The sequence below is a fragment of the Patescibacteria group bacterium genome (assembly GCA_038065315.1).
Taxonomy (GTDB): Bacteria; Patescibacteriota; Minisyncoccia; order Phycocordibacterales; family JBBTRF01; genus JBBTRF01.
This window is the reverse complement of record JBBTRF010000001.1, coordinates 453614-680029: the sequence shown is the minus strand read 5'-3', so window position 1 is coordinate 680029 and position 226416 is coordinate 453614. Positions and strand designations below refer to the sequence as shown.

Here is a 226416-nt window from a genome sequence, read left to right as displayed (position 1 = left end):
AGCTGTTACGCTTTCTTTAAATGATGGCTGCTTCTAAGCCAACATCCTCATTGTCTGAGAAATTCCACCTCCTTAAGTGCACTTAGCATGAATTTAGGGACCTTAAATTGAGATCGACGGCTGTTTCCGTTTTGTACAGTGGAGCTTAGCCCCCACGTACTAACTGCCGAGTTGTAACTTCTAGTATTCGGAGTTTGATAGGTCTTGCGGTATTTCTACCTGTCAAGACCTTCCAGTGCTCTACCCCCCAAAGGTAAATCTGACGCTAGCCCAAAAGCTATTTCGGAGAGAACCAGCTATTACCAGGTTCGATTAGCTTTTCACTCCTTACCACAAGTCATCGCAGAGTATTGTACAGCTCTAGCGTTCGGACCTCCCTCTTGATTTCTCAAGAGTTCATCCTGCTCATGGCAAGCTCACCTGGCTTCGGGTCTGATCAGTACTACAAACGCGCTATTCACACTCGGTTTCCCTACGGCTTCTTGCCTTCCGGCAATTAACCTCGCAGTACAGATCAACTCGTTGGCTCATTCTTCAATAGGCACGCCGTGACGGTCTTACGACCGCTCCGACTCTTTGTAAGCATATGGTTTCAGGTCTATTTCACCGCCCTTACCGGGCTACTTTTCACCTTTCCCTCACGGTACTAGTTCACTATCGATCTTGAAGCGTATTTAGCCTTACCGGTTAGTTCCGGCAGATTCCCTCAAGCTACTCGTGTCTTGAGGTACTCAAGAACGGTGACAAGAAAGACAAATGATTTTCACTTACGGGGCTATTACCCTCTTGGACTCTGCTTCCCAGCAGATTCAGTTAATCACTTGTTTTGTAACTTTCCTCGTATAAATACGACGTCACCGCCTTACAACCCCCAACCTAAATCGCACTGCACGTCTTGCGACGCACCGTACGATTTAGGTTAGGTTTGGGCTCTTTCCTTTTCACTCGCCGCTACTCAGGAAATTCCGATTGGTCTCTCCTCCTCCAGGTACTGAAATGTTTTACTTCCCTGGGTCTGCTCCGTATGTAAATTCATACAGTCTCTACCGAAGTAGAGGGGTTTCCCCATTCGGACATCTACGGATCAAAGGTTGCTAGGCACCTCCCCGTAGCGTATCGCCGCCATGCTGCGTCCTTCATCGCCTCTTCAAGTCTAGGCATCCACCATATGCTCTTGATTTCTTATTAGGAAATCTATAAACCACAATTATTGCTTGTTTTTTCTCTTCTACAGGGGATACGACGCTTTTGGAATCGTATCCCTACCTTTCACCCCTCTCCAGCTGTCGAAAAGACCACGTAAAGTGTCTTGCCGGGAGGGAATTCATATGTCAAATATCGGCGCCCGAACTCTTTCTGAACAAAAAACCCGCTTTTGAGCGGGACCTAAGACAGCACTTATTCAGTGGTATCTCATTCCGCTCTGTTGCTAGGGAGTTTTAACATATTTCAGACGCCTCACGAGTATATATGAAGGCGGTTTCCCTGTCAACAGTTTTGGAGCGAGATACGGGTTTCTTGTGGATAGCCAGTGGATATCGCGAAAATGGCTCTTTTCCAGACTACTTACCGTCGGTCATTTCTCCTCGCAAACGAGCCAAGAACTGACCCGCTGTCGCCTGACCACCAAGACCAAAGGCAAGGCCAGCCGCCAAAGCGAGTGACATAACAATGGCATTGAGGACAGTCTCTGAGAAGACAGAAGTGAGGCCAAACTGGTACAAAGCGACGAGTACCGAGAAGGTCCAGACCGCCCAGCGGCTCGCGTTTCCCAAGAGGTGTGCGCGACCGAGAGAAGCGAGTCGTGCAAGAGCTGAGACGACAGACTCCACCAATTCACCGATCACCAAGCCAGCGAGCAGTACGAGTGCGGCCACGGCCACCTGTGGCAAGTAGCTGAGAACATTGCCCAAGAAGACGGTGACGGTCGAGAGACCGAGCATGGTGAGTGCCTGGAGCAAAAATCCGACGTTCAAAAACCACTTCACCAAGGTACCAAAGAAGGTGCCTGAATGGAGATTCAATCCTGCACGTCGGGTGTAGTGTTCTACCCCGATAGTGCGAAGAAGGTGGTCGAGCTTTACCGCTACGAGAATCTGCGACACTGCCTTGCCAACGAGGTCAGCGATCAATGCGCCGACCACCAACAACAAGAGAGTTAGGATAAAACGCGGAGCAACAGCCGCCACGCCTCCCCAGACACTGGAGAAGGACGCCAGCAGGCTATCGATGAATGTAGTGAACATAAAATAAAAAGGGTTTAATAAATAATGCTACCCCTCCCTTTATTATACGCCTTATATGCCCTTCTTCAATCCAAACTTGTCGAAGATGATCTGATGGGGATAATCCAGGATATCGCGCACCAAACGGTCGCCAATACTAAGGCGATACTGGAAATCCGGGGTTTCGAGGCTGGCATAGCGCAATTCACGGCCTAATTCAAGTTCAATTTTGCGGATCACAGTCTTCAGTGCCCCCTCCTTGATCTTGTCCCCCACCACCAACAAGTCGGCTCGACTATCCCACTCCTGAATAAAGACACCAGCGACGACGATAAGCTTCATCTTCCCTGCTTTGGCAAGACGCTTCACCGTATCACCCTCGTTGAGCAAGACAGTATCGATGATAAGGCTCTGCAATTGCTTCAAGTACATAAAACGTTGATTCAAGGTGTATCCCTTATCTTTCTTCCTTCCAATTGTCGGTATTGGCACCTGGAGTATCAGGCCGATCTTCTGCAAGAGAGCGAGTTCATTCTGTGCCACCTTCTTTGATAGCTTCGTCCAAACAACAACGTCCTTAAACGCATACTGTCGATCGGGGTTCAATAGGAACAAGCGCATCAGCTTTACTCGGGCCTCGCTGCCAAACAGTCGTGATAACGTATCCATGGTGGCCACAGTATATAGCAAAAGAAAAACGCCCGCAAAGGGCGTCTTTCGTGGTCCAATATCTAAGCCAAAATGAAAAGCGAGTGCTTCTTACTTCAACTCTACCTTGGCGCCTGCCTCTTCGAGCTTCTTCTTGATCTCGTCTGCTTCTGCCTTCTTTACCCCCTCCTTGAGGTTTGCAGGAGCTGCGTCGACGAGGTCCTTTGCCTCCTTGAGACCGAGACCGAGGACTTCCTTCACCACCTTGATCACCGCGATCTTAGTACCACCGGCATCCTTGAGGTGAATAGTAACAGTGCTCTTCTCTTCTGCCGCTGGAGCGGCTGCTGGAGCGGCCATAGCCACTGCCGCAGCTGATACTCCAAACTTCTTCTCGAGAGTCTTCACGAGCTCGTGAAGGTCAAGGACAGACAACTTCTCGATAGTCTCGATGAGTGCCTTGAACTTTGCTGGGATTTCTACGTTTTCCATGTGTGTAGTAATAAGAATGAATAATTATGCTGCGACTGGAGCTGCGGACACTGCCTCGGCTACTGGAGCCGCTGGAGCACCTGAGGCGCTCTCCTGTTTCTGTGCGATCTGGTCCAATGCCATAACGAAGCCCTGGATTGGTGAGTTGAGGAGATTCGCAAGCTGAGCGTAGAGGGTCTTGAGAGGAGGGATGGTAGCGATTGCCATCATCTCTTCCTTGCTCTTGTACGCACCCTCGAAGACGCCGCCGATGATAGTGTACTGATCCTTGAATTTCTTCTGGAACGTGTACGCCTCTCGAGCAGGCGCGGTGATATCGGCGCTGTATGCGACCGCAACCTCGCCATCAAGTGCCGGCATGGTGCCGGTGACTCCAGCTTCCGCCAAAGCTTTCTTGATGAGGGTCTTCTTTGCCACCACGTATCCTACGCCGCCGGCTCGAAGGCCGCGTCGCATGAGAGTCGTGTCAGCTACGGTGAGCTTGTGAAAGTTCACGAACACCAATGAGGGATTCTGCTTGATGGACTCTTTGAGTCCGGCAAGGATCTCCTGCTTCTGTGCTTTTGTGGTTGCCATTGTGTAGCTTTGTGCTGAATTGTTAAAAAAGAAAAACGACCTTTTATAGGACGCTGGAGATGCTGTTTCCTTTCTTGAGCCGCGGCGACATGCGTCGTATTGGCTCTTGATCGGAAACGCCTCGGTAGGTCTTTTGCCTCGCTTTCGCTAAGCTGCCTACTGTCTCTGGCCTATATGCGACTATATTACTTGGTTTAGGGAATGTGTCAACTTTCATCGGAGATTTGACAACTGGAGCTGATTTGCTACCATTACCCTACTAGACATGAACGGCATCCTAAATGGGTGCCGTTTGCTTTTATATAAGATCAGCGATTTCCACTTAAGCCTGCAATCTTGGACAACATTGCTTCGACCGCGGAGATATATGACCCTCGCTCTTCCGAAGTATTCAGCAGGTGCTGGCTATCCGGATCGGAAACGATAACCATCTCTCTGATCTGGGCCTGGGCGGCGGGCACTTCGCCTCTTTCAAAGAGGCTGACGTACGCATTCAACCTTGCCAACAATTCGAGGCGAAGCCGCTGACTCATGCAGATCTCACGAATCACCTGACGCACCGAGGAAAGATACTCGACTGGATCAAATGCCTGATCGGGCACGAGCTGGCGGACAGTCGTGGTCGCTGTTGAGGTGGCGGTCGAAGTCGCTGCACTTGTCTGCAGGGAGAACGCCTGAGCAAGAGTGCTGAAACTTTGGAGCGGCAAGGTCACGTCGGCAGAAATATTGGTCAATGGTGTGACGGAGATATCGGAAAAAGATGTTTTGTCTGTCACCGTGTCGCCATCGACATATTCGACATCGATCGTGAGCAGGCCGGCGCCGACAGAGCGTATCTGTACAACACGAGAAGTGGTGGCGACGTGGCCAGTAGCCAGCGGCGCCGGCTCAGAGAACGAGAGGTATTTTGCTTCGCCAAAGTGATAATACTGACTGCCAGGCACAGACTCCTCATACGAAATGGATGGCGAAGATGTGGCACTCAAATCTCCGAAGACGGTAGCGCCTTGGTCGGTCACACCCGTATGATTCCCTGCTTCATCATACAGGTCGAGTGTGACTGGGGAATGTACGCTGATGCGGATTTGTTTGGGCAAAGTAGTGGAGGACGGCGACGAAGTTGCAATATATTCCGGCAGTGCCGCAACGGACTCACCAGAATCGGCTGGGGTGTGCAAAATAGATGCAACAAGTGTTCGCACCTGTGGTACCTCTAACACATCAGCGTGATTTCGAGACACACGGAACCGCTGACCATTGTATCCGGACAGATCTGCGAAATATGTTCGGTCTGGCGAGGGCGACAGTAGCTCAGGCGTCCCCAGCGCGCTCGCCAACACCACCGTCTTGTCGCCAAGCCGCGTCCATGATGGCTCGCGCTGGAGCGTGGTCCGGAGCTCGCACAGCGAAAAGATTTGTTTTGAGAAGGTTGGCACCGCACAACGGCGACGCCCTGAATATTCAATGGCCGACAATGTGTCCAGTCCCCACCCGCCAATGACCGAGACTTCGGCCGGCGGATACTGTAGGCTAAACAGGAGGCTCGAAGACGCCAAGAGAGACCAATCAATCACTGAGGGGATATCGACGTTCACCATATCCGGAGGGGTCCTTTTGTCGATCGTGGCCGACAGGAAATCTGCAAGACGAGAAGCGGAATCGAGATGGTCGCCATATGCCTGAAAGAAATTCATACTCACCAGATCGGTTGTCGAGGAAAAGCGGATGATTGGCGATAATCCGGCAACATCAAAGTATCCCTGTGTTGGCAACAGCCCCAAGGCACCGGGAGAATACTGTGCGAGCCGGCGGCCCACCGACTGCTTCAAAACAAGGCCAGCGGCGAATTGTAGCCCATCCCCATGCAGCACTGAAGCGATCGCCTGGGGTGTGCCGAGCTGCGGTGTGGCGATGAAAATCACTTTGTCGACGATATCCAACTGTCGCTCCGCAAGGCGATTTAAAAGATGCCTCGCCACCATACCGCCATTGCTATGAGCCACGAGACTCACCTTGCCCGTAAAAGAAGTGCTCGCCACGCGCATCAATTCTTCAATCGCCGTTTCGCTCGCTGCAGCTGACGCGGAGAAACGCCAATCGTACGGGAGCGGTGACCATTCGCGCATCTGCCCCTTGGTCACGAAGGAGTCTAGGGATTGGATGAAGCTCTTGTAGATATTCGGCCCAGCCCCGACCGAATTCACGGAATCAATAATCTCGCTCGTATGAACACCGGAAACAAGGGCCTTGCCGGCACTATCGAGATACAGCTTTTCGACATCGGCATTGCGATTTGGCTCCCATAGTTGATTGCCGTCTTTCACCAGACGACTCGCCTGAATGCCGGGAATGAAGACGACACTTGAGTCGCCTTGCTCGCCGGGAGGACGTAGAAGCCACGGGACTACGGAGACTTGGCCGTAGGTAGCATCTTGTGGCCCGGCTTTGCTCCCCCACCAGTTTCGCTCTGCGGAGACGACTGATTGACCACCGTTATACACAGCTTGGTCACCAAAATCGCTGAGCGTGGATTGATGGATCGACACTTGCGATTCACCGCGCTGAGCATCTCCGTACACCTCGACGGCCGAAGCGCGACCATCGGTGAATAAAGACTGTTCAATAGTCGCTGTGCTGTTGTAAATACCGACAGCCGACTGGCGGCCCAACCTCTCCATCCGCACATTCCGTATCGCCAGATGAGAAGCAGAGTTCACTGTGATACCGGCTCGTGAGAGATCGGTGATCGAGGTCGAAGCGATCGTCAACGTACTGTGCTCGTCGATAGAAATAGCGGAGTTGCTCATGCCAAAAAGCCGGCTATTCGACACGGCTAATGTGGAGCTGGAAATGTAAATACCGTCCTGACCGCCGGCAAACTCAGCATCGCTGACCGCCGCCTCGGCAGACTGCAGATATAGCCCTTGCGAGGCATTTTCGAAACGGACGTGCGAAGCGACGAGACTTTTGGTCGATGAAGCCAGCGGACCAATGACATCGAGCGCCCACGAAGAAGAGGTGGCTGAGCCAGTGAAGATAACCGGCTCAGCTTCGGTGCCAACAATTGAAAGCGTGCTCTGCAACACCTGAAGATGAGCGTTGTCGGCAAATACCACACTCACGCCAGGCTCGATCGATAGATTGACGCTCGGCCGCACGGATACGAAGCCGGACACATAGTACGGACTCCCATCCTTGGTCCACGTGGTGTCTTGGTTCAACTCTGAAGGCACTTGTGTCTCAGCGCCAACGCACCTAGGCAACAAGAAAAGCGTCGTCACGGCGACGAAGACAAAGCAACGAAGGCCTGAAAAGAACATTGGCGAGATCGTGGATACTCTCATGGTTGTGGAGGGTTAGACACGCTCACGAGCGGACACGTCTCGTCATCAAAATCTCGACCGGACGCACTGCTGCTACCCCCTCCACTACCAAGCCCGCTGGAGCCTCCTTCTGTGCTGCCGGCTCCACCGCCACCAAAACCTGGCGTGGCAGCAAACGAACCGATGGAAAGCGGAGTCGCGGCAGGATTAGCGATGATGCTCTTCTGGGAGGAAGTGGCTAGAATTGCTGATGCGGCTAGTCCGACCTGCGGTGACGGTACAGCAGATGAGGCCGCAACCCCCAAATGTTCTGAAACTATCGGCATGCCCGGCAAATAGAGCTTTGCCGAACTGCCGCCATGCAATACGGTCACGTCATCCGAAGTTGTCGCGACCGGCGAAGAAGCCGGAGCGAGTAGCGGCGAGTGCGGAACAACAATACTCTTCGTCACTACATGGACACTGTCGCGCCACAACAGTACAGGAAAACAAAGAATCGCGAAGGAAACAGCGAGGAGTGCTTTGTGGGATGACTTCTTTCTCATCCATACATCCTAGCAATCCAGTGATAGAGAAACTGCTAAAAAAGGCTCAAGAAACCCCTAATTTTTGATAAAAAATCAGTGAGGAAATACTCAAGAAATAATGAAATCCTAACGAGTCGATTGTTCCGCAGACCGCTGATGCTCCGCCGGTACTGCCAACTGGCTTTCGCGATATGTCCCAGCCAAAGCGAACAACGCCAAGCTCATCGCCAAAATCCCCACAAAGCTGGAGACGATTTTGAAGAAGGTATGGTCGAAATATTTGAGCATGGTGATAGATAAAGCGGTCGACACGAATTATTTTAGCGTTTGCACGAACTGCTTCAACTCGGCACTGCCTGGATTCTTTGCAAGTCCCTTCTGTGCGATCTCAAGAGCCTTTGCCGGACTCTTCACCACATCTCGGTAAAACTCGGCAGTCTGGAAGTAGAGGAAGACCTGCTCTGGTGCATTCTCGATCGCCTTCAGGTAATTTTTCTCGGCGAGGGGCGCATCTTTCAGGTAGTAGCCATACAAAAAGCCGAGGTTACCGTAAGCAACATGATTTGTCGGAAAGACTCGGCCAAGATACTCCCACACCTCGCGAGCAGTAACATAGTCCCCTGCCGCTTGATAATACTGCGCCAAGCTATTCCAGGTATTGAAATCTTTCGCGTCTTTCCCGAGCTTCTCCTGCAGGTCGGCAATATTTTGCACCATGATGACCTTCGCCTCCGGAATCACCGACACACTAAAGACTGTCGTGTGACGAATATCAGGAACAACGATCGGAGAATCATCGATCCCCTCCAACTCGATCTTTCCTCCTTGCAATTCAATATCATCCGATGCGACCAAGCCAACTAGGCTTTTTATCGAACGGTCACGATTGATGATGAGAAAAATCGTCACAACAATCAACAACAGGGCCCCAACCAAACCGCAGATCTTCTTTGTATTCATGGAGACATTATATGCTGGCTTTCCCAGAAACGCAAAAACCCCGCTCTTGCGAGCGAGGTTTTGCGTAAGCTATCCGTTAGTCAACCGTGAGGCTGACTCGCGAACTAAAGCCGACTTAGATGCTTCGTGACTGTACGATTCCGCTTGAAGGCAAGCCTGGGACGTTGTAACCGTTTGTCCAGTCTGTGTGGTTCAAACCTGAAGTCGTGGTCGCGTTTGGTGACCAGATGAAGTTGTCTGCAGTGTTAGCCTGGTTCTCAATTCCTGTTGATGTTCCCATCAAAGAAGCGAGAGCTGGGTAAGTACTGTCGCCAACGAGAGTCGAAGTGACTGAAGAACCAGTGGTCAAACCAGTGATGCTTGTCGCTCGGACTTCGAAGTATCGAGTAGTACCTGCTGGGACAACCAATGTGGTAGAAGCGTTTGCTGAGGTTTCAGCAAAGAACTCCAACTGCACAGATGACGAGTTAGTTGCAGGAGACTGGTTGCTGTACGCAAGCGCACCGCTTCCCTGAACACCTGAAACTGCCTGTGAGTATGCAGCATCTTCGTATCCGAAGACGTTGATTCCTGATACTGAGACACCTGAGGTAGTAGCAACAGTCAAGGTGAACTTGTTGATGCTTACTGAACCCTTAGAGTCAGCAGTGACCTTGAATCGGAGGAGCTTACCATCAGATACGCCGGTAGCTGAGAGAGTATCCTGTGCGAAGGTTGGGTATGACTTGAACACTCGGACACCGTCGAATGACGTAGAGCCTGAAGCGTTGATAGTCGAACCTGAACCTACACCAGTACCTCGAGTACCACCAACGTCTGTTGAGGCGTTGTTGTCCACTGCAATCATTGCACCTTCAGTACCGTCGCCGGTGCCTGAGCCAGTGTTAGTGATGTCTGCAAGGTTTACCTTGATAGTCAAGATCTTGTCGCTGTTCTTTGGAACAATGACAGTTGATGACAAGGTAGAAGTTGCAACAGTGTTTGAACCGACGAACTGAGCTGTACCAACAGCAGTCGCGCCATCGAACAAGGTTACAGAAACCAAGTTTGAAGGTGAGCTAGATGCTGAGTTGGTCAACTTCAAGCCGACTCGCTCAAGGTTGATAGCGTCGTTGGTAGCGGTGAACTTCAATACACCGACAGTTACGCCGTTTGCACCAGCGGAAGCAATCTTGTATGAAGGAGTTGAAGCATCTGATGCCACAACCAATGCTGCTGAACCAACTGACTGGAGCTGACCGAGGCTAGCGGTACCAGTAGGAGTTACAGAGTTTGAAGAAGTCACACCAGTAACGGTGAGAGCTGCAACGTTAGCATCTGTATTACCCCACTTGTAAGTACCTGAAGCACCTGATCCGACGTTACATGACACTGAGATCGTCTTCACAGTTCCCTTAGGAATAGTGAGGGTAGAGTCGAGTGTGAATGTCTGAGAACCAGTAGCTGAAGGATTCTTTACGTTTGAACCGGTAGTCAAAGAAGTTGAAGCGTCCCAGAGCTTACAGTTGGTAAGATCGGTAGCTGAACCGCTGACAACGGTCAAGGTAACAGGAACAGATGAGAATCGAACATCCTCACCAGACTGACTTGCATCGAACTGGTAGTTTGCGAAGACCACATCCTGTGATCCAGCAACAACAGTCTGAGCAGCTGGGCTGGTAGAGACACCGATAGCAAGAGCTGCTGACTTCACAGTCATCTGATTCATAGAGAAGTTACCCTGTGAAAGAGTGATGGTGTTGCCAGTGATCTGACCGGTGATGTTTGACCAACCTGATGGAGTGGTAGAGAGAGTGTAGATAGTACCATTGTTGATGGTAGAAGCGATCTTACCCTTGATGGTGTAGATCATCTTGCCTACTGGGAAGGTGATAGTGTCAGTGAATGACAATGTTGCACCTGAACCAGAAGCATCTACTGGACCCGCTACGACTGAACCATTCTGATCAACGATAGATACGCTCGTCAAGAGACCGTAGCTACCAGTGACTGATGAAGTAGAAACAGTGATCGAAAGTGACTGTACTGATACAGGCTCACCCTTGAAATCTGTTTCGAATCCGCCGAGTACCTGGTTTGGCACGTTCACCGCAACGTTCTGAGCAACTACAGTGTTTGCCTTTGCAATAGTAGTAGCTGAACCTGCTGAGATCGTAACCAAAGAACCATCGTAGAACGGAGTACCGGTAGTAAATTCAGAGGTAGAGTTTGAAGCTGAACCTGTTGAACTTGGAGAACCGATAATGCCGTATCCGTAGGTCTCACCAGAGATGTACATATCGGTGTTCTTGTAGAGGTCAAACTTTACAGTTCGAGCCGCTGCACCTGAACCAATGATGTCGCCCTTGAGGTAAACCTCCTTTGCGAAGCCCTTGTCGACTACGATTCCTGAACCAAAGGTTGCAGTGAAGTACTTACCATCCGTTGAAATAGTCGTAGGATAGTCAGTGCCATCAACATTGACGACCAAGTTTGCAAGGTCGTTTGCTGATACTGAACCGGTCTGGTTGAATCGAACTGACCACAATCGGATCTTCTCTACTGAACCAGCGGTGACTCGGATGCCAGCAAACTTGTATGCTGAGGTACCGATTTCCTTGGTTGCAGAAGTGTTAGGATCCAATGATGACACAGCCAATGTCGCAGTACCCAAAGAGAGTGATGCGTTGATGGTGTGTGCTGCGCCAGTTACAGGAAGAGAACCTGAAACGGTTCCTGAAGTGTTGATTGAAACAACGTTCAATGCAACAACCTGTCCTGCGTAGTTGGTGAGGCTTGAGCCCATGTTACCAGCTACAGTAAGAGTTCGAGTGGTGCCTGCCTTGACAACGAACGCCTCACCAAGAACTGCCTGGTGGTTTGAGTTCAAAGTCTTAGCAATACCAATCTGGATACCATTCTCATCCAAGAGAACGATGCCAGAGAACACTGCATCCTGTGCAAGTCCTGCTCGCTCTACAGTAACACCTGACACTGAAACGTCAGATGAACCAGCGGTCAAAGTAACCTTAGTGAAAGGTACTCGTGAAGCGCTCTGTGGTGCGAGTGAGTTTGCTGGCTGAGTTGCAGCAGCAACGGTCAATGCCGCTCCGGCTACTGGATTGGTTCCAGGAGTTGGAGGAGTGACGGTGACATTGCCCATGTTATTCAATGCAGCTCGAGTGATAGGTCCAACAAATCCAACAGCAGGAACGATTGAGTTCTTGATCTGGAATTTGATGACCGCAGCTCGGGTCTTTGCACCGAAGTAAGTAGTCTCGCTTCCAGGAGCACCTGCACCTGAAGCTGACACCATGGTGTCTGCACTTGAGTTGAGTACTCGCTGGAGGTTCGCTACATCAGCGCCCTGGCTGCCCAACTTCAAGTTTGAAGAGAAGGTGTATGTCGCTGCCTGAGCTGACATTGCTCCCGCAAAAACGAGAACAAATGCAACAGCTGCACCAAGCACGCTTGCGACGATACTTGTCTTAGTCGTTGAAATCATAATAAATATATTAGTTGTAATACTGTCTTGATAAGTCTTATTAAGCTGTACTGCACTAATTCTGATCGGTCTTTAATGTATCGACACGGACCGAAACAGATTTAGCTTTGAGGGGAAGAAACCGTTTGTCTGTCATGCAACCGTAGAGGAAAAAAGGACTTCCGGAAATCGAAGAAATCGTAACTCTCTTTCGTATATAGAAATGTCAACGGACTGATTCGTGACGGGTCAACGTATAGTATATAGCGTTTGCGACCCGTTTACCAAGGTATTGTGTGGATAACTTTGATAATACGGCTCAAAATGGTGTTTTCACACCACCTGAACTGTACAGATTACCCAGCCTTGGTATCTTCGCATATTTGGTCAAAAGAGTCAATAATATGTCGTTATACTCGTTATACTCGTCCATACTGCCTATACTATAGAGTACCTAGTCCAGCGACGCTCCCCCTGCTTCCTTAGAACCCCTTCTGCAACCATGGCGAGAAGCTCTCTTTGGATTGTCTTCCCACCGACCCCCTTGATACCATTTGCTACGTCATTAACCCCCACCTCACCCTTCTCTCTAATAGTCTTTAGTATGAGAGATCGACGATCGGCACGGTCCTCCGAGGGAACCGAGTGGGTTCCTACTGCAGTACGTATCGGTTTTATAAAGGACATAGACTGTCCTTTATCATGTCCTTTATGAATCGCCGGTGCTGTTTCTGTAAAGAAATCCCTGGTGAGGTACGTCGCGATTTCCGACCGGTCAACCATTTCTTCTGAGATTGTTTTGAAGAGCAGGGTAAATTCCCTCTTGAGAAGAGTGGTATTCATTTCCGATACCTGCTTTGAATAGTGACCCACATCACACAATGTCGAAATCTCGGCAATCAGTGCCAAGGCCCGCAGAGCCGCACTACGACGCTCATCAAAAGAGACTGCCGGTGCGACAAGAAGGCTGTTTGAAACAGCCGACAGAAGATCGAGTGTCTTTGAAAAAAGCGTGCCGGAAAGTGTCGAATTGTCTTTTATAAGGCCGGCCACGAGATTCGTTGCTATTACCAACTTCTCTGTCTTTTTGTATATGAAGGCAGACTGTCCTGAATAGGAAAAAGGTACATTTAAATCAAGGCTATTTTGGAACGGCTCGATCGCAGCCTGCTTTTCATTTTTCTGTCTCTCTTCCATTTGTCTTATATAAATTACGACTCACTTGTCTTATTAAATACCCCTTCGTGTCTTTAAGAAATTCGTTCAAATGTCTTTTTACAGTCCTTTTGGAGCAATCGCTTATGTGTCCATTATATATCGGACACCTCTCCTCTGCAAATCCCACTATTCTGACGATCTCGCGAGGCCACCCAGCGTGATATAATGAACCCGTTATTATATTCATTTTCCCGTAAGAAATGGCACGAAAAAAAGACGGCGGTATATCGAAACATCTCGACGACATCAACCCGATCAAGGACGTGAAGGCTGAGACCTTGCAAGGGGTATTCGCGGTCATTTCCGTAGTTATTGGCATATTCTTCACGCTTGCAGCATTCCACAAGGGTGGCTTGGTTGGAGAGAAATCATACAGCGTCCTGAAATCATTGCTCGGTATCGGCTATTTCCTCCTCCCACTTTTTGCCTTCCTGATGGCCGTCTCTTTTATTAAAGACCTGAAGCAGCATTTTACCTATTCAAAAATAGTCACATCACTCCTCGCCTTTTTTTCTAGTCTCGGTATTGTAGACATCCTCGCCGCTTCATTTGGCTCTAGTGACAAGGGCGGCATCATCGGCTACTACATTTCACATCCGCTCCTCACCGTCTTCGATTTCTGGGCCAGCCTCGTGATCTTGCTCGGCATTCTCGCAATCTCCCTGATCCTTGTCTTCGAGACCCGACTCGACCTCCACTTCATCGCTTTCTGGAAAAAGCTTTTCTCAACGAAGAAAAAGAGCGTAGCTGAAAAAGAGCGACTTCTGCAAGAACGCAAGAACGCTCAGAACGAACCGATGGATGACGATGAGGTGGAAGACCTGATCTCCACCCCTGAAACCGAAGAGCGGATCCTGCCGAAAAAGAAGGGGGGTGCCGCAGGCGGTGCGGCCGGTGCTTTGAGTGCGGCCAACGCCGCTGCGGCAGCCAAACCCGAAGCCAAGCTAAAAATCAGCGAGGGTGAGAAGGAGGACGCCTTCATGGGCCAGACCAACGCTGTAGCTTATCAGCAAGACAACTACATCCCTCTCCCTCTCGACCTCCTCGAGGTGGACAAGGGCAAGCCAGGTGTCGGTGACATCAAGGCGAATGCCAACATTATTAAGCGTAGCCTCCAAAACTTCGGCATCAATGTGGAAATGGATGAGATCTCTATCGGACCGTCTGTCACTCGCTATGCCCTGAAGCCAGCTGAAGGCGTAAAACTTTCGCGTATTGTCGCCCTTCAAAACGACCTCTCCCTCGCCCTCGCGGCCCATCCGATCCGTATTGAAGCACCGATTCCTGGAAAGTCTCTCGTGGGGATCGAAATCCCAAACAGTACCAAGACCACCGTCGGCCTCGGCACACTACTCGCGACCGCTGAGTACCAGGAATCTGACAAGCCGCTCCTCGTGGCACTCGGCAAAGGTGTTTCCGGCAAGTCATACTATGCCAACATAGCGAAGATGCCGCACCTTCTCATCGCAGGTGCGACTGGCTCTGGAAAGTCAGTCACTATCCACACCCTCATCACCTCCCTCCTCTATCGCAACTCACCACAGAATCTCAAATTCATCATGATTGACCCGAAGCGTGTGGAGCTCACTTTGTATAACAAGATCCCGCACCTCCTCACTCCCGTCATCACTGATGCAAAAAAGGCTATTCTCTCACTCAAATGGGCAGCGAAGGAAATGGATCGCCGATACGATGTCCTCGAGGGCGCTTCAGTGCGAGACATTCAGTCGTATCACAAAAACATCGTAGATCCTGCCAAAAAACGCTTCGAGACCGAGCCGCCAAAGGAAGGCGAGAAGGTACCGGAGACTATGCCGTATATCGTAGTGGTCATCGATGAGCTCGCCGACATCATGCAGACCTACCCTCGCGAGCTCGAGTCGGCAATCGTGCGTCTCGCTCAGATGTCTCGCGCTGTCGGTATCCATCTCGTCCTTTCGACTCAGCGGCCTTCGGTAAATGTCATCACCGGCCTCATCAAGGCCAACGTGCCGTCCCGGTTGGCTCTCCAAGTAGCTTCACAGATCGACTCGCGTACCATTCTCGACATGGCAGGTGCGGAAAAGCTCCTCGGTGCCGGCGACATGCTCTACTTGGGCGGCGAGATGGCTCAACCTCAGCGTATCCAATCGGCCTATATCTCTGAGACCGAGCTGAAGCAGGTGGTGAAATTCCTTGCGGAGAATTATGAAGGCACGATGCCGAGCGATATCACTGCCAATGCAGAGAAAGACAAGAATGTTCTCTTTGAATCGAGCTTCCTGGGTGGTTCTAGCGGCGACGATGCTTCACTCGAAGACGATGATGAGCTCTATGAAGATGCTCGTACGGCGGTGATTGAGGCAGGCAAGGCATCAACCTCGTACATCCAGCGCAAGCTCCGCATCGGGTACTCTCGCGCGGCGCGCCTCATGGACATCCTCGAGGAGCGTGGCGTGATCGGCCCAGCCGACGGCTCAAAGCCTCGTTCAGTGATTGGCGCTGAAGATGGCAACAATGATGTGGGTGGAGATATCGCAGGAGTAACCCATGACGACACCGGGGGAACAGAGCTAGCTTCCGACACCCAGAATTCACCTGAAGAACCCATCGTTTAGCCCACACAACCACTCAACACCCTCCCACCATGAACCGAACCCTCTCTTTCTGGATCAGCTTGGTGTCGGTCATCCTGGTGGCGACAGCGATCATCGGCTACGCAGCATACCGCTCGCAATACATTGTCCGCGGACCGATCATCACCATCACCTACCCCACCGAAACGACTTCGATCACCTTGGCGCCAAACCAACCACTCATCATCGAGGGCACTATCCAAAATTCGGTTTCTGTGAACCTCAACGGCCGCAAAATCTACCTCGACGAAAAGGGTGATTTTCGAGAGCAATTGTTGCTTTCCAAGGGGTATGCGATAATTACGGTGAAAGCAGAGGATCGATACCAGCGCGTCTCACAAAAGACGCTCGAATTAATGATTAAATAATATCCCTTTATGAAAAAGAAACGAAAGGAAACGGCTAGTGCGGCAGGCGCGACAGGTGCAGCGAAGTCCGTAAACACAGCGGAAAAAGCGGAGCTTACCGTGGAAGAGGCAGACGCCTCTTCAGCACGCGCGGCGCAAGGCATCGAGGATACCATCAAGCAGATCAAGAATAAGTTTGGCGACGACTCCATCATGAAGCTCGGCGAAAAGCCGCGCGTGGATATCAACGCCATCCCTACCGGATCGATCGGTCTCGACTGGGCCCTCGGTGTCGGCGGCATGCCTCGCGGACGTATCGTGGAGATTTTTGGACCAGAGTCTTCTGGAAAGACCACCCTCACGCTTCATGTTATTGCCGAGGCACAAAAGTTAGGCGGCATTTGCGCCTTCATCGATGCGGAACATGCGATGGATCCACAGTACGCTCAGCGACTCGGCGTGAAGATCGATCAACTCCTCATCTCCCAGCCGGACACCGGCGAACAGGCGCTCGAGATCGTCGAGAGCTTGGTGCGGTCTGGCAAAATGGATGTCATCGTCATCGACTCCGTTGCGGCATTGACCCCGAAGGATGAGATCGAGGGCGATATGGGCGCGCATCATGTCGGCAAGCAAGCTCGACTCATGTCGCAGGCACTGCGCAAGCTCACGGCTATCGTGGCGCGTTCGAAGACCATCGTGATCTTCATCAACCAGATCCGCATGCAGATCGGCGTCATGTTCGGCAATCCTGAGACTACCCCAGGCGGCAAGGCTCTCAAGTTCTACACCTCGGTGCGACTCGATATTCGCCGCATCGCGCAGATCAAGAAGGGTGAAGAGGTCATGGGTGGCCGCTGCCGCGTGAAGGTCGTGAAGAACAAGGTCGCTCCCCCATTCAAGCAGACCGAGTTCGACCTCATGTACAACGAGGGCATCTCTCGTGAAGGCGAAATCATCGCGCTCGGCGAAAAGATGGGCATCATCGGCAAATCTGGCAATTCCTACACCTACGGTGAGGCGAAGCTCGGCCGAGGGTACGACGCCACCCGCCAATTTTTGAAAGAAGACAAAAAGATTTCCGGTGAGATTCTGAAAGAAATCCGCAAGCGCCTCAAGGATGAGGACGGCGGCCTTTCTGCGGGCTCAAAGATGGCAGTGCCGAGTGGAGAATCAAGCGGATCAAGCAGCGAAGAATAGGGTTAACAAAAACCGTTTCAAAAGACTAAAAAAGGCCCTAATTGGGCCTTTTTTCTTGTATTGACTATTTATACATAGTATGATACAATATACTCCAGATTAACCTCGCACCACTAATCTACGGCTTGTAACGACTTTCCTTAGCACGAACGCCCAGGAAAGTAGGGGTCGAAAACCCTACAGCTGATACACCTTGGTGCCGGAGAACATCGAAAATGCAACCGCAGAAAAACACGTCGATCGAACACCTGATCGGCAAGAAAAACAGTTCGGTCAGTCTGATCGCTGTCATCATGCTGTTTCTCTCTGGGAAACTGCCTGACTACCTCATCGCAAACTGGGTAAAGCGAGGTAACCGCCACCCGATCACCGCCCTCTTTCTGGAGGGTCTTGCTAGGGTTGCGGTGATCGGCATCGCCATTGGCCTCATGGCCCTGGGCATCTCATCACTTGATGACAAGAAGACGTTTCCGATAGAGATGATGGTCGCATTACCCCTCTTCGCCCTCATCTTCGTGGCCATCATCGCAGTCTTCGTTGGCTTCCTCGTCGGAGACGACTCAGCCCCATGGTTTGGTGCTTATTGGATCGGCAGCTCTGGTCGGGAATTTTGCAAAGAACTACTGACTGTCTGCCAAAACCTGGAAGGAAACCTTGACGTGATCCCGCCGGTCCAAGACGAGTTGAGCAACTGGACGCGCAACAGCCTCCGACTCATCGCAATCCGTGTCCTAGCTCTTCAGAGAATTGACCATGGTCAATCTCGAGACATCGAGTCAGAGCAGCACGACAAGCTATTTGATGCCGCGAAGGCGCTTGGCTTGATTCCCCAAGACACGGATTTCGAATTCAGTTACGGGGAAGCCAAAAAGCAACCTCGGCGTATCGAGAACTTCACTAAGCTATACCTCCAGTGGTGCAAAGATGGCAATATTTACCTCAGAAGCTGGCGAGGTATCGGCAACTATTGACGCGGTGTCTTTCACGAACCGTGCCGTACTCACACTACGGCCGGTTTTTTATTTACTAACTCGTTCCGTATACTCCCCCGTCTCAGTATTAATCTTGATCGTATCCCCCTGATTCACAAACATCGGCACCTGGATGGTCGCGCCAGTCTCGAGGACGACAGCCTTGGTACCACCCTGCACGGTGTTGCCCTTCACAGCGTCGGCAGCTTCGGTCACTTTCAGCTCCACCTTAATCGGTAGCTTCACGCCGATAATCTGCTCGTCGAACACCATCGCGTCGACAATAGAATTGGTCTTCACGTACTTGATTTGATCACCCAAAATATCCGCAGAGAGCTTGAAACGCTTGCTCGGATCCTTCTCCTCGCAGAACCAGTGTTCATCTTTGTTGAAGTACAGATACTTCACGCCGAGGGTCGAAATGTCGGCCTCTTCAGCCTTGTCGGACTGGTGATAGCTGTGCTCGCGCACCTTGCCGGTGATCATATTCTTTAGCTTGGTCGCATTCTGTGGCTTGCGCTGCTGCATTCGGAAGACATGGGAAGACAGCACCTCGTATGGCTGGCCATCGAGCACCACGTATTTGCGTTCGGTTACTTCGTTATATTCGAGCATTGGGAAATCACCATTAACTTAGATAATGGCCAAGTATAGGGCAAAATGGGTGGAAAGTCTACTCTTCCAGAGACGCGTTTTTTGGTCGCTGACCTTGACACGAAGCATTTTTTAATTAATATTACGAACAGTCTCATTGAAACGGCTTGTCGGGTGTGCCACTTAAACACCCGTGTTGGCTACCGGAAAGACATCATATGGCTACTAAGAAAAAAGCTGCAGTCAAGCGCCGCGGCAAGAAAACCGGAGTCCGCGTGACTCTTCAAGACCTGGAAAGCATCGGGATCTTTGAGCACGAGAAGCCGAAGGAGGGATTCTACATCAAGCCTCTCCGTCTAGCGATCGGCATCGAGGTCTCGTTCAGCGGCCTCGATAACTTCCACGGTCCACTAGACCAGCTCAGCCTCTGTATTAGCCTCGGCGACGAAATGAAACTTGAGGAAACCGACGATGCCGACGCCCTGTTGGCTACCATGAACGAGCGGCATGACCGGTTCAATCTACGCATCCACGTCGCCCAGCTTCTTGCGACGACTTCAGAATGGGCTGGCAACGAGCTCGTTATCGAGCCTTCAACGGATGACCAGGAGAACAGCTTCGTCTCTTTCTCGAAACGGGTCGGGAGCCGCGAAGACATCTTGAAGTTTGTCACCTTTGTCCAGCATTTCCTCCGCTTCACCAACACCGCAGCCTTTGGAGTGGCCCGCGTGGCACTCGGACTTGAGCGGAAGACTCAGTTGAGCAGGTTCACGCTTCACGACCTGAGGTAGGTCATCCACCACTTCTTCAAACACACTCAAAGCCCGGCGCACGACGCGCCGGGCTTTTTCTTTGGACTACTCACTATTCAAATTCACCTAGCCACAAAAGAAAAACAGTCCTGCTTCATGAGACCTCGCGCAGCCACGACGCTGGCGAGCGGAGCCGAAATCCTAGCAAGGATTTACGGCGCGTCTCAGGAAGAGGACTGTTTTTCTTTAATTAGTTCGCCACGTACGGCAACAGCGCCATAAACCGCGCGCGCTTCACGGCCTCGGCGAGCTGTCGCTGAGACTTTGCACACACAGCGGTCTTCTTGCGAGACATGATGCGAGCATGCGGATTCAAGAACTTCTTGAGAAGCTCGGTGTCCTTGTAGTCGACGAAGGTGATATTATTTTTCGAGAAGAAACACTGCTTTTTCATTGGATGTGATTTTTGCTGGGCCAAGTGGCCTAACGAGCGATTAAATGTGGATTAAAATGGAATGTCTTCTGGGTTGATCTCTTCTTCTGGGTAGTCGATAGTGTCGGCAGAACCTGCGACTGGAGCAGCGGCTTCGGCTTTCTTCCCTGCTGCCTTTGGGCTGCCGGATGAGTAGCCTTCCCCGCTGCCGCCCGCACTAGCACCTGCTCCACCTGGACCGCCAGTACGAGGACCGAACTGCACGCGGTCGGCGATGATCTCGGTGCGATACTTCTTCACGCCTTCAGAGTCCCAGCTTCGGGTCTGCATACGACCCTCTACAAGCGCCGTGGCGCCCTTTTTGAGGTACTGAGCGGCTGTCTCAGCCTGTCGGCCGAAAACGACGATATTGTGGAATTCTGACTGCTCCTGGCGTGCGCCGTTCTTGTCTTTGTAGACACGATTGGTAGCAATGCTGAAAGAAGCAACCTGAATCCCCGACGGAAGGGCCTTGATCTCCGGGTCTCGGGTCAGGTTTCCGTATACGATGGCTTTGTTAAGATACATGCTTAGATATTGATTACCGCCTAATAAAGGCCTTCATCACTATTCTACCATCTTTTCGATCGACTTATCGATCTCTGCTGCCGAAAGGGCTGCGGGTACGATAGCCGCTGCCTCTACAGGCTTCTTCGCCGCCGGCTCTGCGCCCTCCTCAGACTGGCCGAGGATCTTGGCGAGATTCGACATGGTGTTTTCTCGGACGGTCTTCACGATCAAGTGTCGGAGAATATAATCCGCGTTGTCGAGCCCCTTCTTTACGGCCCCCGCCGCTTCAGATGGAGCTTCAAACTTGAACCAACCGAAATACGCACTGTGGTATCGCTTGTTGGCACCCGCGGAAGCTTTGACCAGGGTGTATGCGAGCGCCCTGCTCTTTGGAAATTCTTCACTAATAATGGTCCCACCATTGCTCTCGATGAGAGAGCGGATAGCCGCGGTCTTTTCAGCCACGACATCCTCGGAAACGGTAGGAATAATGTGAAAGCCGGCTTCGTAGACCTGCTTTCGTTCTTCCTTTAATTCGTTTTTCTTTTCCATGGGTAAATACAAGGCTAACATAGGAAGTGGCCGAATGCAAGAACGGGGCTGAGAAGAGGCGCCGATAGAGCGCTGAAGCATCGAAAATGGCTAGAAAGTGACAAAAAGCACTCCCCCTAGCCTATCAGACCAGTGATAGAGAAACTGCTAAGAAAGGTTCAAGAAAAGCCCAATTTTTGATAAAGAAGTCCTCAAATATTAGTAAAGATTTCTTTATCTGCTACTTCGTCACACCTACAGAATCTCGGGTCTTAATATACTTCTTCCACAAAGCCTGGAAATCCGTGGAGTTTTTCTTCAATTCCTCAAACGAGCCGGATGCAATGATCTTGCCGCCCTTGAAAAAATAGACTGAGTCGAAGAGTGTGAGCAAGTGGAGTCGGTGAATCGAAGAGATGATCGCCTTTGCCGGAAACGCTTCGAAGATTCGTTTGTAGATCTCGAGCTCGTTGTTGAAGTCCACACTACTGGTCGGCTCATCGAGCAGCACAATATCTTTGTCGGTCGAAGCCAACAAGCCGCGAGCCAGGGCTAAGCGCTGTTTCTCGCCACCGCTTAGATTAACACCCTTCTCGACAATTGAGGACTCAAGGCCCTTCGGGAGACGCTTCACGACATCGGTAAAGCTCGCCATGTCGGTGTAGACACCAATGTGCATTTCCGGATACTCCACGCCGAGGGTGATGTTCTCACGAATGGTCGTTGCAAATATCTCCGGATCCTGGGGCACGAGCGAGATCGAGTCGCTGATCGCTCGAAAACCGTTTGGGATCTCCTTGCCGTCCAGCAAAAACGTGCAAGTTTTCGGATGATACAAATCACGCATAATCTTCAGCAACGTACTCTTTCCACCTCCGCTTTCACCAATGAAAGCAATGCGTGCGCCGTGCGGAATCTTCATGGCAACATCATCCAAATGCAAATCGGCACCTTCGGCCGCATGATACGAGAAGCTGAGATTTCGCACCTCAATCTCCGACCATTTCTTTGGCAAACGCTGTTCCCGAGTTGCGCCGTCTGGAAGAAAGTCTACGGAGAGAAGCTCGGCGTTGGCAACAGAAGAGCGCTGGCGGACAATATCGTTGTATAAATAGGCAAACCGGAAGAATGCATCACGAATCTTATCTGCGTAGCTGTACAGAATAAAAATGGTACCGACGAGGATGCCGCCATCGGCAACGTGCAGGAGAATGTATGCACCAATCACCATAACAGTGGAGATGCGCCCAAGTAGGGCCGCAGTAAACCACTTGAGCTCATTTATTTTTACATTCCTGTTGTATTGAGCATACGGCTTTTGAATAAAGGTTTTGACTACATTCAATACCAAACTCTCGACACGCAAAATAATAACAGTGGTGACATTGCTCAGCACATCAAACACTTTTGCCGAGGTACTGTTCTCTATTGCATTCACCCGAATGTATCCAGGTACAAGCTTTTTGTCGAACAAGAAAATGACGTAGAAGATCGGAATGGAAAGGATCGCGACAAGTATGCCCGCGAATACATCGTAGTAGAGGAGGATTCCGAAGGACATCACGAGACCGATAATACCCTGAATAACCTGGAAAGCGCTCTCGGAAAAACTGAATAGCGCGGTAGTCCCCTTCTCTATCTTATCGATAGTATCTCCAGAGTGGTGATCTGTATGCCATTCTATTGGCATAGCCATAGTACCGGCCAGAAGATATTTTTTATAATTGGCCTTCACGACAAACGCATTCTCGCTCTCAATCACTCTCGCAGGACCATGGAAAGACCAAAAGACAACCTCTTTTAAAAGAAAGAGCGAGAAGAGGCCTAGGATATACACCAGATTCGCATCATGAATTCCCTGAACCTGCACAATATTGAGAACGGTACCAATGAGAAGCGGCTCTAAAGAATCTACGGTATTGGCCACAAAAAAGAGCGCCGTGTAGAGCACGACTTTTGGGCGATTGCTGCCCGAATACTGCCACATCTTCTTCCACAGATACAGCAACGGATTCTGAGCCTTGTAAGAAGCCTGATTTTCCATTTTTTTAGAAAACATCCTAATATCGTAGCATTCTTTGAGAAAGAAGCTATTTCAATCCAAACACTCTCACCGCATTCTCCACCAGCTGGGCGCGCACCTTCTCGAAGTCCTCGCCGCGGATCTCAGCGATCTTTTTGACCACCTCGCGCACATGAGCTGGCTCGTTGCGCTTGCCGCGATACGGCGCCGGCGTGACGTATGGACAGTCCGTCTCGGCATGGATCATCTCGAGCGGCGCTTTCCGCACCACCTCGGCGTATTCCTTGGCAAAGGTGATAACGCCGGTGAAAGAAATAGTGAAGCCGAGCTCGAAAAACTTCTGCGCCTCCTCCCAGGTGCCGGCGAAGAAGTGGACATTGCCTTTTACCTTTGCGTGCTGCTTGAGTAGCTCATATGCGTCGGCGTAGGCGGAGATGGGCGCCGCGGAACCACCGAGCGTGTTCCCCGTTCCCATCTTTGCCCCATCACGAACATGAAGCATCAGCGGCTTGCCAAGCTCGTTGGCCAGCTCAATATGCCTCACAAAGACCTCCTTCTGCGTCTTCAATGACTGTTCATCGAGATGAAAGTAGTCGAGACCGCATTCGCCGATCGCCACCACCTTTGGATCGGCCGCAAGGGCGCGATAGACAGCAGGATCAAATACTTCACCCTTCGTGACAAAGCTTTTGCCCGTTTCCCCGCTGCCGAATTCCTTTTCATCATGATGTGACGCGCAGGTGTGCACTGGGTGAATCGCGACGGTGGCATACACACCTTGCTCATACTGCCCCGCCAATGCAACTGCCGAAGTCGAAGTGTCTTTCTGCGTACCGACATTCATCATCCACACGCCGGCGTCTAGCGCGTGCCGAATCACCGCGTCACGATCGGCATCGTACGCGGCGAAATTGGCGTGGGCATGAACATCAACAAATTGCGGCCGACTATGACTGTCACTAGTGCTAGAGAGCATTGATGTCTGCATCGAGCGCATTCAAGTCCGTACTAGGATCTGCGAGTTCGATAGAGTCAACAGAAGAATTGATTGCTGCCGCAGTGTCGGTCGCGGCTGGGGCCTGCTCCTGATCAACGGCCGGTGCTTTGGCGGTCGATGCAAAATATGCGATCGCACCGAGCACTGCAACGACGATGATGATTGAAAGAGTTTTTTTCATGGGAATGATTAGTTTTGAGTATTAGCTGCTGGGGCCGGTGCAAGCTCACGAGCCACTTTGCGAAGCGCATCCTGGGACGTCTTTACAGTGTCTCGAACGGCCTTAAGGTCGGTCTCGAGGGCTTTCCTGACGGTCGAAACATCCATTTTGAGGTTGGCCTCGGTGGTAATAGCCACACTGTACACCTTGGCTGTCTGAGCGACTACCGCTGCCCGAGCAACAGCGATCGCGACCTGAGCGGAGGCGAGATCCGCCTTCATTGTCGCCACAGAGACAGTGGTCGAAGCTCCTTCAGTCTCAATCTTTGAAATTCGAGACGAAATGTCTGCCGCAATCGAATCCTGCTTGTTCAATACCTCGGTGAAATGCTCGATGCTGTTGGCGTTGATCTTGATGAGATTTTCGTTCAACTTCTCGACGGACGCCTTCTTCTTTTCATCCTTGATCGTCTTTACTTTCTCGGCAAACTGCGCGCGCTTTTCCTCTACCATCTTTTTGGTCTCCTCGCGCTTTACCTCCGCGTCCTTCTTGAACTGCTCTCGGCGGACCTCCATATCGGCACGCATGTCCTCGCGCATGTCGCGAGCCTTGTCCATCATTTCTCGGCGAGTAGTCGAGCTCATGGTCGAGGAGGCATTCTCGCGCATGTCTTCTCGCATATCGCGGACATCTTTTCGAACCTCTTCTCGATTTTCCTTTACATCCTCGCGCTTCTCTTTGCGCATCTCTCCGACTTCCTTTCGGGTGTCGACACGTATTGTCTTCACTTCATCGCGCATTTCTTCGCGCTGCTGATAGAGGGCTGGGCGTGGCTTCATTGGCGGCTCACCTGCCGTAGCGTCATCGCTCATCACGCCGCCCTCCTGAGCGAACACGGCTACGCCCGAAAAGAGAATGCCGAATGAAATGACCCCTGAAATGACCTCTTTTGTATATTTATTCCACATATAGGATTCTGAAAATTAAAATGATAACGGGAAACGTCTAGTGATTATACACCCATACATTCAGCCGTGCCAACCGAGGTGATATTACACCTAGAAATCGAATTATTTTAATCCCTACGCAAAAAGAGTGGCGCGGTGGGTGCCTTGTTAGCCTTGATTGCCTCCTTTATCTTCACCATTGTCTCCGGCATCAGCGGATTGAGCATGCGCGCGACAGAATAGAGCCGTACGACGAGGTCGGAGATCATCTTCTGCCCTGCCGCTTTGTCGGTCTTCACCAATTTGAACGGTTGATTGGCCTGGATAAACTTGTCCATCTCCGCGATCTCGGCCCAAACATAGTCTGCCGCCTTGCTCACTTCGTATTTTTCCAAAAGAGCGAAATATGTCGACATATCTTCCCACTCAGGGATCGTCACGGGTACGTCGAGATTATCCTGAGCCATTTTCATCACACGACTCACGAGATTGCCCAAGCCGTTGGCAAGATTGGCATTGTAGGCATCTTTGATACGTGCCGGGGTCACGTCACTGTCCTCAAAAGGGTGCACTTCGCGTGCCAAAAAGTACCGCAACACATCGGTGCCGTATTCCTTCACCACATCATATGGATTGATGACATTGCCCAAAGACTTGCTCATCTTCTGTCCGCCACTGGTGATGAATCCGTGGATCACCACCTGCTTTGACGGAATAAGCTCTGCCGCACCGCCAGCATGGGCCGACATGAGCATCGCCTGCCACATCGCCGCCTGCATCCGCGTCTGATCTTTGCCGGCAAAATGGATAACGCCACCGCTCTTTGTCCACAAATGCTTGAAATTATCCTGATCTGTCGGCCAGCCTAGCGTGGAAATGTAGCTCACGAGAGCGTCGAACCACACATACATCACTTGCTCCGGCTCACCGGCCGGCTGATCTGGCACTGCGACACCCCACGACATCTTGCTCTTCAGACGCGAAATGCTGAAATCTTCAAGACCGCGAGCAACAAAAGCTTTGATCTCGTTGAAACGAAAATCCGGCACGACAAAATTCGGCCGTGGATTTGGACCCTTTCCCTCATACAATTCCAGCAACGCTGCCTGATACTTCGAAAATCGGAAAAAATAGTTTTCCTCGTCGATATGCTGGATCTCCATATTCGGATGGATCGTACACTTACCATTTTCCAGCTCGGAATCGGTCTTCTCGAGCTCGCAGCCGACGCAATACTTCGTGACGTACTTCTTTTTGTAGATGTCACCAGCCTTCATGCAGTATCGCCAAAAGGCCTGTGCGGCGGCCTTGTGGTTGGCACTCGAAGTACGAATAAAGTGGACATCGTCAAGCAGGCCGAGGGCAGTTTTCAAGCCCCGAAAACTCTCGGCATAGCCATCAACATATGCCTGGGTATCTAGGCCGGCTTTCTTGGCCGCATCAAAGATCTTTTGGCCGTGTTCGTCCGTGCCGGTATTGAAAAAGACCTGCGTGGCGCCGCCATCTTTCTGGCGGTTATATCGAGCGAAAATATCCGCGTGCACAATCTCCAACGCAAAACCGATATGCGGATCAGCATTCACATACGGCAGCGTGGTGGTCAAATAAATCGGTTTCATGGCTACTGTGTCCCGAGTAATTCTTTGTCGTGATACTTTTCACGCTCGACGTCTCTCAGATATTCCATAAGAGTAGTCGAGAGCGGCACGGAAAGCAAGACGCCGAGAAAGCCGGCCAATTTTCCGCCCACCACGAGAGCGAGGATCACCACAATTGGTGAAATACCGACGATTTTCTTCACCACCAGCGGATAGAAAAGGTGGTTTTCGAATTGCTGGATCACGATGTACACGACAGCGATAATCAAGCCGAAAGTAATCCCCTTCTCGCCGACGGCCATGAGAACACCAGGGATCGCCGAGAGGATCGGGCCAAAAACAGGGATAAGCTCGAGCGCGGCCGCGATGATCGCCAGCAACAAGGCATGTTTGATCCCCGCGATCGACATCGCCAAAAACACCATCACGCCGACGGTGAGGCCGAGCAGGAGTTGACCTTGCATCCACAGGCCGATCTTGTTCTGCGAACGCGTCCAGAGATCGATGATGTATTTCTCATGCTTCACCGGCGTAATAATCCGGAGGAAATCACGAATACCGTTTTCCTGCACCGCGAGATAGAAAGAGAGGACGACGATCAAAATGAAGCTGAGCAAGCCGCCGAAGATCAGCTGGACTGTTTGGATGAAGCTCTGGGAAGGGCTGGAGAGCGCCACGCCGGCATCGCTCAGCGCCTTGCTCAAAGAAAAGCTCGTGTTGGAAATGTGCTGGATGGTCGCCGAGCCTTCGAGAAAGTTCGGGTTGTCGAGCGGCAGCCAAGCCTGGGCAATGTTGAGATATTTTGGCAGATTGGCGAGATAGTTCGAAAGCTCGCTGAACATGATCGGCACGAAGTAGAAAATCAGGCCGAAAAAAGCCGAGCCCAAGAGTACGTAGGTAATAATCACTGCGAACAAGCGGCGAAAATGATGTCTCTGGAACCAACGAGTCGCCGGCTCGATCGCCGAAGCAAGCACTACAGCTGCCAACGCAACAAGCACAACGTCGCGTACCTGAAAGAGCAGGACAAAAAGAAAAAGGACAATCACCGATTTAGCGATCGTGGATGTAGAGATATTGATGACGACATTGCGAGAATTCTTCTCCATATCACCATCATATCACGCAGGACAAATGTCCACACACTTAGACTCGAGCCGAAAGATACGCTGCCAATTCGCTGATCTTCACCCGCTCCTGAGCACCGGTATCGCGATGGCGCACGGTCACCTCCTGCTCTGGCTTTTCGACAGTATCAAAATCGACAGTCACACAAAATGGCGTACCGATCTCGTCCTGACGTCGGTAGCGCTTGCCGATGTTGCCGTTGTCGTCGAAGGCGGTGCGGCCGAGCTGCTTTTTGAGGCTGAGGTAGATCTCGCGAGCCCTGTCAACGAGCACAGGTTTGTTTTTCAGCAAAGGAAAGACCGCCACGAGAATCGGTGCCACTTTCGGGGAGAGCTTCAAAAACTCGCGCTTCTCGCCGCCGAGCTCGTCGACGGTGTAGGCATCGGAAAGCAGGGCCAAGGTAAGTCGGTCAACACCGAAAGTCGGCTCGATGCAATGCGGCGTAAAGCGTGTCTTGGTCTCTTCATCGAAATACGAGAGGTCTACCCCGCTCTTGTCAGTGTGCGCCTTGAGGTCGTAGTCGGTGCGATATGCGAGACCGAGCAACTCCTTCTGGCCGAATGGAAAATCAAATTCAGTATCAACACTGCGCTTCGAGTAGTGCGCGCGGTCGGCATCTGGAATCTCCACCTTGTGGATCTTCGAGCTAGCAAGACCGAGGTCTTTCAAAAAAGCGACTTGCTCAGCGTAGAGCGCATCAAAGGTCTCATTCACCTGCTTGGTATCGCGAGGATCAACAAAATATTCGATCTCCATCTGCTCGAGCTCTCGCAAACGGAAGATGAAATCTCGAGGTGCAATCTCGTTGCGGAAGGCTTTGCCGATCTGTGCGAGGCCGAACGGTAATTTCGGATGAAAAGTGTCGACGATATTCTTGAAGTTTACGAACATGCCCTGCGCGGTCTCCGGTCGAAGGTATGAAATAGAGGTGTCGTCTTGGATCGCACCGACATGCGTCTTGAACATCATGTTGAACTGGCGGACTTCACCAAGTGCGTTGCCCTCAGGACTCTTGAGCTTCTGCTCTTTGATCAGCGCATCCATCTGCGCTGGAGTCATACCCTTTGGGTCAATCCCCTTTTCCTCGAGTAAGTGGTCGGCGCGGAAACGCTTCTTGGTCTTGAGATCCTCCACCAACGGGTCGGAGAAACCACCAACATGCCCGCTCGCTTTCCAAACATTCTGATTCATCAAAATAGCAGCGTCGACGCCGTACATGTCTTCGCGGTCATCGACAAAACGCTTCCACCAGAGCTGCTTGATCGTATTGCGGAGGGTCACGCCGAGCGGACCGTAGTCCCAAGTGCCGGCGAGGCCGCCGTAGATCTCGGAACCTTGGTAGATGAAACCGCGGCGCTTGCAGAGCGAGATGATGGATTCCATTGTGGTGTGTGTGTCGGCCATGGGAAGTGATGTATGTGCTTTATCCTATGCGAAATAAGACTTTTGGGCAAACTACTGCACCACTGTCTCCGATCCGTTGACGTAGGTCGGATCGGAATTAATGCGGGTCGTCACTGCCGGGCGACTCACCTGAAGCGGCGTACCAGTATAGCGGTCGGTGCCCTGCACCATTAGGTCATTCACCAGCACAGGCGCGGAACCGACCTGGCTCACGCTCGGCACAAGAGAGACTTGGAATTGTAGCTGCCGCGGCGCTGAAGAGAAACCGACACCAGACTTCACTTCACCGACGCTCCATGTGATCGTACCGGTGGTCGAATCAAAAGCCACATTTTCAGAAGGCGGATTCACGTTGCCAAGCCAGGTGACATACGAAGGGATGGTCGCGACAGCCTGCACGCCGTCGATGGTGTTCGTGGTATTGGTGAGCGACCAAATGATCGTATATGTAGACTGTGTTTCAGCTTTCGGTGGGATCGGACCGGTGTTGGAGAAGACGCCGACCGAGCGAGTGGAGCGAGCGAGGGCGGCCAGGTCCGAAGCGAAGCGTACCTTTTTGGTGACCGGTGTAGCAAGCACCTCTGAAGCATCCACACCGTCGGTACGACTCCCCTGTACACCAACCTCTAGAGAGATCTCAGCGTTCTTAAACTGATCAAGGGCGCCGATATCCTGAGCAATACTTGCAAAAGAGAAAGTGAGTTGCCCAGCGTCGCCCGGACTCATTTCAATAAAGGCTTTCGTATTCTTCTGATCCCAGACAATCGTGTTGTCGACTGAATTATAGAAACCATCCGTGACCTTTACGGAAGACTTGTCGATGAGCATACCGCTAAGCTTTAGGACAACTTTCACATTGCGCACCTTGGTCGGCAAATTATTTGCCCAAGCGATCTCGCCGCGGACAGGGCGACCGGCTGTCGCAGCCAACAATTGCCCACTAGAGCCGTCGAGAGTTAGATCGAGGCTGACAAAAGGCTTTTTGATAGAAACGGTCTGGGCCACCGACAAAAACTCTGGCTGCATCGTCTTTGGATCACCCGCACCCTGAACACCTACCGAAAAATGGAAGGCCCGATCTTCGCCATCCTGCCCCTCAAGACGACCACGCACGCGGATTGAGCGCTTCTCTCCAGGCTGGAGGTCACCAATACGCCACACATTTTGACCGAGGAAGGGCTTTGGATCGGCACCAGTGTAGGTAAAGCCGAAGCCGTAATCCCCACGCACAATGACACCCTTTAGAATCTGTGAAGAATTTGAGACGAGATCGATAGTGAATTCCAGATCTTGCTTTGAATTCACTTCCTTTAGCGAAGAGACAGTGAGACTCACTGGCGATGACGTGACAATGACGTCGAGTGTCTTGTCTTTAGTGAAGATCGCATTAGAACCGGCGACTCGATACTCAACTTCGAACAAGATCTGCTTCTTTTCATTCTGTTGTCCAAACAAGACTGAGCGAACTTGCTTCTTTACCGACTGACCGGCCGCCAAATCACCAATCGGATCGGTCAGACGCTTGAGCTCTTCGCCAAGATTGTCGGCTTTGCGAGTACCCTCCGGAAATACGATGCGGAGGTCCGCAAGCTGAAGATCGATTTTGTTGTTGTTGGAAACAGTGACCTCGAGAGCCAGTTCTTTGCCACCATCGACAGTGATCGGGCCCGAAATTTCGATACCAATATTGTCAGAAGAAATGTTATTGTGGCCGCCAAAGATGAGCGTCGCGGAAATACCGGCCGCGACGATGAAAAAAGCAACTGAGGCTATGAGAATCTTCTTGGGCACGCTGGCGTGTTGTTGCGGAAAGAGTGCCATCGGTGCCACTGGCGAGCCTCCCGCCTGCTGCGTACCCCAATCATGCCTCACACTCAAGGCCTCGTCTTTTGCCAAAGACGGCTCAACTTCTTGAATATCTTGAACCAACCGGGAATCGAGCTTCCTTTTGGCATTTTCGATCCGACCCTTATCAAAAGACGGCTTCATAGAGATATATCATACCACAGACTACATTTGGCTCTCTCGAAGTGAGGTGTTGATCTGCGCAATAATCTTCGTACGTAGCGGTGCAGCCGATCGGACCAGGTCACGGCTCCATTGCACGTCGCCGACAAAAGGCTGAAAAGCGGATTCGTCTTGCAGATACCCGAGTTCGTGGAGAATAGAGAGTACAAGAATACATTCGGCATTCGCGAGCTCTTCCTCTGATAAGGTTTCGGCAGAAAGAAAGTGGAGTGCTGTACTCACCGTGTCAAAAAGATGGTCATTTTTCTCCTCGCCGGCCACGAGGCGCTGCAACAAGCTCGAGATACGAGCGGCGACGAGGAGTGAAGATGAGCCAGGGCCATAGGTATCAGAAAAATTGCCTTCGAGCACGGCACTCGTGATCTTCCACCCCTGCTTGCCGCGCACCAGTGACAATTCCGAAAGCGAAAAGTCACGCAACGAAAATCGCAGCTTCGACTTCACCTCCCGGACAGCCTGCGCAGAGGCCTCAATCATGCCGAGCTCACGAGTGAAAATGCTGAACAGCGAATTGGCCTCGCCCACTCCGCGAGAGCTCAGCACCAACCCCGGCGTGTGATACATGTGGTGAGCCATATAGATGCAGCGATGAAATCGTGCGTTACAGCTTCAAACCAAACCTCAATCCGTCGAACTCCAAATGAACTCCTTGCTGTACGATCTCCCATCGCACCTGCTTCACGCCGGTCACTTTGCACAAGACCCCCTGGTACTTCTCGAGGAAGCGCTTGCCTGCCTCATCGGTATCAACAAAGAGATCCACTCGATCGTTTGGATTGAGACCAGACTGCTTGCGAAGATCTTGCACCGATCGAATCATGTCGCGAACAATACCCTCTTCCTTGAGCTCCGGAGTAAGTACGGTATCGAGAAGTACTGCGCCGTCTATCGACACACTCTCATCGACCTTCTTTACATTCACTTCATCTTTCACGAGTTCGATGAGTTCCGCCGCATCGACACCCTTTGGCAATTTCTTCACCGACAATCGCGCAAGCGGCTGTCGAACATTGATCTTCGCTTGCATACGTGCCTCGAGACCAAGAGAAACTGTCGAGCGAACATCGGCCATGTCGGCCACAATCTGTGCCTGCGCCTTTGTCGATTGCTTACAAACCTCAGCGACTGACGGCCAGCTCTCGAGATGCACACTCAGGAGAGAAATATCATCGACACAACCAGTAGCCTTCAAAGACTGATACAGCGACTCTGCATAGAACGGCATGATAGGCGCGAGGACTTTGGCCACTTCTCGCAATACAAAACGAGTGGTCTCGAGTGCAGCTTTTTTGTCGGCCACGGCCTCCGGAGCAGCAGCGCCATCGGTATTTTTGAAACGATCGCGAGATCGGCGCAGATACCAAGTCGACAGATCATCGACAAAACCATTGAATGGTCGGCAAGCCTTGTCGAGCTCGTACCCTTCAAACGCATCAGTGACTTCGCTGACCAGCCCTGCGAGACGTGCGAGGATCCAGCGGTCGAGGACGTTTGTTGAATTTCGAGAAGCGACGACAGAAGCATCGGCGTAGAGCTCATAGAAAGAACGGACATTGTCGAGACGACCAAGGAGCTTTTTTGCCACTTCATCGACCCCTTTCTCCGAGAAGCAGAGATCTTGGCCGCGCACTACCGGCGAGTTGAGCAAATAAAAACGCAGGGCGTCGGCACCATACGCATCGACAACCTTCATCGGATCGGGATAATTCTTCAGGCTCTTCGACATCTTGCGACCATCTTCCGCGAGGATGAGACCGTTCACCACCACCTGCTTGTATGGCGACTTGCCGAACAGAGCGACACCGAGCACGAGCATCGAGTAGAACCAGCCGCGGGTCTGGTCGAGACCTTCGGCAATAAAATCAGCTGGATATCTTTTCACGCGGCCAGTGAATCGGCCAAACCATCGATCAAACACGTTTCGCGCCGGTCGGAAACCATTCTTTTGCTCCGCCGGATAACGCGCTTCGCCATATGGCATTGAGCCGGACTCAAACCAGCAATCAAACACTTCCGCCACGCGTTTCATGTCGCCGCCGCAGGCGCACAACAAAGCGACACCGTCGATAAACGGTCGATGCAGATCCACTTTACGCTCGGCATTGCAAGATAGCGCCGCGAAAGGCAGCGGTCGCACTTCGGCATTCTTTAGGAAAAATGGTGTTGTGCCGCGGAGCGTGTTTGCCTGCTCACTGTTCATCGCCTCAGCTTCAGCAGACAAGAACCACGCTGGTGAATCGTGCGTCACGACCAAGATATTTTTCCCTTCATATCGTGCATCGATGTCGTAGAGAAACTCCGCGACGCGCGCCCGAACATCGGTGTAGTTTTCGCCGCCTTGTGGACGCTTCACGTAGCGTGCGTATTCTCCCGTGCCGAAAAAGCCATGGTACTCGCCCACCGGCCGACCGTTGAATACGCCGGCACGAATCTCTCCAATACGTGGATCCTTCACAATCTTCTTGTGATCAAAGCCAATCACCTCGCAAACCTCCTTCATGGTCTCCTGTGTGCGCAAAAAAGGTGAGGCAAAAATGACGTCGATCTTTTTGTCCTTCAAAACCTCGCCGGCCTCAAGCGCCTGTCGCCGACCCTTCTCCGTGAGATGATGACAGTCTGCCAGATCAGTGCTCATGATGCGCTGAACATTGTGTTCCGCCTCGCCATGGCGCATCACGTAGTAGGTATTGCGCGGCTTCAATGCCTTCTTGAGTTCCGCAGTGCTGCCAAATACCTTCACCTGCTCACAAGACTGACACTTCCACACCGGCAGCGGCGCTCCCCAGAATCGCGAACGTGAGATCGCCCAATCGCGAGCATTTTCGAGCCAATCGCCAAAACGGTTTTCGCCCACCTCTCGTGGCACCCACTTCACCTTTTTGTTTTCCGCGACGAGCTTGTCTTTGAAATCGGTCACGCGTACAAACCACGACGAAGACGCGTAGTTGAGCAGCGGTGTCTCGCAACGCCAACAATGTGGATACGAGTGAATGATCTTTTCCTTCGCAAACAGTGTGCCCTTCTGTGCCAGATATTTGATGATCTCGATGTCTGTCTTCTGATGCGCGTCTTTTTCGGTCTCGCTTGACTTCGGCTTCACCTGTTGGCCGGCAAAATCCGCCACCTCTTTTTTGAACGCGCCATTCATGCCGACATGCTGAATAAATGGCAGCTGCATCTTTAGACTGAGCTGGTAGTCATCTTCGCCGAACGCCGGCGCGATATGCACGATGCCAGTGCCCTTTTCGAGGGTCACGAAATCTGCCGCGTATACTTTCCAGGCGTTCTGCACATTTTTCAACTTTTCGTCGCTAATATAGTATGAAAATACCGGCGTGTATTCTTTGCCGACCAATTCCGCGCCCTTCATCTCAGCAAGCACTTCGTACGGCACATCCTTCATCACGGCTACAAGCTTTTCCTTCGCCACGATCACTCGCGAAACCGCGCCAGTCTTTGCGTCGGTCACTTTCACCTTCGCATACATAATCTCCGGACCAACAGCGAGGGCAACATTGCCCGGCAAGGTCCACGGTGTCGTCGTCCACGCAACAAAAAATGTTCCCGGCTCGCTTTTCAATTCAAACTTTGCGTACACTGAAATATCGGTGACGTCCTTGTACCCGAGATTCACTTCGAAATTCGACAAGGTCGTCTCACAGCGCGGACACAGGTGCATGCTTTTGAAACCCTCGTACACCAGACCCTTTTCATGAAGCTGTTTAAACACCCACCAGACGGATTCGGTGTATGAAGTATCCATGGTGCGATACTCGTTCTTCATATCCACCCAGCGACCAAGACGTGGCACCTGCTCTTCCCACACGTGCGCATAACGGAGCACGGTGTCGCGGGCCGCTTGATTGAAACGGTCGATACCGTAGTCGAGAATATCTTTTTTCGACTTCAAACCAATCTCTTTTTCGACAATATTTTCGACAGGCAAACCGTGGCAATCCCAGCCCCAACGGCGCGGCACGTGGAAGCCTTGCATCGTCTTGTATCGCGGGATCGCGTCCTTAATCGTACCTGCCAAAATGTGGCCATAATGAAGCAGACCGGTGGCAAATGGCGGGCCGTCATAGAAGACAAATTCACCCTTTGGCGAGGCCTTTTCGAGGCTTTTAGCAAAGATTTGTTCTTGCGCCCACAAACACAGCACCTTCTCCTCGCGCTCAGCGTGGGGGCTTTTTGGGCTTGCGGGAGGGGTTTTAGGAGTCTCGTTCATAAAATCTCGGAAATTGGGCCGAATGTGGCTATTCTAGCACCAATAAACATACTGATACAATTCCATACAGCAAGCCACTGTGCTTGCATCCAATGATCAATCATGTATTATACTAGTATCACCATGAAGAAGGCCCTTATGCAGATTCGTCTGCATCGGGGGCTTTTTCTTTTATAAAGGGGTTGAGAACTTGTGATAATGTTCGTTGAGGAAAGTAATTTCAATATTTTTATTCTTAAGCAAAATTGAGCACTTTTTCCTATCTGGAGCGATTATGCCACCCAATGCCGAATTACCCGCTAGAAATTCAACCACGCAACCAAAGTCACCATCGCCCGTTACAAGCATACATTTATCGAACGCTTTCGTATAAAAATCTGAAATAGTCTTGAGTACTAATTCCGCGTCGCAATTACCCTTCACTACCCCTCCCACAGAAACAGTCTGCTTAAAAATCAAGATGAAACCACATTCCTGCAAGTATTCGTAGAATTTTACCCTATCAGGAACAAGACCGATGATATAGATAAACGCTCGTTGGATTATATTTTTGGCGAAGCCAACCTCTGAACTTTTTATAATCAATAGTGAAACCAAGTTCTTTTGCGCCACGATAGAGGTTATTCCCATCAATGTAGATGTGTACTTTGCTAGCAAGAGCTGTTATCTCTTTCACATCACTCAAATCAGTACTCCTTGCAACATGAGTCTTATACCGGACTAACTGCCCCTTATCGAGTACCCTGAAAGCAATCCCTTCAAAGGTATGTTTTGATGCATTTTTAATGTCATTCATTACTAAAATCTTTGTCCCATCCTTCCCTATCGCGTAACTTTCTTCTGCTTGGCTTACATCAACAGTAACGCCATCAATCTTGAGCGTGAATTCGTAAAGATCAAATGATTCATTCTGCTCATGTACAAAATCAGAAACGACATGCTTCCTGAAAAGTTCCTGTGCTTTAGGAATATCTTTTTTGTACACATCTATATCAATATCGTAGAGTGATCTAGAAGATCCGTAGACGTTAGCCGCCAATCCGCTTGTAGCTTGGAATAAAATTCCGGCATTATCGAACGTATCTACAAGATATTTTAAAACTTTTTTGTGTTTCTCAGATAAAACTGACATGCATTTATTATAAATTACATCCTCTCCACCGCCGGAATGGCGAGTAGGTTGAGGCCGTTCTTCATCACGGTCGTAAAAGCACGAGCAAGGCGGAGGCGGTATGCCGAGGTGGTGGCATCTTCGGGGTTGATGATCTGATTGTTCGCATAGAAGGCATTGAAGGCGCCGGCGAGCTGCGTGAGGTAGTCGGTGACAAAATGCGGTTCAAACGAGCCGGCGGCACGGTCCACCACTTCCGGAAAACGGTAGAGAAGTTTTTCGAGTTGACCGATCTCGGTACCCGTCGCAATGTCTGAAGTGCTGTTTTTTAACAACGCCACCGCTTCCGGCTTGCGGAGCACCGACAGAGCGCGAGCATATGAATATTGGAGATACGGACCAGAATCGCCGTCAAAAGAAACAGCTTTTTCTGGGTCGTACACGATGTCGCTGCCGGCGGCGGACTTCAAGACTGAATACTTTACCGCACCAACAGCAACCTTCTCCATCACCTCGGCCGCGGTCGGCGCATCGAAACCGCGATCCTTGATCTTCTCCGCCACCATTGCTTCAGCATCAGCGAGCAACGCCTCCCCCGCCACCACATTGCCCTTTCGCGACGACATCTTCCCGCTCGCAAAACGCATCATGCCGTGGCTGACATGCTTGGTGCGCTCCGCGATCTCCGGACGCAACAAAAACAAAGCTCGCATGAACACTTTGTAATATTCACTCTGCTCATTCGCCGTCACCACAATCGACAAATCTGGTTTGATCAATTCAAATTTCTGCTTGGCCAATCCAAGCTCTTTCGCATCATACGTCGGCAAGCCACGAGAAGTGATGAACACGCGTGTATGCAAGCCATGTTCCTCACCCTTGAATACAATCGCACCCTCGCTTTCCACAAACACACTCTTCCCGAGTCCACCACGAACCATCTCCAGCCCATCCTGCGCCACTTCGCTCTCGAAAAAGTAATGGTCGAATTTTGTGCCAAGTTTTTTGTAGATCAATTCAAAATGATCTAGGGTCACTTTCCTCCCCCAATCGTATAGTATATTTACCTCCGCAGTTTTCCGATCGAAAACAGCCTGATTGATGAGCTGAATCTCTGCTTCAGCCGATTTGTCGGCCTCATATTGCTCCGAACCGTGTACATACGCTTTGCCAATGAACGCCACCTGCTCGGCTGCCGGAAGCTGCTTCAATTGAGCGAGCTTCGCCGTCGCATTCAGGGATTGCATCCCCCACACCGCCTTCGCCACGTGGAGCCCGACATCACCCTGATAGTTCGCGCGGACGGTCTTTGCGCCGCTCGCCGCCATCAAGCGCGCGACCGATTCGCCGACCGCATTCGACATCAAGTGCCCAATATGAAACACCTTGAACGGATTCGGGTCGGTGTATTCCACTAGCACCTTCTGCCCTTTCAGACGTGCATTCGTACCAAAAGTCTCGCCCTGCTTTTCAATGGTCGCCAAAGCCTCGGCAAAAAACTGCTTCGACAAGTGGATATTGATGAACCCTGGACCGGCAATGTCGATCTTCTCTACCAGCGGTCCGAGCTTTAGAGCGCCGACGATCTTCTCCGCGAGATCGCGTGGCTTCATGCCAAGTTGTTTCGCATATGCGAGCGCAACACCAGTGGCGTAGTCGCCGTGCGCGATCACCTCAGGATGCTCAAAAGATGCCTTCGGCGCAGAGACGCCAAGGTCGGTGAGGACAGAAGCAAAAGCTTTTTCGAGTCGGACTTTCATAAAAAGCATTCTAGCATTTTCGACGTATTTTAGGAAAAAGAAAGGACCGCAGCCTGGGGGGCTGCGGTCTTGAAGAACGCGAGGTCGGAACTATTCAGCGGCGGGGAGCGTGATGGCACGAACCGCGGCAGTCCAAGTCGCCACATCCTCCATGAGGTTGACGTCTTCGGCCGATTCGCTGCCCAACTCCTCCGCCGTCATACCGGCGGCGGCGAGCGCATTGGTGAGGGCCTCCCCCGTGTGGTCGTAGGTGGCCACCACCAGTTCCAAGGTGATGCGCGCACTGCGGGTAGGTGGCTTCTCGGCGGCCCAGTTGGCGTAGGCATCGTAGCTGGGAGCGTCGGCGAAGAATTCGTCGGCCTCGTCAGCCGTGCGGTTGATGGCCGCAAGGAAGACCGCGGCGAAGCCCTTGCCGTGAACGCCAGTGTAGCCTTCGGCGAGGTATCCTTCCGACTCAAGCCGGGCAACCTCGTAGAAGCGCTCGGCGACCAGCAGGCCGGTAAAGGGACAGCGCTTGTTGGCGGGCGTCAGGGGGATGCCGTAAACAGCGATCGGCGCGCCACCTTGACCGAGACTGAAGCGGGTCCGCATGTCACCAAGGCTGTTCAGGATATCGGCCGTGGCCGTCCCCGCAGATTCAGCCGTCATGCCGGCATCCGCCAAGGCTTCTTCGAGGGCAGATCCGCGATGCTGGTAGGTCCTGACCAGGATCCCGAATTTGCGGATCGCCAGCTTGGACACGCTACCGGCCTGCAAACGCTGCCGGAGCCACTGCGCGTAAGCCAGGTAGCTGGGCTGGGATGCGAAGAAGTCTTGCACCTCCTGTGCCGTGGCACCGATGAGTTTCAGGAAGGCGGCGGCATAGCCCTGGCCGTGGATGCCGGTGTAGCCGGCGGCGAGGACGCCTTTCGTCTCGGCCACCATGGTGAGGTAGAACCGGAGCGCGAAGGGCAATCCAGTGAGTGGGCACGGCATTGATGCGGCGATGTTGGGAACAACTTGGTGTGTCATTTGTGCGTGGTGTTTTTTAAGAGTGGTCTTCTCTCTACCGACAACCGACATGATCGACTGATTGGAAAAGCTCTCGATCGGAGCTCGGCAAATACACCCCCTATGGGAGTCGCGTCGGCCAAGGAGGGTTCAAAGGACGTCCATTGAATACTCATCGGCCGACATGACTCACAACACAAAAAACGCCCAACTAACTGGCTTTTTGCTGAATATTTCGAAAAAACAGTCTGGACGGAATACTACACATCTTGATAGTACTTGTCAATTTTTGCGCGGTTGGGGGGCCTGCAGCTCCCGAGGTATTTTAGGGAAAATAAAAGCGGGACGCCCACGAAGAGCGTCCCTACTTTGATCGAAACTTGCAACCATCGCGGCCGGAGCAGTCGCTACGCCGGAAGCGGATAACCGGCAGCCTCGAAGAGGTGCTTGATCCGGCGAGCCACCGCTGCGCCAGGAGCGCACTGCCGATACACCTCGGCGTATTTTTCGGCATTCGCCACGAGCCAGCTGAAGGTGGCGACAAAACGCTTGCGAATCTCGACCACGAAGAGGCGGAATTCCATGGCGGCATCCCAAGCATGGATGACGGCCCGGATGATCGCTGGGCCGGCGGCCACATTGATGCAGAATGCGAAGATCTGTCGGAACTGCCCGCCGTCACTGATCTGGCCCAGCAACGATTCGAGCTGCTTGGCGAACTGACCCCGTTGTTGCCGCCACGTTTTTGCCAACTTGGAAAAAAGGCGACGAAACGCTGTCGCCGTGAGACGAGGAATGACTTTCATAACGATTGCTTCCACCCAAACCAGCTCGGTTTTGGTTGAATGACCGAACGGCAGCAGCCGCCCAGTCGTGTTGCATTTACTGTGTTTTAGAGCTGATTTGACCGAGGTGAATAGTACTACTTTCTGAGAATCTTGTCTATCTTTTGGGCCAACGCGCGGAAGTCTTTTTCTTTCTTGCCACGAGTAGTTTCAGCAGCACTTCCGAGGCGAATACCTGATGGATCCATCGGTGGTCGCGTGTCGAATGGAATCGCATTCTTGTTCACGATGATGCCGGCTTTTTCCAATCGCTCGCTCGCCTCTTCGCCGGTGATACCGCCCATCTTGCCGTCGGCACCTCCCTTTTTTCCGCCCATCCACGTATCGATCAACACAAGGTGCGAATCGGTACCACCGGAGATCACGCGCCAGCCGAGCGAGGAGAGTTCATTGGCGAGGGCTTTGGCATTCTGCACCACTTGGGCAGCATATTTTTGGAATGCGGGAGTAGCGGCTTCTTTCAGTGCGACGGCCACCGCGGCAATCTGGTTGAGATGTGGACCGCCCTGCAAGCCTGGGAACACCGCCTTGTCGATGAGATCGGCAAAAGAGACGGACTCGCCTTTAGGATTGAGCCCGCTTTTGTCCTTGCGTACAAAAATGAGCGCCGCACGCGGACCGCGGAGCGTCTTGTGCGTGGTGGTTGTCACGACATCAGCGTATGCAAACGGACTCGGGTACACAGCACCTGCCACGAGGCCAGCGAAATGCGACATGTCCACCATGAGGATGGCACCACAGGCATCAGCGACAGCGCGAAACTGTTTGAAATCAACAATGCGCGGATACGCCGTGAAGCCCGCCACAATAATTGCCGGTTTTTCAGCAATAGCCTGTGCTTTGAGCGCAGCGTAGTCGATGAGCTCGGTCTTTTGATCAACACCAAAATGTACGGGCGTCCACATCTTTCCTGTGATCGAAACCTTCTGCCCATGAGTGAGGTGGCCACCATGCGCGAGGGACATGCCCATGATTTTGCCGCCCGGAGGCACCAGTCCGAGAAACACCGCCAAGTTGGCCGGCGAGCCGGAAAGCGGCTGCACATTCACATGCCACTTTCTCGCCTGCGTACCAACAGAACCTGCATCAAGACCAAAAAGCTTCAGTGCGCGTTCCTTGCAAAGCGTCTCGATCTGGTCGACATATTCATTGCCGCCATAATAACGCTTCCCTGGATAGCCCTCAGCATATTTATTGGTGAGCTCGGAGCCGAGCGCCTTCAAAACGTCGCTGGAAACATAATTTTCAGAAGCAATCAAGTTCACCACCTTCTTTTGGCGGGTTTTCTCGGCTTTCAGCAACTTTTTGATCTCGGTGTCTTTCAAATGTCGTGTGTACAATGTCACTTATTCACCCCTGTCTGTCAAGTTGCCCCCTCCAAGTGAAAAAGCTATAGTGTGAGCACATGCATAGCCTCAAACTCGAAAAAATCATCCCATTCAAAGAGTTGGAAAAAATGATGCAAAACATCGTCTTTCGAGGTCTCTACGCTTCGAATGGCGAGAAAGTGAAGCCGTATCGGAATGCGACGTTTCGCCTCGCCACCGTCTATCCGCCAAAGCACATCGGTATGCCGGCCGAGATTCAAGTCGGCAAGGGACGTGAGCCACTCTTCACCCCTCAGCCCACTATCTACCAAAACCAAATCGAGATTATGGCCGAAGTGGATCGATTCCTGAAAAAGCAAAAGATGTCGATTACCAATCTGAAGGGAGCAGTCGAGTACACCTGGAAAGATCGCGGTGTCTACCACGTGCTCCCGCCGATTATTGAGAGACACACGTACGATCTGCAAAATGGCTTCATCGACCTTGAGAAACTTTCAAAACGCTTCAGTGGCACCTACGCACGCGACGCGCAGAGCAACATGCACCACCTCGGCAACATGGAGCTGCACAATTTCTATATCGATGAAGTGAGCAAGATCACTCACCTGCCAACCTTCAACTCCAACGCACCGATCATCAACTACGGCCTCCCTTACACTGGTCCGCATTCTTTTCATATTATTTGCGATGGTGCACATCGTCTCGACTATGCCCTCGAAACCCTCAACAAGCCGATCACGGTGATCGTCGTCGAAGCCAAAGACAAGCGTCAGCCACTCATCCCCTACTACGCCTTTCCGACGCCGCTGCGCCCGACCATCCGCCTCTCGAGCAAGAAAGCTGAAAAAATGTTCTATCGACTTGAACGCGACAAGATTCACCTTTTGAACGATTTCCTCAAGAAGATCCTCCATTACGATTGGGAGACTGTCGGCCTCATGGTCAGCAAGCTCCGAAGCAATGTCGAAATCTATTAACAAACCTGCCGCAGCAAACAAGCTTGCGAAGTCGCTCCACGAGGCGCTCTTCCTTTCGGTCACCAAAAAGGCGCGCACGGATGGTAATGGCAATGCCGCATCGGTCGCGATCTCGAAGAGCGGCAAGAGCTACTTCGGCGGAAAGGCTGAGTCGGACACCAACCTCCTAGATGTCACTTCGGAACAGACGGCTCTGCTCATCGCGGTGCAGCATCGCGATTTCCAGATCGTCGAAGTGGCCACTCTCATCGACTCAACCAAGCCGATCATTTCGCCGCTCGCACTCAAAGTCATGGCCGATTTCGCCAACCGCACTGGCACCAAGATCGCCTACAGCGTCCTCGATGCCGAAGGTACGACTGTCTTCAAGGTGAAAAATGTCCTCGATGCCATCCCCTTCTACCACCCGGAGCCAAGCGATTTGAAATTGAAAAAAGTCGCACCGAAAGCCAATTGGGCAAAGGTTGCCAAGAATAGCAAAAACACCGATGAGGCCGCCATCGCGCAGGCACTGAAAAAATACGCTCTGAAAGGTCTCGAGCTTGCCTTCACCACCTACCAAGGTGCTAGCTCATATGGCGCAGCCGTTCTCACCGAAAGCGGCAAAATCTTCTATTCCGGCCAATATTCCTCGCCGGACAAACGCCTCATGGTGCACGCCGAGATGGGCGCTATCCTCGCCGCATTGATGGCCAAAGAAGAAAAGCTCACTCATCTCGCCGTCGTCTCCGACAAATTCGAGGCCGAACCCTGCCAAACCTGCGGCCCGTGCCGACAATTTATCACCGAACTTTCAAAGCGCTACGGCTGGAAGCTCCAAGTGTATTGCTTCGCCAAAAAGCAGCCCGTGTATAATACGTATTCGATAGAAACCCTCCTGCCAAACAGCTGGGGCAGCAAAAAATGGTAACCAAACCCGCCACAACTCAATTCCCGATTGTCGACGCGATCCTCGTGACCCCAGGCGAAGGCGCTGAGGGACAGATCGGCATTTGCACCAACACCTCCGCACCCGGACAGGTGTTCAACGAGATCGAAGAGAAAAATCGTGCGCACGTCTCGGCACTAGGGGCTTTGATTGTGAGCCGCGACGGCACGGAGCGCATGGTGTTGAATTGTCTCGCCCATCCGACCATCCGTTTCCTCGTACTCTTCTCCGAAGAGTCACTCACCTTCTCGCCGAGCACCAACCTCCTTCTCGCAATCCAGAATGGTGTCGATGCGCAAAAGCCCGGCAACTATATTGTCGGTGGCAAGGCGGCTTCGGCTCATTTTCCCAATTTATCGAAGAAGATCATCGATGCCTTCCGCGAAAATATCATTGTGCTGCCGCTTTTCATGTATCGAAATGATTATTCAAAGCAAGTCGTTACTGACTATCTGGAATGGCTAAAGCCAAAAGTAAGTGCTGAGGTACATACGTTTCTGAAGACAGCTTCTGAGAAGAAATCCATCTACTACGACACCCTCAACCAGCTCATCTCCCTGCTCGCCAAAGAGCCAAGCAAGAAAAAAGGGCTCATTGACCTCGACCCAAAGGAGTTCCAACACCTGCAGCCGCCAAAGATCGCGCTCGGCGAGGCAACTGTTTCTGAAAAAATGCCTTTCTGCGTGAGTGCGGAGAAGGGGCAGATTCGTGTCGACCTCGAAGTGGGTGGCAAGACATTTTTCGTGGTCGGAGCCGATGAATTCCGCCTCGAATACTCGATCATGCGTTTTCTCGGCGCCGACAAGCGCCTGTTGAGCCCACTTCAACAGCTCGTGCTCGGCGCCGAGATCGCGCGCGTCGACACCGAAATCAAAAACCGCATCTCCCTCAAATCGAGCTTCCAGACCGCGAAAATCATCAGCAAAAAGCAGATCCCGATCGAGTCCAACATGTCGCTGGTCACGGACAAGAAATATTATTACAAAATGAGCGTGCGCGATGGCGGCGTCTCAGTGATGTGTCTCGCCTTCGATGTTTGCGAGGAGGTGTTCGACCTGCGCTCGAAGTCGATCGGCGCGATTTTCACCTGGCTCGCCGAGAAAAACCGTTTTGAGGACTACGAGATGGACTTCCTCCACCGTGTGGATGTCGGCGGACAGATCGGTCGCGCCACACTCGCCGCAAAGCTCAACTACGCCTTCATCCAGGACTTTTCAGGCATCTTCCGAATCAACAAGACCGACCTCCCTCTTTTGGTATCCGACGGCGACTCATTCCTCGGCGTGCACAAAAACATCCTCATGAAGATCTACACCGAAGGTCTCACCCACGAACACGGAGACAGGCAGAAAGGTACCGCGCGCAGCGGTGTCGCTCTGGCGATCTATCGCAATTCTGCAAAATCCCTCACCACCCTCCCCGCTTTCTACAAACAAGGCGACCAGTCTACCGCGGAGATGCGCGCCAACTACAAAAAACAGCTGCTCCGCTTCGACCACGATGGCGATTATAGCTACGGTGAGCGCACCCGCCAGCACTTTGGCGTGGATCAGCTATTGGAAACCAAAAAGACGCTCAAGAAAAACCCGCGAAAGGCCTCGATCATCGCCCGCTTCGACCCGACCGTTGACATGGGCAGCTACATCGACCCAGGCAGTGGGAAACGCAAATACACCCACGACCCGTGTCTCGTGTATGACATTTTCATTCCCAAGAAGGGCAAAATGCATTCCTTCCACATCGCCCGTGCTCACAACATGGTCAACGCCTACCCGGAAAACATCTTTGGCCTACACGACGCCTATGTCACCGCGATTCGCACAGCCCTGAAGCTGAAGTCCGGCGACATGTACATGCTTTCCAATCGCGGCAACATTCTCCTTTTGACCGAAGAACAGCGCACCAAGAAGATCCTCATGGAGCCTTCGAAGCCGACCGACGACCTCGACACCAAAAGCGGGCCATATAGTCTTGGCGAAGCAAAAAATACGGGCAAAACAAAAACGGCCGTAACAAAACCCGACATGACCAGCGGCGTGGTCGCGTACAGCTATTCCCCTATCAAGCCCGTCGCCAAGCGACCAAAAAAGTCTTTCCTCGACCGACTCTATGACTTCGAAGGCGTCGACACCGTTGCCCGCGCCATCGACTACTACAAGCAGAAGGGCGTGATGCACAACAACCCCGTCCTTTCCGAATACCAAGCCGGCAAAAGCGACCCCCAAGCCGATCAGCTCGCCTTCTTCCAGGCCAACGTCCTTGGCAACAAGCTCCATGCCACGGCGGTCTTCATGAATCGCGCGCTCGCCAAGCAGAAAGCGGACACCGAAGCACTCAACTACCTCTGCGGCCAATTTTCAAAGCAGCTCAAGGCGAAGACTGGCAACCTCACGGTGTTTTATGTCGGGTATACTAAATAGCATGAAAGGCGAAATGAGAAAAGACTACTCAAAAATCAAAGTCATCGGCTTCGACCTCGACCAGACCCTCTACCCCAAGTCGAGCTTTATCGACGAGGCGATTCAGATCTATATTTACCACAAGATCAGCGAACACAAGGGCGTCTCACTCACCGAAGCGGAGAAAATGTTCAAAGACCTGTACAAAGAAGGTCGCGGCCTCGGCGGCTCAACAACACTGAAAATGCTTGGGGTTCCTAATCACCAAGACATCGTTCAGGAAGCCCTCGAGCGCGCCGATATCGACGACTATCTCGTGCCGGATCAAGAAACCCTCAATATCTTGAAGCGTCTGAAAGCAAAATACCAAAACATCGACATCCTCACAGGATCAAACCGTACCAACGCCAACAAAAAGCTCGGCAAGCTCGACATGAGCCACGGCCTATTCGGGCACATCCTTACCAACGACGACGGCTCAAAGCCAAACGGCGACCTCTACAAACAATGGATGGCCCTCTACCCCGACCTCTCGCCAGAGAATTTCCTCTACATCGGTGATCGCCCGCGCTCCGACTACGAGGTGCCGAAGTCTCTGGGTATCGATTCTATACTTGTGTATTGCAAAGCGCAGGACGCCAACATCGACTGTCCGCAACTTACCTCGTTCAAAGATATCGATTCGGTGTTATAAAAAGAAGACCGCGTCCATTTAAGGGCGCGGCTTGTTGAAAAACTACTGACGATGTCGCGTAGCTCAAGGCATCGAGCCGACACGTTCGCGCACCTTCGCGGTGAATGCGCCGTGATCACTGAGACCGAACACCTGCTCGACATCATAAACCTCATACCCGACGACGCCCACAAAGATGTGGTCAATCATCGCTTTCACCTTCCCATTCAGCTTGTGAAGTTCTGGATCGAGGGTATTGTCGAACCTGGCCGGCACTGCGGCGTGCAGACTCGTCAAGGCAAGCAGCTTCTGATAGATCTCGCCGCCGCGGGGAAAGTTGAAGTCCCCACAAAAAACGAACTCTCCCAGGCCGTTCAAGATCTGCGCCATCCGCCAAACATCAGCACGCTGAAAGTCGCTTGGCTCCCCTTTCGGCACCCAAGTGAAATGCGTAGTGGCGAGGCGATAACCGATACTCCCTATCGCGATGTCGCAAACAGCGACGACGCGACTCTTTGTCGCATCGATGCGCTCAAGCGAGGTGTCGTCGAGATGCTGAAGCCGGCCGTATTCGCCGACATAATAGTGGGCGGCAACGGAAGTCATCGGCAGGTTGGTGTAGATGCCGACACCCGAGGTAGTCCAGCGGCCCTGGGTTTCACTGATACCGTCCCAGACCTTCGTCATTGGAACAAAGTATGCGTTCCGAAAGTCCCGAGCAAGCTGGATCTGGTTGTGCTCAACGACCTCCTGGAGGAGGAATGCGTCGAACTTGTCGCGATTGGCTTTGATGAACTCCATCGCCTGCGGGTGTTTCCCGCGGCAGATGTTGAGTTGGACGATCTTAAGATGATTTTCTTCCGACATAATGAGCCTCCTGTGTTGAAACCGAGGTGGAGCCGACCGAACACCACTGACCCGTGGCAAGGAGCATTCCCGAAGGGAATCTGTCTATCTTACTATCACGAATATCATAAAAAGTCAACTATGCGAGAGATGCGTGGTGTGAAGATAAATATGGAAAAACAAAGCACCCTTTCTTGGGGACTGCGGAGCGCGACTGGCGCGAGCCGGAGCAAAATCCTAGTGAGGATTTATGCGTACCCCAAGAAAGGGTGCTTTGTTTTTCTTTTACTTCACGTCCACCCCCATCGATCGTGCAGATCCCTCAATAATCTTCATCGCTGCCTCAATAGTATTCGCATTCAAATCAACCATCTTCTTCTCAGCGATTTCGCGAACCTTCGCTTTGCTGATAGTACCTGCCTTCTCTGTCGGTGCCTTGCCTGAACCCTTCTCCTTGCCGATCGCCTTCAAAATGAGGCTCGAAGCCGGAGACGTCTTGAAGACAAGCTCGAAAGACTTGTCATCGTAGGTGTTGATAATCGTCGGGACGAGGTCGCCCATTCGGTCCTTGGTGCCCGCGTTGAAACGAGTCACGAATTCGCCGATGTTCACCTTGGCCTGACCAAGCGCAGGGCCAATAGGGGGAGCTGGGGTTGCCTTCCCTGCTGGAATGACCAATTTGAGTGATTTTACGAGTTTTTTAGCCATGGTGTTTTATAGAAATTACAGGTTACCTTAAATCTTCTTTACTTGCAAGAAATCGAGCTCTACCGGGGTTTCGCGGCCGAACATCGACACGAGTACCTTCACCTTGCCTCGAGACGCATCCACTTCGCTCACCTTACCTTCGAAGTCCTTGAACGGACCGTCGGCAATGATGACCGCATCTTCGAGTGCGAGGTCGATGTTGTGCATCACATTGTCGGAATTCATGCGCTTGAAGATTGTTTCCACTTCTGCCTTCTCCAATGGTACCGGGTACACGCCAGAGCCGACGAAGCCGGTCACGCGAGGAGTGTTTCGGACCACGTACCATGAGTCGTCGGTGACGATCATATCCACGAGGATGTATCCAGGATAGATCTTCTCTTCCTCCTCGACACGTTTCCCCGCCTTCACCTTGATCATCTTCTCGGTCGGCACGAGCACGTTGAAAATCTTGTTCTCCATACCGAGAGACTCAATACGCTGTTTGAGATTTCGTGCCACGGCATTCTCATACCCTGCGTAGGTGTGGATGGCGTACCAATTTCGCACTTCTTCGAGTTTTTGTTTTGACATAGATGTGGTTGGGGGGATTTACTGGAGCAAGAACGATTTCATGGCGAGAGCGAATCCGGAATCAAAGAGACCGAGCAAAAGACCGGTCACGAGAGAAATCACGATCACGACGACCGTGTAGATCACGGCCTGTCGGCGGGTTGGCCAGCTGACATGGGCCATTTCTGAACGAGTTTCTTTGATGTATTCAACGATGTTCATAATGATGCGTTGTTCGCTTAGTAAAAAAGGCCCCCTCGGCCTCATTTATTATAATACTCCTTTTGGGCTTTAGCGTCAACCGACGGGCCAAAACGGCCTATCTGTTAGTTGATTTCGTAGGTTATCGTGACCTGGCTAGTGGTCTTGTTCTCGCCTGCTGGAAGCTCAGGCGCCGGTGCTCCGCCCATTCCGCCAGCGTCCGAACTCATTGCCATTTCCTTGCTGTAGTACATTGGATAGTAGCCGTTGCCTGATTCAGAGAAACTACTGATCTTGCCGAGAGAAACACCGAGATCTTTCGCGAGTATTTCTGCCTTGCGCTGTGCATCCTCGATCGCATTCTTGCGAGCCAGTGCCTTGGTCGCATCTTCATTTTCAACAGTGAAAGAGAGACCGCTCAAGTTGGTCACCTTTCGGTTACCAATCTCCGCGAGTATCTTTCCTGCATCCTCCACCTTGCGAATCTTCACGAGGAAGGAGCTGGTGACGTTGTAGCCAATAAAGTATCGGCTGTCCTTTGGCTGACAGCTCGCAGCGTCGTAACAAACCACCGGTCGATTGCTGTATTCGTAGTGCGGATAGATCTGATAGTTGGTGGTCTTCACATCCACATCCTCGATACCTGCCTCCTTGAGGTACGCGAGGATGTCATTTGCACGCTTCGTGACATTTTCCTGAGCTTCGGAGACGGTCTTGGCTTCATGGCTCACATCATATGAGACGGTCGCGATATCTGGGATAGCATACGCGTCACCTTTGCCAGTGACAGAGATCTGGCTCTGGACTGGTGTCTTGCCGATGTTCGCCGAGGTCTTCACCTCAGTGATCACTCGGGCCAAAAGATAGAGAGAGCCGACGATAAGGAGCACGTGGAAGGCCTGAAAAAGGCGCTTTGATTGGGTTTCGGTGAGTGAAGAAAACATATGTGTGGTTGGTTAGGACTAAAGCGTTTAATAAATAAAGGGTATCCCTAATAATGGACCTCTAGTATACCATTGCCGTCTGTCGGTCGTCACTATTACAGCGTGCGGCACACTCGCCTACTCGTACCGCAATGCCTCCATCGGGCTTTTGCGCGCGGCTTGTTTTGCCGGATAAATACCGAACACGAGGCCGATCACGCCAGACACCACAATACCGAGGAAGGCGCCAAAGAATGGAAATTGGAAGCTCCAATCGAGACCGACAAAATTGGTGAGGATGAGGGCGCATATCACGGAGAGCGTGCCGCCGATGATGATGCCCGCTACCCCACCTGTGCCGGTGAGTAGCACTGCTTCGAGCAAGAATTGCATCAGAATATCGCGGTCTGTTGCGCCGATAGACTTTCGCAGGCCGATCTCGCGAGTACGTTCGGTCACCGACACGAGCATGATGTTCATGATGCCGATACCGCCCACCACTAGAGAGATGGCAGCGACGGCCGCGAGGAACAGGGTGAGGACTTGGGTAATGAGGCCCAAACGAGCGGCGAGATCCTCCTGCGTTTGCACAAAGAAGTCATCTTTGTCCGGGTCTGTGATCTTGTGGCTCTCACGCAAGGTGGCTTTAATATCCGTCACCGTCTGCGCGATCAAGTCCTGCGAAGTAGCCTCAGCGATGAATCGATGAAAATATTTAATACCAAGCACATACTGCTGCGCCGTGGTATATGGCACAATCACCGCTTCGTCAAAATTGAAAAATGACACCTGCCCTTTCGACGGCATGATACCGATCACGCGGAAATTGCGGTCCTTGATCTTGATCTTCTCACCGAGGGCGGGACTGTCACCAAAGAGTTGCTCCTTCACCTTTGAGCCGATCACCACCACATCCGCCCGCGCACGCACATCGTCATTACTAAAAAATTCGCCTTCGGAAACATCGAGATCAAAAATCTGTTGAATAAGCGGCGAGACACCAAAGATCGTCGGACGATACGTCTCGCTGCCATACGAAGCACTCACGCCAGTGAAAAGGAGGGGCATGACGCTGCCGAGTGTCGGCACATTTTCTTTGTTCTGAAGGAGCTCGAGGTCGCGGATTTTTAGGGAATCGCTAAACACTTGCGCTGCATCCGACGGACCTTTCGGCTCGCGACCGGGGATGACCACGATCGTTTTCGAACCCATGCCCTGCACTTGATTGAGGATCAGCTGCTGCGCCCCCTGCCCCAAAGACATGATGAGAATGATTGCCGCAATACCAATAACAATGCCGAGGATCGTCAAAAGTGAACGAGAGCGATTCGTCTTGAGTCCAGTGACGGCAGTTTTGAGGCTGTAGGAAAAAATCATGATAAATATTATTCCAATCTCTTTTTACCTGACTGCAGATAATTCTCACCTGTCACAACTTTTTTACCCGTTTTTTCTTCGAGCGCAATTCTGGCATCTTTTGCAATCTTCCCGCCGCGTTTTGCTGGTACTTTATTTTCTTCAAGTCCTTTTGTCTCCATACTCTCTGCGATTTGTCTGGTAGAAAGTTCTGCGAGAGCCGTAAAGATCAATTCGGCTTCAGACATGTGGTCACGCAAATTTGTACCTTTTCCCAACCCTTTTACTTTTTTATGATCCTGCACACCAAGATCGCTCCATTCCTGGTGAATGATATTGGTTAAGATAGCATATTCTTTACCCTCTTCTACACCTGATTCTTTCCAGTAATCCGTAAGCTTGTTGCGGGTCTCCTGCCCCATCATTCTTTGCTGTATCCACTTTTCACTTCTACCATGCTTCTGCCAATATTCTCTCGAGCGATTGAGTGCAATCTCAGGATTCATCATTTCACTAATCCGCTCTTGTCCTACCTTCGCAAGCCACTGCTTGAAAGGTTCTGCTTTGGGTGATGAGATCGATTGAATAATGCGAAAAATTCCCTGCAGACTCGCACAGTTCATCTTCTGAACACCACCTTTCGTCGGCACGTCAAGGGTGTGGACAATTTGTACCCACCCTTGACTGAGATGGATATCACGTTGTTTCATTTTTTGAATGTACTGTTTTGTGTTTTCAGAATCAATGAGTACCTGCACTGTGTCTTCGACGACAAAATACCACTGCTCATCGTGCCAAACGCGGCGAACCTCTTTTGCCTCAAAAATCGCCGGCATCATATCTTTTTGTGATCGTAGTTTTTTCATATCCTATTTGATTTGTCTGACTGATATTATTTCGCATACCCCTCGTCCGCGCGGCGCTGGTGCGCGACCTTGGTATCGCTCTCGATACTGCCGTCCATGACGCGAATAATGCGCTGGGCATGTTCAGCCGTGCTCGTCTCGTGGGTGATGAGGATGATCGTGTGACCGTGCTTCTCATTGAGATCTTGAATGGTCTTGATCACCATTCTTCCGGATTTTGAGTCGAGGTTGCCGGTCGGTTCGTCGGCAAAAATGACCGACGGCTCCAAGACGAGCGCGCGGGCGATAGCCACGCGCTGCTTTTCGCCGCCGGAAAGCTGGGCCGGCTCGTGTTCTAAGCGATGCAGCATCCCAACCGACTCCAGGGCCTTTTTCGCCAGTGCATCCCAACTTTCCGGCGGCACATCAGAATACAGTAACGGCAATTTCACATTCTCGAGCACGGTGGTACGTGGCAATAAATTGAACGCCTGAAAAATAAAACCCATCCGACCATTGCGAATTTTCGAAACCTCTTCCGGAGCATACGACTTTACATTCTTGCCCTCGAAATGATATTCACCGCCAGTGTGTTCATCGAGAAAACCTAAGATGTGCAGTAACGTTGACTTGCCAGAGCCCGACGGACCCATGATCGCCACGAATTCGCCTTTCTTCACGCCGAATGAGACGCCGCGCAACGCCGGCGTCTCTACACCTTCGTTGGTGTATATCTTCGTAACATTTTTTACTTCAATCAGAGACATTGGCTCATTATTGCACCGACGATGTGACCACCACATCCCCCTCATTCACTCCGGAGACGATTTGTGTGTTCCCTTCGCCATCTTTAATACCTACCTCCACAGCTCGCTCGACAACTACACCGTCCGCGCCGTTCACCTTCACATAGCGCTTACCGTCCTTGCTATACAAAGAACGTGACGGTACCAAAATAGCCCCTTTCACCTCGGCGGTGATGATGTCAGTGTTTGCGGTCATGCCAGATCGGATCCGCTCGTCCTTCTTCACAAAATTGAGTGTCACTTTGTATGTCGGCACGCCCTCAATGATCACTTCTGCAGGATCGACGGCCGTCACCACGGCATCAAAGTGTGCATCTTGATATGCATCGAGAGTGACATCGGCTTTGTTGCCGACACGAACATTGGCGATATCCGACTCAGCAACACTCGCTTCGATTTTGTACACACCTCGAGACATCACGGACACCGCTGCAGTATTCGCCGGCACAATCTCCCCCACCTCGATATTCTTCGCAGTCACAACGCCGACGATAGGTGAGCGCAAGATCGTCTTTTCGAGCGCCGCGTATGCCGCAGCTTCGCTTGCTGAAGCGGACTCTACATTGGCCTCCTGCGCGCGAATGTCTTCAGAGCGCGCAGGAGCTTTAGCCTGATCATATTGAGACTGCTTCAAGGCGAGCGTCGCCTCGGCCGCGCGGAGTGCCTGTTCCGCGCTTGTGATCGCCGCCTGCTGGGTCAAAATAGCGGTGCGGGCAGCCAGAATAGCCGCTTTGTATGTATCGATAGTCGTCTGAGTCAGGCCGGTGCCGGAGGAGAGGGCATTTACTGCTTCGGCGATGTAGTCTACAAGCATTTTAAGCGTCGACAGACGGGTCTTTGCATCGGTAAAGTATGTTGGAAAGGCCACTTTCTCAAGATCGACCGACATCTGCGACAAAAGAGATTTCCAAGCGATCAGAGCATCGTCCTGCCCCACTCGCGCGCCCTGGATCGATGTGCGCAATTGACCGTCGGTTTGAGGATTGAATTGCGGGGTCGAAGTCCGAGGATTACTGAAGAATGCGTCGACTTTATTGTGCAGAGCATCGTCGGCATTGGTCTGCGCCGCCGTCAGAGCATCGACGGCGGCGCGACGAGTATCCTCGAGAGCTGCTTTCGCATTGATGACATATATCTCGGCAATGCGAATATCCGACGCGGCACTGCCCGCCTTCAGTGCATCGAGCTTGGCCTGTTGCACCTTCACAGCAGCTTGCGTCTGCTGAAGCTGGGCATACAAATCGGCATTTTCCAGAGACACCAAAGCATCGCCAGGCTTTACCTCAGCGCCCACTTCGTGATACACGCGACTCACACGGCCGGATTTTTCAAAAGCCAACGCAACATCGGACACCGACTTCACGCGACCAGTGACGCTCACTTTCTGAGCGATATCGCGCTTCACCACGGTGAGTGTACCGCTAAAAAGCGGGGTCTTTTCGCCGGACAACCCCCAACCCGCTAACACGAGCAACACAATGGCCGCTGAAATATAGCCCTTAGGCGTTTTAAAGACAGAAAAATACTTCGTCATGTGTTTCATACTGGTAGTATACCGCACTTCACCCCACCCTATCGAGCGAGGGCTTTTTCGACCTGTTTGCTCAACTCTTCAAAATTTCCGTTGTTCATAAACACAACGTCGGCCATGGCGATGCAAGCTGATAGGTTCCCTTTGGTTGGATCATCAGGATTAATCTCCGCTTTTTCCTGAGCGGCAAACCGCTCAAAGGTGATCTGATCGAGTTCGGATTTTCGGGACTGAACACGTTCATAGCGAATCTTTGGATCGGCATCCACGGCGAAGACCTTGCTGCCGGGAATAGCACGGATGAATTCAATCTCGCCAATACTGCGAAGCGACTCCACCACAGCATTCTTGCCTTGCTTCTGGACCTCGGCCGCGCGGCGGCACAGCTCTTTGGCAATGTAGTCTGGGCCGAACGCCGCGCGGAGATCATTGGCGACCAGCGTCGTATTTTCTCGTATCACTTCCAATCCGCGCTTTTTCACTTCTTCCAAAATAAGCGCCCGCGCAGAAAAATGTACGAACCCTTTCTTCTGCACCAGATACTCCACTACCGTGCCCTTGCCAGCACCAATTGTTCCTGTAATACCGATGATCATCGCGTGTCAAAAAGATCCGCCTTGTCGAATCGAACTTTCGGCTTCAGTACCTCACTCGCAGCACGCTTCCCCACAGCCAGCATGACACACGGATAGAGGTGAGCCGGTAAGGCGAGGATCTGCTTCATTTGCACAGGATCGAAACCTTCCATCGGACACGAATCGATCTGCAACTCGGCACAAGCCGCCAAGCCAAAGCCGAGAGCGATGTAGGCCTGCTTGCTCGCCCACTCCTGCACCGCCGCGTCGGTCATGTCTGTTGAAAATTCTTTCAAAATACCCTCAAAACCGGCAAGCTTCGCGCGAATCTCTGGATTGCCGCCGGCAGTATTCATGAGATGGGCTTCGATGCGATCCTTCAGGTCGGTGCGTGCGGAAAATACCAACACATGCGAAGACGAGGTGAGCTGTGGCTGATCCCACGATGCTTTTTTCATTTGTTCACGGAGAGCCGCGTCGGAGACGACAGTCACATGGAATGGCTGCAGGCCATACGAAGTCGGTGCGAAGCGAACTGCATCCAAGATCGCCTCGAGCTGCTTGTCTGAGAGTTTTGAACCATCAAAGTTTTTGGTCGCGTAGCGCCACTGCAGATTCGAAAGAAATGTGGAGTCATTCATACGTTGAGAGTATTTTATATATGCTATCTTAACACGCTGGTACCAATGCAAAACGTGCGCCTTCCCTTTTTCGACAAAGAGGAGGCGGATGCCAATCAACTCGAGGCCGACAAAGAACAAAATGCCCCACGGAGTAAGCGGTGTGAGAATACTGAAGATGCCGGCAACAATACAAAAGGCACCGGCCGCCCAGCGGAGCGGCTTGGGGATCTTCTGCAAAAACGTTCTGACCTTGCCCACAAAGGAAGTATAACAGACGAGGTACGCGGCGGAACACTTCCGCCCTACGACTTTTTCTGCTTTGGTACCAGACCTTTCAGAGCGCGGGCGAGGCGGATCTCGACGTACGAGATATTGGCGCCAAGCTTCTTTTTGGCCGGCGCAAGGAAAATACCGTCACACTTTTCATCGGCCAACATCTCTTCGAATACTTTATCGATCTTCAACCAATGGGTCCTTGAAATATCTTTTTTGAGATACGCAATGTCGGTGCCATAGTCCTCTTCGATGAGCTTCTCAATATGATCGACAATCGTCTCCGTGGTGAGGCCGCGCTCGCGGGCGATCTCGGCGAGCGTTTTTTTCTTGTCGATGAGCGCGGCGGTGATCTCGTGCGTTGGTATTTTCGGAGCTTTCTTCCCCGCCGCACGCTCCGGCACACAATATTCCATGAAATCTTTTTGTTCAGCCGCAAGCTGGGCCGGTGACATACCCCCCAACTTCTCTTCAGCGCGGACCGACGCTTCCCGAAGCTGCCCATCGAATTCCAACACCTCCTGGTTCACTTCGAGTGCCTTAGCGTTCAAACCTAAAATGCGTAACCCCGCCAAGCTCCGCACGCGGGACAATGCCACATATCCCATACCCGGCTCGAAAGACTTCGACAGATCCATCTCTGCCGCATCGAGGCTCATGCCCTGACTCTTGTGCACGGTGATCGCCCATGCCAACCGCAGCGGATACTGAAGCAGCTCGGCCTTCGTATTCCCATCCTCCTCGATCTTCCACGAAGCCTTGCCGATACTCACCCGTTTACCGCTCGACAACCTCACCACCGGATCTTCATTGAAGCTGCATGACACCACCACCCCAAGCGTGCCGTTTACATACCCCTCTTCAAAATTGTTCTTAATACACATCACCCGCGCACCGACCTTCAGCCTCAGGTTCGGCTGCGCCAAGCAAGACTTTTTGAGCGCTTCGACAATAAAAGGCTTCCCTCTTTCCTCCATCGCATATTCCGCTGAGGCCGCCTCGACGAGCTTCGCCAATTCGCGCTCGTTGATCGCATCGACATCTTCATTGTGCGTATAGAGGCGCGTCGGCTCGGTGATGAGCACTTTTTTGTGCGGATGCGAATGTTTTTCGAGCAACGCATGTGTCTTTGCCGACACCTCACCGGAACGGATCTCGTTGAGCAGACCGATGGCTTCGGGATCATTTTGGCGGAATTGTTCGTCGAGATAACAGACGCAGAAATCACCATTTTTCCATGCTTCGGAGTGATACACAAAATGCGCCGGCTGTTCGCCAAAGCGCGATACCGGCGGGAGCTGGAAAAAGTCACCACACAACACCACCTGCACTCCACCGAAAGGATCATCGACTTTTTTCATTGTCCGCAAAATCTGGTCCACCAAGTCGAGGCGAAAATGATGAAGCATCGAAACTTCGTCGATGATCAGCACCTTCACCCGTTCGAAACGCTTCGCCAGATACGGCTTCTCACGCATCCCTTCGATGTCGTATTCGGAAAGAAACGCGTGGATCCCCATGCCCGACCACGAATGAATCGTAACCCCGCCCATGTGTGTCGCGGCGATACCGGTGGAGGCGGTGATGCCCATATCCACTCCACGCTCACGCAAATACGAAATGTACGAATTCACCAGGTGCGTCTTGCCACTGCCGGCCGCGCCAGTGATGAAGACATTTCTGCCGGTTTTGAGTAGTTCGAGCGCCTGGGCTTGTTTCATAAAAATATGAGATACTGTGTATGTATGAGGATACACCAGATCCGCAAAAGAGCCGAGGAGTCTTTCTGGAGAATCCTGACCGATTTTTGGACGCTCGTGTTCTTCTCCGCCATCGTCTACGACTATCTTCACGAGAATATCCTTGACCACCACGAAATCATCCTCATCATCGCCGTGCTGTACGGTGCCTCACTCGCCATCTACAGTGCGGAAAAAGAATTCAAGCGTTGGCACGACAAGCATGAAACCATTCATCCAGGCGAATTGTATGTTATTGCCTGGACGCTCTTGATCTTCGGCCTGATCATCGCCGGTTTCATCAACCGAGAACACTACGAGATGCCCGCTGAGGTGCGCGCGACCTACGTGGTAGTAGTCGGCATTCTCGCTCTCACGAGAGAATCGAAATATCTGTACGGAAAAGACAAAAAAGAGAAGCGCAAGAAGTAGTGGCGAGAAAAAATACGCCAACTATGCCGAAGGTTTTGTCTTGATCGGTAACGACATCGAGAAAGTGGCCCCTCTCCCTTCGCCATCCGAATGTACGGAGACTTCGCCGCCATGTTTTCGGACCACTTCGCGGGCCATGAAGAGATCAATGCCCAAACCCTCCGTATCGGCGCGCATCGCCTTTGGGGTGCGGAAAAATTTGTTGAACATTCTACCAAGATCCTCCTTAGCGATTCCCATCCCGGTATCAGCTACGGACACTTTCACGACACGCCCGTCGTGATAAAAAGAAATAGCAACCGCGCCGCCAGCAGGCGTGTATTTGATGGCGTTGTCAATGAAAATCTCCAGGGCGTAGGCGATCTTTGCACGATTCACCGATACGGTAGGAAATGTCGTACCAGGAAGTAGCCCTTCGAAAGTCACAACGAGTTTTTTCTCTTTGACGCGGCGGTCATATTCTTCAAACACTTCTCGCGCCAAAACATCGAGGCGCACCGGCTCCACAGCCGCCGCGTCACGATCTGTATTCGCGTCGGAAAGGTTCACCAGCAAATTGGTGAGATCCACGAGTCGCTGCACTGCCGTCTGAATAGTCTTCACGTTTTCTCGCTGCTCAGGCGGCAGACTAACGCCACCAAGACTATCGGCCGACCATTTGATATGCGTGAGCGGGGTGCGAAACTTGTGCGTGACCACATTGATAAACCCGTATTTCAAAAAATCCGTCTCGCGGAGCTTGCTCCAAATAAAGAGACCGATCGACACACCGACCAGCGATGAACCAAGCGGAAAAGCCCATACCGGAAAACCTGGAACGACTTCGACAATCTGGTTGTTGGCATAATTGAGAATACTGATGAGCACGCTGACTCCTCCCACCACCACCGCATAGATAAAAGCTTGCTTTCCGATCACGCGGATATCCATGAGTTCGTACTTCAAAACAGCGTAGGCAAAAGGCAGGGTGAAAAACGGGATAAAGAGGATTGACCAGATGGGATTGACCGCAACACCAAACACCAAGGGCACCGCTGTGACGCCAAATGAATACCCGAGAAAGAGTGCTGCAAACATGTACTTGAGACGATTGCGCATCACTGGGTCAGCGGCGGGATAAGCCTGCATCATACGAAACAAAAAGTATGCCGGGATGAGGCCATTGGAAATCAGCTCCATCAGCCAATACAGCGAGCCGGCGACGTAGTAGTTCGGGAAATAGAGTTTTGGTTCGGAAGGCAGGAGAAAAGAGTCTGGAAAGATCACGAATACAGCGAGCAAGATAAGTGAGGTGAGGTATGCGATCGCAAGGGGGACACGTTCTTTGTCCGCTCGGCCGATGAGTGCAAAGACACAATGCGCGAAGAACGGTGAGATGAGCAGGACGGAGCTGGTGAACATCAGCGCGAGACGAGAAAGGTGCGGGTCAGCGATATTCACACCAATCACATGAGCGATGGTGAACACCACCACCGCGAAAAAAGCGGCAATAATCTTCCGATTCGCCAGCGTCTTGTGATCCTTTACGTAGACAGAGACGATTAGGCCGGTCATAAGGATCGACGAGAGAACATATCCGGCGTTGTGGATGAAGAGAGATACGGCAGGCATCCCCTGTATTATACCGCACGTCGAGAAAAGCGTCGGATACCGTACCTGATCGCTTTATAGAGCACGTAGGCTGATACGAGATAGATAAGTGTTTTGTGGTCGAGGATGAACGTGAGGAAGTGGAGCAGGTAGGAATACAGGGTGTGAAACGGCGTGTCGAGAGAAGATATGGCGGCAGAGACAGAGGCGAGGCCTGTTTTTCCTCCAACACTCGTGGTGGGTGATGCTACACGCTCGTCGACTCTCCCCTTTTCTTTTTCGAGACTCGCTTGCAGTGTATTGAGCACACTATCCGTAGCAGACAGCGCCGACACCGCTCCGTGGACGCCTACGCCCACAATAGTCGAGGTAGCAAAGAGTGGTCCGCTAGAGATCTTTCCCAAAAGAATACCTGCGGCACTCTGTTCGGGACTTTTCGGCGGCGGTGGTAATGCTTCTAGTACAAAAACGCCAATCGGTGCCGGGCTCTCAATATCCGGAAGATCCTCCTCTCTCCCATCGGGATAGGTGGCATGAATCGAAACAATCTTGGCTCGAAATCGGTGCTCGCCAGAAGCTGCCAGCCAACGCACCCAGACGATCTGCGAGCCGCCAGAAAGGACGGAGAATTGCGTCGTACCGAGCAACGTTTGGTCGTCGTAAAATTCTACCGAACCGCGCGTGTCCGCCGTGCCACCATTGAGCACGCTGGTATAGATCTTCACCTGCTCCCCCGCCCTGAAGGGCTGTTTGGAAAACCAAATCTGATTGCGGACGAAGTCGACAGACGAGGTTGAGGCGGCGAAGACATGCGTCGGACAGAATAAAAAGAGGAGACTCAGCAGACCTATTCGCAAAAAATCCTCTATCTCCTTGAAAGATGAGAGCGTCACGACCTTGTGTTTGTGAGGCTCGATAAATTCTTGGTGGGTCATCTTACCTTTCTTGTATCCAAGACTGTATCGCTTGTAAAAAACGTGCTTCATCAGGAAAAGTGTCTGCTTTATTCTTTCATTTTCTCTCGACAGGCCACGTCTCAACAAAGTGCCCCACTGCGATAGTATGTTTTTGTATCGCAGATACAGAATAATATCCGCGGATGCCATGCCCGGCTCCAAAAGCCAAGCTGTTGTACCCTCAACGATCCATTTCTCCTGCTTAAACGTCTCTGAGATCTGTTCCAAAGCCTGTTGTCGATCTCTCGGTTTCGAAAATTTTACTTCGTAAAAATAGTCATCGGTAGAGTGGCTCGGTATTCCAAACTTTCTCGAAAGTTCCGCCGCGAGGGTGGATTTCCCTCTTCCTGCATCTCCGGTGATGATTATTCTTTTATAGATCATGACAAACGCTTTTGACAAACTTCTTGGGGTCTCTATCGGGGTTCGAACCCGAGCTTAACCCTCCACAGGGGTCCGTGCTACCACTACACCATAGAGACCATAACACGTCAATATTTTCTAGTGTTTTCTTGACGACATACCTAGACTATCATGATGTGCCAGATAATGGCAATTGTGGCAAAGCCACCTTAGATTACCGAGCACGTTATTTTTTCTGTTTTGGTCAACATGATGTACGGCCAAAATCCGTACGTCCGTTACATGACAACCTGCACACTTCTGCACCCTGTTACTCCTGAGCAATATCTCTCGGTATCGTGAAGACCCGTCTTTCCAACCCTTGTGCCGAACACCTGAGAACTCCTGATTTCTCCAGATCGTCTGGCAAGATTTTGTACAAAAGAATTTACCGCTTTTCGAGCGCGACACTCGGCTTGGTAGTCGCTCGATCTTTTTCTTGCAAACAGCGCAATCGAATTGGATCGAAATTTCACTTGCTCGACCTTTGCACTTGATAGAACAAAATCTGCCCTGCCCCTTCCGTAAGTGATAGGGTTTTGCATAAAATTCGCCTCGACACTGTGCACAGTTAGTAATTGGCATGTTGGTCTTACTTATTCAAAATTCCTGCGAGGCGTTTTTTCTCGACCGGATAATGGTGTACGAGAAAATGGCAGTTGTGGCAAAGCCAGGCGAGGTTTTCTAGCACGTTATTTTTTCTATTCTGATCAATGTGGTGTACCGCCAAAACAGAAGGATTCTTTATATCACAAAGTAGGCACGCTCGTTTTCTGGCAGTCTCTCGAGATAACCTTGCCTTGTAAGAATATTCTCCTGTGATCCAATTCGGGTGATTTTCACCTAAGGATCTTTTGCCCTTGGCAATATTACTGCATTTTAGGCTGCAAAAGTATTCTTTGTATTTCGATACTTTCAACGATTTGACTGTTTTATATGCAGCTTTTCCGCAGAGTCTGCATGAGATTTGCCGGCCAGACTTCCTCGCTTGATGCTGGCATTGAGCGGAGCAATATGAAACTAGTGACCTCTTGATCTGAGATCTCTTTTTGGAGAATCGTTTTTTACAATAACTACAGACAACAGATTCCATCTGCTTAGTATAAATCAGGGGTGCCCGTATGTAAATAGAAAGTATTGTGGTGCTACTTATACGCCGGCGGCTCCTCCTTTATACCAGACAAGTGATTAGAAAGTCTAGCAAGAGCGTAGAGGAGGCTGGAGAGACGGTTGAGGTACGCGAGGGTTTCCGGAGACACTTTCACCGCTCCCCCCTCCGCCACATCTTCAGCGACAGCCACTACCCGCCGCTCGGCGCGGCGGGCCAGAGTGCGCGCCACATCAAAACTTGCAGCCAATTCTGTCCCGCCGGAAATGAAAAATGTCTTGATCGGCGGAAGGAGTTTTTCTGCAGCATCGGTCAACGCTTCCGCCTCCACTACTTTCGCGCCGGTCATCTGCATCGGGAAGCCGGCGACTTCTGCCTGGACCATGAACAGTGTTTGCTGGATCCCATGCACAATCTCGCCAAAGCTGCACTTTTCCAATTGGAATTTCTCCCCCGCTGTGAACGACCGTACCTTCACGACACCGAGAAACGAATTCACTTCATCGAGCGAGCCGAGCGCTTCGGCTACAGCCGAGCCTTTCGAGATGCGTTGGTCGCAGCCGTATGTTTTGGTCGTGCCTTTATCGCCTTTTCGGGTATACAACATGGAGATTCATTATACCATTTCGATTTTACGACTCTCTAGAGTGCCCGCGCAGCCAAGCCGATCAGGACGATACCGATGAAATTGCAGACAAACGAAATCGGCACGAACCGGCGCATCTTCAAATGCGACATGCCCAAGAGGCCAATCCCAAGCTCATCCGGCAAGGGCGAAGCGATGATCATGCCCCCGACAAAGAAAGTGAAAAGGCGGAATGAGCGACGACGAAAGATGGCACCGACACGCTTGGTGGTAGTGTTGTGTGACACCACTTCCAGCAAATGCTCCGAGAAACGATCGCGAATGAAGCGGAACATGATGACATCGCCAATCGTAGAGCCGATGGCGCCGAAAAAAGCGGTGAGAATGATGGTGTTCAGCGCGGCAATTTGTCCGAGTGCGACGATGGCTGGTGCCGTAGTGAATACTGACGTGAAAAATAGTCCTGCGACAAAACTACCAAGATACTGGCCGTGACCCGTGGAGATGAGTAGTTGTGAGAGCACTCCGGTCTTCACCAAGAGAACCGCAAGGATGATACTCACAGCCAAGATCAAAAAGTCGTGAAAGAAGAGCTTGTTTTTCATGGTGGTTATTAGTGCCAATTATACATCATCGGGCTTGGCCACGCGTAAAATTGCTTCACAATTTCCGCTCCGCAGGTATACAAAAAGGCCCGCAAAAGCGGGCCTTTTTGTATACTGTGCGCGGGAGAGGACTTGAACCTCCACGCCTTACGGCATACGCACCTCAAGCGTACATGTTTACCAATTACACCACCCGCGCATGCAACAACCGACACTATACCCGAAAACTTCCAGCTTATCAACTACTTCCCCTCCGTCATTTTCTGCAACAAATCCGCGCGCTGCGCATCTGTGAGGGTCACGCTTGGCTCCGCTGCAACTGAAGTCTTCACAGTGGTGGTCTTGCCATTCACCACTTTCACACTTGTTGTTTCGATTGGTCCAGGATTCGCCATTGCATTCATCAATGACTGCTTCTCGGTATTAGTGAGCGACACCGCCGGACGCTCCGCCATCTTTCTCAACAACTCCTCTTTGTTCGGCAAAAGCGACGAGGTCGACGTCTGGTTGCGCGTCATCGCAAACCAACCGATCAGCGCTGAAGCCAGGAGCAATACGACAACCACCTCGAACACGACTTTCCAGCCCTTGCGACCAACGCCCGGCTCCGAAGGCAGGGTTGGTACAGAAAACTGTGTCCCGAGATTGAGAGCATCTACCATCCTTGTATTATATAACAAAAACTCCCCTGTCGGGGAGTGTCTGTGCACATCGTAGCCAGCAGTCGAGCGGGCCGCGGGAATTGTGACGAATTACGCCTTTGCTTCCACGACTGGAGCGGCCTTTTCGGCCTTCGGCGCATTCTTTGAAGCGGTCTCTGCGAGTGCTTCGTCGTTTGAAGATCGAACCTTTCGCATCTGCTTGTTGATCTCCTTGGTCGCCTTGTGTCGGATGTGATAGAGCTTGGCTCGTCGGACATTGGCTCGTTTGGTCACTTCGAGACTGTCGATGTTTGGAGAATAGAGAGGAAACACTCGCTCAACGCCGACACCACTGGCAGTCTTTCGTACGGTGAAAGTCGCGCCTGAATCGGAGCCGTGCTTTCGAGCGAGAACGATGCCCTCAAAGACCTGAAGTCGGACCTTGCCCTTTTCCTTGATCTTCTGAGTCACTTTTACAGTGTCGCCACCGCGCATGTCCCAGGTCTTTCGCTGAGCCATATCAACCGGTGAAACGGTAATTCCTTTGATTTCCATAGTAGGGCTTAATCTAACACAGGCCTCATTTTTTGGCAAATATCGCCTCCGCCTGGCGAAAATCTTCCGGTAGTGGCGCGGATACCGACAGCTTTTTGCCATTCATATCAGCAAATTCGAGCTGGCAGGCGTGGAGCGCGAGGCGCTGAAAGCCGAGCGCATGCGGAAATTTCTTCACCAAATTTTCGGTGTAGAGGCCGTCTTCGACAAGCGGATGATTGATCGCCTTCATGTGCACGCGGATCTGATGTGTACGGCCAGTGAGCGGGCGTACTTCAATATAGGTAAAATCTCCGAGTGGAATTTCCGGACCAACACCCGCTACTCCGCGCGCTCGGCCGAGTACGCGATATCGGGTGGACGCCTCGCGCATCTCCCCTCGTACGCCACGCTGTGCTGTCCATCGACGGAAGTCACTGCGAGAACGGCCGATCGGACGGTCGATCTGTCCAACATCCTCCTTCACCAAGCCGAAGACGAAAGCGCGATAGATCTTCTTGGTGGTGCGATTCTGAAATTGCTCTTTCGCGTGCAAGAAAGCCTCCTGAGTTTTGGCGAGCAGGAGCACGCCGGTGGTGTCACGATCGAGACGATGCACAATGCCTGGACGGAGCAATTCTGTGCCGTCGGCGAGCTGAATCGGTTCCCCCACTTTCTTCATTTTTGGGTACTTTTTGAGGATCCAATCCACCAACGTCGGCTCTTCGGTGCGGCCATCCGCATGCACGACAAGGCCGGCCGGCTTGTTGATGACCAGGTACTGCTTGTCTTCGTGGAGGATTTCTATTTTCATTATATTTAGAGCCCTATTACTAGACTTGCGAGCTTTTCTGTCAGTCCCTGAATCCTCAGGAAAAGCTTGGTATCGCAAATACAGACCTCCAGCGTACCATAAGGTAGAGAATCTTTCTTGTTTTTGCTCGCAATACTCGGCCGTGAATATGTTTTGAAAAATTGTTTCAAAGGGATGCCAGTGACATCGGACCAGTATTCTTCTGCTCTTTTTGCATTCAAATGCGAGTGGGTATGGATGTGTCCTCTGAACTTTTCTTCAGGAACGGCGCACTCTTTTCGAAAAAATTCCATCATCACCTTAATAATGAGAGGATTGCTGTTGGTGAATCGAACCATCCCCCGATTGGTCTTCGCCCCTTCTGCCCAATAAAGCATCGTGCCGATGATCTTTAAATCTTTTTTTGAAATAGAATCAACTTCGTCGCGGCCGCCTTCAATGAACACCTCCCGCTTGTTCTGTTCGTTCTGAAGCCTCGATTGACGTCGCTTTTCAATAGCTTCCCTTTTGAAACCCTTCTTAGCCAACCTTTTTTGCTGCTTGTCCGACAAAACAACGTCTCGAACCCAAAGACTGACACTGCTTTTCGAGACAGCAAGCTCGCGCGAGATGTCCTTCATGGACATTCCAGCTTTTCGTAGTTGTGTCGCTTTTTGTTTCTCTGTGAGCTTCATATTGAGAACGTATTGTATGTGGAGTATACTTCTACAAGGACGTGAAATCAAGCTTGATAAAAAACAAAAAACAAGCTATTGTGTTCCAGGTAGCAAGGAAAAACATGCGCCCTTAGCTCAGTTGGTAGAGCGGCGAATTTACACTTCGAAGGTCGGGGGTTCGAGTCCCTCAGGGCGCACAATACATGACATTTATTGTATCTTCAAAAGGGGTGAACAACACTGAGGGAACAACGGCAAAATTTGGCAGTGGAGGCACTGTTACAATTGGTGGAGATTTTCAGAATACGGGTAGTGTTGAGATCGACCTCAAGGCAAACCTGAAAGTGCTTGGTAGCGTTGTGAACGCTGGAACATTTAGCGTAAAAGATTACGTCGCGGAGAACCAGTACCCGTTATTTGAGGAAGCGATAAGATCTCTGCAGGGTAGCGCGAAAGAATACCTTCAGTACTCTTATCGGGACATGCGCAATGGTGATCTAGCGGCTGCAGATGGATGGTTTAAGAAATTTATTTACTACACAAAAGATCACCCTGAACTTGTAACATCGTCTGCTCAGGTTTTACTACAAATTTTTTACAGATAGCTTCGTGACAAAACGTTCAGTTCTCATGTCAGACAAACTGAAGAGATGTCTTGATTTAGAAAGTTAAACTTACTATACAACCTTCACCCCCTCCAAACACAAAAACATCGGGATCTCCTTGCGGATACGATTCTCCTCTGCCCCGCGCGGACCAGGCTGGCTCTCCTTGTGCGAATTCCACTCCTCGAGACGCGACACCGCAAACCCCGCCTTCTGCAATTTCTTGAAATAGAGTTGGAGCGGTCGGTGGAACGAAACAGTCTTCGCCGCCGGCGCCACACCTGCCGCCTCCTTCCCCGGATTCATCACGATCTCCTCCTTCGACTCCGATAGATACGCATCCACGCGTCGGTACTGCGACTTTGTCGCATCATCCCAACCCCAACCGGAACGCTTCGGCACACGAAACGCCGGATGATTCATCACGATGAAGAGCTTGCCGCCCGGCTTCAGCACGCGGGCACATTCGTCAAATGTCCCCTGCAAATTTTCGATATTTTGAATGGCCAAAGAAATGAGAACGACATCGAACGTCGCGCCATCCACTCTCGGCAAATGATCCGCTGGCGACACTGCAAAGCTCGGCACGCCCGATTTGGAGACCGGACTCTTTGAGCGAGCGATATCGATGAGCTCGGGAGAAATATCGACACCCGTCACCTTGGCGCCAGACGCAGCAAGGGCGCGTGAAAAGAATCCTTGTCCACAAGCCAGGTCGAGAACATGCATGCCTGCCTTCGGCGCCATGAGCCTGAGCAGGTTCGGCAAAATCACCTCTTTCTGATACGTGTCCTCCTCGCCAAGCAGGCCGTCATACCAATCCGCCACCCCGCCCCATGATGTTGGTGCGCCCGGCGTGCCGGTTTTTGGTACGATCTTGGCAGTAGGCTTTGCGGTCGCGTTTGGTTGTACTTTTTTGTGTTCCATGAGTTTATTTTTCGTCTCTGGGCGTGTACTCAAAACTTTCGCCGATCTTCCAAACACCTTTCTCTCTGAAAGCCGGAATATTCTGTCGACGAGCGGCGTTCGTCATCGCTGAAGCAGACTTAGCGTGACTTTTCGTATATTCAGAGAGTCGAATAATTTTGTCTCCCTTGAGATACGTAATACGCTTGTGCAGCGACTCCATCAGGCCAAGATAGATCACCTTTTCAAGCGTCTTGGTCTTTTTACCATCGCGGTAGTCACCAAAGGATTTGTAGTATTCTTTTTTCTCACGGTCCCGAATGATAATGATCGGGAAGCCAAGACGTTGGAGTTGGTAAGAAATCAACACGCGACCAATACGGCCATTGCCATCGCAGAACGGATGGGTAGTTTCAAAATCCAAGTGGAACTTGGCGATCTTGTCCAAAAAATAAGCAGACATGTCGCTCGTGTATTCAGTGATACTGGAGGCAATCAACTTCTCAACTTTTTCAGGAGCGGGAGCAATATGCGTACCGACTCGGACATATTCGCCCGAGCCACGAAAGCGGCCAGCGATCTTGTCGTCAATGCCGCCGATCAGCATTTGATGCAAAGGCAAAATAAGCTCGCGATTTACTTCTGTCTCTTTCGATTTGTTACGGATGTATTCGATGACTCGAGCAAGATTTTTTGCCTCAAAGACTTCGCGCAAAGAAACATCTCGAGCGACTTCCATATCCAAAAGAATCTTCTCTGTTTCCTTGAGCGTGAGTGTCGAATTTTCGATGGCATTAGAGTTGTAGACGCTTTCCGGCACTTCGGCATCGTCGATCATAGCCAAAAGCGAGTCCTTACCTTTGCGGAGGACGTCATATTCGGCCTTGAGAGCCTGAATGCGATCTTTGATTGGTTTGGTTATAGACATAGGTGTATATAATGCTTTATAGTGACAGTATAGTCTATTTACCTATAAAAGTCAATCTTTAGTGAATAGTACCCATAAAGTGCCTCCTATTCACTGTTTTATCACCCAAAATCGTGAAAAAACGTCTTTTTTCATCTATTTTCACGATTTTGCTCTCTATGTGCTCCCGGCAAGAATCGAACTTGCATCAGCGGCTTAGAAGTCCGCAGTTTTATCCATTAAACTACAGGAGCGTGCTTTTTGCGCGGCACCAGCGCCGCTCTTCCCGACTGCGTTTCCCCATACTACCCGTTTACTCGGCTGGGTCAACCGAGACGGGCGCGCTGTAGCGGACTCTGTCGAATTCGCTCGCGCGTTCGAGAAATTGTCGATTGGTCTTGTCGAGTACTTTGCCGTCCAGGACATCACTCGTAGACACGGTGCCGACATTGCCTTCGATAGGGTCCGGCTGGCTCACTGTCGAGTGAAACCAGTACGCCCACGCAAACACCGAGACGGCCAAAAGGCTCGTGATGCCGAGCACCAGGTACCAGTCGCGCGATGGGTTGTGTGAGGGGTGTTTCATGTATGTTTGTGGCGCGCTCGTGCGCGACGCTTTTATTGCTTGTATTTTACCACCCGCAATGTCACCACGGCTGTCCACGGAGCATTGCTGAGCACCTTGCCCGCATCTTCCGAAGCGCCCTTGGTATACGCGACGCTGTCGATCGCCGAAACATACGGCAGACGCTCGAGGAGGCGGATCGAGTTGGTCACCGCCGACCACGATCCCGCCACGCTCAAAGTGGCGACGAGATTTTCCGTACCAAACACCGCATCGCCATTTTGGCTGGTGGTGTAGCTAGTGATCTTGGCCGTCGCACCAACAGAAGACGCAAGCTTTTCGAGATAGCTCGCAAACGAAGCGACCTCCGTGCTCTTCAAAAATGCCTTGTCCAAGCGCAGGCGCTCATCCACCGTGGTTGAAGCCAATTTTTTCAACGCTTGAAAATGATCGACTTTGTGCTGCTCTTGCTTGATCTGTTCGGAGAGCTGCGTGATCGTCCCGGTCTTCTGCCCTACTTCATACAAGCCGTACCACAATACGGCGGCAGCCACGACACAAAGAACGGCGGAGATGGTGAGAGCGAGTTTTAGCGTAGCGGTTCGCATGGGATTACATCAATGAAATAAACGAGATGCTAAAGTCGATGTTGGTCGGTTTCTGGAAATCCGGTACCGGCAACACGACCAATTTGAATTTCTTCTCGGCCTGGAGGCTTTGATAGAAATGGAGGAGGGAGAGCCGGTCTGCTGCGCGACCGGCAATCGTGATCTTCCTCGCCCGAACCCCTTCCGCGACCTCGTCGGCCCCGAAGCGGAAGGCGGTGAGGGCGATCCCGGCAGTCTGATGCTCCACCACCCGCGACACCATCTCGCTCGCCGCCGAAGTCTCGAGATATGGTTGGGAGAGATCGAGCTTGGCCTTCGTCGCACCAAGCAGCTTGGCCATGGAATCATCCACCTTCTGCCCCGCCACCTCATGCACCGAATCATATTGTGCCTGAAACAACTTCGCCTGGTTGATCGAGGAAACATAGGCCGGGATCAGCGACACTCCCGCCAAAAACACCAATACCGCCAATGCAATAATACAGGCCGAAGCGACGCGGAAGCGATATTCGTTGGAGACCGATTTTTGTGAAGCGAGTGGGAGAAGATTAAACATGGGATTGGGGAGAATTGAACGACGCCAAAGCCGAACCGATCGCCGAAGCGTAGCTCAAGGCGTCTGGCCGCGTGATGTGCGGAATAGCATCTTCGAAGGCAAATGCATTCTGCCAGACATTGCCGACCTCGGTCTCGATCTTCATGGTGGTAGAAATATATTCATCGAAACCGGACAGGTGCGCCCCGCTGCCGCAGAGATAGATCTTCTGGATCGGTTTGCCCACTGCCCCGCTCTTGTCTTTATGACTCTGCCAATACGACACGATGCGATTCATTTCGTCGCGCAAAGCCGAAGCAGTGTTCGCGAGCGAGTAGAAGAGATCCACTGCCTCGCGATTCTTCATCATCACTTCCCCACGCTTGATCTTCAGGGCCTCTTCATGAGTCACCGAAAGATGTTTTTCGATGGCTTTGGTGAGTGACTCTCCGCCAAAAGACAGGGTGGCGGTAAATTGTACTGCCCCCTCACTCACCACATAGATACCGGTGGTCTTCGTACCGATATTGGTAATAAGATACGTCCCCATGTCACCCTCTCGCACAATCGAACGCGCAATGGCATCGGCATTCATATAGAACGCCGTAGGTACCAAGCCAACAGAGCGAAACAGTTCGACATAACCTTCGATAAACTTTTTTGGGAAGACAGCAACGACGACATCAATCGTTGTCGCATTCGGTGCAGATGTAGCCAATTTTGAAGATGGGGGCAAAATAACAAAATCAAACACCGCTTCGGCCGGCAAAAGTGGGACATTCTCTTCGAGCTGAAATTCGATCGCCTGTCGGGCCTGTGCAGCTGGCATCTGTGGCAAGCTGGTTCGGAAAATATAGGCTTTGTCCTCTGGAAGAGTCACGCGAACGAAAGATAGGCCGAGCTCTTTCTTGGCCGCAATGAGCGCGTCCTTCAGCTCTTTGTTCGATTGCACTTCGTCGCCATAAATAGCGCCGCCCGGAATGCTCCGAGTGATGGCTTTGTCGAGGGCGAGGCCTTTGTGCGATCGACTAAACGTAATTACGCGCATCGAGTGATACGAAAGATCCACGCCAGCGGCGGGCATCGTGAGGAAGGTCGGCGGCGGAAAATACCGGCCAAGAAATGAGGATCGAGAAAAGGACAACATGCACTACTAGTATACCGCCGTGTCTCGCGAGCGTCGAGAGGACTATTGGGAGTTCCGTCGAGAGCGGAGGTACTCGCGAATGATGGGGATGAAGGAGATGGCGATGATGCCAAGCACGATCGGCAGGAGGTAACGGTCGATCGATGGGATCAAGCCGCCGAGGAAGTAGCCGAGGGAAGTGAGGCCGAGCGACCACGCGAGGCCTCCGATGATGTTGTACGAGAGGAAGGTGCGATAGTCCATCTTCCCCACCCCGGCGAGGATTGGGGCGAAGGTGCGGACAATCGGGATGAATCGCGCGAGGATGATGGTCTTCTTGCCGTGGAGTTCATAAAATCGCTGCGCCCGCTCAACATGCTTCTTGTGAAAAAATAGCGAATCCTCGCGCGAAAAGATCGCCGGCCCCGTCTTTTTGCCAAACCAATACCCAACAGAGTCACCGAGGATCGCCGCGATCGCCGTCCCGATGAGCAACCAGCCGATCGGCAACAATCCCTGCGAAGAGAGCAGTCCGGCTGTGAAGAGGAGCGAATCGCCAGGAAAAAAGAAGCCGAAAAACAGACCGGATTCAGCAAATACAATAGCAATCACGCCCGCCAAGCCAGCAGTCTTCACCAGAAATGTCGGATCGAGGAGGAAAAGAAATGATTCCATGGGTAGATAAATGTTTAAGTGAACGCAAAAAACGACGGCCCTTATTTCGCAATAGTGCCTGGCGGAATATCGCCGTTTGGCTCAAGAAGAGAAAACTTTCCATCAGCCGTCGACACCGCAAACAACATGCCGTTGCTCTGAAAACCGCGGATTGTGCGCGGCTCGAGATTGGCAACAAACATACATGTCTTCCCCACGAGCACGGCCGGGTCGGGAAAGTATGTGGAAATACCTGAGACGATCTGTCGTGGTGCCGCTTCAGCAAAGTCCACCGAAAGTTTCAAAAGTTTGTCGGTCTCTGGAATCTTTTCTGCGCTCAAAATCTTGCCGGAGCGGATTTCGATCTTTTTGAAATCATCGAAGGTGGCGAAAACGGGTTTTGGCGCTACTGCTGCAGGGGTCGGTACGGGAGTTGTGGCCGCGGTCGATGTGATTGGTTTTGGATCCATAGTAGTGAATATTATACCCGATTAGCCCCGATGCTTTTCTAGGTAGCTTTTCAGGATGAGAGCAGCGGCCGAAGCGTCGAGCATCGCATTTTTCCCTTGGAGATGCTCCGCTTCGGCCGAGGTCATGAATTCCGGCTCCAGATGCACCGGCAAGCCAGTCGCCTTTTCCAACTCGGCCTTGAACACCAGCGCCGCCTTCATGATTGGATTGGCCACCTGCTTGAAATCCTTCGACTCCCCCATCACAATCGTCCCAACAGACTGCTCGGCACACAAGGCCTTCAATTGCTCGACGAGGTGCGCATCGTTGGCCAGCACACTATGCGGCAAAGCAAAATTGCCTGCCTCGTCCGAAAGGGCCACCCCCACTCGCTTTTTGCCGAAATCGATACCTAGGTGACGCATGCGACCATTCTACTCCATCCTGATGATTTTGGTATAATAGGATGCATGGCTGATATATCTAATATACAGAAGAGGTTTGTCGCAAAAGCTTTGGCTGAATTTAAAGGCAGTCTGTTCGAATTCGCACACCGACTCGGTGTCCATCCACGAACACTGGGAGAATACCGCGAAGGCCGCTACCCACTATATGCAGCTAGAGCAAAACAAATCGAAATAGTGAGTGGTGTAGCTGCGCCAAAAGGGCTTCCCTCCTTCGACCAAAAGAAACATCTAGCGAGCATTTCAAGCAAAGGCGGAGAAGGCTTGATCGCCAAGTACTCCCGCGTACCGGTGAGCGAGACCGTTCGAAAACAAGCGTGGGTGGACTGGTGGCAAAGAAAGGGTCGGCACGAAAAGCGTTTCAAACACACCATGAAGACTCCCGAGCATAGCACCCGTCTTGCCGAACTCGCAGGAATCATCCTGGGTGACGGCGGCATAAACCCGTATCAGATCACTATTACCCTTTCAAAAGAGGAACGAGCTTATGCAAAATATGTTCAAACGCTATCCAAAGATCTTTTCGGAATCCCTGTCAGCCTGCACGATCGAGAAAATCACGGCGCTTGCGACGTCCGAATATCGAGCCGAGAATGCGTACTCTTTTTCATGAAAGAATGTGGTTTTTCGGTAGGAAGTAAAATAACATCTGATGCGCGAATTCCGGAATGGATTATGGCGAATCAAGAGTATCGAAAAGCTTGCCTGCGGGGTGCCCTGGACACCGACGGATGCATCTTTTTGGAGACTCATTCTTCGTACAAAAACAGGAAGTATTCTTACGCGAGATTAAACATCACCATTTATATACCCGGGCTCATCGAGCAGCTTTACGAAATACTTTCCTCTCTCGATTTACATCCAAAGATCCGGAGGGGCGGCAAGGCCGTACAGCTTGAAAATCTCAATGAAATATGCAAGTATATGGAGGTTGTCGGGAGTTCAAATCCACAACGACATAGGCAGCACAAGCGTATCAGGGAGGGGTGTCAGAGTGGTCTAACGTACCGCACTTGAAATGCGGCATGCCGAAAGGCATCGTGAGTTCGAATCTCACCCCCTCCGCACAGTGCCTTCACAGGCTTCGAGAAACCCCGCCAAACGGCGGGGTTTCTATTTTCTGCTTCAATCGAAATGTATTTCCATGCTTCAGCATTCCCAAGTAGGACATTCTTGACTCGGGTCCAGCGGCTTTCAACTTCTTGAACATCCGCTTCTTCGTGGCCGTTCGCAGCACTCGATGATCGGGGAAATGCACCCAGCCGAGAAAATCGACACCCGAGGCAAACGTGCTGATACTGATTTTGTCAGGATGGAGAGTGAGTGCCAATTTTTCTCGCAAGAAATGTTCGGTTTCTTCCAGCACCCAATGAAGCCGCTCCTTGTCGGTGTCCATGACCACAAAGTCATCCGCGTATCGGATGTAGTATTTCCCTTTCAATCCCTGTTTCATGAACTTGTCGAATGCGTTCATGTACACATTCACCAATAGCTGCGACGTGAGATTTCCGAGTGGCAACCCCTTCCCCGGAGCAGTGCTTTGAAAACTCTCGACCACCCTTCCGATGAGCCAGATAACATTTTTATCAGGAAGATACTGCCGCAAAGTGTCGAGAAGTATTTTTTGATCGATAGAGGCGAAGAATTTCCGCACATCACATTTCAACATCCAAAGAGTTTTCGTGTTATTTTTGCTTGCCTGCCAGGCAAAACGCCTGAATCTTTCTAGCGCTCGATGGGTACCCCGCAACTTGCGGCACGAATACGAATCATGGATGAATGTCGGATCGAAAAATGGGTAAAGCTGACGATAGACAGCATGATGCAACAGTCGATCTCTCACGCTCGCCTTGTGAATATTTCTCGGCTTCGGATCGGAAATGTTAAACGCATGGTATCCACCGTGGACATAGGTCTTGTTTTTGAGTTCGAGATGAAGTGCGAAAATATTATCTGAGAGCCTGTATTGAAAATCCTGCACGTCTTTCTTGCGACGCTTCCCTTTTAGAAACTCCTTCCACGCTTCGAGCAAATTTTCGATAGAAATGATATGGTTGTACACGTTTATCTATTTTAATTCAAAAACCAAAATGCAACCTGTTAAGACCCCCCCCCTCATCTCCAAGATTGATCCCGGTCGTACTGAAGCTCAAGGATGTTTATAGTATCTGGCAAGAATATCTCACCCATTTCCCGAAAGCCAACCGCTTCACCATCGGCTCGAAGATAGACATACTATTTCTCGAAGCGATCGAGTACACCTTCATGGCAAGCTACACCCACACGACGGAAAAACAGGCCCTGTTGAACAGGGGTATCTCCAAGGTTGACCTCATCAAGCTGCTAATGCAATTGGCCTGGGAAATAAAGGCTCTGGACAACAAAAAATACGCTGTGCTCGCTGAGAAGTTCGCCGAGATCGGCAAGATGCTCGGCGGCTGGAAACGGCAGCTGTTACAAAAAACTCCCGAGATAGTTTCTCAGGAGAAATCGTGAAAGTAGCGAACCGCTAGGAAACGGTAGTTGGCATTCCAGTCGTTGTCGAACCATTTGAGGTTGAGGTTGCGCTTGGAACCGTCCTTGTTGAGATACGGCACGTTGCGGTTGCCATTGACCTTCGCGACGGAGCCTTGTGCGAGAGACCATCTGTGGCACTGTCCCCCGATAGCTTCGCAGGGACTGTATCGAATTCGTGACATTATTCTATCACCCAGTTTCTCGCACCAACTGTCTCTAATTTTTTAAGGACACACCGCAAGGCACTCTTCGGACAGCCGTGACCACCCGAACTCTCGCCCCGCGGGTTGCGGACAAATTACCCAAAGCCGTAACCTTAGATTTTTCACTTGTCGCTGGATAGTATATACGAAAGTCGAAAAAGAAAAAACCGTGCGTAGCTCTGAAGCACACGCACGGGATGAAACTGACTGTCCGGGGCCGAAGGGTCCAAGATTCCAAGGGGCCAAGGGCCTGAAGCGCAAGCGCTTGCCGAGGGATCAAGAAACCGAGGTCCGAGACTTTTTGCGAACCGCTAGGAAACGGTCGTTGGCACCCCAGCCGCCGTCGAACCATCCGAGGTCGAGGCTGCGCACGGAACCGTCCCCGCCGAGATACGGCACGCGGCGGCCGCCACGGACCTCCGCGACGGAGCCGAGCGCGATTATCGGGAACTTCCGCTGCTCCTCGGGGTTCTTGGCCCCGTAAGCGAGGATGTTTTCGATCTTGGCTGGCTCCCAGGGATTGGCCGGGTCGGCGGCGCAGATCTGCGCGATCGCAGCCGCCGAGGAGACGTCCTTGTCGAAGTGGAAGAGGGCGTCTTCGAATTCAACCTTGCCTTCGCCAACGATCGGGAAGCACTTGGGCGTGATGCCGTCGTTCGTCCAGTCGTAGTTGCCAGCCGCGACCATGACCTCGAGCGCCTGGCTGTAGTCCACGATGTGGGAGCCGGGTTCTGAGGGCAGCGGACCGAGGCCGAGCGCTGCACGGACCGCGAGGCGCTTGGTGAGGTCCGCGCGAGGGTCGAGGAGATCGGCCAGAATGCCGCATTCCAGGCGGAGCTGGAAGGTGACGGGCACGATACCCTTCTGCTGCAGAAGGAGTTCGAATTTCTCGCGCTGTTCGGTGGTGTAAGCTGCTGTTGCGGGGACTGTGGTGTCGTTGCTATTCACGTGGATATCTCCAGTATGAATGCCGCTCTTTCGAGGGCACGCTTGTTTTTGTTGGCTGCACGTTAGAGGGCTACCTTATCGCCATAGCGTTCGCAAAAAGCCTGTAAATGAGCGCTTCTTAGCTGGATGTATTATACACCACTTGATACCATTTTGTCAAGCGCGTCATGCACTGCTATAATCCCCTCATGAAACAAGAACAAAACTACACGATCTGGCTCTGGGTGTTTGTCGGCGTCGTTCTCGTCGGCGTCGTAGCGGCCATGGTGAAGCTCGCGTCGGTCACCAATTCCGGCACGCCAAACCCTGTGCAGACAGTGAACATCCTCCCCTCTGTCAGCTCGTCCGATTGGATTCGCGGCAATCCAAACGCCTCCACCACCCTCATTGAATACGGCGACTTCCAGTGCCCGGCCTGCGCCACCTTTCACACGGTCGTACTTTCGATCGAAAAAGAGCTGGGCGACAATCTCCGCGTAATCTTCCGACACTTCCCGCTCCAACAGCATGCCAATGCTCGCATCGCTGCACAGGCGGCCGAAGCTGCTGGCAAGCAGGACAAGTTTTGGGAGATGCACGACATGATCTACGAACATCAGCGTGATTGGTCTGAAAAGTCGAAGACCGACGCGATCGCCATCTTTGCCGGCTACGCACAGAAGCTCAAGCTCAACATTGACACCTTCGGCAAGGATATCAACGACAACGCGATCATCGACAAGATCGAGGACAGCTTCGACCAGGGCGTCGGCTTCGGTGTGGATTCCACCCCGAGCTTCTTCCTCAACAACACCAAGCTTTCGCCCCGCAGCTACGGCGAATTCCGCGATGCGATCTTTGCCGCGGCTGGCATGAGCACGAGCACCGCTGCGACAAAATAATCCGCCAACCGACCAATAGTACCTTTCATCCCATGCTTTCCCCTTCTCTCAAAAAATATGTCTGGGCGCTCATCATCGTGGCCATCCTCGGCTTTCTCGATGCGAGCTATCTCACCGTCGCCCACTATCTAAAAACGCCAATCCCGTGCGGCCTGGTAGAGGGTTGTGATGTCGTGACCACCAGCACCTATTCCGAGATCGCCGGCGTACCCGTGGCCCTTCTTGGCGCACTCTACTACCTCGCCATCCTCATCCTCTCGATCGTCTCCATCGAAAAAGCGGACCGACGGCTGCTTCGATACACGAGCTACCTCACCTGGTCCGGCTTCCTCGCTTCCCTCTACTTCGTCGGCATCCAACTTTTCGTGCTCAAAGCAATCTGCCTGTGGTGCATGGGTTCAGCCATCACTTCGACCGCTTTGTTTGTGCTCGGACTTTTTGTGATAAAATTGCTCAATGCAGACAGCCAGCCACACAGCCAACTCCCTGCCTAGCTACGCCCCGCAAACGCTCCGCTGGCAAGCCTATGAGTATTCATACCAGCCCAAAACGACTGATTGGTATTGGGCGTTGTGGATTATTATCGTAGCGATCGCGGCCACCTCGGTGTTGCTCGACAACACCATGCTCGCCATCCTCATGGTGATCGCCGGCGCGTCTCTCACGATTCTCTCGAAACGACCGCCGCGTATTGTGGAATTTGAGATCAATGAAAAAGGCGTGGTGAGCCACGGCAGCCTGTATCTGCACAATTCCCTCGAATCTTTTTGGGTGCAACAGATCGGCGAAGGCGAACCTCGACTGCTGATCAAATCTCTCAAGACCCTGATGCCGCTCATCGTGATTCCTCTCGGCGATGTCACCATCGACGAAGCGCGCCAGGCCATGCTCCAGCACGTGCAAGAAGAACAGCTCTCCGAGTCTTTGACGCAGATGATCTTGGAGTATTTGGGGTTCTAGAGAAAATGCCCTGCCTCTTGTCCTCTCGCTAGGAATCGAACCTAGATTTTAAGTTCCGCAAACTTATGTCCTATCCATTGAACGACGAAAGGATGTTTTTGCCACGCCACCGGCTGTGCACGCGGCTACCGACTCCGACCGGATTACTCTAGCATACTTTGCGGAAAAATCGATAGGTTGAACATCACCAGCAATCTCCACCGAATCTTCTCGTTTGGGAAAATGATATCTAACCTCTCATTCGTTTTAACTTTCTATACACGTCACCGTCATTTCTCTTCCCTATTAACGTCACATGCAAACATTCTTTAGACCAGCGATAAATGATTCTGTACTCGCCAATATCTGCACGATAATATTCTTCATATCCGCGCAAAAGGCTCGTATCCGATGCCTGCGGATTTTCGGCAAGAGTATACACTTTCTCAGCCACTTGGCGACGCTGCTTGGGCGGCAGTTTTTTTAGAAACTTTTCAGAAACTTTTGAGAGATCAATCTCGAGCATGGAGAGCCTCTTTTAAAAGCTTGGCGCTCTTAGCCGTTCCAATATACCCCTTCTTGTGTGCACGCACAGAAAGCTCGCCCCAATAGATGTCTCTTCGAGTCTCAAATTCGCGGTATTCCTCGGTTGACATGACCACAGCCACCTGTCGACCGTTTTTAAGAACGGCCACAGGAGACTGCCGTGCTTCCTCTAAAAGCCGTCCGAAGTTGTTCTTCGCATCCTTTGCGGTGAAAAATGATGTGATCATAATGAGCTATTATAGCCAAAGTGGCTCTTTTGTCAAACGTATGAATCTCAGCTTTTACACTCCATCAATTGCCCATCCTTCGGTACACGTTTTTACTGACCAGACTAAAAGCCCCTTTCGGGGCTTTTAGTCTGGTCTCCGCTAGGAACGCTTACTTCGCCGCCTTCGCTCGGACAATCATTGCTGACAATCGAGACTTCTTGCGAGCACCGGCATTGGCCTTGAGGAAGTTGGTCTTCACGGCCTTGTCGATCGCCTGGTATGCAGAAGAGAGAGCGGTCTGCGCCTCTTTTACCTTCTTGTCGGCCACGAGCTTCTTGACCTGCTTGATAGCGGCCTTCATTGCCTCGTCGCGGCGGGTGTTGAACACCGCCTTTTTCTCCGATGCGCGGAGCGCTTTCTTTGCTGATGATGTGATTGCCATGCGAGAGATACTACACGACAGGAGGGAGAGTGTCAACTTTTAGCGGCCAAAGACGGGCGTTTTCTTTGACAAGCCTTGTCGGAATCATATATCATTCAGGAGCAGCGTACTTTCTATCTCCGGTATTGTTTCACTTGATGATTCAATAATTTTTTACCCTCCGGAGAGGTGGTGGACGCGCTGATACTGGTGAGGAAAAACCGCTCTTAACGAGCGGTTTTTCCTTTGCACTTTTCTGGCCGTTTCCAGCCTACTTCCCCAAATGCTTCCAATACCCGGTCATTTCGGAGACGAAGTCGGCGACATCTGAAGGGTCGAGCTTCTTGGCTTTCTGATACCCGGCCGCCACCTTTTTCACAATCCCTGCGTATGCCTCCTCGCTCACCTCAGTGAGTCCTTCGAGCTGCTCGAGGACTTCCCCCTTTGCCTTTAAAGACCAACTCTTGATCTGCTTGCGGGTCTTGGCACCTTTCTCGGTACCGTAGAGGAAATATGCCCCAGCAGCGGCGGCAATGAGTGTCGCTGCACCGACGGCCATACCGGTCTTTGAAACACCGCTCTTCTTGCTCTGCTTATTCTGCTTGCCGGCGTGTGATGTTTTTTTCACTTGATTGTGGTTATGGATATATGAATAATCGAGAGACTGTGCCAAAAGTACTGCCGGATTGTTGCGAGAATTATTACAAGAAGTGTGCTGCATTATTCCACCTTGCTGTGTCCAGACTTTCGAGTGCCGCCCCGTAGCTTTTGCCGGCGAGTGAACAATTCGAGAAAGAGGTCTAGCACGGTTTTGATCTTCGTCCCCTCCTCTTTCGCCTTTTCGCGGAGCGTTCCCACATCTTCGATGATCCTGTCGCCTTCTGCACGCATGGTCTGCGAGATGTGTTTGAGGTCGGCGAGAATCCGGACGAAATATACCGTGAAGATGATGAAGCCGATCGTGAAAAATACGACAGCAATGGTGGTAATGAAGAAAAAGATGTCTGCGTGGATGAGGGTGGACATGGGGTAAGTATAGCGCAGTCCGATAACAGTGGGTAGTCTCACAAGCCTTTGAAAAATAGACTAGAAACCCTATAATTATGGTAGAGGAAATAAGGTCGAACCTCTTTTTAATGAAAATTCGTGAACTCTTACATGAAAAAGCTCCTAGAGAAAGCTCTCAGATCACCGAAAGTGAGCTTGGCCCTGGCATCAGGACCAAACTCGAAAATGATGACCCCTTGGGATAATTAGTCAAAATGGGTTGCTGACATTTTCCGCAACCCATTTTGGCATAACTATTTTGGAACATGAATCGAACGAGAAAACGTAGCGAGATAGAGTTATGCTGTAGAGTTTCAGCTATTTTGAAGGATCGGGCGGGATTTCTTAGAAAAAGCGGCTCGCATATTTTTGATAGCGTCTCTGTGCCCAGAAAAAAGACCCCCCACCAAGTAGATCATGTTTACCGTACAACGTTTTCCGTTTCAATAATATTAGGTGTAATTAATAAAATACTAGACAACATCAGACCAACAGAGCCTTACACGAAGGTACTGCGGAGAGTCCGGAATGAGGCTGCGGAGATACTTCTTTCTGAAAAAAGCCCTAGATGGACTTGGAACTACTGGCGAAAAGATTCTCTCGAACACACTCAGCTCCCCTACCCAGATGACCTGGACGACACGAGCTGTGCACTGTTTGGATTAGTAGGCTATTTTAGAGCAGAAGGAATGACGAAAAAAGAGGGAGAGGGATTGGCTCATTTCGTAAATACACTCAATGAACAAAAGATTGGCCAAAATGGACCTTATAGAACATGGGTCATGGAAGAATCGAGGAGATCCTCTGCATGGAGAGATGTCGATATCGCCGTACAGTCGAACATTGCGAATTTACTTAACCAACATGATCTGAAGATAAAATCCTTAGAGAAGATTTTTGAAGAAAAAATCCAAAATAACAATTTCAGTTCAAAATACTACCCTAGCGAGGCGACGACAGTGTACTTCATGTCGCGGCACTATAGTGGAGAATTTTTAATCAAGTTTGGGAATCAAATACTGGAGAGGTTAAAAAATGTTCAACATGGTCTAGACTGCAGTCTTCTTGTCTGCGCCCTATTAAACTGCGTAAACAATCTCACCAAAAAAGGAGCGGTTGGAGTACCGTTAGATGACTGGGAAAGTTGGCTTAGACTATACTTTCAAAAAATAACAAGGTCTTTGCCCCTCAAGAACCCTGAACCGCAAGCGTTTTGTAATGACCCAAAACGCAACGGTATTCCCTACTGTAATCAATCTAGTGCCGTGACATGCATAATTGAAATGGAGGCCTTGAGTAGCTTTTTGAATTTACGAAATCGTAAATATCAAGGGTCTATCGAGAGCTTCCACTTGCGCCTGGTCAAGAAGGAGATCGCGCGTTTTATAGAAAAACAGATACCGCAGGTACGCGAACAAATTAGTAATATTTGCGGAAGAATACTAAACGGGAAAAATCAAAGAGAGATCTGGCTTTTACCGTTTTGGTGGAGCAATAATGTAACTAACAAAAAAGCTGTTGATCTGTCCTATGCGAACATTCTTGGTTGGGCTGCTTACCGAATCTATGATGATTGCCTAGATAAGGCCGATATGAAATCGGTTAGGCGATTACCTATTGCTAACCTTTGCATTTACGAAGCTTTCGCAACTTTTCTAAACAATTCAAAAGGCATTGATGAGTCTATAAAAACCACCTTACAGCTCATGGAATCAGCCATTGCAAGAGAGATGATTAGCAAAAAAGCTGATAATTTACAAGAAAAGTCAATTGCTCACTCCATTGGTCCAATGATAATCTCTGGGGCAGGCGAAAATCGACCTAAAGTTAACAAGACAGTTTTGAAATTTTTTAAGTACTATCTGACCGCGCGCCAACTTGGAGATGATATCCGGGATAAACAAGACGACAATGACCGAAACTTCCGAAATCTTGCATCAGGAAGAAGCAACGCCGAAGTGACGCGCAGGATGCGTACTCTCACTGAAAAAGCAGCGATGGTGCTTCGCCGTATGGAAAAAGATTCTAAGATTTTTAAAAATGAGGTGCGCGAGATGTTGTGTAGACCAGAAAAAGAACTTGATCTCATGCTGAGAAGCTACAGCATCGAAAGATCTTTTGTGAGATTCACGAAAAAATTACAAGGGGGATTAATGAAAGAATCGAGACCCTCCAACAAAGGGATTTAGTCTCTCTATTTTCAAAACTACAGGCGGGGATGATGTCCCGAAGTTTGAACCGAAAGCGTGGCTCAGATTCAAGGATCTTGATAAGAGCATGTGCGAATTACGAGCTATGTTCAAGCAACACCCACAATGGTTTGAGGTGCCAAAACCTAAGTCAGATAAGAGACAAAACGCAGTGAGTTACTTAATCCAATAAAAATTTAAAACTGGGGTTAATCTCAGCTCCTAAAACGATCTGATTTATAACCTGATCTATTTCTGCTTGTATTTTCTTAGACATTTCATCTATTTGAATTACTCCTGCCTTTTGATTCCACTTATCATCAAGTTCTAAAAATGATGTGATCTCATCAACGGCTACACTTTCATAGTCAACATTATTGCAATATAACTTTGCAATTTCCTTTCGTTTTGTTGGTGGGAAAATAGGAATCTGTACATCTTTCCAATATCGCATAGCAAGACTACCTCCTTGTCCACCCACAGAAATATATTCAAAAAATCCCCACTGCTTGAGGAATCGAAGAAAACAAGCAACATATGAACTTTCCTCTACGTTGTGATCTTTTTTGTTAAGGACTATTCCGTGAATATTTGTTATAGCCTTATCACTTGGATTTACAAATAATACACATTTACCGACTGTGCCTTCGCCTGAAAAAACGATATCTCCTGGCTCAAGAACGGAAAGCTGATTAGAATTACCTAAGTAACTATAATAAGAAATTGTACCGAAATCAGAAAAATTTGTCGGTCTGATAACTTTATAGAATCCTGTTTTAGCGGTATCTGATTCTAGTATCTTTCCTATAGCACTTTCTTGTAAATTCTGTCCTCGTTTAATTTCGTATCCCCACCCCTCCTTACCCTCAATTGGTTTTGCAGAATAAATATAATTCTTTAGTAAAAACTGTTTGTGCTTATAAGATTCGCAATAGTAACCAGCATCAAATCTGATTGATTTTTCTAGTTCCTTAATATCAGGTTGTGTATAAACAAATTTTTCTTTTTCTTGATTGCCTAAAAGCTCCTTCTCAATTATTTCTAAGATCGAAGCGTGTTTCCTCTTAAGCTCCTCTTGCTTATTAATCAAAGCTCGTTGCAAGACAGTTAAATAATCTAGTTGGTTTTTTGTTGGTAATGGAATATATACAGAATCGATCGTTTCTCCATCTAAACGTGGGTACATGCCTCTATTTTGAAAAGACAAGATTTGCTCTACAAAAAAATCGCTTCTTAAAACAGCTAACAAGTATTCTGGAGTTAAACCTTTTTTAAGCTGATGAAAAACCAAAAAAGCAGACGTTGAGACTATATTACTTGCTGAGGAATTTACGTATCCGATACCTTTCCTGTAAGTCCTAACTGTGGAGACCAAAATATCACCTTTTGAGATTTTTAGTGGCCTTTTGTTTGGAACAAAAATACCAAAAACTTCCTTGTAATCAATACTCCCTGTATTTGTATCGACATCTCCAATTTCAACATATCTGTACTTTAAATCACTACTTACAACTTCTCTTTCATTCTTTACGTCTACTAACTTTGCAAGAATTTCGAATCGAGACTTATCTTTAGGGTAAAAAGCTGAATATTTAGACGGAGCATAATAATAATGATTCCCCATCAACTCACTAGCAGTTATTGATTGTGGAACTTTTACGTATTTCATCATCGGTCTTTTACGAAGAGATCTTGAAGCGTCTTCTCTTGACTAAGACACCATTTTTTAAATTCAGTGACTGTATCAGTAAATTCTTCATCTAGTAGAGGACGCCCTTCTTTGTCTTGCTCAATATCGAATGTTTCCTCGTTGATTTTGTAGATTTGATGAAAAAACTTTACTCGTTTTAGAGTCCTAATTTCATATCCGACTTTTTTAATATCTTTTACAAAAATATTGTAATTTCCTTTTTGAAGTTCTTTAAGTTCTTCCTCGGGAGGTTTATATGCAACGACAATGGTTACATTTACACCAGTATCAGCAAAAACATTCGCGGGAAGATCAAATAAAGCAACTATTCTCATTTTCTCAAATAACCACTTCCTAGCATCTTCCCATCGATCAATAGAAGCAAGAGAATTTGAAAGTACAATGCCCATGCGTCCGTTATCCTTAAGAATACGGTAGGCATTTTCAAGAAATACTAAACCAAGATCAATCCAGTTACTACTACGAGCCTTATTCCACAACTCGTACATCTCAATAATTTCCTTATCTTTTTGTGTTGAAGGCTCATACTTCCTATCTTCACCAAAAGGAGGGTTAGTCAAAACGACATCAAATTTTTTTAATTTTGTTTCATCGTCCCAATGATCCCACTTTCCGTCCTTGTGTATTTTTGGATTAAGTTCTACTAACTCATCCCTATCATCAAATTTCCAGGTAATAGACCCCTTGTCAGCTTTATATCTCAAAATGGCATTCCCATCCCCATTAAGTAGCATATTCAACTGAGCCAGCATGATCATTTTATCGTCATTATCTAGACCATATATATTTTTATCATCTAATTTGCTATTCGAATTTACATAAGAAACGGAAAGAAAATCAGCGATACCCGAAGTAGGATCTATGATTTTTTCCGTGCTTCTAGGATTTACTATACGAACCAAAAAATCAATTAAAGGGATAGGAGTGATGAATTGCCCCTTGTCTGTTTTAGAGAACTCGTTAGCAAATTTATAGAAAACAATCTGATAAAGATCAGTCTTGTGTGATTTAACAAAACTATAATCTTGAAATTGCTCAACAATTTCACTGATGATGCGTATATGATCGGGCTTTTTCCACGCAATAGTCTCTGTATCATCTCTGTTTAATATAAAATGGTATTCTTGCGACGCTTCATTATAGAGATCCCGCATCCTTTTTATAAAGGATTGTATTTCTTTATCACTTAAAGAGGAAAAATTTCTCTCTTTCTCTGTTATATAAAATAACAAATCCAATTTTTCTTTTTCCTCATCTTTTTTGTAGAAATCAAGGAATGAATTTACTTTTGCGCTTCTCTTTTCATCAAAGATCTTGAGGGCCATGATTTGAATAAGTATTTCGTACCCCCGGCGATCCTTCATACTTACCTTGTCCATCACCCTAAGGATGCTGGATACACCATCTTTTAGTTGAGCATTATAAATACCTGTAATTACATCCAGATCATCGATAGTTCTCTTTGACCGATCAACTTTTATATTTAAAATCCTTTTCTTAAGTTGTTCGAAAGATGGTAATTTATTATATGCATCTGGTAGATGGAGAGATAAATCTTTTGTTGTACTTTGCTCCCCGCGAAGGTTATAGCCCTCATCTAATCTGAGAAACTTTCCATCTCTTTTTTGAAATAGATACATCCTTTCAGTGTCATACAGAATTCCCAAACAGAAATTATTTTCTGTTTCTTTCATGGCAGATTTTAGTTGTTGATTGTATACAGTTTCTACATCTCTCGAGTTTTCATTTTTGAATTCAATTGTTCCAATTATATGCGCCCTGAGCCAGTCTAAGGCTTCCTGATTTTTATCTATGCGCCATTTTCCGTACCAATCTAACCAATCAGGCTCGTCAAAAATGACACCGTCAATTTTAATTGGTGCCGAACTTTTATTTCCTTTGGGAAGGTATATTTCTGCGCCTACAAAATCTTTTGCACATAAACCACTATTGATAAGAGCATGGAAAAATTGCCATTTGTAGTATTCTTCGTTTCCTAATCCCTTTTTCCCCTTAAGAGAAATATTTTCAATATATTTACCATCAACAGTAATTGGTGATTTCTCGAGAAAAAGTTTGATTTGATACTTCTCATCAAACTCATTTTTTGATTCTAAAAAAGATGTCATACCATAATATTAACAATTTGTGAAAATTTTCACAAGGGTGAGTTTTCAACAGGGTGTTTTTAGGCAAAACAACCTGATTTTACCCAGGTTCAAACTTGGACATCTGGCGGAGATGAAGGGGTTCGAACCCTTGGGATAACTCGTTCGGGGTACTTTGATAATTGTAAGCTACTTACTAATACGCGGTAATACTCGACAAAAAACAAACACCCGACCTTTCAGCCGGGTGTGAGAGTCTAGCGAGAGCGTCCTAGGACGCTACGCCGCGAGTGCTGCCTGAGGCTCCAGCGAGGCCGCCACATTGCGCGGCTCGATGTGCTGCAGTAGTCGGCCATGCACCGCCCAGAGCACGATCTGCGCTTCTTCGTCGGTGCCGAGCAGCTGCACTCGCCGATCCAGCTCGAGTTCGGCCAGGCCTTTGTTGTGCTTGAGATCTGCCTTGAGAGCCCTGACCACACCAGCGAAGTCTGTCTGAACTAAGTCCAGCCAGACCTGAATCGAACCTGCTTTGCGGGACTCGTTTCCGAGCATCCCGTTTACAGAATCCTCGACCTGCCAGGCCAAGAATTCCTCGTCCCGTTCCCCGACACCAACAGGAGCATGATTTGTCATAGAGTTGACCTTTCCTAGACCCTATTGAAGCAAAATTCGGGGCGGGTGTCAAAAGCGCGGAGCCAAACAAAAACCCCGATATTCGATCGGGGCCTTTGAGCATTCCGCAAAAAATACGCCTACTCCACAAACGTCAATGCCTTGCCGGTGTTGCCACCGCGGCCGGTACGACCGATGCGGTGCACGTAGTCGTCGTAGGTGGCGGGGATGTCGAAGTTGATCACGTGAGTGACGCCGACAATGTCCAAGCCTCGAGCAGCCACGTCGGTGGCAGTGAGCACCTGGACGGCACCCGCCTTGAAGCCCGCCAACGCGCGCTGTCGCTGAGACTGGCTCTTGTTGCCGTGGATAGAATCGCTCTTGAAGCCACGCTCCACAAGCACGTGCGAGAGCTTCTCCACACCATGCTTGGTCTTGCCGAAGATGAGCACCTTTTTGAACTCCGCTTTGTTGAGGAGGTCGTGAAGTACGTCGATCTTGGTCATGCCATGTTGGATGCGGATAATATCCTGGTCGATATTTTTTGCGGTCTCCTGTGTCTTCACAGAAACCATCACCGGTTCATGCAAAAATTCTTTGATCAAGCCTTCGATCTCCTTCGACAAGGTCGCGGAGAAGAAAAGGGTGTGTCGAGGCTTTGGCATACGAGCCATCATCCAACGCATGTCAGCGATGAAACCCATGTCCAACATACGGTCGGCCTCGTCGAGCACCACGGTGTGGAATTCTGCGAGGTTGATGTATTTCTGTTCGATGAGGTCCTTCAATCGGCCCGGAGTACCGATGACAAAGTCGTTGTGGTATCGGAGCGAAGAGATCTGTCGGCCCATTGGGGAACCTCCAACACAGCATACGGAATACAGCTTGAGGCCCTTGAGGAAGCCGTGGATCTCGCCTTCGATCTGTTGCGCGAGCTCGCGGGTGGGCACCATGATGAGGGTCTTTGGGTGTGCCTTGGACTTTGGCTCGCCTGCAAGGAGCGCTTTGTTGATGAGTGGAATGAGGAAGGCTGCGGTCTTGCCGGTACCGGTGTTCGCAATACCCACGACGTCACTTCCCTTCAAAATATATGGAATGACGCGATCCTGAATTGGGGTTGGGAGCTTGTATCCCTTTGAGACAATGTTCGCCTTGAGTCGCGCGTCGACAGCAAAGTCCACGAACTGATGTTCTGGTACGAATACTGCTTTCTCTTCAGTGACTACGGCTTTGTTGATGAAACGAGAAATATCGATGTGTTGGCTACGTCCACCACCGCGATGGCTAAAGCCGCCACCTGATCGGGTGCCACGATGCCCGCCGCGACCGCTGTGTGAGCTGCTAAAGCGGGAGCCAGAAGATGAGCCGCCGCCATATGAGCGACCACCGGAAGATGAGCCACCACGAGAAAAACCGCCGGACGAACGTCCTGCGCCGCCTCGTGAGAAGCCGCCAGATCGTGCACTAGAGCCGCCTGCGCGAGACGCTGGCTGCGCGACATGGCTGCTGGTACGAAAACCGCCTGCTTTTGGGGCATGTGAAGAATGTTCCATAAATATAGATGATTACTGCGTTATTGTTACAACCGATAGCAGGGCTGGGTGCGCGTTTGGGCGCTGATGCCGCTAAATACCCTTGCTGGCAACCGTCTCCGAGCGCTGTAACAATATATGTTGAGATATAAGGACAAAACCGAGAGATGAAATTGTACCTGTATAATAGCAAATTATCGAGGAAAAGTCAATGAAAAAGGAAAACCGGCCCTCTGTTGAGCCGGTTTCTTGAAACTGCAGATCCCCCGTTCGGGATTCTCATTGGGCACTTGAAACGCCACGGAAAGAAAATGGGATGAGCCCCTGGAGAGCCTCGATTCCCTTCTCGATGAGCTCGTAAATCTTCGACCCGCTCACACCGAAGCGTCTGGCGATCTCCGTGACCGGCCAATCCTCGAGGAAGCGGAGTTCGAAGATCTGCCGGATCCGATCTTCCAGCGTGTCGAGCGCGGCGCGAAGAATCTCGAACACATCAACCAGCTCTGCGCGAAGCGAAGGCGAAAGCGTGGCGGTGTCAGGAAACACGTCAATCAGTGTGGTTTCCTCATCATACCCAGTCGGGTCGATGGGCGCATTGAATGGAATTATTCTCGCCTGGAACAAGCGGCGCGAATGGTTCAGACGACGGATTTCATCCTGGAGATGGTGCTGGATCGTAGCCGAGACATGGTTTGGCAGACTTGCCCCACCCGAACGGTATTCGACGATAGCCTTGAAAGCAGCCATGCGGGCCAGTGAGTGAAAGTCGCCCTCATCAAAGGTTTGCTCTACCGCACTGCCTGCCTGCGAATACGCTCCATCTGCCACACTGACGATGAAAGACTCCATCCTCGCCAACGTCTGATGATGTTCGGGGGTGGCGCGATCGAACACAGAGCGGAGCGACGAGAAACCCGAGATGTTTGTTGTGGAGATCATACCGACTTTACCTTTCCGTTAGTCGCTTGCGCGACGGTTGATGGTTGATGTCAAAAACTCCTTCATTTTTAGCACAGGGTGGTGCAAAAGTCACCTCTCTCAAGCTGCCCCTACACCCTCGTAATATCCCGCGGCGAAAAAAGGTTGATCGTCCACTCGAAGACAATCTTGCAGCGCTTGCGCCAGGACAAAAATTTCGAGAGATACGCGGTGCGCCACAGCCACCACATGAGCGGGCCGGAGAGGTGGAAGCCGTAGATGTCGCCAACAGCTTGCCACTGCCCCAGCGAAAGGAGCATGCCTTTCAGTGTGAGTTTGTATGGGAAAAGTGAGGCGGGGCGGCCGGAGATGCGAGATTCGATGAGGGATTTTATATTGGCCGCGACCACCTCGGCCTCCTGCTCGGCTACCTGAGCGAGCATTGGGAGCGGCCGGCCGTCTAGCGAAGCGAGATGCGTGGCAGAGTCACCAAGCGCAAAGACCTGTTCGTACCCGGGCAATTGCAATTGCTCGCTCACGACCAATCGACCTGAAGGATGTACCACGACCGGAGCAACACCGGACCTCTCCACCAGCGACACTGGCGTACCCTTCACCCCTGCCACCCACACCACGGTGCCAGCAGAGAGCATGCTCGGCTCAGTCGTGCCGCATTTTGCGAGCACGCCTTGCTCAGTCACTTCACAGACAGCCATATTCAAAAGTACCGTCACTTTTTTGGCGGTCAAAATATCGAGCGCCTTTTTCCGCAACGTTGGCACAAACTGCGTGATAATGTCCGGACCGGAGCTGATGAGCGACACTGAAATGTCGGCAAGTGAGAGATTTTTGGAATAATAGTCGCCAACCAATTCTTCGAGGAATTCGATCATTTCGGAGACGAGCTCGACTCCAGTCGGACCGGCACCCACCACCGCAAAAGAGAGGAGTGACTTTCGCTTCACCACATCTGTCGTCGCCGACGCCTCCTCCACCGCCTGAATAATGCGATTTCTGATCGCCACTGCATCCGCCAGCGTCTTCAGGGCATACGCATGCTCAGCCACGCCTTTGATGCCATATGCATTCGTCTCAGCACCCGAAGCGATCACGAGATAGTCGTACGAGACACGCTCCGGCGTGCCGCGACAGGCACCGATCACGGCCTGCTCAGCGAGGTCCACCTTCCCCACCTCCATTTCCAAACAGCGGATATTCGAATGGCGGAACACTTCGTGCAACGGCTCCACTACGCTCGTCGGGCTCAAGCCTCCCGTAGCCACCTCATGCAACAGCGGCGTGAACAAAAAATGATTCGCTCGCCCGATGATCGTGATCTCGGCCAATCCGCGTTCCACGAGCGACTGCAAATGTCGCGCGGTGTATACCCCACCGAAGCCGTTGCCCACTATCACGATGCGAATGCGTTGTTCCATAGACAAATGAGTGATTATTGAACCGCCCCTGCGGCCGCGCGGCGCATCAGAAAGGCCTCGAGCGTCCAACGATCCACCTCAGCCAAAGCAATGGAGAGAGTCGCGACCGCCAGGCCAAAGTCACGCACGCCGATAGCACTGTAGCCGACGACGAACACTAGGTGAAATAGATGGAGCGAAAGTAGCGCGGCAGCGAGGCGAGTATAGAAGCCGACGAGTAGCGCGAGACCAAACACCGCTTCGAAGACGCCGTTGAACAACACAAGAGTCTCGGCAGACAAGCCGGAAAGCGAGACGGCGAGATCTGGTACGAAGCCGGTCCACGCATCGGTATTGGTCAATTGCTGAAAGGCGAACCACAGAAAGACCAGCGAAATACCGACGCGCAACACGGTCGGCGCGTATTGCGGAAGTAAATTGATTGAGAATTTCATGTTACGTGTCGATTATTTCGCCAACACGCCGATCTCCAAGCCGGCCAATTGGTTTTCTTGCTTCGCCTGGCCGCCATGTTGATCTGTGAAGAGCTTCGTACCGTCGATACCGCAGACCTTTAAAATATCTTCGCCGCCAGGATGCTTGCCGACAAAGGGCGTGAGGTCGTACACGTTGCCGTTCACGGTCGTCCAGCAATCCTTTGGAGACCCGTGCTTCGCGACATCAGCAAATGTGTATACCGGCAACCCCTCGCCCACGGCGATGGAGGCCGGAGTCGATGACGAGGTACCAGCAGCAGAGGTGGTGGCTTGGGTTTGGGTCGAAATAGGCGCCGTGCTTGGAGCCTTTCTCAAACCAAGGACAGCGAAGATGATTACGCCGGCGACGACAAGGAAAATAATGATTGAAATGGGTTTTTGGGTCATTGGATATGCTGCGTTATTTGATGATTACGCTCTATTATACCTCAAAGTGCTATACTATATTTCATGATCGCAGAATTGGAAGGTGTCATTTCGTGGCGCAACGACCAATATATGGTGGTGATGGCTGGCGGCGTCGGCTACAAGGTGCGCGTCACCCCTGAGACCCTCGACAAGCTCGCCAGCGTGGGGGTAGACGACAAGGTGCGTCTGTGCACCTATTTGGCCGTGCGCGATGACGCTTTGGATTTGTATGGCTTTTTGGATCGCGAGGCTCTCGAGCTTTTTGAACACCTTATTAGCGTCAACGGCATCGGCCCAAAGACCGCTATCGGCATCCTCGCTCTCGCCTCTGTCTCTACCCTTCGAGGCGCCATTGCTACGGGAGAGCCGGGACATTTGACGAAGATCTCCGGCATTGGCAAGAAGAATGCCGAGAAGATCGTGATGGAATTGAAGGACAAGTTTTCCGACGAACGTTTCAAGAACGATGTGTATCAAGATGAATCCGATGCCGTGGAGGCACTCAAGAGTCTTGGCTATTCGGAGCGCGAATCTCGCGAGGCTTTGAAGAAGATCGACAAAAAGGTGGCGGCGAGTGGCTCGACGAGTGACAAACTCAAGGCGGCTTTGAAATTGCTCGGCAAATAGCGTATCGTTGACGCATGCCCGAACTCCCCGAGGTACATACTACGGCCACCATGCTCGGCAAGCTCGTCGTCGGACGGACGATCGCTGATGTTTGGACCGACTACAATAGCCCCCACTACGCCGGCAAGGACAATATCAAAAATCCGGAGTTTTTCGCGACTTTCCGCAAGACTTTGATTGGTGCGCGCATCACCAAGACGCACCGTCGCGGGAAAAATGTACTAATCAATATCGAAGGCGGCGGTGCGGGAAAGAAAACCGGCAGCCGAGGTGTCGAAAGACACACCATCATCGTACACATGAAGATGACTGGGCATTTGCTGTATGGGAAATACAGACAAATCGGCACTGGCAAAAAAGTGTCGTGGGAAGCCCTCTCGCCTGAAGCTCTGAAAGATCCTTTTAGCCGTTTCGTGCATATGATGATTTCGTTTGCAGATGGAACGCATCTCGCGCTGGCCGATGTCCGAAAGTTTGCGAAAGTCACCGTCGTACCGACGGCCAGCGCGCATGAAAGCGAGCATCTCTCTGATATCGGTCCCGAACCGCTCGACTCCACCTTCATCTTCCATCTCTTCCACGAACGCCTCCTCACTCGGCTAACGGGCAAGATCAAACTCGTGCTGATGGATCCAGCCGTGCTCGCCGGCATCGGCAACATTTATTCCGACGAGATCCTGTGGGCCGCGAGTGTTCACCCTGCGAGCACCGTGAGCAAAGTGCCACTGGCAAAGATGAAGGAAATATACAGAAAGTCTAAAGAAATTCTCAAGAAAGGTATTAGCTTCGGCGGCGACTCTACTTCTGACTATCGCAACCCCATGGGTGAGCGCGGTGCATTTCATTACCACCATCACGCATATCGCAACACCAGCAAACCCTGTGAGCGCCGCGGTTGCAAAGGTACGATTCGCCGCCTAGCCATGGGTGGCCGCGGCGCGCATTTCTGCGATACACATCAAAAACTGTTCAGGTAAGATCGGTAGATTTTGTAATGAAAATCCCCCGCCAGCGCAAGCGCTGGCGGGGGAAAATGTCGAGCGACCTTCTAGGCGATCGTCGGTGCCTTGTTAGTTGCTGTCGGGATACCAGAAGAGCGGTGGCTGTTCGTTTGGCTTCAGTCCAGCGAGCATCTTGACGAATTTCTCACGAACTTTGTCTACGCAGCAGATTTCTGCCCGTTGGAAGAACCGAACATAGGTGTAATTAGGATCAACCACACCGAGCTCTTTGCCAACATCGAGGAGCTTGCCGAGGTCCTCGTTGGCAAAGTTGGACAGTATTCGCGCACTGCCAGGAACCTTCCTTTCATGCTCCAAGAAGACGGTCTTGCAAGCAGCGAGATTGACCAACGCATTCTCCACCGATACGTAGAGTTCACGTTTAGTGACCAAGTCCGCCGGCGTGAACTGCGGGCGCGGCGAGCGGATGAGGCGTTCGATCACCTGATCGAAACGTTTCGTCTTCTCAAGCATGCGATCTTCGAGCAGGCCCCTCATGAGGAAGCAACCGGCCGCGATAGCGGAGTAGAAGATAATGACAACCATGGGCGCGATCAGGTCAGCAATGCCCACATTACCCATTGTGTTTCTCGCCGTATTGAGCACGAAGGCGACCAACGCAGTGCAGCACAACACGATGAGCAAGCAGACGGCATTGACGATGGTCATCAGCCGATACTCCTTGCGAGGGTCCTCGTAGCCGACGGAGACCAACCGGTCGATGACCCACTTGGGAATCTCCCCGGTGGCGACGAGTTGGCGGGTGGTGCGGCCTTGGAATCCGCACGAGTTCTGACTTTGAATTTTCATACTGTCAAACAACCACTTCTTTGCCGAGTTTTTATCACATTCGAGAGGGCGTACGTGCCCCAGCTTACTTGCGGCTTCCGGCCAACAAGGGCTGCCCAATAAAGGGCTAAGAATATGCTAGCGATATCGACAAGGTATCACTGCTAGTATTATACCACCTTATACCCACATTTGTCAATATCCTGCGCTTGCCCCCATTTCCCCCTTGCAAATAGCCCTTTTTCGGCAGATTTTGCTATACTTTCCCCATGTCTATTCTTGAACACGACGCGGTCAAAGATTTCATGCAATTTGTCGGCATTCTGCTCTTGCTCGGAGTGGTCTGGTTCTTCAACGGCGGCAAAGAAAAAGCGCTCGAACAGCGGACGAATGTCACTGTCACCGACAGCTCCGGAAAAGTCATCTCGAACACCAATCAGACAAATGAAGGATCGGGCGGGGGTGCGAACGGCGGCACGAAGCTCACCCCATCTGGTATTGTGACTGCCCAAACCAACCCGTACAGTAGCGATGAACAGTACAAAGACATTGAAAACAAATCGCGACTTTTCAAAGTGATCCGTATTAATCGCCCTTCCGGCGCCGCGAGTACTGACGTGAAGCAGGAACACATCACCATCGACTATCGAAAAACTAGCTCGTTCATCTCCACCGAATCAGTAAATATCACTGGCTGGATGCTCCGCAGCACGAAGAGCGGCCACCAGGCATCGATCGGCAAGGCAGTGCTCCTCCCCTCTTCATACGCCTCGACTGCAGTGAAAGGCGAAGATGAAATCAGTCTCCGACCGGGCGACAAAGCCATCGTCTCCACCGCGCGTTCCCCGATCGGCAACTCCTTCCTCATCAACAAATGCATGGGGCATTTCAATCAATTCCAAACCTTCAACCCAAGCATCAGCGAGTATTGTCCACTGCTTCGAGACGAAAAAATGCCGCTCGCACCAAACGCGCTCAACGACAAGTGTCTCGACTATATCAATCGATGGCCGACCTGTGGCAATCAGATCAAAAATTTGCCGGAGTATCTCTCTCATGAATGCCAAGTGTGGATCGCGGATCACGCCACATACAACTCCTGCGTCAGTCTCCACCAACCCGACACCGACTTCTTCTCGAAAGAGTGGCGAGTCTTTTTGAACCGCACCGAGCCGCTTTGGAAAACCCAGCGCGAGATCATCCAACTCCTCGATGCCGACGGCAAAGTCGTGGACCAGGTGTCGTACTAAATCCAGCTGCACCTAAATTCCAAGCAATCGAAACAGCGCGATACCAAACGACACCGCCACATTGAGTGACTCCTTCTTCCCCGCCATCGGAATCTCGGCCACACTGTCGCATAGCGCCAAAATGTTTTTTGAAACGCCGTCGACTTCATTGCCGAAGATGAGCAGCAATTTTGCATTTTTGTTGGTGATGGCCAGATCAGCTGCGACAACCTTGTAGTCCACCGCGCGAGCATCTTGCTCCACTGCGATCACCGTAAATCCGTCTTTCTTGAGCTGCTTGATGAGTGCGGTCGGAGTCTCGCCTTGCACGAGCGCCGTCCACGAGATATTTTTCTCTGCCCCGAGTGCTACCTTCGCCAAGTCTTTGCGGGGACGTTTAAAACGATCCACCGGCGTCGGCGTATACCCCGAAAGATACAAGTGCGACACTCCCGCGGCATCCGAGGTGCGAAACATTGAACCGACATTGTGCACGCTGCGAATATCGTGCAGCAACACGCGGATGTCTCGATGCGTTTTTGTCGGCGAAGCGGCACTGGTTTTCATCGCCCCACTATACGCCAAATCCTCGACATTTCAAGGTTTTCTGGTATATTTTGACTCACGCGCCGTATGTCCATGCGCCCGCATGTACATACGGGCGCTGCGTTCGAAACCAAAGCTCGAGCGAGCTCGATCTTTGTTTCTCACTTGCGCCCGTAGCTCAGTCGGTAGAGCACCTGCCTTTTAAGCAGAGGGTCGTTGGTTCGATTCCAACCGGGCGCACAAGACGAAAAAATCCGGACTGCTCCGGATTTTTTCGTACAGGTGTGAGCCGGAGGCATGTTTTGCCACCAGGCAAAACAGCCGAGGCAGGTGAGCAGTAGCGAATGCCGGGAGGCTTCGAAGAAATTTCTGAGCGACGGCGAAGAAATTATCCGTGACCACACAGTAGATTACCGATACAGCTCTGCATGCGACCCGATCGCCACGAAATACGCAACATCCTCTTCCACCATCTCATACACGGCTCGAATATCCGCAGTAATATTGATACTCCGACAATTCGCCCACACCCCATTCAGCTGATGATTGTTTAGGATCGGAGCAAAAGGATCCTTTGTAAAAATCGTGACGCGCTCGACAGCCTTCAACTTTAGCCCTTTTGGCAATTTTGAAAACTGCTTATCAAATTTTTTTGAGCTCAAATACCGCATTGGAAACTAAAGCTTCTTCAGATGCTCAATAAACTCATCTCCCGTAAAAGGCCCGTTCGCCTCTCCTCTGGCATACTCCGCCCGCGATTCCTTAATGATGTCCGCAAGATACTTGGTCGGCTGATACGTGAGATCGAGATTTACTTCCTTCGTCCGCACAAACTGCCGCAGAAAGGCATTCATCAGCGTGCCGAGCGGAATACCAAAATCCGCGGCGGTTTTCTGTGCCTGCACTTTCAACGCCTTATCGACCTTCAGGTTGAGTACGGTCTTCATAAACCAAAGTATATACTTTGGTTTATGAATGTCAAACATACAAAATCGCTCGCACGTTCCCCTTTCTGCTTGTGATATAATTCAATCCATTAATATACTAATCATCTCAGCATGAACAGTAGCAACATTTCAGCGGCGATTTCGGAATTACAAAGACAAATTCAAAAGGGGGTATCCGAACTCCAACAAAAAGAAACCGAACTTAGAGGTGCCAAGGCTAGTCTGACACAGAAACAATCTGAGATTGCCAAACTAGAAGGAGAGGTCCGAAAAATCGACGGAGATGTCAGGAAACTCGAATCTGAGACCTTAAAACTAAGGCAGGAAAAAGGGCGCAGTGACCAGGAACTTTCCAAACTTCAAAAAGAACTTCAGATGGCTGCAAAAAGTTGATACGTCTCTATCTAAGCTTCGTGTACAAAAACCACCGCTGAGAATGCGGTGGTTTTTGCGATTTGGCGTATTTTTCGTTTCGACTATTTTCGACTACCGTGTCTGGAAGCTGCTCTGTCGGGTGACAGAAACGTTCCCCGAAAGATCGGTCGCCTGTACGAGGTAGTAGTAGATGGTGTTCGATGACAAGTTGGTCAGAGAGATACTCTGTGAGGTACCAAATGCACCGGACTCTACAGAAAGTCCGCTGACCGATGGAGCAGTGAAGCTGTACGAAGCCTCCTGAACCTGCAAGGGTTGTGTGCTGTAGAAAACCTTCGCGCGAACATTCGAGTCGCTGTTCAAGCTCAAAGTGGTGCTGAAGCTATTGGTCTGTACGGTGAGATTTGAGATCGATGGTGCATCGATGTCGAGGCCCTGACCGGCATTCATCACTGCGTTCATGCGTGCCATGGTCGCAGGTCCGACTCGTCCTACCTGAGAAATGTCATAGTTGGCCTGGAACTGCAAGACCGCTGCCTGAGTCATCGGTCCGAAGTAGCCAGTGACGAGACCGGCTGGGTACACCTTGGTGTTGAGCGCCAAAAACTGTTGGAGCTGGGTGACTTGTGCACCGCTTGAACCAAGCTGGAGCTGGCTGACGATAGCCGCATCCGCCTTCTCCGCTGCAAATGAAGCGGTGAGAATAAGCGCTGCGACGAAGATGCCGATAGTGGAGACGTTGGCGTTGCGAAGTGTGGTTGTGTTGATCATAAAGATGGTGATTAATTGTTATTGTATAAAGGTATTGTATAAATATGAGTGATTGATGCGTATTAGTCTCGATCACTTACTAAGCCGCCGTCCGTCGTAATACATTACAAAATGACTTTCCGGGATGGCGCGGCCGACACAGTTGACACCCCCTACCTCTGGGAGTACGCTAGTCACTGAATCGGTCGAGCAGGATATTGAAAGTGAGCTCTCGCAAGGGAGCGACGAAAGGGTCGTAAAGCGACAAGTTGAAAGACGAATCGCGTTTGTGCCAGTTCTAGCCGAGCCGCCCGAGCAATGCGCCCGGACAATATCGGAGTTGGACTGCCTTACAAATAGACCCAGAGAGGAATGATAAGTGCGCACGGGAGCAAGACAGACCGTGAGTAATTAGGGGACACGAAGCGTGTCACTCGCATAACGAAGCACCTTCCATCATCGCCTAGCTAGTCACTGGGGGATCTCAAAAAGATTTCTCATGCAGCGAAACTAAATAGGAGTCCGTCCCAACCGGACAACAGCTTGGGGTGTACTCCCCGACTGTGATGGGGTAGATATCACCTCGTCCCGATTCATCAACCAGTTAGACGCAAGTCGAAACTGGTTTTTTCTTTGCGATTTTTCTTTTCCTTTTTGCCGTGCTACGCTCTACTCGACACTCCAATGCCCGCCCTCTCCCCCATCCAAAACCACATTCTCACCAAGCTAAAAAACGCGAAACTCCTCCGCTACAGCGAACTCGCGCCAGAAAAGATCCCGAACGACCTCTTCAATTATCACCTGCAATTCCTCGTGAAAAAAGGCCTGGTTGAGCGCAGCGATGACGGATACTCTCTCGCACAGAGCGGCATCAAACATGTCGCCGATCCGCACCTCGTGGACGAGCAAGAAAAGATTGCGAGTCTGTTCAAAGTGAATGTCATCACCATTGTGTCGCGCGTCCGAGACGGCAAGCTTGAGATCCTCAACCAGCTCCGCCAGAGCCACCCCTCTTTTGGGAAAATCGGCGTGATGGGTGGCATCGTGCGCAAAGCAGAGCCGGTTGAAAAGGCAGCCGCGCGAAAACTGAAAACCGAAACCGGACTCGACGCGGACTTCAGGATCGTCGGCATCCAGCGCCGCATGCTGTATGTGAAAGATGAGTTGTTTTCAGATGTCTTCTTCCCCATCGCGTATGCGAGCAGCCACTCGGGCGAATTGATCGACACCGAATTCGGCAAAAACATGTGGGTGCCAATCGACCAAGCTATCCAAAATGAATCCGCAGAGTTCGACTCGCTCAAAGCCATCGCCAAGGTGCTCGTCGCGATCAGCAACAGCAAAATCGACTCACTGCCCTTCTTCTACGAGGAAGATGAGCAGGTTGGTGAGAAGATGTAAATTACCGAGGACTCCCTCGCTTTTTTGTTTTTCGCGGCTTTGTATACTTTGGACATGAAACATCCAATCAAAGACATCGAAAATCTAGCTACAACCGGTTTTGTATCAATGAAGTACCCGCCGCAGCTGCGCGCGGCGGTCGAAAAAGCTGTCGCTTCGTGGCAAGAGTTCTGTGCGTTGCCGACCGAAGTGAAGCGCGGTCTCCCCTACAGCAACAATGCTGATGGAGTTGGATACGAATTGAAAGACGGTGTTGGAAACAAGGCAGATCACAAGGAAAATTTCGATGTCACTACCGGCAGCAAGCGCTGGCTCACGGAAAACGCCGGCAAGGTGAAGAACGCCGTCGCCCTGTGCTTCATCGAAGACGCTTCGGCGCTAGTGGCGCTGACCAAGCCGCTCATCGTGGAATTTGCGCGACAGGCGGAAGAGGCTTTTGCTCTACCAGATTTCACAAAGGAGGTCGAGCAGGGCGAGGATGCGTATTTCATCCGCTTTATTCATTATTTTGGCGATCGGACCGTCGGCGAAGAGATCGCCAGTGCCCACGCGGATCAAAGCGGCTTCACTCCCCACTTGTACGAGAGCGCGGCGGGGTTGCAGTGCCTCACTCGCGAGAAGCAATGGATCGACATGCCTGTTTCGGCTGACGAAACCGTGATCATCCCCTCGATGCAAATGCAGCTACGCTCCAGCGGACAGCTGAAAGCCACCTGCCATCGGGTGGTCGCCACCGCGCAGACCGCAAAGGAGGGCCGGTATTCAGCCGTGTGTTTTGTGCAATTGAAGAAGACGCCGAAATATGACAAAGAACGCTGCGGGCGATTGCAGGAGAAAGCGCCAGGGTTTAATTACGAGATGCCGAAGGAGGACTTTGAAGGGTTGTTTAGGAGGTAGCGGCGCCACCTTGACACTATCCTTGATTTAGTGTACTTTGCTAGCAAATAGCACTGGACGGGAATTCACCTAAAAGAGTCGGCTCGTTGCCGATTCCCCGCCCTGTTTGACACAAACTGCAGCAACTCACACGCTTATGAACCTCACCCTCAGACACTTCGTCGGTGGCTTCGCTGGTGGCGCGACTGGCATCCTCGCCTTTCACTTCGCTGGCTTCTGGCCGATGTTCGCGGCCTGTCTCCTCGGCTTCATCATCGGCTTCTGGGCCCCCGAGATCTGGAAGAAATTGCACGAACCACGGACTGCGCCCAGCAAGGTCAGCAACACATGGCCCCGAGCGGCGGCCTGGCTCAGCGATCTGAACCAACGCGGCCCAAACAACTGGAGGCGACTTGGCGACGGACTCGGCCGCGTCTTATCTCTCCTGCCCCGCTCTTGTCGGTGGCTTCGACAGTCAACAGAAAATCGTTTGCGGACCACTGACTGGATCATCGGGTTGGCTTGGGTTGGATTTGTCCTTATCTCAACATATCACCGCCTGCATCAACCCGACCAAGATATGTCCTTGCTGATTCTCGGGCTCTGGATCATGGCTATTCTTGCCGCCTCCCTAGGCTTCATTATAGGGATTAGTTTGGACACCGAAAAAAGCAAGCTCGGTCGGCTGTGGTCACGAAGCGTGCTGCTGTTTGTGGCAACCAAGACCTTCATAGTCACCTACGTGGGCACCATTTTTACCTTGGCACTGAGCACTTTCGGGGTCATTTGGCTGGTTAGCTTCGTGCTTACACCAGTCCTGTCGATGGTAGCCACCATCGGTCAAGCACTCACTCGGCTCCCTCTGCTTATCGCAAGGATGTCGGGGAAAGAAGCCCATTGGATGGGGGCACTGGTAACGTTGCTTGTCACTTCGACAACCGCATTGCTCACCAAGGGTAAAATGGGCGAGCAGACAGTGCTCCTCATCGCGCTTGCGAACGGGCTTGCCAGCGGTTTGCTCTCAGCGGGAGCATACCGGCTAAGTTTGCGAATCGCCGCAAGCGACCGTATTCACCGCTTTGTGAAAAGAAACTTGGACCCGGAGAATATCTGGAATCTGTTCAATCCAACCGGAAAACGTCTCATGGACACAGTGATCAAACGGCTGGCCTGGCCCGTCAATGCGATGACTGGAGAAATCGCCGTCAAGTAAGCTCAGCTTCTTCGCCAACATCCAGTCTCTCTGAGGAGAGACTGGATGTTTTTGCAACTTTTTGTGCGCATTTTACACCCCCAACACAAACCGCTCCAGCTCGATATCAAAATCGGTCTTGCCGCGGTGCGCGTCGTGAGACATTCGGACGAGGCGTGCGCCCATGGTGGCGAGCTCGTTGGCGCTGAAATTCTTGGCAAAGCCCGAGCTTTTTTGGAAGACGTAGGGGTTAATGCCGGCTTCGGCGGCATCTTTCGAGGCGGCGGCCAGGGCCATGGATTTCCAAGCCCAGAACAAAATGCCGTGGATCTCTTCGGCTGGAATGTTGCGCAGTGCTGCCTTGCTAAACAAAAACCACAGTTCTTTTTTGTCGCGGCGGCCGAATGCGTCACCGAGCGAGAAAATGTTGAATTCGCTGATTGAAAACTGTCCGCCGGTCTCCCCCACGGCGAATTGGCGGCCCTTGCCTCCAGCCCCACCGCCAAAACCACCGCTCGAACCACCGGCGCCACCTACCTCAAACACCTGCGCCTTCGCAGCAACCTTCTCGAGTTTGGTGAGTGCAGCCTTGTCGACCTTGCCCTCCAGCAGAATGAAAATGTGTGGCGATTCTGCGAGCTCTTTGCGCGAGCCGATTAGCTGCTCCTTCGCTTCTTTGTTTTCGAAGACGCGATCAAGTAGAACGATGTATTTGCTTTCAAAAAGCCCTTGCGAATTGATCAGCTCATCAAGCTTTTCTGCGGAAAATTGCGCTGCTTCTATTTTGAAAAAAGAGGCGTCCGGTTTTTTCGCGCGCAGCGAATCCACCAACTCGTGCGCTTTGGTGCGAGCCTTTTCGGTGTCTTCGCCGTGAAGAAGGTAGATCATGATAAATAAATCGCAGGCTGGGTGTCGCTCGCTTACAAAAGCTCAACTTCGCCCCAATTTGGACCGATGGAGGCGTTGGCGCAGATCGGCACACCGTCGGTTTCTTTCTGGGTGATGACGCCCTCCATGAGAGTACGGATCTCTGCGCCGACCTTCTTCGCAATCGATTCGCGCACTTCATACACGAGCTCGTCATGCACCTGAAGGATGAGGCGGACGTCGTCGGCGAGGCCTTTTTCGTTCAAATAGGCGTCGATCTTCCCCATGGCGAGCTTGATCAGGTCGGCCTGGGTGCCTTGCATCGGCGCGTTCACCGCCATGCGCTCGGCGGCGGCGCGGATGTATGGGATAGGCGATTTGATGCCTTCGAAGTTGCGGCGGCGGCCAAAGAACGTCTCTACGTACCCTTGTCGTGCCGCCGCCGCTTTCGTCGCATCAATATACTTCGCGAGCTCGCTAAACGTCTCAAAATACGCATCGTGAAATGCCTGTGCTTCTTTGCGGTCGGTGCCGAGGTTGGTGCGCAGCGCGTTGATGCCCATGCCATACAAAATACCGAAGTTGATCACTTTGGCACGACGGCGCATTTCTTTGTCGACCTTTTCGAGCGGCACCTTGAACACCTGCGCGGCCACGGCGGTATGGACGTCCTCTCCCCGCTTGAAAATGCCTTTCAGCTTTTCGTCGCCCGACAAAAACGCGGCGATGCGCAATTCGATCTGAGAATAGTCCAGGTCAAGCAACGCAAAACCTTTTTCAGCGACAAAAGCCTTGCGAATATTGCGACCGAGCTCGGTCTTGATCGGAATATTCTGCAGGTTCGGACTATTCGAAGACATGCGTCCTGTCGCCGCACCTGCCTGCAAAAAAGTGGCGTGCAAGCGGCTGTTGTCGTCGAGCATACCGGGAATGTTGTCGATGTAGGTGGAGAGAAGCTTCTGAAATTCGCGATACTCGAGGATCTTGCTGATGATCGGGTGCAATTCGCGCAACTTTTCGAGCTCCGACTCGCGAGTAGACGGCACGCCGCCTTCAGTCTTCTTCATATTCTTGCCGACCAGGCCCATCTTCACAAACAGGATCTCGCCAAGCTGCTTCGGTGAATTGATATTGAACTCCTCGCCGCCCGACATTTCCCAAATAGATTTTTCGAGCTTGTTGAGCTCCTTGTGATATCGCACCGACAGCTCTTTCAGATACGTTTTGTCGACCTTCACGCCGAGCTGTTCCATTTTTTCGACGACGGGCACGATCGGCATTTCGATATCGCGCAACACCTTTTCGCCGCCACGCTTTCTCAATTCGTCGAGAATGATCGTCCGTGCCTTCGCAAAATCGCGGGTCTTCGCAAATTGCAAGATCTCCTCGAGGCCGGGGTTGCTGAGGTTGGAATTCACGAGATACAGCGCGATGGAGGTTTCTTTGAGTTGGGCTGGGTCGATATTTTGGGCCGATTCTGCCGCAGAGCCTTCATTTTTTTCTTCGCCATTTGGGCCAACCGTCGGAGCGAGATCGAGCAAGCTTCCCTGCAACGAAAACGCCTCCTTCACACGCGAACCAAGAGCACGGAATTCCAAAGCACTGAACAGGTCGAGGATGGCCTGAGTTTCGATCCCCTCTTTCCACCCCTTTTCCGGGATCGTATAGGTCACCGGTGCGTCGCGGCGAATCGAGGCGAGCATCTTCGAAAAATTCGCCTCCTCTTCGCCTTGCTTGAGCAATTCGGCCATGCGCGGGGTCACCACACCCTCGAAAGCATCGGGGTCTTTCTTTAGCGCCTTGTACATGCTCTCGATCGAGCCGAATTTTTGGATCAAAATCGTGGCGGTTTTTTCGCCAATACCTTTGATACCAATGATATTGTCGGACGGATCGCCGCGCAGACCTTTGTAGTCGGGCAACAGTTCAGGACCAAAGCTGAAGCGCTCTTTCACGCCAGCTTCGTCGTATATCACAGTGTCTTTAATCCCCTTTTTCAACGTGTACACCTGCACGCGGTCGCCCTTCACAAGCTGGAGCGTGTCCATGTCGCCGGAAGCGATCACCACATCAAAGTTGGCGAGGTCTTTGCGCGTGAGCACCTGCTCCACAATGGTACCGAGCATGTCGTCGGCCTCAAAGCCCGCCATTTCGTACACTGGAATATTGAACGCTGTGAAAATATCTTTCGAACGAATGATCTGCGCGACGAGGGCTTCGTCGGTCTTTGAGCGTCCAGCTTTGTAGTCTTTGTATGCCTCGTGGCGATACGTCGGGCCCGGAAGGTCGTAGCAAGCGGCGATGTAGTCGGGGTGCAGCTCGCCCACTATTTTGATGATCATGGTGCAGAGGCCATACAACGCGCCGGTCGGCTCACCTTTGCTTGAGGCAAATTCTGGCAACGCGTGGTATGCCCGATGCAAGATCGCATGTACATCGAGTAGCACGAGGCGCTTTGGCACGGTGGATACTCGCTTTTTGCTCGGTTCGTCGGAGCCCTTTTTCATGAGGCTATTGTATCACTTCGGGCGCGGCGTTATGAAAAGGAAATCTCCCTGGTGTTTTCGTCAATGAAGTGGAATTTTAGCTCGCGGGCGTTGTCAAAATGAGACAGGCCAACAACATTTTCCGGCCACTCGAGGCAAATGAGATTTCGTGGATTCGTCGCAATCTCTGCCCAACCAAGCCGCTCAAGCTCACTCGACTTTTCGAGGCGGTAGGCGTCGATGTGGATGAGGCGGTCGAAAATTGCACCTTTCGGCAGTGTGTAAATCTGCTCAATGACAAACGTTGGGCTGGTAATGGTTTCTTTGATCCCGAGCGCCGAGGCGAGAGCTTTTACAAAAGCCGTCTTCCCGGAGCCGAGGTCGCCGGAGAGAGCGAGGATGGTCGCAGTCGTCGAATGGGGTTGGAGGCTCAAAACGATCTGCTTAGCGAACTCTGCTGTATCGCTGAGTGCTTTGCTCACAAAGAGAGCGGCGGGAGTATTGGGGGAAGGGTTCATTTCGCCAAGTATAGTAAAAGCCGGACACTCGCGCAAACATGTTGCGTTGCGAGTGTCCGGCTGAGATGATGTACGACCGTAGCCGACATCAACGAAACCATCCGAGACCGAATCCGCTACTGCGAACTTGGGCAGGTGGCTGAGGTGGCGGGAGAATGAATTCTTCCCGCTTGACGATCCAGACTTTCGTCTCTGGGATCACCGGTCCAAAGTCCTGCCCGTAGACTCGGTCGTTGTGGCGGGCGTTTTGAAATATGAACGCCCGCTTAGCGAGAGTCCTTCCTGGCGTGTTGTCGTCAAGAATCCGGGCAAAGAGCACGGCGACATACCCCTGCTGGTAGTAGTCGAGCTGCACATGGACAGTCCTGAAACTTTTCGGTGGAATAAGGACGACGTTTTTGTCTTCGCGAACGAAAACCTCGATTGTCCCCTTTTCCAGAGTGTTTTCCACCCTCACCGTCGCTGCCGACGGGAAACGCTGTTCGCCGGTAGGATCGTAGAACTTCCCATCGGCCGCCTGTGTGAGGCTGTAGAACCGCTCCTGGCGAAGGCCAGCACAGCCGACCCCGAGGAGCAGAGAGAGTCCTGCGACCAAAAGCGGCAGGAACGACCGAACCGACCGAGTGTTGGTTTTCATAAAGTGACTAGGTTGCGTCGGATCCATACGGATTCGCGACAATGTCAGTGTTCTGACCTGAGTGTATTATACCACACTTAGTATCAAAAAGTCAATAATCCGGCTGGAAATCCCCTATTTTCCCTCGATTTCAGGCTCGGACACAGGTATACTGGTGGGATGATCCAGTTTGACGAAGACAAGCAAAATAAGAAGATCAAGGACCTCTACTCCACCGAGGAAGAGGAGCTGGCCCAGATGCTCGCCGCACGCTATGGCTTGCTCTATGTGAATTTCTCGCAGATCCCCATCAATAGCGATGCGCTGCGTGTAATCGAAGAATCAAAAGCGCGTGCGGCGAAATGTGTGGCATACAACCGCGTCGACAAGCGCCTCGAGATCGCCGTACTCTCGCCAAAAAATGATGCGACCATCGCTTTGATTGGCGAGCTTGAGCAGAAAGGATACAAAGTGTCGCAGGCGATGGCATCGATCAACAGTCTCACTCGTGCTTGGGAGATGTACAAGGATCTTTCCTTCGCTTCGGAGACCAAGGCTGGTTCGCTCGAGGTGTCGAGTGAGGAGATCGCGGAAATGCTCGCCAAAGTGCAGACGGTCGAGGACGTGAAGAAGATGGTCGCGGACATTTTATCTCAAAATAAAGGTTTCCGTATCTCGAAAATCTTCGAAATCATCCTTGCTGGTGCATTGGCCACCGGCGCTTCCGACGTCCACCTCGAGCCGGAAGAAAATGCTGTGCGTCTGCGCTTGCGTCTCGATGGCGTACTCCACAATGTACTCTCTCTCGATCATGAGACATACCACCTCCTCCTCTCTCGCGTAAAGCTGTTGTCGGGCATGAAGCTCAATATCAAAACCGACGCGCAAGACGGTCGTCTCAGCGTGAAGCTCAACGAAAGTGAGATCGAAATCCGCGTATCAATCCTGCCCGGCTCGTACAGCGAGTCTATCGTAATGCGTATTTTGAATCCAAAAAATATTGCGGTGCCGCTCGAAGACATGGGCATCGACCCGAAGCTCTTCGCGGTGTTGCAGAAAGAGATCGACCGACCAGAGGGCATGATCCTCACCACTGGCCCGACCGGATCTGGAAAAACCACGACGCTATATGCCTTTTTGAGGAAAGTGAGCAAGCCGGAGATCAAGATTATCACCATCGAAGACCCGATCGAATATCATCTGCCTGGCATCGTGCAGACGCAGGTCGAGTCGGAAAAAGGGTATGATTTTTTGAACGGATTGCGCGCTGCTTTGCGACAGGACCCTGATGTGATCATGGTGGGTGAAATTCGCGACAATGAAACCGCGCAAATTGCGATCAACTCCGCACAGACTGGCCACCTTGTATTCTCCACACTGCACACCAATAGCGCTGCTGGCACCTTCCCCCGCCTCATCGACCTCGGTGTAAATCCAAAGACGCTTACCTCGGCCGTGAATATCGCTCTGGCACAGCGACTTGTACGCGTATTGTGTCCATCGTGCAAAAAACAAGCGCCACTAGATCCGGAAAATGCTGCGCTCGTAGCCAAGACCCTCGCCGCGATTGCCGATCCGTCATATCGAGATGCCCTGACAAAAGAATCTGTCGACGCCACGAAACAATGGCTCCCTGTCGGCTGTGATAAATGCAATCTGACCGGATACAAGGGCCGAATCGGTATCTATGAAGCTATCCTGCGCAGCGAAGCAATAGAACAAGCGGTGATCGGCAATCCGAGCGAGCGCGAGATCAAAAAGGCCGCGCTCGCTCAAGGTATCCTCGACATGCGTCAAGATGGCGTGTTGAAAATGCTCCGTGGTGTCACTTCCCTCGATGAACTGAGTCGTGTGATTGACCTCTTCGACGAATTCTAGAAAAATTCGTCAGAACAAAAACCGCAACACGTTTTTTCTGAAACGGAAGTTGCAGGAATGTATCGGTACGATAAGATGGTGGCAGAAAAAGACAAAATGCCCCGAAGGGCGTCTTAAAAAGAGGTTCGAGCGCAGTAATCTCTAAGCAATGCTTTTAATACTAGACTAAAAGCCAAGTTAAGCGACTAAGGATACTCACAGCCGAAGCCAGGACGTCCTTGTTGAGAAACTACTAAACCCTTGCAGGTGTATTGCTTAGAGATTACTATGCTGGAAATGCGTGAAAAAATGGCCTATTATGGCCGTTTTTCGTTCCTTTCTCTTTCAAATTGATTTGTCGATACGCTCGACTTCTGACCGATTCATTGACTATCTTAGCATTATTTAAGCTAAATGTCAAGTCACCTCCTGCCCTCTTCGCGAGACCCTCCTGACCAACGCGGCCTGTAACAGTACCAAAGTTCGGCTAAAAGTAAAGGGCTGTCGCCTCACGAAAAGGAGTATAATGGGCGCATGTCGCAGAGCGATTCAAAAAAAGACCTGCAAAAAGGTGCCGGAAAGGTGCCTTCAGTAGGAACCGATGTTGGTGGTGCACCTGCCGACGAGAATTTCCTCGATCAAACACTGCGCCCGTCGCAGTGGGATGATTATATTGGCCAGAAAAATATCAAGGAGAACCTCAGTATCCTGCTCACTGCCGCACGCGAACGCAACCATCCACCTGAACACATTCTCTTCTACGGCCCACCAGGTCTCGGCAAAACCACTCTCGCCCATCTCATTTCCAAAGAAATGAACGCACAGATGAAGGTGACCTCCGGCCCGGCGATCGAGAAAGTCGGCGACTTGGCCTCGATTTTAACCAATCTTTCGGCTGGTGACATTTTGTTTGTCGATGAGATACATCGTCTGAACCGCTCCATTGAAGAGATCCTTTACCCTGCCATGGAGTCGGGCTCGCTAGACATCATCATTGGCAAAGGACCTTCGGCGCGCACTATTCAGCTTGAGCTGCCCGCGTTTACTTTGATCGCCGCTACCACGCGCATTGCCATGCTGTCCTCGCCGCTTCGTTCACGCTTCAGTGGCGGCACCTTCCGTCTCGAATTTTATTCCCAACCCGAGATCGAAGAGATCGTGAAGCGTTCAGCGAAGATTCTCGGGGTGGAGATTGAAACTGCCGCGATTGCCGAGATCGCCAAGCGCAGCCGCTTCACGCCGCGTACTGCCAACTATCTGCTCAAGCGCTGCCGCGACTTTGCCCAAGTGAAAAAAGGCAAGCTCGATGCCGACGTTGTGAAGAAAGCGCTCGACCTCCTTGGCGTCGACCACATTGGCCTGTTGCCTTCAGACCGTGCCGTACTTACAACTCTTATCGAAAAATTCAGTGGCGGCCCTGTAGGCCTAAACACTCTGGCGGCCGCGCTCTCCGAGGAAGAAGCGACCATCGAAGAGGTACACGAACCATACTTACTCCAGCTCGGTTTCCTCGAACGCACCCCGCGCGGCCGCATCGCCACCGGCAAGGCGCACGAACACCTTGGATTGAAAGCTTCGGGAAAGTTTCTGTAACGTCTAGTAATCAGTAATAGATATCATGATCGCCAATATCGTAAAAACGAACAGTGTTTTTGTCAGCAAAATCAAAAATGATACGGTGCTCTGCAGTAAGCGAGAACGCGTAGAACCCTTCGAGCACTCCATGTAATTTGTGGGTTTTTAGACCTCTATCGAATGGATCTTGTCTGAATACAGTCTCTTTCTTCTCGGCGAGATTTTTTATATGCATCGACATCTTTTTATAGTGTCTTGCGAACCGTGCAGAATAAAGGATGTGGAGCTGCATGGCAACGCAGGAGATTATCGCAAAGAAGCTAGGGAGCGAAGCACTTTACCTTTCCCCTTTTCAAAATCAACCTTGTCATGCCTGAGCTGGAGCGCAAGCTTCTCCGTGTTCCAAAGGCGAATAAGGTGGCGAATAAACTCGCTAGTAGAAGCGAAGCTGCCAGATTTTACCTCTCGACGAACTTCTTTCGCCAAGTCAGTTGGCAATGATATATTTAGTACGGTTCGCATGTAATATAATGTGTATATTTTGTAATACAGTTTAAGTATAATTCGACTAGCTCTCATTGTCAATACAAACAAAAACCGCACACTCTGTGGCGGTTTTTGTTTCTCGAGGGCAATTCCCTCTCGAGGTTAGCGTCGCTTTGAAGTCTTCTTCGCAGTCTTTCGCTTTGCGGTTCGCTTGACCGCCTTCTTTACTGAACGCTTCTTTGTCTTCTTTGCCATGTGAGTATAAATATCAGAAATATATTGCTTCGTAATAAAAGTATATAAATTATTTTTTCGACTTAGACGCTTGCGCGCAAAAATATATTTACATTGACTGTATTCATTATGCGCTCAATCTACGAAAGCACAATGAAAAAAAGTGCCAGTGTGTGGACAACTTTTTCTTGTGACGCGTAAAATAAAAAATCTTTTATTACATTCGCAGCAAAATAATGCGTCGAGTAAACTGGCATAAAATATCTAATGTGAGTAGAATGGGCACATGTCCGGCCACAACAAATGGAAGCAGATTAAGGAAAAGAAGGGTAAGACCGATGCTCAGAAGAGCCGTGCGTTCACGAAGTACGCCCGCCTGCTGACAGTGGAGGCAAAGAAGGCGGGCGGGCGGAAAGACGCCCCGAATGTAAAAGCGGTGATCGAACGTGCCCGAGCCGCCAACATGCCAAACGACAATATCGAACGCGCCATCAAAAAAGCCACTGAAGCTGGTGGCGGTGCAATGGAACATATTATCTACGAGGCATACGGACCCGGCGGCTGTGCGATGATCATTGAAACTCTCACAGACAACCGCAACAAAGCAGCGCAGGAAGTGAAGCATATTCTTTCCGACCACGGCTTTGAGCTTGCCGGCATCGGCTCGGCAAGTTGGGCTTTTGAAAAAACTCGTACTGAGGACGGCTGTGAGGTCTGGAACCCAACCACCACCATTCCCCTCTCCGAAGAAGATGGTGCTCAGCTCATGACACTCACCGAAGCCCTCGAGGAAAATGATGAGGTGCAAGAAGTATTCACCAATGCTGAATAACACGAGCATGTCCGCCACCAAAAAAACTGCGATAACAAAACCTCTTCGCGTTCTCGCCATCGACCCGGGATACGAGCGACTTGGCATTGCCGTAGCTGAGCGAGTGACAGAAGGTACGATGCGCGGCAAAGACATTCTCCTTTTCTCAGAATGCTTCCAAACCTCGGCCAAGGCCGCCTTCCCTGTCCGTCTCCGCGCACTTGGAGAAGAACTCGCACGAGTGATCGAAGAATTCGATCCGACCATCATGGCGATCGAGACGCTCTTTTTCACTAACAACCAAAAGACGGCGATGAATGTGGCTGAGGCTCGCGGCGTCATCGTATACGAAGCCGCTCGCCACGGCCTCCCGATCGCTGAGTATGGCCCTGGGCAGATCAAAAATGCCACCACCGGCTACGGCAAGAGCGACAAACGACAGGTCATCAGCATGATCCCTAAGCTCATCAAGATCACAAAAGACATCGAACACGACGACGAATACGACGCGATCGCCTGCGCCATTACCTGCCTGGCTTCATATCGGCAATAGGTGTCAGCGCCGCTAGCTTGCAACGCCTATTTCAATATCCACAGGGCTTTCTTGGCAAACTACTTGCAAAAATATATATTTCGAGGATACTAGCCTGAATCATATTCTGAGTTATCCATTAAGCACACCAGCATGGCGAAGAAATCGAGTAAAACATTGGTAAAGAAAAAGCTTGCATCGAAAGCGGTAAAGGGTGCCACCAAACCGTTGGAAAAAACGGTAGAAAAAGAGGAAGAGAAGGATGAGCATGCACCGATCAGCAAGGAAGTGGAGAAGGCACTTGAAGAAGTTGATGAAAAGATCGATGATCCAGAGGTTCCTGCCATCGAGGAAATACCAGACGTGATGACCGAGGAGGATTTTTCTCCGGACATCGATGACGCGGACGAAAAAGAAGAATGGTAGCAAAAAGTGAAATGTTTTTTGGACACGCATAAATCCTTGCTAGGATTTTGCTCCGGCTCGCGCCGCCGCGCTCCGCAGTTCCAAAAAACATTTCACTTTTGCTTATTTAGTACGGATCTTCGCGAAACGGCGAGCGCCAATCTTCAGATCAATGTCGGTAGAGACAGCAAAGTGGTAGTCAGTGATCTTGTCCTTCGGACCGTCAGCACCCACGATATGCACTCCGCCACCATCTACGAGGCGACGCCAATCGGACTTTGAAGAAACAATTTTTTCGGCAACTAGAACATCAGCGAGCACGGCGCCCTTCGCAACAGACACTGTCGGCGCGTCATCAGGCATCGCACCTGAAGCAAATACATTATTAAAACGCTGCTCAGCGGCATCGGCCGCCCCTTGGTCGTGATAGAGAGCAACAATAGCCTTAGCGAGTTGCACTTTTCGGTCACGTGGATTGGCGCCGGTGGCAATGGCCGCCTCCCCCGCTGTAATCTCGCTCTCCGAGAGGTCGGTGCAAAGCAAGAAATATTTCGAAACTAATTCGTCGCGTACGGACATTAGCTTGCCGAACATCTCATCGGCACTGTCCACAATCGCAATGACATTCCCCCAACTCGAAGACATCTTTCGGCCATCGGTACCCTCGAGCATCGCGGTAGTAAGCACGTCCTGCTCCGGCTGACCGTAGTGCTTCTGGATAACACGCCCCGCTTTCAAATTAAATAGTTGATCAAATCCACCAAGCTCGATATCGGCTTTCACCGCCACAGAGTCGTACCCTTGCATGAGTGGGTACAAAAGCTCTCGGAGCGAAATCTCCTCACCCTTATCGAGTCGGTCTTTGAAGTTGCGTCGTGCGGTCATCTGTTGCACGGAGAAGCTTTCGGCGAGCGTGGCAATCTCGGCGAAACCGAGTTTCGAGAGCCATTTACTGTTGAACACAAATTCCGTACGGTTGACGTCGATGATCTTGCCAATCTGCTTTTTGTAATCGCGGAGATTTTCGCGGATCTTTTCCGGCGTGAGCATCGGGCGCTTGTCGAGCTTGTCTGAAGGATCACCAACAAGCGCAGTGAAGTCTCCAACAATGAGCACTATCTGATGCCCGAGGTCCTGAAATGCCTTGAGCTTTCGCAAGGTAATAGCACGGCCGAGATGAATCTTTGCACTTGTAGGGTCAATACCAAGCTTCACGCGTAGCTGCTTGCCAGAAAGAAGTTTTTTCTCCAGTGACTCCTTTACAAATACATCTTCGACACCGCGAGTGAGAATATCGGCCACTTTTTTAGGGTCAACGTTGATATTCGGCTGTTTTCTGAGGAAAGAAAAGAGGGGGTTCATAGAAATAATCTACCATGTCGGCGGTTTTTCTGCTATTGTATGAGCAATGAAACGCATATCTTCGGCAGACCTCGCCCTCGCGCGTAAAAGGGCGCGGAAGGCGGCCCAGCAGGGCGCTCATTACGCCCACAAGATCGCCCGACACACAGTCCGCCATGCGCACCACTGGCTGAAACATCGCTCCACGCTCCTCAAGGAAGTGGTGCTGGTTGGCATTTCCCTCTGCTTTATCATCGGCGGCTTCATGACCTTCTGGGTATCCACCTTCCAGCTACCCGACTTGGCCTCTTTTGAGGACCGAAAATTGAGTGAATCGACCAAAATCTACGACCGCACAGGCAAAATCCTCCTCTACGATGTACATAACAATATCAAGCGCAAAAATGTCGCATTTGAAGAGATCTCTCGGAATGTGAAGAATGCGACTGTAGCCATCGAGGATACTGAATTTTACGAACACTCTGGCATCAAGCCGACAGCGATCTTGCGAGCAATCATCACCGACATCTTTACTTTACAGCTCGCACAGGGTGGCTCAACAATCACGCAGCAGGTTGTAAAAAACTCGCTCCTCACCACCGACAAAACCATCACTCGAAAGCTGAAGGAGTGGGTGTTGGCTCTGAAACTCGAACGGGTGCTCACCAAGGACCAAATTTTGGGGATCTATCTCAATGAGGCACCGTACGGCGGCACTATTTACGGCGTAGAACAAGCGTCTGAGGAGTTTTTTGGGGTTCATGCTAGCGATTTGACCTTGGCTCAATCTGCATATCTCGCCGCCTTGCCCCAAGCACCTTCTTTCTTCTCCCCTTTTGGCAACCATGTTGACCGCCTCGAGGTACGCAAAAACGTCGTGCTACAACAAATGCTTGAGCATGCTTTCATTACACAAAAAGAATATGATGCCGCTAGAAAAGAAACTGTCACTTTCAACAAACCGGAAAATCGCGGCATCAAAGCCCCGCATTTTGTCTTCTATATTCGTGAGTATATTACAGAGAAGTATGGTGAGCAGGTCGTGTCTGAGGGTGGACTAAAGGTGATCACCACCCTCGACTACGAACTCCAGCAAAAAGGCGAAGAAATTGTGAAGCGTTTTGCGATCGACAACAAAAAGACCATCGATGCGGAAAACGCTGCCCTCGTCGCGCTCGATCCAAAGACCGGCCAGATCCTCACCATGATCGGCTCGCGCGACTACTTCGACACGGAGATCAATGGCAACTTCAACGTCACTCTCGCCCGCCGACAGCCCGGATCTTCATTCAAACCATTCGTGTACGCTGAGGCTTTCATCAAGGGGTACTCTCCGGAGACCGTGCTTTTCGACCTCCCAACCGAGTTTTCGAGCGACTGCACCCCAAACATCACTGTCAGCGCCACTAGCACCCAGCTGATCGTGGCCTCAAGCACACCAAATCGCCCGGATGCCGTCTGCTACTCCCCGCGCAACTATGACGGTGGCTTCCGTGGGCCGATAACACTGCGCGACGCACTCGCCCAGTCGATCAACATCCCAGCGATCAAGACTTTGTACCTTGCGGGCATCCACGACTCCCTCACACTAGCGAAAGAGATGGGTATTAGTGGTCTCGCAGATGCCGACCGATACGGCCTCACTTTGGTGCTTGGTGGTGGCGAAGTGACCCCTCTCGATATGACTAGCGCATATTCAGTATTTGCCAACCAAGGAGTGCGCAATCCAGAAACAGGCATCTTGAAGATCACGGATCGCGACGGCAACGTCCTAGAGCAGTTTCAGGCTCGCCCCGTACCGGTACTAGATCCAAATATCGCCCTCACCATCTCGGATGTGCTTTCAGACAATGAAGCTCGTGCGCCAATCTTTGGCAACAACTCGGCACTTCGCTTCCCTGGATATGACGTGGCGGTAAAGACGGGAACCACCAATGAGTTCAAGGATATGTGGGTGGTGGGCTACACACCCAACATCGCGGTGGGTGCCTGGGCCGGCAACAACGACGGCCGCCCGATCGCTAAAGAGAATTCCGCCCGCCAGGTGATCGCCCCCCTCTGGAATGCCTTCATGTATGAAACGTTTAAAAAATACCCAGCCGAAAACTTCCCGAAGCCGACGCCGCTCCAGGATGAGACAGTCAAGCCGGTACTCCGAGGCTTCTGGCAAGGTAACCAATCGTACTCTGTCGACAAGATCACCGGCAAGCTCGCCACCGAATACACGCCGCCCGAGCTCAGAGAAGAGCGCGTCATCCGAAGCGCACACTCCATCCTCTACTGGATCGACAAAAATGACCCGAACGGACCTCAACCGCTGATGCCGAGCAGTGACCCGTCATTTGCAAATTGGGAGTACTCGGTCCAAAAGTGGGCGGAGCTGAACCGACTCATTGACGAAGGTACGGGGGTGATCCCGACACAGAAAGACGACGTGCACGTGCCGGAATTCTTCCCATCCCTCACCTTCACCACTCCCGCACCAAACGCCTCCCTCTCCAAGACAGACACCGTCAGTGTATCTGTCGGCATCCGCAGCCACTTCCCACTCAACCGAATCGATTACTATCTCAACAATGCGTACCTCGGCACCACCGAGCAGTCCCCTTGGATATTTTCCTTCCATCTATCAGATACTGACTCAGCAAACCTCTCGGGTCCAAACGTACTCAAAGCTGTGGCGAAAGACAGTGTCGGCAACAAAACCGAGGCGACGACGTCATTTAATGTCCTTTAGGGCAACGCCTTTCTGTCGTAGCACCTCAAGAATGGCCTCTTTCTTGATGTGCAGAACGTTTTTGATCATCGAGTGCGCCTGCACGCGAGCAACACCTTCCTTCACCTCCACTTGTGTGCCCAAAAGCGTAATGCCTGCCACGTCTTGTGCCACTTGAATAAAAGCGTCGCGGACAACAAAGGCATTGTTTCGCAGATTCGAGAACTTGGCGAGAAAGTTCGATATGTTGAACATAGAAAAAGGCGACGTGTTGCCGTACTAGCGATTCATTGGCATCACCAAGTACAAGAATGTTTTGTCGGACACACCACGGAGCACTACCGGACGACTAGGGCCGTTGAAATGGAGGGTAATGCTGTCTGAATCGATTGACTGGAAGCAATCGGTGACGTATTTATGATTGAAATTCATATCAATGTCCTCACCGGTGAGATTGGCCTTGAGCTTGTTTACATTCTCCCCCACTTCGGCGTTCTTGGTCTTCATTTCAAAGGCCTTTTTCGATGGTGTGACAGACAAGGAGACCTGATTGAATTTGTCGGAAAAAATATGCGCCATTTTCAACGAATTAACGAGGTCTTCCTTGAGTAGGGTCGCCTCAGTTTTGTGTTCTTTTGGAATAATCTGTTTGTAATCAGGGAAAGAGCCGTCGATGAGACGTGAGGTGAGGTACACATTGCTCGAGGAGAAGGCAATCTGGTTTTTGTCGAAGGAAATTTCGACATCTTCATCGATCTCTTCAAGAATACGCATAATTTCAGTGACGTTTTTGAACGGAATGAGCACGTGAGAGAAGTCTTGTGCCTTTTTCACCCGCACTCGCTTCTCAGCAAGACGGAAAGAGTCGGTGGCTACAAAGACCAATTCGTCCTGATCTGCGAACACATATACACTGGAGAGTTCCGGCTTCACCTGGGAGGTTCCAGAGGCATACCAGACGGCTTTAAGGCCGCGCACAAACTCTTTTGGAGCCAAGGTGAGGCTGTTCTCCTTCATGAACACTGGTACGGTTGGAAAATCGTCGTGCGGCAATGCCTTGATGAGGGTTGAGTTGTTCTGGGTTGATACTGAGAGGTTGCCGTCGATGGTTTCAAGGATGATGTTCTTGTCATTGCGCACCTGCTGGAGGAAGCTTGAGAGTACGGCGCCCGGGATGGCGACTGAACCAGGAATTTCCACTTTCACAGGCAGGTTGATCTCAATGCCGAGGTCAAGATTGGTTGCCCGGATGAGCAAGTTGCCACGCTCTGCTTTCAGGTAGAGGCACTTTAATACCGGAAGGGTCAGATTCTTTCCAGTTACTCGTTCGGCCTTTTGGACTGCTGCCGCAAATTTTTCTCGTACGCATTCTATCCTCATGTGTTTTTACTATATTCTATATAAAGAGTTATTACTATTATTAAGACTGTGGATATGTGTATAAGTCTGGGAGTCGCTCAACCGGGCCGTGGCTGGCGATTTCTTCTCCCCACCCCTGTTGGGGAGACTCTGGATAGGTGGGGACGACGGTGGAGAACTTCCCCAAAATACCCCGACTTCTACACACCGCTTCCCCGTCCGCCCCACACCCTCTCCCCAGATCCATCCACAGAGTTCAGGCACTTATCATACCCTTATCCACAGAATTATCCCCAATTTAAAGAAGAGCTCGAATCTGATTCAATTCCTGCATCAGGGTCGTGTCGGTCTTAATCTCGTGTTTGATCTTCTCGCACGAGTGGATGACGGTCGTGTGGTCTCGCCCGCCGAGCTTTTGGCCGATCGAAGGGTACGAGACACTACAATCCTCTCGCAAAATGTACATAACCATCTGTCGAGGGCGCACCACCTCCTTTCGGCGGGTCTTGTCGTAGATGCTTGCCTCGTCGATGTTGTAGTAGTCGGCGATAATTTTGATAATATCCTTCGCGGCAATCGTTTTCTTTGGCTTCGCACTGTTTTTTACCAAGTTTTTGATCTCCAACATGCTGAGGTCCTTCCCTTTTAGCTGGGCCTGGCAAATGATTGAGTTGAGCGCACCCTCAAGCTCGCGAATATTACCCTCAACAGAAGATGCAAGATACTCGGCGGTCTCATCATTGAGCGTAAAGCCGCTCTGTGATGCCTTGGCCTTCAAAATGGCTGTACGAGACTCGAGATCCGGGTATGGCAGCTCCACCAGCATGCCTGAGCTGAAGCGTGAGCGGAGGCGGTCTTCGACATTGGCGATGAAGTTGGGGTGCTTGTCGGCCGAGAAAATGATCTGGCGGTTGTTGTCGAAGAAGAAATTGAACAAATGGAAAAGCTCCTCCTGGATCTTGTCTTTGTTGGAGAAGAATTGCACATCATCCATGATGATGACATCGTACTTGCGATACTTCTCCTTGAAGAGATTCATTTTGTTGGTCTGAAGGGCATTGATGCACTCCTGGCCAAACTTTTCTGAGGTGAGGTAGTACACTTTTTTCCCAGCGTAGTGGGTTTTGATGTAGTTCCCTATCGACTGCACGAGGTGGGTCTTGCCGTGACCGGTGTTGCCATAGATGAAGAAGGGGTTGTATGCCTGCCCGGGCTTCTTGATGATGGCTTGTGAGGCGGCGTGGGCGAGTTCGTTGAAGCTACCGACGATGAGCGTGTCGAAGGTGTAGCGCGGGTTGAGGTTGTCGTCCTTGTTGATCTGAACGTCGCTGAGCGGCAGTTGGGTGGTGGGATTAAACGGTGCCTTCGGTGGCTCCTCTACCTTCTTGCGCGTGCCGTCCTCTTTGGCAATGACGTAGGCCATCGCCCTGATGGTCTCGTTCTGCCCTCGGAGGTTCTTCAGGATCTGTTTGTGATACTTGTTGCTGATCCAATCTTTCGCGAAGACGTTTGGGACATGGAGGTGGACGGTGCCATCGTCGATCTTTTGGATGTGGGTGTTGGAGAACCAAGTGATGAATGTAGCCTTTGAGATAGCAAGCTCAATCTCAACCAATACTTTATCCCACATTTGCTTGTAGTCCATAAGTGAAACGTATTATATAAGCTGGGGAGAAAATGCAACACTTGTGGAGGGTGGAGAAACATGTTGATAAGTTGTGGATAGAGGGGAGGAGAGATGAAATGTAAGGGCACGCGTAAAAGTCTGCTGACTTTTCGCTCCGACTCGCGCCGACGCGCTCCGTAGTCCCTCACATTTCATCTCTCCTCCCCTACTAGACACACCTTCAACATACTTATTAACCAAAGTTGACTGATTCGTGCTGAAAGGACTATACTTTCTTTGGCGCCAGAGTTCTGCAGGCTTCGGTCTGTTGCGAGTAATGCGTGAATTACCAACTCAATGAGCAACCTGCCGATCAGCTACGCGGCAAAAGATTCATTGAGGGGTTCGCGTCCTATCAGCTAGTTGGTGGGGTAACGGCCAACACCAAGGCTAAGACGGGTAGCTATTCCCAGAGGCGGAGTAGCCGGAAGAGACACAATCAAACGCGCCATGGCGGCCACCCCAGTATTCTAGATGAGGGTGGTCGCTTTTCTTTTCATAAATATTGAACATTTTCGCACTCTGTGTTACGCTATTCCCCATGTCATTCACATATCATCCAAAGAAGCGAAAGCGCGCGAAGACCCACGGCTTCCTCGTACGAGGCCGAACTTCGGGCGGCAAGCGTGTGCTCGCTCGACGACGACTCAAGGGACGCAAGAAGCTCTCCGTGAAGAAGAGCGGAAAGGCTTAAAGACACGCCCTGTTCGATGCTCCCAAAGACTCAACGAGTCACAAAAACGCTCTTCCCCGAATTGCTCGGAAAGGGTGTTTTTTGTTCCTCAGCGACCTTTTCAGCACGTCTTTTGCCGTCCCCTACCTTGAAATGCTCCGTCGTAGTCTCAAAGAAGGCGGCTGGCACAGCTGTGCTGCGCAATCGGATCAAGCGACGCTTCGCCGCCGCGCTGGAGAATGTGCTGGCAGAAGTGCGAAAAAATGGCTCACTAAAGGCTCCTTTTAGCGGCGCCTTCTTTGTGAGAGTGCCTGGTGGCAAGGGTGTGGGAGGTGCGACCAAGGCTGCAAAAGAGCTGCCTTTGCCTGAAATCGAGGCCGAGATTCGCCTGCTTCTCAAAAAAGTGAAATTAGTCTAGAATAGCCTGATGAGTTACCTCTACCATACGTTTTTCTACGACCCGTTGTACAACGGGCTTATTTTTCTCATCAACACCCTTCCACAGTGGGCAGATTTCGGTGTGGCTATTGTGGTATTTACGGTGATTGTGAAGCTCATCCTCTTTCCCCTCTCTCGCAAGGCGGTTTTGAGCCAAATGAAGATGAAGGAGCTTGAGCCGCGGATCAATGAGCTCAAGGCGAAATACAAAGATCCAGCTGAGCAGTCGATGCAGACCATGAAGCTCTACAAAGAGTCGGGTATCAACCCGTTTTCGAGCATCCTGCTTATTTTTATCCAAATCCCGATCATCCTCGCGCTCTACCAGATCTTCTATAGCGGCGGCTTGCCAAAGATCGACGCCTCCCTGCTCTATTCATTCATCCACTCCCCTGAGTTGGTCACCATGAAGCTTTGGTTCATCGATATTACAAAGAAAAGTTGGGAACTCGCCCTCTTGGCGGCGATCACACAGTTTTTTCAGATCAAATATTCAATGCCAGTCACCAAAAAAGATCCAAACGTAGCGCCGTCTTTTGGTACAGACCTGGCGCATGCCATGAGTACGCAGATGAAGTATGTCCTCCCTGTCATCGTCTTCTTTGCCTCATACAGTATCAATGCTGGTATCGCTATTTATTGGACCACGAGCAACGTCTTCGCTATTGGTCAGGAGCTATTTATTCGTCGGAAGAAGTAGGTTCCAGAAAGCGCCATCACGCTTGTTGGTGAAGAAGAGGTATTTTTCTTGCGGATCGAGGAATGGTCGGATCACGTCGATTTCTTCTTTTGAGACTGCGGCGAGACTGGCGAGGAGCTTTGTGGAGCCGGTCGAAGCGTCGATTCTCCAGAGATCGTCGGTGAAGCTGACAACGCCTTGATACCAACCGTCGGGGTAGAGCCCACTTGGAAGGTACTGTGGTACGGCACAATACACGACCGCGACTTGTTTCTTGCTCCAGACACATTTTTCCGGCAATACGGTGAATGAGAATTGCTCGAGCAGACCAGTCTTGGTATTGAAAAGTCGTGTGGTGAAGCCATCATCTCTGGAGTTCGAGTAGATCACATATTTTTGGTCGGCGCTCGCAAGAGTGGTGAGGCCACGGATGTTGCCGAGCACGCGGTCGAGCTTCTGGGTGTCGGTGTTGAGGAAGTACAGGAAGCCATCTGAGAAAGTTGAGGCTTTTGTGGTGATGGCGAACAAATTCGAGGCGAGCCACTGACTGGTCCACTCGGTGATTGGTGAGTTGAGCACCTCTACCCTTTTAGTATCGTCCTTGCTCGAGATGATACCTTGCAGGTCCGCACCTTTTGGCAAGGTGTAGAAAATAGTGCCGAGGGTAAATGGTGAAGGTAGGACTTCTTTGAGATTGCGAGTGAGATAGTTGCCGCGCACCTCTTGTGGAAGGAAGCTGATGTCACTTGGGAGTGCCGCCTGTGAAGAGGACGCGGTCTTCGAAGGTACGAGTTTAGCGAGATATGTCTCGATGGTGTATGGGTTGGCGTCGGTGACATATCGGATGTACACACTAGCGCCGTCTTTTGCCCAAAACGCCTCGCGAATCTTCTGAATCGAAGCACTGGCAATCTTCTGGGTGTCCAAAACGTCGGTACGGGTTTCGTGGATCGCGCCATTGATGCGGTCGATGAAGCGGATGTGGGTCTCCGTCACACTCACCTTGCCTGTTTTGATGGTTGTGTCGTAGGCAATGCCTCCAGCTATCGGTCCAGTCGATATCTTTCGAAGTTTTGGTGGTTCCGGTCGCTCCCCCGTAGTGGTGGCTATTGGAGTTTTTGGTTCGACAGGAGTTACTGGCTCAGTGTCGTCAACCGTGCCATCGAAACCGCCTCGGTCTGCCTTCCCTTCGTTGTTGACGTCCGGACCAGGATCTACCACCCCCGGTGTTCTCAGAAAGACAAAATACAACACGCCCAGCGCGACAATGACGATACCGATGATGATTCCTAGGATTGTGTATGCGGTACTTTTTTTCATGTTAATAACAGGGTGTTATATTTGGTGCGGCACCTCCCACACTACCTCCTGAAACAGCTTGGACGTTATAGTCTGAGTAAGGACAGCGTACACGATGCTCTATTTTGGCATTCATATCAGCAATAACTTTATTTGATTCAGCGAGCACCGCCGCAGCATCCTCCCCTCGCCCTTTTGCGATCAAATCTGCCACACGCGCTTGGGTCTCATTTTTTACCGTGGCAATCTGCAGCTTTGCAAGATTTCTCATTTGGGCAATATCCGCCAAACGGTCATCGGTTTTTTCGATCGGCTTCACCAGCTGATTGAATTGTGTGTCGCCGAGAGTCTGGATAATATTAATTGCCGCCTGCTTATCGGTGGAAATTTCGGCAACCTTAATCTGATCTTCCAACTCTTGTATTCTCCCAGCATTTCCCAAGAGACACTCAGCCTCTGTTTCGGCTGGTTCATTTTCACACTCTGCTTTAAGTGCCGCAAGCTCTGTTCGAAGTGGTGTCACTGCTGCGCTGAATGCCTCATTGGCAACTCTCGAAGCTTCAGAGCGTGCCGCGAAGGCCGCCTGCTCGCGTTCATTTACCAGAGCCTGACTCAACCCATCCTGCAGAAAAGCTGACGAACCGGTAAGTCCCGCATCGGAAATCTTGTCGACATAAAAGTTAATTTTCGTGAGCTGCGGATTGATCGTGTTCAAAATGAGATATGAACCAAGGACGAGGCCGAGACCAATAAGGGCCTGTTCGATCCGTTCTTTAGCCGTCTCGCGAGCACCTTCGCTCGTAGAGATGGCCAACTTGAAGCCCTCGAAGGTGATCACAAGTACGGCAATAATCGATGAAAGTGAGATCACGAGGCGGAAAAAACCTTTGAGATACGTAACAAAATCCGTTGTGCAGTTTATGGTACCCGCGCCGTTGCCACTAAAAGCGCCGCCGGCGTTGTAGGTATTGATCGTACCTGCCGCGCAACTTCCCTCGTTGTATGTTCCGGGAATCGGTGCCAAAAGGACATAGTCTTTTTCGCCCGCAAAAGCCGCAAAGACACTCATCGGGGCTACAGTGCTGGCAAGTAGAAGGAATGCACTCGCAAGTACCAAGACATTCCTTATTCTGTTGAGAGTACTCATAGTCATGGATTAAAAGAGTGATTTGCTGGCACTGCCGGGACTCACAAAATTGATAATAAGAGCGGTGGCATTGGTCTGGAAGACTTTGGTCGGCTGACGGAGCTCGACATTCACCTGAGCACTTCCCTTCTCGGTGTCAGGTACTTTAAAAACGATACTGCTACGGGTGACATCGGGAACATTTTTGCCATTCAGTGACCAGGAATAGTACAGATTGTTACTATCACGGCTCTTCACAGAGAAAAAGTATGGTTCGATCACCAACTTCATTTCGGAATCAGCGAGGTTCAGGCTGCTTGGCAGGGCGCGTTCATACGAAATGCCGGTGAGCGGGGTGTCTTGGTACAAGACCGGTGCAGTGCCAACACTATGTAGGAAGATTTGCCCAACTGTCTTTACGCTCGTGTCTGCCGTTGATACCTCGACACTTATCTGCTTCTCATTTACCGGTATTCCATCTCTGAAAGTAACAATATTTTTGCCGACGCCCGATGCGGCTGCGACAAACTCCTTGTCGAGCTTCCATCGGTAGATGAGCTTTGAGCTCGGGATCAACACGCCATCTTTGGTAAAGATGTTTGGTACGGCCACAACCTTAATGCCGCTCTGGTGAGAGAAAAGAGCCTTACCTTTGTAGAAAGGTGGGACGTAAGAATCAGATTGCCAGAGCAGGTCGACGGTGGCAGGAGTGATGCTGAGATTTTGCGTGCTCGTGATGCCGTTTGCGAGGATCGACACAGTGAGTGTGGTGTAGCTACCATTCTTCCCGGCTTTGAAGCGGAAATTTTTGGCACCAATACCCTTTTGTAGCACTTTGCCATTGAGCGACCAGGTGATCGTACTGCGATCCATATCTGCAGAGTAGCTGTCGACACTCGCCACGACATCTTGGAAGGCTGCTGGATATTCCGGATTCAAGACGACATTGAGTGGTGCTTTTTTAAACTCTTCGGGCAACTCAGGAATGTCCGCTTCCGTGGGTGGCTTGGCATTTTTCAGATAGTCCGGAATGCTCGAAGTGGCAGTGAGCTGTTTTAGCAGGGCGTCAAGCGCATCCTCCTGGGGGGTGGAGCTTGCTGATGAGGCCGAGGTTGTTGCTGTTCCGGCCCCTGAGCCAGCTGCTTGGGCGTCTGCGGTGGCGATTGAGATAGTGCCGATCCCCCATAGAGAAATGACACATAGGCAAAAAGATGCAATGGCATAGGTGAGAACATTGGGAGATCTCATTGCTCTATTTTATCACAAAGGTCCGGCGGTCGGAGTGAATAACTTTCGTAATATTAGGCTTTTCCGGATGGTCGAAGGTCTACGGTGTTGGTCGGGAGGTGTTCGGGGGTTGATAAGGGTAATTTTGATTCAGTTCCTCCGGAGAGGGCTCCTTGCTCATCGGTAAACAGCTCTTTACCGTCAGCTTTCTTTGCAGCTTTCAGAGCCATCACTGCCACCTTTCCTGCCACCCCTGCTTTCTCGGCGACTTCCTGGCCCTTGATGCTTGCGCAAATATACACGACATCTAATGTCCACATGGGGAGAGCGTCCAGAGCTGGAATTTCTTCGCCGACAAAAGCCGCGGCGATGCTGGCGTATTGCGCCGGCGTGAGAGGAATGTCTTTTAGGTGAAAAATAAGGAGGAGGGCAAAAGCAAACCCCACATCGATGATACGATTTGCGATGACACCGGCACCAAAAGCTAGGTCTAGCACGATCTGCAAAATGTCGACAAAAATGGTAAAGGCAATAAGGAAAAACCAGCCGAGATTGGTGATGGGTTCAGGTTTTTTGGCTGCCATGGTAGTGGTATGCGCCCGTGCGCAGGATTATTTCGCCGCTCCCCCGCCCTCTCTCCCGTCGGTGCTCGCAGAAAGTTCGGCCTTGGCCTTCTGGATGGCCAAAATCTGCGATGGGTCGGAAGTGATGATCTGGTCCTCGGTGTATGAGGCAATAATCTTGATCGCGACATGTTTTAGGCCCACGAAGAAGAGACCTTCGCCGACACTGGATTCGAGGAGCAAGAATTTTTCCTCGTCGGTGAGGTTGAAGGTCGCTTGGAGCTTGTCGATCGAGGTCGGCGACTGTTTCAAGAGGATCTGAATGGAAGAGTTGGTGATAATCGGCAAGCCGTACGGAGACTTCAAAAAGTCGTCCACGTCCTGGGTGATGGTAGCGAGTCCGAGATAGTATTTTCGGCCTCGTTTTGCCAAACTAAGCAGGAATGAAGCCGTATCTTCGGACTTCATCATCCACCATGCCTCGTCGATCACGAGCAGGCGCTTGCGGAGATTTTTGCGCACCGCGTTCCAAATGAAGTGTGTGACAATGTACATCGCTACCGGCTTGAGCTCCTCTTCCATGTCGCGGAGGGAGAAGACGATGAATTTGTTGTTGATGTCAACGTTGGTTGGCTTGTTGAGGAAGCCCGACCAAGTGCCGCGGGTGTATTTGGTGAGGCGTTGCACGAGTGACTCCGCTCCCTGCATGCCGGCGAGCACGAGCTCAAAGTCGGACATGAGCGGCGCCTCGACTTTGGTGAGGTCGGCATCGGGGGTGATGTCTTTGAGTGCGTAGGTTTCAGTGATGGCGCGGTCGATGATCGCGTCCTCCTCCGGAGTGAGGCCACTAAGCATGATACGGAAAATACCCACCAGGTTGATGATGTTTGAGCGGAGCACGTCTGCCGCGGATTCATCCTCGCGCGGTGTCGGCAGGTCGAAAGGGTTAATGTGGTGCGGCGAATTGAGCGAGATGTTGAAGTACTTTCCTCCCGTGGCCTGGGCCATGTACTCGTATTCTTTTTCTGGGTCGATGACGATCACCTCGGTGTCAAACATCAGTGTTCGAAGAATTTCGAGCTTCGTACAGTATGATTTTCCAGAACCGGACTTCGCGAAGGTAATGGAGTTGTAGTTTTCGAGGGAGAAACGGTCGAAAAGCACGAGTGAAGAGTTGTGGCGGTTGATGCCATACAAAATGCCTTTGTCAGAAGTGAGGTCGAAAGAGGTGAACGGGAAAAGGCTGGAGAGCGGCGATGAATTGAGTTTCGAAAGCACGTTCAGCTCGTCGGTTGCGATTGGTAATACGCTACGCAAGCCCTGCTCTTGCTGGAAGAGTGCTGGGCGGAGGTAGATAAGTTTCGCTTCGAGGATCGACTTGATTTCGCTCTCGATCTTGTCGAGATCTTGCTCCGTGTCGCCGTAGATAGAGATATAGAGACCGACATCAAAGAGTTTTTCTTGGGCTTGCATGAGATTGTCACGAAGCGATTCGAGGTCTTGGTATGCGGTGTCGAGCATTGGGTCGCGGACGAGACCTTTGCGCTCGCGGCCGTGAATCTGGCTCGATACCTCAGCCACCTTTTTCTGGAATTGGCGGAGTACTTGCGCGGTGTCGATTGGGTGAATAAAAATAGAAATATCGAAGATCTTGTCGAGGTTGATGATCGGCGAAAACCAACCTTCGGAGAGGTATCGAGGGTACGAAATGACAAAGAACGTGCGGACGAGCTTTTCGCCGAGGTTGAGCGAACGAGGGCTCACCTTGAGCGCAGAAGGAGCGATGACATCTTTCAGGTCGAGGGCAGCAGCATTGTAGATATCCTGCGGCAAAATCGACGCCTTCATCTCGGCATCCCCGCCCCCCTTCTTGTTGAATATGTTTGAGAAAAGTCCCATGGGATTGATTATAGCTGAATCGGCTTGTCCGTTTCACCGGGATTAAAGATCTTGTAGAAGAGCTCGATGATCTCTTCGGTTCCCAGCTGTGCCACGCGAATACCGACGCGCGTGAGCCCCTGCTCCACCACGCTCACACGCTGTTGGATCTGCGATTTCGCCTCCTCGAAAGCCTCACTTTTCTGAGCCGTTTCTTTTTGCTTATCTTTTTTGCTGAATAGGCCAGAAGCACTGTTTTTGTTGAGTACGGCCGAACCGTACGGCACGACGACGAAGAAGCTTTTCGTCATGATATTGGCCGACTCGGTGAATTTCTTGATGAATTCAATGTATTCGCGGGTCTGGAGGCGCAGCAGCTCCCCTGTTTGTTCCTTGTAGCGGTTTTCAAGGAGGGCAATGTATGGGCGAATGTCGAGGCGGCGTGAAGACACGAAGATCTGCACGGTGAAGTCGAGCGAATTGAGAAAGTTTTGGAATTGGTAGATGATCGCTTCCTGACTCTCCGCGGATTTAAGTGCGAAGTTGAGCGATGAGGTGAGAAGAAGTGCGCGCATCGAGCCGTCTTTCAGAATAGCAATGCCATCCCTCACCTCTTTGAGAGGGACAAATTGTTGGCTTGGTGCGGATTTGGTGAGGGCCATGGTACTTTGCTCTATTATACCCGATTATACTTGTTTGTTGTTCTTCGTGACGGGGTTGGCGAGCTCCTTGGTCTTTACATCCAGGCTCCAGGTCATGTCTTTCAGCTTGCTGTCGGCGAGGCGGGGTACGTAGAGATTATCGAGATCACTACTCGCCTCGCGCTCCTCGGTTGTCCTAGCTACCGGCTTCTTGTCCTGCTTCTTCCAGATATAGAGTTTTTTGCCAACGAAATATTTGAAGACGTTTTCGACGAAAAGAATGAAGGTTTGGCGTTCGTTTGGGTGGTAGAAAGCGAGGGCGAGGGCAAAGGCACCCACCGGGAGGGCTGCCATGATGCCGAAGAGCAGTCCAAGGTAACGGATGAGCACAAAGCACATACCTGCCCCACCGGCGATGTAGATGAATTGCTTGATGGTCAGCGGACCAATGATTTTGTCCTCCACCTCGATGAATTGTGGAACTTGAAATCGCATGTAGATATTATACCGCAGCCTTGAGAAATGCCGACGCACCTGCGCAGCGACGACCTAAGCGATCGGCTCGCGGTACGGGTCCGGCTCGTTGCTGGTGCGAGAAATTTGGGGCGGCAGGCTGGTCGGACGGCTCATCTTCTGTTCCGCGAGGGTTTTGGGAGCGACCTGTGTCGCTGGTGGGCGCATGGGTGATGTTTGTTGCACGACTGGTGCTACTTTGGCTGCCGCTGGCTTCGCGAGCGCGATCATGCTCGGTGCATGGATTTCGAGGAGGTGTTCGAAGTGCGGCTCTACTGCGGGGATCTGCGCCTGTTCGTTGGGCGGGATCTCGTGGATCTTGATGAGTGACTGTCGGACCGGCCGGAAGATGTTTTCGTTGATCTCGTTGGCGATTTTTTGAGCAACTGATGTCGGAATGTTCGCAGCTTGGGCGATTCGTCCAACAAATCCTTTGATCGGCTGAATAGCCATCAAGGTAGATGTGGTTAAGTCTATCAATACCTTGCCAACATTCCCCACGCCACTCTCCTTGCAATATTGGGTAATTTCCTTGTCCAGGCGTTCATCCGTCAACACATCACGGATATCAGAAGGAAGGCTATCAAAATAGCTTTTCATTTCTGCGACAGTTTGTATTGATTTTTTTGCCATGATGTAATCGTGCTACTTCTTCTCCTCTTTCTTGCCTCCCCCACCGTCTTCATCTTTCTTACTGGTCTTTTCTTTCACATCCCCGAGATCTTTTCCGAGTGAATCGAGTTTTTCTTCCTGAAGTATTTGATTTTCTCGAGTGATCACCTGTTCACGCTTTGTGGCAGCCTCACTTCTACGCGACTCAGCGGTTCTTAAGTGACCCGTACGCTTTTCAGGGTTTCGTTCCATGGCTCTCACCGACCGAGTTGCTGCTACCAATTCTCCCTGCAACCTTAAGATATTTGCTTCGGTGGTCGGCTTCTCTTTTGTGCGCTTTTCTTCGTCTAGACCCTTAAGCTCAATCTCGATAGCCTTCATGCGGGCTTCTTTTTCGGCAATTTCCGCTTCCTCCTGCGCAGCCTTGCTGTTTTCGAGAGCCTTCATTCCGTCGAGAACATTTTTGACCGCCTGTTTATTCTCCCTGATCTTTTCGGCTCTCACTGCGTCGTCGGTGATGTCATCAAACTTCTCCTTCAATAGTGAGGTAAGGCGGGCTGTTGCTGTCTCGTGCGCAGCCTTGCTTGTTTGATAGTCGAGCTTTCGATTTGTGAACACGGCATCAGTCTCACCAGCTTCCTGGGTCGGCGCCACTGGGGCCGCAGCCTCTGCGTACGCTCTGTAGGATTCAAGCATCCCCTCCTCTGCTTCTGCTTGTTCAGCCTTGATGCGTTCTAGGTCCGCTTTTGCCTTTTCGGTCTTTTGCTTTTTCTTGTCATTTTCTTTAATATCCTTGTCAATCGCTTCTAACGCTGCCTGATTTTCCGCAAAGATCGGCTTGTCTGAGTCTCGGTTCTTCTGGAAGAGAGATGTCTTTTCGTAATTTCCACGGAATTGCTTCTGACGGGCCTCAGCATTTTCCTTCTGTTTTTCCTCGAAGGTTTCTTTTCGGGAGGTATAATCTACATTCGCTTCCTCGTACTCTTTTACCTTTTCATCATAGACACTTCTCCTGTTTATGAAAGAAGTATTGGTCTCGCCCTCCTTTCGAGTCGGTTCATCCGGCTTGATCGGTGCACGCTCCCTGAACTCCGCTTTCTCTCCTACTCGTGTGTATCCTTCCTTCGCATATTTTGCCTCTGCCTTCACTGCCGCATCAAAGCCACCTTTTGCTCCGCCGAATCCGGCACCGGAAACATCCTTTAGGCTACCGGTGATTGCCTTGCTCGTAGCAGAGCCAATGATTGGTACAGATTCCAATTTTCGCAACGCCTGACCGACAGAACTATTTTTGTCCTGCGCCCATGCAGCGGCGCGACCAGCAGTATTTCGGCCCACAACACCGGCCAATTGCCCACGCTTCTTCTTGAGGAAGTCGTTGAACACTTCGCCACCCTCCACGCCGACTTTTCCAGCACTCTTGAGCGCGTAGACCATCATGGCGATCACGACGATAAAGCGGAAGACGATGTTCACGGTGGTACCGCTCAGAGTCGAGAAGAGTCCAGAGAAGCCGTCAACGCCAGGAGCGACTGTTTGGAAGCCCGGGCTCTGGAGGATCTTGAAGGTGATCCACATCATCGCCATGTACACCGGTGGGAACAGCATGTTTGCCTTCAGCTCCTTCCACCAGTTGCTTTGATATTCATCTAGCTGTGGGAGGACGAGGCCGGCAAAAGCGATCGGCGAACGGATCATGAGGAAGATAATATCGATGAATCGCTTGAGGAAGAGCCAGCATGCTGCGACCATCACCACAATAGTGACGCAGATGAAAATGCTGCCCATGACGGTGGAGAGGATGTAGGCGAAGGCAGTCACTGGACTATTGGCGGTATCTCCCTGTACTGTTCCGGTGTAGTTTGGTTTGTAGATCGTTTCCAATTTCAGGGACTGCATGATGCTATTGGAAATACCGCCGGCATGCGATTGGTTCTGAGTCGGGTTGGTCGACACTACCCCTACCCCTGGAAGTTGGCTATAGAAGCCGATAGTGACAATGTTGGAAAGGTCGAGAGCGGCTTTGGTAATGAAAAGGCTGAAGTTGATCAGGAGCGCTGCCAACACCAAGTTGCCAACGGTTTTTTTCCAATCCACTTTGTCTAGGCCGAGTATCGTACCTACCGCGGCGTACAGCAATGCGAAAATGAAGAAGAGGTTGATGAAATCTCGGATCACTTTCCAAATGTCGGTGATGACACCGAGGCTATCGATGGTCGTCTTTAGATTGACGATCGTTTTATCGATGATGAAGTTGAAGATCAGGCCAACCAAGCCGAGCACCCAACCAAAAAGCATGAGGATTGTATTGCCGAGTATTCGCATTCCTGCAGGAATAAAATAGTATGGATTCAGCATTCGCCACGCGAAAGCTGTTTCCTTGTCCCCGCTTCCACCAGCCTGCTTTGGATCGGTTGGATTCTGACTCGCACTATTTGCCGAAGTATTTCCAGAGCTCTGCTCAAACGCATCGGTGGCCGCGTTAGGGTTTTGGTTCGAGAGGGGGTTGGTATTCGATGTCTGCTCGAGTGAGTCGGTATCGGCGTTTGGATTAGCTGGGGGCGCCGGCGGCGCTGTTTCGTCCGTGCCCTCTTCCGGTTGTGTCGCTGGTGCTACCGGCGGCGCTGTCTCGTTGGTACCCTCTGTCTGTGCGGAGACGACGCCCGCAAATACTGAACAGGTCAAAAGCAGTACCATGATTCCGCCCGCTAACCATTTGTATGCAAAGTGTGATTTCATCTTATTTTTTCAGCCCGCCACTCATGATCTGGCTGATACCTAGGTTAGCTAAGGCGATCACGATGTCATCGAATTCTCGAGCAAGGTTGAGGTAGTCAAGCTCGTTCCCTGTTGCCTTGCTGAGCTGGTCGTTGATCAGCGAACCAGGGGTCTTGATCGTGCCGTCGCTCGACAGCAATGATTTAAAACCCTTGCCCCAATCGAGCGAAACCTTTGCCGTATTTTGTCGACTGGTGATCTTTGCGGCAACAATTTCTTCAGCCATGAGCTGCGAGCCGAACGGATTGTTCTGCGCCTGGCTGGTCATGGAGATCCAACCTGGCCAACCGCCCTGGCTAAAGTCGCCACCCACGAAGCCTTGGAAATTCTGCACGATGCTCGTGATGCTGCATCGGGACGGTGACACGTTGCGATTGCGTTGCTGAAGGAATGAGAGCTGAAGTTGGAGGCGGAACGGGTCGCAGACGAAGCCGAGTGCCGAACCGTCGATCATGCGGCCAATTTCCTGGTCGGCAATATTGCCGAAGAAGCCCGCGGGATCAGTGACGAAAGTCGGTCCCCCTTCGAAGCCGCGATTGATCCAATCGATGATGGAAGAGACGAGTGCATGGACGACGGCTTTTGCGAGCGTTTTGACTATGAAGTCGAGATAGCATTTTCGATCAGTGATGCTGCCGGTGTTCAGTGCTGCCTGTGCGTTCACCGTAAATAGTCCAAGATTAATGATTGGTACCGCAGGTATAGCGTTTGCGCCAGCAGCACTGGTCACCACTCCTGAGGATAGTCCAGGTGGGCATCCAAAGAAGAACGCCTCAGCTTTTCGTGGGGCAACAAGGGGTAAGTCGCTCGGTACGAGGGTAACAAGGAGAATGGCAGTCAGGAGAAAAAAGCATATCGCGTTTTTTCCCGCATTTGCAATGCGAAATCGCTTCACCTCACAATTTTATCTCACTGCCCGAGAAGGGTAAAGGCATAACCAGGCTCTTTTGTGGAGAATACAACGCCCTTTTTTGCGAAGTAGGCGCCAAAAGATTTCAGTACGGTATTGAGGTCGGTAACATTTTGGTCATATGCCGAAACATGCGCGATGGAGGTTACTGGGTCGGTCTCGAATACGGTAAAGTTGGCGATATTGACGCCGATCCGTCCGGCGACGTTGGCAAGGGCGACTTGGAGAGGTTTTGCATCGCTTGGGATGGTCATTTTCACTAATTTCTGCCCCACTGTCGTATATGCCGTAGAAATCGCCTTGAGTTGAGCGAGATTTTCTGAATTCGCCCCGCTTTCCGCCATAGTAGCAAGCAAAGTGAGCTCGTTCTGCGAGCTATCTTTTGGTGAATTTTCGATGACCAGAGTGATCAATGCGTTGCCGTAGGTTTTGAGCTGCTCAGTTGTTGGTGCTGAAATAAGTCCAAGATTAGCCCCCGTATAGGTAATGTACTCGATCTTTTGGGTATTTTCCTCAATGACGTTCTTCACCAGCGACTCCTGCACCTCAGGGGTGATTTCCTGCCCATTGTTCTTGAGGAAGAGATACTTTGCGAAGAGGTCGATAGAGATGCGGTCGGTGAGATTGCGCTGCTCGAAGCTCTTTTCAGCCTCAGAAACCTTGGATTCGGTCGTTGAAATGCCGTTTTCGGTGCCCGAAGTGTTGAAAGTGTCCTTGAACAGGTCGGAATTGCTGCTGGAGACCGCCTGAATTTGCACGCCACCGCTGACCTCCCCATTCTCGGTGCCATTTCCGAGGTCAATACTTTTGCTAGTGTAGCCAAGCATTACTGTCCCCGCCACGGCAGCGAGTACGACGACACCAACGATGATTTTTTTGTATGTAGGGTTCATGGTACTTTCGTGTAGAGACTAGAGCGAGGTGCCTGCAAACATAATTGTACCAAAAGGCTGTAATGCATAGGGTACACACCCAGCTTTTCCGGCAAACATCAAGCAGGCGCCGCCGGGGGCAAAGAGGCCAAGCGTCCACACACCTGGTCGAGGGAGCTGGTACCATGCAAATTGTGGAGTGCCCGGAAAGTAGAGATAGTTGCCCGGAATCGGTGTGGCGATGGTGATGAGGAAGGCGTTGGTACAGGTGCAGTACACCGTGGACACGATCAATCCGCCGAATGGCAAGCCGACAGTCGCGCCGGCTCTGTATACGAAAGTCCCCGCAATCAAACAGGCTGCCAAAATGATGGCGATGGAGAGGCGGTATTTTTGAAAAAAGGCGCACATTTAGATTTTGATCGTAAACTTCCCCGGCTTTTCTTTGTTGCTTACACCATTCTCGTTCACAACGTAGAATGTCATCGCTGCTTCGATGCCCCTCTTCAAGTCGACTCCGACTTGTAGTTGCGGGATCTCGGGGAATGGCGCGACAGAGAACGTGAGTGTTGTTCCATCCGGAGAAGGAACTTCTTTTATTATATGATAGTTTGTCAAAATCTCATTCCCCTTCGGTGCGAAGTTCTTGCCGTGGACGGTCACTTGTTGTCCATAGAGGCCGCTTTCAGGGCTGACGCTGGTGATCGTCGGTGGCGCAGATCCTTCTTTCGTCACGACGTAGAAGCTCGTGTTGAGGGTCTTGCCGTTGGCATTTTCCACCCAAATGACGTGTTTGCCATATGGTGCGTCATTGGGAATCGTCGCGGTGAGACTCGCTCCGCCGCTCGACGGTATGTTTGAAATACTGAAATTAGGGCCAAGATAAAGGGTATTTCCTGTCTTGGTGAAGCCGTTGCCGGCGAGTGTGAGTTTGGAACCTCGTGGTCCGTAGTAGCTCGAGGGGAAGGTGATATACAGGTCGGTTTTTTCGACAGGCGTTGTCGCAGAGGTTGTCGGTGCGGGTGCCGTGTTCGTTACTGGCGTGGTGAGAACCGGAGTTTTTGTTTGAGCAAACACTTCATTCAAGACTCGTCTGGTCGCTTCCCCCACTACTCCTGTACCGCTACTCAATCCGAGCGGTGCCAGTATCTTCTCGGCATTTTTTTCTTGAAAACGGATCACGGCTGCCTGTGTCCGCATACCAAACAGCGCCGTCTCTTGTCCCGGAGATCCAGGACCATCTTCCGCGACACGTGTTTCGCTGTCAGTGTTTAATTTCTGTTGCAATAGCTGTACATCTGCACCAAAATCACCGATCCGTAGTGTCCGAGTGAAGACCGGATCGTTGGCGAGGGTTATTCTGGGCAAAAGAAAAAGCACGACAGCGGCAAGCAAAAAGTGTTTTGCAGAAAATCTAGCCATTGAGTGACTGCATTATATCACTCTGCTCGTGCAAAAGTGCGTTACAATTATACGATGTTGTTTTTACTCCCTATTTTGTCAGCCGCACTGTTACTCGCTGCTTTCCCGCCGCTCGAGCTCAGCTGGTGTGTGTATATTGCGATCATTCCGCTTCTCGTCTTCATCGATCGCGCCAAAAATACGCGGACGATATGCATCGGTGCCGGCGTGACAGGTTTTTTGTACGGTATCTTCACGCTGTTTCCGTTGGCGAGCACGAACGCATGGTGGTGGCTGGAGCAAAGCAGTCTGCTCTTTCAACACAAAGAGCTCGCTCTCTATGGATTTCTCGCTCTTCTCGCGTTGATTGGCGACGTGCCGTTCTTTATTTTATTTTCACTTGCATACAAACGCATCTTTGCCAAAGACTCCCCTATTCGCCACTGGTTCGTGCAGATTTTGTTCGTCGCGGCGTGTTGGACGATCCTCGAATATGCGCGGTCGTTTGTCCCGGGCGGCATCGCCTGGCAAGAGCTCGGTATTAGTCTGGCACCGCAGGAATATATTCGACAATTCGCGCACCTCGTCGGTATCTACGGACTCGGATTTTTTGCGGTGGCGATGAATATCTGCTTGTATCGATGGAGCTTGGAATGGCGCCGACCGCGCCACTTTATGGCCAGCCTACTCGCTTTTTTGGCGATATGGTCCTATGGGTATTATCGAATCAATGCTGAGCCGCTCGGTGATCCCGTTCGGGTGGCAGCTATCCATTCTACACTCACTACACAAGAAGAAAGTGTGGGCTTGGTCGGGTTTCGTTACTATGAAAAAGCCGTAGAAACCGCTTTGGCGGCAGGGGCGAATCTTGTCGTGCTTCCGGAAAATGCTGTTTCGTTTGTTGTCATTGATGAAAACACGATGCTCCCTCTCGGATACGAACTGCCAAGCTCGACAATAAAAGCGGTATACGACAAAATACTTGGCTGGTCGACTGCTCATCCGAAAAAAGTGTTTCTGATCGGTCTGCACAGCAAAAAAGATGAACACTTGTTCAATTCAGTGGCGTATATCGAAGCCGGACAGCTTCGACAGCTCTATCACAAGCGCCACCTCCTGCCTCTCTCTGAAGGAGACTTTAGTTCCGCATCGGTCGGTGGTGGTCAGGTGGACTCCTTTGTGTTTGAGACAGGTTTGGGACGCATTTCCCCGCTGATTTGTTCGGAGGTCTTGTATTCGGATGCTACTTCGCGACGCGCCAGTGCAGATCTCGTGACGATCAGTGGCAATGATGCTATTTTTGGTTCCGACATTGTGGCGCGTCGCGGCCGACAGGTCACTCTTCTGCGTGCGGTTCAGTCTGGCAAGTACTTTATTGTGTCTACGAAGGGTTTGGAGTCTGCGATCATTGATCCTCTCGGAGAATTCATCAACACATCGACCGATCCGAGCGTGGTGATGGCGGATATCCGTATTAGGCGTTAGTCTGTACGAAATATTTTTGCGAGTGCAGCCCACTGCTCTATCGCGACTTCCTCAGCCCGTACCTTTTCTTCGAGGCCGATTGCTGAAAGCGTCTGAACACGTTGGTCGCTGGGGATTTCTAAATTGCTCGCGAGAATTTTGCGCTTGTGTGAAAATCCGAGCTTCACTGTTTCAAAAAAAGCCGATTCGCTGAGCTGATTTTTGCTGAAAAATTGTTTCGAGATGGCATCGATGAGCAGAATCGCCGAATCCACCGCCGGCTCTGGAGAAAAATATTTTGCCGGTACTTTGGCGACATATTTTGGTGTGCCATATGCTTTCACGCTGATCGAGAGGATGCTTTCTTTGCCGTCGCGTGCCACGATGCGTTGCGCCACTTCTTTTTGCAGCATCAGCACCATCTTGCTTGGCTGGTATGCCGACTCGAGGAACATGCGGAGGAGCTGTCCGGTGATGTAGTACGGAATGTTGGCGATGATTTTGTACTGCCCTTCGCGTAGGCCGCACTCAGCGAGCTTTTCGACGGTCATTTCCAAGATATCGCCGTGGATGAGGATGAGCTTGCCCGAAGCGAGTGAGCCAGCGAAGGCTTCGCGCAAGAGCGGGATCATGCGATCGTCTTTTTCGATGGCGATGAGGCGGCCACCGGTGGAGAGTTTCGCGAGTAATGCCTCGGTCAAAACGCCCTTTCCAGGGCCAATTTCAAGGATATTATCGCCAGGCTGAATATCGGCGGCGGACACGATGTCACGCACCGCCTCTTTAGACTTGAGGAAGTTTTGGCCGAGCGACTTTTTAGCGGGAAGATGCATGATTTTTGTGGTGCGCCGCGAGCGCGACCGTCGTCCCTTTACCCTACCCGAAACTAGTCGAAATAGAAAGAGCGTCCGGTACGTGCGGGTCGCTGATATTCGTATGAGGCTGCTTCGACATTGTGGTCGGCGATGTCGCCGAGAAATTCGGAAGGTACATTCATGCGCTTACTGCCAAAGATGGTGCGCACGCCGGCAAAGGTAAGATAGAGTCGTTTCTTCGCGCGGGTGAGAGCGACGTAGAAAAGGCGACGTTCTTCTTCTGATTCCGATTCGCTCATAGATTGCTCGCTGAGTTTCAAGTGCGGGAAAAGGTCTTGTTCGAGACCGGTGATGAAGACGTGTTCAAACTCGAGACCTTTCGACGCGTGAACAGTCATCAGCTTCACGGCGTTCTTCGCTTCCTTCATTTCGTCTTGGTCGGACTGCAGCGCGGCTTCCTCAATCAGTTTTTCGAGGCCGGAAGCCGCGCTGGTTTCTGTGTCAAGCGTCACTGGCGGCAAATGGTCGTACTTGGTCGAGAGTGTCACGAGTTCCTGCAAGTTCTCGAGTCGTTCAAGGTCCTCCTCCGTACCCTTTTTGTACTCAGCTTCGAGGCCGCTCGCCGAAATCACGAAGCGCATCACTGAAGATGGCTTCTCACGGGTCGCGAGATCGCGAATTTGAGCCAACACATTGCGGAAGCTCTGGATCTTGTCGCGCACTGCCCCGCTCAGGCTATCTTCTTGTCCGCTAAATATTTTCAGCAAAGTCACTTTGCCGATGCCGCGCGGTGGTTCGTTGATGATGCGCTTCAGGTCGGCCAAACCTTGCGGATTGAGTGCGGCACGCAGGTACGACAATGCATCTTTGATCTCCTTGCGCTCAAAAAACTTCGTACCGAGCAGTTGATACGGCACGCTGTGCGCCAAAAAAGCCTCTTCGAGAATGCGCGATTGGAAATTGGCACGAAACAGTACGGCGATCTCGTTTGGCTCTACTCCGCCACGGATTAGCTCATTGGACTTCTCAGCGATGAAGTGCGCCTCCTCCACTTCGTCGTATCCTTCAAACATTACGATCTTCTCCCCCGCTCCCTGGCGCGTAAAGAGATTTTTCTCGCGGCGCTTCTTGTTTTTCTTGATTACTGCATTCGCGGTATCCAAAATGGTCTTGGTGGAGCGATAGTTTTCTTCGAGCGTGACGACTTTTGCCTCAGGATAATCCTTTTCGAAATCCATGATGTTCTTGATGTCTGCGCCGCGCCAGCTGTAGATGTTTTGGTCGATGTCACCTACCACGCAGAGGTTTCGTGTCTTGCTGGCGAGTAGCTTGGCGATCATGTACTGCACTTTGTTGGTGTCCTGGTACTCATCGATGTGAATATACTTCCAAATACTCTGGTAGCGCTCGAGCACTTCCTTGTGGTCGCGTAGAAGGATCGCGCTTTTGAGAAGAAGATCGTCGAAATCGAGTGCCTGCTCCTTCTTCAAGTGCTCCTCGTACTTTTTCCAGACCGTTGCGACGATATTCGAGAAGTATTCATTGCTGGTGAGGCGCGTGAACGCCTCGACGGTGGTGAGATTGCCCTTCTCGCGGGAGATAACGCGCAGGATTTTGGCCGGTTCGAATTGCTTCGGGTCGAGACCGGCTTCAATGACTGCAGCTTTCACTGCGCTCGTCGCGTCGGTCTTGTCGAAGATAGTGAAATGGCGGTTCAAGTCAATGAGTCGGCTGTTTTCTTTCAAAATATGCACCCCGAGCGCGTGGAAAGTGCTCACAAAGGGTTTTTCCTCGAAGCTTACGGGCATGTTGAGACTTTCGTCTTCGCGGATCAGCTTCAGCACGCGCTCGCGCATCTCTTTCGCTGCTTTGTTGGTGAAAGTGATGGCCAGCACCTGATGCGGCGCGATTCCCTGCTTCACGATATGCAAAATACGATGTGTGACGGTCTTGGTCTTGCCAGCTCCGGCGCCAGCGAGGATCAAAAGCGGTCCTTCAATCTGCAAAACGGCCGATTTTTGTTCGGAATTGAGACTCTCGAGGTGTTTCACCCGAATACTATACCACGGGACAATGGGGACAGCGCCATTGACTTCCCAGGGGTATCCGATAGACTTTAATTGACGATACTAACCCTTGCAGGGTAGGTCTACAGGAATACCGAATATGGCTTAATAGAGCCATATAATGACAGAAACGCACGTTTAGTCCCTAATTTGAAGCGTATTTTTAAAAACTCCCAAAAAACGGCTCTATTTAGGCTTTTTTCTATAAAAGCTAGCTTCGCTGTACCTATCGGGGTTTTTCTCGTCGGGATCGCTGTGTTTCCACAGCCATTGCTTGCCAAAGCCTTCTCCATCTTTACTGACCTATTTGCGGCGGAAAAACTCACCCCCAGAACCATTTTTCAGACTCGAAACTCTCAAAACATGGCCTTGTTGAGCGCTGAGGTGAGTCCTGACCCGACATTTGCTCGTGGCGGTGGCGACATCACGATCGTCAGCGGTAATGCCTTGGTCGCTGAAAGTGGGCCTCTGGGTACTATGGGCAATATCGACGATTTCCCTCTCTATCAACGCATCAGTCTCTATACTGTTCGCGAGGGTGACACCCTCACTCAGATTGCAAAAATGTATGGCGTGTCAGTGAATACGATTGTTTGGTCTAACAATCTCAGTGGAAAATCGATCCAGCTCGGTCAAACCCTCACTATTTTGCCGATCTCCGGCATCGCTCATACGGCCAAGAAGGGCGATACTCTAAAGAGTATTGCGAAGAAATACAAAACAGACGTTTCAGAGCTCGCATTGTTTAATGATTTGAATGAGAACGATATCATCGCTGATGGAGTAATCATCACTATTCCTGAGGGAGAGACTGTAGTAGTGCCTTCTGCTGCTGGGAAGATCCCTGAGAAGACGTTTAAAACCACCTTGGCTCACGATACCAACGGTCCAGAATTTCCGGGATACTATCTACGTCCGACCAGCGGTATGAGGACACAGGGCTTGCACGGATACAATGGTATTGACCTCGGGTCCCCAAGCGGTACTCCGATCTACGCTGCGGCAGCTGGTGATGTGATTATTTCTCGAAATAGCGGTTGGAATGGTGGATATGGCAACTATGTCGTGGTCAGTCACTCGAATGGTACCCAGACTCTCTATGGACACATGAAAGAGGTCATTGTCGTTGCAGGAGATCAGGTCTACCAAGGTCAAATTATTGGATATGTTGGAAACACGGGGCGATCGACCGGCCCCCATCTTCACTTTGAGATTCGAGGTGCACGCAATCCGTTTTAGTCGAAGAGGTCTTGTAGTGTAAGATACACATATGCATTCCGAAGGAGGATCACGCGGTGAATACACGATTGAATATTTACCTGATACTGTCACATTTGACCCGCTTTCTTTGTGTGCGGAGACACTGTTTACACAGTCGGATCTGTATTATCGATGGCAGCTTGCTGCAGGGAAAATAGCAAAGCGTTTTTTAGTGAAGGATGGTTCCCAAACAGTGGCCTACGCTCAATGTTTTTTCACCCCGGTCCGTTTTCTCGGCGGTCGAGGGTATTGGTATGCGCCATATGGCCCAGTGTGTGTCGCTGAAGCAGATCATGTGCAGGTCAGAATGGCAATCTCGAAAGCTTTTAGCCTACTCGGTCTTGTCACCAACACAGCACCCGCCGCTTTTTTTCGTCTCGATCTTTTCCCTGTTGTGACAAGTGCAGCCGCATCGAGTCTGAACACCGGCTCCTCATGCCCACGTTTTTTGATAGACGGTTCGCTTCAGCCACGCTCCGAGTGGGTGTTGCCACTTGCGAAGAGTGAGGCAGAATTGCTTGCCGGTATGCATCAAAAGGCTCGCTACTCGATTCAGTATGCTCAACGGAAAGGGGTGACAATCCAGCTTGTGGGAGAGCATTTTTTTCCGCACCTCGATGCGTTTTGTCGCCTGATGCAACAGACTGCTTCACGAGACGGCTTCGTACCCCACCCAGATGGATACTACAAAGCGTTGTTCGCTGAGCTTGAGAATACGAAGTCGGCCTTCCTAGTGCTCGCTTCGTATGGCGGTGAGGTAGTGTCGATCGCTGTGGTGATCGGATATGGACAGACCGCCACCTACGTCTTTGGTGCATCTTCTGACACCCATCGAAATGTGTCTGCGTCCGCGTTGGTACAATGGACGGCACTGCTTGAGGCCAAGCGACGCGGCTACGCCGAATACAACTTTGGAGGAGTCTCTTCCGAACGTTTTCCGGTGAAGACCTGGAAGGGCATTACTACTTTCAAGCAGCGTTTCGGCGGGCATGGGCAGACACATTCGCCTATTGAAGATGTTGTCTTCCAGCCATTCTGGTACGGTGTCTTTGTTGTCAGAAAATGGGCAAAGCGATATCTCCATATATAATTCAACCATGAAAGATGTACTGAAACGTGTCGTCCCGCAGCAGATTTTCTCAGCGTATTATTGGCTGTTTTCCGTACTCGGGGCGTTTCTGTATGGCTTCCCTTCTCGCAAGATGATTGTCATCGGTATTACCGGTACCAAAGGCAAGACTTCTACGGCCAATTTTGTCTGGTCATGTGCGATGGCGGCTGGTATGAAGGCTGGGATTATTACTACCGCCAATATTCGTATTGGAGAAGAAGAGTCAATGAACCACTATCATATGACCATGCCTGGTCGTTTCGCTATTCAGAGGACGATGCGCGAGATGGTGAAAAAGGGTTGCAAGGTATGTGTTGTTGAAACCACTTCAGAGGGTTTGAAGCAGTGGCGACACGCCGGCATCGACTATGATGTCGCTATTTTTACCAACCTCACTCCTGAACACCTTCCTTCTCACGGCGGTAGTTTTGAAGCCTACAAAAAGGCCAAGGGAGCTTTATTCAGCTCGCTTCACTCTGCTCGACAGAAAGTACTCGATGGCGTTGCTGTGCGTAAGATTGTTTTGGCAAACAATGACAGCGAACATGCGCCGTATTACCTGAGTCTTGCTTCAGGGATCGCCCAAACGTTCTCCTTGCACTCGGTGTCTGACATAAAGGCCGAACAAATCCAGGAAAGCCACACAGGTGTGACTTTTGCGGTGTGTGGTCCAGGGAACCGCAACTGCGTTCCGTATCAACTTTCTGTTCTCGGAGCTTTCAATGTCTACAATGCTCTTCCGGCTATTGCCCTGATGAGACTCTGGGGTGTTTCAGAGGAGAACATTCAGACTGGATTGAGGACCCTCACATTGATCCCCGGCCGAATGGAGGTGGTCACTCGAGATGGTGCTTTTCCTGCGACGGTGATTGTTGACTACGCTCATGAAGGACAGAGTATGAGCGTTGCGACAGATGCTGCACGAAAGATGCTCGGTGCCAACGGCAAATTGATCGTGATGTTGGGTGCCGAGGGCGGTGGTCGCGACAAGGCGAAGCGCAAGACTATGGGCGAGATTGTCGCGAGGAGGGCTGATGTGGTGATTGTGAGCGATGTTGATCCATACGAAGACGATCCCATTGAGATCTGTGAGGATATCGCGAAGACGGTTGAAGCTGGAGGGAAAAAACGCGGTGAAAATGTGTTTGTGATCGGTGACCGTCGTGCGGGTATTGCCAAGGCCTTGTCACTTGCTGGAGCTGGGGATGTCATATTGATCACTGGCAAAGGAGCGGAACAGTCTATGGTGGTGAAGGGTGGTTCAATTGCCTGGGATGACCGTACTGTTGTACGAGAAGAGGTGGCGAAGTTGGTCTAAAGCGGCGGCCGCCGATATTGCAACGCCTCGAGAATATGCCTCCCCTCAACTTGTTTGGATTGTTCCAAGTCAGCAATAGTTCTTGCAACCCGTAGAGTCCGATGAAACCCTCGCGTCGAAATACCTTCGGCGTTTGCCCGCTTTGCAAGCAAGCTGATTGCCTGATCTGTTGCGTTTAGATACACACCGTCAACGCCTGGGTCATGATCGCGCCTTTTTTGTATTGTGCGAATTTTGGCAATTGAATTTTTGATTAATTCGATTTGTGTAGTGTCCGAACTCGCATCGCACCCGCCCACTTTCTTTTTCTGTATGAATAGATGATCCGTTTGTTCCACGCGTACCCACATATCGATGCGATCGATGATCGGACCGGAGATCTTGTCCGCATATCTGCGTAACATTGTTTGGCTGCAGGTGCAGGTACGTCTCGATGATCCGCGATACCCGCACGGACACGGGTTCATAGCGAGGATAGTGATGCAGCGGGCTGGTAGCTCGTGGTGACGTTCGGCTCTGGCGATACGGACCACACCTTCTTCCATTGGTTGTCGCAAAGCCTCGATCACGCGTCGGTCGAATTCCGGGAATTCATCGAGGAACAAAACCCCTCTGTGTGCTAAAGTGATCTCGCCAATCGGCTGCTTTCCAGCGCCGCCAATCATGGCGGCGTATGAAGCGCTGTGGTGTGGCGCACGGAACGGTGGCCGGGATGTGCGGTATTCGGTGGAGTGTGCGGATGAGTGGATTGTCATGACCTCAACCTGCTCGAGCTCAGTGAGATCTGGAGTGATGGAGCGCGCACTACGTGCTAGTAATGTTTTTCCCGTGCCCGGTGGGCCGACAAGGGCGATTGAATGCTGCCCAGCCAGAGCGATCCGCAATGCGCGTTTTGCCACTTCCTGTCCATCGATATCACAGAAGGAGACTTCCGAGTCGCTTCCACCCGCCACCACTTCCTTGGTCGGTGTTGATATTTTCGGTAGCAGTTTCGATACCGGTATGAAATGTTTCCCTTCCATGTGCAGGATCACCTCTCGAAGGGTCGCTGCTCCATACACGGAAATACCAGACACTAGACAAGCCTCTTCTGCATTTTCTCTCGGAACAAACAGACAGGAAATCCCCTGCGCTTCGGCACTTTTGATGATGGATAACACACCGCGCACTCCACGAAGGTTGCCGTCGAGGGCTAGTTCGCCGATAAGTAACATTTTCTCGGCGAGTTCACAGGCCTCTGGGTTCGGCCGCAAATCTTGGGTGGCAATGAGGTAGCCGATAGCCATGGCCAGGTCGAAGCCAGTCCCCTCCTTCGGTAGCTGGGCGGGCGCGAGCGAGATGACCACCTTTTCGTTGCGACTTTTTGGAGATTTGTAGCCTGAATGTTTGATGGCCGAGGCGATCCGATCTTTCGCCTCGGCCACAGCTTTATCGGCCATGCCGACAATAGAAAAAGCATGCAGACCTCGAGAAATATCGACCTCTACTTGGATAATCTGACCGTCTAAACAATCGTTTTGTGCGCTGAGCACTTTTGCAATTTTCATGCAGAAAGTATTGCACAACAGCGATAGAGAAACTGCTAAGAAAGGTTCAAGAAATCACTAATTTTCGATAAAGAATATTTCATATCCTTTGATATGAGAAGACCTTATTTCATATGCGCCACACAAGTCGACGCGGCTGAATTTGCCACCAAACGACCCTCCTCGATTGGCTTCTGACAAACTTCACATTTGCCATACGAACCATTTTTCACCCGTTCGAGGGCATGTCTGAGGTCGTGAAGACGCATCTCAAGCTTTTCGGCGATAGCCTCATGACCCTCCATTTCCTCAAGATCTTCAGCTGTTTCTAGCTCGTCGGCCTTGTCAGTATCGAGATTCTCGCGTTTCGCGATCCACTCACCTGGGCGCGCAGGATCAGGCTGAGCAACGGTCTTTAATTCACCTTCCACGACAGTAATCTCCTTCTCGATCAGTATTTTTGGGTCGGTTTTCATATCTTGATTATCTCACGAACTGCGCCTTTATCAAGCGTGCCGTCATATCTTTCAAAGTAGCTTCATCACTGGTGATGATGACTGTTTTTGTGTCGAGGAATGTATAGAGGAGTACGACATTCCCCTTTGAGTCTCGCACTGCTCGAATCTCCTTGTTTTGTAGGATAGCGTCTTCAAACTTGTAGCTGATGCTACTTGTGCCAATGGTGTAGAGCGGTGGCGAGACGCGGTCTGACGGTCGTAAAAAGATACTTTGTAAATCTCGGATCATCATTGGTTCCCAGCGGAACATGCCAGAAAGAGCCACGTCAAAAGAATTGGTCTTCAAGATCAGGAATGGTTGGTTGCCGTGTACCGCATTGAGGCCGAAATAGAAGCTTGGGTCTAGTGAGCGAAGCAGGGTTTCCGGTAGATTGGCGTTGATCTGTCGGAAGAATTGCTCGGTACTCAATGGTATTGTTTTTTCGCTACCATCAGCGAGTGTCAAGGTTTCTTTTGAAATTGGCACCAAACGTTCTATGGAATTGAGTGGTGCATTGGAGTTCTGTACACTTGAATACAGCTGTACGGCCAAGGCGTTTGGACCTGTCTTCGGTGCTAGCTCTGTGATTTTTTCAGCTTGGACAGGATCACGTTGTTTTTGTTCAATGACTACTTGTTTTTTCTCCCTGTATGTCGAATACACATACCAGCTGCCAATGCCGCCTATCAGAAGCAGTGAGATACTGATCGCGATAATCACCACATTCTTTGAGGTCTCACCTGTCTCGCTGTCTCCGCTAGGCTGTGAGGTGCGCCGGGCATTTTCAGCGGCCGCAATCGATGCGATCGACGCCCCGCCCTTTACACTCGAAGCAATGTCTTCTTTGTAGGTATGAATCGAGCGGATGAGTGGCGAGGCTGTTTTCTCTTTCTCTGGTATGACGATCACTGGCTCAGGAATTGCCTCGACGGCGGGAGCTTCGACAGTGGAGTCGATGCGTCGATATACTGCCTGCTCGATCACTTCACGGTTTGCTCCGGCATATGGGTTGATCGTCGGACGGACCGGGGCAAATTGTTCTAGGCCGGTAACCTCGCGTGGCTCAGAGAGAATGTGCTGCTCAAGAGGATTTTTGGCTCGCGAGATGGCTTCGTACGGCTTGCCTTGCGCCCGAGCGGCATCCTGCTGAAAGGTGCGGATAGGATTGAAGGCATTGCCGCTCGGGCGTGGCGAAGAAGGCGCGCTCGCTGCTGCATTCATAGCATTTTGTGCAGAAAGAGACGCCGAGGCGCGCTTTTCGTCGTTGGCCTTTTTAACTGCCTCAAGATCAATGATGCCTGGATGCGGCGCTTCCATATTGAGCTATTATAGCAAAGAATTCTTAACGCAGGACCGACAAAATGAGGGCTTTCGCTTTTTCTGTAGAACCATTTTCGCCGACAAGAACTACTTCCCCGTTGTCGGAAACGTCAATGTTCTGGAGGCCGGATTGTTTTTTGATACCGTTGATGGTTTTGCCACCAGGGCCGATGAGGATGCCAATATGTCGTTGATCGATCATCATCTTCTCGATGCGCGGTGCGTACGGCGAGAGGCGGGTACGGGGTGCCGCAATCGCCTTCTCCATGGTTTTCAGAATCTGCAACCGCGCTACACGAGCCCGTTCTAGCGCTTCCACGAGCAGTGCCACTGGCATACCCTCAGTCTTGATGTCCATTTGCACTGCGGTGATACCTGCGATAGTGCCCGCCACCTTGAAATCCATATCCCCGTAATGATCCTCCGGTCCCTGGATGTCGGTGAGCAGAACATATTTGAGAAAAGTCTGGCCATGAGCGTCTTTCTCGACACGTGTCATTGCGCCGCAGGAAATACCAGCCACCGGTCGAGTGATCGGTACGCCGCCGTCCATCAATGCAAGGGTCGAAGCACAAACGGAAGCCATGGAGGTCGAGCCGTTGGAAGAAAATGCTTCGGAGACGAGGCGGATAGTGTAAGGAAACAGTGTTTTGGCAGGCAGCACGGCGGCGAAAGACTTTTCCACGAGCGCGCCATGGCCAATCATGCGGCGATTGGTACCGCCGAGCTTGCCTGTCTCGCCGGTGGAGAATGGCGGAAAGTTGTAGTGATGAATAAATTGCTTGCCCTCGTCGTTAGGGCTGTGTTCGCCTTCAGTGATCTGACCTTCATGTGGTCCACCGAGGGTGAGAGCGGTGAAAATATGTGTCTGACCGCGGTAGAAAAGTCCGGAGCCGTGGAGGCGCGGCGAGATACCGCCCGCTTCAGCAAAGAGTGGTCGAATGTCGGTGAGTTTGCGTCCGTCGGTGCGTCTGCCACGCTCGATGGCTTCTGTGTGGAGCGCTTCATTCACGGCTTCTTCGAAAAGTGCGCCAGCCAAGGAGCGAATATTGGAAAATTTTGTACCGACACTGTTGGCGACAACGCTTTCTGCCGTCGCGAGCCATTCACTCCGCAGTGCCTCCATCTGCGCATCGCCAGCCGCCCTAGTGAAGAGTCGTTGGACGAGTTTTAGGGCAATTTCACTATCAAAAGTAGAGCGAAGGACGGGTGGTATCGAAAGCGCATTGACTACGCGTTTCTCCACACCCATCTCTCGGACAATGTCTGCTTGGAACGCCTCGATACGATCGACTTCTTTTTGTGCCGAAGCAAGCGCTGCGGCGACTTCTTTCTCGCTGAGCTCGCTTGGCGCCGCCGTTGTGCCGGTCGTACCTGTCGCCGCGCCTTTTGTGCCGCACTCCACCATATTTAACGTGCCACCCTTTCCGCAGGCGACCAGCTTGAGGCGATCCGTTTCAACAAGCGCTGTTCCGACTGGCCCATTCCAGGGAATATTCGAAGTGCTCAGCGCCAACGAGGCGGCAATCACGGCGAGGCAGGGCATCCGCGCCGCATCTGCGGGATCGATGGCGAGCGTGGTGATCACCACCTGTATTTCGTTGCGAATGTGAGCAGCAAACAGCGGACGAATGGTCCTGTCGACCACGCGTCCGCATAATATTGCCGCGTCGGAAGGCTTCCCTTCGCGTCGCTGGTATCGATTGCCGAGAATTTTCCCGATTGCATAATATCGTTCTTGATACTCCACCGTGAGCGGCAGAAAATCCGCCGATTCTTTTTTATTTTCCGACATTACGGCCGTCGCAAGAAGTGCGGTGGTGCCGTAGCGGAGGATCACCGAGCCATTCGCTCGCTCAGCGAGCGTGGTGAATGAGGCAGTGAGCGTCTTGTTTTCGATGGAAAGAGAAAACTCCCTCGGGTTCATCCCCTTATTGTATCACTGGTCCGTCGTTTTCTGCTCGGGAATGTTCCGGAGAAGGTGTGGTTGCTGTGGCGTTGTCCAAAATAGTGTTGTTCACGTCTGAGTGAGTGCGATTGAGGTGCGGTCGGCCATCGCTTACTGCCCCACCTCGTCCTCGTCCGCCGCGGATGCCGCGACCACCACCTCGTGCAGCAATGCCTGCGCCGATGAGGTACTTGCGCGCGTTGGTATCGAGATCGATGAATTCATCCACGGCTTCTTTGAGCTTGAGTGAGCTTGAGCGGCCGAAGGAAACGACTTCCACCTGACATCCTTCGTTCATCTGGAGGTATTCGACGAGGGGTACGAAGTCGCCATCACCGGTCACGAGGATCACGGTGTCGAGCTTCGGCGCCATTTTGATTGCATCTACCGCGAGTCCCACGTCCCAATCGGCTTTCTTGCTGCCGCCGGCGAAAATCTGGAGGTCTTTGGTCTTGGCCTCGATGCCCATTTTAGTGAGCGCTTCGAAAAAGGCCGACTCTTCGCCGCTCTCCGTGGTGATCACGTAGGCGATGGCGCGAATGAGAGCACGGCCCGCGAGCGCATCCTTTACTACCTGTCCGAAATTGACTCGAGCATGGTACAGGTTTTTGGCTGAGTGATAGAGATTCTGTGCGTCGATGAAAATACCGACACGCTGTTCTTTGTGTTTAATGACTGTCATAAAAATATATTAACTACTACTAAGTATACCGTATATCGGCACACATGACTGCTGATGATTACTGAGAAAAAAGCGAAAATGGGGCGAATGCCACCGAAAAGTATGAAAATGGTCGAGAAAACGAGAAGAGACGAAGGTATTAGGCCTTCTTGGTCTGCTTGAGGTCGAGCTTCTTCATCAAGCTGTTGTATCGCTTGGTGTCCTTCTTCTGGAGGTACTTCATGTGGTTCTGTCGATCAGCGACCATCTGAAGGAGACCTCGTCGAGAGTGTCGGTCCTTGGCGTGCTTCTTCAAGTGACCAGCCAATTCCTCAATTCGCTTGGTCAAAATGGAAATCTGCGCCTCAGGAGAGCCAGTATCCGTGTCGTGGAGCTGGACTGCTTTGAGAATCCGTGCCTTTTTCGTTGAAGTAATCATCCCATATAGGGTATCATGAAAGGCTTTAAAATGCAAGGATTTAGGGCGGAAATGGCTTAAGTTAGCCAAAAAATGGCTTAGTTATCAAGAATGTATTAAAAAGAAGACCCGAGGCGATTTCTCGCGACGGGCTTGGGGGAAATGAGTAATCTAAATTGTGTGATCAGGCCTGTTTCGTGAGAGTCCAGTGGCCGCTACGTTTGATGATGGAGACCTTGACCCCATTGTGCTTTGTTGCAACGAGTCCAGTGGCCTTTTTGTTAACGTCTACCCGCTTGATCCATTTTTCGGTGAGATCGATGGCGTTATTAGCCCAACCAGCCGGAACCATGACACCAGAATCTGTGGTGTCAGGAACAGATCCTCCTTGACCAAAAGCTCCTTCCCGGATCCAGTTTGTCTGAATCTCACCTTTGAAATGGTAATTGAGCTCCCCAAATGCTTCGAAGATTGCGCGGGGATGCCCGAATTCCATCATCCTCTTCTCCCTTCTTGCATCGTTCAGACACCTGAAGAGTTCTTCGAGATCTACCCAACCCCAACGTTCGCACTGACTTACTGTTTCCTCATTCATCATCGAACGTTCTTCATCGGTGAGTTCAATGCTGTGTATCGCTGGTCGAATCCTCCGTATTCTCATTTGTATTCTCCTTGCCGCCTTGAGGCGGCTGTGTAGGAACAACTCAGGCAGACCATCGTGAGATGATAAACACTGCTGAGTCCACTAAAAACAGTACGCCTCTAGTCGGTATATGTCAACAAAAAATCCGACAACACTTGCGTGCCATCGGATTGAGCCAGATGGTCCTATTCGGGCCGCGGGCTACTCGACGGAAACCCATTCCGCTTTGCTCTCGATGAGACTGCTTCCCGTGACTGGATGCTTGCCGTCCAGGTAGATGACCACGAACAACTGGACCAGCTTTTCGGTGCCAGCTAGATCCTTGCAAGTCACAATCTCATGCTTGTAGAGGGCCACCAAGGCTTCCAGAGCGCGAGTGAAATCGTTGTTTGAACGCTCGTTGTTGAGAGATACCCCGCTCAGGCCAACGTGGACAAAGAATTCGTGGGTAGCGGCATCAGCCAGGTCGGATTGCTGAACGAAGAACTCTGCCGGCCCGATCTTGAGAGAGACTTTCAGGTGAGGAGCCAAGACCCCCCTCACCACTTTAGGGCGGATTTCATTGAGGGCATTTAACAGGCTTTCGGGTAGGCCTGCATGAGCGGTGGCTTTCAGTTTCATAGGGTTCCTTCGATGTGTATGTGCTCTTCCGCTGTTTTTTCGAAGCCTTTTTCGAGGCGTCGAGGCGGGTAATTAGGGTATTACTAACACATTTGAGATGAGAAAGTCAATTATTTTTGGGCTTAAAGCAAAAGTGGAAATATTGTGCGACACGCCTGCCCGTTCCCTGATATAATGGCTACATGTCCGACCTCCATCAGCTCAAGCGCGAGTTTCTCGAGTATACCGAGATCGAAAAGGGTCGTAGTTTGAAGACGGTGGGCAACTATGAGCGGTATTTAGATCGTTTTTTGGCATACAGCAAGCTGAAGGATCCGGCGGGTGTGACCGATGATGTGCTGCGTGAGTATCGACTATGGCTCAATAGGCAGGCGGCGACGAAAACCCGCGACGGGCGCGTGGCAACGACGCTGAAAAAGAAGAGTCAAAACTATTATCTGATCGCACTACGCTCGTTTTTGAAATACTGCGCCCGTCGCGGGGTGAAGTCCTTGGCTCCGGACCGTATTGAGCTCGCCAAGGTGGCCGAACGCTCGCTAGACTTAATCAGCGTCGATGAACTCAAACGCTTGATGCACGCCGCCGATGAGGCTGCCAACAAAGGTGACTTGAAGGGCTTGCGGGACAAGGCCATGATGGAGTTGCTCTTCTCTACCGGCCTCCGTGTGTCCGAGCTCTGTTCCCTCTCGCGGGATCTCGACCTACGGGCCGATGAATTTTCTGTGCGGGGCAAGGGCGAAAAGGTGCGCGTCGTCTTTTTGTCCGAGTCGGCGCGCCAGGCGGTGAAAAAATACCTCGACAAGCGCGCCGACATGGACGACGCGCTATTTGTCCAAGCTGCCGGACCAATTGGTCTGAAAAAATGGAAAGAAGAAAAGAGTGTAAAAGATAAAAAGGCCGGCAAAAAGGATTTCAGTACCAGCACCACCCGCCTTACGGCCCGCTCGGTGGAACGCATCGTCAAACATTACGGTGTGAAGTCTGGTATATCGAAGAAGGTCACGCCTCACGTCATCCGCCACAGCTTCGCCACCGACCTCCTCCAAAACGGTGCCGACCTCCGCTCCGTGCAGATGCTGCTCGGCCATGCCAATATCGGAACCACCCAGATCTACACCCACGTCACCGACAAGCAGCTTCGCGAGGTGCACAAGAAGTTTCATAATCGGAAGTAGCGGACAGTCGCCCGTCGCGCTATACTTTGGATACGTTATTACATTACATACATAATCCACGAACATCATGGCAACCGAAGGAAAAGGTTTTGAACAGAGCGATGTGACATCTCTCGATGCGATTCGCACAGAGGTCGCGGGTAAGTTTGAAGATAACCCAGAGGGCGCATATCAGACTCTCAAAGGTTATCTCGACGCCGCTGTGGACAAGCGAAGAACTGCGCTCAAGCAAGACCTTCTTGCAGACCCTGAGATTTCTGCAGACGATTCTCTTGCTTTTACCGATTTGTTAAATGAAGCACTCCGCCGTGCGTGCGCCGATGATGTTGAAATTCAGGGCATCACCAATGACATGCGCTCCATTCGCGAGGAGCAGGCCGCTCAGGCTGCTGCTGAGGAGCGCAAGCGTGACAGGGCACTCGAAGAGTCGAATATGGCATCCGCGATCGCGAAGCTCCAGGATTTTCGAGACAATCTCGAACGCCTCGGTCTCGATACGACCAAGGAGGATGCCGCACTCGCTTCTTTGGAGCGAATGAAATAGGCGCTGCGAGCAGGGCGACTTTCTCTCGGCTCCGGACTAGCTATACAGACGATCCATCAATGCCCCGACTTCTGCGATTGCTGCATTTTTTATCCGCACATCGCTATCTTCGCAGGCATTGAGGTATTTTTCGACGATTTGCATCGTCAATTTCACATCTTCCGGAGTGGAAACTTTTGCCACGAAGTTCTCGAAAGAACCTTCAATCTTGCCGCTGTTGAATATTTCGTCTAGGGCCGCGGTAGTTTTTGGCAAGTCAGAGAGCTTTTCTTGAAGCGCTGATTTTGGTTGGTCGCCGACTGATTCATGTGTGTTCATGTGAGAATTATGACAAATATCGAACATTGGCGCAATGAGGCATAGTGAAAACCTTGTGCGAGTGTTTCATGCTATCATTTGCCCCATGAAAATCATCTCTTGGAATGTGAACGGTATCCGCGCGGTGCACAAAAAGGGCTTGTTTGTGCCGTTTGTCGAAAAATATCAGCCGGATATTTTGTGTTTGCAAGAAACCAAGGCTCAGGAGAGCCAGTCGGAGGTGGACCTGGCCGAATATAGCGAATATTGGAACTCCGCTGAGAAAAAAGGCTACTCTGGCACGGCGATCTTCACCAAAGAGAAGCCGCTCGCTGTTTTGAACGGCCTGCCTGAAGCGATCGTGAAGAAGCACGGGCTTTGCGCTGATGAGTATGGCGACCCGCTCACTGAGGGCCGCGTCATTGCTGCCGAATACCCCGATTTTTATGTCGTCACAGTTTATACGCCGAACGCCAAGGACGATCTGAGCCGCGTTCCTTTGCGCCACAAGCAGTGGGACCCCGCTTTTCTCGCATATTGCAAGCAGCTCGAGAAGAAAAAGCCCGTGATCTTCTGCGGCGATCTCAATGTCGCCCACACTCCAGAAGATTTGGCGCGACCAAAGGAGAATGTCGGCTTGAAAGGCTTCACTGATGAAGAGCGGGCCGGCTTCCAGGCTTTCATCGACGCTGGTCTCATTGATACCTTCCGCGTCTTCCACAAAGGCAACGGCTTCTACACCTGGTGGTCTCATTTTGCCAACGCCCGCGAGAGAAATGTCGGTTGGCGTATTGACTACGTACTCATCTCCCCTGCTCTATTGCCGCGCCTGAAGTCTGCTGCGATCCTCCCAGAAGTGATGGGCTCGGATCATTGCCCAGTGATGGTGGAAGTGGAGTAGGTGTTTCGCAAAAAGAAAATAAAATAGTTTTTACAAAAACAAAGCGGCGTCCATGGGGCGCCGCTTTCGTTTCGTCTGGGCAGGGGTTTCTAGTCCCTGCAATGAATGGGTGCGCGCGACGGTTCGAGAGAACCGACTCGCAGAGCGCTTGCCCATAGTGGACTCCGAGGGATGCACAGCAATCTTCTCGCTGGCTTCCTCACATTTACAGATCTTTTCGCCATAATTGTCCTCCAGGATTGACCGACTGATAGTAATTGTACGCCTGATAAAGGACATCACAAGTAAGTTATCCACACCATGTCCTTTACAGCATTTTATAAAGGACATACAATCACTCCAGGCCAGAAATTGATCGGGACAAAATAGATTGGGAACCAAGGTCCGAATCTTACCCACAACTGGCAACTGCTCTTCTACAATCACACGAGTAACAACGCTCGTAATCTAGAAGGCCAAACGGAACTTTCCGGTGGACATTTTGGAGTCGTCAATGTAGTAAAAGTATTCCTTCACAAACCTTTTAAGTCCTTTACGGACTATTTTAACCCAAGAAGGCAATCACTTTCGCAGCAGATCAACTTCACTCGTCGTCCTACCCATTGTTCGTAGCGGTCTTCGAACCGCTCGCAGTACTCTCGCTGTGGCGGTTTTTTGTTGGTTGAATTCCCTATTCCACCCAGTGTTTCTTGCGTATTTCAGCTACAAGCTCTTCGTCCGCCTTCATTTTTGAATCTTTTCCAGCGGCACCAAGCTTTTGTAGGTCGGCTTCAGGCAAAAGAGCGAGCTTTTGGGCCTTTTCTTTTAAATATTCTGCAGTGTTCAGCTTCGGATCTTCGAGTACTTCCTCGAGTAGGGCATGCAAGATGAAGCCAATCTTCGGTCCGGGCGCTAAATCGAGCTCTTTTATGAGAATGCCGCCATTTATCTTCAGCATCCCGACAGAAATCGGATCGCGCAAGGCTTCTTCGATCATGGCGTGATACTTCCGCAGTCGATACGGGTTCTCTTTTGGTCGCCCAGTGCCGATACGGTCGCAAATACGGACGTTCATGAGGTTCCAGATGTCTTCCTGACCAACGTTATTCACCATACGACGCACTGCAGACAGGCTGATCTGCTCGGTGTCACTGAAAAACATGTGCCAGCGTACCAATTTGGTGACTTTTTCGATGATATCGTTGGAATACTTGAGTCGTTCAAGGATTTTCTTGGTTACACGTGAACCAACCACCTCGTGGCCATAGAAAGTCCACTCCCCTTTTGGGCCTTTGCGGCGCGTCTCCGGTTTAGAAATATCATGGAATAGAGCCGCGATACGGATTTCCAGCGGCCATTTCTTGTCGGCAGCGTGCTGCATGGATCGCAAGAGATGTTCCCAGACGGTATAGGCGTGTGCCTGATTCTGCTCTACGCCGATGGCAAGCTCAAGTTCCGAAGCGATATATTTCAAAATACCCAAGCTTTGAGCCATTACGAGACCCTTCATCGGTTCCGAAGACATCAAAATACGATTGAATTCGTCGCGGATACGCTCCTGGGAGATATTCTTCAGCATATGGACATCAGCACGGATCGCATTCTCCGTGTCCTTTACGATGCTAAAATCGTGCTCAGTCGCAATTCGCACTGCTCGCAGGATGCGGAGTGCATCCTCCTTGAAACGTTCGTCTGCGTTGCCCACAGCGCGAATGGTGCGAGCTTTGAGATCGTCCTGTCCTTTAAAAAGATCCACAATCTCCCCTTTCGAGCTGAGCGCGATAGCGTTGAAGGTGAAATCGCGGCGCTTGAGGTCGTCTTTGATATTTTTGCTGAAGGTGACGTGGTCTGGGCGGCGACCATCGGAGTAGTCGGCTTCGAGGCGGAACGGTGTCACTTCGATTACCTTGAGAGTCTCATCAATCCCCTCTTCTTTGTTCACTACCCCCACGGTGCCATAGGTATTTTCGTAGAAAGTGTCAGGGAAAAGCGCAATGATCTGCTCCGGAGTCGCGTCTGTGGTCACATCCCAATCTTTCGGTTTTTTTCCGCTGAGCAGGTCACGCACGCAACCACCCACCAAAAAAGCCTTTAAATTAGCCTTTTCTAGCGTTTCGGTGACACGTGAAACTTCTTTTGGTATTGAGAATGACGCTTTTTTCATGTTACTTGAGAGGATTGTTCGTCGCTATATTTTAGTACAGCTTTTGTGTTTTAGCTAATTTTAGAGTATGATGCATTTGTTTGCACCTATAGTGAAACGGATATCACAACGGTCTTCGGAACCGTTAGTTCAGGTTCGAGTCCTGATGGGTGCACCTGTAGCGCGTCGACCATGTCCCCTTTTGCAGGAGATATGTGCTCGACGCACACGGACTTGTTGAATTTTTCTGCAAGTGAGGTAAAATAGTCGCACTGCGGTCATGGTTTAGTGGTAGAACACGACCTTGCCAAGGTTGAGATGAGAGTTCGATTCTCTCTGACCGCACAAAGCAAAAGACTTAGTAAAGACTACAGGGTGGTGTAGGAAATGTCCCTTAGATGGCTGATGGAAGGCCGGTGGGTAGGTAGTAGATCGTCGGCGAATTCCGAGTCTGTTCCTCAAAAATGTCCAATCAAAACAAAGGGTATTCAATCTGCCCCTATTGACGTAACTGTGGATAACTATGTGCACAGTGTGTATAAAGGACAGTCTTTTTGAGGTCAAAATATGGCTATAAAAGTCCGATAAGGCACACATTTTTATGCTTAATTTCTCAGAAATATGGCTAGTATAAAGGATAATTACAGAGCTTAAGAGCATGTCCGAGAGTAAAAATGAAAACGTTTCACGTGAAACCAAATATGCAAATACCACAAAAAAAGAAAAATACCTCAGAAACAGGGCAATTAGGTGAGAAAATCGCCAAAATGTTCCTTGTGAAACGTGGTTTTAGTCGTTTTGAGGCTAACTTTCGTCAAAAGTGTGGGGAAATTGACATTGTTGCACATGAAACATCCACCGGCACCCTCTGGTTCTTTGAAGTGAAGACTTTATCCGTGGGATCCTTTCCTTGTGCTGAGTGGGGTAATGAACTTGGTTCTGGAGGATTTCGCCCAGAAGAACAGGTGGATCGAAGAAAGTTGGCGAAGCTCTATAGGACAATCACCATATACCTGGACCAGAAGGGTGTTTCACAAGAAACACCTTGGCGACTAGGAGTGATCTCTGTGCTGCTAAATAGCGAAACACGGCTCGCGAGGGTTTCTTTTATCCCAGTACTGTAGATTTGTTCTTAGTATGCGTGGCTGCGTCCCGAATTCACGCAATTCCATTGAAGTTGCTAGACTCCTGTGCTAGTATGGTGAAGCTCGGCAGTAAAAAAGAAATATCGGGGCGTGGTGTAACGGCTAACATTCCTGTTTTGGGAACAGGCGACTCAGGGTTCGAATCCCTGCGCCCCGACAGATAACAAATGCGACCAGTGCGACCAAAAAGCATATCGCAGAAGCAGATTCAGCAATTCCAGAAGGAGATTTGGCAGTATTACGCTCGAAACAAGCGGGATTTTCCATGGCGTCGTCCGGAACATTACGGAGATCCATACAAAATTCTCGTTTCCGAGCTGATGCTTCAGCAGACGCAGGCGAGCTGGGTGGTGGGGAAGTATCAAGAGTTTATCGAGAAGTTTCCGACATTCGAGACGCTCGACAGGGCTTCAGTCGCAGAGGTGATCGCTGTTTGGCGGGGTCTCGGCTACAATCGTCGTGCGCTCGCGCTGAAAAAGATTGCGGCACTAGCCGGGGAGAAATGGCACTACACCCTACCGAAACTTTCAGTGGAAGAGCTTGATGCACTGCCGCACATCGGCTATGCCACAGCTTGTTCGATTTCCGCCTTCGCTTGGAATGTTCGCGTGTCTTTTATCGAGACAAATATTCGACGAGTCTTCATCCACCGCTTTTTTAAAGGTCAAACGAAAGTGTCTGATATGGACATTCTCGCTTTGGTAGAGAGGATGTTACCAGAGTCGGATAGGGGACGGGTGCAAAATACTTCTCGAAGTGGCCCGCGAGAATGGTATTACGCCCTTATGGACTACGGCTCTATGTTGAAGGGTGTTGTAGAGAATCCCAATCGCCAGGGCAAGGGGTATAAAAGACAATCAGCATTTGTCGGTTCGAATCGGCAGGTGAGAGGAGCGATCTTGGCTGTCCTTGCCAGGCCCGAATATGTGAATGGTTGCACAAAGAAAGTCCTTTTGAATGGTGTGCGAAAAAATATCTTGACACCAAAATCCCCGAAGACTCTCAAGGTCACTCAAAGAGACATTGATACAAATATCACAACGCTCGCACAAGAAGGCTTCCTGCATATTCTCGGCGCGACCGTTTCCTTGGCGAAAAAATAGAGCGAAGTGGCAAAAAAGTTGAGAAAAAAGTCTGACTAGCGTATGCTCGCTGTATGGCAAAAATCTTTATCCGAAAGATCGAAGACTTCACCTGTGAACATTGTGGCGCGGCAGTGAAAGGGAATGGCTACACCAATCACTGCCCAGCATGTCTTTGGGCGAAGCACGTCGATATTCAGCCTGGCGATCGGGCGAATCCGTGTCTCGGCATGATGAAGCCAGCACGCATTGAAACGCAAAAAAGCGAGTACGTCCTCTATCATGTCTGTACTCGCTGCGGCACCGAGCGCCGCAATCGCACCTCTTCGAACGATTCTTTTGACGAAATTCTCCGGATTCAAAAGCAATTTGTGGACTCGCAGAAAAAATAGCCGGCACGATTTCGTCCTACACTTCGCGGGCTTTTGCTAGTACCTCGCCGGTGTGTCGCTGCCAATTGATTTTAACAGGACGTTAACCAGTGTCGGTGCGATGAGCGAGTTGAATTGCGCGGCTTTTTCTGTGAGGTTGGTATTCAAAAATGATGGGATGTCCGAGCCGGATTGTTTCAACAAACTGTCATTGATGTGCGAAAGGCCGATGCTGCCAAGCTCGCGCGTGTCTGTCTGCGTGCCAGAAGACACAGTGCTGATCACTCCCACCAGCGCGCCCTTGCTGTCTACCACCGCGCCACCGGAAGAGCCGCGTTGCGCCACGGCATTGCCGTTGATATTGAGATAGTCGAGGGTGCTGCCGCTGTAGCTGAGCATCTCCTTCACTGTCGCGATCGCAGAGATGCCGTATAAGTTGCGCTGGATTTCTTCACCGCCCAAAAAGCCCGCTCCGTATCCGGCCACTAGTACCGACTCGTTGGCGTAGTCATGTTCGATGCTATCAATGGGGAGGTAGGGGAAGGAGGAGGGAAGTTTCTGCTCGGCATTGAGACCTCGGTCGATGATGAGGAAAGCAAAATCGTCCTCGCCGGTGCCCTTGGCCTCCTGCCGCTTGATGTTGTCAGAATTGTTTTTCACCCAGCGCGGCGAAATGTACAAAAGGGTGGCTTTGTATTTCGGCACTGCCGGATTGCCGGTGCGGATATTGCAAGAGACGTAGTCTTTCATTCCATAATCTTTCAGTAAAAAATACTGCGCAATGTGCGCGTTGGTGAGGATCACACCGCGCGGGTCGATGATGACACCGGAGCCGGTGATCGGACTGATCGGTCCGCTCGTTTGCGTGTAGCAGAGAATATTTACGAGCGCCTCGCGGGTGAGGGTGTTGATGTCGTCGAAGGTGAGTGGGCCAGCTTTCAGCGAAGTGGTGGCGAGGGCGGTTATTGCCGAATCGGTGAGAGCGGTGTTTTTTGGTGGAGTCGCTACGACTGCAGGCGTTACTACTGGTGTCGGCTTCGGCGGTGTTGCAGGTTTCGCCGCAGGTTTTGGAGCTGTGGGCGCAGGAACAACGACAGTCTCGTGAGTTTTTGGGACGATGGTTTCTGTCGATGTCGCGACAGGTTCGGCGATCTCGACAATTTCGACAACAGTGTCGGCTTTCACGACGGTCGTCGTGGTCGCCTTCTCCATTTCCTTCACCACCGCAGCCGGCGTCTTTGGTTGGTAGGGGGGATGAGTGCTGGTTGCCATCGGTAACGTCGTTTGGACAAATGTAACCACACCGAAGACGAGAGACATGATCACTTTGGCCGCCTGATCGATAAAAGCTTCCATTGGGACATTATATCCTACCTCCTTTTCATGCGCCTCTTTTTTTGCTAGTATCAGGGTCGGTTCGCGATTCGTTTAGAAAGCACGCAGTATATGCGGGATTAGTTTAGTGGTAAAACTACAGTTTTCCAAACTGTTGTCGGGAGTTCGATTCCCCCATCCCGCACCACTCACAGCAGTAGATGTTTCCAAAGTCTAGTATGTGCGCTAATATTGATGTATGGACAAGAAACGCATTTTTCTCTGGTCTCTCTACGATTTCGCAAATTCCATCGTCTTGATGGCGTTCCTCTTCTATTTCTCGCAATGGCTCGTGATTGATCAAGGGAAACCTGCGTGGTGGTACAACTTATCCCTCGCGCTTTCTTCAGGGCTTTTTATTCTCACAGCACCGGTCATCAGCAGGGCGATTGATGCGACCAAGGTTAAAATAAAGGGCCTTCGATGGTGGACAGCACTTTCTTTTGCAGGCTTCATCGTTGTTTCTTTGCTAACGATGCTCACCGATGGTCGAGAACTTCTAGCCACCGTCTTGTATACACTCGCGAACTATGCCTACATGGTCTGCTTTTCCTACTTCACACCGATGCTAAATGACCTTTCGAATGAAGGGAACCGTTCGCAGGTATCTGGTATCGGCCAGGGAGCCAACTCGATTGGTCTAGTGGTCGGAGTGCTCGTAACCCTTCCTTTCGTGAACGGTCTGACGCTCTTTGGTGACCCTGGCCGTGCTCAGGCGCTGTTTCCGGCGACTATCCTCTTCGGCTTGCTTGCACTGCCGATGTTGTTTCTGTATCGAGAGGAAAAAGAGACTTCTCAAGTATCTCCAGCCACGGATCAGGCTAGACCACAACCAAGTATCCTCTCCTTGTGCAAGGAGGTGTTCAGCTACAAGCCGCTTATGTTCCTTCTGCTCGCTTACTTCCTCTTCAGTGATGCGATGCTGACCTTTGCCAATAATTTTCCTCTATATCTGGAAATGGTTCATGGCGCTAGCGACACGACAAAATCTCTCCTCACAGCAAGTATCCTCATTCTCGCTGCTATTGGTGCAGTTGTCTTCGGCAGGATCGCTGACAAGAAAGGAAAGCTCAAGGTATTGAAATGGATCCTCGTCATTTGGTGTTTTATTTTCTTAGCAATGGCCCTCATCACGAGTTTCAAGGCTCTGATCCCAGTCTTTTTGTTTGCCGGAATATTGTATGGACCAGTGTGGGGCATCAGTCGCGCCTTGGTGGGGGAGCTTGCGCCGACGCATCTTGTGGCGTCTTCTTTTAGTTACTATGTGGTCGCTGAACGTTTTGCGACTTTCGTCGGTCCTGCAGTGTGGAGCATCGCTCTCATCACTATGGGCGAAGGCGCGCGCGGCTATCAAACAGGAATGCTTTCTCTCATGGTTCTTATCGTCATCGGCCTTGTGATATTAAGAAAGATTAAAACCTCCTAGCTCTTCTCCGCCGTATGATTCCATACGTAGTCAAATAGAGTTTGCATCGTCTGATATATGTAGGCACTCTCGATGACTACCGTGATAAACTCCTCCTTGAAGTTTGTTATGGCTACTTTGTTTTCATACATGATGATCTGCGCAGGGATATTTAATTTTTCTGCCGAGACCTTTTTGCGTTCCACGAGGAGCTTCGCGTCATCTTCTGGGGAGTGGGATAGCTCATGTTCATGACCAATGGGGGTGATGGCTCGTGTTCGGATGTTTTGAGCCACCTGTTTTTTGATCTGCTCGCGGATCAAATGCAGCGTCTCTCCCTTGTCTGAAGCAGAACTGATCACGCTGATGTCTTTATTTGTCTCGAGAATATCAGCGTACACTTTTTTGATGCCGTCATGACCCTCAAAGAACTGAACATTCGGTTTCCCTAGCAGAAGGTTGAAGTCAGAGGTCAATTCACCAAAAACCTGACCCAAAGTGTCCGAAGCTCGATCTAGCTCGGCCTTTTTGCTGTGAAGTAGCTCCTTTATCACCTTGGGGTGCTTTGGGAAGAACTTCGATATCTTGCCAATATCATCTCGTTTCTCTACTAAATTTAGGTCAACGAGTTGTTTGAGGACTTTATAGGTCAATGCCCGCCCGATTCCCGCCTTTTGAGCCAGATGTTTGGCGGTTGAAAAACCGGTTTCCAGAAGGTAGAGATAAACGACAGACTGTTCATTTGTAAGACCAGCATCTGATAGTATATTTTTTGATATCATGTTTGTCACACTATCGTAACATATTTAGCTATAAAATCAAGCCTACTTTAGAATATCCTTACAAATAGGTGATTTTCTAAGGGTATTTACCGCATTTTGATTGACAAACAGATTTACTGTGCTATGATTACAAACAGGACAGCAGGGCAAGTGACCTTACTGTCAGTCTTTGAAACGGCTTAGGTAGGTGTGCCAAAACCATACACCCCAGAAAACCATCCAGTTATGAGCAAAACGTATTTCGGTTTCGGAATCGCCCCGAGCATGTTCCCGGACTTCTGTAACATCTGTAAGCGTCAGCTTACGCTGGAGCAGGTCCGTGGGATGCTCGCGGCGGGTGTGGTGTCCTGCCTCAATCCGTCCCACACGGCCACAATCGCGGTGATGGAGTCACGGTTCGGGTTGAAGGTGGAAATTCCCGCCAAGGCACCGACTGTCTCACTCGAAGGTGGTGATGATCTGATCGTCCTTGCGGTGAGTGGCTTGCCGCGGCTCGAAGGTCGCCACGAATATACCCAGGCCGAAATTGACGGTGCGAAGTTCAGCTTTGCGCTGTTCTCGGTCACGGTGTGAATCGTGAGGTTGGAAGACCATTAAAAACTTCCCTCTGCCCAGTGAGTGACTGGGTCTGTTGCGAAGTGTGTGCTTCGCCTGATGAGTCGGAAACGACGAAACAGAATGCTTTGGATTTGAGTTTGGTTGTATCTGAAAACAACCCGTTTGATTCTTGTTTCGTAACAAGGGCTCCCAAACCCAAAAGAATCGTCTTGTGGAGGTTGATATCTCTACGGACCTTGGTCGTATCCCTGGTATGACACGGAGAAAAAGATAAGCAAAAGATTACCTAATTGCTTCGCATAGGGGGTGGTACCGTGGACGGTACTGTTAAAATCTTCTTATCCACTTCTCCGTGTCGTCCAGGTCTCTGTCTCGAGATTAAATCTCGACTGATGAGTCCCTCGAATGCTGTGTGGCGATCGGGTGAAGGATGAAACAGAATGCTTTTTGACAAGCCGGAATAACCGGTAGAAAGATACACAATGAAAACTCTCGCATGTTGGAGCGGCTCGGTTTCGACACCTCGTGGTCGTGCTCGTTTCGATGAGGGTGTGCGTAGCTCGAGCAGTCACGACCACTTCATCCATAGTGGCGAACTCGAGCGGGTTTACCGTTCTAGCGGCATTGCTGGTGTGATGAACCTCGTCGGCTTCGGGAAGAGCCAGGCCTATGCTCTCGTGGCTAGGGCAGGAATCAATCGAGTGGTTGCCAAAGAGGTGCTCGAGAAACGCACTGCTCTGAAGAAGGTATCTTCTGAAGCTAAAAACCTCGCACACTGTGCCGGGGTGTATGGCTGGATGCCGGGTCAAGAGAGCTGCAGGATCAAGGCTCGCCGCTGGCAGTATGGTGGGGTCGTGCAATTTGGCGGCAGGGTCATTCCTGCAAACACCCCGTTTCTCATGGGGAGTCTGCCTGGCCGGGAGGTTATTGAGTTCATGCGGGAACGCGGGCTCAAAAACTTTCTCGTTGGGGAAAAGATTATTCCTTGCGGGGATTTGCTCGGCTGCAAACACGCCATCCTCTACCTGTGATTCATGAACCCTAATATCGTCGAGAAAATCTTGGAAGTGCACGCAGCAGATATGAAGCCGGGGGAGAAGAAACTCCAAGCTCTCCGGCGGCTCATTCTCGAAGGCAAGGTGACCTTTGCAGAAATTAAAGCCTGTCGAGGTGTTGGATCCCAGCAGGTCCGGTGGATCAGGGAGATCCTAGACATTCCTGACGGGGCTATTGCCTCAAGTGAATCGAGGTGGTTTTAGTCAACTAGTGGAGGCTAGTAAAATACTCAACCGAGCGCCTCACCAGCGCTTTTTTTAATGCTTCAAATTTTATAGCAAAGCAAAAACCGCCCTTGGGCGGTTTTTGCTTCTCGAGAAGAGATGTCTGTACTTGTGGAGGGTACCGACGACTTGGGCTGAGGCGGATTATCTCACCGCGTCCTTCAGCGCCTTTGCGGCTCGGAACTTTGGAACCTTCATCGCCGGGACCTTGATAGTCTCGCCGGTTCGAGGGTTTCGTGCGTCTCGCGCTGCTCGCGCCTTCACTGAGAATATGCCGATGCCTGCGATAGATACTTCGTTGCCACCCTTCATGGTGTTCACGATGGATTCCACCACGACATCCATAGCTTGCTCAGCCTGGACCTTGGTGCCTCCAATCTTCGCGTGAATCGCGTCGACAATTGATGCTTTATTCATAGGAATGAAAATTACAAATAAAAAACATTCTCCGAACTTCTGCTGTCGCTGCTTTTATTCTCAACTTATTTTCCAACTCGCTTTCACAAGGAATTGGTTTAACCTAAGATAATTATATAGTAGGCCATTTTTTACGCAACCCGCAGATGTTTACAACGAAAAAGCATTAGCATGTCAAATCCTGGGCGGCCATATCCTTGCCAAGAGGCCAGTTTACTAGTTTTTACAATTACTTTACAATTATATTTGGGAAGTTTACAATCACTTGACAATTAATTGTAGTGGGTTTACAATTGATATGTAATCAAATTATGTCAAATAAAAACCTTATTTTAAGCCATATCAGGGATAAAAAACAGTTTAAAACGGCTGATATCGCTACGCTGTTGGCTGTTTCGAGGCAAACTGCCTTTCTGTTGGTTAAAGACTTATTGAAGCAGGGTGTTTTGGTTAAAATTGGATCTACGAAGAAGGCGTCCTATATCTTGACGGAGTATGCTCAGGATCATTCCGAGGTGTACCCGACTTTTTTTAAGAAAGTCTATAAAAATAAAGACCTAGAGGAGGGTTCGGTCTTGGATGAGATCGAGCAAAAACTTCCGAGGATAAAAACCCTGCCAAAGAATATTTTGCAGATATTGCGCTACGGTTTCTTGGAAATGATGAACAATGCCATTGAGCACTCGCAGACTGATTCAATCGAGGTGATGGTTTCCGTTGCGGATGGAGAGCTTCGATTTGTTATTTCCGACGCTGGCGTAGGAGTTTTTCGTAATGTCATGAAAGTAAAGAAGCTAAACTCTGAGTTGGAGGCAATTCAGGATATTTTGAAGGGAAAAACCACGACAGCTCCGGAAAATCATTCTGGGCAAGGCATTTTCTTTACTTCGAAAATGGGAGACATTTTTAATTTAGAGAGTTTTTCTCAACAGCTCATCGTAAACAACAAGATCGACGATATTTTCCTAAAAAAGCCCAAGAGAAGTAAAAGTGGGACAAGGGTAAGCTTCTCTGTTTCGCTAGATTCAAAAAAAGAAACTATCGATGTGTTCAAGAAGTATTCGGATATGGGGGAGAGTAGTGATTTTGGATTCGACAAGACTGATGTAAAGGTAAAGCTGTACACGAGAGAGGGGATCTATATCTCAAGGTCACAAGCCAGAAGGATACTTGTCGGCCTGGATAATTTCCGTTCGATTACTCTTGACTTCACAAAGGTGGAGACAATCGGCCAGGCATTTGCGGACGAAATCTTCCGAGTGTTCCGAAAAAAGCATCCAGAGATCTCAATTATTCCCGTCGACATGAACGAGAACGTGAAATTCATGATCGACAGAGTCGATAGGTAGAGTAGACAGAACCGAGGGTGTTGCTTTTTAGCCCTAGCGCGCCACTTCGATCACTCTCGTCTCACGAATCACGGTAATTTTGATCTCGCCAGGGTAGCGAAGCTCTTTTTCGATGCGCAAAGCGATCTCGCGGGCGATCCGCTTGGCTTCGAGGTCGTTGATATCGGCTGGAGTCACAAAAACCCTTATTTCTCGGCCCGCCTGGAGGGCGTACGCCTTCTCCACGCCCTTAAATGACGTCGCAATCGCCTCCAAATCGCCCAATCGCTTCAAATAATTCTCGATACTGTCACGTCGCGCGCCTGGTCGGCCGCCGGAAATAGCGTCTGCCGTCTGCACAATGCGCGATTCCACGGTTTCATACGGATATTCCTCGTGATGCGCCTCCATTGCCTTTACGATCTGCTCGCTCACGCCGAATTTCTGCAAAATTCGGCGGCCAATCTCCACGTGGGTGCCTTCCACCTCGTGGTCGAGGGCCTTGCCGATGTCATGGAGGAGGGCACCAGCCTTGGCTACAGCCACATTAGCGCCGATTTCCTCAGCGATCATGCCGGCGACATGTGCCATTTCCACCGAGTGGGCCAGCACATTCTGTCCGTAGCTGGTGCGGAAGTGCAAACGGCCCAATATCTGGAGCACTCGAGGGTCGATATTGATCACGCCCACCTCCTGAGCCGCTTCCACGCCCTTATCCTTAATAATCTTGTTCAATTCGCTCTGCACCTGCTCCACCTCCTTTTCGATCTTTGCCGGCTGAATACGGCCGTCGGCCACGAGGCGTTCGAGGGCGATTTTGGCCACTTGGCGGCGCACTGGGTCGAAAGACGAGACGATGATCGCTCCTGGGGCATCATCCACAATGAGTTCCACACCAGTGATTCGCTCAAAAGCCTTGATATTGCGGCCTTCTTTGCCGATGATCTTGCCCTTCACCTCGTCGGATGGGATGGTGACGGTGGTGGACATCATGTCGACTGGTACAGCACCGGCGAGTCGCTGGATACAGGCGCCGAGGATCTCCTTGGCCTTGTCCTCGAGCTTTTCTTCGCCAAATTGCTCAAGCTTGCGCATGCGGCTCATCAAGTCATCTTCATTGGCCTTCTCCACACTCGAAATGATCTGATTTCGCGCATCTTCGCTACTCAATTTCGCGATTTTCTCCAATTCCGAGAGTTTTTGCTTCTCCATCACCTCCACTTTGTCCTTCATAGTGCGAACTTCAACAATTTTTTGCTTGATCGACTCGACTTCCTTGTCGAGGTCGCCCTGTCGGCGGTCTAGCAAGTCTTCCTTCTTGTTGAGACGCTCCTCGGTCTTTTTGAGGGACTCCTCCTTCTCTTTCGATGAAGCGCGGACGTCTCGAAGAATGTCGGCAGCCTTGGCTTCGGCATCGCCAAGTACTTTCTGCGACTTTTCCTCAGCTTCGAGGTGGAGCTGCTTGAGCTGGAGCTCCACAGAGCCCTTTTTGCCAAGTGAAATGAGCACTCGGAGATAGTATCCAAGCGCAATACTGATCAAGCTGGCCATGCTAGCGGCCAGGGCGGCGAGTTTTAATGACATATTTTAGCGGCTTTTCCGAACAGTGTCTGCGATGGAGGTGAGGTGACTTTTATCGAATGGTGGGGTTCAGGAAATGGGTGTGCGAAGCGTGTCTGGAGAGCGGGAAGTCGGTCGTGTCTATCGTGTCGGCTGTCCGAAGGAAGCGAATTAACAATTAAAAGGGAACGAGGTCATAGTATAACACTATTCTTTCGCTGGCAAGACTTTGTCGACGATGCCGTACTTTTTTGCTTCCTCGGCTGACATAAAGAAATCGCGATCGACATCCTTTTCGATCTGAGCCAAAGACTGGCCAGTGTTTTTGGAAAGCATTTTGTTGAGGTTCTCTCGGGTCTTCAAAATATGCTTCGCGGAAATCTCGATGTCCGAAGCCATACCCTCGGTGCCGCCCGATGGCTGATGGATCATCACTTCGGCGTTTGGCAGGATCATACGCTTGCCTTTTTTGCCGCAAGAGAGGATCATTGCGCCCATAGAAGCCGCGATGCCGACGCCGACAGTCGAGATGTCCGGCTTGATGTGTCGCATCGTGTCGATGATCGCGAGGCCGGCCGACACAGAGCCGCCCGGAGAGTTTACGTAGAGAAAAATATCCTTCTTGGCATCCTCAGATTCGAGGAAAAGGAGTTGGGCGATGATGATGTTGGCCATGTGGTCGTCCACTGGGCCGCCGAGGAAGATGATGCGATCACGAAGCAGGCGCGAATAGATATCATACGCTCGCTCGCCAAACTGCGACTTTTCGATAACGGTTGGGATTAACATGTGCCTACTATAATGAAAACGGGGATATTTCGCAACTTTCGGGCGGCGCTTTCTTTTTCACGCGCTTTGCCATACACTAAACACGAAACATCCAACACCCATGAAACTCCAGCGTTTTTTCATCCACAAGTTGCTGAATGAGCCGATCGGCGACCGCCGCGAGGTACACCTACACGACGAGGCTCTCGTTCACCAGCTCAAGCGCGTCTTTCGCCTGCATGCGGGTGATTCGGTGATGCTGCTCGACAATACTGGCTTTCAATACACGGCAGAAATCGTTTCTCTTGAGAAAACCGAGGGGGTGTTCCGCGTGCTCGAGAAACACGAGCCACAGAAAGTCAAAGAAGCGGCACGCCAGATGCCCGTGACCCTCTTTCAATCGCTTCCAAAAAAAGATAAATTCGAATATGTGCTTGAAAAGGGGACCGAGATCGGTGTGAGCGGTTTTGTGCCCGTGCTGTCGGACCGTTCGGAGAAGCTGGCGATCAACGAAGAGCGCTGCCAGAAGATTCTTGTCGAGGCTTCCGAGCAATCGGAGCGCACTACGGTGCCGACGCTTGCGGCGATCTGTCCGATTGATGAATTGTTTGAAAAATACAGCGCCGATACAGAATTTGTCGCTTTTCATCTCACGGGTAAGCAGTGGTCAGTGGAGTTGCGAGGCGAGCTTTTCGGCCAAGCGGCAAAAGCAGGGAAGCGTGGAGGCCTCGGTATTCTTGTTGGTCCCGAAGGCGGCTGGACCGATCGAGAGCTCGGGTTGTTTCGCGAGAAAGGTGCGCAGATTGTGACCGTCGGCTCGCAGGTGCTGCGCACAGAGACAGCAGCAATCGTGGCGGCAGCGTTAGTGGTGATGGGGTAGGTGCAAAGTGCTCTCGGTAGCGGCTAGCTATTTAGTTTTTCGCATGACAAACAGATACCAAGCTAGAAAAATGATGATAGATAGTATCGTGCCAAATACATACCAAGCTAGAATAATGATAACGGGCAGGCTGGAAAAAAATAACACCTTCTTTGGTTTTCTGTCATGCTCAGCGATAACACCCTCACCTATTTTCTGTTCCATATCTGAGGACGGGGTACCTTGTGGATTTCTATGAGCGATAAAAAACCCAATAACACCACCTATTATTGGCGATAGCCATAGCATTATCAAGGTGGCCAGATTGACTACATTTGGGCAACCGCCTCCTAGTCCGCACGACATAAATAATAATCCTAAAGGAAAATCCGTCGCGACACCCAAAAGAATGCCAGACAAGATGTAGTAAGTAGTTCGTTTCATGTCGTCATTATACAACAAAAAGTATAGTTACTTCTGCTCCTCCAAAAAGCGAAACGCCTTTTCGTTGCCCAGGACCATTTCCACGTAGGCGCGAGCGCGTTCGGCGTCGGCATCTTTGTGTTCGGCGAGAATCTTTTCAACTTCCGTAGTCACTTCGGCGTCGCTTGGCAAGAGCTTTTCTTCACTGACGATGCGGTTGAGGGCGATCTGCAGGCTCACGCGCTTCTCCGCGTCCTTTCGCCACTCTTTGTTGAGTTCCTCGCGAGTCTTTTTGATATGTTTCAAATAATCCTCGATCTTCAGACCCATGCGGGAGATGTTGTGTTCAAATTCGCCCCACATCTTTGCGAGCTCGCTTGAGACGAGCACTTCCGGCAGCTCCGCCTTCATTTCTGCGACGATATTTTCGCCGATTTGGAGACGCTTCTTTTCCTTTGCTCGATACTCCTTCTCCTTGAGCATATTTTCCTTCACTTTTTTCTTGAAATCAGCGAGGTCTTTGAAATCGCCGAGAGTCTGCACGAGTGCGTTATCGAGCGGGGCGAGAGCAGCGTCTTTCGCGTCCCCTTCTGCACCCTCCTTCTTTCCGTATGTCTTGTGGATCTCGTCGATCGCGCCGTCGAATTCCTTGTCGGTGATCTCGATCTTCTCCTCCTTTTTCATCTCGGTCTTTGCGATCTTCTTGTAGTCTGGCATCTTCACCTCGGGGAAGACAGCAACCGTGATCTTAAATTCCAGCGGCGCATCCTTCGCGATCTTGGTGAGCTCGATCTGTGGGCGGCTGATCGCTTCGATTTTGTGGTCGACGACAATATGCATGTATTCATGCGACAACACACCCTCGGCAGCATGCTCGAGCACGGCCATCTCGCCCATTTTATTCAAAATGACATCCTCAGGAACATGACCTTTTCGAAAGCCGGGTACAGAAGCCTGTTCAGAAAACGCCTTCAACGATTCTTTAAAAGCGCGCTTCATCTCCGCGGCACTGATCTCTCCGGTGATCTCTACTTGAGACCCAGCAATCTTCTTGGTCTTGATGTTCGAGTAATGTCGCGGATGCTCCCCGTGGCTGTGGCCATGGGTGTGGGTGGTGTTGCTCATTGAAAAAAGAAAAAATGAATTAAATTGAATCGGCACTGCTCGACGCTGCGCTGCTTACCGCGCCTCCTTGCGAACCTTCAAAGAAAAGTCGCGAACCTTGGTCTTCGCTGTCGCCACTGTTTGGCTGGCAGTGCGGACGCTTTCGTCTGCGGCCTTCAGGGTGATACGAATGTCTTCGTTGGTTGACTGTTCGTCTTCCGCGATCGTCACCATAGCTGATGCGGCGATCTTGATATCGTACCCGGCCACTGCCAATTTGTCCTGGGCGAGGTCAGTAAACACCTTTACCTTCGAAGTGTCAAAGCCTCGCGCGGTAAAATCGTCCACCTGCTTGCTGAGTTGGTCTGCTACCGTCTTCAAATCGTCGTGTTTGTCTTGGAGTCGGTTGAGGATGTTCTGGCCGTGGCGAATGTTTTTGAGAGGATCTTCGTCTGGGTCTGTTGCTGCAGGGGCAATGAAGACGCTTGGGGTAGGGGCTGGAGCCGGTGACATGTTCCTTTTGAGCTGGCTGAACCAAGAGGAAAATCCCTCAAAAAGAGCTAATTTGTTGGAAAAAGGCTGATTTTGGGCCGTAGTAGCAGATGCTGAGGTGCTCTGCGCAAAAGCAGTGGTAGCCGAAAGGAGAAGGGTGAGCGCAATCCCGGCAGAAACTACTTTGGCGGCAGTTGTTGTTGGTTTTGTGTTCATATGGGTAGGTAGATACTATAGCATATTTCGGGCAGAAAATCGAGCTTTTGGAGGGTTTTAGCGGCCAAAAAGCACGAAAAAAGCCATCAACAGGGCCATTTTCGCTTCAAACCGACTTATCCACCTCCGACACGCCTAAGCACCCTTTTAAGCTTTCTTGGCCTTCGGGGTCCCAAACTTGGCGTTGTAGATCTCAATACCTCGCGCAAACGCCTTCTCCGCGTCGCTTCGGCCCTTGAAACCGAGGACTTTCACCTCTTTCTTCTGGAGCTGCTTGTAGGTCGAGTAGAAATGCTCGATCTCTTTGAGGGTGTGAGGGTTCACATCCTTCAGATCCTTCACATTGGCCCAGCGTGGGTCGTCTACCGGGACAGCGATGAGTTTCGCGTCTGAGTCGCCGCCATCGATCATTTCCATCACTGCTACCGGCCGCACTCGGACCAAAAGGCCGGGGAACAGAGGGTGGGTCGTGAGGACGATCACGTCGAGCGCGTCGCCGTCTTCCCACAGGGTGCGAGGGACGAAGCCATAGTCGAAAGGAAAGTCCTGCGCAGTGTGAGAGACGCGGTCGAGGGCGATGAGGCCAGTCGCTTTGTCGATCTCATATTTATTTTTCGAACCGCGGTTGATCTCGACGATCGTGTTGATCGACTCGACGCTGCCCGGCTCGATGTCATGCCACAAATTCATGCTCATGGGTTTGTGATTATTGTTTTTTAATAATTACTTCTCCTCCGCAACTGCTGCGCCTTCACCTTCCGCTGGCTTCGCCGGACCGTCTGACTGAATGTCGATCTTCCAGCCAGTGAGCTTTGCAGCGAGTCGGACATTTTGTCCGCCCTTGCCGATCGCTAATGACTGCTGATCCTCCGCTACCTTCACGACAGCCTTGGTGTCGCGCTCGTCTAGAGTGACACTCACCACCTTGGCAGGAGAGAGGGCATCCTCAATAAACTTCTTCGCTTCTGCTGACCATTCAATAATATCAATTTTCTCACCGCCGAGCTCGCTGGTGACAGTGTTCACTCGCACACCTCGCTGGCCCACCATTGAACCGATAGGGTCGATGTGACTGTCGTGAGACATGACCGCAACCTTCGAACGAGAACCCGCTTCACGGGCAATCGCCTTGATTTCTACAGTGCCGGAAGCAATTTCAGGCGCTTCCACCGCAAACAACTTCTCGAGGAATTTTGGATGCGCTCGAGACATTCGCAAAAAGACACCCTTTGCGCCGTCCTCTACCGAGGCGAGATAGCCTCGCACGCGCTCTCCCTGCTTGTATCGCTCTCCCGGAATCTGCTCTTCGTATGGCAAGATCGCCACTGTTCGTCCCAAATCAACAAAGATATTGCCTCGTTCAATACGCTGCACGGTGCCGGAGATCACTTCTCCCTGGCGCTTGCCGTATTCTCGGAGCACAGACTCTTTTTCTGCCTCGCGGATCTTCTGGATGATCACCTGCTTCGCTGTTTGAGCAGCGATGCGGCCGTAGTCATCCTTTGCATCAAGAGGGAAGACCACTTCATCATCGAGGGCGACACCCTTGCGCATCTTCTGCGCGTCTTCGATCATGATGTGGTGCTCCGGGTTGAATCGGGCACGCTCATCCACTACGCCGTCGGTGGTCTCGTCAATGTCTGCGGCATTCTCGGTCGTCGCAGGATCTTCGATAATCACACGTGTATCGTCCACCACCACCTTCACCTGAGAGAACTCAGTTTTGCCGGTGTTGAGGTCGAATTTCGCTCGGACGATCTGGCCTTTCTTGCCGTACTCTTTTTTGTACGCAGTCGCGAGGGCCATTTCGATGGCCTCGATGATCTTTTCCTTCGGAATGCCGCGCTCTTCTTCGAGCTGGGCGAGGACCGAGTTGATTACTTTTAAGTCGAACATATCTTTGTTGTTGGGCGAATAATGGTGCGGAAAGGCCGTGTCTTGTCGGCGCTGCCGCGCTGTTAAAAAATAAAGCCCGCCGGGAGGCGAACTTAGACCCCTATACTATAGCGGAAATGGGGAGGGAGGTCAATGTGCTGGTCAATCACACGATTTCTTGAAGCTATTGCCGATGAGAACCCTCATTGTGCAGGTAGTCTAAGACCATCTTCGAATTTTTAAATGGGCCGGCGACACCTTCTCCTTTTTTCACCTGACGGATGGTGCGTAGAAGTTCACCAATTTCTTTCTTGCTGAACTGCAATCCCTCCCCAACCTTAGATTGAATGTTTTTTAACATATGCAAAGTATATACTAAGTCGATTTTATCTGATTTCGTGTGGATATGCACCACGCCCGTCGATGATATAATACACAGCAATGTTCATCGAACCGAAACAGCTCAAGGAGCTTATTCTCGACTCCGGATTGGTGTCTAAAAAGGATTTTGAGGTTGCGGAGACCGAGGGCGCTGAGAAAGGCGTCAGCGTCGGCCAGCTTTTGGTGACCGCGGGCAAGCTTTCTGAAGACGATTTGCGCCGAATGCAGGCATATGTGCTCGGTATTCCTTTCGTCGACCTAAAAGGCCAGAAGATTGACTTCGAAGTGCTGTCGATGATTCCGGAGCCGATCGCTCGCAATCACAATGTGATCGCCTTCAAGAAGAGCGAGGACTCGCTCGAGGTGGCGATGACCGATATCGACGACCTCGGGGCGATCGATTTCATCAAAAAGAAGACGAAATTGAAGATTTTGGCGCGTCTCACGGATGCGGACTCGATAAAGTCGGGCGTGTTGCAGTACCAAAAGAGCTTGAAGGCCGAATTCGGCGATATTATCCAAAAAGACACCGCAAGTTTGAAGACGTTGGCCGACCAAGTGGGTGGCGACGCGGCTTCGGAAGGGGATTTGAAAAAGATGGCGGAGGAATTGCCAGTGGTGCGTATCGTCGAGACCCTTTTGAAGCACGCGATCTTGCAGAATGCATCCGATATTCACATTGAGCCGATGGAAGAGCAGATGCTCGTGCGCTATCGCATCGACGGCATGCTCCACGACGCCATGGTGCTGCCGAAAAATGCCATTAGCAGTGTGACGGCGCGTCTCAAAGTGCTTGCCAATCTAAAGCTCGACGAGAAGCGTCTGCCACAGGACGGCCGTTTCAAGGTGGATATCAATAACGAGCGGGTGTCTTTCCGTGTGTCCATGCTCCCAACCTACTACGGCGAAAAGACCGTAATGCGACTCCTCCGAGAGAGCGTTTCCGGCTTTACCCTCGAGGGAATGGGCTTCCATGGTCGCGGCTTGGAGTTTGTGCACCAGGCGCTCAAGCAGACAACAGGCATGATCCTCACTTCTGGTCCGACTGGTTCCGGAAAGACGACGACACTCTATACCATGCTCGACATTGTGAACACTGCCGACGTGAATATTTCGACGATTGAGGATCCGATCGAATATCAGATGAAGCGCATCAACCAGACCCAGGTGCGACCGGAGATCGGCTTCACTTTTTCGAGCGGGCTGCGTACCTTGGTGCGACAAGATCCGGATATCATCATGGTTGGTGAAATTCGCGACAACGAAACGGCTTCTTTGGCGATCAACGCTTCGCTCACTGGACACTTGGTGCTCTCTACGCTGCACACCAATAGCGCTTCTGGCGCCATTCCACGATTGCTCGATATGAAGGTCGAGCCATTCCTCGTGGTGTCGACCGTGAATGTCATCATTGGCCAACGCCTCATCCGCAAACTCACCGAGGCGAAGGAAAAATACTTTTTGACCAAGGCCCAGCTCGATTCGCTCGGCAAAAAGGTGGACCTTGATCATGTGTTGGCGTTGCTGAAGGAGGAAAAGATTATCGACAAAGCCGCGACGTGGGAAAAGATCCCTTTCTACAAGCCAAAGGCCTCGAAGGAATCGGAAGACGGTTTCCATGGTCGTCTTGGCATCCATGAGGTGCTCAAAGTGACGAACACCATCCGCGAATTGGTGATGCAGGAGAAGAGCGCGTCCGAGATCGAAGCTCAAGCGCGCAAAGAGGGCATGATGACCATGCTTGAAGACGGTATTTTCAAAGCGGTGGAGGGAATGACGACGATCGAAGAGGTCTTGCGAGTGATTTCGGAGTAGTCGCAGATAGGTTTTGCTGTAAAAAACACCATGCCACTTTTTTCATACAAAGCGATCGATGTGAATGGAGTCACTACCACCGGTACCAATGACGCGCCGGACCGTTTTGTCGTCTCCCGCAATCTGAAGGACCGCGGACTCATGTTGGTGAGCGCCGAGGAGACCTTGGAGAAGCACTCGGTGATCGACGAGAAGGTGCGACAGCTCTTTGGCCGCATCAGCATGCGTGAGAAGATCATGTTTGCTCGCAATATGGGCTCGATGCTCGAAGCCGGACTCACTCTCTCACGTATTTTGTCGGTGATCGATCGTCAGTCGAGAAATGACAAGTTTAAAAAGACTGTTTCGACGATCAACAACGAAATTCGAGCTGGAAAAACACTCAATGAGGCGATGGCCGCATTCCCAAAGGCGTTTTCGCCACTCTTTATCGCCATGGTACGTTCCGGCGAAGAATCCGGCAATCTCGCGGGCTCGTTGAAGACCCTCAGCGGCCAAATGGAGAAGAGCTATTTGCTGCAAAAGCGCTTGCGCGGTGCTCTTATCTATCCGGCGATCGTAATCTGTCTCATCGCGGTGATCGGTGTGCTGATGTTTATCTACGTGGTGCCGACGCTGACTAATACGTTTAAGGAGCTGAATGTGGAATTGCCGTGGAGTACGCAACTCATCGTCTCAACCAGTGACTTTTTGCGATATCATACGTTCGCATTTGTCGCTGCGATCGTCGCTGTGGTGTCCGGACTGATTTTGTTCAAGCGCAGTGTTGTTGGAAAGAAGATGATCGAGCGAACCATGTTGAAATTGCCGATCATTGGTGTGTTGGTGAAAGAGGCCAACTCGGCGCGCACCGCTCGAACACTTTCCTCGCTGCTGTCTGCTGGTGTTTCTTTTTTGGCAGCGATGGAGATCACTCGTGATGTGGTGCAGAATGGATTTTACAAAGAAGTGCTCGAGAAGGCGCGTTTGAATGTGCAGAAAGGGGATCCGATCTCCAGTGTGTTTATCGAAAATGAACATTTGTATCCCGCTTTTGTGGGGGAAATGACCAGCGTGGGGGAAGAGACGGGTCAATTGGCCGAAATGATGCTCGGTATTGCCACTTTCTACGAAGGCGAGGTGGAACAGAAGACCAAGGATATGTCGACGATTATTGAGCCACTGCTCATGGTGATGATTGGTTGTGCGGTGGGGTTTTTTGCGGTTTCGATGATTAGTCCAACATACTCTTTGTTGGATAATATATAGAGGACGAGGCGGGGGAAAGAAAAAGGGTACGCATAAAAGCCTGGTGGCTTTTTGCTCCGACTCGCGCCGTCGCGCTCCGTAGTCCCTTTTTCTTTCCCCCGCCTAGTCCTACACACTATCTAACAACGCACGCGGTGAAATGATATACTGTCGGGATGAAAAAGAAGCGAATGATGCCACTGATTGTTGGAAACTGGAAGATGCATCCGGATACGTTGGCGGAGGCGAAAGATATTGCGAAGAAGATAAAGAAGGGAGCGAGGGGCCTTTCGAAGACGAAAATGGTTGTTTGTCCTCCTTTTTTGTATGTGCCAGAGGTTAAGACAATCATTGGCCGGACGAATATCGCGATCGGTGTGCAGAATATCTCTAGTGAGGAAGCCGGTTCGCATACTGGCGATATATCAGCAGTGCAGGCAGCCTCTTGTGGCGCTGAATATGCTGTCGTTGGCCACTCCGAACGCAGAAAAATAGGGGAAACCGACGAAATTGTCGCCAAAAAAGCACTTTTAGCGATTCGCAATGGCCTCGTGGCGATTGTGTGTGTTGGTGAAGCAGAACGAGACGCACATGGAAAGTATCTCGCCTTCCTGAAAGATCAGCTCGCACGTTCTTTGGCCACTGTTTCGGCAGCAGAGCTGAAAAAGCTGGTTATTGCCTACGAGCCGGTGTGGGAGATTGGCGCTAGCGCCGCAATGTCTCCAGGACAGATTCATGAAACCAGTATCTATATCCGAAAAGTACTTTCCGATCTCTACACTCCAGAATTGGTTTCCAAAATGCCGATTTTGTATGGCGGTTCGGTGAATGTATCGAATGCGCAGGCTATTTTAAAGGATGGAGAGGTCGATGGTCTGCTTATCGGCCGAGAAAGTCTTGTTCCTGCGGACTTTATTGCTATTGCCAAGATTGCCAATGAGCTCAAATAGCTACAAAACACTCGACCAAGCCGGTCCGCTTGCGGGGAAGCGAGTTCTGTTGCGCGTCGATCTCAATGTGCCGATCGTGAAGGGGGAGGCGGGGCGGTTGGAGGTGCGAGATGATTTTCGCATCGAGAAGCTGTTGCCGACTATTGAGTGGCTCAAAAAGGCTGGCGCAAAGACCATCGTGCTCGCGCATATCGAAAGTGTGGAGACGCAGTCGCTCCGCGCCGTGGCGGAATATGTGAATGCGAAGACGCCGGTGACTTTTGTCGAATCTTTCGACACTCTTTCCGTACATGTTGCACAGATGAGGGACGGTGATGTGGCAATCTTAGAGAACCTACGCTCGCTCGACGCCGGTGAGAAGGAAAATTCTCCGGATTTTGCAAAAAAAGTGGCGCAATTGGGTGATGTATACGTGAACGAAGCGTTTTCTGTGTCGCATCGACCGCATGCTTCCATCGTCGGCCTGCCAAAACTCCTTCCGCATTTTGCCGGGCCGTTGTTTGATAGCGAAGTGAAGCATCTTTCTCAAGCCTTCCAGCCGCTCCACCCTTTCATTTTCATCCTTGGCGGTGCGAAGTTCGAGACGAAGCTTCCGCTCGTGCAGAAGTTTCTCACTAAAGCTGACCTTGTATTTGTTGGTGGGGCCTTAGCCAATGATATGTTTGCTCAGCGTGGCCTCGAAGTGGGAAAGTCGCTTCGGGCGAAGGGCAGTATCGACCTCTCAGCCCTCGCTGCGCATCCGCGCTGCGCTACACCGATCGATGTATTAGTGAATACGCCTGATTCGTACCCAAAACTCCCGACCGAAGTGTCCGCGACTGATCGGATCCTCGATTGCGGCCCCGAAACTGTCGATTATTTGAGCCGCACGTTACAGACAGCAAAGTTTGTGTTGTGGAATGGGCCGCTCGGCGATTATGAAAAAGGTTTTGAGCAGTCGACGATCGATTTGGCGAAAGCGCTCCTCGCTAGCCCGACCAAGGCGGTGCTCGGCGGAGGAGATACCATCGCCGTGCTCTCGAAGGCAGGTCTGCTTGATGCATGTTTGAATAACGAACATATTTTCGTCTCTACTGGCGGCGGTGCGATGCTCGACTTTTTGGCGAACGGTACGCTGGTGGGGATTGAGGCACTTGCGTAAAATCGAGGGCGGGTATATATTCAGAAGCGGGAAGAGTATGCACCTGGTGTTGGTCCACGCGAGCGGGATTCATCCCGTCGTACGCGTGTGAAGTGCTAACATTCAAGGCAGTGGCAACTCTTCGACAACAAGTGGAAGGACCAAAACGATGAAAGTTCAGCAGCTCCGCCTCCGCAATCAAACCATCGGCCCGCCGGCGAAGTAGCCCCTCCCGCTCCATGAAACAAAAGCCCTTTTTCTAGCGACGCCCCTGTGGTGTCGGCTAATTTCACTTCTGACGGCCCATGTCACCTGTAAGGGACTCTTCAGGAACATCGGTCAGTCTTGCAAGCCCACAGAGCAATCTGGAGGGTCTTTTTTTACCAGCAGATATTTGACATATAGGCACCACTTGTTATATAATACGAAAGGCCTAAATACGAACTTTTCCATTCAGTCTCAACCCGAATACCCCTAGGAGTCAACTATGAAGCCCCACGTTCCGTCGCTCGGTTTCTTGCAGCGTTTCCTCAATCTACTGGTCGACCTTTGGAAGGTCGAAAGCCTCCCAGGTGACCACTTGGGAAGTCCAGATTTGCGACTCGTTATTTCGACCTCATATGTCACACGTCGTGATCGTCTCACGGATGCCACACAAGAGACACTGAGGGTTGGTCTTGAATACCTCAAGCGGTTTCCACAAGCGTGGCTGGCTTTCAGTCCCTGCCGCTACCCATTCCCCGGAGCCGAAGAGGTCGAACTCGTTTTGCGTGTTGCCCAGATCTCTGATGGCTGCAAATACTTCTCTGCTGGTTCCATGGACAACACGGTTCAGGAAGCGCAGCAGATCAGAGCGGCTCTCGATTCTCGCGCTAGTGTCGCAGGGATCAGAAAGGGTTCACCCTACTCGATTCTGGTAGTGACCGGCGAGATGCATTCACGCAGCGCCCGGCTTATTTGGGAACACTACTTCCCGGAGGCGACAGTCTTCATCTGCTGTATCCCGCATCATTTCGAATACCAGCCAGACCACCCTGTCGACATGCAGAGGGGTCCGTGGAAATGGGCGTTTGCGAATCTCGCCAGACATTTCCTACTCCTCACCATTGGGGTTGAACGGACGGGGAAGTTCAAACACAACGCTCGCCAAGCCAAGTAATCGAGCCCCTCCTCTCCAGGATCACAAGCCGCCACGCTCGACGTGTGCGGTTTTCTTTATAAAATCTGCGAACGCAACTTCGCTGCATTTCCGACAATGTCACTCTTTTTAAATTTTGCACTAGCTGCGTTATCGGGGTATATCCAGATGTGGGCATGTGGAACCTCTTCGCCAACAATCTTTGAGAGTACCATCTCCACCTCGAAGGCTTTTTTCTGCGCGTTCGCCACCTTTTTCGCCACTTCAAAATATGCCCCGGCATTCGGCACGTCCCAGACCCAGCGATAGTGCTGCTTCGGGATCACTAGGGCATGGCCAGGCGAGAGTGGGCGGATGTCCAGAAAGGCGAGAAAATCAGCGTCTTCATACACTATCTCCGCAGGCACTTCTTTGGCGACGATTTTGCAGAAAATACAAGCACTCATGCGAAAAAGTATACCATTTTTATTCTTGGTGTGCGGCGTTGAGTGCTAAATGTGCGTGATATACTTTCCGCTATGACTGCCAGGACCGCTTCCGCCACAAAGGCGAAATACGCTCTCCGATCGGCCGTGCCCGCGGAGGCGAAAAAGGCGCTCGCGGCATATCCCGACTTTCTACAACATTTGATGTTCCATCGAGGCATTACGGACGTGGTATCGGCCGAAGCCTTTCTCAATCCCAGCTACGAAACGCATACTCACGATCCATTTTTGCTGAAAGACATGGCAAAGGCGGTGAAGCGAGTGCTCGGGGCGGTGGAAAAAGGCGAAAAGATCGTCATTTTTAGTGATTATGATGCCGATGGTATCCCTGGCGGTGTCGTATTGCACGATTTCTTCAAGAAGATCGGTTATGCAAACTTTTCAAACTACATTCCACATCGTCACGACGAAGGTTTTGGTCTCAACATGGAGGCGGTCGAGGGTTTTGCGAAGGATGGAGCAAAATTGGTGATCACGATCGATTGCGGCATTGCCGATATTGCCGAGGTGAAGCGTGGTCAGGAGCTTGGAATGGATATGATCGTCACGGATCACCACCTGCCGATTACGGAAAAGAACAAAAAGGGCCAGGAAGTGCCGGTATTGCCGCCTGCTTTTGCTATTTTGAACCCAAAACAAGCCGATTGTGCGTATCCGGAGAAGATGCTCTGTGGTTCAGGGGTGATTTTCAAGCTGGTGCAGGCACTGGTGTCAAAAAAGCCGGAAATAAAGGATGGATGGGAAAAATGGCTGCTCGACATGGTGGGGATGGCAACATTGTCCGACATGGTACCCCTCACCGGCGAAAACCGCGTATTTGCCTACTATGGCCTCAAGGTATTGCGCAAATCGCCTCGAGTGGGCCTCATGAAGCTCCTGCGGAAGATCAAGACGGACCAGCGTAATCTCACCGAAGATGACATCGGCTTCACGATTTCGCCTCGTATCAACGCCGCTTCGCGCATGGGGGTGCCGCACGACGCCTTTCGCTTGCTCTCTACGACCGATGAGACTGAGGCCGACCAGCTCAGTGACCATTTGAATCGCATAAATGACGAGCGCAAGGGTATTGTGGCCGCCATGGTGAAGGAAATGAAGCATGCGCTTGAGGCGCGGTGGGCGAACCAGACAGAAAAACCCAAACTCATCGTCCTCGGCAATCCAAAATGGAAGCCCGCACTGCTTGGTTTGGCGGCCAATACCCTCATGGAGGCCTATTCTTGCCCTGTTTTTCTCTGGGGACGCGACGGTGAGGATGTTCTGAAGGGTTCGTGCCGTTCCAATGGGATGAGCTTGCAGGCTTTGATGTGCAAGGTGCCCGGTGCGACTCTGTCGGCATACGGTGGCCACACGCTGGCCGGCGGTTTTGCCGTGACGAATGAAGAAGTGCACAAGCTCGAGGCGGATCTGATGGCCGCGTATGAGGTGGCCTCGGATTCGGCTGCGACGGAATCTGCGGGTGGTGATAGTGGGGGCGAGGCAGGGGAAGGTCTTTTTGTCGATGCCTCGATCACCCTTGATGATGTCAACTGGCAGACGTACGGCATGCTCGAAAAGCTGGCGCCATTTGGCACGGGAAATCCTAAACCTTTGTTTTTGTTTGAGCATGCATTGCTGCGTGAGGTGAAAGCGTTTGGTAAAGAGCGAAATCACATCGAACTCGGCTTCGGCAAGACGAATGGCAGCAAGGTTTCCGCTATCGGTTTTTTCAGCACGCCCGAAGATTGGCAGGCCCAGCTTGGGGCAGGGCGAAAGTTGGCCGTCGGAGAAAAAGTGCATCTGGTGGCAACACTGGAAAAGTCCACCTTTCGCAACTTTCCCGAATTGAGATTGAGGATTGTGGATATATTTTGAAGCAGTATAATCTTTTGATGAGCACCACTATTTTTACCGACGGAGCATCGCGAGGCAATCCTGGTCCAGGAGGCTGGGCTTTTGTGGCTGTGTATGAAATGCAAGGTTCAGGAGAGCGGCGCGTAAAAGAGGGTGGCGGTGCCGAACGAACAGCGACGAACAATCAAATGGAGCTGCTTGCGGCCTTGCGAGCGTTGGAATATGTGTCGGCACAAAAGATTTCCGGTGACATTCTCGTTCACTCTGATTCGAGCTATATGATCAACGGGATTACTAAATGGGTTGCTGGCTGGAAGAAGAAGGGCTGGATCACTTCCACTAAAACTCCCGTAGAAAATCGCGAATTGTGGGAGGGTTTAGACATGGTGATTACACATTTGAATGCAGATGGAATGCAGGTTCGATGGCAGTATGTTGGTGGACATATCGGTGTGAAGGGGAACGAGCGCTGCGATGTGATCGCAACAGCTTTGGCGACTGGAGGTGTGTTGCGTCCGCCGTTGTTTGACGGCAAATTTTCTGCATATTTTATTTCTGATGTCCTTGATATCTCTCACAGCTTGGAAAAGAAAAAGGACAAGGGTGCCGATCGGTCGCGCAGTAAGGCCGTGGCATATTCATATGTAAGTGCGGTGAAGGGTGTGGTGCAAGTACATAAGACATGGAAAGAGTGCGAAGCGCGCGTTAAAGGACAGCGCGGTGCACGGTTCAGGAAGGCATTGTCCGCAGCCGAAGAGTCGATTATTTCTGGCGAATTTTCTGCGTAAAACGGTGCCTTTTTCGTCTTCATTTTTTCTTTAGAATTTCTTTATTCTAATTTTATCTTTTCTTCATAATTTCTTTATCAAAAAAGAGTGGTTTCTTTACCCTTTCTTAGCAGTTTCTCTATTACTGTTTCGGTATACTTTTTGGATGGAGTTGAAGCTACGCAGTTGCCTCTTCGGTTTTTTCCTAGGGGTGGCGGTTCGCTCATTGGTCTTCACTCCATGGTGGCTTGGACTACTTGGTCTGTTTGTTTTTGGCTGCGTGATTCTGGTTATTCGAAACCATCCAACGACCCCAACCAGTGCCCGCATGCTTTGGGTCGCGATGGTATTGGTCGGGGGGTCGCTTGGAGTGATCCGCTGTGACGTCGCGGATCTCCGCGCACCAAAAACAGAATTAGACCAATACCTAGGCCGTTCAGTGCAGTTTGTCGGCACGGTAATACAGCCGCCACAAGAACGCGGGCAGGTTTGGCGTACCCTGTTTCATCCGGATGGGGGACGGTCGAATATCAGTGTGTCGGTTCCGTTGTATCCGCCGGTGCGATACGGTGACCGTCTCCGTATTTCTGGAGTTCTCGTGAAGCCAGAAGCGTTCCTTTCCGACAATGGTCGGATGTTCGACTACCCAAGCTACCTCGCTCTCGACAATGTCTATTACCAATTAAAGAACGTTCGATCTACGATCGTCGGACACGGTAGCGGTGGCTGGCTAAAGGACAAGCTCTTCACCTTTCGCGAGCTGTTTCTGCGGCGGATTGGCGAGCGTTTTGCGGTGCCGGAAAGTGCGTTGCTGGCGGGCCTTTTGCTTGGCGAAAAAAGTTCACTTGGAAAGCCACTTGAAGACGCCTTTCGGAAGGCGGGCGTGATTCATATTGTCGTATTGTCTGGGTTCAATATCACGATCATTGGCGTGGCCGTAATGTATCTCTTGTCTGGCTTGCCGCGACGGATCAGTATCGTTTCCGGAATCGTGTTCATTGCTCTGTTTTCGATCATGACCGGCGCGGCAGCCACCGTCGTGCGTTCGGCAATCATGGCCGTCATCGCGCTCCTCGCCGCGTTATTCTATCGAACCTATGACGTACCTCGCGCACTCTTTCTTGCCGCTTTTCTGATGGTACTGTTTCAGCCGGGTGTGCTCATCTTCGATCCATCTTTCCAACTCTCGTTTCTTGCGACGGCTGGCCTGATCTATCTCTCTCCAATGATCGAACGCCGACTTATGTGGTGTCATGAGACGTTACGTACAATACTTGTCGCGACACTCTCAACGCAGCTCTTCGTGCTACCGTACTTGTTGTACAGCATGGGTGATATTTCGTTGGTCTCGATCTTCACCAACCTCGCCATTTTGCCGACAATTCCATTTGCGATGCTATCTGGATTCGTGGCGACTATCTTGCCGCTCGGCATCGCTGTCATCCCGGCGGCTATCGCCCATGCACTGCTCGCATATATTTTTCTGATTGTTCGATTCTTCGCGGAACTGTCTTTTGCCACGGTGGCCATTCCATACTTTCCGGCTTGGCTGATGGTAGGATGGTACGGTATCACCGGCGGATTATTGTGGTGGAAATATGGAAGAGAAGCATAACATAATCAATTGGAAAAAGTGGGCGACAGGCGCGCTCGGTGTCGCCACTGTTTTTGCTGTTGCTTTCTTTGCGCTGTCGTTCGTGTTTCGAGCCGTACCGTCAACAGCACTGAATGCACCGAATCTTGCAAACGGTGGGGAGTTTGGTGGTGACGTTGAGGACACGCTGATGATTGCTTTTCTGGATATCGGCCAAGGCGACGCTATCTTAGTGCGTGGACCGAACGGAACCACAGTGTTGTTTGATGGCGGCCCCGATCGCACACTCCTCGTGCGCCTGGGCGAAGTCCTGCCATTTTGGCAACACTCTATCGATATGATCGTGATCACAAACCCAGACAAAGACCACATCGGCGGCTTCATTCCGCTGCTACAAACCATGAAAGTTGGTCTAGTGCTCGAGCCCGGCACCTCGTCTGTCTCGGCAACATACCGCACGCTGAAAGAAGAAATAGCAAAATCACAAAAAGAACATGGCACGCGGACGGTCATCGCCCGAAAGGGAATGCGTTTCCCGATTGGCGCCGGAGCAGAAATCGATATTCTGTTTCCGGATCGCGACGTATCTGATTGGAAAACGAACGACGGTTCCATTATTGCTCGAGTGGTGTTCGCGAGCACCTCCGTGTTGCTCACGGGAGATTCGACGAAGAAGACCGAGTCACTGCTTGGTCGCGTCGAACCCACCGACATCCTGAAGGTTGGCCATCATGGCTCCCGCACTTCCACTGGTGAGGCTCTGGTCTCAATGTTGCGGCCAAAGTGGGCTGTGATTTCTGCCGGTTTCAAAAACAAATACGGTCATCCGCATGAAGAAACGCTGAATACACTCAAAAAATTCGACGTAACCACGCTCATCACCTACGAAAAAGGCACGATCGTCTTCACCTCGGACGGCCGCGCCTTTTCGGAGCCCACGTTTCCGCACTAGTTTTACATGGTTATGAATATAGGGGTATACTCTTATACATGGAAGAAATCTCTGAACACGAAACTCCTCAGGAAAGACAGGAAAGGATAAAGTTCCGAGTCTCTCGTTTCATAGAAGATAAATTAATTCAGGCTGTTCGCCTCAGGTGGGAAGCTGTGCAGAGTGGTAATGATATCGATATTGTCCAATGCCTACAGAATGTTTGGCCAGAAAATGACGGTGCTGCATGGCAACGGAAACCTCGTTTCACCGTATCGCATCTCGATGAAGTTTTTTCCGTTCGCTTTGAGGGTGAGAGCAATGAATATGATAGCGCTGCACGCCTGATGACTATTGCTGTTGGTAATCTTCGTCGGGCCACCACACTTGAAGAATCGGAAGGTGTGCTTCTTGGTGTGATTGAGGCTGTTTATCATGAGGCGGAACATATCTATAATCCTGGTTCTGGACTGGAGCCCGTCGATATTCCAGAGACAATTGAGTACTTGGGGAATCCAGGTGAGATCGAGGCCCATGGAAGACAGTTTGCTTACCGGTACCGCAGAGAATTCCCAGGTGAACCTTTTGATGTACAGAAGATGGCCAAACTTTCTGAGAAAATAAAAAACAGTGGGAAGGGTAATAGATACTACAATTATTTTGTAGCCTTCGCTGACCCTATCAAGCAACAGTCTTACAAAGACTTCGGCGATGTTCAGTGTATTTACGAGAAAATAGTTGAAGCCACTAAAAGACATCTACAAATTCTTTCTGCCCATGCAGAAGAAAAGTAAATCTTTTCGTTACTTCGCCGCTTTCTGGAAATTCTCCTCGATCACTTCCCAATTCAGGTTTGCAAAGAAATCTTCAACATACTGCTTTTTGCCGCTCGGCTGATAGTCGGCGACGAAAGAGTGTTCCCACATATCAAGTGCTAGAACAGGGGAGAGGCCGGTGAGGTGTCCGAGATGCTGCTCATCCACCCATGCATTCAAAAGACGCTTGGTGACAGGGTCGTAATACATCATTGCCCAGCCAATGCCTCGAGTGAGAGCGATTGCTTTGAATCGTGCGAGCCAGCCGTCCCAAGACCCCCACTCTTCCTCGACGGCCTTTTTTAAAGAACTGGCGCCGGCCGCAGAGTCGATTGCCTTTGCCCCGCCTTCAAAAGACCGGAAATAATATTCGTGATTGCGCATGCCATCGAACTCAAAGCCAAAACGCCGCTGGAGCTCGCCCAGAGCATAGGCATTCTTTTCCGCATCCTTCGAGAGCTCGTCGATTTTTTCGAGGATGAGATTGCTGAACTTCACATAGCCGGCATAGAGCTTCAAGTGTTCCTCGATCGTCTTTGCCGAAATACCCCTCAGAGCGGGGATATTGAATTTTGTTTCTTCAAATTTTTTCATACGATGATTGTATCATTATTGGAGAGAGAAATAAAAAAGATGGCTCGCGCAAGGCGGGCCATCGTGGTGGGGGTTCGGCGAGCGAGTCACGGAGCCCACGTGATCAGTCCCGATTCCGGCGAATCTCGGTGGCGTAGGCGATCCATTGTTGCACCTCGGATTCGTAGGCTTCATCCGGGAATTCATCGAGGTGTTTGTCCAGCGCCGCTGAGAATTCATCGAAAATCTCTACCGCCTCAACGTGGCCCCAGCTTTTGAAAGCATTTTCTTTCTTCCAGGCTTGGACGCCTTGGTAGAGCTGCCGACAAAAATTGCGGGAGAACTCCGTCGAATTGGAAGCGCTCCTGGCAGCCGAAGGTCTCGGACTGTTGTGATACACCTCACGGGTTTTTTTCGGTTTCAGAGATGGCGTCGTTTCTGGGGGAAGTGCGAGCTTGCTAAAACAATAGGCCAGTGTGATCCAAAGGGAGCCGATGATCCAGCGAGGGAACAACCCCCCGTTGTCAGTAAACACCGCAAGGATCATTAGGCAGACAGAGCCGCCCACCACGTAGTAAGTTCTCATACGTTGTTTTCTCCTGTGAAGTTTTGCCTTCGTTGACCGTCTGGAGACTATCCTAATCCTGCGGGCCGATTAAATCAACCCCGCTTTCTTCAGTGTTGCGTACGCACCGTTCTTATTGATGGTCTTGATTGCCTTGGTAGAAATGGTGAGTCGAATCGACTTCTTCAATTCAGGGATGTAAATAGTCTTCTTCTGGAGGTTTGGGTACTTTCGCACCATACCGGTAGGGTTGTATTGAGTAGCTCGAGTACGGTTTGAATAGCCGCCAGCGACGATTGAGGTTTTCTTGGTGATTGGGCAGATTTTCGCCATGGGGGTGATTTAGTTCAGTTATGCTATCATACATTGACAAAAGCGCAAGTTTCCAAGGCTTTATAGCGCCAATTTCATGCTAAACCTCTTTTCTCTGGCCGTCCTCATACTATCTGTCGTAATCCACGAGGTATCTCATGGCTATATGGCGCTGCGTTTGGGTGACCCAACAGCGAAATATGCTGGCCGCCTCACGCTGAATCCAATCAAACACCTCGATCCAATCGGTTCAGTCATTATCCCCATCATCACGACGCTCATGGGGGTGTCTTTTGGGTGGGCGAAGCCAGTGCCGTTCAATCCGGATAACTTCCGCAAAAGTGCCTTTAATGTTCGCTGGGGTGAGGCTCTCGTGGCACTGGCCGGGCCAATGTCGAACTTTATTGTGGCCGCGGTCTTTGGTGTTGCGGCGCATTTTGTGGCCAATCAGGCAGCTTTCTCCTTGTTTGGGCTGATCGTGCTGGTGAATATCACGCTCGGCATTTTCAATCTCGCTCCTGTGCCACCACTCGATGGTTCAAAGCTGTTGTTCGCCCTGATCCCGCAGCGATACAGCCATGTTCGAGTGCAATTGGAGCGTCACTCGCTCATGCTGGCACTCTTTTTCATCTTTTTCCTCTGGCAATTTTTTGAGCCGATCGTGTTCAAGCTCTTCGCTCTATTGATGGGTGTGCCACTGACACTTTAATTTTCGTTGCTTCTCGCATTGACTATTCCGCCCGACGGTCTAGTATGGGATTGGAGCACTCTCTATTATGCAATATGAATTTACCCAACCGCTGAACAAACCGCTCATTCTCGACGGCAAGGCCTGCGCCCAGCACATCCGTGCCGAGATAGCCGACGGCGTGCGTACCCTTGGCTTCAAGCCCGGGCTGGCCGTGATCTTGCTTGGTAATGACGCTGCCAGCCGAATGTATGTGAAGAGTAAGGGCGAAGCTGCTCGCAACGCCGGTTTCCACAGCGTCGTGGATATTCGTCCCGCGACCACCACGCAAGCTGAGTTACTCAAGCTCATCGCGCAATACAATGCCGACCCAAAGATCCACGGCTACATCGTTCAGTTGCCCCTGCCGGCGCACATTGATGTCGAGGCGGTGGTCGCCGCTATCGATCCGCTGAAGGATGTTGACGGCTTCCATCCGGAGAATCAAGGCTTGCTCTTGAGAGGCACGCCGCGCTTTGTTCCGGCCACGCCGCGAGGGATTATCGAATTGCTCCGCCGCAACGGCATCACCGCGAAAGGGAAGCGTGTGGTCATCGTCGGTCGCAGCTCCATTGTCGGCAAGCCGCTCGCCGCAGCGTTTCTCATGAAGGGCGAGATGGGTGATGCGACGGTCACTGTGGCGCACTCGCAGACACCTGACCTAGCGACTGTGTGCAAGGAGGCCGATATTTTGGTCACCGCTCTTGGCAAGTCGGGTTTCGTGAAGCTTGGGTTTGTGAAGCCTGGCGCGGTGGTCGTTGATGTTGGGATCAGTCGCGTCGACGGCGTAACATCGGGAGATGTGGACTTCGGTCCTGTCTGCTTGATCGCTTCGGCCATTACTCCGGTCCCTGGTGGAGTCGGTCCGATGACTATTGCCATGCTTCTTCAGAACACGTTGGACGCCGCTATGGCGAAGTAGGTTTGGTAGCGAAAGCTCGCCGCAGGTGCAACATCCTGCGGCTTTCATTTTGGAGGGGGGTGGTGGAGTGAAAAAGAGTACCTGCGGATTTTTCATACTTTGTATGAATGTGTATGAGAAAGTATGAAAAATCCGCACCTACTCAAAAACACCGCGCGCCTCCTCGCGTAACGCTCTTGCCGTGTTTCAGGGGGGTTCAAGGCGTTATATTTGCGCAAAACCCCTCTCTATAGTAGAGTACGGGGACGCTTTTCTCGGAGCAAAGCGCGGCCCAACAGGTTCGCCTGAGCTCGCCAAGCTCCAAAAAGCTTCATAATTCAGCCACAACCATCAGGAATCTGTGAGTAATCCTCGGAAGCAAAGGGTGAAGCCACACAGATCTCCGCGCGGCGAAGCAGAATTTAATCATCGTCATTATTAAAATCGGTTTATTTATTTGCATTTCACTATGCCAACCATCAATCAATTGGTGCGCCGCAAGCGAGTCAAGCTCTACCGAAAGTCAAAGGCGATCGCCTTGACCAAGAGCTTCAATACGCTCAAGAACAAGCCTCGATTCTTCTACTCGCCATTTAAGCGAGGAGTATGCGTCAAGGTTACGACCAAGACTCCAAAGAAGCCAAACTCAGCGATCCGCAAGATCGCCCGAGTGCGACTTACCAACGGTATGGAAGTCACCGCATACATCCCAGGTATCGGCCACAACCTCCAGGAACACTCAGTGGTACTTCTCCGAGGCGGACGAGTAAAGGATGTCGGTCTCCGATACACTATTGTTCGAGGCGTGCTCGACTCAGGTGGTGTAGAAACACGACGAAAGGGTCGAAGCCAATACGGTATGAAGAAGCCAAAAGCCGCTAAATAATCCATACTCCAATGAGACGAAAAGCCAAAAATCGTAATATCGTATCCCCTGACAGCGTGTACAGCTCCCAGAAAGTAGGGAAGTTGATCAACTATTGTATGGAGCGAGGTAAGAAGAATGCCGCTCGAAAGATTGTGTACGGAGCATTCGACACTATCAAGGAGACTGCTAAGGTAGAAAATCCTTTGGAGTATTTTGAGAACGCGCTGAAGAACACTGCACCGATGGTGGAGGTGAAATCTCGTCGTGTGGGAGGCGCCAACTATCAGGTACCAATCGAAGTCCGACCAGACCGACGACAGGCGCTCTCGATCAAGTGGATTGTTGATGCTGCTCGAGCGAAGAAGGGCAAGCCAATGCACTTGAAGCTCGCGGAAGAGATCATGCTCGCCATGAAGAACGAAGGCGAGGCCGTGAAGAAGCGTGAGAACACTCACAAGATGGCAGAGGCCAACAAGGCGTTTGCGCACTTCGCTTGGTAGCGCTACAAGGAGTTTTTCAAAGGGTACGCATAAATTTCTGGTGAAATTTTGCTCCGGCTCGCGCCAGTCGCGCTCCGCAGTCCCTTTGAAAAAGCTCCTCTCCGCGATTAGAAAAAACCGCTGGGAAGCGGTTTTTTCTTTGTTGACAGATACTATACCTAGGTATATACTTTGGTATATGAATACTACTACGCTTATGACAACAAAAGTAGATAAAAGATTGAAGGTAGCTGCTCAAAAAACAGCTGAGGAGCTCGGTTTTCAGCTTGGTACGATCGTAAATGCGTATTTGAGGCAATTTGTGCGCACGAAGGAGGTGTCTTTCTCGATGAATCTTCGACCGACACGAAGACTTCTTCGGTCTATCGAGATTGCGGAAAAGGAGCTCGCTTCAGGAAAGTTGAAGAAGTTCACCGATATCGAAGACCTTTTGGCTGATCTTAACTCCTAATTCTGTTCTTTCGAAATGGCAGTTACTATTATTAGATCATCGGAATTCGAACGGCACTTCAGAAAACTGCCACTCAAGATCCGGGAGAAGGTCTCGGATCGGCTCAGAATTTTCGTGCAAGATGAATTCAGTCCGATTCTCAACAATCATAAATTATTAGGCAGAAACAAGGATTGTCGCAGTATCAACGCAACTGGCGACTATCGAATACTATACAGGGAGATTGAAAACTCCTTCTACTTGCTTGTCGACGTGGGTACGCATAGCGACTTGTGGGGCTAGTTGTCAGAAATTTTGACAAATCGGCGCTGAAAGGCCAAGATTGAGTGGGTTGCAAGATGGCAAGGGAGAAAAAGGCCACAACCTTTGGTTGTGATGTGGCCGACGTGGCGGAATATCTTCCGAGGCCTTGTACACCTATAGGCAGGTCGGACCTGATGCTTTTGCGCTCGGGCGACGACTTGAGAGTTAACAGAAAAAAGGAACCCGACGAAACCAACCCTACTGTTTCTTCTTTCTTCTAACCGACGGACACCTGCGTATCCCCACATTACGCCGAAAGGTGTCCGTTTTTCTTTCCATTGCCAATTTCCGGGTACCGACGTACAATTTCCTTTATGAAAACCATTCAAAATATCGCTTCGGGAATCTTTATTGGAGCCGTGAGTGTCCTGTCCCTCATTTCTATTCTTGGGGTTTGGGACGTTTTTAACAAAGAGGTTATTTCGAAATCATTTGCGACCCTCGGTATTTTGGCCGTTGTTGCAGTGGTAGTGATGGTGGCCGGGCGTTTTGTTGGCGGCGGAGAGGCGGTAGATCCTCTGAACCCTCCTGTTCCCGCGGTGCCAAATCCGACCTTCAGGATTGTGCGCATTGCCACTCTCGGCGCTCTCATCGTTTCGGCCGTTCTTCTCGCATTTCTCGGGGTCTGTAGCATTTGGGAGATTATTACCGATAAAGCAATTCTCTATAAATCACTCAGCTCTCTCGCGGTCATCGCATTCTCTTCATTTGTAATCGTACTCACTTGCCTCGAGCGTGAGAACAGCCCACTTTTGAAGCGCGGCGGCCGACTTTCTCCAGGGGTGATCATCCTCTGCGTCATTTTGTTTATGTGGATGATGATGGCAATGTTCAGTGGGTTCTAGTTTTTTGCTGCTAGCGAGATATCCGTTCCGCATTTTGCAGTAGCGCGGTAGAATAGGGAAGTATGACAAGAGTCGCCCTCTTTCTTTTGGTTGTGCTGTCTATCCTTTCGTCTGGCTCGATTTCTGTGCACGCCTCAGACACCAACGGCATCATTGAGCCAGGAAATTTCTATGCCAAGGCCGTTGATACCAATTTCGGTACGTTCAATTTCGGCACGACGGAAGGAGATGTGCACGTCACCGACAGCGCGATGACCGGCTACGTGTGGAGCGACTACTATGGCTGGATCAACCTTAATCCGACTGGCTACGGGGTGGTAAATGACGGTAGCGGCAATCTTTCCGGCTACGCTTGGGGCCAAAACACTGGCTGGATTAATTTCCATCCATCCGCCAGCGGTGTTCGAGTCGTGATCAGCTCTTCGGGAGTCTTTTCCGGCTACGCTTGGGGTCAAAACACTGGCTGGATCGTGTTTAATTGCAGCACAAACAGCACCTGCGGCTCGGGTTCATTTAATGTGGCCACAGATTGGCGCCCTGCGAGCGTTCGCGGTGCTTCTTCAGGTGGCGGCGGTGGTGGTGGCGGCGGAGGGGGTGGTGGTTCCGGATCAGGTTCGAGTTCAAGCTCGAGCAGTAGCGGAGAATCTAGTAGCTCTTCTTCAGAGTCGTCTGCGCCAGCGGCGGAGTCCTCACCGGCACCATCTGAAGCTCCGGCAGAGTCTCCGGCGCCAGCTCCCGATGTGGCGCCACCAGAAGATACTCCATCTGAAGCCCCTCCGGCCGAGGCAGAAACTCCATCGGTGGTTGAGTCGGCCGTCGAGTCCGTGGCCGCGACTGTCGATAGTGTCTTTTCGAGCATCGCCAACTTTTTTGGTGGTGATAGCGGTAGTAGCGGCTCTTCAGGTTCAGGCTCCGGTTCGAGTGGCGGTGGCGGCGGAGGAGGTGCGGTCACGCAAATCGTCTCCGGTGCTGTCGAGCAGGTAAAGCAAAGCTATGAATTCGCCCAAGAGACGGTAAAGGTTGTGGCGGAGGAGACAAAAGAAGTGATCCAGAGTCCAACTGGCTCGGTGGTGACCAAGACGGTGTCGACGGCGGGCGTGGTCGGCGCGGGTGCGGCCAGCGTTTCATCGCTTTTCTTGAACCCGCTGTCATTTTCCGAGCTGTTTCTCATCCCACTCCGATTGTGGGGAATCTTGCTCGGGGCTTTTGGCCTGAAAAAACGTTCTCGTCCGTGGGGTACTGTGTATGACAGCGTTACCAAGCAGCCGCTCGACCCCGCGTACGTGGTCTTGCAAGATGAGAAGGGGAACGAGGTCAATACGTCGATTACCGACCTCGATGGCCGCTATGGCTTCTTGCTCGCGTCCGGCACATACACCATGGTCGCCAACAAGACCAACTACACATTTCCCTCGAAGAAATTGGCCGGAAAGATGGCGGATGAGCTCTACTCAGACCTTTATTTCGGTGAACCGATCACTGCCTTGGAAGCGGGCGGAGTACTCATCAAAAACATCCCGCTGGACCCCGTGAATTTCGATTGGAATGAATTTGCTAAATCACAACAGCAGATTTCGCGTTTTTACTCGAAGCGCGACCTCATCAAAAAGCGCATCACCGACGCTTCCTTCTCCGTCGGCTTTTTCGTGGCCGTCCTTGCATTCTGGGCAGCACCGGCTCCATACAACATCGCCATCTTCGCTCTCTATGTTTGCCTACTCCTCTTGAGAATCTTTGGTGCCAAGAAAAAGGCATTTGCCAGCGTGATGGATAGCTCCACGGATTTGCCAATTGCCTTTGCGATCATCCGCGTATATATTGCCGGCCCAAACCAAGAGTTACTACACAAAGTGACAGACCGTCTCGGCCATTTCTATGCCTTGGTGCCGCCGGGCGAGTACTACCTCACGGTGGAGAAGAAAAATCCCGACGAGACATATACTCTTGTCCACACATCGCCCGTATTTTTGGCAAAAAACGGCGTGATCGAAGAAAAGGTCGTGCTATAATTAACCGCATCCATGAGACGCTTTCTTTTCACAAGCGCGTTTGTTTGTTTCAGTGCATCTGTTTCTTTTTTCGCCCTCCCATCGAGCGTTTCCGCCTCATTTGCGCCGGGCGAAACACTGGATCCAGGCTGTGCGCCGACTAATGCTAGTTGTATTGTGCTCCAGGTGAATGCTTCAACTGCGTCTGGGAATTTCGGTGTCTCTACCACCTCGCCGTGGGGTTTGTTTTCTATCAATCCGAGTGGCATCAGCGGGCCATCTTTTGCGATTGGATCTTCCACGCAGACCGATTTCATTGTTAATTCCGGTGGATACGTCGGTATCGGTACCACCACGCCTGGGAGCATTCTTTCCATCGGGAGCTTGGCTAATTTTACTACTGCTACCACGACTTTTTACGGAACTGGCGGCATTAATCTGGCTGCCGGTTGCTTCGCTGTGGGAGGTACTTGTATTTCCGGAAGCGGTGGGTCTGGGACGGTGAATTCAGGCACCCAAGGTCAGTTTCCTTTCTACAACGGCTCGGGGACGACGCTGACGGCGACTTCGAGTCTGTTTGTGAGTCAGGCGGGAAATATTGGCATTGGCACCACCTCTCCCTACGCGAAGCTCTCTGTGATAGGCGAGGGAGTTTTCCGCAATTTAAGCGCCACTTCAACTACCGCTACTTCCACGTTATCGGGAGGTCTCTCTGTTGGCGGCGGATCCTTTCAGTATGATTTTTCGAGCGGCGTCACCTCGGTGGACGATCTTCAGGTTGGTCCAATGACCTTTGATACCAACGCCGGGATTGTTGCCTGGATCGATATGCCCATCACTGCCACTGCCGCTTCCAGCACGGTCGAGAGTTACTCGGCTAGGATCGACGGCAACTCGCTTTTCACCGTGTATGCAGAGTCAGATGGCGCCGGCGCGGTGCCGTCCTGGAGCCGAAGAGTGGGCGTTGCCAGCACTTCTCCTTGGAAGACACTTTCAGTGGTGGGGTCGATGGCCGTAGATGGCTTGACTCTAGCAAGTGCGACTTCGGACGCGGTCTGTATTAATGCGTCGACAAAGGAAATTTTAGTGAACACGGGTGCCACCAATTGCACTGTTTCTTCTGCTCGCTTCAAACACAACATAGAGACGTTTGATGGTCCAGCTCTTACTCTCATCGGCCAGCTGCGGCCGATCACGTTTAATTCAAATAGCAACAATGAGTCCCGCTTCGGTTTCATTGCGGAAGAGGTGGCACGCGTCGATTCAAGACTGATATTTACTGAAATTGACGGCATTACCCCTCGAGGTGTTCGGTATGAAGAATTAACCCCAGTTCTCGTAAGGGCAATCCAAGAGCAGCAAGCGCAGATCAATTCGATCCGAAACAACACCCTATCTTCCGTCTCTGTCCCAACTTCCGATACACTTCGTGTCAGCCAGCGTCTATGTGTCGATGATGTGTGCATAGAGAAAGAGCAGCTCAAGGCACTTCTCCGAAGCTATGGCGGTACGAGTATCTCCTCGACCTCTCCTGCTGTAGTTGACGCTCCTGCGCTGGTCTTGGCACCCGATATTGAGCCCCCGACAATCACCATCCAAGGAAACAATCCAGCCAACCTTCTGGTCGGTGCAGTGTATTCCGATCTTGGTGCACTCGTGGCCGACAATCGGGACAACAATCTCTCCGTTGTTGTTTCGGGTGATCAAATCGACACCGCCGCCGTCGGAAACTACATCATTACCTACGTAGCGACTGATCTATCTGGCAATGCCGCAACCTCGACGCGCACGGTAATCGTCGCGAATCCTTTCAGCCCTTCTGATCCACAACAATAGCTATGAAGTACCACTCCGCGATCAGCGTCCTTCTTCTCAGTCTCTCTTGCTGGTTTCTGCCGATTACGGTAGAGGCTAGCTGGACGTTCCTTTCTAATTCGTGGACATCGAAGGTGATGGCTTCCCTGACCCGATTGAAAGTGAATACTACCCCTGACGCGACCCTTAGAGGTGGATTGACGGGATACTGGTCTTTCAATGGCCCGGACATGATTGGCGGGACGGTGTACGATCGCAGTGGTATTGGTAATAATCTCTTTATGATCGATATGCCGACCACTACCGCACTAGTGCCTGGAAGGATCGGACAAGGTCTCAACTTTGAAGACGGCGCAATTGATTATTTAGAAGGAGAGAATGTTTCTTCCTACGATTTCGGCACAGGTCCATTTTCAGTCTCAGTTTGGTTCAAAACGACCTTTGCTGGTGGCGGCGTGCGTCTTGTTTCTGTTCGCGATGTCTGCCTCAATGATAGTTTCTGGGAGGTCGATATTGCAGCCGGTACATTTTCGGCCTGCATAGATGATGCTCTAGGTAATTTGACCTGCGTAGCAAGTAATGCCGTCGTAAATGACGGGGAGTGGCATCATGGAGTGGCTGTCCGGGATGGTGTAACGCTCAGCGCCTATGTTGATGGCGTGTTCGACAATAGTGCATCAGGTGTGGATATCCTCGATCTCGTCAATGCGGCGCCATTGCGCATCGGTGACAGTGTTTGTAACAATGACTACTTGGGTGAAATTGATGAGGTCCGGATCTATAATCGCACTCTCTCCTCAGCCGAGGTTAAGCGCCTTTATACTATGGGGAAATAAGGGCCCCAATCGCCCGATAGCGTTGCATTTTTCGCCCTTTTCCTGTAGTCTAACGCCTATCACTAAACATATATGAACAGAGACTATCCACTCGAAAAAGTACGTAATTTCGGCATTATCGCGCACATTGATGCGGGAAAAACCACCACATCAGAGCGAATCCTGTACTACACAGGTATGATCCACAAGATCGGCGAGGTGCACGAGGGCGAGACCACTACCGACTGGATGGAGCAGGAGCGAGAGCGAGGTATTACTATTACCGCCGCGGCGATCACCTGTTTCTGGAACCCTACCTACATGCCAAAGGAGGATGTTTCAAAGAAGGTGCGTTTCAACATCATTGACACTCCAGGGCACATCGACTTTACCGTAGAAGTGAAGCGTTCTCTCAGAGTACTCGACGGTGCTGTGGTGGTATTCGACGGCGTGGCGGGAGTAGAGCCACAGTCTGAGACCAACTGGCGCTATGCCGACGAAAGCAATGTTCCTCGACTTTGCTTCATCAACAAAATGGACCGAACCGGCGCGTCTTTTGAGCGCTCATATGCCTCTATTCTCGAGCGATTGAACAAAAATGCGATCCGATTCCAGCTGCCTATTGGCTTGGAGGGTGATCATCGTGGTGTTGTCGACCTCGTGAAGATGAAGGCCTACACCTTCGAAGGTGAGAAGGGTATTAAGATTATTGAACAGGAGATTCCTGCAGACATGCTCGAAGATGCAAAGAAGTATCGAGCTGAACTCATTGACCGAGTGGCAGAATACGATGAGGCGACCATGTCGGCATATTTGGAAGGGAAGGAGATCTCGATCGATGAGATCAAGCGAGTGGTCCGAAAGGCGGTGCTTGCTGGAAAGATCTTCCCAGTGTTTACTGGTTCTGCGCTCAAGAATGTGGGTGTGCAGCTCGTATTGGACGCCGTCGTTGATTATCTTCCATCTCCCCTTGACCTTCCCCCGGTACGAGGCATTGATCCAAACACGGGTGACCACATCTTCCGCAAGCCTTCAGATGAGGAACCTTTCTGTGCCTTGGCCTTCAAACTCCAGAACGATCCTTTTGTTGGGCAACTGACTTTCTTCCGCGTGTACTCGGGTACTGTGGAGTCTGGTACGTATTTGTATAACTCAACCACCGGCAAGCGCGAGCGATTGGGTCGTATCGTGCGCCTCCAGGCCAACGAGCGCGAGGAAGTGAAGAAAGTGTACGCCGGAGAGATTGCCGCTGCGGTGGGTCTCAAAGACGCCCTTACTTCGCACACCTTTTGTGACGAAGAAAATCCAGTTATCCTCGAAGCGATCAAGTTCATGGAGCCAGTGGTGTCGTTGCGCGTCGAGCCAAAGACCAAGGCCGACCAGGAAAAGATGGGCGTGGCTTTGAAGAAGCTCGCAAATGAAGATCCGACTTTCAAGATCAGTTCCAACTCTGAAACAGGCGAGACGATCATCTCAGGTATGGGTGAACTTCACTTGGAAATCATGGTGGATCGTATGAAGCGAGAATTCGGTGTCGAGGCCAACGTCGGCAAGCCTCAGGTGGCATATCGAGAGACGATTCAGGGCGAGGCAGAGGCGGAAGAGAAGTACATCAAGCAGACCGGAGGAAAGGGTCAGTACGGTCACGTTATCATCACTCTCCGACCGATGAAGCCGTTGGAAGAAGGCGAGAAGGTGAAGAAGAATGTCAGCCGATTTGCCGACTTCGAATTCATTAACTCTATCAAGGGCGGTGCGATCCCTGGCGAATTCATCCCTGCAGTGGAGAAGGGTGTGCACGAAGCGATGGACCGAGGTGTTATCGCCGGATACCGCATGGTGAACGTGTCTTGTGAATTGACGTTCGGTAGCTACCACGATGTCGACTCATCTGAAATCGCGTACAAGATCGCCGGTTCATTGGCCTTCCAGAGCGCCTCAAAGCGTGCGAAGCCGGTTATTTTGGAACCAATCATGAAGGTGGAGGTATTGTTCCCAGAGAAGTTTATGGGTGATATCACCGGCAGCATTTCTTCAAAGCGAGGTACGATCGAAGAAATGACCGAGCGCGGTCAGGCCAAGGTAATGCACGCAAAGGTGCCGTTGTCCGAAATGTTCGGTTACACTACTCAGCTCCGATCTATGACTTCAGGACAGGGTTCAGCGACGATGGAATTCGACCATTACGCGCCGGTGCCGAAGTTTGTGGAGCAGCAGATTATTGAAGCGAGGAAGTAGAGAAAACAAAAACACCTTCGTCGAAGACACGCCATAAATCCTTGCTAGGATTTTGGCTCCTCTCGCCACCGACGTGGCTGCGAGAGGTCTTCACCGAAGGTGTTTTTGTTTTCTTTACATATCTCGGTCAATATCGAGCCGTTGCAGTTGCGCGAGGTCTTCGCCAACAGGCGGTTTTGCCTTTCCTGAATTACGAAACTGCAAAAGAAAACCCCGCGGCTGAGCTGCGGGGCGATAAAACTCCATGTATCAGGCCGTGTAAACGGCTCTATTTATGGTCCGGTCGAAGCCGGCGAGAAGGTAGATATCTGGAGTAGTCAGGACAAACAGTCCACTTCCGTCGTCCATGATGCCGCCCTCAATCACACGGCCTTCGTATGGTGGCCAGCCGCTGATGACGTGGGCTCCGAAGCAGAAGTGGTCAGGAGTGCCAATCAGAACTCGAACCGCAAAGACAAGCACCTTTATATCTGTGTCGTCTGGGATATTTTCCGAAGCACCGCGATAGTGAGTGCTGGCCATTCTGAGGCGGAAGGGAGTTTTTTCGTCTTTGAAGTCCAACATTTTTTCTATCACTGGCCCCCAAACAAAGCGGTAGTAGGGAATCTCGGGGTAGAGATCGTTCTCGATTCCTCGAATATTCAGATACATAGTTTCGGCCTCCTTTCTGGATTCAAAACAGTGCAGATTCAAATCCGCCTTAAAGCCTATTCTTTTAAGAGATGGGTGTCAATGAGGGCTATGGTTTCAGGCGTAGGTCGGCGTCAAGCCGTTTTGCTTCGGCCCAGGCGAGTTCGTAGATTTTGCGCATGGCATCGGCGATCTCGTGGCTCTCGATGATGATACCGAGCTTCTCGCGCCATGAGGCGATCCTGATCGATACCCAGACTGGTTCAGACGGTGCTCGTCTGGCTGAACAGGCTCGAACACTCGGTATCAAGTCTCAGTTCTACACAGCATATTTCTCAGGTCCTGAGTTTGTGAAGACAGGCATGGCTGTGGAAGGTGCGTATATTGTGGATGCTCCGGCACTTGGCTCTGAAAACTCCCGAGCCAACGCTTTCTTGCAGGAAAGTAAGAAGCGTTACAGCTCTGAACCAACCTATCCGTTCTTTTCTGCAAACGCTTATGACGAGGTCTATCTCCTAGCGACCATCTTTGAAAAAGTAGGGGCTAGTGATACTGAAAAGATCAAGCAGGCTCTCTATGCTACTAAAGATTTTCCAGGGATTACTGGAACTTTTGGATTCGATGAGAATGGTGACGTTACCGGTATCGGTATGCGAATGATGCAGGTCAAGGATGGTGCACTTGTTGACGCGAAGTAATTTTTCCTCAATGAGCAAAAAACCGCTCCCTCCGAGCGGTTTTTTGCTATACTATTGAGACATGGACATCCTCCCACAACTCATCCTGAACAGCATCATTGCCGGCGCGATCTATTCGCTGCTGGCGCTCGGATTCAATATCATCTTCGGGACGGTGAAGTTCTTCGATCTCGGCTATGGTGCGCTCACTGCGGTGGGCGGCTACGCGGTGTTCTATTTCTACAAAATGCTTGGCCTCGATCTGTGGCTGGCGGTGCTGCTTGGCGTGGTCATTGCGGCGGCGGTGGGCGGACTCATCAATCACTTTGTTTATCGTCCCCTCCGTGCTCGCAAATCCTCCAGCATGGTGCTCATGGTGGCTTCGCTCGGGGCTTTCACTGCAGTGCAGGCCATTATCGCCATCCTCTTCACCAGCCAATTCCAGACGCTCTCGCAAAACTCCTCAGCGCAGCGGGTGTATGACATCTTCGGGGGAGTGATTACGGAGATCCAGCTCGTCATCCTCGTGACGGGACTGGTCATCATGAGCGGATTGGCGCTGGTGCTCAAAAAAGACAATGTTCGGCCGCGCGGTACGAGCTGTGGGCGACGATGAAGATGTTTCCAAGATTGTCGGCATCAACACTGACAAAGTCATCGGCAAGGTGTTTCTCATCGGTTCGGCGATCGCTGGCCTCGCCGGCATTCTCATCGGCTTCGATACGGGCATTGAGCCGACCATGGGCATGTCGCTACTCCTCAAAGGCGTGATCGCCTGTATCATCGGCGGCATCGGCAACATCTACGGCGGCGTACTCGGCGCTTTTTTCCTCGGCTTTGTCGAAAACTTCGGTATTTGGCACATCTCCGGCGAGTGGAAGGATGCGATTGCCTTCACTGTGCTTATCCTGTTCCTGCTCTTCCGGCCGCAGGGGATTTTGAAGAAGTAAATTGACACTTCAATTCAGTTTTGCGATACTTAGAGTGTTAGATGTTACCACCCGCCAGCAATGGCGGGTGGGTCTTTTTATGCCTCTACATTATCTTCCCAACTAGAAGCTTCAAGGGGCTCCCGTTTCCGGAAGCCCCTGAGGTACCACAGTTAGTATGTTAGCAAAATCGAAAATATGAGTCAAGCGCCTTTTTTGGTATGATTAAAGGCGCACAAGCGCCTGCATATCATGGACTACCTCATTCACCTCCTCATTCTCATCGGCATCTACGGGATCTTGGGTTTGTCGCTCAACTTGGTGGTGGGGTATACCGGCCTACTCTCGGTGACACACGCGGCCTTCTACGGCCTCGGTGCCTATGCGACAGGCATCCTGCTCACGACCACGGGGATGAATTTCTTCCTGTCACTGCTCGTCGGGGCGCTGGTCACGGCGGCGGCGAGCTTCCTTATTGGTGCAGTGTTGTCGAAGTTTGCGGGTGACTACTTCGCGCTCGTACCATCGGCGGCTTCGAAGACGCTCTATGAAGCGAGCGGGGGTAACCTCTACAACGTGCAGTATTCTCTGGAAGACGAATCAAAGTTCATTGCGGAAGAGCTTACCCGTCGCGGCTACAAGCGGGTTGCTCTCGTCTCCTATCAAAATGCCTTCTCGAAGACGCACGTCGATAGTTTCCGAGCTCATTTTAAGGGTGACATCGTCTATCATGTTGCGATTGGTGCTGATACTGGCGACATTTCCACTGAAGTGGCGAAGATCAAGGCTTCGAGGCCCGATGTGATCTACTCACCAGATATTTCATTCTTCTTTGCTGGCGGGGTCGCGAAGCTCAGGCAGTTTGGTGTCGTCGCACCCGTCTTCTCTACTTACGTAGCTGAGCTTCCCGTTGTCCGTACTTTGGTTCCGGACGTTTTTTATTCTTTCCCGAAAGATATTGCTGAGGGAGAAGGAGCCGTGTTCGGTCTTTCTGAGCAAGCAGCAGAGATTCTCTCTTCAGCAGTGGATGAATGTAAAGCAGATACTATCTGTGTCCAATCCAGCCTCTCAAAATCCGGTCTCTTTGATGAGAACGGTGTGGCGAAGCGGGAAATGATCTTGAAGCAAGTCAAGAATGGTCAACCTGTGGCTGTGAATTAACGCTCGGTGTTTAGTAGCTCGCCCTCATCCTCCCGCGATGATAGAATTGAAGGCGTAATGGCCGATAATGTAAAAAGAGAGATCCTTCTCGAAACCCGCGACCTACACGTCCATTACGGTGGCGTGAAGGCTCTTGATGGTGCCTCGGTGTCTATAGATGAAGGCGAGATCGTGGCGCTCATGGGTCCAAACGGTGCCGGCAAGTCAACGGTACTCAAGGCGATCTTCGGCTTGGCGCCGATCAGCTCTGGATCGGTCTCTTGGGAAGGGCAGACCTTCTTGCCGGTGTCGCATGAGGTGATCCATCGAGGGATTTCATTTGTCCCTCAAGGCCGCCGCGTGTTTAAACATCTGAGCGTCCGTGAGAATATCGAACTCGGCGGCTGGACCGTCGCTTCTGCAAAGATTCGTGCCGAGCGTCTCGAGCAGGTGCTTGATCTGTTCCCGGCACTACGTAGCCGACTCTCGGAAAAATCCTCCAATCTCTCCGGCGGCCAACAGCAAATGCTCGCGATCGCCCGCGGCCTCATGACCGACCCAAAGATCCTCCTGCTCGATGAGCCGTCGCTCGGTCTTGCTCCGAAGATCGTGAAGGAAATGTTCGCCAAGATCCTCGAGATCAACCAGCGCCGCAAGATGGCTGTCGTGGTGGTGGAGCACAATATCAAATCTCTTCTCGAAGTTGCTCATCGTGCCTATGTACTCGACAAGGGTAGGGTAGTGGCTGCCGGTCCTGCTGCCGAGATTATCAAGGGCGATACGCTCAGCAAAGTGTTTTTGGGCGGTGTTGCAGCGGAGTAGCCCCTAGACTTTCTTTGTTGAATCTTTATCAAAAATTAGCTTTTTCTTGAACATTTCTTAGCAGTTTCTTTATCGCCACTCTGATATGCTTTCTTTGTCTGTTTTGTCGACGGCAGGCTTGGTTGACACAAGTTTATCTTAAGATAAACTTGTGCTATGAAAACCAATATTATCGGCCTAAAAGAGCTGCGAGAGAACATGGAAAAATATATTTCTGAAGTAGAAAAAGGGCGGTCTTTCGTCGTGGTGAAAAAGTCGAAACCGGCATTCAAAATGGTGCCCGTCGACGAGTGGGGAGACGAAGGGGTGTGGAAGACATTGGTGGATTTTACTCAAATTGATCCAAAGGGGGTGCATATCGATGAAGTGCTTGCCTCCCTGAAGCGTCTCGATGCACAAAATTGATAAATTCCTCGCCAAGCTGGAAGAAAAGCAAAGAGGACGGATCCTGCTGATCATTGCTCAAATCAAATCGCGCAACTTCGTTGGTCTCGACCTGAAAAAGCTCAAAGGAGGCCTTGATATCTATAGAGTGCGTTCCGGTCAATACAGAATACTCTTTCACCTCACCAACGACGACATCTTTCTACTCGATGTCACCAATCGCGACGACACCACCTACCACCTCTAAGACAATCGGGTCTAGCAACAAATGTCTATCAAACCAACCTTGGCGCACTGGCTGACGAAGACCTCTCGCAGGCGCGACGGCGCCGAGAGGAGCCGAAATTTCAGGAGAAATTTACGGCGTGTCTGAGGCGGCCAGTGCGCCAAGGTTGACTTTATCGGCCAATTTGTTACTATACCCATTGTCGCATTTTTTGCGTCTTTGGCCGTTTCGAATCAAAAGAAACGTCCTGGTATTAACACGATTTATTATCATTAATTTTTGTTCTTAAGTTACAAGGCTCAGCCACTCTCGCGCGTTGAGCTTTGAGAATTAGGGACTCATTAAATATATGGCAGAAGCATTTGATCGATCAAAGCCTCACGTAAACGTCGGTACTATTGGACACGTCGACCACGGCAAGACTACTCTTACCGCGGCTCTTACTGTTGTTCAGTCAAAGAAAGGTCTTGCAAATCCTATTGCATACGACCAGGTAGCGAAGGCATCTGAAAAGGACGGCCGACGCGACCCTTCAAAGATTATTACCATTGCGATTTCACACGTTGAGTATTCAACTGTGGCTCGACACTACGCTCACGTCGACTGTCCAGGTCACGCTGACTACGTCAAGAACATGATCACTGGTGCCGCTCAGATGGACGGCGCTATCCTCGTGGTATCTGCGGTAGACGGTCCAATGCCACAGACTCGAGAGCACATTCTCCTCGCAAAGCAGGTGGGTGTTCCAAAGATCGTGGTCTTCTTGAACAAGTGCGACATGGTGGATGACAAGGACATGCTCGACCTCGTTGAGGCAGAAATCCGAGACCTTCTCGAGAAGTATGGTTTCGACGGAAAGGGTACTCCAGTGATTCGAGGTTCAGCTTTGAAGGCGATCGAAGGCGATGCAGCATGGGTTGCAAAGATCGATGAGCTTTTGAACTCACTCGACACCTATATCCCTATGCCAGTGCGTGAGATCGACAAGCCATTCTTGATGCCAATCGAAGACATCTTCTCTATTGAAGGACGAGGTACTGTGGTTACTGGCCGAATCGAGCGAGGAATCGCAAAGGTTGGCGAGGAAGTTGAGATCATTGGTCTCAAGCCGACTGCAAAGTCTACCATCACTGGTATCGAAATGTTCAACAAGCAGCTCAGCGAAGGTATGGCAGGTGACAACGCGGGTGTTCTCCTCCGAGGTACTCGAAAGGAAGACGTTACCCGAGGTCAGGTACTTGCAAAGCCAGGTACTACCACTCCTCACACCGACTTCGAGGGTGAAATCTACGTTCTCAAGAAGGAAGAAGGTGGCCGACACACTCCATTCTTCAATGGGTACAAGCCACAGTTCTACATCCGAACCACAGACGTCACCGGTGAGGTAACCCTCGCTGCGGGCACTGAAATGGTTATGCCAGGAGACACCGTGAAGTTCATCGTCAAGCTCGTAGCGCCGATTGCACTCGAGGAAAAGATGCGATTTGCTGTGCGAGAAGGCGGACGAACCGTCGGTGCAGGAGTGGTCACCAAGATCACTAAGTAAATCGCCGGCTCCGCGACCAATTCAAGAGGAGCCACATACTCAACATGACCACAAAAGAAACAAAGACGGCCGATAAGGCCAAGGGCAAGACGAAAGTCGCCAAGGCTACGGTAAAGGGCCAGGAGGTGAGCCACAAGCTCCGCATTCGTGTGCGAGCGTACGAACACAAGATCCTCGATGCTTCCGTGAAGCAGATCATGGACACTGCGCTTCGATACGATGCCACTATCCTCGGACCGATTCCGCTCCCTACAGAGATCAAGAAGTACACCGTAAACCGAGCTGCCTTTGTCTACAAAGACGCGCGAGAGCAGTTTGAGATGCGAGTGCACAAGCGATTGATTGACATTGTGAACCCAAATCCAAAGACAATTGAGGCACTCACCAACCTGAGCCTGCCTTCAGGAGTCAACATCGACGTCAAGATGATCTAACCACCAGTATTCACCCCACTAACCGCCTCACCTAACCCACATGAAATTCATTATCGGAACAAAACTGAATATGACCCAGGTCTTCGACCAAGAGGGAAATGTTCACCCAGTGACCGTCCTCAAGGCCGGTCCGGTGACTGTAACCCAGGTTAAAGAGTCCGGAAAGGATGGCTATTCAGCTGTTCAGATTGGATTTGGCGAGATTCGCGAGAAGCTCGTCTCGAAGCCTCAAAAGGGACACACCAAGGCGCTCGGTCTTTTCCGAACCCTCAAGGAGTTCCGCGTGGCCGCTCCTACCCAGAAGCTGGGAGACAAATTCGACGTCTCTGTCTTCAAGGAAGGCGATGAGATCGAAGTGTCTTCGATCAGCAAGGGCAAGGGTTTCCAGGGTGCAGTGAAGCGACACGGCTTCAAGGGAGGTTCCCGAACCCACGGTCAGAAGCACTCTGAGCGAGAAGTCGGTACCATCTCTGGTGCAGGACGAGCCGGCGGCCGTGTGGCTCCCGGTATGCGAATGGCTGGACGAATGGGTGGTGATCGTGTTACTGTCAAGAACCTCAAGGTCGTGCAGATCAACGCCACAGAGAACCTTCTTCTTGTTTCTGGAGCAATTCCAGGCCGACGAGGTACTTTGGTAGAAGTGATCGCACAGTAATCCTGAAATAACCCTGAACCCATGAATACTCTAGAAGCAAAAATCTACACTCAGGACGGCAAGGCTGCTGGCGCTTTCGAGCTCCCAGAGAATGTCTTTGGTTTGAACTGGAACGCCGACTTGGTACACCAGGTCATGACCTCAATGATGACTTCAAAGCGCAATCCAGTCGCTCACACTCAGACTCGAGGTGATGTACGAGGAGGCGGTAAGAAGCCATGGCAGCAGAAGGGTACTGGTCGTGCCCGACACGGTTCTATCCGATCACCGTTGTGGCCAGGTGGAGGTGTGTCTCATGGTCCTCGAAATGACAAGAACTTCGACCGAAAGGTCAACCAGAAGATGAAGGCGAAGGCGCTTTTCACCCTGCTCTCAAAGAAGATGCGAGACGGCGAAGTGTTGTTTGTTGAGTCTATTGCTCTCAAGGAGGCCAAGACCAAGCACGCAAAGTCTCTCATCGCTGCACTCGCTGGCGTAAAGGGCTACGAGATGCTCGCTACCAAGAAGAACAACGCCGCTTTCATTGCGATGTCTGCAAAGAGCGCTTCAGCAGACCGAAGCTTCGGCAACATGAGCAATATCTCGGTCAACGAAGTACGAAATCTCAACGTCCTCGACCTCATGAAGTACAAGTACGTCGTGATCGAGAATCCAAAGGTGAGTGTCGCATCTCTTGCAAGCCGACTTCCGGCGCGAACCGCAGCGAGTGAGCCAAAGAAAGTAGCTAAGACTGCAAAGAAATAACATGACTACCATTACCGTAAAACACGACCCAGTATCTGTCATCCTCGGCCCACGCATCACCGAGAAGGCCGCTCGCTTGGCCGAGAAGAAGGTCTACACCTTCAACGTGACCCAGAGTGCCAACGTGGCATCTATCAAGGCTGCGATCAAGACCTTGTACAAGGTGACTCCGATCGACGTAAAGATCCTCGCGGTACCTTCAAAGCGATCTTTTGTCCGAGGCAAGGCAGGCGTAAAGCAGGGAGGCAAGAAGGCCTACGTCACCCTCGGCAAGAAGGAGACCATTGAATTTGTATAATCGTCGCACCACCAAATACTCCAATGAAACACTATAAACCATTCACCAAATCTCGCCGAGGTATGACCACTGTGTCATACAGCGAGCACTTGACCACTGACACTCCTCATAAGGCGCTCGTCTCTGGTTTCAAGCATCGAGTCGGGCGCAACTCCGACGGCCGCATCACTGTGCGACATAAGGGCGGTGGACACAAGCGACTCTATCGACACGTTGACTTTGTTTTCGATAAGAAAGATATTCCTGCTGTAGTGCAGACCATTGAGTACGATCCAAACCGCACCGGTTTCATTGCGCTCGTGTGTTACAAGGATGGCGAGAAGCGCTACATCCTTTCTCCAAAGGATCTCAAGGTGGGGGACAGCATTATTGTCTCAGAAAAGGCGGAGCTCAAGACTGGCAACCGAACTCTTTTGAAGAACATTCCTGTTGGCGCCTTTGTGCACAGCGTGTCTATCCAGCCAAGTGGCGTCGCACAGCTCGGACGATCAGCCGGCAACTTTATCCAGGTGATCGCACAGGATGCTGGCATGACTCACCTCAAGATGCCTTCTACCGAAGTACGAAAGGTGCTCGACACCGCTTGGGGTTCTATCGGTACTGTTTCAAATGATGAAAATTGGCTCGTGAACATTGGCAAGGCAGGACGATCTCGATGGATGGGTATTCGACCGACTGTCCGAGGTATGGTGATGAACCCAGTAGACCACCCATACGGAGGAGGAGAAGGTAAGCAGGGCCGAGGTCTCCGCCGAGCGAAGACCATGTGGGGTAAGCCTTCAGGTAAGGGTCAGAAGACTCGAACTCCAAAGCGATACTCAAATCAGTTTATCGTCTCTCGACGAAAGGTTGGGAAGAAGAAGGAGGCTTAGTAGCCAAAAGAAAAATCCCCGAGAGGGGATTTTTCTTTTGGCTACACAGCCCTGGCGTTAACACTTTGTGATACGATTAGTGCAAATAAAAGAGAAATATATGAAAGAAGTCGTTGATCAAATTACCAAGAAGGTCTTCGGGGTGCTACCCTCATCGATCGAGGAGATTAGGGGTAAGGGGGTGGTGAATCTTGTCTGCAAGGTTACTGTAAATGGTGTGGATTATATCTTGCGGATGCAGAAAGGTGGAAAGGCCCTCAAAACCTACCAAAGAGAGAAGTGGTGCATGGATGAGGTTTCCAAGATAAATATTCCGACCCCGAAGTGTATTGCGATAGGGGAGGAGGTAGGGCACTCATTCTCGTTCCAAGAATTCATTGAGGGTGTTGATGGTAGGGATTTGCCAAAGGAGGCAGGGAGAATTTGGCTTACTTTAGGTCAGTATGCCAAGAAATTCAATGCCATCCCAGCACCGGATTGCAAGTTTGATCTTGATTATGTTGACGACAAGCTTTTTGGAGACAACTTTTTCCAAAGTGCAGGCGTGTTTTCCAGTGAGAAACTCTTGAGTATTAAAAAGAGGGTGAATGAAGTCCGCTCTTGGCAATATGCCCCAACATTGTGTCATGGCAATCTTCATTTGAGTAATGTTGTTGTGCATCCTTCAGGAGCCATTTATCTTGTGGATTGGGGAACTTCTTGTGGGCACCGGGCGCCTCATGGGGAACTTACGGATCTATTTACTTGGAATACCGGCAAAGAGAACATCGCCATTTTTCTTAAGGGATATGAGTATGGCGAAAGTGAGTTGGCCGGGGCCATGCGTGATATCCAGACCCTCGTGCTAATCAGACTTCTTGTCTCCCTACGCTGGAAGATGGAAGGACATTCGAGAAAAGATGAGACGGAGTTTGTCCGGTCTACATCGAAGGCAGTAAATGAGATAGCAGATTTCGACTCAAAGATCCTTTTTTCAAAGAATATCTAACGTATTGACAAAGTAGTGACATTGTCTATACTAGAGTGATGAACACCACTATTCAACTTCGTATCGATAAGGCGACCAAAGTAAGCGCTCAAAAGGTGCTTGCCGAGCTTGGTTTGGACATGTCTTCCGCGATGAAGTTGTTTCTTCGTACGGTATCTCGCACCAAGTCGATTCCTTTTGAGATCAGGACTGTTAATGGTTTTACTCCTGGCCAGGAAGCGCGAATGATCAAGGAGACCGAATGGGCGGAGAAGCATGGGAAGCGGTACAAGAATGCTGAGGAATTAACAAAACACCTACTTTCCTAATCGCGACACTTGACCGCTCGGCTACTTTTGGTATATGCCTTAGGTATAGAAAAGCGAATTGAAATAGCCCAAGTATCTACTTCTAAAGGTCAGAAAATCCCCGTCCACTGCGGTTTCTCGAAAGGGAAACGATGAGAGTATCTCTGGCGAAAGTCGGAATAGGGGTCTCTCTGGGGGTAGATACTTGGGCTACTTCATCGCCTTGACTCCTTTCTTGAGTTTGATAGAATTATCAATATCACGAATGGAAAAGATCACCCTTCAAGGTTCCGTCCTTGCGGGGCCTTTTCTTTTATTTTTTCTCAAGCTTGTTTTGCAGGTCGTTTATGAAACGGAGGTAGGGCTTAATGTCTTTGAATCTCAAGAGAGCAGAGTATTTGTATTTGTTCGGTACAATGATCGCTTCACATTTTCTATTCGAAATAAGGTGTCGTGCCAGGCAGTAGAAGTCACCGTCCCCAGAAACGACCACTGCTTTGTCGAAATTTGGAAGCTCAATCATGGTGTTCAGTACGAGTTCGGCGTCGACATTGCCTTTCACTGCCCCATCAGGTAATTCCAGGGTGGGTTTAAAAATACAAATATAGCCAGATTTTTGGAGGTAAGAGTACAACCTCTCATTCCCGGGTACGTATCCTATAAAAATAAAGGCACTAGACACATCATACTTATCTTTCAGATAGACTCGAAAGCGCGAAAAATCAAGCCTCCAACCAAGACCAAGTACACCCAAATTCAGATTCTGGCTATCTATAAAAGCATAGTTATTTGCGGGTTTCTTCATCATCTAGCACCCGTAACTATATATAACCAGTACGGCTACTTACAAGCAAAATCTTCATAACAATTTCATTCCGCTCTCGGTAAAACGACACTAATTGTTGCACAATGAACAACCCGCCGCCTCGCTCCCTGAGGGTCTCTCGGAAGGCGACGGCCTGAGAGTGAGTGCAAAACTCAGCAGAGTTTTGACGCGTGCCCGAAGGGAGCGGGGCGGCGGGTTGACATTATATATGCTTCTGCTAAGATACTAAGCCATGGCTCAGGTGAGCTGTTTTCATTCATTCATGACCCGATCACTCGCAAAAGGACCATATGTAGCGGAGATTCTTCTCAAGAAGATCGCCGGCAAGAAGCCAGAACAAGCTGGGGTTATTAAGACCTGGGCTCGAGACAGCCAGATTTCACCGGAAATGGTGGGATATAAGTTTGGCGTCCACAATGGCAAAGATCATATTGAAGTGCTTGTCACCGAGGAAATGGTAGGTCACCGCCTCGGTGAATTTGCGCTTACCCGAAAGTTTGTACGACACGGAGGTAAGATGCAGAAGGAGCTTGAGGCCAAGAAGAAGGAGGCTGAGATCGCAGCTGCCCAGACCGCTAAGGCCACCGTGGCAGAAAAGAAATAATCCAGCATAATCATCCTTCATTTTATCAATACTCCAATGGTTACCGCATCACTCAACGATTATCGACAGGCTCCGCGAAAGGTTCGTCTCGTGGCGAATCTCGTAAAGGGCAAGAAAGTAGGCGATGCGATGACCATGCTTGATTTCCTCGTGAAGGAAGCTTCTGGTCCAATGAAGAAGCTCATTGCTTCTGCTGTGGCCAACGCGAAGACCAACTTCAATCTCTCTGCAGAGAACCTTTTCATCAAAAACGTGCAGGTCAATGGCGGCACCATCATGAAGCGCAGCATGCCTCGAGCTCGTGGTAGCGCTTTCCCGATCCACAAGCACTCAAGCCACGTCACTTTGGTCTTGGATGTCGTGGCAGAGAAGCCAAAAAAGGTGACAAAGGCCGCGAAGACAGCGAGCGCGGTAAAAGCGGCTCCAAAAACTAACAAAGATAGCAAATAATCACATGTCACACGTCGTCCATCCATATGCACATCGATTGGGAATCATCCGAGACTGGAAGTCTCGCTGGTTCGGCGCGGACAAGACAAAGTACGTATCGTACCTCAAGTGCGACGTCACTCTTCGTGAATATTTGGACAAGAAACTCCGTGGTTTTTATACTGCTGGCGTAGATATCGAGCGAAATTCTAAAAACCTTCGCGTGGTCATCAAGACTTCTCGACCAGGTATGCTCATCGGCAAGAGTGGAGAAGGTGCCACCGCGTTGCGAAACGACATCCTCAATTTCATCAAGAAGAACAAGCTTGCAATGCCTCCAGAGCTCAAGCTCGACATCGAAGAGGTCCGATCTCCTGAGTCTAATGCAGCCATCGTTGCCTACACTGTGGCAGAAGGCCTCGAGAAGCGCCTCCCATTCCGACGCGTCATGAAGCAGACCATTGAGAAGGTGATGGCAAACCGAGACGTCTTGGGAGTGAAGATCTATCTCACTGGCCGACTTGGCGGTGCCGATATGGCCCGACAGGAAGAGCTCAAGCGTGGCCGAGTTCCTCTCCAGACCTTGCGAGCCGATGTAGATTTCAAGCGTGAAAAGGCGCACATGACCTATGGCGACATCGGCATCAAGGTGTGGATCTACCGAGGTGAGATCTTTGCTGAGAAGGCAAAGGCGGCGAAGCCTAACCACAATCAGAACTAACCAACACTCCCATGTTACTCCCAAAGAAAGTAAAACATCGCAAGTGGCACCGAATGCGCCGAAACTACGCTAAGCCTTTCATCGAGACTCGAGGCATTGCTTTGGCATTTGGATCATTTGGCCTCAAGGCGATGACCCCTGCGCGAGTAACCTCAAACCAGATCGAAGCAGCACGAAAGGTGATCTCTCGATTTGCTGGAAAGTCAGGAAAGGTGTGGATTCGCATTTTCCCAGACATGCCATATACCGCAAAGGCCGCTGAAGTGCCGATGGGTTCCGGAAAGGGTGAGCCACAGGGATACTGTGCAGAAGTGAAGGCAGGTCGTATCATCTTTGAGGTGGACGGTGTTGTCGACACCGAAGCAAAGGAGGCTCTTCGAAAGGCAGGCACCAAGCTCCCATTGAAGTCTAAGGTCATTTCACGATAACTCCCATGAAAGAAATCAAGAAAATCAGCGACAAAGAAATTTTGAAGACCATCGATGAGAAGCGAGTGGCTTTGAAGGAGTTTCGACTTGGCTCTTCTGGTAGCAAGCTCAAGGATGTGAAGGCTGGCCGAAATCTCCGAAAGGACATTGCTCGACTTCTCACCGAGGTCTCTGCGCGAAACAATGCTACGCCTGTCGTCCCAGTTGCTCCAAAGGCAGTTGCTGCGTCAAAGAAGGCGGCGAAGGCCAAGGTTGCTAAAGTTACCGTTAAATAATTTTCATGGAAAAGAACACTAAAATCAAAGCAACCAAAGTCTCCCAGGGCACCGCTCCTGCGGCTGCGGTTGTATCGAAGCCGAAGACTCTCACCGGCAAGGTCGTGTCTGACAAAATGAAGGACACTATTGTCGTCGCTGTCGATACCTTCAACAAAATGCCAAAGTACGGCAAGTACATGAAGAGCACCAAGCGATTCCAGGCACACGATGCAGGCAACACCAAGAAGATCGGCGATACTGTCACTATCATCGAGACTCGACCGATCTCGAAGAATAAGCATTTCCGCGTTATTTAATACACTTCCATGATCCAACCACGCTCAATCGTAACTATTGCAGACAACACCGGCGCGAAGATCGGCCGTATCTTCAAAGTGCTCGGCAGCGCGGGGAAGCGATACGCCCAGATCGGTGAGCTCGTGATCCTCTCTGTGCAGAAGGCAGAGCCTCGAAAGGCGATCAAGAAGAAGGATGTTCTTCGAGCAGTGGTCGTGCGACAGCGCAACCCATTCCGACGCAAGGACGGTTCATACATCCGATTCGATGAGAACGCTGTGGTGATCATCGAGCGAGAAAAGATGGAGCCAATCGGCGGCCGTGTCTTCGGTCCTATCCCTCGAGAAATCGCGGAAAAGGGTTTCCAGAAGATCGCTTCTTTGGCCCCAGAAATCGTATAACGAGACCATAACCATACTCCAATGCACGTAAAAAAAGACGAAAACGTAATAGTGATTGCCGGCAAGGACAAGGGCAAGAAAGGCAAGATCCTCAAGGCGATGCCAAAGGAGAATTTGGTATTGGTTGACGGCGTCAATGTCCACAAGCGACACATCAAGGCTCAGCGAAATGGCAAAAAGGGTGAAATTGTCGAGAAGGCGATGCCGATTCACGTCTCAAACGTTAAGCTCGTCGAAGCTCGTAAGAAATAATCATAACTATCATGAACGGAGTAAAAGAAAAGCAGAATAAGACATTCGAGACCCTCAAGGGAGCTCTTGGTATTACGAATATCATGGAAACACCAAAGCTCGTAAAGGTGGTGCTTTCGTCTGGCATTGGTTCTGTAAAGGACAAGAAGAAGATCGAGCTCATCGCCGACCGCATGAACCGCATCGCGGGCCAGAAAGTAGTGGTGAAGACAGCGAAAAAGTCGATCGCGACCTTCAAGTCTCGACAGGGCGACCCAGCCGGCTACCAGGTGACCCTCCGAGGCGATCGAATGGTGAACTTCCTCAACAAGCTCATCAACATCGCCCTCCCTCGAACCAAGGACTTCCGTGGTATTGCGCGCAAGGCCATCGATGAGATGGGTAACATCAACATCGGTATCCGCGAGCACACCATCTTCCCTGAGACTTCAGACGAAGAGCTCAAGGACGTCTTCGGCTTCGCGGCGACCATCGTCACCACGGCGAAGGATGCAAAGTCGGCGGAGATCTTCTTCGAATACCTCGGCATCCCTTTCATGAAGCCGGAGGAGGAGAAGAAGCTGGCCGCGAAGGGTCGGAAAGCCAAGGAATAATCAAGCAGGGAAGCGTGGTTTGACATCGGCAGTCCGTATTGCTAGTATGTCTCCACGCTCCCAAAGAGCCTCATTTTTTTAATTATCAATCCACAATGGCGAAAACATCAGTCATCGCACGATCTCAGAAGAAACCGAAGTTTTCTACTCGGATTGTTCGACGCTGTTTCCGCTGTGGTCGAAAGCGAGGCTTTATGCGAGATTTCGGTCTCTGCCGTATCTGCTTCCGAGAGTTCGCGAACGAAGGCATGATCCCAGGCATTAAAAAATCATCATGGTAAAGGATACTCTCAGCGACTACATTTCAAATATCAAAAACGCAGCTGCTTCACAGAAAGAGCTCGTCACTTTGCCATACTCAAATCTTTTGATGGCCGTCACTGACCTCCTCGAGAAGGAAGGCTACGTGAAGAATGCCACGAAGAAAGGCAAGAAAGGAATCAGGAGTGTCGAGATCAAGCTCGTCTACACAGGCAACCTCGCTCGAATGCACGGTGCTGAGCGGATCTCAAAGCCTTCTAAGCGCATCTATGCTGGTGCCACCGACCTGCCTCGAGTGAAGAATGGCTTCGGTACTCTCGTTGTCTCTACCTCAAAGGGAGTCATGACCGACGTGCAAGCTCGAAAGGACGGCCTTGGCGGCGAGCTTCTCTTTAAGATCTGGTAATTATTTAATCATACTCACATGTCACGAATCGGCAAAAAACCTCTCGCTATCCCAGAAAATACCACTGTTACTGTGGCTGGCCGAGTCGTGACCGTAAAGGGTCCTCTTGGTGAGCTTGCTCGTGAGATACACTCTTTGATCAACGTTGCTGTGGCCGATGGTCATGTGAATGTTTCTGCACAAAACACCACTGCTGAAGCAAAAATGCTTTGGGGCACTTGGTCTTCACATATCATGAACATGATGGAAGGCGTCACCAAGGGCTACACCAAGAAGCTCATTGTCGAAGGCATTGGTTACAAGTCTGATGTAAAGGGGGACACTCTCGCAATGTCTCTCGGCTTTTCTCATCCGGTGAACATGAAGCTCCCAAAGGGCCTCAAGGTCACTGCCGAGAAAAACCTCATCACTATCACCGGCCAGGACAAAGAGCTCGTCGGCCAGTTTGCCGCGCAGGTCCGCGCCAACAAGGTTCCTGAGCCATACAAGGGCAAAGGTATCCGATATGACGACGAGACCATCCGACGCAAGGAAGGCAAGAAGACTGCATAATCCCTTCATATTCACACTCACATGGCTACTACCAAAACACAACTTGCACAGATCACCCGAGCACGACGCCAGAAGCGAATTCGCGCGAAGATTTCTGGCACCGCATCATGCCCTCGTCTCGCTGTGTATCGATCAAACAAGTACGTGTATGCTCAGCTCATCAACGATGAGGCAGGGAAGACCCTCGCGGCCGCTACCTCTCTCAAGATGAAGGGCAAGATGATGGAGAAGGCCGTCATGGTAGGCAAGGAGATCGCGGAGAAGGCAAAGGCCTTGAAGATCGCTAAGGCAGTCTTCGATCGAGGTGGCTTTATTTACACTGGCAAGATCAAGGCTATTGCCGATGCGGCTCGAGCCGGCGGCCTCACATTCTAATACTCATATGGATACCAACCCAACACAATCAGCTCCAGCGACTCCGGCACCAGAAGCAAAGCCAGTACCATTGGCAGGAACTGCGCCAACTCAGCAGATTGCCCAGGCAGATGCCAAGCGTCCAGCACCAGCACGAAGCGGTTTCGGTGGCTTTGCTGGACGAGGTGGTGCTCGCGGTGGCGCCGGTGGCGACCGACCTCGACGTGGTCCCGCTCGAGAGCCTCGCGCAAAGCCTGAATTTGATCAGAAGATCATCAGTATCCGACGTGTGACTCGAGTGGCTGCCGGCGGACGACGCTTCACTTTCTCTGTGGCTATCGCTGCAGGAAACCGAAAGGGTTGGGTGGGTGTTGGTACTGGCAAAGCTGGAGACACCGCTATTGCGATCGACAAGGCAATGCGCAGCGCAAAGAAGCACATGATCAAGCTCGCACTCACCAAGGACATGTCTGTTCCTTATGACGTTGATGCAAAATACTGCAGTGCACGAGTGTCTATTCGACCAAACCGAGCCAAGGGCCTCGTGGCGGGTAGCTCGGTGCGAAATGTGCTCGAGCTTGCAGGCGTGAAGAATGTCACCGCCAAGCTCTTCTCGGGTACCAAGGACCATTTGAATAACGCACGAGCAGCCATCCTCGCTCTCTCAGAATTTGATCCAAAGAACTCACACAAGCGATTGGTGCGACCAGCTCGAGCCGCTCATACTGCTAGCGCCGCAAAAGCGTAATCCAACCCCCCATGCAATCACACGAAATCAAGCGAATCCATAAGAACAAGATCAGCCGCCAGGTAGCGCGCGGTGGCAAGCGTGGCAAGACCGCGGGCCGAGGTACCAAGGGGCAGAACTCACGATCAGGACGCAAGAAGCGACCAGAGATGCGAGACATCATCAAGAAGATTCCAAAGCTCCGAGGCCGAGGCCGAAACAGCTTCCTTGGTTTCCAAGTAGCGATGGTGCCGGTCAACTTTGAAGCAATCGAAAAGCACTTCGCGGCAGGTGATGAGGTCAATCCAGAAACTCTCGTTGCAAAAGGCCTCATTGAAATGTACAAGGGCGGTTTTCCTCCAGTGAAGATCCTCGCGGAAGGCGAGCTCACCAAGAAGATTACCGTCTCAGGGTGTGCGGTATCTGCTCCAGCGAAGGCGAAGATCGAGAAGGCGGGCGGTATGGTAAAATAATCGTGGGGCGTAGCCCCGTAACCTAAACGGCACCTCTATGGTAACGCTTACCGAAAAAATAAAACTCATCTTCACCGACAAGATCCTTCGCAAGAAGGTGCTCTTTGTGCTGGTCGGACTAGTATTGTTCCGACTCCTCGCTACTATCCCAGTGCCGGGCGTCGATGTCCTCCGACTCGAAGCTTTTTTCCGAACCAATGAATTTTTGAGCCTCATCAACATCTTTTCTGGTAGCGGTCTTTCCAATCTTTCTGTTGTGATGCTCGGTGTCGGTCCATACATCACGGCATCGATCATCATGCAGCTTTTGACTATGATGTCGCCAAAGCTCAAGGCGATGTACCAGGAGGAGGGAGATGCTGGACGCATTAAATTTTCTCAATATTCTCGACGCCTGAGCATCCCTCTCGCAATGGTACAGGCCTACGGCTTTTTGCTCCTTTTGTCGAAGCAGGGCTTACTCGGCGATCTTAGCGGCACCAGTCTTTTTGTGAACATCATCGTCATCACGGCTGGCTCAGCCCTGCTCATGTGGATCGGCGAGCTCATCACTGAATATGGCATTGGTAACGGCCTCTCAATGATTATCTTTGCTGGTATCGTGTCGCAGCTTCCTCCGGTATTGGGTCAATTCCGCGATATTTTGGCCGCAGACCCATCGAAGCTTCCGTTTTACATCGCCTTCGCTCTCATTGCGTGTGTGGTGATCTGGGCAGTGGTCATTATCACCGAAGCAGAGCGTTCTATCCCCGTCACCTATGCCAAGCAGGTGCATGGTGGCGGCAGCACCAACGGCGGCTCGACCTACCTTCCGTTGCGAGTGAACCAAGCCGGCGTGATTCCAATCATTTTCGCGCTTTCCATTCTGCTTTTGCCGCAGATGGTCTTCAATTTTGTGAAGGAATTGAGCACTAACCCAACTCTCATTGATATTTCACAAAAGGCGCTCGCTTTCTTGAACAACAACTGGGTTCATGCGATCGCGTATTTCGTGCTCGTCTTCCTCTTTACCTACTTCTACACTGCGGTCACCTTCGATCCTCAGCAGATCGCAACCAATCTTCAGAAGGGTGGGGCATTTATCCCAGGTGTTCGCCCAGGCGATTCCACCGCTCTATATCTCTCGAAGGTAGTCACACGCATCACTCTTGTCGGCGCCGTCTTCTTGTCAGCGATTGCGGTGCTTCCTCTCATCTTGCAGAACACAACCGGCAACACTTCGTTTGCGATCGGTGGAACAGCGCTTTTGATCGTTGTTTCTGTGGTGATTGATTTGGTGAAGAAGGTTGAAGGACAGGTTTCGATGCGGTCGTACTAGCAAAGAACCCGCAATGAATATGTGGGGTACGCATAAAAGCCTGGTGGCTTTTTGCTCCGGCTCGCGCCAGTCGCGCTCCGCAGTCCCCACATATTCATTGCGGGTTCTTTTCCATTAATACCTTCTCGAATACTATCGCGGCGTTTGAGTTTCGTGGGGCGGGCTAGGGGGGTGGCGGCTGAAAAGAGCACCTGCGGATTTTTCATACTTCCTCATACTTTGTATGAAAAATCCGCACCTACTCAAAAACACTGACAGACAGGCCTCCAAATGATATTATGGCCCTATGAATCCACAGACGTTTATCTTCATTGGGCGATCGGGTGCGGGGAAGGGTACACAGGCGGTTCTATTGCAGGCGTACCTGGAAAAAGGTGCAGGTGCTGCTGCCGGTGCCCCCGGTGCTGACGGTGCGCCAGCCTTGCCGGTGAAGTACCTCCAAACGGGTGCAGAATTCCGCTCGTTTTTGCAGGGGGATTCGTACACACAGAAGACCGCGAAGGCGTTGTCAGCGAAGGGCGCCCTGCAGCCAGCTTTCTTGGCGATCTATATGTGGGCGAAGTTTTTCACTGAGAAGCTTACGGGCGGGGAGCATTTGATTATCGACGGTACACCGCGTAAGCGAGATGAAGCGCAAGTGCTCGACAGCGTTTTTGGTTTCTATGGTCGCTCAAAGCCAATCGTGCTTTTTATGAATATTTCGGAAGCAGAGGCGGCTCGCCGACTCGCCGCCCGCCAGCGCCTCGACGACAACAGTGCTGAAATCCGCGGCCGTCTCGCTTGGTATAAGACCGATGTTGAGCTAGCAGTGGAATGGTATCGCACCAATCCGAATTATCGTTTCGTGGAGGTGAGTGGCGAGCAATCGGAGGCGAAGATTCACACGGACATTATCGCTGCAGTTGCGGCCACTCCCTCTAAATAACATGCCTTTAATTAAAACCGCGGCCGACATCGTATTGTTGAGAGAGGCGGGGAAACGCCACGCGCGGATTTTGCGTATTGCAGCAGAAATGACGAAGCCTGGTGTCGAGACCCGCGCCATAGACGACCGCATTTACATGCTCATCACCCAAGGTGACCCGAAGCTCGGTGTGCCTGGCGGCGATCAGCCTTCACTTTTGAATTTTCAACCGGACTTTGCTGACCGTCCGTTTCCCGCATCATCTTGTATTTCCGTGAACGAAGAGGTGGTGCATGGTATTCCGAATGAAAACAATCGTGTGCTCAAAGTGGGGGATATTGTGAGTATCGACTTCGGCCTGCTTCACAAGGGAGTCTATACCGATGCAGCGGTGACGGTGCCGGTAGTGGATGCGGAGGGTACCGGTATTTCTCCTGCAGTCCAAAAGTTGCTTGACGCCACAAAGGAAGCTCTCGTTGCTGGAATCAAAGTGGCGAAGGGTGGTGCTCGAGTTGGCGACATTGGTTACGCCATAGAGCAAGTGTGCAAAAAGCACAAGCTCGGTCTAGTGGAGGAGCTCTGTGGTCATGGGGTGGGAAATGCTGCTCACGAGGAGCCGTATGTCCCGAATTTTGGCAAGCGCGGCGACGGCATGCTCCTGAAGCCCGGCATGGTGCTCGCTATCGAGCCGATGTTTAATCTCGGTACGGCCAATATTGTCCTCATGCCCGACGGCTATACCTTCCGCACGGCTGATATGAAGCCGAGTGCCCATTTTGAGCATACCGTGCTAATCCGCGAAGGGGATGCTGAGGTTTTGACGGTTTTGTAGTATACTTTATTTTATGTCAGACAGACGCGATGAAAATTTCCCGAGCCCATTTGACGGAATTGAGCTTCCGGGCGGTGGTGGGGGTACGAGTAAAAAAAGTGATAAAGACCAGCGCGAGGATGTTCCTGAGGCTGGAGAAAAGACCCCAACACTTTCAAGGAAGCAAATCCGGGCAATTAAAAATGAGGTCACCCGCGCAGAAGCATCGCTCACCGGGTATCTTGCGGAAGTGACACAAAAAGAACTTTCCCCTGAGGGTGTTGAGGAGGTTCTTGTAAGACTCGGAAAATACTGCGAAGGTGCTCAGAAAGATTTGGAACCAATAAAAGAAGATGAGCTTGCACTAAAGTGGGATGATAGAAGAAAAAAGCTCGAAGATCACGCTGCTGGCATTCGCGCTGCGATAGCGGCAGGAGAGCTTGGACAAGCTTTGGAGATCCTTGCACCTCTCATTGCATTTTTCTCTGGTCTAGCACCTCTTGAAGATCAAACAAAACCTGCGCTAGCAGAGGGGGTTCCTACCCCTACACCACCGGATACCCATACTGTTGTCGCCAACGCAGAAACCCCTACCGCCGAAGCGCCTCCTCAGCAGGGCGGAGCTTCTACGAAAGAAGACATATTTCGATTGATCGAAGAGGCTAAAGGTCTCACTCTTTTTGAGAAGGTAAACGAAGAGACTGAAAAGAAGACCAAGCTCGGCGTTGGTCCGGCAAAACAGATGGCCGAGCAGATATTCGCTGAATTTGAGGATCCTCGTTTCAAACAGCGAAATCCCTCAGTTGAGAAGCGTCGTCGGATCATCGACCGTCGTCTAAAAGATCTTGGTGTCAAGAAAGGATTTGGAGAGGATGTGATGGCGGTACTCAGTAATCTTGGAGTCTTTGCTGAGATGCCAGCGCCGTCCGAAACTGATGCATCGACAAGGGCTGAGAGGCTTCCGACCGGTGTTGAATTTAATTTTAATACAGCAAAGACCCTCGAAGAGGTCTATCAGATGCTTGAAAAAGATGGGGAGGAGCTCATTGCTATGCCAGCCCCACAGGGCTCCGTGCGTAAAAACAATATGGTGCAAGCAAAGGTTGTGGCCGGTATTCTTCGTGCCGAAGTCCCAAAAATTTTGAGTGAGTTATCAGGATTGCCTGTAGACGAGCAGAGGACGACTCTCGATAGATTTTCGAAGATGATTTCTGGTCGAGGCTACCTTAATGATGCCATGGGTCGACTTCTCCGAAACGCCCTTCGTGAGGCAGGTGCTTCGCCTGAAGTTGAGTCAAAGGACGCATTGGATTTTGATGAGGCAGGCACCCTCACTGACGTGTACACAATGCTTGAAAAGATGGGTGATGCCTATTTTACTGTACGATCAAGAAAAGAGGGGGTTCCTGCTGCGCGTTTGATCTCCGCAAAGACGGTACTCGCGACGTTACGAAAAGATATCCCAAAAATGCTGAATGAGTTGCGCCGTGCTGAAATTGCTGATCGACAAGAGAAGCTCGACGAGTTTTTCAAAACCATTCCTGCGCAATATAATCTGCGAAGTGCGGTAAAGGTATTTATCAGAGGGTATTTGAGAGATGAAAAGATTGTGCTGAAGGAGGCAACTCAAGAGCCAGGTGAGGTTGTTCCCCCAGAGGCGGCACAACCAGGTGTGGCGCCAGAAGTGGTCAGGCCGACGAGAACTCGAAGGGAAAAACTACGCACTCTACATGAGCTTGGCTGGCCCGACTCTGCGATCAGGAAGCTTGGTGAGGATGGTGTGAAATCTGCTCTCACTACGCAGCAACGATACCCTGCTTCAGCTGTTAAAACTCCCGCAAGTGTGCCCGGTGCTCCCACGGTAACGGGTACTCCCACAGCTTCTGTTCCACCTACATTGACGACTCCACTAGTACCGCCGACTCCAACTTTCGCTCCAGCCAATCTCGGCAAATTGATGCCAAAGACACCTGAGGCTTCAGCAGCGGCAACTGCAGCGGCCGCCGTCACCGGCTCCGAGACTCTCGTGGGTATTCTTGATGACAACCCAGAATTCCGCGCCTTCTTTGCAAAGGTGGCGAATGCTGAGCAACTTCTTGAAGACCAAAACACACTTGAGATTGAGAAGTATCGAAAAGCTTTTGCGATAAAGGATAAGCTGGCCACCGATCTGTACGAATTGGCAAATGGGGCGATCAAGGGCGACTTCCTCCTCGATTTTGATAATCCAGATTCGAATTTGCCAAAAAATGGTAAAGAGGCGAGGAAGACATTTCAAGAATATGTCGACGCTGAGGCGTTGGAACGTCCAGAACAGCTGTTGAATCTCGCGACCCAGCTCGAGACTCGAGGGGTACTGGAAAAGAATATCGCTACCGCAAAAGCCGAAGTCGATCGCCTTGGGGGGAAGGATTTTTTTAATCAAGCCGAGCAGGATGCACTTGACCTGAAGAAGCACCTAGAGCGTGTCCATGAGAGTACCCGTCGAGATTCTGTATCTGGGTGGATACCAAATTTTGTCGAGTCGAGGATGCTGAAGACGATGTACTGGATGAGTGAAAAGGCGGGTTGGAAGGAGCAAACCGAAGCGACAATTGCCGCAGATTTCAGTGTGAAGCGAGATGGGGTTTTGAAAGGCCGCACAGTGGATGCCTTGGATGTTTGGGAAAAGCTTGCTTTGGACAAAGTGAATATGGCAGAGAAGGCTAAACTCGCTGGCCTGAAGCGTCACCAAGCCCTAGGGGAACGGATGGTGGAGGCTTCTCAGCAAGGGGTATCACGTGCTGCGCTGGAGGGGAGCAAGATCAATCTTGGTTTAGGGAGTCTTCTCACCTACAATCCTTTTTGGAAACACCACCCTGAAGTGGCACAGAAGCTACTCGATGTTGAGGCAACGTTGGCAGAGATTCGACAAAAGAAACAGACGATCGAGCAGGCTGAACAGTCTTTTGCTCAAGTCACCCAGCAGTTTGAGAGCCTGCGAACTGCCACCTATACAGAGCTGCCGCCGACCATCGCTTTGGTGAGATATGCTCAGGCACAGATCAAAAATACCCTCACGTCATTTACTGCCGATACTGCCGTGGAGGATTTGCAAAGAATTTATGAATACATGCTACTCCTCGATGGTAATCGCGGTACAGAAACAGGTGCGGACCCATTCCAGGAAATAGCAAATATTGCCGAGATGGCCGACAAGCTCCACGAGGCTATCGTTGCTCAATGGGGGAATCGAGTATTTGCGGTGTTTGAAAAGACAGCGATCAATAAAAAAGGGGCAATTGCCGATATGGAGAAGATGATACAGAATATTTTGAAGCAAGAGGCGATCGGTGGGATGGGTGCTGAGTCGCAAAAGGCTAAAATCATGAAGGGACTACTTGCGGAAGCCTTCAAGAAGATCGACCCAACCAAAGGTGATGGCAGGGAGCGGCGCATGGCACTCATGGGTGTGATGATTAATTGCGACTTGTTGAAAAAAGGCGAGAAAATAACTACATAATATGGCTCCAAAAAACAACAATTCAAGCATTCCGTCGAAAGTGCGCGCAAAGACTAACAAGGCCGACTTTTCGAAGCTTTCCGAGCTGATTGACAAGCGTGATATGGTTGGAGCGCAGTCGCTGATAGACGAGTTGATGAAAAAGAAGCTCACCGAGGCCGAAAAAGCACGGATCCACATGGATATGCTCTCGACGTATCTCGAAGTGTCCAATGAGCTCAACAAGCATTATCTCGCCGAGCTAGAAGATGTCGTGGCTTTCATGAAAGCGTTGAAGAAGGAGGAAAGGGTCATCTCGGAAGAGCTTTCCTTAGCAAAGGTGCGCGCAAAACTGCTATAATACAGCAATGAATCCTGGTCCAGAAGTCTTGCACACCCCAGAGCAGGAACTCGCTTTCTTGCGTGAGCAGGTGTCGCAGAAGGAGCGCGAGCTTCGCGAGCGCGGGGAGGCGCAGCCCCTGCAAGAGCGGGTGATGAAGGAGAAGTTGGTCGAATATCAGGGGCTTCCGACAGAAAAAGTGCTGGCGTCGGACCATCGCTTGTCGCCACAGGCTTCCGAAGCGATCGTCTTGAACATTGCCCCAGAAGCGCACGACGAAAAGATGGCAGAGCTCCTCGCGGTGCTCCAAAAGCACGGTTTGAAAAATGCACTCGATGTTGTTGAAAAGCTCAAAAACCCGCACCTTGAGGACGATTTTCATCGTTTTGTCATCCAATACCTCAAGGCCGGCCATCGCGTCGACCAAATGAATCCAAAAGAGGCCATTTCCAAGGCGCTGAAGATGACACTGTACGAGATCGCGTTGCCAGAGAGGGACGGCGAGGCGCCGGAGAAGTCACTCAAGGATTTGGTATCCTCAATGGAGCAATTTTACTCCGGCATGTCCTCGGTGTCTGATGACGACGACACCTCTGCGCACTATTTCACGATTGAGCTCGCGGTGTCGAACCACAGCAACGAATTTGTATTTTATATGGCGGTGCCAGACACCAAGCGCGACCTTTTTGAGAAGCAGATTTTGGGTATTTTCCACAACGCACGCATCACCGAAAAGAACGACGACTACAACATTTTCTCTGAGAAAGGTGTGGTGGCTGGTACTTCAATTGGCCTGATGAAGAAGTCGGCCTTGCCGATCAAGCTGTATGATGAATTCGACCACGATCCGCTGAACGTCATTCTGAATACGTTTTCAAAGATCCAGCGCGATGGCGAGGGTGCGGCGCTGCAGATCGTCTGCCAGCCGGCGAAGAGCGACCTACAGTTGAAGCGATACCAGAAGGCGATCGAGCGCATTCGAAAGGGGGTCAAAACTAGCGAAGCAATTGATTTTCCTGACACCTTCTACGAGCATTTTACGAATGTATTCAAGACCGCCAAGGCGCCAAAGAAACCAAAAGACGGTGAGGATCGTTCTATACCACATATTGACGAAGCGGCCATCGAACAGATCCAACGCAAGATCGAGAGCCCAATCATTTACACCAACATCCGTCTCATGGTCTCGGCACACGATGACACCGCCGCAGAGCGCATTTTGAGCGATATGGAGTCGGCATTCAACCAATTCCAGAACACGCAGGGTAATCGTTTCGTGTTTGATCGACAGAAGAAGGGTGCGTTGCAGAAGTTTGTTGATGCGTTTGCGTATCGCTTGTACGATGAAGACGCAAAATTGGCCTTGAGTCTGCGCGAGCTCACCACCGTGATGCATCTGCCAGCGACGGTCCTAAAGTCGGCACCGCAGCTCAAAATTTCCAAGGCAGGTACTGCGCCAGCACCGCTCGATTTGCCGCACAACGGCATCTTGCTCGGCGTGAATGAATTCCGCAACATGAAGACGGAGATTCACATGACACCGGAAGATCGCCTTCGACACTTCTATGTGATTGGCCAGACCGGTACCGGAAAGACCAGCCTGCTGAAGAATATGATCGTGCAGGATATCAAAAATGGCGACGGTGTCTGCTTTATCGACCCGCACGGTAGCGATATCCAGGATATTCTTGCGAAGATTCCGAAGGAGCGCTACGAAGATGTTATTTATTTCGATCCAGCATACACCGAGCGGCCGATGGGCTTGAACATGCTCCAATACGACCCACGCTTTCCGGAACAGAAGACCTTCGTGGTGAACGAAATGCTGTCTATCTTCAACAAGCTTTTCGATATGAAAACAGCAGGTGGTCCGATGTTCGAGCAGTATTTCCGCAATGCGGTACTTTTGACCATCGACGATCCATCTTCTGGTGGCACCTTGCTCGACGTATCGCGTGTGCTGTCTTCGAAGATTTTCCGCGAACAGAAATTGCTGAAATGCACCAATCCGGTGGTGACCCAATTCTGGAGAGAAGTGGCGGAGAAGGCGGGCGGGGAGTCGTCATTGGCAAACATTGTGCCGTACGTGGTGAGCAAGTTCGATACATTCCTAAGTAACGACATCATGCGGCCGGTGATCGCACAGGAAAAGTCGACCTTCAATTTCCGTGAGATCATGGATACGAAGAAGATTTTGCTGGTCAATTTGTCGAAAGGTCGCCTCGGCGATATCAATGCCAATTTGATTGGTCTTATCTTGGTGGGGAAGATCCTGATGGCTGCTTTGTCACGCGCCGATTCGCTGAATGGTCAGGTTGGAGCGCCGCAGATGCCACCTTTTTATTTGTATATCGACGAGTTCCAGAACGTAACCACGGACTCTATCTCAGTGATTTTGTCCGAGGCTCGAAAGTACAAGCTTAGCCTGAATATCGCGCACCAATTTATCGCGCAGCTCCAGGAGGGGATCAAGAATTCCGTGTTTGGCAACGTCGGTTCGATTGCGGCGTTTCGTGTCGGCGCGGAGGATGCGGAGTATTTGGAGAAGCAGTTTGCGCCGGTCTTCACTGCGAAAGATAGTATGAATGTCGACAACTACAACGCGTACGTGAAGTTGTTGGCTGGCGGCCGGCCGGTGAAGCCGTTCAGCATGCGCCTCACT

236 protein-coding genes, 11 tRNA genes and 1 rRNA gene (1 of these 248 running past the window's edge) are annotated in these 226416 nt (G+C 51.0%); 112 read left to right on the top strand and 136 right to left on the bottom strand.

Features of this window, described 5'->3' with window-relative positions; genetic code table 11:
- The 11 genes from AAB391_03705 to AAB391_03655 form a co-directional block, all read right to left on the bottom strand.
- Window positions 1–1188: ribosomal RNA gene (locus AAB391_03705) — 23S ribosomal RNA — on the bottom strand; the annotation flags it as partial.
- Window positions 1189–1562: 374 nt separating this feature from the next.
- Complete coding sequence (locus AAB391_03700) at window positions 1563–2246, bottom strand: hypothetical protein (GenBank protein ID MEK7645391.1); 684 nt, start codon at window positions 2244–2246, stop codon at window positions 1563–1565.
- Between the two features lie 51 nt (window positions 2247–2297).
- Complete coding sequence (locus tag AAB391_03695) at window positions 2298–2894, bottom strand: hypothetical protein (protein MEK7645390.1); 597 nt, start codon at window positions 2892–2894, stop codon at window positions 2298–2300.
- Window positions 2895–2984: 90 nt separating this feature from the next.
- Window positions 2985–3365: a 50S ribosomal protein L7/L12 gene (gene rplL / locus AAB391_03690; protein ID MEK7645389.1), complete on the bottom strand. Its 381-nt coding sequence runs from the start codon at window positions 3363–3365 to the stop codon at window positions 2985–2987.
- Between the two features lie 24 nt (window positions 3366–3389).
- Window positions 3390–3941 (bottom strand): 50S ribosomal protein L10, encoded by a 552-nt coding sequence (gene rplJ / locus AAB391_03685; GenBank protein ID MEK7645388.1) that lies wholly within the window; start codon window positions 3939–3941, stop codon window positions 3390–3392.
- A gap of 308 nt (window positions 3942–4249) precedes the next feature.
- Window positions 4250–7285: a right-handed parallel beta-helix repeat-containing protein gene (locus AAB391_03680; protein MEK7645387.1), complete on the bottom strand. Its 3036-nt coding sequence runs from the start codon at window positions 7283–7285 to the stop codon at window positions 4250–4252.
- Entirely contained in the window at window positions 7282–7809 is a 528-nt protein-coding gene (locus AAB391_03675; protein MEK7645386.1) for a hypothetical protein, read from the bottom strand. The genes AAB391_03680 and AAB391_03675 overlap by 4 nt, the downstream gene beginning before the upstream one ends.
- Window positions 7810–7917: 108 nt before the next feature.
- Entirely contained in the window at window positions 7918–8103 is a 186-nt protein-coding gene (locus AAB391_03670) for a hypothetical protein (protein ID MEK7645385.1), read from the bottom strand.
- 3 nt (window positions 8104–8106) lie between these two features.
- Window positions 8107–8751, bottom strand: coding sequence for a hypothetical protein (locus AAB391_03665; GenBank protein ID MEK7645384.1), 645 nt, complete (start codon window positions 8749–8751; stop codon window positions 8107–8109).
- Between the two features lie 115 nt (window positions 8752–8866).
- Window positions 8867–12235, bottom strand: coding sequence for a peptidoglycan-binding protein (locus AAB391_03660; protein ID MEK7645383.1), 3369 nt, complete (start codon window positions 12233–12235; stop codon window positions 8867–8869).
- A 417-nt stretch (window positions 12236–12652) separates the two neighbouring features.
- Window positions 12653–13411 (bottom strand): hypothetical protein, encoded by a 759-nt coding sequence (locus tag AAB391_03655; GenBank protein ID MEK7645382.1) that lies wholly within the window; start codon window positions 13409–13411, stop codon window positions 12653–12655.
- Window positions 13412–13632: 221 nt separating this feature from the next.
- Between AAB391_03655 and AAB391_03650 the strand changes: the two genes are divergently transcribed.
- The 4 genes from AAB391_03650 to AAB391_03635 all read left to right on the top strand — a co-directional run bounded on the left by AAB391_03650 (window position 13633) and on the right by AAB391_03635 (window position 18565).
- Window positions 13633–16029 (top strand): DNA translocase FtsK 4TM domain-containing protein, encoded by a 2397-nt coding sequence (locus AAB391_03650; protein MEK7645381.1) that lies wholly within the window; start codon window positions 13633–13635, stop codon window positions 16027–16029.
- 29 nt (window positions 16030–16058) lie between these two features.
- Window positions 16059–16415 carry a hypothetical protein gene (locus tag AAB391_03645; protein MEK7645380.1) on the top strand — a complete coding sequence of 119 codons (357 nt, stop codon included), beginning with the start codon at window positions 16059–16061 and terminating at the stop codon, window positions 16413–16415.
- 99 nt (window positions 16416–16514) lie between these two features.
- On the top strand, window positions 16515–17594 hold the full coding sequence (recA, locus tag AAB391_03640; GenBank protein ID MEK7645379.1) for a recombinase RecA: 1080 nt from the start codon (window positions 16515–16517) through the stop codon (window positions 17592–17594).
- Window positions 17595–17809: 215 nt separating this feature from the next.
- Complete coding sequence (locus tag AAB391_03635; protein ID MEK7645378.1) at window positions 17810–18565, top strand: hypothetical protein; 756 nt, start codon at window positions 17810–17812, stop codon at window positions 18563–18565.
- Between the two features lie 48 nt (window positions 18566–18613).
- On the opposite strand, the gene AAB391_03630 is transcribed toward AAB391_03635, so the two are convergent.
- Window positions 18614–19180 (bottom strand): elongation factor P, encoded by a 567-nt coding sequence (locus AAB391_03630; protein ID MEK7645377.1) that lies wholly within the window; start codon window positions 19178–19180, stop codon window positions 18614–18616.
- Between the two features lie 155 nt (window positions 19181–19335).
- Between AAB391_03630 and AAB391_03625 the strand changes: the two genes are divergently transcribed.
- Window positions 19336–19950: a hypothetical protein gene (locus AAB391_03625; GenBank protein ID MEK7645376.1), complete on the top strand. Its 615-nt coding sequence runs from the start codon at window positions 19336–19338 to the stop codon at window positions 19948–19950.
- 211 nt (window positions 19951–20161) lie between these two features.
- Here the strand turns inward: AAB391_03625 and rpsR are convergent, their stop codons facing one another.
- From rpsR to glyA, 18 genes are all read right to left on the bottom strand, one after another.
- Complete coding sequence (gene rpsR, locus AAB391_03620; protein ID MEK7645375.1) at window positions 20162–20365, bottom strand: 30S ribosomal protein S18; 204 nt, start codon at window positions 20363–20365, stop codon at window positions 20162–20164.
- Between the two features lie 51 nt (window positions 20366–20416).
- Window positions 20417–20911, bottom strand: coding sequence for a single-stranded DNA-binding protein (gene ssb / locus AAB391_03615; GenBank protein MEK7645374.1), 495 nt, complete (start codon window positions 20909–20911; stop codon window positions 20417–20419).
- Between the two features lie 39 nt (window positions 20912–20950).
- Window positions 20951–21445: a 30S ribosomal protein S6 gene (locus tag AAB391_03610; GenBank protein ID MEK7645373.1), complete on the bottom strand. Its 495-nt coding sequence runs from the start codon at window positions 21443–21445 to the stop codon at window positions 20951–20953.
- 220 nt (window positions 21446–21665) lie between these two features.
- Window positions 21666–23483, bottom strand: coding sequence for an ABC transporter ATP-binding protein (locus AAB391_03605; protein ID MEK7645372.1), 1818 nt, complete (start codon window positions 23481–23483; stop codon window positions 21666–21668).
- Window positions 23484–23514: 31 nt separating this feature from the next.
- Window positions 23515–24423, bottom strand: a complete 909-nt coding sequence (locus AAB391_03600) for a TatD family hydrolase (protein MEK7645371.1) — start codon at window positions 24421–24423, stop codon at window positions 23515–23517.
- On the bottom strand, window positions 24413–24625 hold the full coding sequence (locus tag AAB391_03595) for a hypothetical protein (GenBank protein MEK7645370.1): 213 nt from the start codon (window positions 24623–24625) through the stop codon (window positions 24413–24415). Before AAB391_03595 ends, AAB391_03600 begins: the two co-directional genes overlap by 11 nt.
- A gap of 8 nt (window positions 24626–24633) precedes the next feature.
- Window positions 24634–25572: a hypothetical protein gene (locus tag AAB391_03590; GenBank protein ID MEK7645369.1), complete on the bottom strand. Its 939-nt coding sequence runs from the start codon at window positions 25570–25572 to the stop codon at window positions 24634–24636.
- Between the two features lie 107 nt (window positions 25573–25679).
- Window positions 25680–27170 (bottom strand): methionine--tRNA ligase, encoded by a 1491-nt coding sequence (locus AAB391_03585; GenBank protein ID MEK7645368.1) that lies wholly within the window; start codon window positions 27168–27170, stop codon window positions 25680–25682.
- 2 nt (window positions 27171–27172) lie between these two features.
- Window positions 27173–28258 (bottom strand): AI-2E family transporter, encoded by a 1086-nt coding sequence (locus AAB391_03580; protein ID MEK7645367.1) that lies wholly within the window; start codon window positions 28256–28258, stop codon window positions 27173–27175.
- A gap of 37 nt (window positions 28259–28295) precedes the next feature.
- Window positions 28296–29681: a glycine--tRNA ligase gene (locus tag AAB391_03575; GenBank protein MEK7645366.1), complete on the bottom strand. Its 1386-nt coding sequence runs from the start codon at window positions 29679–29681 to the stop codon at window positions 28296–28298.
- A 51-nt stretch (window positions 29682–29732) separates the two neighbouring features.
- The gene (locus tag AAB391_03570; GenBank protein MEK7645365.1) at window positions 29733–31670 is read right to left on the bottom strand and encodes a hypothetical protein; all 1938 of its coding nucleotides are present in this window, start codon (window positions 31668–31670) and stop codon (window positions 29733–29735) included.
- Window positions 31671–31691: 21 nt separating this feature from the next.
- Window positions 31692–32285, bottom strand: coding sequence for a recombination protein O N-terminal domain-containing protein (locus tag AAB391_03565; GenBank protein MEK7645364.1), 594 nt, complete (start codon window positions 32283–32285; stop codon window positions 31692–31694).
- 25 nt (window positions 32286–32310) lie between these two features.
- On the bottom strand, window positions 32311–35937 hold the full coding sequence (locus AAB391_03560) for a class I tRNA ligase family protein (protein ID MEK7645363.1): 3627 nt from the start codon (window positions 35935–35937) through the stop codon (window positions 32311–32313).
- A gap of 502 nt (window positions 35938–36439) precedes the next feature.
- Entirely contained in the window at window positions 36440–37069 is a 630-nt protein-coding gene (locus AAB391_03555; protein MEK7645362.1) for a hypothetical protein, read from the bottom strand.
- A gap of 14 nt (window positions 37070–37083) precedes the next feature.
- On the bottom strand, window positions 37084–38808 hold the full coding sequence (gene argS / locus AAB391_03550) for an arginine--tRNA ligase (protein ID MEK7645361.1): 1725 nt from the start codon (window positions 38806–38808) through the stop codon (window positions 37084–37086).
- 90 nt (window positions 38809–38898) lie between these two features.
- Window positions 38899–39819: a hypothetical protein gene (locus tag AAB391_03545; GenBank protein MEK7645360.1), complete on the bottom strand. Its 921-nt coding sequence runs from the start codon at window positions 39817–39819 to the stop codon at window positions 38899–38901.
- A 386-nt stretch (window positions 39820–40205) separates the two neighbouring features.
- Window positions 40206–40604 (bottom strand): hypothetical protein, encoded by a 399-nt coding sequence (locus AAB391_03540; protein MEK7645359.1) that lies wholly within the window; start codon window positions 40602–40604, stop codon window positions 40206–40208.
- Between the two features lie 116 nt (window positions 40605–40720).
- Window positions 40721–41968, bottom strand: coding sequence for a serine hydroxymethyltransferase (gene glyA, locus AAB391_03535; GenBank protein ID MEK7645358.1), 1248 nt, complete (start codon window positions 41966–41968; stop codon window positions 40721–40723).
- Window positions 41969–42048: 80 nt separating this feature from the next.
- Here glyA and AAB391_03530 point away from each other — a divergent pair, with 80 nt between their 5' ends.
- The 4 genes from AAB391_03530 to AAB391_03515 are packed head-to-tail and all read left to right on the top strand — an operon-like array spanning window position 42049 to window position 46969.
- Entirely contained in the window at window positions 42049–42948 is a 900-nt protein-coding gene (locus AAB391_03530) for a hypothetical protein (GenBank protein ID MEK7645357.1), read from the top strand.
- Entirely contained in the window at window positions 42932–43858 is a 927-nt protein-coding gene (locus AAB391_03525) for a cytidine deaminase (GenBank protein ID MEK7645356.1), read from the top strand. Before AAB391_03530 ends, AAB391_03525 begins: the two co-directional genes overlap by 17 nt.
- The gene (locus AAB391_03520; protein ID MEK7645355.1) at window positions 43852–46296 is read left to right on the top strand and encodes a hypothetical protein; all 2445 of its coding nucleotides are present in this window, start codon (window positions 43852–43854) and stop codon (window positions 46294–46296) included. Before AAB391_03525 ends, AAB391_03520 begins: the two co-directional genes overlap by 7 nt.
- A gap of 1 nt (window position 46297) precedes the next feature.
- On the top strand, window positions 46298–46969 hold the full coding sequence (locus tag AAB391_03515; GenBank protein ID MEK7645354.1) for an HAD hydrolase-like protein: 672 nt from the start codon (window positions 46298–46300) through the stop codon (window positions 46967–46969).
- A gap of 63 nt (window positions 46970–47032) precedes the next feature.
- Here the strand turns inward: AAB391_03515 and AAB391_03510 are convergent, their stop codons facing one another.
- From AAB391_03510 to AAB391_03455, 12 genes are all read right to left on the bottom strand, one after another.
- A complete protein-coding gene (locus AAB391_03510; protein ID MEK7645353.1) occupies window positions 47033–47815 on the bottom strand; it encodes an endonuclease/exonuclease/phosphatase family protein in 783 nt (260 codons plus the stop codon).
- Window positions 47816–48079: 264 nt separating this feature from the next.
- Entirely contained in the window at window positions 48080–48502 is a 423-nt protein-coding gene (gene rplK, locus AAB391_03505; GenBank protein MEK7645352.1) for a 50S ribosomal protein L11, read from the bottom strand.
- 27 nt (window positions 48503–48529) lie between these two features.
- Window positions 48530–49075 carry a transcription termination/antitermination protein NusG gene (nusG, locus tag AAB391_03500; protein MEK7645351.1) on the bottom strand — a complete coding sequence of 182 codons (546 nt, stop codon included), beginning with the start codon at window positions 49073–49075 and terminating at the stop codon, window positions 48530–48532.
- Between the two features lie 18 nt (window positions 49076–49093).
- A complete protein-coding gene (gene secE, locus AAB391_03495) occupies window positions 49094–49276 on the bottom strand; it encodes a preprotein translocase subunit SecE (GenBank protein ID MEK7645350.1) in 183 nt (60 codons plus the stop codon).
- Between the two features lie 104 nt (window positions 49277–49380).
- Complete coding sequence (locus AAB391_03490; GenBank protein MEK7645349.1) at window positions 49381–50199, bottom strand: SIMPL domain-containing protein; 819 nt, start codon at window positions 50197–50199, stop codon at window positions 49381–49383.
- Between the two features lie 117 nt (window positions 50200–50316).
- Window positions 50317–51555, bottom strand: coding sequence for an ABC transporter permease (locus AAB391_03485; protein ID MEK7645348.1), 1239 nt, complete (start codon window positions 51553–51555; stop codon window positions 50317–50319).
- Window positions 51556–51563: 8 nt separating this feature from the next.
- Window positions 51564–52400, bottom strand: a complete 837-nt coding sequence (locus AAB391_03480; GenBank protein ID MEK7645347.1) for a Bro-N domain-containing protein — start codon at window positions 52398–52400, stop codon at window positions 51564–51566.
- Window positions 52401–52426: 26 nt separating this feature from the next.
- Entirely contained in the window at window positions 52427–53146 is a 720-nt protein-coding gene (locus tag AAB391_03475) for an ABC transporter ATP-binding protein (protein ID MEK7645346.1), read from the bottom strand.
- Between the two features lie 7 nt (window positions 53147–53153).
- Entirely contained in the window at window positions 53154–54728 is a 1575-nt protein-coding gene (locus AAB391_03470; GenBank protein MEK7645345.1) for an efflux RND transporter periplasmic adaptor subunit, read from the bottom strand.
- Between the two features lie 29 nt (window positions 54729–54757).
- On the bottom strand, window positions 54758–55312 hold the full coding sequence (locus AAB391_03465) for an AAA family ATPase (protein ID MEK7645344.1): 555 nt from the start codon (window positions 55310–55312) through the stop codon (window positions 54758–54760).
- Window positions 55309–56172, bottom strand: a complete 864-nt coding sequence (locus AAB391_03460; GenBank protein ID MEK7645343.1) for an NAD(P)H-dependent oxidoreductase — start codon at window positions 56170–56172, stop codon at window positions 55309–55311. Before AAB391_03460 ends, AAB391_03465 begins: the two co-directional genes overlap by 4 nt.
- A gap of 44 nt (window positions 56173–56216) precedes the next feature.
- Window positions 56217–57908 carry a helix-turn-helix domain-containing protein gene (locus AAB391_03455; protein MEK7645342.1) on the bottom strand — a complete coding sequence of 564 codons (1692 nt, stop codon included), beginning with the start codon at window positions 57906–57908 and terminating at the stop codon, window positions 56217–56219.
- A gap of 24 nt (window positions 57909–57932) precedes the next feature.
- Between AAB391_03455 and AAB391_03450 the strand changes: the two genes are divergently transcribed.
- Window positions 57933–58358 carry a hypothetical protein gene (locus AAB391_03450; GenBank protein MEK7645341.1) on the top strand — a complete coding sequence of 142 codons (426 nt, stop codon included), beginning with the start codon at window positions 57933–57935 and terminating at the stop codon, window positions 58356–58358.
- 21 nt (window positions 58359–58379) lie between these two features.
- Here the strand turns inward: AAB391_03450 and AAB391_03445 are convergent, their stop codons facing one another.
- From AAB391_03445 to AAB391_03400, 10 genes are all read right to left on the bottom strand, one after another.
- On the bottom strand, window positions 58380–59969 hold the full coding sequence (locus tag AAB391_03445) for a HAMP domain-containing sensor histidine kinase (GenBank protein MEK7645340.1): 1590 nt from the start codon (window positions 59967–59969) through the stop codon (window positions 58380–58382).
- An 8-nt stretch (window positions 59970–59977) separates the two neighbouring features.
- Window positions 59978–61288, bottom strand: a complete 1311-nt coding sequence (locus tag AAB391_03440) for a hypothetical protein (protein MEK7645339.1) — start codon at window positions 61286–61288, stop codon at window positions 59978–59980.
- 24 nt (window positions 61289–61312) lie between these two features.
- Window positions 61313–61386 (bottom strand) — tRNA-His (locus AAB391_03435).
- Between the two features lie 1065 nt (window positions 61387–62451).
- Complete coding sequence (locus AAB391_03430) at window positions 62452–63021, bottom strand: cob(I)yrinic acid a,c-diamide adenosyltransferase (GenBank protein ID MEK7645338.1); 570 nt, start codon at window positions 63019–63021, stop codon at window positions 62452–62454.
- Between the two features lie 35 nt (window positions 63022–63056).
- Window positions 63057–63605 carry a hypothetical protein gene (locus AAB391_03425; protein ID MEK7645337.1) on the bottom strand — a complete coding sequence of 183 codons (549 nt, stop codon included), beginning with the start codon at window positions 63603–63605 and terminating at the stop codon, window positions 63057–63059.
- Window positions 63606–63722: 117 nt separating this feature from the next.
- Window positions 63723–63804 (bottom strand) — tRNA-Leu (locus tag AAB391_03420).
- A gap of 43 nt (window positions 63805–63847) precedes the next feature.
- Window positions 63848–64267: a hypothetical protein gene (locus AAB391_03415; GenBank protein MEK7645336.1), complete on the bottom strand. Its 420-nt coding sequence runs from the start codon at window positions 64265–64267 to the stop codon at window positions 63848–63850.
- Window positions 64268–64357: 90 nt separating this feature from the next.
- Window positions 64358–64801 carry a 50S ribosomal protein L19 gene (gene rplS / locus AAB391_03410; GenBank protein MEK7645335.1) on the bottom strand — a complete coding sequence of 148 codons (444 nt, stop codon included), beginning with the start codon at window positions 64799–64801 and terminating at the stop codon, window positions 64358–64360.
- Window positions 64802–64826: 25 nt separating this feature from the next.
- Window positions 64827–65594: an RluA family pseudouridine synthase gene (locus tag AAB391_03405; protein MEK7645334.1), complete on the bottom strand. Its 768-nt coding sequence runs from the start codon at window positions 65592–65594 to the stop codon at window positions 64827–64829.
- Window positions 65595–65599: 5 nt separating this feature from the next.
- On the bottom strand, window positions 65600–66268 hold the full coding sequence (locus AAB391_03400) for a hypothetical protein (GenBank protein MEK7645333.1): 669 nt from the start codon (window positions 66266–66268) through the stop codon (window positions 65600–65602).
- 106 nt (window positions 66269–66374) lie between these two features.
- Between AAB391_03400 and AAB391_03395 the strand changes: the two genes are divergently transcribed.
- Together AAB391_03395 and AAB391_03390 are read left to right on the top strand one after the other, a co-directional pair.
- Window positions 66375–66447 (top strand) — tRNA-Val (locus AAB391_03395).
- A 6-nt stretch (window positions 66448–66453) separates the two neighbouring features.
- Window positions 66454–66855 carry a hypothetical protein gene (locus tag AAB391_03390; GenBank protein ID MEK7645332.1) on the top strand — a complete coding sequence of 134 codons (402 nt, stop codon included), beginning with the start codon at window positions 66454–66456 and terminating at the stop codon, window positions 66853–66855.
- Between the two features lie 72 nt (window positions 66856–66927).
- Here the strand turns inward: AAB391_03390 and AAB391_03385 are convergent, their stop codons facing one another.
- The 10 genes from AAB391_03385 to ruvX form a co-directional block, all read right to left on the bottom strand.
- The gene (locus tag AAB391_03385) at window positions 66928–67782 is read right to left on the bottom strand and encodes a class I SAM-dependent methyltransferase (protein MEK7645331.1); all 855 of its coding nucleotides are present in this window, start codon (window positions 67780–67782) and stop codon (window positions 66928–66930) included.
- 4 nt (window positions 67783–67786) lie between these two features.
- Window positions 67787–68689 (bottom strand): Fic family protein, encoded by a 903-nt coding sequence (locus AAB391_03380; GenBank protein ID MEK7645330.1) that lies wholly within the window; start codon window positions 68687–68689, stop codon window positions 67787–67789.
- A 161-nt stretch (window positions 68690–68850) separates the two neighbouring features.
- Window positions 68851–68922 (bottom strand) — tRNA-Arg (locus AAB391_03375).
- Between the two features lie 59 nt (window positions 68923–68981).
- Complete coding sequence (locus AAB391_03370; protein MEK7645329.1) at window positions 68982–69254, bottom strand: hypothetical protein; 273 nt, start codon at window positions 69252–69254, stop codon at window positions 68982–68984.
- A 32-nt stretch (window positions 69255–69286) separates the two neighbouring features.
- Window positions 69287–69841: a hypothetical protein gene (locus AAB391_03365; GenBank protein ID MEK7645328.1), complete on the bottom strand. Its 555-nt coding sequence runs from the start codon at window positions 69839–69841 to the stop codon at window positions 69287–69289.
- A gap of 4 nt (window positions 69842–69845) precedes the next feature.
- Entirely contained in the window at window positions 69846–70397 is a 552-nt protein-coding gene (locus AAB391_03360; protein ID MEK7645327.1) for a hypothetical protein, read from the bottom strand.
- Window positions 70390–71523, bottom strand: coding sequence for a pilus assembly protein PilM (pilM, locus tag AAB391_03355; protein MEK7645326.1), 1134 nt, complete (start codon window positions 71521–71523; stop codon window positions 70390–70392). Before pilM ends, AAB391_03360 begins: the two co-directional genes overlap by 8 nt.
- A gap of 42 nt (window positions 71524–71565) precedes the next feature.
- Entirely contained in the window at window positions 71566–72177 is a 612-nt protein-coding gene (locus tag AAB391_03350; GenBank protein MEK7645325.1) for a VTT domain-containing protein, read from the bottom strand.
- 41 nt (window positions 72178–72218) lie between these two features.
- On the bottom strand, window positions 72219–72626 hold the full coding sequence (locus AAB391_03345) for a hypothetical protein (protein MEK7645324.1): 408 nt from the start codon (window positions 72624–72626) through the stop codon (window positions 72219–72221).
- A gap of 21 nt (window positions 72627–72647) precedes the next feature.
- On the bottom strand, window positions 72648–73031 hold the full coding sequence (gene ruvX, locus AAB391_03340) for a Holliday junction resolvase RuvX (GenBank protein ID MEK7645323.1): 384 nt from the start codon (window positions 73029–73031) through the stop codon (window positions 72648–72650).
- Between the two features lie 45 nt (window positions 73032–73076).
- Between ruvX and AAB391_03335 the strand changes: the two genes are divergently transcribed.
- Window positions 73077–74087 (top strand): LAGLIDADG family homing endonuclease, encoded by a 1011-nt coding sequence (locus tag AAB391_03335; GenBank protein ID MEK7645322.1) that lies wholly within the window; start codon window positions 73077–73079, stop codon window positions 74085–74087.
- Window positions 74051–74135: transfer RNA gene (locus AAB391_03330), tRNA-Ser, on the top strand. The genes AAB391_03335 and AAB391_03330 overlap by 37 nt, the downstream gene beginning before the upstream one ends.
- 10 nt (window positions 74136–74145) lie before the next feature.
- On the opposite strand, the gene AAB391_03325 is transcribed toward AAB391_03330, so the two are convergent.
- The gene (locus AAB391_03325; GenBank protein MEK7645321.1) at window positions 74146–75132 is read right to left on the bottom strand and encodes a reverse transcriptase/maturase family protein; all 987 of its coding nucleotides are present in this window, start codon (window positions 75130–75132) and stop codon (window positions 74146–74148) included.
- Window positions 75133–75197: 65 nt separating this feature from the next.
- On the opposite strand from AAB391_03325, the gene AAB391_03320 reads away from it, so the two are divergent.
- On the top strand, window positions 75198–75566 hold the full coding sequence (locus tag AAB391_03320; GenBank protein MEK7645320.1) for a four helix bundle protein: 369 nt from the start codon (window positions 75198–75200) through the stop codon (window positions 75564–75566).
- On the opposite strand, the gene AAB391_03315 is transcribed toward AAB391_03320, so the two are convergent.
- Both AAB391_03315 and AAB391_03310 read right to left on the bottom strand, forming a co-directional pair.
- Window positions 75551–75769 carry a hypothetical protein gene (locus tag AAB391_03315; protein MEK7645319.1) on the bottom strand — a complete coding sequence of 73 codons (219 nt, stop codon included), beginning with the start codon at window positions 75767–75769 and terminating at the stop codon, window positions 75551–75553. The two genes, AAB391_03320 and AAB391_03315, sit on opposite strands and share 16 nt — an antisense overlap.
- 297 nt (window positions 75770–76066) lie before the next feature.
- Window positions 76067–76738 (bottom strand): hypothetical protein, encoded by a 672-nt coding sequence (locus AAB391_03310; protein ID MEK7645318.1) that lies wholly within the window; start codon window positions 76736–76738, stop codon window positions 76067–76069.
- A 188-nt stretch (window positions 76739–76926) separates the two neighbouring features.
- Here AAB391_03310 and AAB391_03305 point away from each other — a divergent pair, with 188 nt between their 5' ends.
- From AAB391_03305 to AAB391_03295, 3 genes are read left to right on the top strand one after another with little or no spacing between them, the layout of a single operon-like run.
- Entirely contained in the window at window positions 76927–77619 is a 693-nt protein-coding gene (locus AAB391_03305; protein ID MEK7645317.1) for a thioredoxin domain-containing protein, read from the top strand.
- A 32-nt stretch (window positions 77620–77651) separates the two neighbouring features.
- A complete protein-coding gene (locus tag AAB391_03300) occupies window positions 77652–78113 on the top strand; it encodes a vitamin K epoxide reductase family protein (GenBank protein MEK7645316.1) in 462 nt (153 codons plus the stop codon).
- Window positions 78076–78579, top strand: a complete 504-nt coding sequence (locus tag AAB391_03295) for a hypothetical protein (protein ID MEK7645315.1) — start codon at window positions 78076–78078, stop codon at window positions 78577–78579. Before AAB391_03300 ends, AAB391_03295 begins: the two co-directional genes overlap by 38 nt.
- Before the next feature lie 20 nt (window positions 78580–78599).
- On the opposite strand, the gene AAB391_03290 is transcribed toward AAB391_03295, so the two are convergent.
- The 6 genes from AAB391_03290 to AAB391_03265 all read right to left on the bottom strand — a co-directional run bounded on the left by AAB391_03290 (window position 78600) and on the right by AAB391_03265 (window position 80760).
- Window positions 78600–78671, bottom strand: a tRNA-Arg gene (locus AAB391_03290).
- 137 nt (window positions 78672–78808) lie between these two features.
- On the bottom strand, window positions 78809–79084 hold the full coding sequence (locus AAB391_03285; protein MEK7645314.1) for a type II toxin-antitoxin system RelE/ParE family toxin: 276 nt from the start codon (window positions 79082–79084) through the stop codon (window positions 78809–78811).
- On the bottom strand, window positions 79071–79331 hold the full coding sequence (locus tag AAB391_03280) for a type II toxin-antitoxin system prevent-host-death family antitoxin (protein MEK7645313.1): 261 nt from the start codon (window positions 79329–79331) through the stop codon (window positions 79071–79073). The genes AAB391_03285 and AAB391_03280 overlap by 14 nt, the downstream gene beginning before the upstream one ends.
- 151 nt (window positions 79332–79482) lie before the next feature.
- The gene (gene rpsT, locus AAB391_03275; protein ID MEK7645312.1) at window positions 79483–79755 is read right to left on the bottom strand and encodes a 30S ribosomal protein S20; all 273 of its coding nucleotides are present in this window, start codon (window positions 79753–79755) and stop codon (window positions 79483–79485) included.
- A gap of 250 nt (window positions 79756–80005) precedes the next feature.
- Entirely contained in the window at window positions 80006–80455 is a 450-nt protein-coding gene (locus tag AAB391_03270; protein MEK7645311.1) for a hypothetical protein, read from the bottom strand.
- Window positions 80455–80760 carry a hypothetical protein gene (locus AAB391_03265; protein ID MEK7645310.1) on the bottom strand — a complete coding sequence of 102 codons (306 nt, stop codon included), beginning with the start codon at window positions 80758–80760 and terminating at the stop codon, window positions 80455–80457. Before AAB391_03265 ends, AAB391_03270 begins: the two co-directional genes overlap by 1 nt.
- A gap of 287 nt (window positions 80761–81047) precedes the next feature.
- On the opposite strand from AAB391_03265, the gene AAB391_03260 reads away from it, so the two are divergent.
- Complete coding sequence (locus AAB391_03260; protein ID MEK7645309.1) at window positions 81048–82970, top strand: hypothetical protein; 1923 nt, start codon at window positions 81048–81050, stop codon at window positions 82968–82970.
- Window positions 82971–83151: 181 nt separating this feature from the next.
- Here the strand turns inward: AAB391_03260 and AAB391_03255 are convergent, their stop codons facing one another.
- From AAB391_03255 to AAB391_03220, 8 genes are all read right to left on the bottom strand, one after another.
- Entirely contained in the window at window positions 83152–84639 is a 1488-nt protein-coding gene (locus AAB391_03255) for a restriction endonuclease subunit S (GenBank protein MEK7645308.1), read from the bottom strand.
- Window positions 84639–86810 carry an N-6 DNA methylase gene (locus AAB391_03250; protein MEK7645307.1) on the bottom strand — a complete coding sequence of 724 codons (2172 nt, stop codon included), beginning with the start codon at window positions 86808–86810 and terminating at the stop codon, window positions 84639–84641. The genes AAB391_03255 and AAB391_03250 overlap by 1 nt, the downstream gene beginning before the upstream one ends.
- A gap of 258 nt (window positions 86811–87068) precedes the next feature.
- Window positions 87069–87422: a hypothetical protein gene (locus tag AAB391_03245; protein MEK7645306.1), complete on the bottom strand. Its 354-nt coding sequence runs from the start codon at window positions 87420–87422 to the stop codon at window positions 87069–87071.
- A gap of 119 nt (window positions 87423–87541) precedes the next feature.
- Window positions 87542–88954, bottom strand: a complete 1413-nt coding sequence (locus AAB391_03240; GenBank protein ID MEK7645305.1) for a DEAD/DEAH box helicase — start codon at window positions 88952–88954, stop codon at window positions 87542–87544.
- 258 nt (window positions 88955–89212) lie between these two features.
- Window positions 89213–89872, bottom strand: coding sequence for a sigma-70 family RNA polymerase sigma factor (locus tag AAB391_03235; protein ID MEK7645304.1), 660 nt, complete (start codon window positions 89870–89872; stop codon window positions 89213–89215).
- 110 nt (window positions 89873–89982) lie between these two features.
- Window positions 89983–91287: an NAD(P)/FAD-dependent oxidoreductase gene (locus tag AAB391_03230; protein ID MEK7645303.1), complete on the bottom strand. Its 1305-nt coding sequence runs from the start codon at window positions 91285–91287 to the stop codon at window positions 89983–89985.
- 14 nt (window positions 91288–91301) lie between these two features.
- Window positions 91302–91721 carry a DoxX family membrane protein gene (locus AAB391_03225; protein MEK7645302.1) on the bottom strand — a complete coding sequence of 140 codons (420 nt, stop codon included), beginning with the start codon at window positions 91719–91721 and terminating at the stop codon, window positions 91302–91304.
- Window positions 91722–91733: 12 nt separating this feature from the next.
- Window positions 91734–92150, bottom strand: a complete 417-nt coding sequence (locus AAB391_03220; protein ID MEK7645301.1) for a cytochrome b5-like heme/steroid binding domain-containing protein — start codon at window positions 92148–92150, stop codon at window positions 91734–91736.
- Between the two features lie 63 nt (window positions 92151–92213).
- On the opposite strand from AAB391_03220, the gene ruvA reads away from it, so the two are divergent.
- Together ruvA and mutM are read left to right on the top strand one after the other, a co-directional pair.
- Window positions 92214–92798: a Holliday junction branch migration protein RuvA gene (ruvA, locus tag AAB391_03215; GenBank protein MEK7645300.1), complete on the top strand. Its 585-nt coding sequence runs from the start codon at window positions 92214–92216 to the stop codon at window positions 92796–92798.
- 14 nt (window positions 92799–92812) lie between these two features.
- Window positions 92813–93775: a DNA-formamidopyrimidine glycosylase gene (mutM, locus tag AAB391_03210; GenBank protein MEK7645299.1), complete on the top strand. Its 963-nt coding sequence runs from the start codon at window positions 92813–92815 to the stop codon at window positions 93773–93775.
- 93 nt (window positions 93776–93868) lie between these two features.
- Here the strand turns inward: mutM and AAB391_03205 are convergent, their stop codons facing one another.
- Complete coding sequence (locus AAB391_03205) at window positions 93869–94609, bottom strand: hypothetical protein (protein MEK7645298.1); 741 nt, start codon at window positions 94607–94609, stop codon at window positions 93869–93871.
- Between the two features lie 248 nt (window positions 94610–94857).
- On the opposite strand from AAB391_03205, the gene AAB391_03200 reads away from it, so the two are divergent.
- Entirely contained in the window at window positions 94858–95838 is a 981-nt protein-coding gene (locus AAB391_03200; GenBank protein MEK7645297.1) for a hypothetical protein, read from the top strand.
- Window positions 95839–95850: 12 nt separating this feature from the next.
- On the opposite strand, the gene AAB391_03195 is transcribed toward AAB391_03200, so the two are convergent.
- Window positions 95851–96384 (bottom strand): TrmH family RNA methyltransferase, encoded by a 534-nt coding sequence (locus tag AAB391_03195; protein MEK7645296.1) that lies wholly within the window; start codon window positions 96382–96384, stop codon window positions 95851–95853.
- A 146-nt stretch (window positions 96385–96530) separates the two neighbouring features.
- Between AAB391_03195 and AAB391_03190 the strand changes: the two genes are divergently transcribed.
- Window positions 96531–96603 (top strand) — tRNA-Lys (locus AAB391_03190).
- 170 nt (window positions 96604–96773) lie between these two features.
- Here AAB391_03190 and AAB391_03185 read toward each other — a convergent pair.
- Together AAB391_03185 and AAB391_03180 are read right to left on the bottom strand one after the other, a co-directional pair.
- Window positions 96774–97025, bottom strand: coding sequence for a type II toxin-antitoxin system mRNA interferase toxin, RelE/StbE family (locus AAB391_03185; protein MEK7645295.1), 252 nt, complete (start codon window positions 97023–97025; stop codon window positions 96774–96776).
- Window positions 97026–97040: 15 nt separating this feature from the next.
- The gene (locus AAB391_03180) at window positions 97041–97310 is read right to left on the bottom strand and encodes a type II toxin-antitoxin system RelB/DinJ family antitoxin (GenBank protein MEK7645294.1); all 270 of its coding nucleotides are present in this window, start codon (window positions 97308–97310) and stop codon (window positions 97041–97043) included.
- A gap of 111 nt (window positions 97311–97421) precedes the next feature.
- On the opposite strand from AAB391_03180, the gene AAB391_03175 reads away from it, so the two are divergent.
- The gene (locus AAB391_03175; GenBank protein MEK7645293.1) at window positions 97422–97703 is read left to right on the top strand and encodes a hypothetical protein; all 282 of its coding nucleotides are present in this window, start codon (window positions 97422–97424) and stop codon (window positions 97701–97703) included.
- A 93-nt stretch (window positions 97704–97796) separates the two neighbouring features.
- Here AAB391_03175 and AAB391_03170 read toward each other — a convergent pair whose 3' ends face one another.
- Window positions 97797–98456: a peptidoglycan-binding domain-containing protein gene (locus tag AAB391_03170; protein MEK7645292.1), complete on the bottom strand. Its 660-nt coding sequence runs from the start codon at window positions 98454–98456 to the stop codon at window positions 97797–97799.
- Window positions 98457–99119: 663 nt separating this feature from the next.
- On the opposite strand from AAB391_03170, the gene AAB391_03165 reads away from it, so the two are divergent.
- The 3 genes from AAB391_03165 (at window position 99120) to AAB391_03155 (ending at window position 101925) form a co-directional block, all read left to right on the top strand.
- Entirely contained in the window at window positions 99120–99836 is a 717-nt protein-coding gene (locus tag AAB391_03165) for an NUDIX hydrolase (GenBank protein MEK7645291.1), read from the top strand.
- A 54-nt stretch (window positions 99837–99890) separates the two neighbouring features.
- The gene (locus AAB391_03160) at window positions 99891–100733 is read left to right on the top strand and encodes a 2OG-Fe(II) oxygenase family protein (protein ID MEK7645290.1); all 843 of its coding nucleotides are present in this window, start codon (window positions 99891–99893) and stop codon (window positions 100731–100733) included.
- A gap of 136 nt (window positions 100734–100869) precedes the next feature.
- Window positions 100870–101925, top strand: coding sequence for a hypothetical protein (locus AAB391_03155; protein ID MEK7645289.1), 1056 nt, complete (start codon window positions 100870–100872; stop codon window positions 101923–101925).
- 72 nt (window positions 101926–101997) lie between these two features.
- Here the strand turns inward: AAB391_03155 and AAB391_03150 are convergent, their stop codons facing one another.
- From AAB391_03150 to AAB391_03135, 4 genes are all read right to left on the bottom strand, one after another.
- Complete coding sequence (locus AAB391_03150) at window positions 101998–102792, bottom strand: hypothetical protein (GenBank protein MEK7645288.1); 795 nt, start codon at window positions 102790–102792, stop codon at window positions 101998–102000.
- A 32-nt stretch (window positions 102793–102824) separates the two neighbouring features.
- Window positions 102825–105278, bottom strand: a complete 2454-nt coding sequence (locus tag AAB391_03145) for a DNA polymerase (GenBank protein ID MEK7645287.1) — start codon at window positions 105276–105278, stop codon at window positions 102825–102827.
- Between the two features lie 29 nt (window positions 105279–105307).
- A complete protein-coding gene (tsaE, locus tag AAB391_03140; protein ID MEK7645286.1) occupies window positions 105308–105775 on the bottom strand; it encodes a tRNA (adenosine(37)-N6)-threonylcarbamoyltransferase complex ATPase subunit type 1 TsaE in 468 nt (155 codons plus the stop codon).
- 88 nt (window positions 105776–105863) lie between these two features.
- Window positions 105864–106412 carry a hypothetical protein gene (locus AAB391_03135; GenBank protein MEK7645285.1) on the bottom strand — a complete coding sequence of 183 codons (549 nt, stop codon included), beginning with the start codon at window positions 106410–106412 and terminating at the stop codon, window positions 105864–105866.
- Window positions 106413–106571: 159 nt separating this feature from the next.
- Here AAB391_03135 and AAB391_03130 point away from each other — a divergent pair, with 159 nt between their 5' ends.
- The gene (locus tag AAB391_03130; protein ID MEK7645284.1) at window positions 106572–108269 is read left to right on the top strand and encodes a GspE/PulE family protein; all 1698 of its coding nucleotides are present in this window, start codon (window positions 106572–106574) and stop codon (window positions 108267–108269) included.
- Between the two features lie 513 nt (window positions 108270–108782).
- On the top strand, window positions 108783–109841 hold the full coding sequence (ruvB, locus tag AAB391_03125; GenBank protein MEK7645283.1) for a Holliday junction branch migration DNA helicase RuvB: 1059 nt from the start codon (window positions 108783–108785) through the stop codon (window positions 109839–109841).
- A 10-nt stretch (window positions 109842–109851) separates the two neighbouring features.
- Here the strand turns inward: ruvB and AAB391_03120 are convergent, their stop codons facing one another.
- Together AAB391_03120 and AAB391_03115 are read right to left on the bottom strand one after the other, a co-directional pair.
- Window positions 109852–110115, bottom strand: coding sequence for a type II toxin-antitoxin system mRNA interferase toxin, RelE/StbE family (locus AAB391_03120; protein MEK7645282.1), 264 nt, complete (start codon window positions 110113–110115; stop codon window positions 109852–109854).
- A 14-nt stretch (window positions 110116–110129) separates the two neighbouring features.
- Window positions 110130–110345, bottom strand: a complete 216-nt coding sequence (locus AAB391_03115; protein MEK7645281.1) for a ribbon-helix-helix domain-containing protein — start codon at window positions 110343–110345, stop codon at window positions 110130–110132.
- Between the two features lie 484 nt (window positions 110346–110829).
- Here AAB391_03115 and AAB391_03110 point away from each other — a divergent pair, with 484 nt between their 5' ends.
- From AAB391_03110 to AAB391_03100, 3 genes are all read left to right on the top strand, one after another.
- Window positions 110830–111375 (top strand): YebC/PmpR family DNA-binding transcriptional regulator, encoded by a 546-nt coding sequence (locus tag AAB391_03110; protein MEK7645280.1) that lies wholly within the window; start codon window positions 110830–110832, stop codon window positions 111373–111375.
- Window positions 111376–111382: 7 nt separating this feature from the next.
- Window positions 111383–111907 (top strand): crossover junction endodeoxyribonuclease RuvC, encoded by a 525-nt coding sequence (locus tag AAB391_03105; protein ID MEK7645279.1) that lies wholly within the window; start codon window positions 111383–111385, stop codon window positions 111905–111907.
- A gap of 132 nt (window positions 111908–112039) precedes the next feature.
- Entirely contained in the window at window positions 112040–112312 is a 273-nt protein-coding gene (locus AAB391_03100) for a hypothetical protein (GenBank protein ID MEK7645278.1), read from the top strand.
- Window positions 112313–112414: 102 nt separating this feature from the next.
- On the opposite strand, the gene tyrS is transcribed toward AAB391_03100, so the two are convergent.
- Window positions 112415–113653 carry a tyrosine--tRNA ligase gene (gene tyrS, locus AAB391_03095; protein ID MEK7645277.1) on the bottom strand — a complete coding sequence of 413 codons (1239 nt, stop codon included), beginning with the start codon at window positions 113651–113653 and terminating at the stop codon, window positions 112415–112417.
- A 46-nt stretch (window positions 113654–113699) separates the two neighbouring features.
- On the opposite strand from tyrS, the gene AAB391_03090 reads away from it, so the two are divergent.
- A complete protein-coding gene (locus AAB391_03090; GenBank protein ID MEK7645276.1) occupies window positions 113700–116369 on the top strand; it encodes a transglycosylase domain-containing protein in 2670 nt (889 codons plus the stop codon).
- On the opposite strand, the gene AAB391_03085 is transcribed toward AAB391_03090, so the two are convergent.
- The 3 genes from AAB391_03085 to dnaA form a co-directional block, all read right to left on the bottom strand.
- The gene (locus AAB391_03085) at window positions 116352–116603 is read right to left on the bottom strand and encodes a hypothetical protein (GenBank protein MEK7645275.1); all 252 of its coding nucleotides are present in this window, start codon (window positions 116601–116603) and stop codon (window positions 116352–116354) included. The two genes, AAB391_03090 and AAB391_03085, sit on opposite strands and share 18 nt — an antisense overlap.
- Window positions 116604–116627: 24 nt before the next feature.
- On the bottom strand, window positions 116628–117728 hold the full coding sequence (dnaN, locus tag AAB391_03080) for a DNA polymerase III subunit beta (GenBank protein ID MEK7645274.1): 1101 nt from the start codon (window positions 117726–117728) through the stop codon (window positions 116628–116630).
- 277 nt (window positions 117729–118005) lie between these two features.
- The gene (gene dnaA / locus AAB391_03075) at window positions 118006–119352 is read right to left on the bottom strand and encodes a chromosomal replication initiator protein DnaA (protein MEK7645273.1); all 1347 of its coding nucleotides are present in this window, start codon (window positions 119350–119352) and stop codon (window positions 118006–118008) included.
- Window positions 119353–119914: 562 nt separating this feature from the next.
- Here dnaA and rpmH point away from each other — a divergent pair.
- From rpmH to AAB391_03060, 3 genes are read left to right on the top strand one after another with little or no spacing between them, the layout of a single operon-like run.
- Window positions 119915–120067 (top strand): 50S ribosomal protein L34, encoded by a 153-nt coding sequence (rpmH, locus tag AAB391_03070; GenBank protein MEK7645272.1) that lies wholly within the window; start codon window positions 119915–119917, stop codon window positions 120065–120067.
- A 16-nt stretch (window positions 120068–120083) separates the two neighbouring features.
- Window positions 120084–120464 carry a ribonuclease P protein component gene (locus tag AAB391_03065; GenBank protein MEK7645271.1) on the top strand — a complete coding sequence of 127 codons (381 nt, stop codon included), beginning with the start codon at window positions 120084–120086 and terminating at the stop codon, window positions 120462–120464.
- 9 nt (window positions 120465–120473) lie between these two features.
- Window positions 120474–121184 (top strand): YidC/Oxa1 family membrane protein insertase, encoded by a 711-nt coding sequence (locus tag AAB391_03060; GenBank protein MEK7645270.1) that lies wholly within the window; start codon window positions 120474–120476, stop codon window positions 121182–121184.
- On the opposite strand, the gene AAB391_03055 is transcribed toward AAB391_03060, so the two are convergent.
- The 13 genes from AAB391_03055 to AAB391_02995 form a co-directional block, all read right to left on the bottom strand.
- Entirely contained in the window at window positions 121161–122483 is a 1323-nt protein-coding gene (locus tag AAB391_03055; GenBank protein MEK7645269.1) for a hypothetical protein, read from the bottom strand. The two genes, AAB391_03060 and AAB391_03055, sit on opposite strands and share 24 nt — an antisense overlap.
- Window position 122484: 1 nt before the next feature.
- Complete coding sequence (locus AAB391_03050; GenBank protein ID MEK7645268.1) at window positions 122485–123609, bottom strand: hypothetical protein; 1125 nt, start codon at window positions 123607–123609, stop codon at window positions 122485–122487.
- Window positions 123610–123618: 9 nt separating this feature from the next.
- Window positions 123619–124836, bottom strand: a complete 1218-nt coding sequence (locus AAB391_03045; GenBank protein MEK7645267.1) for a hypothetical protein — start codon at window positions 124834–124836, stop codon at window positions 123619–123621.
- A 53-nt stretch (window positions 124837–124889) separates the two neighbouring features.
- Window positions 124890–125399, bottom strand: a complete 510-nt coding sequence (locus AAB391_03040; protein ID MEK7645266.1) for a hypothetical protein — start codon at window positions 125397–125399, stop codon at window positions 124890–124892.
- A gap of 27 nt (window positions 125400–125426) precedes the next feature.
- Entirely contained in the window at window positions 125427–127277 is a 1851-nt protein-coding gene (locus AAB391_03035) for a DUF87 domain-containing protein (protein ID MEK7645265.1), read from the bottom strand.
- A gap of 8 nt (window positions 127278–127285) precedes the next feature.
- Window positions 127286–127918 (bottom strand): hypothetical protein, encoded by a 633-nt coding sequence (locus AAB391_03030; GenBank protein MEK7645264.1) that lies wholly within the window; start codon window positions 127916–127918, stop codon window positions 127286–127288.
- A 24-nt stretch (window positions 127919–127942) separates the two neighbouring features.
- Complete coding sequence (locus AAB391_03025) at window positions 127943–128392, bottom strand: PrgI family protein (protein MEK7645263.1); 450 nt, start codon at window positions 128390–128392, stop codon at window positions 127943–127945.
- A gap of 54 nt (window positions 128393–128446) precedes the next feature.
- On the bottom strand, window positions 128447–129043 hold the full coding sequence (locus AAB391_03020) for a hypothetical protein (protein MEK7645262.1): 597 nt from the start codon (window positions 129041–129043) through the stop codon (window positions 128447–128449).
- Between the two features lie 12 nt (window positions 129044–129055).
- Complete coding sequence (locus AAB391_03015) at window positions 129056–131761, bottom strand: hypothetical protein (protein MEK7645261.1); 2706 nt, start codon at window positions 131759–131761, stop codon at window positions 129056–129058.
- Window position 131762: 1 nt separating this feature from the next.
- Window positions 131763–132530 carry a hypothetical protein gene (locus AAB391_03010; protein MEK7645260.1) on the bottom strand — a complete coding sequence of 256 codons (768 nt, stop codon included), beginning with the start codon at window positions 132528–132530 and terminating at the stop codon, window positions 131763–131765.
- A 179-nt stretch (window positions 132531–132709) separates the two neighbouring features.
- A complete protein-coding gene (locus tag AAB391_03005; protein ID MEK7645259.1) occupies window positions 132710–133603 on the bottom strand; it encodes a hypothetical protein in 894 nt (297 codons plus the stop codon).
- An 18-nt stretch (window positions 133604–133621) separates the two neighbouring features.
- Complete coding sequence (locus tag AAB391_03000) at window positions 133622–133993, bottom strand: hypothetical protein (GenBank protein ID MEK7645258.1); 372 nt, start codon at window positions 133991–133993, stop codon at window positions 133622–133624.
- On the bottom strand, window positions 133994–135004 hold the full coding sequence (locus AAB391_02995) for an IPT/TIG domain-containing protein (GenBank protein MEK7645257.1): 1011 nt from the start codon (window positions 135002–135004) through the stop codon (window positions 133994–133996).
- Between the two features lie 54 nt (window positions 135005–135058).
- Here AAB391_02995 and AAB391_02990 point away from each other — a divergent pair, with 54 nt between their 5' ends.
- Window positions 135059–136468, top strand: coding sequence for a nitrilase-related carbon-nitrogen hydrolase (locus AAB391_02990; protein ID MEK7645256.1), 1410 nt, complete (start codon window positions 135059–135061; stop codon window positions 136466–136468).
- On the opposite strand, the gene rsmA is transcribed toward AAB391_02990, so the two are convergent.
- On the bottom strand, window positions 136465–137280 hold the full coding sequence (gene rsmA, locus AAB391_02985) for a 16S rRNA (adenine(1518)-N(6)/adenine(1519)-N(6))-dimethyltransferase RsmA (GenBank protein ID MEK7645255.1): 816 nt from the start codon (window positions 137278–137280) through the stop codon (window positions 136465–136467). The two genes, AAB391_02990 and rsmA, sit on opposite strands and share 4 nt — an antisense overlap.
- Window positions 137281–137333: 53 nt before the next feature.
- Complete coding sequence (locus AAB391_02980; GenBank protein ID MEK7645254.1) at window positions 137334–139313, bottom strand: UvrD-helicase domain-containing protein; 1980 nt, start codon at window positions 139311–139313, stop codon at window positions 137334–137336.
- Window positions 139314–139583: 270 nt separating this feature from the next.
- Between AAB391_02980 and AAB391_02975 the strand changes: the two genes are divergently transcribed.
- From AAB391_02975 to AAB391_02965, 3 genes are read left to right on the top strand one after another with little or no spacing between them, the layout of a single operon-like run.
- Window positions 139584–140567 (top strand): M23 family metallopeptidase, encoded by a 984-nt coding sequence (locus AAB391_02975; protein MEK7645253.1) that lies wholly within the window; start codon window positions 139584–139586, stop codon window positions 140565–140567.
- 31 nt (window positions 140568–140598) lie between these two features.
- Window positions 140599–141678 (top strand): peptidoglycan bridge formation glycyltransferase FemA/FemB family protein, encoded by a 1080-nt coding sequence (locus AAB391_02970; GenBank protein ID MEK7645252.1) that lies wholly within the window; start codon window positions 140599–140601, stop codon window positions 141676–141678.
- A gap of 7 nt (window positions 141679–141685) precedes the next feature.
- Entirely contained in the window at window positions 141686–143017 is a 1332-nt protein-coding gene (locus AAB391_02965) for a UDP-N-acetylmuramoyl-L-alanyl-D-glutamate--2,6-diaminopimelate ligase (protein MEK7645251.1), read from the top strand.
- On the opposite strand, the gene AAB391_02960 is transcribed toward AAB391_02965, so the two are convergent.
- The 8 genes from AAB391_02960 to AAB391_02925 form a co-directional block, all read right to left on the bottom strand.
- Window positions 143014–144564, bottom strand: a complete 1551-nt coding sequence (locus AAB391_02960) for a YifB family Mg chelatase-like AAA ATPase (GenBank protein ID MEK7645250.1) — start codon at window positions 144562–144564, stop codon at window positions 143014–143016. The two genes, AAB391_02965 and AAB391_02960, sit on opposite strands and share 4 nt — an antisense overlap.
- A gap of 104 nt (window positions 144565–144668) precedes the next feature.
- Complete coding sequence (locus AAB391_02955) at window positions 144669–145019, bottom strand: TraR/DksA C4-type zinc finger protein (protein ID MEK7645249.1); 351 nt, start codon at window positions 145017–145019, stop codon at window positions 144669–144671.
- Window positions 145020–145026: 7 nt separating this feature from the next.
- Window positions 145027–146358, bottom strand: coding sequence for a hypothetical protein (locus tag AAB391_02950; GenBank protein ID MEK7645248.1), 1332 nt, complete (start codon window positions 146356–146358; stop codon window positions 145027–145029).
- A 25-nt stretch (window positions 146359–146383) separates the two neighbouring features.
- Entirely contained in the window at window positions 146384–148288 is a 1905-nt protein-coding gene (locus tag AAB391_02945) for a polyribonucleotide nucleotidyltransferase (GenBank protein MEK7645247.1), read from the bottom strand.
- A gap of 4 nt (window positions 148289–148292) precedes the next feature.
- Window positions 148293–148991, bottom strand: a complete 699-nt coding sequence (locus AAB391_02940) for an NYN domain-containing protein (GenBank protein ID MEK7645246.1) — start codon at window positions 148989–148991, stop codon at window positions 148293–148295.
- Between the two features lie 139 nt (window positions 148992–149130).
- The gene (gene rpsO / locus AAB391_02935; protein ID MEK7645245.1) at window positions 149131–149409 is read right to left on the bottom strand and encodes a 30S ribosomal protein S15; all 279 of its coding nucleotides are present in this window, start codon (window positions 149407–149409) and stop codon (window positions 149131–149133) included.
- Window positions 149410–149572: 163 nt separating this feature from the next.
- Window positions 149573–150049 (bottom strand): hypothetical protein, encoded by a 477-nt coding sequence (locus AAB391_02930; protein MEK7645244.1) that lies wholly within the window; start codon window positions 150047–150049, stop codon window positions 149573–149575.
- 183 nt (window positions 150050–150232) lie between these two features.
- On the bottom strand, window positions 150233–150652 hold the full coding sequence (locus tag AAB391_02925) for a hypothetical protein (GenBank protein ID MEK7645243.1): 420 nt from the start codon (window positions 150650–150652) through the stop codon (window positions 150233–150235).
- Between the two features lie 182 nt (window positions 150653–150834).
- Between AAB391_02925 and AAB391_02920 the strand changes: the two genes are divergently transcribed.
- Window positions 150835–151827 (top strand): tyrosine-type recombinase/integrase, encoded by a 993-nt coding sequence (locus tag AAB391_02920; protein ID MEK7645242.1) that lies wholly within the window; start codon window positions 150835–150837, stop codon window positions 151825–151827.
- 67 nt (window positions 151828–151894) lie between these two features.
- Window positions 151895–152371 (top strand): hypothetical protein, encoded by a 477-nt coding sequence (locus tag AAB391_02915; protein ID MEK7645241.1) that lies wholly within the window; start codon window positions 151895–151897, stop codon window positions 152369–152371.
- 36 nt (window positions 152372–152407) lie between these two features.
- On the opposite strand, the gene AAB391_02910 is transcribed toward AAB391_02915, so the two are convergent.
- Complete coding sequence (locus AAB391_02910; protein MEK7645240.1) at window positions 152408–152689, bottom strand: hypothetical protein; 282 nt, start codon at window positions 152687–152689, stop codon at window positions 152408–152410.
- A gap of 85 nt (window positions 152690–152774) precedes the next feature.
- Between AAB391_02910 and AAB391_02905 the strand changes: the two genes are divergently transcribed.
- A complete protein-coding gene (locus AAB391_02905) occupies window positions 152775–153569 on the top strand; it encodes an exodeoxyribonuclease III (GenBank protein ID MEK7645239.1) in 795 nt (264 codons plus the stop codon).
- A 670-nt stretch (window positions 153570–154239) separates the two neighbouring features.
- Here the strand turns inward: AAB391_02905 and AAB391_02900 are convergent.
- Complete coding sequence (locus AAB391_02900) at window positions 154240–155712, bottom strand: HD domain-containing protein (protein ID MEK7645238.1); 1473 nt, start codon at window positions 155710–155712, stop codon at window positions 154240–154242.
- Window positions 155713–155794: 82 nt separating this feature from the next.
- Between AAB391_02900 and AAB391_02895 the strand changes: the two genes are divergently transcribed.
- From AAB391_02895 to AAB391_02870, 6 genes are all read left to right on the top strand, one after another.
- Window positions 155795–155866 (top strand) — tRNA-Arg (locus AAB391_02895).
- A 99-nt stretch (window positions 155867–155965) separates the two neighbouring features.
- Window positions 155966–156036: transfer RNA gene (locus AAB391_02890), tRNA-Gly, on the top strand.
- 344 nt (window positions 156037–156380) lie between these two features.
- Window positions 156381–156815, top strand: coding sequence for a YraN family protein (locus tag AAB391_02885; protein ID MEK7645237.1), 435 nt, complete (start codon window positions 156381–156383; stop codon window positions 156813–156815).
- Between the two features lie 105 nt (window positions 156816–156920).
- A tRNA-Pro gene (locus tag AAB391_02880) sits at window positions 156921–156993 on the top strand.
- Between the two features lie 19 nt (window positions 156994–157012).
- On the top strand, window positions 157013–157939 hold the full coding sequence (locus AAB391_02875; protein ID MEK7645236.1) for an A/G-specific adenine glycosylase: 927 nt from the start codon (window positions 157013–157015) through the stop codon (window positions 157937–157939).
- Between the two features lie 53 nt (window positions 157940–157992).
- Window positions 157993–158310, top strand: coding sequence for an RNHCP domain-containing protein (locus AAB391_02870; protein MEK7645235.1), 318 nt, complete (start codon window positions 157993–157995; stop codon window positions 158308–158310).
- 36 nt (window positions 158311–158346) lie between these two features.
- Here the strand turns inward: AAB391_02870 and AAB391_02865 are convergent, their stop codons facing one another.
- The gene (locus AAB391_02865) at window positions 158347–159645 is read right to left on the bottom strand and encodes a serine protease (protein ID MEK7645234.1); all 1299 of its coding nucleotides are present in this window, start codon (window positions 159643–159645) and stop codon (window positions 158347–158349) included.
- Window positions 159646–159737: 92 nt separating this feature from the next.
- Here AAB391_02865 and AAB391_02860 point away from each other — a divergent pair.
- Both AAB391_02860 and AAB391_02855 read left to right on the top strand, forming a co-directional pair.
- A tRNA-Gly gene (locus AAB391_02860) sits at window positions 159738–159811 on the top strand.
- A 51-nt stretch (window positions 159812–159862) separates the two neighbouring features.
- The gene (locus AAB391_02855) at window positions 159863–161089 is read left to right on the top strand and encodes an MFS transporter (protein ID MEK7645233.1); all 1227 of its coding nucleotides are present in this window, start codon (window positions 159863–159865) and stop codon (window positions 161087–161089) included.
- Here AAB391_02855 and AAB391_02850 read toward each other — a convergent pair.
- Window positions 161086–161850, bottom strand: a complete 765-nt coding sequence (locus AAB391_02850) for a helix-turn-helix domain-containing protein (GenBank protein ID MEK7645232.1) — start codon at window positions 161848–161850, stop codon at window positions 161086–161088. The genes AAB391_02855 and AAB391_02850 overlap by 4 nt on opposite strands.
- Window positions 161851–162075: 225 nt before the next feature.
- Here AAB391_02850 and AAB391_02845 point away from each other — a divergent pair, with 225 nt between their 5' ends.
- From AAB391_02845 to AAB391_02835, 3 genes are all read left to right on the top strand, one after another.
- A complete protein-coding gene (locus AAB391_02845) occupies window positions 162076–162423 on the top strand; it encodes a hypothetical protein (protein ID MEK7645231.1) in 348 nt (115 codons plus the stop codon).
- A 467-nt stretch (window positions 162424–162890) separates the two neighbouring features.
- Complete coding sequence (locus tag AAB391_02840; GenBank protein ID MEK7645230.1) at window positions 162891–163439, top strand: hypothetical protein; 549 nt, start codon at window positions 162891–162893, stop codon at window positions 163437–163439.
- Between the two features lie 3 nt (window positions 163440–163442).
- Window positions 163443–163667 carry a hypothetical protein gene (locus AAB391_02835; GenBank protein MEK7645229.1) on the top strand — a complete coding sequence of 75 codons (225 nt, stop codon included), beginning with the start codon at window positions 163443–163445 and terminating at the stop codon, window positions 163665–163667.
- A 165-nt stretch (window positions 163668–163832) separates the two neighbouring features.
- Here AAB391_02835 and AAB391_02830 read toward each other — a convergent pair whose 3' ends face one another.
- Entirely contained in the window at window positions 163833–164105 is a 273-nt protein-coding gene (locus AAB391_02830) for an HU family DNA-binding protein (protein MEK7645228.1), read from the bottom strand.
- A 311-nt stretch (window positions 164106–164416) separates the two neighbouring features.
- Between AAB391_02830 and AAB391_02825 the strand changes: the two genes are divergently transcribed.
- Window positions 164417–165454 (top strand): DUF4325 domain-containing protein, encoded by a 1038-nt coding sequence (locus AAB391_02825; protein ID MEK7645227.1) that lies wholly within the window; start codon window positions 164417–164419, stop codon window positions 165452–165454.
- A 33-nt stretch (window positions 165455–165487) separates the two neighbouring features.
- Here AAB391_02825 and rny read toward each other — a convergent pair whose 3' ends face one another.
- Entirely contained in the window at window positions 165488–167017 is a 1530-nt protein-coding gene (gene rny, locus AAB391_02820; protein ID MEK7645226.1) for a ribonuclease Y, read from the bottom strand.
- 183 nt (window positions 167018–167200) lie between these two features.
- Window positions 167201–167782, bottom strand: a complete 582-nt coding sequence (clpP, locus tag AAB391_02815; protein ID MEK7645225.1) for an ATP-dependent Clp endopeptidase proteolytic subunit ClpP — start codon at window positions 167780–167782, stop codon at window positions 167201–167203.
- 100 nt (window positions 167783–167882) lie between these two features.
- On the opposite strand from clpP, the gene AAB391_02810 reads away from it, so the two are divergent.
- The gene (locus AAB391_02810) at window positions 167883–168641 is read left to right on the top strand and encodes an RsmE family RNA methyltransferase (GenBank protein ID MEK7645224.1); all 759 of its coding nucleotides are present in this window, start codon (window positions 167883–167885) and stop codon (window positions 168639–168641) included.
- A 27-nt stretch (window positions 168642–168668) separates the two neighbouring features.
- Here AAB391_02810 and AAB391_02805 read toward each other — a convergent pair whose 3' ends face one another.
- The 6 genes from AAB391_02805 to AAB391_02780 form a co-directional block, all read right to left on the bottom strand.
- On the bottom strand, window positions 168669–169064 hold the full coding sequence (locus tag AAB391_02805; protein ID MEK7645223.1) for a hypothetical protein: 396 nt from the start codon (window positions 169062–169064) through the stop codon (window positions 168669–168671).
- 27 nt (window positions 169065–169091) lie between these two features.
- On the bottom strand, window positions 169092–170168 hold the full coding sequence (locus tag AAB391_02800; GenBank protein ID MEK7645222.1) for a trigger factor: 1077 nt from the start codon (window positions 170166–170168) through the stop codon (window positions 169092–169094).
- Window positions 170169–170222: 54 nt separating this feature from the next.
- The gene (locus AAB391_02795; GenBank protein ID MEK7645221.1) at window positions 170223–170855 is read right to left on the bottom strand and encodes a hypothetical protein; all 633 of its coding nucleotides are present in this window, start codon (window positions 170853–170855) and stop codon (window positions 170223–170225) included.
- A gap of 147 nt (window positions 170856–171002) precedes the next feature.
- Window positions 171003–171551: an inorganic diphosphatase gene (locus tag AAB391_02790; GenBank protein MEK7645220.1), complete on the bottom strand. Its 549-nt coding sequence runs from the start codon at window positions 171549–171551 to the stop codon at window positions 171003–171005.
- A 27-nt stretch (window positions 171552–171578) separates the two neighbouring features.
- Window positions 171579–172751, bottom strand: a complete 1173-nt coding sequence (gene nusA / locus AAB391_02785) for a transcription termination factor NusA (GenBank protein ID MEK7645219.1) — start codon at window positions 172749–172751, stop codon at window positions 171579–171581.
- Between the two features lie 163 nt (window positions 172752–172914).
- Window positions 172915–173091, bottom strand: coding sequence for a hypothetical protein (locus tag AAB391_02780; protein ID MEK7645218.1), 177 nt, complete (start codon window positions 173089–173091; stop codon window positions 172915–172917).
- A gap of 80 nt (window positions 173092–173171) precedes the next feature.
- Here AAB391_02780 and AAB391_02775 point away from each other — a divergent pair, with 80 nt between their 5' ends.
- From AAB391_02775 to AAB391_02755, 5 genes are all read left to right on the top strand, one after another.
- Entirely contained in the window at window positions 173172–174926 is a 1755-nt protein-coding gene (locus tag AAB391_02775) for an ATPase, T2SS/T4P/T4SS family (GenBank protein MEK7645217.1), read from the top strand.
- Between the two features lie 30 nt (window positions 174927–174956).
- On the top strand, window positions 174957–176174 hold the full coding sequence (locus AAB391_02770; protein MEK7645216.1) for a type II secretion system F family protein: 1218 nt from the start codon (window positions 174957–174959) through the stop codon (window positions 176172–176174).
- 155 nt (window positions 176175–176329) lie between these two features.
- Complete coding sequence (tpiA, locus tag AAB391_02765) at window positions 176330–177103, top strand: triose-phosphate isomerase (protein MEK7645215.1); 774 nt, start codon at window positions 176330–176332, stop codon at window positions 177101–177103.
- Complete coding sequence (gene pgk, locus AAB391_02760) at window positions 177090–178244, top strand: phosphoglycerate kinase (protein ID MEK7645214.1); 1155 nt, start codon at window positions 177090–177092, stop codon at window positions 178242–178244. Before tpiA ends, pgk begins: the two co-directional genes overlap by 14 nt.
- A 466-nt stretch (window positions 178245–178710) precedes the next feature.
- Window positions 178711–179382: a hypothetical protein gene (locus tag AAB391_02755; protein MEK7645213.1), complete on the top strand. Its 672-nt coding sequence runs from the start codon at window positions 178711–178713 to the stop codon at window positions 179380–179382.
- A gap of 56 nt (window positions 179383–179438) precedes the next feature.
- Here AAB391_02755 and AAB391_02750 read toward each other — a convergent pair whose 3' ends face one another.
- A complete protein-coding gene (locus tag AAB391_02750) occupies window positions 179439–179807 on the bottom strand; it encodes an HIT domain-containing protein (protein MEK7645212.1) in 369 nt (122 codons plus the stop codon).
- A 72-nt stretch (window positions 179808–179879) separates the two neighbouring features.
- Between AAB391_02750 and recJ the strand changes: the two genes are divergently transcribed.
- The 5 genes from recJ (at window position 179880) to AAB391_02725 (ending at window position 185765) form a co-directional block, all read left to right on the top strand.
- Entirely contained in the window at window positions 179880–181700 is a 1821-nt protein-coding gene (gene recJ, locus AAB391_02745; protein ID MEK7645211.1) for a single-stranded-DNA-specific exonuclease RecJ, read from the top strand.
- Window positions 181701–181717: 17 nt separating this feature from the next.
- Window positions 181718–182467: an RNase H family protein gene (locus AAB391_02740; GenBank protein ID MEK7645210.1), complete on the top strand. Its 750-nt coding sequence runs from the start codon at window positions 181718–181720 to the stop codon at window positions 182465–182467.
- Window positions 182468–182612: 145 nt separating this feature from the next.
- Complete coding sequence (locus AAB391_02735; protein MEK7645209.1) at window positions 182613–184061, top strand: ComEC/Rec2 family competence protein; 1449 nt, start codon at window positions 182613–182615, stop codon at window positions 184059–184061.
- Complete coding sequence (locus tag AAB391_02730; GenBank protein ID MEK7645208.1) at window positions 184045–184992, top strand: MBL fold metallo-hydrolase; 948 nt, start codon at window positions 184045–184047, stop codon at window positions 184990–184992. The genes AAB391_02735 and AAB391_02730 overlap by 17 nt, the downstream gene beginning before the upstream one ends.
- A gap of 38 nt (window positions 184993–185030) precedes the next feature.
- The gene (locus AAB391_02725; GenBank protein ID MEK7645207.1) at window positions 185031–185765 is read left to right on the top strand and encodes a hypothetical protein; all 735 of its coding nucleotides are present in this window, start codon (window positions 185031–185033) and stop codon (window positions 185763–185765) included.
- 9 nt (window positions 185766–185774) lie between these two features.
- On the opposite strand, the gene AAB391_02720 is transcribed toward AAB391_02725, so the two are convergent.
- The 3 genes from AAB391_02720 to AAB391_02710 all read right to left on the bottom strand — a co-directional run bounded on the left by AAB391_02720 (window position 185775) and on the right by AAB391_02710 (window position 187257).
- A complete protein-coding gene (locus AAB391_02720) occupies window positions 185775–186380 on the bottom strand; it encodes a Fe-Mn family superoxide dismutase (protein ID MEK7645206.1) in 606 nt (201 codons plus the stop codon).
- 103 nt (window positions 186381–186483) lie between these two features.
- Window positions 186484–186945, bottom strand: coding sequence for a hypothetical protein (locus tag AAB391_02715; GenBank protein ID MEK7645205.1), 462 nt, complete (start codon window positions 186943–186945; stop codon window positions 186484–186486).
- A gap of 69 nt (window positions 186946–187014) precedes the next feature.
- Window positions 187015–187257 (bottom strand): bL28 family ribosomal protein, encoded by a 243-nt coding sequence (locus AAB391_02710; protein MEK7645204.1) that lies wholly within the window; start codon window positions 187255–187257, stop codon window positions 187015–187017.
- Window positions 187258–187333: 76 nt separating this feature from the next.
- Here AAB391_02710 and AAB391_02705 point away from each other — a divergent pair, with 76 nt between their 5' ends.
- From AAB391_02705 to fusA, 10 genes are all read left to right on the top strand, one after another.
- The gene (locus tag AAB391_02705; protein MEK7645203.1) at window positions 187334–187945 is read left to right on the top strand and encodes a site-2 protease family protein; all 612 of its coding nucleotides are present in this window, start codon (window positions 187334–187336) and stop codon (window positions 187943–187945) included.
- A gap of 67 nt (window positions 187946–188012) precedes the next feature.
- Window positions 188013–188885, top strand: a complete 873-nt coding sequence (locus tag AAB391_02700; protein MEK7645202.1) for a bifunctional 5,10-methylenetetrahydrofolate dehydrogenase/5,10-methenyltetrahydrofolate cyclohydrolase — start codon at window positions 188013–188015, stop codon at window positions 188883–188885.
- A 448-nt stretch (window positions 188886–189333) separates the two neighbouring features.
- Complete coding sequence (gene rpsL, locus AAB391_02695) at window positions 189334–189750, top strand: 30S ribosomal protein S12 (protein MEK7645201.1); 417 nt, start codon at window positions 189334–189336, stop codon at window positions 189748–189750.
- Window positions 189751–189761: 11 nt separating this feature from the next.
- Window positions 189762–190232: a 30S ribosomal protein S7 gene (gene rpsG / locus AAB391_02690; protein ID MEK7645200.1), complete on the top strand. Its 471-nt coding sequence runs from the start codon at window positions 189762–189764 to the stop codon at window positions 190230–190232.
- A 196-nt stretch (window positions 190233–190428) separates the two neighbouring features.
- Window positions 190429–190683 carry a hypothetical protein gene (locus AAB391_02685; protein MEK7645199.1) on the top strand — a complete coding sequence of 85 codons (255 nt, stop codon included), beginning with the start codon at window positions 190429–190431 and terminating at the stop codon, window positions 190681–190683.
- A gap of 617 nt (window positions 190684–191300) precedes the next feature.
- Complete coding sequence (locus AAB391_02680) at window positions 191301–191831, top strand: hypothetical protein (protein ID MEK7645198.1); 531 nt, start codon at window positions 191301–191303, stop codon at window positions 191829–191831.
- A 62-nt stretch (window positions 191832–191893) separates the two neighbouring features.
- Window positions 191894–193840: a carboxypeptidase regulatory-like domain-containing protein gene (locus AAB391_02675; GenBank protein MEK7645197.1), complete on the top strand. Its 1947-nt coding sequence runs from the start codon at window positions 191894–191896 to the stop codon at window positions 193838–193840.
- Window positions 193841–193852: 12 nt separating this feature from the next.
- Complete coding sequence (locus tag AAB391_02670) at window positions 193853–195655, top strand: immunoglobulin-like domain-containing protein (protein ID MEK7645196.1); 1803 nt, start codon at window positions 193853–193855, stop codon at window positions 195653–195655.
- Between the two features lie 209 nt (window positions 195656–195864).
- Window positions 195865–196470 carry a LamG domain-containing protein gene (locus AAB391_02665; GenBank protein MEK7645195.1) on the top strand — a complete coding sequence of 202 codons (606 nt, stop codon included), beginning with the start codon at window positions 195865–195867 and terminating at the stop codon, window positions 196468–196470.
- Between the two features lie 72 nt (window positions 196471–196542).
- Window positions 196543–198687, top strand: coding sequence for an elongation factor G (gene fusA / locus AAB391_02660; protein MEK7645194.1), 2145 nt, complete (start codon window positions 196543–196545; stop codon window positions 198685–198687).
- 249 nt (window positions 198688–198936) lie between these two features.
- Here the strand turns inward: fusA and AAB391_02655 are convergent, their stop codons facing one another.
- Window positions 198937–199338 carry a hypothetical protein gene (locus tag AAB391_02655; GenBank protein ID MEK7645193.1) on the bottom strand — a complete coding sequence of 134 codons (402 nt, stop codon included), beginning with the start codon at window positions 199336–199338 and terminating at the stop codon, window positions 198937–198939.
- Between the two features lie 158 nt (window positions 199339–199496).
- On the opposite strand from AAB391_02655, the gene AAB391_02650 reads away from it, so the two are divergent.
- The 15 genes from AAB391_02650 (at window position 199497) to AAB391_02580 (ending at window position 209340) form a co-directional block, all read left to right on the top strand.
- Window positions 199497–200015 (top strand): ABC transporter substrate-binding protein, encoded by a 519-nt coding sequence (locus AAB391_02650; GenBank protein ID MEK7645192.1) that lies wholly within the window; start codon window positions 199497–199499, stop codon window positions 200013–200015.
- Between the two features lie 61 nt (window positions 200016–200076).
- Complete coding sequence (locus tag AAB391_02645; GenBank protein MEK7645191.1) at window positions 200077–200610, top strand: branched-chain amino acid ABC transporter permease; 534 nt, start codon at window positions 200077–200079, stop codon at window positions 200608–200610.
- The gene (locus AAB391_02640) at window positions 200573–200944 is read left to right on the top strand and encodes a branched-chain amino acid ABC transporter permease (protein MEK7645190.1); all 372 of its coding nucleotides are present in this window, start codon (window positions 200573–200575) and stop codon (window positions 200942–200944) included. Before AAB391_02645 ends, AAB391_02640 begins: the two co-directional genes overlap by 38 nt.
- 231 nt (window positions 200945–201175) lie before the next feature.
- Complete coding sequence (locus tag AAB391_02635) at window positions 201176–202084, top strand: ABC transporter substrate-binding protein (GenBank protein MEK7645189.1); 909 nt, start codon at window positions 201176–201178, stop codon at window positions 202082–202084.
- Between the two features lie 57 nt (window positions 202085–202141).
- Window positions 202142–202885: an ABC transporter ATP-binding protein gene (locus tag AAB391_02630; GenBank protein MEK7645188.1), complete on the top strand. Its 744-nt coding sequence runs from the start codon at window positions 202142–202144 to the stop codon at window positions 202883–202885.
- Between the two features lie 156 nt (window positions 202886–203041).
- Entirely contained in the window at window positions 203042–203290 is a 249-nt protein-coding gene (locus AAB391_02625) for a type II toxin-antitoxin system prevent-host-death family antitoxin (GenBank protein ID MEK7645187.1), read from the top strand.
- Complete coding sequence (locus AAB391_02620; GenBank protein ID MEK7645186.1) at window positions 203277–203516, top strand: hypothetical protein; 240 nt, start codon at window positions 203277–203279, stop codon at window positions 203514–203516. The genes AAB391_02625 and AAB391_02620 overlap by 14 nt, the downstream gene beginning before the upstream one ends.
- A 328-nt stretch (window positions 203517–203844) precedes the next feature.
- Window positions 203845–205041 carry an elongation factor Tu gene (gene tuf, locus AAB391_02615; GenBank protein ID MEK7645185.1) on the top strand — a complete coding sequence of 399 codons (1197 nt, stop codon included), beginning with the start codon at window positions 203845–203847 and terminating at the stop codon, window positions 205039–205041.
- Window positions 205042–205166: 125 nt separating this feature from the next.
- A complete protein-coding gene (rpsJ, locus tag AAB391_02610; GenBank protein ID MEK7645184.1) occupies window positions 205167–205475 on the top strand; it encodes a 30S ribosomal protein S10 in 309 nt (102 codons plus the stop codon).
- A gap of 40 nt (window positions 205476–205515) precedes the next feature.
- The gene (gene rplC / locus AAB391_02605) at window positions 205516–206130 is read left to right on the top strand and encodes a 50S ribosomal protein L3 (GenBank protein MEK7645183.1); all 615 of its coding nucleotides are present in this window, start codon (window positions 205516–205518) and stop codon (window positions 206128–206130) included.
- A gap of 21 nt (window positions 206131–206151) precedes the next feature.
- On the top strand, window positions 206152–206874 hold the full coding sequence (gene rplD / locus AAB391_02600) for a 50S ribosomal protein L4 (GenBank protein MEK7645182.1): 723 nt from the start codon (window positions 206152–206154) through the stop codon (window positions 206872–206874).
- A 1-nt stretch (window position 206875) separates the two neighbouring features.
- Entirely contained in the window at window positions 206876–207172 is a 297-nt protein-coding gene (locus AAB391_02595) for a 50S ribosomal protein L23 (protein ID MEK7645181.1), read from the top strand.
- 23 nt (window positions 207173–207195) lie between these two features.
- Window positions 207196–208044: a 50S ribosomal protein L2 gene (gene rplB / locus AAB391_02590; GenBank protein MEK7645180.1), complete on the top strand. Its 849-nt coding sequence runs from the start codon at window positions 207196–207198 to the stop codon at window positions 208042–208044.
- 100 nt (window positions 208045–208144) lie between these two features.
- Complete coding sequence (locus AAB391_02585; GenBank protein MEK7645179.1) at window positions 208145–209032, top strand: aminoglycoside phosphotransferase family protein; 888 nt, start codon at window positions 208145–208147, stop codon at window positions 209030–209032.
- Window positions 209033–209070: 38 nt separating this feature from the next.
- Window positions 209071–209340, top strand: a complete 270-nt coding sequence (locus tag AAB391_02580; GenBank protein ID MEK7645178.1) for a type II toxin-antitoxin system RelB/DinJ family antitoxin — start codon at window positions 209071–209073, stop codon at window positions 209338–209340.
- 292 nt (window positions 209341–209632) lie between these two features.
- Here AAB391_02580 and AAB391_02575 read toward each other — a convergent pair whose 3' ends face one another.
- Entirely contained in the window at window positions 209633–210127 is a 495-nt protein-coding gene (locus tag AAB391_02575) for an NYN domain-containing protein (protein ID MEK7645177.1), read from the bottom strand.
- A gap of 280 nt (window positions 210128–210407) precedes the next feature.
- On the opposite strand from AAB391_02575, the gene rpsS reads away from it, so the two are divergent.
- From rpsS to AAB391_02470, 21 genes are all read left to right on the top strand, one after another.
- The gene (gene rpsS, locus AAB391_02570; GenBank protein ID MEK7645176.1) at window positions 210408–210749 is read left to right on the top strand and encodes a 30S ribosomal protein S19; all 342 of its coding nucleotides are present in this window, start codon (window positions 210408–210410) and stop codon (window positions 210747–210749) included.
- A 36-nt stretch (window positions 210750–210785) separates the two neighbouring features.
- A complete protein-coding gene (gene rplV / locus AAB391_02565; GenBank protein ID MEK7645175.1) occupies window positions 210786–211199 on the top strand; it encodes a 50S ribosomal protein L22 in 414 nt (137 codons plus the stop codon).
- Window positions 211200–211203: 4 nt separating this feature from the next.
- Complete coding sequence (gene rpsC, locus AAB391_02560; GenBank protein ID MEK7645174.1) at window positions 211204–211899, top strand: 30S ribosomal protein S3; 696 nt, start codon at window positions 211204–211206, stop codon at window positions 211897–211899.
- Window positions 211900–211910: 11 nt separating this feature from the next.
- Window positions 211911–212327: a 50S ribosomal protein L16 gene (rplP, locus tag AAB391_02555; protein MEK7645173.1), complete on the top strand. Its 417-nt coding sequence runs from the start codon at window positions 211911–211913 to the stop codon at window positions 212325–212327.
- A gap of 5 nt (window positions 212328–212332) precedes the next feature.
- A complete protein-coding gene (gene rpmC, locus AAB391_02550; protein ID MEK7645172.1) occupies window positions 212333–212602 on the top strand; it encodes a 50S ribosomal protein L29 in 270 nt (89 codons plus the stop codon).
- A 5-nt stretch (window positions 212603–212607) separates the two neighbouring features.
- Window positions 212608–212901, top strand: a complete 294-nt coding sequence (rpsQ, locus tag AAB391_02545; GenBank protein ID MEK7645171.1) for a 30S ribosomal protein S17 — start codon at window positions 212608–212610, stop codon at window positions 212899–212901.
- A 9-nt stretch (window positions 212902–212910) separates the two neighbouring features.
- On the top strand, window positions 212911–213282 hold the full coding sequence (gene rplN / locus AAB391_02540; protein ID MEK7645170.1) for a 50S ribosomal protein L14: 372 nt from the start codon (window positions 212911–212913) through the stop codon (window positions 213280–213282).
- 21 nt (window positions 213283–213303) lie between these two features.
- A complete protein-coding gene (gene rplX, locus AAB391_02535; protein ID MEK7645169.1) occupies window positions 213304–213534 on the top strand; it encodes a 50S ribosomal protein L24 in 231 nt (76 codons plus the stop codon).
- Window positions 213535–213545: 11 nt separating this feature from the next.
- Window positions 213546–214127 (top strand): 50S ribosomal protein L5, encoded by a 582-nt coding sequence (rplE, locus tag AAB391_02530; protein ID MEK7645168.1) that lies wholly within the window; start codon window positions 213546–213548, stop codon window positions 214125–214127.
- A 95-nt stretch (window positions 214128–214222) separates the two neighbouring features.
- Window positions 214223–214408, top strand: a complete 186-nt coding sequence (locus AAB391_02525; protein ID MEK7645167.1) for a type Z 30S ribosomal protein S14 — start codon at window positions 214223–214225, stop codon at window positions 214406–214408.
- Window positions 214402–214794, top strand: coding sequence for a 30S ribosomal protein S8 (rpsH, locus tag AAB391_02520; protein ID MEK7645166.1), 393 nt, complete (start codon window positions 214402–214404; stop codon window positions 214792–214794). Before AAB391_02525 ends, rpsH begins: the two co-directional genes overlap by 7 nt.
- 18 nt (window positions 214795–214812) lie before the next feature.
- Entirely contained in the window at window positions 214813–215346 is a 534-nt protein-coding gene (gene rplF / locus AAB391_02515; protein ID MEK7645165.1) for a 50S ribosomal protein L6, read from the top strand.
- Window positions 215347–215367: 21 nt separating this feature from the next.
- Window positions 215368–215721 carry a 50S ribosomal protein L18 gene (rplR, locus tag AAB391_02510; GenBank protein MEK7645164.1) on the top strand — a complete coding sequence of 118 codons (354 nt, stop codon included), beginning with the start codon at window positions 215368–215370 and terminating at the stop codon, window positions 215719–215721.
- Window positions 215722–215728: 7 nt separating this feature from the next.
- Window positions 215729–216448, top strand: coding sequence for a 30S ribosomal protein S5 (locus AAB391_02505; protein ID MEK7645163.1), 720 nt, complete (start codon window positions 215729–215731; stop codon window positions 216446–216448).
- 11 nt (window positions 216449–216459) lie between these two features.
- Window positions 216460–216900, top strand: a complete 441-nt coding sequence (locus tag AAB391_02500) for an uL15 family ribosomal protein (protein ID MEK7645162.1) — start codon at window positions 216460–216462, stop codon at window positions 216898–216900.
- A gap of 37 nt (window positions 216901–216937) precedes the next feature.
- Window positions 216938–218218: a preprotein translocase subunit SecY gene (gene secY, locus AAB391_02495; GenBank protein MEK7645161.1), complete on the top strand. Its 1281-nt coding sequence runs from the start codon at window positions 216938–216940 to the stop codon at window positions 218216–218218.
- A 286-nt stretch (window positions 218219–218504) separates the two neighbouring features.
- A complete protein-coding gene (locus AAB391_02490) occupies window positions 218505–219143 on the top strand; it encodes a nucleoside monophosphate kinase (GenBank protein ID MEK7645160.1) in 639 nt (212 codons plus the stop codon).
- A gap of 1 nt (window position 219144) precedes the next feature.
- Complete coding sequence (gene map, locus AAB391_02485) at window positions 219145–219954, top strand: type I methionyl aminopeptidase (protein MEK7645159.1); 810 nt, start codon at window positions 219145–219147, stop codon at window positions 219952–219954.
- Between the two features lie 13 nt (window positions 219955–219967).
- Window positions 219968–223435 (top strand): hypothetical protein, encoded by a 3468-nt coding sequence (locus tag AAB391_02480; protein MEK7645158.1) that lies wholly within the window; start codon window positions 219968–219970, stop codon window positions 223433–223435.
- Between the two features lies 1 nt (window position 223436).
- Window positions 223437–223775 carry a hypothetical protein gene (locus AAB391_02475; GenBank protein ID MEK7645157.1) on the top strand — a complete coding sequence of 113 codons (339 nt, stop codon included), beginning with the start codon at window positions 223437–223439 and terminating at the stop codon, window positions 223773–223775.
- A gap of 7 nt (window positions 223776–223782) precedes the next feature.
- Window positions 223783–226416, top strand: partial view of a hypothetical protein gene (locus AAB391_02470; protein MEK7645156.1) — the 5' portion only. 126 nt of this gene lie beyond the right edge of the window; the window shows 2634 of its 2760 coding nt (coding positions 1–2634); it begins with the start codon at window positions 223783–223785; its stop codon lies off the right edge, out of view.

Excerpts from the sequence above, each read along its gene's own strand:
- AAB391_02970 (MEK7645252.1), top strand. The coding sequence starts at position 140,599 with ATGCATTCCGAAGGAGGATCACGCGGTGAATACACGATTGAATATTTA.
- AAB391_03455 (MEK7645342.1), bottom strand. The coding sequence starts at position 57,908 with ATGAAACAAGCCCAGGCGCTCGAACTACTCAAAACCGGCAGAAATGTC.
- AAB391_03035 (MEK7645265.1), bottom strand. The coding sequence starts at position 127,277 with ATGGGACTTTTCTCAAACATATTCAACAAGAAGGGGGGCGGGGATGCC.
- ruvX (MEK7645323.1), bottom strand. The coding sequence starts at position 73,031 with ATGCGTCACCTAGGTATCGATTTCGGCAAAAAGCGAGTGGGGGTGGCC.
- AAB391_03055 (MEK7645269.1), bottom strand. The coding sequence starts at position 122,483 with ATGAAAAAAAGTACCGCATACACAATCCTAGGAATCATCATCGGTATC.
- AAB391_03605 (MEK7645372.1), bottom strand. The coding sequence starts at position 23,483 with ATGTTTTCTAAAAAAATGGAAAATCAGGCTTCTTACAAGGCTCAGAAT.
- rplR (MEK7645164.1), top strand. The coding sequence starts at position 215,368 with ATGGCTACTACCAAAACACAACTTGCACAGATCACCCGAGCACGACGC.
- AAB391_03650 (MEK7645381.1), top strand. The coding sequence starts at position 13,633 with ATGGCACGAAAAAAAGACGGCGGTATATCGAAACATCTCGACGACATC.
- rpsO (MEK7645245.1), bottom strand. The coding sequence starts at position 149,409 with ATGATTACTTCAACGAAAAAGGCACGGATTCTCAAAGCAGTCCAGCTC.
- AAB391_03465 (MEK7645344.1), bottom strand. The coding sequence starts at position 55,312 with ATGATCATCGGTATTACAGGAACAATTGGTGCTGGCAAGGGCACGGTA.
- AAB391_03365 (MEK7645328.1), bottom strand. The coding sequence starts at position 69,841 with ATGCGAACCGCTACGCTAAAACTCGCTCTCACCATCTCCGCCGTTCTT.
- AAB391_03380 (MEK7645330.1), bottom strand. The coding sequence starts at position 68,689 with ATGTCTATAACCAAACCAATCAAAGATCGCATTCAGGCTCTCAAGGCC.
- AAB391_02505 (MEK7645163.1), top strand. The coding sequence starts at position 215,729 with ATGGATACCAACCCAACACAATCAGCTCCAGCGACTCCGGCACCAGAA.
- AAB391_02810 (MEK7645224.1), top strand. The coding sequence starts at position 167,883 with ATGAAACTCCAGCGTTTTTTCATCCACAAGTTGCTGAATGAGCCGATC.
- AAB391_03415 (MEK7645336.1), bottom strand. The coding sequence starts at position 64,267 with ATGGTAGATGCTCTCAATCTCGGGACACAGTTTTCTGTACCAACCCTG.
- AAB391_02625 (MEK7645187.1), top strand. The coding sequence starts at position 203,042 with ATGAAAACCAATATTATCGGCCTAAAAGAGCTGCGAGAGAACATGGAA.
- AAB391_02630 (MEK7645188.1), top strand. The coding sequence starts at position 202,142 with ATGGCCGATAATGTAAAAAGAGAGATCCTTCTCGAAACCCGCGACCTA.
- AAB391_03265 (MEK7645310.1), bottom strand. The coding sequence starts at position 80,760 with ATGTCCACCCTCATCCACGCAGACATCTTTTTCTTCATTACCACCATT.
- rplP (MEK7645173.1), top strand. The coding sequence starts at position 211,911 with ATGTTACTCCCAAAGAAAGTAAAACATCGCAAGTGGCACCGAATGCGC.
- AAB391_03245 (MEK7645306.1), bottom strand. The coding sequence starts at position 87,422 with ATGACAAATCATGCTCCTGTTGGTGTCGGGGAACGGGACGAGGAATTC.
- AAB391_03115 (MEK7645281.1), bottom strand. The coding sequence starts at position 110,345 with ATGCGAACCGTACTAAATATATCATTGCCAACTGACTTGGCGAAAGAA.
- nusA (MEK7645219.1), bottom strand. The coding sequence starts at position 172,751 with ATGTTCGACTTAAAAGTAATCAACTCGGTCCTCGCCCAGCTCGAAGAA.
- AAB391_03085 (MEK7645275.1), bottom strand. The coding sequence starts at position 116,603 with ATGTTCAACATATCGAACTTTCTCGCCAAGTTCTCGAATCTGCGAAAC.
- AAB391_02835 (MEK7645229.1), top strand. The coding sequence starts at position 163,443 with ATGAACCCTAATATCGTCGAGAAAATCTTGGAAGTGCACGCAGCAGAT.
- AAB391_03570 (MEK7645365.1), bottom strand. The coding sequence starts at position 31,670 with ATGAAGCCGTCTTTTGATAAGGGTCGGATCGAAAATGCCAAAAGGAAG.
- AAB391_02705 (MEK7645203.1), top strand. The coding sequence starts at position 187,334 with ATGCTAAACCTCTTTTCTCTGGCCGTCCTCATACTATCTGTCGTAATC.
- AAB391_03090 (MEK7645276.1), top strand. The coding sequence starts at position 113,700 with ATGAAACGCATATCTTCGGCAGACCTCGCCCTCGCGCGTAAAAGGGCG.
- AAB391_02845 (MEK7645231.1), top strand. The coding sequence starts at position 162,076 with ATGAGCAAAACGTATTTCGGTTTCGGAATCGCCCCGAGCATGTTCCCG.
- AAB391_02580 (MEK7645178.1), top strand. The coding sequence starts at position 209,071 with ATGAACACCACTATTCAACTTCGTATCGATAAGGCGACCAAAGTAAGC.
- AAB391_03305 (MEK7645317.1), top strand. The coding sequence starts at position 76,927 with ATGAAACAAGAACAAAACTACACGATCTGGCTCTGGGTGTTTGTCGGC.
- AAB391_03170 (MEK7645292.1), bottom strand. The coding sequence starts at position 98,456 with ATGATCAACACAACCACACTTCGCAACGCCAACGTCTCCACTATCGGC.
- AAB391_03695 (MEK7645390.1), bottom strand. The coding sequence starts at position 2,894 with ATGGATACGTTATCACGACTGTTTGGCAGCGAGGCCCGAGTAAAGCTG.
- rpsL (MEK7645201.1), top strand. The coding sequence starts at position 189,334 with ATGCCAACCATCAATCAATTGGTGCGCCGCAAGCGAGTCAAGCTCTAC.
- AAB391_02655 (MEK7645193.1), bottom strand. The coding sequence starts at position 199,338 with ATGTATCTGAATATTCGAGGAATCGAGAACGATCTCTACCCCGAGATT.
- rplV (MEK7645175.1), top strand. The coding sequence starts at position 210,786 with ATGGTTACCGCATCACTCAACGATTATCGACAGGCTCCGCGAAAGGTT.
- rpsS (MEK7645176.1), top strand. The coding sequence starts at position 210,408 with ATGACCCGATCACTCGCAAAAGGACCATATGTAGCGGAGATTCTTCTC.
- AAB391_03610 (MEK7645373.1), bottom strand. The coding sequence starts at position 21,445 with ATGGAAAAGAAAAACGAATTAAAGGAAGAACGAAAGCAGGTCTACGAA.
- AAB391_03585 (MEK7645368.1), bottom strand. The coding sequence starts at position 27,170 with ATGAAACCGATTTATTTGACCACCACGCTGCCGTATGTGAATGCTGAT.
- AAB391_02640 (MEK7645190.1), top strand. The coding sequence starts at position 200,573 with ATGTTCGGCCGCGCGGTACGAGCTGTGGGCGACGATGAAGATGTTTCC.
- AAB391_03280 (MEK7645313.1), bottom strand. The coding sequence starts at position 79,331 with ATGATCACATCATTTTTCACCGCAAAGGATGCGAAGAACAACTTCGGA.
- AAB391_03540 (MEK7645359.1), bottom strand. The coding sequence starts at position 40,604 with ATGAAAGTCATTCCTCGTCTCACGGCGACAGCGTTTCGTCGCCTTTTT.
- nusG (MEK7645351.1), bottom strand. The coding sequence starts at position 49,075 with ATGTCAAAACAAAAACTCGAAGAAGTGCGAAATTGGTACGCCATCCAC.
- rplF (MEK7645165.1), top strand. The coding sequence starts at position 214,813 with ATGTCACGAATCGGCAAAAAACCTCTCGCTATCCCAGAAAATACCACT.
- AAB391_02925 (MEK7645243.1), bottom strand. The coding sequence starts at position 150,652 with ATGAAACTGAAAGCCACCGCTCATGCAGGCCTACCCGAAAGCCTGTTA.
- AAB391_02735 (MEK7645209.1), top strand. The coding sequence starts at position 182,613 with ATGGAGTTGAAGCTACGCAGTTGCCTCTTCGGTTTTTTCCTAGGGGTG.
- AAB391_03680 (MEK7645387.1), bottom strand. The coding sequence starts at position 7,285 with ATGAGAGTATCCACGATCTCGCCAATGTTCTTTTCAGGCCTTCGTTGC.
- AAB391_03180 (MEK7645294.1), bottom strand. The coding sequence starts at position 97,310 with ATGAAGACCGTACTCAACCTGAAGGTCGATAAGGCGTTGAAAGTGCAG.
- dnaN (MEK7645274.1), bottom strand. The coding sequence starts at position 117,728 with ATGAGGATAGAATGCGTACGAGAAAAATTTGCGGCAGCAGTCCAAAAG.
- rplJ (MEK7645388.1), bottom strand. The coding sequence starts at position 3,941 with ATGGCAACCACAAAAGCACAGAAGCAGGAGATCCTTGCCGGACTCAAA.
- dnaA (MEK7645273.1), bottom strand. The coding sequence starts at position 119,352 with ATGGACTACAAGCAAATGTGGGATAAAGTATTGGTTGAGATTGAGCTT.
- AAB391_03335 (MEK7645322.1), top strand. The coding sequence starts at position 73,077 with ATGGCTGATATATCTAATATACAGAAGAGGTTTGTCGCAAAAGCTTTG.
- rplN (MEK7645170.1), top strand. The coding sequence starts at position 212,911 with ATGATCCAACCACGCTCAATCGTAACTATTGCAGACAACACCGGCGCG.
- AAB391_03490 (MEK7645349.1), bottom strand. The coding sequence starts at position 50,199 with ATGTTTTCTTCACTCACCGAAACCCAATCAAAGCGCCTTTTTCAGGCC.
- AAB391_02720 (MEK7645206.1), bottom strand. The coding sequence starts at position 186,380 with ATGAAAAAATTTGAAGAAACAAAATTCAATATCCCCGCTCTGAGGGGT.
- AAB391_03160 (MEK7645290.1), top strand. The coding sequence starts at position 99,891 with ATGAAACATCCAATCAAAGACATCGAAAATCTAGCTACAACCGGTTTT.
- AAB391_03400 (MEK7645333.1), bottom strand. The coding sequence starts at position 66,268 with ATGAAGCTCACAGAGAAACAAAAAGCGACACAACTACGAAAAGCTGGA.
- AAB391_03200 (MEK7645297.1), top strand. The coding sequence starts at position 94,858 with ATGTCTATTCTTGAACACGACGCGGTCAAAGATTTCATGCAATTTGTC.
- AAB391_03135 (MEK7645285.1), bottom strand. The coding sequence starts at position 106,412 with ATGAAAACCAACACTCGGTCGGTTCGGTCGTTCCTGCCGCTTTTGGTC.
- AAB391_03025 (MEK7645263.1), bottom strand. The coding sequence starts at position 128,392 with ATGCGATTTCAAGTTCCACAATTCATCGAGGTGGAGGACAAAATCATT.
- AAB391_03485 (MEK7645348.1), bottom strand. The coding sequence starts at position 51,555 with ATGATTTTTTCCTACAGCCTCAAAACTGCCGTCACTGGACTCAAGACG.
- AAB391_02800 (MEK7645222.1), bottom strand. The coding sequence starts at position 170,168 with ATGAGCAACACCACCCACACCCATGGCCACAGCCACGGGGAGCATCCG.
- rplE (MEK7645168.1), top strand. The coding sequence starts at position 213,546 with ATGAACGGAGTAAAAGAAAAGCAGAATAAGACATTCGAGACCCTCAAG.
- AAB391_03370 (MEK7645329.1), bottom strand. The coding sequence starts at position 69,254 with ATGAAACACCCCTCACACAACCCATCGCGCGACTGGTACCTGGTGCTC.
- AAB391_03175 (MEK7645293.1), top strand. The coding sequence starts at position 97,422 with ATGAACAGTAGCAACATTTCAGCGGCGATTTCGGAATTACAAAGACAA.
- AAB391_02900 (MEK7645238.1), bottom strand. The coding sequence starts at position 155,712 with ATGAAAAAAGCGTCATTCTCAATACCAAAAGAAGTTTCACGTGTCACC.
- AAB391_03285 (MEK7645314.1), bottom strand. The coding sequence starts at position 79,084 with ATGCTCGAGATTGATCTCTCAAAAGTTTCTGAAAAGTTTCTAAAAAAA.
- AAB391_02595 (MEK7645181.1), top strand. The coding sequence starts at position 206,876 with ATGACTACCATTACCGTAAAACACGACCCAGTATCTGTCATCCTCGGC.
- AAB391_02650 (MEK7645192.1), top strand. The coding sequence starts at position 199,497 with ATGGCATCGGCGATCTCGTGGCTCTCGATGATGATACCGAGCTTCTCG.
- AAB391_02865 (MEK7645234.1), bottom strand. The coding sequence starts at position 159,645 with ATGGAAGCTTTTATCGATCAGGCGGCCAAAGTGATCATGTCTCTCGTC.
- AAB391_02955 (MEK7645249.1), bottom strand. The coding sequence starts at position 145,019 with ATGAAAACCGACCCAAAAATACTGATCGAGAAGGAGATTACTGTCGTG.
- AAB391_03045 (MEK7645267.1), bottom strand. The coding sequence starts at position 124,836 with ATGAGATCTCCCAATGTTCTCACCTATGCCATTGCATCTTTTTGCCTA.
- tpiA (MEK7645215.1), top strand. The coding sequence starts at position 176,330 with ATGAAAAAGAAGCGAATGATGCCACTGATTGTTGGAAACTGGAAGATG.
- tuf (MEK7645185.1), top strand. The coding sequence starts at position 203,845 with ATGGCAGAAGCATTTGATCGATCAAAGCCTCACGTAAACGTCGGTACT.
- AAB391_03255 (MEK7645308.1), bottom strand. The coding sequence starts at position 84,639 with ATGAAATACGTAAAAGTTCCACAATCAATAACTGCTAGTGAGTTGATG.
- AAB391_02750 (MEK7645212.1), bottom strand. The coding sequence starts at position 179,807 with ATGAGTGCTTGTATTTTCTGCAAAATCGTCGCCAAAGAAGTGCCTGCG.
- AAB391_03555 (MEK7645362.1), bottom strand. The coding sequence starts at position 37,069 with ATGTCAGTTTTATCTGAGAAACACAAAAAAGTTTTAAAATATCTTGTA.
- AAB391_03475 (MEK7645346.1), bottom strand. The coding sequence starts at position 53,146 with ATGTCTCTGATTGAAGTAAAAAATGTTACGAAGATATACACCAACGAA.
- AAB391_03665 (MEK7645384.1), bottom strand. The coding sequence starts at position 8,751 with ATGAATACAAAGAAGATCTGCGGTTTGGTTGGGGCCCTGTTGTTGATT.
- AAB391_03560 (MEK7645363.1), bottom strand. The coding sequence starts at position 35,937 with ATGAACGAGACTCCTAAAACCCCTCCCGCAAGCCCAAAAAGCCCCCAC.
- rpsQ (MEK7645171.1), top strand. The coding sequence starts at position 212,608 with ATGGAAAAGAACACTAAAATCAAAGCAACCAAAGTCTCCCAGGGCACC.
- AAB391_02960 (MEK7645250.1), bottom strand. The coding sequence starts at position 144,564 with ATGAAAATTGCAAAAGTGCTCAGCGCACAAAACGATTGTTTAGACGGT.
- AAB391_03020 (MEK7645262.1), bottom strand. The coding sequence starts at position 129,043 with ATGGCAAAAAAATCAATACAAACTGTCGCAGAAATGAAAAGCTATTTT.
- AAB391_03050 (MEK7645268.1), bottom strand. The coding sequence starts at position 123,609 with ATGAGTACTCTCAACAGAATAAGGAATGTCTTGGTACTTGCGAGTGCA.
- AAB391_02715 (MEK7645205.1), bottom strand. The coding sequence starts at position 186,945 with ATGAGAACTTACTACGTGGTGGGCGGCTCTGTCTGCCTAATGATCCTT.
- pilM (MEK7645326.1), bottom strand. The coding sequence starts at position 71,523 with ATGTTGTCCTTTTCTCGATCCTCATTTCTTGGCCGGTATTTTCCGCCG.
- AAB391_03470 (MEK7645345.1), bottom strand. The coding sequence starts at position 54,728 with ATGAAACACATGACGAAGTATTTTTCTGTCTTTAAAACGCCTAAGGGC.
- argS (MEK7645361.1), bottom strand. The coding sequence starts at position 38,808 with ATGAAAGTCCGACTCGAAAAAGCTTTTGCTTCTGTCCTCACCGACCTT.
- AAB391_03220 (MEK7645301.1), bottom strand. The coding sequence starts at position 92,150 with ATGACCCAAAAACCCATTTCAATCATTATTTTCCTTGTCGTCGCCGGC.
- AAB391_02855 (MEK7645233.1), top strand. The coding sequence starts at position 159,863 with ATGGACAAGAAACGCATTTTTCTCTGGTCTCTCTACGATTTCGCAAAT.
- AAB391_03260 (MEK7645309.1), top strand. The coding sequence starts at position 81,048 with ATGAATCGAACGAGAAAACGTAGCGAGATAGAGTTATGCTGTAGAGTT.
- AAB391_02670 (MEK7645196.1), top strand. The coding sequence starts at position 193,853 with ATGAGACGCTTTCTTTTCACAAGCGCGTTTGTTTGTTTCAGTGCATCT.
- AAB391_03100 (MEK7645278.1), top strand. The coding sequence starts at position 112,040 with ATGGCGAAGAAATCGAGTAAAACATTGGTAAAGAAAAAGCTTGCATCG.
- AAB391_03030 (MEK7645264.1), bottom strand. The coding sequence starts at position 127,918 with ATGGCCCTCACCAAATCCGCACCAAGCCAACAATTTGTCCCTCTCAAA.
- AAB391_02990 (MEK7645256.1), top strand. The coding sequence starts at position 135,059 with ATGTTGTTTTTACTCCCTATTTTGTCAGCCGCACTGTTACTCGCTGCT.
- AAB391_02710 (MEK7645204.1), bottom strand. The coding sequence starts at position 187,257 with ATGGCGAAAATCTGCCCAATCACCAAGAAAACCTCAATCGTCGCTGGC.
- AAB391_02780 (MEK7645218.1), bottom strand. The coding sequence starts at position 173,091 with ATGTTAAAAAACATTCAATCTAAGGTTGGGGAGGGATTGCAGTTCAGC.
- AAB391_03545 (MEK7645360.1), bottom strand. The coding sequence starts at position 39,819 with ATGACACACCAAGTTGTTCCCAACATCGCCGCATCAATGCCGTGCCCA.
- AAB391_03630 (MEK7645377.1), bottom strand. The coding sequence starts at position 19,180 with ATGCTCGAATATAACGAAGTAACCGAACGCAAATACGTGGTGCTCGAT.
- rny (MEK7645226.1), bottom strand. The coding sequence starts at position 167,017 with ATGTCATTAAAACTCGCCGCCCTGGCCGCTAGCATGGCCAGCTTGATC.
- AAB391_02685 (MEK7645199.1), top strand. The coding sequence starts at position 190,429 with ATGACAACAAAAGTAGATAAAAGATTGAAGGTAGCTGCTCAAAAAACA.
- AAB391_02680 (MEK7645198.1), top strand. The coding sequence starts at position 191,301 with ATGAAAACCATTCAAAATATCGCTTCGGGAATCTTTATTGGAGCCGTG.
- AAB391_03130 (MEK7645284.1), top strand. The coding sequence starts at position 106,572 with ATGATCCAGTTTGACGAAGACAAGCAAAATAAGAAGATCAAGGACCTC.
- AAB391_03660 (MEK7645383.1), bottom strand. The coding sequence starts at position 12,235 with ATGATTTCAACGACTAAGACAAGTATCGTCGCAAGCGTGCTTGGTGCA.
- AAB391_02830 (MEK7645228.1), bottom strand. The coding sequence starts at position 164,105 with ATGAATAAAGCATCAATTGTCGACGCGATTCACGCGAAGATTGGAGGC.
- AAB391_03655 (MEK7645382.1), bottom strand. The coding sequence starts at position 13,411 with ATGGAAGAGAGACAGAAAAATGAAAAGCAGGCTGCGATCGAGCCGTTC.
- AAB391_02755 (MEK7645213.1), top strand. The coding sequence starts at position 178,711 with ATGAAGCCCCACGTTCCGTCGCTCGGTTTCTTGCAGCGTTTCCTCAAT.
- AAB391_03005 (MEK7645259.1), bottom strand. The coding sequence starts at position 133,603 with ATGAACCCTACATACAAAAAAATCATCGTTGGTGTCGTCGTACTCGCT.
- AAB391_02965 (MEK7645251.1), top strand. The coding sequence starts at position 141,686 with ATGAAAGATGTACTGAAACGTGTCGTCCCGCAGCAGATTTTCTCAGCG.
- AAB391_03440 (MEK7645339.1), bottom strand. The coding sequence starts at position 61,288 with ATGATCTATAAAAGAATAATCATCACCGGAGATGCAGGAAGAGGGAAA.
- rplS (MEK7645335.1), bottom strand. The coding sequence starts at position 64,801 with ATGGAAATCAAAGGAATTACCGTTTCACCGGTTGATATGGCTCAGCGA.
- AAB391_03645 (MEK7645380.1), top strand. The coding sequence starts at position 16,059 with ATGAACCGAACCCTCTCTTTCTGGATCAGCTTGGTGTCGGTCATCCTG.
- fusA (MEK7645194.1), top strand. The coding sequence starts at position 196,543 with ATGAACAGAGACTATCCACTCGAAAAAGTACGTAATTTCGGCATTATC.
- AAB391_02905 (MEK7645239.1), top strand. The coding sequence starts at position 152,775 with ATGAAAATCATCTCTTGGAATGTGAACGGTATCCGCGCGGTGCACAAA.
- AAB391_02770 (MEK7645216.1), top strand. The coding sequence starts at position 174,957 with ATGCCACTTTTTTCATACAAAGCGATCGATGTGAATGGAGTCACTACC.
- AAB391_02870 (MEK7645235.1), top strand. The coding sequence starts at position 157,993 with ATGGCAAAAATCTTTATCCGAAAGATCGAAGACTTCACCTGTGAACAT.
- AAB391_03450 (MEK7645341.1), top strand. The coding sequence starts at position 57,933 with ATGAGGATACACCAGATCCGCAAAAGAGCCGAGGAGTCTTTCTGGAGA.
- AAB391_03270 (MEK7645311.1), bottom strand. The coding sequence starts at position 80,455 with ATGCAGCACACTTCTTGTAATAATTCTCGCAACAATCCGGCAGTACTT.
- mutM (MEK7645299.1), top strand. The coding sequence starts at position 92,813 with ATGCCCGAACTCCCCGAGGTACATACTACGGCCACCATGCTCGGCAAG.
- rpsH (MEK7645166.1), top strand. The coding sequence starts at position 214,402 with ATGGTAAAGGATACTCTCAGCGACTACATTTCAAATATCAAAAACGCA.
- AAB391_02775 (MEK7645217.1), top strand. The coding sequence starts at position 173,172 with ATGTTCATCGAACCGAAACAGCTCAAGGAGCTTATTCTCGACTCCGGA.
- rplD (MEK7645182.1), top strand. The coding sequence starts at position 206,152 with ATGAATACTCTAGAAGCAAAAATCTACACTCAGGACGGCAAGGCTGCT.
- AAB391_03350 (MEK7645325.1), bottom strand. The coding sequence starts at position 72,177 with ATGGAATCATTTCTTTTCCTCCTCGATCCGACATTTCTGGTGAAGACT.
- tsaE (MEK7645286.1), bottom strand. The coding sequence starts at position 105,775 with ATGAACCCTTCCCCCAATACTCCCGCCGCTCTCTTTGTGAGCAAAGCA.
- AAB391_02725 (MEK7645207.1), top strand. The coding sequence starts at position 185,031 with ATGGAAGAAATCTCTGAACACGAAACTCCTCAGGAAAGACAGGAAAGG.
- recJ (MEK7645211.1), top strand. The coding sequence starts at position 179,880 with ATGACTGCCAGGACCGCTTCCGCCACAAAGGCGAAATACGCTCTCCGA.
- AAB391_02850 (MEK7645232.1), bottom strand. The coding sequence starts at position 161,850 with ATGATATCAAAAAATATACTATCAGATGCTGGTCTTACAAATGAACAG.
- rplX (MEK7645169.1), top strand. The coding sequence starts at position 213,304 with ATGCACGTAAAAAAAGACGAAAACGTAATAGTGATTGCCGGCAAGGAC.
- ruvB (MEK7645283.1), top strand. The coding sequence starts at position 108,783 with ATGTCGCAGAGCGATTCAAAAAAAGACCTGCAAAAAGGTGCCGGAAAG.
- rpsC (MEK7645174.1), top strand. The coding sequence starts at position 211,204 with ATGTCACACGTCGTCCATCCATATGCACATCGATTGGGAATCATCCGA.
- AAB391_03390 (MEK7645332.1), top strand. The coding sequence starts at position 66,454 with ATGACATTTATTGTATCTTCAAAAGGGGTGAACAACACTGAGGGAACA.
- rpsT (MEK7645312.1), bottom strand. The coding sequence starts at position 79,755 with ATGGCAATCACATCATCAGCAAAGAAAGCGCTCCGCGCATCGGAGAAA.
- AAB391_02700 (MEK7645202.1), top strand. The coding sequence starts at position 188,013 with ATGCAATATGAATTTACCCAACCGCTGAACAAACCGCTCATTCTCGAC.
- AAB391_03235 (MEK7645304.1), bottom strand. The coding sequence starts at position 89,872 with ATGATCTCCACAACAAACATCTCGGGTTTCTCGTCGCTCCGCTCTGTG.
- AAB391_03060 (MEK7645270.1), top strand. The coding sequence starts at position 120,474 with ATGAGTTACCTCTACCATACGTTTTTCTACGACCCGTTGTACAACGGG.
- AAB391_02805 (MEK7645223.1), bottom strand. The coding sequence starts at position 169,064 with ATGAAACGAACTACTTACTACATCTTGTCTGGCATTCTTTTGGGTGTC.
- map (MEK7645159.1), top strand. The coding sequence starts at position 219,145 with ATGCCTTTAATTAAAACCGCGGCCGACATCGTATTGTTGAGAGAGGCG.
- AAB391_03515 (MEK7645354.1), top strand. The coding sequence starts at position 46,298 with ATGAAAGGCGAAATGAGAAAAGACTACTCAAAAATCAAAGTCATCGGC.
- AAB391_03165 (MEK7645291.1), top strand. The coding sequence starts at position 99,120 with ATGCCCGCCCTCTCCCCCATCCAAAACCACATTCTCACCAAGCTAAAA.
- rsmA (MEK7645255.1), bottom strand. The coding sequence starts at position 137,280 with ATGCATCTTCCCGCTAAAAAGTCGCTCGGCCAAAACTTCCTCAAGTCT.
- rplB (MEK7645180.1), top strand. The coding sequence starts at position 207,196 with ATGAAACACTATAAACCATTCACCAAATCTCGCCGAGGTATGACCACT.
- AAB391_03700 (MEK7645391.1), bottom strand. The coding sequence starts at position 2,246 with ATGTTCACTACATTCATCGATAGCCTGCTGGCGTCCTTCTCCAGTGTC.
- rpsR (MEK7645375.1), bottom strand. The coding sequence starts at position 20,365 with ATGAAAAAGCAGTGTTTCTTCTCGAAAAATAATATCACCTTCGTCGAC.
- AAB391_03445 (MEK7645340.1), bottom strand. The coding sequence starts at position 59,969 with ATGCCTGCCGTATCTCTCTTCATCCACAACGCCGGATATGTTCTCTCG.
- AAB391_02790 (MEK7645220.1), bottom strand. The coding sequence starts at position 171,551 with ATGAGCATGAATTTGTGGCATGACATCGAGCCGGGCAGCGTCGAGTCG.
- AAB391_02480 (MEK7645158.1), top strand. The coding sequence starts at position 219,968 with ATGTCAGACAGACGCGATGAAAATTTCCCGAGCCCATTTGACGGAATT.
- AAB391_03000 (MEK7645258.1), bottom strand. The coding sequence starts at position 133,993 with ATGTGCGCCTTTTTTCAAAAATACCGCCTCTCCATCGCCATCATTTTG.
- AAB391_03575 (MEK7645366.1), bottom strand. The coding sequence starts at position 29,681 with ATGGCCGACACACACACCACAATGGAATCCATCATCTCGCTCTGCAAG.
- AAB391_03110 (MEK7645280.1), top strand. The coding sequence starts at position 110,830 with ATGTCCGGCCACAACAAATGGAAGCAGATTAAGGAAAAGAAGGGTAAG.
- AAB391_02475 (MEK7645157.1), top strand. The coding sequence starts at position 223,437 with ATGGCTCCAAAAAACAACAATTCAAGCATTCCGTCGAAAGTGCGCGCA.
- AAB391_03405 (MEK7645334.1), bottom strand. The coding sequence starts at position 65,594 with ATGAAAATAGAAATCCTCCACGAAGACAAGCAGTACCTGGTCATCAAC.
- AAB391_03510 (MEK7645353.1), bottom strand. The coding sequence starts at position 47,815 with ATGTCGGAAGAAAATCATCTTAAGATCGTCCAACTCAACATCTGCCGC.
- AAB391_03595 (MEK7645370.1), bottom strand. The coding sequence starts at position 24,625 with ATGAAAAAAACTCTTTCAATCATCATCGTCGTTGCAGTGCTCGGTGCG.
- AAB391_03240 (MEK7645305.1), bottom strand. The coding sequence starts at position 88,954 with ATGGAACATTCTTCACATGCCCCAAAAGCAGGCGGTTTTCGTACCAGC.
- AAB391_03525 (MEK7645356.1), top strand. The coding sequence starts at position 42,932 with ATGTCGAAATCTATTAACAAACCTGCCGCAGCAAACAAGCTTGCGAAG.
- AAB391_02730 (MEK7645208.1), top strand. The coding sequence starts at position 184,045 with ATGGAAGAGAAGCATAACATAATCAATTGGAAAAAGTGGGCGACAGGC.
- AAB391_03230 (MEK7645303.1), bottom strand. The coding sequence starts at position 91,287 with ATGGAACAACGCATTCGCATCGTGATAGTGGGCAACGGCTTCGGTGGG.
- AAB391_03590 (MEK7645369.1), bottom strand. The coding sequence starts at position 25,572 with ATGTGGAATAAATATACAAAAGAGGTCATTTCAGGGGTCATTTCATTC.
- AAB391_03195 (MEK7645296.1), bottom strand. The coding sequence starts at position 96,384 with ATGAAAACCAGTGCCGCTTCGCCGACAAAAACGCATCGAGACATCCGC.
- AAB391_02910 (MEK7645240.1), bottom strand. The coding sequence starts at position 152,689 with ATGAACACACATGAATCAGTCGGCGACCAACCAAAATCAGCGCTTCAA.
- AAB391_02575 (MEK7645177.1), bottom strand. The coding sequence starts at position 210,127 with ATGATGAAGAAACCCGCAAATAACTATGCTTTTATAGATAGCCAGAAT.
- rpmH (MEK7645272.1), top strand. The coding sequence starts at position 119,915 with ATGTCATTCACATATCATCCAAAGAAGCGAAAGCGCGCGAAGACCCAC.
- AAB391_03600 (MEK7645371.1), bottom strand. The coding sequence starts at position 24,423 with ATGCTCTCTAGCACTAGTGACAGTCATAGTCGGCCGCAATTTGTTGAT.
- AAB391_02740 (MEK7645210.1), top strand. The coding sequence starts at position 181,718 with ATGAGCACCACTATTTTTACCGACGGAGCATCGCGAGGCAATCCTGGT.
- rplK (MEK7645352.1), bottom strand. The coding sequence starts at position 48,502 with ATGGCTAAAAAACTCGTAAAATCACTCAAATTGGTCATTCCAGCAGGG.
- AAB391_02995 (MEK7645257.1), bottom strand. The coding sequence starts at position 135,004 with ATGGCTAGATTTTCTGCAAAACACTTTTTGCTTGCCGCTGTCGTGCTT.
- AAB391_03295 (MEK7645315.1), top strand. The coding sequence starts at position 78,076 with ATGCAGACAGCCAGCCACACAGCCAACTCCCTGCCTAGCTACGCCCCG.
- rpmC (MEK7645172.1), top strand. The coding sequence starts at position 212,333 with ATGAAAGAAATCAAGAAAATCAGCGACAAAGAAATTTTGAAGACCATC.
- AAB391_02635 (MEK7645189.1), top strand. The coding sequence starts at position 201,176 with ATGGACTACCTCATTCACCTCCTCATTCTCATCGGCATCTACGGGATC.
- AAB391_03315 (MEK7645319.1), bottom strand. The coding sequence starts at position 75,769 with ATGTCACGAATTCGATACAGTCCCTGCGAAGCTATCGGGGGACAGTGC.
- pgk (MEK7645214.1), top strand. The coding sequence starts at position 177,090 with ATGAGCTCAAATAGCTACAAAACACTCGACCAAGCCGGTCCGCTTGCG.
- AAB391_03105 (MEK7645279.1), top strand. The coding sequence starts at position 111,383 with ATGTCCGCCACCAAAAAAACTGCGATAACAAAACCTCTTCGCGTTCTC.
- secY (MEK7645161.1), top strand. The coding sequence starts at position 216,938 with ATGGTAACGCTTACCGAAAAAATAAAACTCATCTTCACCGACAAGATC.
- AAB391_03425 (MEK7645337.1), bottom strand. The coding sequence starts at position 63,605 with ATGAAAAACAAGCTCTTCTTTCACGACTTTTTGATCTTGGCTGTGAGT.
- clpP (MEK7645225.1), bottom strand. The coding sequence starts at position 167,782 with ATGTTAATCCCAACCGTTATCGAAAAGTCGCAGTTTGGCGAGCGAGCG.
- AAB391_02795 (MEK7645221.1), bottom strand. The coding sequence starts at position 170,855 with ATGAACACAAAACCAACAACAACTGCCGCCAAAGTAGTTTCTGCCGGG.
- AAB391_03155 (MEK7645289.1), top strand. The coding sequence starts at position 100,870 with ATGAACCTCACCCTCAGACACTTCGTCGGTGGCTTCGCTGGTGGCGCG.
- AAB391_02490 (MEK7645160.1), top strand. The coding sequence starts at position 218,505 with ATGAATCCACAGACGTTTATCTTCATTGGGCGATCGGGTGCGGGGAAG.
- AAB391_03345 (MEK7645324.1), bottom strand. The coding sequence starts at position 72,626 with ATGGATCCAAAACCAATCACATCGACCGCGGCCACAACTCCCGTACCG.
- AAB391_02940 (MEK7645246.1), bottom strand. The coding sequence starts at position 148,991 with ATGACAGTCATTAAACACAAAGAACAGCGTGTCGGTATTTTCATCGAC.
- AAB391_02645 (MEK7645191.1), top strand. The coding sequence starts at position 200,077 with ATGGACATCCTCCCACAACTCATCCTGAACAGCATCATTGCCGGCGCG.
- AAB391_03360 (MEK7645327.1), bottom strand. The coding sequence starts at position 70,397 with ATGTTTAATCTTCTCCCACTCGCTTCACAAAAATCGGTCTCCAACGAA.
- AAB391_03205 (MEK7645298.1), bottom strand. The coding sequence starts at position 94,609 with ATGAAAATTCAAAGTCAGAACTCGTGCGGATTCCAAGGCCGCACCACC.
- AAB391_02825 (MEK7645227.1), top strand. The coding sequence starts at position 164,417 with ATGTCAAATAAAAACCTTATTTTAAGCCATATCAGGGATAAAAAACAG.
- AAB391_03250 (MEK7645307.1), bottom strand. The coding sequence starts at position 86,810 with ATGACATCTTTTTTAGAATCAAAAAATGAGTTTGATGAGAAGTATCAA.
- AAB391_02675 (MEK7645197.1), top strand. The coding sequence starts at position 191,894 with ATGACAAGAGTCGCCCTCTTTCTTTTGGTTGTGCTGTCTATCCTTTCG.
- AAB391_03040 (MEK7645266.1), bottom strand. The coding sequence starts at position 125,399 with ATGGCAGCCAAAAAACCTGAACCCATCACCAATCTCGGCTGGTTTTTC.
- AAB391_02915 (MEK7645241.1), top strand. The coding sequence starts at position 151,895 with ATGGCAACCGAAGGAAAAGGTTTTGAACAGAGCGATGTGACATCTCTC.
- AAB391_03635 (MEK7645378.1), top strand. The coding sequence starts at position 17,810 with ATGCAACCGCAGAAAAACACGTCGATCGAACACCTGATCGGCAAGAAA.
- AAB391_03120 (MEK7645282.1), bottom strand. The coding sequence starts at position 110,115 with ATGCAGCTCCACATCCTTTATTCTGCACGGTTCGCAAGACACTATAAA.
- rpsG (MEK7645200.1), top strand. The coding sequence starts at position 189,762 with ATGAGACGAAAAGCCAAAAATCGTAATATCGTATCCCCTGACAGCGTG.
- ssb (MEK7645374.1), bottom strand. The coding sequence starts at position 20,911 with ATGTATCTTAACAAAGCCATCGTATACGGAAACCTGACCCGAGACCCG.
- AAB391_03530 (MEK7645357.1), top strand. The coding sequence starts at position 42,049 with ATGCATAGCCTCAAACTCGAAAAAATCATCCCATTCAAAGAGTTGGAA.
- secE (MEK7645350.1), bottom strand. The coding sequence starts at position 49,276 with ATGAACATCGTTGAATACATCAAAGAAACTCGTTCAGAAATGGCCCAT.
- AAB391_03580 (MEK7645367.1), bottom strand. The coding sequence starts at position 28,258 with ATGGAGAAGAATTCTCGCAATGTCGTCATCAATATCTCTACATCCACG.
- tyrS (MEK7645277.1), bottom strand. The coding sequence starts at position 113,653 with ATGAACCCCCTCTTTTCTTTCCTCAGAAAACAGCCGAATATCAACGTT.
- AAB391_03520 (MEK7645355.1), top strand. The coding sequence starts at position 43,852 with ATGGTAACCAAACCCGCCACAACTCAATTCCCGATTGTCGACGCGATC.
- AAB391_02920 (MEK7645242.1), top strand. The coding sequence starts at position 150,835 with ATGTCCGACCTCCATCAGCTCAAGCGCGAGTTTCTCGAGTATACCGAG.
- AAB391_02620 (MEK7645186.1), top strand. The coding sequence starts at position 203,277 with ATGCACAAAATTGATAAATTCCTCGCCAAGCTGGAAGAAAAGCAAAGA.
- AAB391_03065 (MEK7645271.1), top strand. The coding sequence starts at position 120,084 with ATGCTCCCAAAGACTCAACGAGTCACAAAAACGCTCTTCCCCGAATTG.
- AAB391_03150 (MEK7645288.1), bottom strand. The coding sequence starts at position 102,792 with ATGATCTACCTTCTTCACGGCGAAGACACCGAAAAGGCTCGCACCAAA.
- AAB391_03145 (MEK7645287.1), bottom strand. The coding sequence starts at position 105,278 with ATGAAAAAGGGCTCCGACGAACCGAGCAAAAAGCGAGTATCCACCGTG.
- AAB391_02525 (MEK7645167.1), top strand. The coding sequence starts at position 214,223 with ATGGCGAAAACATCAGTCATCGCACGATCTCAGAAGAAACCGAAGTTT.
- AAB391_03480 (MEK7645347.1), bottom strand. The coding sequence starts at position 52,400 with ATGAAAAAACTACGATCACAAAAAGATATGATGCCGGCGATTTTTGAG.
- AAB391_03565 (MEK7645364.1), bottom strand. The coding sequence starts at position 32,285 with ATGGCTCACCACATGTATCACACGCCGGGGTTGGTGCTGAGCTCTCGC.
- ruvA (MEK7645300.1), top strand. The coding sequence starts at position 92,214 with ATGATCGCAGAATTGGAAGGTGTCATTTCGTGGCGCAACGACCAATAT.
- AAB391_02500 (MEK7645162.1), top strand. The coding sequence starts at position 216,460 with ATGCAATCACACGAAATCAAGCGAATCCATAAGAACAAGATCAGCCGC.
- AAB391_03430 (MEK7645338.1), bottom strand. The coding sequence starts at position 63,021 with ATGTTGTATACCCGAAAAGGCGATAAAGGCACGACCAAAACATACGGC.
- AAB391_02945 (MEK7645247.1), bottom strand. The coding sequence starts at position 148,288 with ATGAACCCGAGGGAGTTTTCTCTTTCCATCGAAAACAAGACGCTCACT.
- rplL (MEK7645389.1), bottom strand. The coding sequence starts at position 3,365 with ATGGAAAACGTAGAAATCCCAGCAAAGTTCAAGGCACTCATCGAGACT.
- AAB391_02950 (MEK7645248.1), bottom strand. The coding sequence starts at position 146,358 with ATGGAAGCGCCGCATCCAGGCATCATTGATCTTGAGGCAGTTAAAAAG.
- rplC (MEK7645183.1), top strand. The coding sequence starts at position 205,516 with ATGAAATTCATTATCGGAACAAAACTGAATATGACCCAGGTCTTCGAC.
- AAB391_02665 (MEK7645195.1), top strand. The coding sequence starts at position 195,865 with ATGATTGGCGGGACGGTGTACGATCGCAGTGGTATTGGTAATAATCTC.
- AAB391_03675 (MEK7645386.1), bottom strand. The coding sequence starts at position 7,809 with ATGAGAAAGAAGTCATCCCACAAAGCACTCCTCGCTGTTTCCTTCGCG.
- AAB391_02840 (MEK7645230.1), top strand. The coding sequence starts at position 162,891 with ATGAAAACTCTCGCATGTTGGAGCGGCTCGGTTTCGACACCTCGTGGT.
- AAB391_03300 (MEK7645316.1), top strand. The coding sequence starts at position 77,652 with ATGCTTTCCCCTTCTCTCAAAAAATATGTCTGGGCGCTCATCATCGTG.
- AAB391_03015 (MEK7645261.1), bottom strand. The coding sequence starts at position 131,761 with ATGAAATCACACTTTGCATACAAATGGTTAGCGGGCGGAATCATGGTA.
- AAB391_03385 (MEK7645331.1), bottom strand. The coding sequence starts at position 67,782 with ATGGAACACAAAAAAGTACAACCAAACGCGACCGCAAAGCCTACTGCC.
- AAB391_02930 (MEK7645244.1), bottom strand. The coding sequence starts at position 150,049 with ATGAGAATACGGAGGATTCGACCAGCGATACACAGCATTGAACTCACC.
- AAB391_02585 (MEK7645179.1), top strand. The coding sequence starts at position 208,145 with ATGAAAGAAGTCGTTGATCAAATTACCAAGAAGGTCTTCGGGGTGCTA.
- AAB391_03225 (MEK7645302.1), bottom strand. The coding sequence starts at position 91,721 with ATGAAATTCTCAATCAATTTACTTCCGCAATACGCGCCGACCGTGTTG.